Source organism: Nocardia sp. KT25-26 (assembly GCF_056627695.1).
In genome coordinates, this window is sequence record NZ_CM152813.1 from 5,445,622 (window position 1) to 5,672,766 (window position 227,145).

The 227,145-nt window shown below is 68.9% G+C and carries 215 protein-coding genes, 2 tRNA genes, 3 pseudogenes and 1 riboswitch (1 of these 221 only partly in view); of the genes and pseudogenes, 97 read left to right on the forward strand and 123 right to left on the reverse strand.

Annotation, left to right across the window (positions count from 1 at the left end; genetic code table 11):
- Window positions 1-50 precede the first annotated feature (50 nt).
- Window positions 51-1,130, reverse strand: a complete 1,080-nt coding sequence (gene purM, locus AC1HFH_RS24625; protein WP_480245157.1) for a phosphoribosylformylglycinamidine cyclo-ligase — start codon at window positions 1,128-1,130, stop codon at window positions 51-53.
- Between the two features lie 110 nt (window positions 1,131-1,240).
- Window positions 1,241-2,860: an amidophosphoribosyltransferase gene (gene purF, locus AC1HFH_RS24630; RefSeq protein ID WP_480245158.1), complete on the reverse strand. Its 1,620-nt coding sequence runs from the start codon at window positions 2,858-2,860 to the stop codon at window positions 1,241-1,243.
- Between the two features lie 143 nt (window positions 2,861-3,003).
- Here purF and AC1HFH_RS24635 point away from each other — a divergent pair, with 143 nt between their 5' ends.
- Window positions 3,004-4,395: a YhgE/Pip domain-containing protein gene (locus tag AC1HFH_RS24635; protein ID WP_480245159.1), complete on the forward strand. Its 1,392-nt coding sequence runs from the start codon at window positions 3,004-3,006 to the stop codon at window positions 4,393-4,395.
- Between the two features lie 143 nt (window positions 4,396-4,538).
- Here the strand turns inward: AC1HFH_RS24635 and AC1HFH_RS24640 are convergent, their stop codons facing one another.
- The 6 genes from AC1HFH_RS24640 to purL all read right to left on the reverse strand — a co-directional run bounded on the left by AC1HFH_RS24640 (window position 4,539) and on the right by purL (window position 12,433).
- Window positions 4,539-4,931, reverse strand: a complete 393-nt coding sequence (locus AC1HFH_RS24640; RefSeq protein ID WP_480245160.1) for a sterol carrier family protein — start codon at window positions 4,929-4,931, stop codon at window positions 4,539-4,541.
- 442 nt (window positions 4,932-5,373) lie between these two features.
- A complete protein-coding gene (locus AC1HFH_RS24645) occupies window positions 5,374-6,075 on the reverse strand; it encodes a CPBP family glutamic-type intramembrane protease (protein WP_480245161.1) in 702 nt (233 codons plus the stop codon).
- A complete protein-coding gene (locus AC1HFH_RS24650) occupies window positions 6,072-7,805 on the reverse strand; it encodes an alpha/beta hydrolase (protein ID WP_480245162.1) in 1,734 nt (577 codons plus the stop codon). Before AC1HFH_RS24650 ends, AC1HFH_RS24645 begins: the two co-directional genes overlap by 4 nt.
- Window positions 7,806-7,878: 73 nt before the next feature.
- Window positions 7,879-9,645: an alpha/beta hydrolase gene (locus tag AC1HFH_RS24655; RefSeq protein WP_480245163.1), complete on the reverse strand. Its 1,767-nt coding sequence runs from the start codon at window positions 9,643-9,645 to the stop codon at window positions 7,879-7,881.
- Window positions 9,646-9,725: 80 nt separating this feature from the next.
- Complete coding sequence (locus AC1HFH_RS24660) at window positions 9,726-10,133, reverse strand: hypothetical protein (RefSeq protein WP_480245164.1); 408 nt, start codon at window positions 10,131-10,133, stop codon at window positions 9,726-9,728.
- A 5-nt stretch (window positions 10,134-10,138) separates the two neighbouring features.
- Complete coding sequence (gene purL / locus AC1HFH_RS24665) at window positions 10,139-12,433, reverse strand: phosphoribosylformylglycinamidine synthase subunit PurL (RefSeq protein ID WP_480245165.1); 2,295 nt, start codon at window positions 12,431-12,433, stop codon at window positions 10,139-10,141.
- A gap of 141 nt (window positions 12,434-12,574) precedes the next feature.
- On the opposite strand from purL, the gene AC1HFH_RS24670 reads away from it, so the two are divergent.
- A complete protein-coding gene (locus AC1HFH_RS24670; RefSeq protein ID WP_480245166.1) occupies window positions 12,575-13,885 on the forward strand; it encodes a glycosyltransferase 87 family protein in 1,311 nt (436 codons plus the stop codon).
- On the opposite strand, the gene AC1HFH_RS24675 is transcribed toward AC1HFH_RS24670, so the two are convergent.
- Both AC1HFH_RS24675 and AC1HFH_RS24680 read right to left on the reverse strand, forming a co-directional pair.
- A complete protein-coding gene (locus AC1HFH_RS24675; protein ID WP_480245167.1) occupies window positions 13,869-15,152 on the reverse strand; it encodes a M18 family aminopeptidase in 1,284 nt (427 codons plus the stop codon). The two genes, AC1HFH_RS24670 and AC1HFH_RS24675, sit on opposite strands and share 17 nt — an antisense overlap.
- A 106-nt stretch (window positions 15,153-15,258) precedes the next feature.
- Window positions 15,259-16,137, reverse strand: coding sequence for a glycosyltransferase family 2 protein (locus AC1HFH_RS24680; protein WP_480245168.1), 879 nt, complete (start codon window positions 16,135-16,137; stop codon window positions 15,259-15,261).
- Window positions 16,138-16,214: 77 nt separating this feature from the next.
- On the opposite strand from AC1HFH_RS24680, the gene AC1HFH_RS24685 reads away from it, so the two are divergent.
- Window positions 16,215-17,570 carry a M20/M25/M40 family metallo-hydrolase gene (locus tag AC1HFH_RS24685; protein WP_480245169.1) on the forward strand — a complete coding sequence of 452 codons (1,356 nt, stop codon included), beginning with the start codon at window positions 16,215-16,217 and terminating at the stop codon, window positions 17,568-17,570.
- A 9-nt stretch (window positions 17,571-17,579) separates the two neighbouring features.
- On the opposite strand, the gene AC1HFH_RS24690 is transcribed toward AC1HFH_RS24685, so the two are convergent.
- Window positions 17,580-18,224: an MBL fold metallo-hydrolase gene (locus AC1HFH_RS24690; protein ID WP_480245170.1), complete on the reverse strand. Its 645-nt coding sequence runs from the start codon at window positions 18,222-18,224 to the stop codon at window positions 17,580-17,582.
- 87 nt (window positions 18,225-18,311) lie between these two features.
- Here AC1HFH_RS24690 and purS point away from each other — a divergent pair, with 87 nt between their 5' ends.
- Window positions 18,312-18,548, forward strand: a complete 237-nt coding sequence (gene purS, locus AC1HFH_RS24695; protein WP_480245171.1) for a phosphoribosylformylglycinamidine synthase subunit PurS — start codon at window positions 18,312-18,314, stop codon at window positions 18,546-18,548.
- A complete protein-coding gene (gene purQ, locus AC1HFH_RS24700) occupies window positions 18,545-19,219 on the forward strand; it encodes a phosphoribosylformylglycinamidine synthase subunit PurQ (protein WP_480245172.1) in 675 nt (224 codons plus the stop codon). The genes purS and purQ overlap by 4 nt, the downstream gene beginning before the upstream one ends.
- 8 nt (window positions 19,220-19,227) lie before the next feature.
- Here the strand turns inward: purQ and AC1HFH_RS24705 are convergent, their stop codons facing one another.
- Complete coding sequence (locus tag AC1HFH_RS24705) at window positions 19,228-19,956, reverse strand: TetR/AcrR family transcriptional regulator (protein ID WP_480245173.1); 729 nt, start codon at window positions 19,954-19,956, stop codon at window positions 19,228-19,230.
- Between the two features lie 121 nt (window positions 19,957-20,077).
- Between AC1HFH_RS24705 and AC1HFH_RS24710 the strand changes: the two genes are divergently transcribed.
- The gene (locus AC1HFH_RS24710; RefSeq protein ID WP_480245174.1) at window positions 20,078-21,031 is read left to right on the forward strand and encodes an ATP-binding cassette domain-containing protein; all 954 of its coding nucleotides are present in this window, start codon (window positions 20,078-20,080) and stop codon (window positions 21,029-21,031) included.
- A 21-nt stretch (window positions 21,032-21,052) separates the two neighbouring features.
- Window positions 21,053-21,817, forward strand: a complete 765-nt coding sequence (locus tag AC1HFH_RS24715) for an ABC transporter permease (RefSeq protein WP_480245175.1) — start codon at window positions 21,053-21,055, stop codon at window positions 21,815-21,817.
- Between the two features lie 26 nt (window positions 21,818-21,843).
- Here the strand turns inward: AC1HFH_RS24715 and AC1HFH_RS24720 are convergent, their stop codons facing one another.
- The gene (locus AC1HFH_RS24720; protein ID WP_480245176.1) at window positions 21,844-22,932 is read right to left on the reverse strand and encodes a substrate-binding domain-containing protein; all 1,089 of its coding nucleotides are present in this window, start codon (window positions 22,930-22,932) and stop codon (window positions 21,844-21,846) included.
- Between the two features lie 63 nt (window positions 22,933-22,995).
- Here AC1HFH_RS24720 and AC1HFH_RS24725 point away from each other — a divergent pair, with 63 nt between their 5' ends.
- Complete coding sequence (locus tag AC1HFH_RS24725; RefSeq protein WP_480245177.1) at window positions 22,996-23,430, forward strand: MarR family winged helix-turn-helix transcriptional regulator; 435 nt, start codon at window positions 22,996-22,998, stop codon at window positions 23,428-23,430.
- Between the two features lie 16 nt (window positions 23,431-23,446).
- Here AC1HFH_RS24725 and AC1HFH_RS24730 read toward each other — a convergent pair whose 3' ends face one another.
- From AC1HFH_RS24730 to AC1HFH_RS24755, 6 genes are all read right to left on the reverse strand, one after another.
- The gene (locus tag AC1HFH_RS24730) at window positions 23,447-24,148 is read right to left on the reverse strand and encodes a DUF2334 domain-containing protein (RefSeq protein ID WP_480245178.1); all 702 of its coding nucleotides are present in this window, start codon (window positions 24,146-24,148) and stop codon (window positions 23,447-23,449) included.
- A 68-nt stretch (window positions 24,149-24,216) separates the two neighbouring features.
- On the reverse strand, window positions 24,217-26,370 hold the full coding sequence (locus AC1HFH_RS24735; protein ID WP_480245179.1) for a S9 family peptidase: 2,154 nt from the start codon (window positions 26,368-26,370) through the stop codon (window positions 24,217-24,219).
- 325 nt (window positions 26,371-26,695) lie between these two features.
- Complete coding sequence (locus tag AC1HFH_RS24740; protein ID WP_480245180.1) at window positions 26,696-27,655, reverse strand: alpha/beta hydrolase; 960 nt, start codon at window positions 27,653-27,655, stop codon at window positions 26,696-26,698.
- 115 nt (window positions 27,656-27,770) lie between these two features.
- Window positions 27,771-28,199, reverse strand: coding sequence for an HIT family protein (locus AC1HFH_RS24745; protein WP_480245181.1), 429 nt, complete (start codon window positions 28,197-28,199; stop codon window positions 27,771-27,773).
- A 25-nt stretch (window positions 28,200-28,224) separates the two neighbouring features.
- Window positions 28,225-28,650: an HIT family protein gene (locus tag AC1HFH_RS24750; protein WP_480245182.1), complete on the reverse strand. Its 426-nt coding sequence runs from the start codon at window positions 28,648-28,650 to the stop codon at window positions 28,225-28,227.
- A 17-nt stretch (window positions 28,651-28,667) separates the two neighbouring features.
- The gene (locus tag AC1HFH_RS24755) at window positions 28,668-29,045 is read right to left on the reverse strand and encodes a PH domain-containing protein (protein WP_480245183.1); all 378 of its coding nucleotides are present in this window, start codon (window positions 29,043-29,045) and stop codon (window positions 28,668-28,670) included.
- A gap of 163 nt (window positions 29,046-29,208) precedes the next feature.
- Between AC1HFH_RS24755 and purD the strand changes: the two genes are divergently transcribed.
- Window positions 29,209-30,474, forward strand: coding sequence for a phosphoribosylamine--glycine ligase (purD, locus tag AC1HFH_RS24760; protein ID WP_480245184.1), 1,266 nt, complete (start codon window positions 29,209-29,211; stop codon window positions 30,472-30,474).
- A 19-nt stretch (window positions 30,475-30,493) separates the two neighbouring features.
- Here the strand turns inward: purD and AC1HFH_RS24765 are convergent, their stop codons facing one another.
- Entirely contained in the window at window positions 30,494-31,360 is an 867-nt protein-coding gene (locus tag AC1HFH_RS24765) for a M23 family metallopeptidase (protein WP_480247968.1), read from the reverse strand.
- A 684-nt stretch (window positions 31,361-32,044) separates the two neighbouring features.
- Between AC1HFH_RS24765 and AC1HFH_RS24770 the strand changes: the two genes are divergently transcribed.
- From AC1HFH_RS24770 to AC1HFH_RS24795, 6 genes are all read left to right on the forward strand, one after another.
- Window positions 32,045-33,208 carry a pyridoxal phosphate-dependent aminotransferase gene (locus AC1HFH_RS24770; protein WP_480245185.1) on the forward strand — a complete coding sequence of 388 codons (1,164 nt, stop codon included), beginning with the start codon at window positions 32,045-32,047 and terminating at the stop codon, window positions 33,206-33,208.
- 140 nt (window positions 33,209-33,348) lie between these two features.
- Window positions 33,349-33,999 (forward strand): TetR/AcrR family transcriptional regulator, encoded by a 651-nt coding sequence (locus AC1HFH_RS24775; protein WP_480245186.1) that lies wholly within the window; start codon window positions 33,349-33,351, stop codon window positions 33,997-33,999.
- A gap of 37 nt (window positions 34,000-34,036) precedes the next feature.
- The gene (gene purB, locus AC1HFH_RS24780; RefSeq protein ID WP_480245187.1) at window positions 34,037-35,485 is read left to right on the forward strand and encodes an adenylosuccinate lyase; all 1,449 of its coding nucleotides are present in this window, start codon (window positions 34,037-34,039) and stop codon (window positions 35,483-35,485) included.
- 41 nt (window positions 35,486-35,526) lie between these two features.
- Window positions 35,527-35,655 carry a hypothetical protein gene (locus tag AC1HFH_RS24785; protein WP_480245188.1) on the forward strand — a complete coding sequence of 43 codons (129 nt, stop codon included), beginning with the start codon at window positions 35,527-35,529 and terminating at the stop codon, window positions 35,653-35,655.
- Between the two features lie 195 nt (window positions 35,656-35,850).
- Window positions 35,851-36,795: a hypothetical protein gene (locus tag AC1HFH_RS24790; RefSeq protein ID WP_480245189.1), complete on the forward strand. Its 945-nt coding sequence runs from the start codon at window positions 35,851-35,853 to the stop codon at window positions 36,793-36,795.
- Between the two features lie 62 nt (window positions 36,796-36,857).
- Window positions 36,858-37,364: a hypothetical protein gene (locus tag AC1HFH_RS24795; RefSeq protein ID WP_480245190.1), complete on the forward strand. Its 507-nt coding sequence runs from the start codon at window positions 36,858-36,860 to the stop codon at window positions 37,362-37,364.
- A 243-nt stretch (window positions 37,365-37,607) separates the two neighbouring features.
- Here AC1HFH_RS24795 and AC1HFH_RS24800 read toward each other — a convergent pair.
- The 3 genes from AC1HFH_RS24800 to AC1HFH_RS24810 form a co-directional block, all read right to left on the reverse strand.
- Window positions 37,608-37,679: transfer RNA gene (locus AC1HFH_RS24800), tRNA-Thr, on the reverse strand.
- 90 nt (window positions 37,680-37,769) lie between these two features.
- On the reverse strand, window positions 37,770-38,012 hold the full coding sequence (locus AC1HFH_RS24805; RefSeq protein WP_067875298.1) for an MbtH family protein: 243 nt from the start codon (window positions 38,010-38,012) through the stop codon (window positions 37,770-37,772).
- 171 nt (window positions 38,013-38,183) lie between these two features.
- The gene (locus tag AC1HFH_RS24810) at window positions 38,184-39,017 is read right to left on the reverse strand and encodes an alpha/beta fold hydrolase (RefSeq protein ID WP_480245191.1); all 834 of its coding nucleotides are present in this window, start codon (window positions 39,015-39,017) and stop codon (window positions 38,184-38,186) included.
- A 234-nt stretch (window positions 39,018-39,251) separates the two neighbouring features.
- Here AC1HFH_RS24810 and AC1HFH_RS24815 point away from each other — a divergent pair, with 234 nt between their 5' ends.
- Both AC1HFH_RS24815 and AC1HFH_RS24820 read left to right on the forward strand, forming a co-directional pair.
- Entirely contained in the window at window positions 39,252-39,416 is a 165-nt protein-coding gene (locus AC1HFH_RS24815) for a hypothetical protein (RefSeq protein WP_480245192.1), read from the forward strand.
- A 99-nt stretch (window positions 39,417-39,515) separates the two neighbouring features.
- Window positions 39,516-41,027, forward strand: coding sequence for an alpha,alpha-trehalose-phosphate synthase (UDP-forming) (locus AC1HFH_RS24820; protein WP_480247969.1), 1,512 nt, complete (start codon window positions 39,516-39,518; stop codon window positions 41,025-41,027).
- Window positions 41,028-41,034: 7 nt separating this feature from the next.
- Here AC1HFH_RS24820 and AC1HFH_RS24825 read toward each other — a convergent pair whose 3' ends face one another.
- The 12 genes from AC1HFH_RS24825 to AC1HFH_RS24880 form a co-directional block, all read right to left on the reverse strand.
- Complete coding sequence (locus AC1HFH_RS24825) at window positions 41,035-41,526, reverse strand: h domain protein (protein WP_480245193.1); 492 nt, start codon at window positions 41,524-41,526, stop codon at window positions 41,035-41,037.
- Window positions 41,523-42,347, reverse strand: a complete 825-nt coding sequence (locus AC1HFH_RS24830; RefSeq protein WP_480245194.1) for a hypothetical protein — start codon at window positions 42,345-42,347, stop codon at window positions 41,523-41,525. Before AC1HFH_RS24830 ends, AC1HFH_RS24825 begins: the two co-directional genes overlap by 4 nt.
- A complete protein-coding gene (locus tag AC1HFH_RS24835; RefSeq protein WP_480245195.1) occupies window positions 42,344-43,780 on the reverse strand; it encodes an MCE family protein in 1,437 nt (478 codons plus the stop codon). Before AC1HFH_RS24835 ends, AC1HFH_RS24830 begins: the two co-directional genes overlap by 4 nt.
- Window positions 43,777-45,000, reverse strand: a complete 1,224-nt coding sequence (locus AC1HFH_RS24840; protein ID WP_480245196.1) for an MCE family protein — start codon at window positions 44,998-45,000, stop codon at window positions 43,777-43,779. Before AC1HFH_RS24840 ends, AC1HFH_RS24835 begins: the two co-directional genes overlap by 4 nt.
- The gene (locus tag AC1HFH_RS24845; RefSeq protein ID WP_480245197.1) at window positions 45,000-46,247 is read right to left on the reverse strand and encodes an MCE family protein; all 1,248 of its coding nucleotides are present in this window, start codon (window positions 46,245-46,247) and stop codon (window positions 45,000-45,002) included. Before AC1HFH_RS24845 ends, AC1HFH_RS24840 begins: the two co-directional genes overlap by 1 nt.
- Window positions 46,244-47,302, reverse strand: coding sequence for an MCE family protein (locus AC1HFH_RS24850; protein ID WP_480245198.1), 1,059 nt, complete (start codon window positions 47,300-47,302; stop codon window positions 46,244-46,246). Before AC1HFH_RS24850 ends, AC1HFH_RS24845 begins: the two co-directional genes overlap by 4 nt.
- Window positions 47,303-47,304: 2 nt before the next feature.
- Window positions 47,305-48,282: an MCE family protein gene (locus tag AC1HFH_RS24855; protein ID WP_480247970.1), complete on the reverse strand. Its 978-nt coding sequence runs from the start codon at window positions 48,280-48,282 to the stop codon at window positions 47,305-47,307.
- A gap of 50 nt (window positions 48,283-48,332) precedes the next feature.
- Entirely contained in the window at window positions 48,333-49,532 is a 1,200-nt protein-coding gene (locus AC1HFH_RS24860) for an MCE family protein (protein ID WP_480245199.1), read from the reverse strand.
- 9 nt (window positions 49,533-49,541) lie between these two features.
- Window positions 49,542-50,393, reverse strand: a complete 852-nt coding sequence (locus tag AC1HFH_RS24865) for an MlaE family ABC transporter permease (protein WP_480245200.1) — start codon at window positions 50,391-50,393, stop codon at window positions 49,542-49,544.
- A gap of 4 nt (window positions 50,394-50,397) precedes the next feature.
- Window positions 50,398-51,162 (reverse strand): MlaE family ABC transporter permease, encoded by a 765-nt coding sequence (locus tag AC1HFH_RS24870; protein ID WP_480245201.1) that lies wholly within the window; start codon window positions 51,160-51,162, stop codon window positions 50,398-50,400.
- A gap of 411 nt (window positions 51,163-51,573) precedes the next feature.
- Window positions 51,574-52,479 (reverse strand): 3-oxoacyl-ACP reductase, encoded by a 906-nt coding sequence (locus tag AC1HFH_RS24875; RefSeq protein ID WP_480245202.1) that lies wholly within the window; start codon window positions 52,477-52,479, stop codon window positions 51,574-51,576.
- Between the two features lie 44 nt (window positions 52,480-52,523).
- Window positions 52,524-52,712 (reverse strand): ferredoxin, encoded by a 189-nt coding sequence (locus tag AC1HFH_RS24880; protein WP_480245203.1) that lies wholly within the window; start codon window positions 52,710-52,712, stop codon window positions 52,524-52,526.
- Between the two features lie 164 nt (window positions 52,713-52,876).
- Between AC1HFH_RS24880 and AC1HFH_RS24885 the strand changes: the two genes are divergently transcribed.
- Both AC1HFH_RS24885 and AC1HFH_RS24890 read left to right on the forward strand, forming a co-directional pair.
- Complete coding sequence (locus AC1HFH_RS24885; RefSeq protein WP_480245204.1) at window positions 52,877-54,121, forward strand: acyl-CoA dehydrogenase family protein; 1,245 nt, start codon at window positions 52,877-52,879, stop codon at window positions 54,119-54,121.
- A 25-nt stretch (window positions 54,122-54,146) separates the two neighbouring features.
- Complete coding sequence (locus AC1HFH_RS24890; RefSeq protein WP_480245205.1) at window positions 54,147-55,259, forward strand: acyl-CoA dehydrogenase family protein; 1,113 nt, start codon at window positions 54,147-54,149, stop codon at window positions 55,257-55,259.
- A gap of 116 nt (window positions 55,260-55,375) precedes the next feature.
- Here AC1HFH_RS24890 and AC1HFH_RS24895 read toward each other — a convergent pair whose 3' ends face one another.
- Window positions 55,376-56,059 carry a TetR/AcrR family transcriptional regulator gene (locus tag AC1HFH_RS24895; RefSeq protein ID WP_480245206.1) on the reverse strand — a complete coding sequence of 228 codons (684 nt, stop codon included), beginning with the start codon at window positions 56,057-56,059 and terminating at the stop codon, window positions 55,376-55,378.
- Between the two features lie 86 nt (window positions 56,060-56,145).
- Window positions 56,146-57,786 carry an acyl-CoA synthetase gene (locus AC1HFH_RS24900; RefSeq protein WP_480245207.1) on the reverse strand — a complete coding sequence of 547 codons (1,641 nt, stop codon included), beginning with the start codon at window positions 57,784-57,786 and terminating at the stop codon, window positions 56,146-56,148.
- Between the two features lie 77 nt (window positions 57,787-57,863).
- Here AC1HFH_RS24900 and AC1HFH_RS24905 point away from each other — a divergent pair, with 77 nt between their 5' ends.
- Complete coding sequence (locus AC1HFH_RS24905; RefSeq protein ID WP_480245208.1) at window positions 57,864-58,646, forward strand: crotonase/enoyl-CoA hydratase family protein; 783 nt, start codon at window positions 57,864-57,866, stop codon at window positions 58,644-58,646.
- A 290-nt stretch (window positions 58,647-58,936) separates the two neighbouring features.
- Here the strand turns inward: AC1HFH_RS24905 and AC1HFH_RS24910 are convergent, their stop codons facing one another.
- A complete protein-coding gene (locus tag AC1HFH_RS24910; protein ID WP_480245209.1) occupies window positions 58,937-59,350 on the reverse strand; it encodes a VOC family protein in 414 nt (137 codons plus the stop codon).
- Window positions 59,351-59,504: 154 nt separating this feature from the next.
- Between AC1HFH_RS24910 and AC1HFH_RS24915 the strand changes: the two genes are divergently transcribed.
- Window positions 59,505-60,521, forward strand: a complete 1,017-nt coding sequence (locus AC1HFH_RS24915) for a sigma-70 family RNA polymerase sigma factor (RefSeq protein ID WP_480245210.1) — start codon at window positions 59,505-59,507, stop codon at window positions 60,519-60,521.
- Window positions 60,522-60,692: 171 nt separating this feature from the next.
- Here AC1HFH_RS24915 and AC1HFH_RS24920 read toward each other — a convergent pair whose 3' ends face one another.
- Window positions 60,693-61,742 (reverse strand): LLM class F420-dependent oxidoreductase, encoded by a 1,050-nt coding sequence (locus tag AC1HFH_RS24920; RefSeq protein WP_480245211.1) that lies wholly within the window; start codon window positions 61,740-61,742, stop codon window positions 60,693-60,695.
- Between the two features lie 90 nt (window positions 61,743-61,832).
- On the opposite strand from AC1HFH_RS24920, the gene AC1HFH_RS24925 reads away from it, so the two are divergent.
- Genes AC1HFH_RS24925 through AC1HFH_RS24945 form a run of 5 tightly spaced genes read left to right on the forward strand, consistent with a single transcriptional unit; the run spans window position 61,833 to window position 66,311 of the window.
- A complete protein-coding gene (locus tag AC1HFH_RS24925; RefSeq protein WP_480245212.1) occupies window positions 61,833-62,813 on the forward strand; it encodes a Zn-ribbon domain-containing OB-fold protein in 981 nt (326 codons plus the stop codon).
- A 9-nt stretch (window positions 62,814-62,822) separates the two neighbouring features.
- Entirely contained in the window at window positions 62,823-63,860 is a 1,038-nt protein-coding gene (locus AC1HFH_RS24930; RefSeq protein WP_480245213.1) for a thiolase domain-containing protein, read from the forward strand.
- The gene (locus AC1HFH_RS24935; protein ID WP_480245214.1) at window positions 63,857-65,017 is read left to right on the forward strand and encodes a thiolase domain-containing protein; all 1,161 of its coding nucleotides are present in this window, start codon (window positions 63,857-63,859) and stop codon (window positions 65,015-65,017) included. Before AC1HFH_RS24930 ends, AC1HFH_RS24935 begins: the two co-directional genes overlap by 4 nt.
- Window positions 65,014-65,892 carry a TIGR03619 family F420-dependent LLM class oxidoreductase gene (locus tag AC1HFH_RS24940; protein ID WP_480245215.1) on the forward strand — a complete coding sequence of 293 codons (879 nt, stop codon included), beginning with the start codon at window positions 65,014-65,016 and terminating at the stop codon, window positions 65,890-65,892. The genes AC1HFH_RS24935 and AC1HFH_RS24940 overlap by 4 nt, the downstream gene beginning before the upstream one ends.
- Window positions 65,889-66,311 carry a nuclear transport factor 2 family protein gene (locus AC1HFH_RS24945; RefSeq protein WP_480245216.1) on the forward strand — a complete coding sequence of 141 codons (423 nt, stop codon included), beginning with the start codon at window positions 65,889-65,891 and terminating at the stop codon, window positions 66,309-66,311. Before AC1HFH_RS24940 ends, AC1HFH_RS24945 begins: the two co-directional genes overlap by 4 nt.
- A gap of 353 nt (window positions 66,312-66,664) precedes the next feature.
- Here AC1HFH_RS24945 and AC1HFH_RS24950 read toward each other — a convergent pair whose 3' ends face one another.
- A complete protein-coding gene (locus AC1HFH_RS24950; protein ID WP_480245217.1) occupies window positions 66,665-67,951 on the reverse strand; it encodes a cytochrome P450 in 1,287 nt (428 codons plus the stop codon).
- 132 nt (window positions 67,952-68,083) lie between these two features.
- On the opposite strand from AC1HFH_RS24950, the gene AC1HFH_RS24955 reads away from it, so the two are divergent.
- Entirely contained in the window at window positions 68,084-69,247 is a 1,164-nt protein-coding gene (locus AC1HFH_RS24955) for a steroid 3-ketoacyl-CoA thiolase (protein WP_480245218.1), read from the forward strand.
- A gap of 382 nt (window positions 69,248-69,629) precedes the next feature.
- Window positions 69,630-70,046 carry a helix-turn-helix domain-containing protein gene (locus tag AC1HFH_RS24960; RefSeq protein ID WP_033244044.1) on the forward strand — a complete coding sequence of 139 codons (417 nt, stop codon included), beginning with the start codon at window positions 69,630-69,632 and terminating at the stop codon, window positions 70,044-70,046.
- Window positions 70,047-70,191: 145 nt separating this feature from the next.
- Here the strand turns inward: AC1HFH_RS24960 and AC1HFH_RS24965 are convergent, their stop codons facing one another.
- The 5 genes from AC1HFH_RS24965 to AC1HFH_RS24985 form a co-directional block, all read right to left on the reverse strand.
- Window positions 70,192-71,226 carry a hypothetical protein gene (locus AC1HFH_RS24965; RefSeq protein ID WP_480245219.1) on the reverse strand — a complete coding sequence of 345 codons (1,035 nt, stop codon included), beginning with the start codon at window positions 71,224-71,226 and terminating at the stop codon, window positions 70,192-70,194.
- Window positions 71,223-71,738, reverse strand: a complete 516-nt coding sequence (locus AC1HFH_RS24970) for an ImmA/IrrE family metallo-endopeptidase (RefSeq protein WP_480245220.1) — start codon at window positions 71,736-71,738, stop codon at window positions 71,223-71,225. Before AC1HFH_RS24970 ends, AC1HFH_RS24965 begins: the two co-directional genes overlap by 4 nt.
- A gap of 11 nt (window positions 71,739-71,749) precedes the next feature.
- The gene (locus AC1HFH_RS24975; protein ID WP_480245221.1) at window positions 71,750-73,030 is read right to left on the reverse strand and encodes a hypothetical protein; all 1,281 of its coding nucleotides are present in this window, start codon (window positions 73,028-73,030) and stop codon (window positions 71,750-71,752) included.
- A 152-nt stretch (window positions 73,031-73,182) separates the two neighbouring features.
- On the reverse strand, window positions 73,183-74,091 hold the full coding sequence (locus tag AC1HFH_RS24980; RefSeq protein ID WP_480245222.1) for an SDR family oxidoreductase: 909 nt from the start codon (window positions 74,089-74,091) through the stop codon (window positions 73,183-73,185).
- A gap of 4 nt (window positions 74,092-74,095) precedes the next feature.
- Entirely contained in the window at window positions 74,096-74,914 is an 819-nt protein-coding gene (locus tag AC1HFH_RS24985) for an SDR family oxidoreductase (RefSeq protein WP_480245223.1), read from the reverse strand.
- Window positions 74,915-74,963: 49 nt separating this feature from the next.
- On the opposite strand from AC1HFH_RS24985, the gene AC1HFH_RS24990 reads away from it, so the two are divergent.
- The 4 genes from AC1HFH_RS24990 to AC1HFH_RS25005 are packed head-to-tail and all read left to right on the forward strand — an operon-like array spanning window position 74,964 to window position 78,467.
- On the forward strand, window positions 74,964-75,746 hold the full coding sequence (locus tag AC1HFH_RS24990; RefSeq protein WP_480245224.1) for an enoyl-CoA hydratase family protein: 783 nt from the start codon (window positions 74,964-74,966) through the stop codon (window positions 75,744-75,746).
- Window positions 75,746-76,630, forward strand: coding sequence for a CoA transferase subunit A (locus tag AC1HFH_RS24995; RefSeq protein WP_480245225.1), 885 nt, complete (start codon window positions 75,746-75,748; stop codon window positions 76,628-76,630). The genes AC1HFH_RS24990 and AC1HFH_RS24995 overlap by 1 nt, the downstream gene beginning before the upstream one ends.
- Complete coding sequence (locus AC1HFH_RS25000) at window positions 76,627-77,394, forward strand: CoA-transferase subunit beta (RefSeq protein ID WP_480245226.1); 768 nt, start codon at window positions 76,627-76,629, stop codon at window positions 77,392-77,394. The genes AC1HFH_RS24995 and AC1HFH_RS25000 overlap by 4 nt, the downstream gene beginning before the upstream one ends.
- Complete coding sequence (locus AC1HFH_RS25005; protein ID WP_480245227.1) at window positions 77,391-78,467, forward strand: NAD(P)H-dependent flavin oxidoreductase; 1,077 nt, start codon at window positions 77,391-77,393, stop codon at window positions 78,465-78,467. The genes AC1HFH_RS25000 and AC1HFH_RS25005 overlap by 4 nt, the downstream gene beginning before the upstream one ends.
- A 77-nt stretch (window positions 78,468-78,544) precedes the next feature.
- Here the strand turns inward: AC1HFH_RS25005 and AC1HFH_RS25010 are convergent, their stop codons facing one another.
- Genes AC1HFH_RS25010 through AC1HFH_RS25025 form a run of 4 tightly spaced genes read right to left on the reverse strand, consistent with a single transcriptional unit; the run spans window position 78,545 to window position 82,358 of the window.
- On the reverse strand, window positions 78,545-79,723 hold the full coding sequence (locus tag AC1HFH_RS25010) for an acetyl-CoA C-acetyltransferase (protein ID WP_480245228.1): 1,179 nt from the start codon (window positions 79,721-79,723) through the stop codon (window positions 78,545-78,547).
- Window positions 79,724-79,734: 11 nt separating this feature from the next.
- Window positions 79,735-80,334 (reverse strand): TetR/AcrR family transcriptional regulator, encoded by a 600-nt coding sequence (locus tag AC1HFH_RS25015; protein WP_480245229.1) that lies wholly within the window; start codon window positions 80,332-80,334, stop codon window positions 79,735-79,737.
- Between the two features lie 39 nt (window positions 80,335-80,373).
- Entirely contained in the window at window positions 80,374-81,177 is an 804-nt protein-coding gene (locus AC1HFH_RS25020; RefSeq protein ID WP_480245230.1) for an SDR family oxidoreductase, read from the reverse strand.
- Window positions 81,174-82,358, reverse strand: coding sequence for an acyl-CoA dehydrogenase family protein (locus AC1HFH_RS25025; RefSeq protein ID WP_480245231.1), 1,185 nt, complete (start codon window positions 82,356-82,358; stop codon window positions 81,174-81,176). The genes AC1HFH_RS25020 and AC1HFH_RS25025 overlap by 4 nt, the downstream gene beginning before the upstream one ends.
- Before the next feature lie 56 nt (window positions 82,359-82,414).
- Here AC1HFH_RS25025 and AC1HFH_RS25030 point away from each other — a divergent pair, with 56 nt between their 5' ends.
- The 8 genes from AC1HFH_RS25030 to AC1HFH_RS25065 all read left to right on the forward strand — a co-directional run bounded on the left by AC1HFH_RS25030 (window position 82,415) and on the right by AC1HFH_RS25065 (window position 91,964).
- A complete protein-coding gene (locus tag AC1HFH_RS25030) occupies window positions 82,415-83,968 on the forward strand; it encodes a FadD3 family acyl-CoA ligase (RefSeq protein ID WP_480245232.1) in 1,554 nt (517 codons plus the stop codon).
- Window positions 83,969-84,054: 86 nt separating this feature from the next.
- Entirely contained in the window at window positions 84,055-84,843 is a 789-nt protein-coding gene (locus AC1HFH_RS25035) for an enoyl-CoA hydratase (protein ID WP_480247971.1), read from the forward strand.
- Entirely contained in the window at window positions 84,844-85,992 is a 1,149-nt protein-coding gene (locus AC1HFH_RS25040; RefSeq protein WP_480245233.1) for an acyl-CoA dehydrogenase family protein, read from the forward strand. It begins immediately after the preceding gene.
- A gap of 172 nt (window positions 85,993-86,164) precedes the next feature.
- Window positions 86,165-87,265 carry an acyl-CoA dehydrogenase family protein gene (locus tag AC1HFH_RS25045; protein ID WP_480245234.1) on the forward strand — a complete coding sequence of 367 codons (1,101 nt, stop codon included), beginning with the start codon at window positions 86,165-86,167 and terminating at the stop codon, window positions 87,263-87,265.
- 411 nt (window positions 87,266-87,676) lie between these two features.
- Window positions 87,677-88,735 carry an acyl-CoA dehydrogenase family protein gene (locus tag AC1HFH_RS25050; RefSeq protein WP_480245235.1) on the forward strand — a complete coding sequence of 353 codons (1,059 nt, stop codon included), beginning with the start codon at window positions 87,677-87,679 and terminating at the stop codon, window positions 88,733-88,735.
- A gap of 320 nt (window positions 88,736-89,055) precedes the next feature.
- Window positions 89,056-89,574 (forward strand): MarR family winged helix-turn-helix transcriptional regulator, encoded by a 519-nt coding sequence (locus AC1HFH_RS25055; protein WP_480245236.1) that lies wholly within the window; start codon window positions 89,056-89,058, stop codon window positions 89,572-89,574.
- Between the two features lie 48 nt (window positions 89,575-89,622).
- Window positions 89,623-90,882 carry an MFS transporter gene (locus AC1HFH_RS25060; RefSeq protein WP_480245237.1) on the forward strand — a complete coding sequence of 420 codons (1,260 nt, stop codon included), beginning with the start codon at window positions 89,623-89,625 and terminating at the stop codon, window positions 90,880-90,882.
- Window positions 90,883-91,214: 332 nt separating this feature from the next.
- A complete protein-coding gene (locus AC1HFH_RS25065; RefSeq protein ID WP_480245238.1) occupies window positions 91,215-91,964 on the forward strand; it encodes a DUF427 domain-containing protein in 750 nt (249 codons plus the stop codon).
- Window positions 91,965-92,043: 79 nt separating this feature from the next.
- Here AC1HFH_RS25065 and AC1HFH_RS25070 read toward each other — a convergent pair whose 3' ends face one another.
- Together AC1HFH_RS25070 and AC1HFH_RS25075 are read right to left on the reverse strand one after the other, a co-directional pair.
- Window positions 92,044-92,487, reverse strand: a complete 444-nt coding sequence (locus AC1HFH_RS25070) for a hypothetical protein (RefSeq protein ID WP_480245239.1) — start codon at window positions 92,485-92,487, stop codon at window positions 92,044-92,046.
- 1 nt (window position 92,488) lies between these two features.
- A complete protein-coding gene (locus tag AC1HFH_RS25075; RefSeq protein WP_480245240.1) occupies window positions 92,489-93,691 on the reverse strand; it encodes a 3-ketosteroid-9-alpha-monooxygenase, oxygenase component in 1,203 nt (400 codons plus the stop codon).
- Window positions 93,692-93,916: 225 nt separating this feature from the next.
- Between AC1HFH_RS25075 and hsaA the strand changes: the two genes are divergently transcribed.
- From hsaA to AC1HFH_RS25105, 6 genes are all read left to right on the forward strand, one after another.
- On the forward strand, window positions 93,917-95,080 hold the full coding sequence (gene hsaA / locus AC1HFH_RS25080) for a 3-hydroxy-9,10-secoandrosta-1,3,5(10)-triene-9,17-dione monooxygenase oxygenase subunit (RefSeq protein WP_480245241.1): 1,164 nt from the start codon (window positions 93,917-93,919) through the stop codon (window positions 95,078-95,080).
- 4 nt (window positions 95,081-95,084) lie between these two features.
- Complete coding sequence (gene hsaD / locus AC1HFH_RS25085) at window positions 95,085-95,963, forward strand: 4,5:9,10-diseco-3-hydroxy-5,9,17-trioxoandrosta-1(10),2-diene-4-oate hydrolase (protein WP_480245242.1); 879 nt, start codon at window positions 95,085-95,087, stop codon at window positions 95,961-95,963.
- Window positions 95,964-95,965: 2 nt separating this feature from the next.
- Window positions 95,966-96,865: an iron-dependent extradiol dioxygenase HsaC gene (gene hsaC / locus AC1HFH_RS25090; RefSeq protein WP_480245243.1), complete on the forward strand. Its 900-nt coding sequence runs from the start codon at window positions 95,966-95,968 to the stop codon at window positions 96,863-96,865.
- 579 nt (window positions 96,866-97,444) lie between these two features.
- Window positions 97,445-98,047, forward strand: coding sequence for a 3-hydroxy-9,10-secoandrosta-1,3,5(10)-triene-9,17-dione monooxygenase reductase subunit (hsaB, locus tag AC1HFH_RS25095; protein ID WP_480245244.1), 603 nt, complete (start codon window positions 97,445-97,447; stop codon window positions 98,045-98,047).
- 18 nt (window positions 98,048-98,065) lie between these two features.
- Window positions 98,066-98,353: a hypothetical protein gene (locus tag AC1HFH_RS25100; protein WP_480245245.1), complete on the forward strand. Its 288-nt coding sequence runs from the start codon at window positions 98,066-98,068 to the stop codon at window positions 98,351-98,353.
- Between the two features lie 133 nt (window positions 98,354-98,486).
- Complete coding sequence (locus AC1HFH_RS25105; RefSeq protein WP_480245246.1) at window positions 98,487-99,098, forward strand: YdeI/OmpD-associated family protein; 612 nt, start codon at window positions 98,487-98,489, stop codon at window positions 99,096-99,098.
- Between the two features lie 248 nt (window positions 99,099-99,346).
- Here the strand turns inward: AC1HFH_RS25105 and dmpG are convergent, their stop codons facing one another.
- From dmpG to AC1HFH_RS25120, 3 genes are all read right to left on the reverse strand, one after another.
- Window positions 99,347-100,366 carry a 4-hydroxy-2-oxovalerate aldolase gene (gene dmpG / locus AC1HFH_RS25110; protein ID WP_480245247.1) on the reverse strand — a complete coding sequence of 340 codons (1,020 nt, stop codon included), beginning with the start codon at window positions 100,364-100,366 and terminating at the stop codon, window positions 99,347-99,349.
- A 54-nt stretch (window positions 100,367-100,420) separates the two neighbouring features.
- Window positions 100,421-101,329 carry an acetaldehyde dehydrogenase (acetylating) gene (locus AC1HFH_RS25115; protein WP_480245248.1) on the reverse strand — a complete coding sequence of 303 codons (909 nt, stop codon included), beginning with the start codon at window positions 101,327-101,329 and terminating at the stop codon, window positions 100,421-100,423.
- A gap of 76 nt (window positions 101,330-101,405) precedes the next feature.
- The gene (locus tag AC1HFH_RS25120) at window positions 101,406-102,191 is read right to left on the reverse strand and encodes a 2-keto-4-pentenoate hydratase (RefSeq protein ID WP_480245249.1); all 786 of its coding nucleotides are present in this window, start codon (window positions 102,189-102,191) and stop codon (window positions 101,406-101,408) included.
- Window positions 102,192-102,357: 166 nt separating this feature from the next.
- Between AC1HFH_RS25120 and kstD the strand changes: the two genes are divergently transcribed.
- Window positions 102,358-104,052, forward strand: coding sequence for a 3-oxosteroid 1-dehydrogenase (kstD, locus tag AC1HFH_RS25125; protein WP_480245250.1), 1,695 nt, complete (start codon window positions 102,358-102,360; stop codon window positions 104,050-104,052).
- Between the two features lie 138 nt (window positions 104,053-104,190).
- Window positions 104,191-105,051: a MaoC/PaaZ C-terminal domain-containing protein gene (locus AC1HFH_RS25130; protein WP_480245251.1), complete on the forward strand. Its 861-nt coding sequence runs from the start codon at window positions 104,191-104,193 to the stop codon at window positions 105,049-105,051.
- 41 nt (window positions 105,052-105,092) lie between these two features.
- On the opposite strand, the gene AC1HFH_RS25135 is transcribed toward AC1HFH_RS25130, so the two are convergent.
- The 6 genes from AC1HFH_RS25135 to zapE all read right to left on the reverse strand — a co-directional run bounded on the left by AC1HFH_RS25135 (window position 105,093) and on the right by zapE (window position 110,409).
- Window positions 105,093-105,551 carry a hypothetical protein gene (locus AC1HFH_RS25135; protein WP_480245252.1) on the reverse strand — a complete coding sequence of 153 codons (459 nt, stop codon included), beginning with the start codon at window positions 105,549-105,551 and terminating at the stop codon, window positions 105,093-105,095.
- On the reverse strand, window positions 105,548-106,822 hold the full coding sequence (locus AC1HFH_RS25140) for a DUF58 domain-containing protein (RefSeq protein WP_480245253.1): 1,275 nt from the start codon (window positions 106,820-106,822) through the stop codon (window positions 105,548-105,550). The genes AC1HFH_RS25135 and AC1HFH_RS25140 overlap by 4 nt, the downstream gene beginning before the upstream one ends.
- Window positions 106,819-107,781 carry an AAA family ATPase gene (locus tag AC1HFH_RS25145; protein WP_480245254.1) on the reverse strand — a complete coding sequence of 321 codons (963 nt, stop codon included), beginning with the start codon at window positions 107,779-107,781 and terminating at the stop codon, window positions 106,819-106,821. Before AC1HFH_RS25145 ends, AC1HFH_RS25140 begins: the two co-directional genes overlap by 4 nt.
- A 17-nt stretch (window positions 107,782-107,798) precedes the next feature.
- Complete coding sequence (locus tag AC1HFH_RS25150) at window positions 107,799-108,293, reverse strand: hypothetical protein (RefSeq protein ID WP_480245255.1); 495 nt, start codon at window positions 108,291-108,293, stop codon at window positions 107,799-107,801.
- The gene (locus AC1HFH_RS25155; RefSeq protein ID WP_480245256.1) at window positions 108,290-109,222 is read right to left on the reverse strand and encodes a DUF4129 domain-containing protein; all 933 of its coding nucleotides are present in this window, start codon (window positions 109,220-109,222) and stop codon (window positions 108,290-108,292) included. The genes AC1HFH_RS25150 and AC1HFH_RS25155 overlap by 4 nt, the downstream gene beginning before the upstream one ends.
- 119 nt (window positions 109,223-109,341) lie before the next feature.
- Complete coding sequence (gene zapE, locus AC1HFH_RS25160; protein ID WP_480245257.1) at window positions 109,342-110,409, reverse strand: cell division protein ZapE; 1,068 nt, start codon at window positions 110,407-110,409, stop codon at window positions 109,342-109,344.
- A gap of 45 nt (window positions 110,410-110,454) precedes the next feature.
- On the opposite strand from zapE, the gene AC1HFH_RS25165 reads away from it, so the two are divergent.
- On the forward strand, window positions 110,455-111,375 hold the full coding sequence (locus AC1HFH_RS25165; RefSeq protein WP_480245258.1) for a helix-turn-helix domain-containing protein: 921 nt from the start codon (window positions 110,455-110,457) through the stop codon (window positions 111,373-111,375).
- Window positions 111,376-111,393: 18 nt separating this feature from the next.
- Here the strand turns inward: AC1HFH_RS25165 and AC1HFH_RS25170 are convergent, their stop codons facing one another.
- The 5 genes and pseudogenes from AC1HFH_RS25170 to AC1HFH_RS25190 all read right to left on the reverse strand — a co-directional run bounded on the left by AC1HFH_RS25170 (window position 111,394) and on the right by AC1HFH_RS25190 (window position 118,393).
- Window positions 111,394-112,575, reverse strand: a complete 1,182-nt coding sequence (locus AC1HFH_RS25170; RefSeq protein ID WP_480245259.1) for a lipid-transfer protein — start codon at window positions 112,573-112,575, stop codon at window positions 111,394-111,396.
- A gap of 509 nt (window positions 112,576-113,084) precedes the next feature.
- Window positions 113,085-114,026, reverse strand: a pseudogene (locus AC1HFH_RS25175) (bifunctional MaoC family dehydratase N-terminal/OB-fold nucleic acid binding domain-containing protein); the annotation flags it as partial.
- A gap of 12 nt (window positions 114,027-114,038) precedes the next feature.
- On the reverse strand, window positions 114,039-115,205 hold the full coding sequence (locus tag AC1HFH_RS25180; RefSeq protein ID WP_480245260.1) for an acyl-CoA dehydrogenase family protein: 1,167 nt from the start codon (window positions 115,203-115,205) through the stop codon (window positions 114,039-114,041).
- On the reverse strand, window positions 115,190-116,254 hold the full coding sequence (locus AC1HFH_RS25185; RefSeq protein ID WP_480245261.1) for an acyl-CoA dehydrogenase family protein: 1,065 nt from the start codon (window positions 116,252-116,254) through the stop codon (window positions 115,190-115,192). The genes AC1HFH_RS25180 and AC1HFH_RS25185 overlap by 16 nt, the downstream gene beginning before the upstream one ends.
- Window positions 116,255-118,393, reverse strand: coding sequence for an acyl-CoA dehydrogenase family protein (locus AC1HFH_RS25190; RefSeq protein ID WP_480245262.1), 2,139 nt, complete (start codon window positions 118,391-118,393; stop codon window positions 116,255-116,257).
- 155 nt (window positions 118,394-118,548) lie between these two features.
- On the opposite strand from AC1HFH_RS25190, the gene kstR reads away from it, so the two are divergent.
- The 7 genes from kstR to AC1HFH_RS25225 all read left to right on the forward strand — a co-directional run bounded on the left by kstR (window position 118,549) and on the right by AC1HFH_RS25225 (window position 127,406).
- Complete coding sequence (kstR, locus tag AC1HFH_RS25195; protein ID WP_480245263.1) at window positions 118,549-119,196, forward strand: cholesterol catabolism transcriptional regulator KstR; 648 nt, start codon at window positions 118,549-118,551, stop codon at window positions 119,194-119,196.
- A 189-nt stretch (window positions 119,197-119,385) separates the two neighbouring features.
- Window positions 119,386-121,983 carry a trehalose-phosphatase gene (otsB, locus tag AC1HFH_RS25200; protein ID WP_480245264.1) on the forward strand — a complete coding sequence of 866 codons (2,598 nt, stop codon included), beginning with the start codon at window positions 119,386-119,388 and terminating at the stop codon, window positions 121,981-121,983.
- A 346-nt stretch (window positions 121,984-122,329) separates the two neighbouring features.
- Complete coding sequence (locus AC1HFH_RS25205; protein ID WP_480245265.1) at window positions 122,330-123,220, forward strand: metal ABC transporter solute-binding protein, Zn/Mn family; 891 nt, start codon at window positions 122,330-122,332, stop codon at window positions 123,218-123,220.
- Window positions 123,221-123,233: 13 nt separating this feature from the next.
- Window positions 123,234-124,112 carry a metal ABC transporter ATP-binding protein gene (locus AC1HFH_RS25210; protein ID WP_480245266.1) on the forward strand — a complete coding sequence of 293 codons (879 nt, stop codon included), beginning with the start codon at window positions 123,234-123,236 and terminating at the stop codon, window positions 124,110-124,112.
- On the forward strand, window positions 124,112-124,987 hold the full coding sequence (locus tag AC1HFH_RS25215) for a metal ABC transporter permease (protein ID WP_480245267.1): 876 nt from the start codon (window positions 124,112-124,114) through the stop codon (window positions 124,985-124,987). The genes AC1HFH_RS25210 and AC1HFH_RS25215 overlap by 1 nt, the downstream gene beginning before the upstream one ends.
- Window positions 124,988-125,408: 421 nt before the next feature.
- The gene (locus AC1HFH_RS25220; protein WP_480245268.1) at window positions 125,409-126,578 is read left to right on the forward strand and encodes an acyl-CoA dehydrogenase family protein; all 1,170 of its coding nucleotides are present in this window, start codon (window positions 125,409-125,411) and stop codon (window positions 126,576-126,578) included.
- A 27-nt stretch (window positions 126,579-126,605) separates the two neighbouring features.
- A complete protein-coding gene (locus tag AC1HFH_RS25225; RefSeq protein WP_480245269.1) occupies window positions 126,606-127,406 on the forward strand; it encodes an enoyl-CoA hydratase/isomerase family protein in 801 nt (266 codons plus the stop codon).
- A gap of 2 nt (window positions 127,407-127,408) precedes the next feature.
- Here the strand turns inward: AC1HFH_RS25225 and AC1HFH_RS25230 are convergent, their stop codons facing one another.
- From AC1HFH_RS25230 to AC1HFH_RS25250, 5 genes are all read right to left on the reverse strand, one after another.
- On the reverse strand, window positions 127,409-127,684 hold the full coding sequence (locus tag AC1HFH_RS25230; protein ID WP_480245270.1) for a DUF4190 domain-containing protein: 276 nt from the start codon (window positions 127,682-127,684) through the stop codon (window positions 127,409-127,411).
- A gap of 49 nt (window positions 127,685-127,733) precedes the next feature.
- Window positions 127,734-128,717: a 23S rRNA (guanosine(2251)-2'-O)-methyltransferase RlmB gene (rlmB, locus tag AC1HFH_RS25235; protein WP_480245271.1), complete on the reverse strand. Its 984-nt coding sequence runs from the start codon at window positions 128,715-128,717 to the stop codon at window positions 127,734-127,736.
- Window positions 128,717-130,120 (reverse strand): cysteine--tRNA ligase, encoded by a 1,404-nt coding sequence (gene cysS / locus AC1HFH_RS25240; protein ID WP_480245272.1) that lies wholly within the window; start codon window positions 130,118-130,120, stop codon window positions 128,717-128,719. The genes rlmB and cysS overlap by 1 nt, the downstream gene beginning before the upstream one ends.
- 389 nt (window positions 130,121-130,509) lie before the next feature.
- The gene (gene radA / locus AC1HFH_RS25245) at window positions 130,510-131,877 is read right to left on the reverse strand and encodes a DNA repair protein RadA (protein WP_480245273.1); all 1,368 of its coding nucleotides are present in this window, start codon (window positions 131,875-131,877) and stop codon (window positions 130,510-130,512) included.
- Window positions 131,878-132,633: 756 nt separating this feature from the next.
- Window positions 132,634-133,284, reverse strand: a complete 651-nt coding sequence (locus tag AC1HFH_RS25250; protein ID WP_480245274.1) for a copper chaperone PCu(A)C domain-containing protein — start codon at window positions 133,282-133,284, stop codon at window positions 132,634-132,636.
- A 386-nt stretch (window positions 133,285-133,670) separates the two neighbouring features.
- On the opposite strand from AC1HFH_RS25250, the gene carD reads away from it, so the two are divergent.
- The 3 genes and pseudogenes from carD (at window position 133,671) to ispF (ending at window position 135,497) form a co-directional block, all read left to right on the forward strand.
- On the forward strand, window positions 133,671-134,159 hold the full coding sequence (carD, locus tag AC1HFH_RS25255; protein WP_019044685.1) for an RNA polymerase-binding transcription factor CarD: 489 nt from the start codon (window positions 133,671-133,673) through the stop codon (window positions 134,157-134,159).
- Between the two features lie 24 nt (window positions 134,160-134,183).
- Window positions 134,184-134,879 (forward strand): annotated as a pseudogene (gene ispD, locus AC1HFH_RS25260) (2-C-methyl-D-erythritol 4-phosphate cytidylyltransferase); the annotation flags it as partial.
- Between the two features lie 207 nt (window positions 134,880-135,086).
- Window positions 135,087-135,497: a 2-C-methyl-D-erythritol 2,4-cyclodiphosphate synthase gene (ispF, locus tag AC1HFH_RS25265; protein WP_480247972.1), complete on the forward strand. Its 411-nt coding sequence runs from the start codon at window positions 135,087-135,089 to the stop codon at window positions 135,495-135,497.
- A gap of 12 nt (window positions 135,498-135,509) precedes the next feature.
- Here ispF and AC1HFH_RS25270 read toward each other — a convergent pair whose 3' ends face one another.
- Window positions 135,510-136,184: a hypothetical protein gene (locus tag AC1HFH_RS25270; RefSeq protein WP_480245275.1), complete on the reverse strand. Its 675-nt coding sequence runs from the start codon at window positions 136,182-136,184 to the stop codon at window positions 135,510-135,512.
- Between the two features lie 58 nt (window positions 136,185-136,242).
- The gene (locus AC1HFH_RS25275; RefSeq protein WP_480245276.1) at window positions 136,243-136,866 is read right to left on the reverse strand and encodes a carbonic anhydrase; all 624 of its coding nucleotides are present in this window, start codon (window positions 136,864-136,866) and stop codon (window positions 136,243-136,245) included.
- A 119-nt stretch (window positions 136,867-136,985) separates the two neighbouring features.
- On the opposite strand from AC1HFH_RS25275, the gene AC1HFH_RS25280 reads away from it, so the two are divergent.
- Complete coding sequence (locus tag AC1HFH_RS25280) at window positions 136,986-137,873, forward strand: HhH-GPD family protein (protein ID WP_480245277.1); 888 nt, start codon at window positions 136,986-136,988, stop codon at window positions 137,871-137,873.
- Between the two features lie 7 nt (window positions 137,874-137,880).
- On the opposite strand, the gene AC1HFH_RS25285 is transcribed toward AC1HFH_RS25280, so the two are convergent.
- Entirely contained in the window at window positions 137,881-138,624 is a 744-nt protein-coding gene (locus tag AC1HFH_RS25285; RefSeq protein ID WP_480245278.1) for an alpha/beta fold hydrolase, read from the reverse strand.
- Window positions 138,625-138,678: 54 nt separating this feature from the next.
- On the opposite strand from AC1HFH_RS25285, the gene AC1HFH_RS25290 reads away from it, so the two are divergent.
- The 4 genes from AC1HFH_RS25290 (at window position 138,679) to AC1HFH_RS25305 (ending at window position 140,755) form a co-directional block, all read left to right on the forward strand.
- Window positions 138,679-139,002: an antibiotic biosynthesis monooxygenase family protein gene (locus tag AC1HFH_RS25290; protein WP_480245279.1), complete on the forward strand. Its 324-nt coding sequence runs from the start codon at window positions 138,679-138,681 to the stop codon at window positions 139,000-139,002.
- Window positions 139,003-139,058: 56 nt separating this feature from the next.
- A riboswitch (cobalamin riboswitch) is annotated at window positions 139,059-139,182 on the forward strand.
- A 35-nt stretch (window positions 139,183-139,217) separates the two neighbouring features.
- Complete coding sequence (locus AC1HFH_RS25295; RefSeq protein WP_480245280.1) at window positions 139,218-139,418, forward strand: CbtB domain-containing protein; 201 nt, start codon at window positions 139,218-139,220, stop codon at window positions 139,416-139,418.
- Window positions 139,409-140,191 carry a CbtA family protein gene (locus tag AC1HFH_RS25300; RefSeq protein ID WP_480245281.1) on the forward strand — a complete coding sequence of 261 codons (783 nt, stop codon included), beginning with the start codon at window positions 139,409-139,411 and terminating at the stop codon, window positions 140,189-140,191. The genes AC1HFH_RS25295 and AC1HFH_RS25300 overlap by 10 nt, the downstream gene beginning before the upstream one ends.
- 84 nt (window positions 140,192-140,275) lie before the next feature.
- Window positions 140,276-140,755, forward strand: coding sequence for a hypothetical protein (locus AC1HFH_RS25305; RefSeq protein ID WP_480245282.1), 480 nt, complete (start codon window positions 140,276-140,278; stop codon window positions 140,753-140,755).
- Window positions 140,756-140,822: 67 nt separating this feature from the next.
- Here the strand turns inward: AC1HFH_RS25305 and AC1HFH_RS25310 are convergent, their stop codons facing one another.
- Together AC1HFH_RS25310 and AC1HFH_RS25315 are read right to left on the reverse strand one after the other, a co-directional pair.
- The gene (locus AC1HFH_RS25310; protein ID WP_480245283.1) at window positions 140,823-141,263 is read right to left on the reverse strand and encodes an OsmC family peroxiredoxin; all 441 of its coding nucleotides are present in this window, start codon (window positions 141,261-141,263) and stop codon (window positions 140,823-140,825) included.
- A gap of 43 nt (window positions 141,264-141,306) precedes the next feature.
- Window positions 141,307-141,762 (reverse strand): SRPBCC family protein, encoded by a 456-nt coding sequence (locus tag AC1HFH_RS25315; protein ID WP_480245284.1) that lies wholly within the window; start codon window positions 141,760-141,762, stop codon window positions 141,307-141,309.
- A 51-nt stretch (window positions 141,763-141,813) separates the two neighbouring features.
- On the opposite strand from AC1HFH_RS25315, the gene AC1HFH_RS25320 reads away from it, so the two are divergent.
- The 5 genes from AC1HFH_RS25320 (at window position 141,814) to AC1HFH_RS25340 (ending at window position 144,809) form a co-directional block, all read left to right on the forward strand.
- Window positions 141,814-143,145, forward strand: a complete 1,332-nt coding sequence (locus AC1HFH_RS25320) for a sensor histidine kinase (protein ID WP_480245285.1) — start codon at window positions 141,814-141,816, stop codon at window positions 143,143-143,145.
- A gap of 33 nt (window positions 143,146-143,178) precedes the next feature.
- Window positions 143,179-143,415 carry a FitA-like ribbon-helix-helix domain-containing protein gene (locus AC1HFH_RS25325; RefSeq protein ID WP_480245286.1) on the forward strand — a complete coding sequence of 79 codons (237 nt, stop codon included), beginning with the start codon at window positions 143,179-143,181 and terminating at the stop codon, window positions 143,413-143,415.
- Complete coding sequence (locus tag AC1HFH_RS25330; protein ID WP_480245287.1) at window positions 143,412-143,816, forward strand: type II toxin-antitoxin system VapC family toxin; 405 nt, start codon at window positions 143,412-143,414, stop codon at window positions 143,814-143,816. Before AC1HFH_RS25325 ends, AC1HFH_RS25330 begins: the two co-directional genes overlap by 4 nt.
- 317 nt (window positions 143,817-144,133) lie before the next feature.
- Window positions 144,134-144,505 (forward strand): type II toxin-antitoxin system RelE/ParE family toxin, encoded by a 372-nt coding sequence (locus AC1HFH_RS25335; RefSeq protein WP_480245288.1) that lies wholly within the window; start codon window positions 144,134-144,136, stop codon window positions 144,503-144,505.
- Window positions 144,498-144,809 carry a helix-turn-helix domain-containing protein gene (locus AC1HFH_RS25340; RefSeq protein WP_480245289.1) on the forward strand — a complete coding sequence of 104 codons (312 nt, stop codon included), beginning with the start codon at window positions 144,498-144,500 and terminating at the stop codon, window positions 144,807-144,809. Before AC1HFH_RS25335 ends, AC1HFH_RS25340 begins: the two co-directional genes overlap by 8 nt.
- 84 nt (window positions 144,810-144,893) lie before the next feature.
- On the opposite strand, the gene AC1HFH_RS25345 is transcribed toward AC1HFH_RS25340, so the two are convergent.
- From AC1HFH_RS25345 to AC1HFH_RS25355, 3 genes are all read right to left on the reverse strand, one after another.
- The gene (locus AC1HFH_RS25345; protein ID WP_480245290.1) at window positions 144,894-147,449 is read right to left on the reverse strand and encodes an ATP-dependent Clp protease ATP-binding subunit; all 2,556 of its coding nucleotides are present in this window, start codon (window positions 147,447-147,449) and stop codon (window positions 144,894-144,896) included.
- A gap of 264 nt (window positions 147,450-147,713) precedes the next feature.
- Entirely contained in the window at window positions 147,714-148,571 is an 858-nt protein-coding gene (locus tag AC1HFH_RS25350; RefSeq protein WP_480245291.1) for an alpha/beta fold hydrolase, read from the reverse strand.
- Complete coding sequence (locus tag AC1HFH_RS25355) at window positions 148,568-149,446, reverse strand: SDR family NAD(P)-dependent oxidoreductase (RefSeq protein WP_480245292.1); 879 nt, start codon at window positions 149,444-149,446, stop codon at window positions 148,568-148,570. The genes AC1HFH_RS25350 and AC1HFH_RS25355 overlap by 4 nt, the downstream gene beginning before the upstream one ends.
- Before the next feature lie 265 nt (window positions 149,447-149,711).
- Here AC1HFH_RS25355 and AC1HFH_RS25360 point away from each other — a divergent pair, with 265 nt between their 5' ends.
- The 3 genes from AC1HFH_RS25360 to AC1HFH_RS25370 are packed head-to-tail and all read left to right on the forward strand — an operon-like array spanning window position 149,712 to window position 159,438.
- Window positions 149,712-156,929 (forward strand): amino acid adenylation domain-containing protein, encoded by a 7,218-nt coding sequence (locus AC1HFH_RS25360; protein ID WP_480245293.1) that lies wholly within the window; start codon window positions 149,712-149,714, stop codon window positions 156,927-156,929.
- Window positions 156,926-158,125, forward strand: coding sequence for an FAD-dependent oxidoreductase (locus AC1HFH_RS25365; RefSeq protein ID WP_480245294.1), 1,200 nt, complete (start codon window positions 156,926-156,928; stop codon window positions 158,123-158,125). Before AC1HFH_RS25360 ends, AC1HFH_RS25365 begins: the two co-directional genes overlap by 4 nt.
- Complete coding sequence (locus AC1HFH_RS25370; protein WP_480245295.1) at window positions 158,122-159,438, forward strand: phthiocerol/phthiodiolone dimycocerosyl transferase family protein; 1,317 nt, start codon at window positions 158,122-158,124, stop codon at window positions 159,436-159,438. Before AC1HFH_RS25365 ends, AC1HFH_RS25370 begins: the two co-directional genes overlap by 4 nt.
- Here the strand turns inward: AC1HFH_RS25370 and AC1HFH_RS25375 are convergent.
- The 17 genes from AC1HFH_RS25375 to ftsH form a co-directional block, all read right to left on the reverse strand.
- On the reverse strand, window positions 159,428-160,366 hold the full coding sequence (locus AC1HFH_RS25375; protein ID WP_480245296.1) for an esterase/lipase family protein: 939 nt from the start codon (window positions 160,364-160,366) through the stop codon (window positions 159,428-159,430). The two genes, AC1HFH_RS25370 and AC1HFH_RS25375, sit on opposite strands and share 11 nt — an antisense overlap.
- 132 nt (window positions 160,367-160,498) lie before the next feature.
- Window positions 160,499-161,008, reverse strand: a complete 510-nt coding sequence (locus tag AC1HFH_RS25380; RefSeq protein ID WP_480245297.1) for an anthrone oxygenase family protein — start codon at window positions 161,006-161,008, stop codon at window positions 160,499-160,501.
- Window positions 161,009-161,146: 138 nt separating this feature from the next.
- Window positions 161,147-161,770: an FHA domain-containing protein gene (locus AC1HFH_RS25385; protein ID WP_480245298.1), complete on the reverse strand. Its 624-nt coding sequence runs from the start codon at window positions 161,768-161,770 to the stop codon at window positions 161,147-161,149.
- A 171-nt stretch (window positions 161,771-161,941) separates the two neighbouring features.
- Entirely contained in the window at window positions 161,942-162,295 is a 354-nt protein-coding gene (locus AC1HFH_RS25390; RefSeq protein WP_480245299.1) for a histone-like nucleoid-structuring protein Lsr2, read from the reverse strand.
- Window positions 162,296-162,412: 117 nt separating this feature from the next.
- Window positions 162,413-163,879: a lysine--tRNA ligase gene (lysS, locus tag AC1HFH_RS25395; RefSeq protein ID WP_480247973.1), complete on the reverse strand. Its 1,467-nt coding sequence runs from the start codon at window positions 163,877-163,879 to the stop codon at window positions 162,413-162,415.
- Window positions 163,880-163,976: 97 nt separating this feature from the next.
- Entirely contained in the window at window positions 163,977-164,420 is a 444-nt protein-coding gene (locus tag AC1HFH_RS25400) for a rhodanese-like domain-containing protein (protein ID WP_480245300.1), read from the reverse strand.
- A gap of 138 nt (window positions 164,421-164,558) precedes the next feature.
- The gene (locus AC1HFH_RS25405) at window positions 164,559-165,350 is read right to left on the reverse strand and encodes a type III pantothenate kinase (protein ID WP_480245301.1); all 792 of its coding nucleotides are present in this window, start codon (window positions 165,348-165,350) and stop codon (window positions 164,559-164,561) included.
- A gap of 9 nt (window positions 165,351-165,359) precedes the next feature.
- A complete protein-coding gene (gene panD, locus AC1HFH_RS25410) occupies window positions 165,360-165,779 on the reverse strand; it encodes an aspartate 1-decarboxylase (protein WP_480245302.1) in 420 nt (139 codons plus the stop codon).
- A gap of 13 nt (window positions 165,780-165,792) precedes the next feature.
- Entirely contained in the window at window positions 165,793-166,758 is a 966-nt protein-coding gene (gene panC / locus AC1HFH_RS25415) for a pantoate--beta-alanine ligase (protein ID WP_480247974.1), read from the reverse strand.
- Complete coding sequence (locus tag AC1HFH_RS25420; RefSeq protein WP_480245303.1) at window positions 166,758-167,738, reverse strand: Rossmann-like and DUF2520 domain-containing protein; 981 nt, start codon at window positions 167,736-167,738, stop codon at window positions 166,758-166,760. The genes panC and AC1HFH_RS25420 overlap by 1 nt, the downstream gene beginning before the upstream one ends.
- A 124-nt stretch (window positions 167,739-167,862) precedes the next feature.
- Complete coding sequence (locus AC1HFH_RS25425; RefSeq protein ID WP_480245304.1) at window positions 167,863-169,458, reverse strand: DUF6779 domain-containing protein; 1,596 nt, start codon at window positions 169,456-169,458, stop codon at window positions 167,863-167,865.
- Window positions 169,459-169,665: 207 nt separating this feature from the next.
- Window positions 169,666-170,136, reverse strand: a complete 471-nt coding sequence (locus AC1HFH_RS25430) for a DUF3180 domain-containing protein (RefSeq protein ID WP_480247975.1) — start codon at window positions 170,134-170,136, stop codon at window positions 169,666-169,668.
- On the reverse strand, window positions 170,133-170,675 hold the full coding sequence (gene folK, locus AC1HFH_RS25435; protein ID WP_480245305.1) for a 2-amino-4-hydroxy-6-hydroxymethyldihydropteridine diphosphokinase: 543 nt from the start codon (window positions 170,673-170,675) through the stop codon (window positions 170,133-170,135). Before folK ends, AC1HFH_RS25430 begins: the two co-directional genes overlap by 4 nt.
- The gene (folB, locus tag AC1HFH_RS25440) at window positions 170,672-171,082 is read right to left on the reverse strand and encodes a dihydroneopterin aldolase (RefSeq protein ID WP_480245306.1); all 411 of its coding nucleotides are present in this window, start codon (window positions 171,080-171,082) and stop codon (window positions 170,672-170,674) included. Before folB ends, folK begins: the two co-directional genes overlap by 4 nt.
- Window positions 171,079-171,900 (reverse strand): dihydropteroate synthase, encoded by an 822-nt coding sequence (folP, locus tag AC1HFH_RS25445; RefSeq protein WP_480245307.1) that lies wholly within the window; start codon window positions 171,898-171,900, stop codon window positions 171,079-171,081. Before folP ends, folB begins: the two co-directional genes overlap by 4 nt.
- A 63-nt stretch (window positions 171,901-171,963) precedes the next feature.
- Window positions 171,964-172,611 carry a GTP cyclohydrolase I FolE gene (gene folE, locus AC1HFH_RS25450; RefSeq protein ID WP_480247976.1) on the reverse strand — a complete coding sequence of 216 codons (648 nt, stop codon included), beginning with the start codon at window positions 172,609-172,611 and terminating at the stop codon, window positions 171,964-171,966.
- Window positions 172,612-172,874: 263 nt separating this feature from the next.
- Window positions 172,875-175,205 (reverse strand): ATP-dependent zinc metalloprotease FtsH, encoded by a 2,331-nt coding sequence (ftsH, locus tag AC1HFH_RS25455; protein WP_480245308.1) that lies wholly within the window; start codon window positions 175,203-175,205, stop codon window positions 172,875-172,877.
- A gap of 272 nt (window positions 175,206-175,477) precedes the next feature.
- On the opposite strand from ftsH, the gene AC1HFH_RS25460 reads away from it, so the two are divergent.
- Window positions 175,478-176,440: a hypothetical protein gene (locus AC1HFH_RS25460; RefSeq protein WP_480245309.1), complete on the forward strand. Its 963-nt coding sequence runs from the start codon at window positions 175,478-175,480 to the stop codon at window positions 176,438-176,440.
- Here the strand turns inward: AC1HFH_RS25460 and AC1HFH_RS25465 are convergent.
- Window positions 176,407-178,851: a protein kinase domain-containing protein gene (locus AC1HFH_RS25465; protein ID WP_480245310.1), complete on the reverse strand. Its 2,445-nt coding sequence runs from the start codon at window positions 178,849-178,851 to the stop codon at window positions 176,407-176,409. The genes AC1HFH_RS25460 and AC1HFH_RS25465 overlap by 34 nt on opposite strands.
- Before the next feature lie 187 nt (window positions 178,852-179,038).
- Between AC1HFH_RS25465 and AC1HFH_RS25470 the strand changes: the two genes are divergently transcribed.
- The gene (locus AC1HFH_RS25470; RefSeq protein ID WP_480245311.1) at window positions 179,039-180,394 is read left to right on the forward strand and encodes an amidase; all 1,356 of its coding nucleotides are present in this window, start codon (window positions 179,039-179,041) and stop codon (window positions 180,392-180,394) included.
- Between the two features lie 21 nt (window positions 180,395-180,415).
- Here the strand turns inward: AC1HFH_RS25470 and AC1HFH_RS25475 are convergent, their stop codons facing one another.
- The 3 genes from AC1HFH_RS25475 to AC1HFH_RS25485 form a co-directional block, all read right to left on the reverse strand.
- On the reverse strand, window positions 180,416-181,303 hold the full coding sequence (locus AC1HFH_RS25475; protein WP_480245312.1) for a LysR substrate-binding domain-containing protein: 888 nt from the start codon (window positions 181,301-181,303) through the stop codon (window positions 180,416-180,418).
- A 327-nt stretch (window positions 181,304-181,630) separates the two neighbouring features.
- The gene (locus tag AC1HFH_RS25480; RefSeq protein WP_480245313.1) at window positions 181,631-183,199 is read right to left on the reverse strand and encodes an aldehyde dehydrogenase family protein; all 1,569 of its coding nucleotides are present in this window, start codon (window positions 183,197-183,199) and stop codon (window positions 181,631-181,633) included.
- 220 nt (window positions 183,200-183,419) lie between these two features.
- On the reverse strand, window positions 183,420-183,698 hold the full coding sequence (locus AC1HFH_RS25485; RefSeq protein WP_480245314.1) for a DUF2277 domain-containing protein: 279 nt from the start codon (window positions 183,696-183,698) through the stop codon (window positions 183,420-183,422).
- A gap of 124 nt (window positions 183,699-183,822) precedes the next feature.
- On the opposite strand from AC1HFH_RS25485, the gene AC1HFH_RS25490 reads away from it, so the two are divergent.
- The gene (locus AC1HFH_RS25490; RefSeq protein ID WP_480245315.1) at window positions 183,823-184,656 is read left to right on the forward strand and encodes a DUF1266 domain-containing protein; all 834 of its coding nucleotides are present in this window, start codon (window positions 183,823-183,825) and stop codon (window positions 184,654-184,656) included.
- 6 nt (window positions 184,657-184,662) lie between these two features.
- Here the strand turns inward: AC1HFH_RS25490 and AC1HFH_RS25495 are convergent, their stop codons facing one another.
- From AC1HFH_RS25495 to AC1HFH_RS25515, 5 genes are all read right to left on the reverse strand, one after another.
- Window positions 184,663-184,947 (reverse strand): DUF4190 domain-containing protein, encoded by a 285-nt coding sequence (locus AC1HFH_RS25495; RefSeq protein WP_480245316.1) that lies wholly within the window; start codon window positions 184,945-184,947, stop codon window positions 184,663-184,665.
- A 66-nt stretch (window positions 184,948-185,013) separates the two neighbouring features.
- Window positions 185,014-185,565 (reverse strand): hypoxanthine phosphoribosyltransferase, encoded by a 552-nt coding sequence (hpt, locus tag AC1HFH_RS25500; protein WP_480245317.1) that lies wholly within the window; start codon window positions 185,563-185,565, stop codon window positions 185,014-185,016.
- A gap of 40 nt (window positions 185,566-185,605) precedes the next feature.
- Window positions 185,606-186,580, reverse strand: a complete 975-nt coding sequence (gene tilS / locus AC1HFH_RS25505; protein ID WP_480245318.1) for a tRNA lysidine(34) synthetase TilS — start codon at window positions 186,578-186,580, stop codon at window positions 185,606-185,608.
- 166 nt (window positions 186,581-186,746) lie between these two features.
- Window positions 186,747-187,820, reverse strand: coding sequence for a zinc-dependent metalloprotease (locus AC1HFH_RS25510; protein ID WP_480245319.1), 1,074 nt, complete (start codon window positions 187,818-187,820; stop codon window positions 186,747-186,749).
- Window positions 187,821-187,832: 12 nt separating this feature from the next.
- Window positions 187,833-189,272 (reverse strand): D-alanyl-D-alanine carboxypeptidase/D-alanyl-D-alanine-endopeptidase, encoded by a 1,440-nt coding sequence (locus tag AC1HFH_RS25515; protein ID WP_480247977.1) that lies wholly within the window; start codon window positions 189,270-189,272, stop codon window positions 187,833-187,835.
- A 176-nt stretch (window positions 189,273-189,448) separates the two neighbouring features.
- Here AC1HFH_RS25515 and AC1HFH_RS25520 point away from each other — a divergent pair, with 176 nt between their 5' ends.
- On the forward strand, window positions 189,449-189,940 hold the full coding sequence (locus tag AC1HFH_RS25520) for an inorganic diphosphatase (protein WP_480245320.1): 492 nt from the start codon (window positions 189,449-189,451) through the stop codon (window positions 189,938-189,940).
- A 312-nt stretch (window positions 189,941-190,252) separates the two neighbouring features.
- Here the strand turns inward: AC1HFH_RS25520 and AC1HFH_RS25525 are convergent, their stop codons facing one another.
- The 3 genes from AC1HFH_RS25525 to AC1HFH_RS25535 are packed head-to-tail and all read right to left on the reverse strand — an operon-like array spanning window position 190,253 to window position 194,666.
- Entirely contained in the window at window positions 190,253-193,267 is a 3,015-nt protein-coding gene (locus AC1HFH_RS25525; protein ID WP_480245321.1) for an AfsR/SARP family transcriptional regulator, read from the reverse strand.
- A gap of 36 nt (window positions 193,268-193,303) precedes the next feature.
- Window positions 193,304-193,819 carry a MarR family winged helix-turn-helix transcriptional regulator gene (locus tag AC1HFH_RS25530; RefSeq protein WP_480245322.1) on the reverse strand — a complete coding sequence of 172 codons (516 nt, stop codon included), beginning with the start codon at window positions 193,817-193,819 and terminating at the stop codon, window positions 193,304-193,306.
- A 25-nt stretch (window positions 193,820-193,844) separates the two neighbouring features.
- Complete coding sequence (locus AC1HFH_RS25535; RefSeq protein ID WP_480245323.1) at window positions 193,845-194,666, reverse strand: crotonase/enoyl-CoA hydratase family protein; 822 nt, start codon at window positions 194,664-194,666, stop codon at window positions 193,845-193,847.
- Between the two features lie 156 nt (window positions 194,667-194,822).
- On the opposite strand from AC1HFH_RS25535, the gene AC1HFH_RS25540 reads away from it, so the two are divergent.
- Together AC1HFH_RS25540 and AC1HFH_RS25545 are read left to right on the forward strand one after the other, a co-directional pair.
- Entirely contained in the window at window positions 194,823-195,299 is a 477-nt protein-coding gene (locus AC1HFH_RS25540) for a YbaK/EbsC family protein (protein WP_480245324.1), read from the forward strand.
- A 95-nt stretch (window positions 195,300-195,394) separates the two neighbouring features.
- Window positions 195,395-196,891 carry an ATP-binding protein gene (locus tag AC1HFH_RS25545; RefSeq protein WP_480245325.1) on the forward strand — a complete coding sequence of 499 codons (1,497 nt, stop codon included), beginning with the start codon at window positions 195,395-195,397 and terminating at the stop codon, window positions 196,889-196,891.
- Between the two features lie 58 nt (window positions 196,892-196,949).
- On the opposite strand, the gene AC1HFH_RS25550 is transcribed toward AC1HFH_RS25545, so the two are convergent.
- From AC1HFH_RS25550 to AC1HFH_RS25565, 4 genes are all read right to left on the reverse strand, one after another.
- Window positions 196,950-197,351 (reverse strand): hypothetical protein, encoded by a 402-nt coding sequence (locus AC1HFH_RS25550; protein WP_480245326.1) that lies wholly within the window; start codon window positions 197,349-197,351, stop codon window positions 196,950-196,952.
- A 27-nt stretch (window positions 197,352-197,378) separates the two neighbouring features.
- Window positions 197,379-197,711, reverse strand: coding sequence for a hypothetical protein (locus AC1HFH_RS25555; protein ID WP_480245327.1), 333 nt, complete (start codon window positions 197,709-197,711; stop codon window positions 197,379-197,381).
- Window positions 197,712-197,727: 16 nt separating this feature from the next.
- Window positions 197,728-198,135 carry a hypothetical protein gene (locus tag AC1HFH_RS25560; RefSeq protein WP_480245328.1) on the reverse strand — a complete coding sequence of 136 codons (408 nt, stop codon included), beginning with the start codon at window positions 198,133-198,135 and terminating at the stop codon, window positions 197,728-197,730.
- A gap of 355 nt (window positions 198,136-198,490) precedes the next feature.
- Window positions 198,491-199,393, reverse strand: coding sequence for a hypothetical protein (locus AC1HFH_RS25565; protein WP_480245329.1), 903 nt, complete (start codon window positions 199,391-199,393; stop codon window positions 198,491-198,493).
- Between the two features lie 247 nt (window positions 199,394-199,640).
- Between AC1HFH_RS25565 and AC1HFH_RS25570 the strand changes: the two genes are divergently transcribed.
- Window positions 199,641-200,105: a flavin reductase family protein gene (locus AC1HFH_RS25570; RefSeq protein WP_480247978.1), complete on the forward strand. Its 465-nt coding sequence runs from the start codon at window positions 199,641-199,643 to the stop codon at window positions 200,103-200,105.
- Window positions 200,106-200,139: 34 nt separating this feature from the next.
- Here the strand turns inward: AC1HFH_RS25570 and AC1HFH_RS25575 are convergent, their stop codons facing one another.
- Complete coding sequence (locus AC1HFH_RS25575) at window positions 200,140-200,397, reverse strand: type II toxin-antitoxin system Phd/YefM family antitoxin (protein WP_480245330.1); 258 nt, start codon at window positions 200,395-200,397, stop codon at window positions 200,140-200,142.
- A gap of 129 nt (window positions 200,398-200,526) precedes the next feature.
- Here AC1HFH_RS25575 and AC1HFH_RS25580 point away from each other — a divergent pair, with 129 nt between their 5' ends.
- From AC1HFH_RS25580 to AC1HFH_RS25590, 3 genes are all read left to right on the forward strand, one after another.
- Window positions 200,527-200,946, forward strand: coding sequence for a MarR family winged helix-turn-helix transcriptional regulator (locus tag AC1HFH_RS25580; protein WP_480245331.1), 420 nt, complete (start codon window positions 200,527-200,529; stop codon window positions 200,944-200,946).
- Between the two features lie 155 nt (window positions 200,947-201,101).
- Window positions 201,102-205,010: a Pls/PosA family non-ribosomal peptide synthetase gene (locus AC1HFH_RS25585; RefSeq protein WP_480245332.1), complete on the forward strand. Its 3,909-nt coding sequence runs from the start codon at window positions 201,102-201,104 to the stop codon at window positions 205,008-205,010.
- A complete protein-coding gene (locus AC1HFH_RS25590; protein ID WP_480245333.1) occupies window positions 205,007-206,365 on the forward strand; it encodes a M1 family metallopeptidase in 1,359 nt (452 codons plus the stop codon). The genes AC1HFH_RS25585 and AC1HFH_RS25590 overlap by 4 nt, the downstream gene beginning before the upstream one ends.
- On the opposite strand, the gene AC1HFH_RS25595 is transcribed toward AC1HFH_RS25590, so the two are convergent.
- Entirely contained in the window at window positions 206,350-206,535 is a 186-nt protein-coding gene (locus AC1HFH_RS25595; protein WP_480245334.1) for a hypothetical protein, read from the reverse strand. The genes AC1HFH_RS25590 and AC1HFH_RS25595 overlap by 16 nt on opposite strands.
- Before the next feature lie 54 nt (window positions 206,536-206,589).
- The gene (locus AC1HFH_RS25600) at window positions 206,590-207,039 is read right to left on the reverse strand and encodes a DUF2752 domain-containing protein (RefSeq protein WP_480245335.1); all 450 of its coding nucleotides are present in this window, start codon (window positions 207,037-207,039) and stop codon (window positions 206,590-206,592) included.
- Between the two features lie 175 nt (window positions 207,040-207,214).
- Here AC1HFH_RS25600 and AC1HFH_RS25605 point away from each other — a divergent pair, with 175 nt between their 5' ends.
- A complete protein-coding gene (locus AC1HFH_RS25605; protein WP_480245336.1) occupies window positions 207,215-208,300 on the forward strand; it encodes an alpha/beta fold hydrolase in 1,086 nt (361 codons plus the stop codon).
- A gap of 185 nt (window positions 208,301-208,485) precedes the next feature.
- Here the strand turns inward: AC1HFH_RS25605 and AC1HFH_RS25610 are convergent, their stop codons facing one another.
- A complete protein-coding gene (locus AC1HFH_RS25610; RefSeq protein ID WP_480245337.1) occupies window positions 208,486-208,806 on the reverse strand; it encodes a hypothetical protein in 321 nt (106 codons plus the stop codon).
- Window positions 208,807-209,070: 264 nt separating this feature from the next.
- Here AC1HFH_RS25610 and AC1HFH_RS25615 point away from each other — a divergent pair, with 264 nt between their 5' ends.
- The 4 genes from AC1HFH_RS25615 (at window position 209,071) to pgfA (ending at window position 212,580) form a co-directional block, all read left to right on the forward strand.
- Window positions 209,071-210,294 carry a PucR family transcriptional regulator gene (locus AC1HFH_RS25615; protein ID WP_480245338.1) on the forward strand — a complete coding sequence of 408 codons (1,224 nt, stop codon included), beginning with the start codon at window positions 209,071-209,073 and terminating at the stop codon, window positions 210,292-210,294.
- Between the two features lie 242 nt (window positions 210,295-210,536).
- The gene (locus tag AC1HFH_RS25620; protein ID WP_480245339.1) at window positions 210,537-211,316 is read left to right on the forward strand and encodes an Rv1157c family protein; all 780 of its coding nucleotides are present in this window, start codon (window positions 210,537-210,539) and stop codon (window positions 211,314-211,316) included.
- Window positions 211,317-211,345: 29 nt separating this feature from the next.
- Window positions 211,346-211,510, forward strand: a complete 165-nt coding sequence (locus AC1HFH_RS25625) for a DUF2613 domain-containing protein (RefSeq protein ID WP_480245340.1) — start codon at window positions 211,346-211,348, stop codon at window positions 211,508-211,510.
- Window positions 211,507-212,580, forward strand: coding sequence for a cell envelope lipid trafficking protein PgfA (gene pgfA, locus AC1HFH_RS25630; RefSeq protein WP_480245341.1), 1,074 nt, complete (start codon window positions 211,507-211,509; stop codon window positions 212,578-212,580). The genes AC1HFH_RS25625 and pgfA overlap by 4 nt, the downstream gene beginning before the upstream one ends.
- A gap of 282 nt (window positions 212,581-212,862) precedes the next feature.
- On the opposite strand, the gene AC1HFH_RS25635 is transcribed toward pgfA, so the two are convergent.
- Entirely contained in the window at window positions 212,863-213,288 is a 426-nt protein-coding gene (locus AC1HFH_RS25635; RefSeq protein WP_480245342.1) for a DUF6463 family protein, read from the reverse strand.
- 379 nt (window positions 213,289-213,667) lie between these two features.
- Here AC1HFH_RS25635 and AC1HFH_RS25640 point away from each other — a divergent pair.
- The 5 genes and pseudogenes from AC1HFH_RS25640 to AC1HFH_RS25660 all read left to right on the forward strand — a co-directional run.
- Window positions 213,668-213,838, forward strand: a pseudogene (locus tag AC1HFH_RS25640) (Fic family protein); the annotation flags it as partial.
- A gap of 80 nt (window positions 213,839-213,918) precedes the next feature.
- Window positions 213,919-214,455, forward strand: a complete 537-nt coding sequence (locus tag AC1HFH_RS25645; RefSeq protein ID WP_480248026.1) for a hypothetical protein — start codon at window positions 213,919-213,921, stop codon at window positions 214,453-214,455.
- Window positions 214,456-214,683: 228 nt separating this feature from the next.
- Window positions 214,684-215,067 (forward strand): type II toxin-antitoxin system RelE/ParE family toxin, encoded by a 384-nt coding sequence (locus AC1HFH_RS25650; protein ID WP_480245343.1) that lies wholly within the window; start codon window positions 214,684-214,686, stop codon window positions 215,065-215,067.
- Between the two features lie 35 nt (window positions 215,068-215,102).
- Window positions 215,103-215,405, forward strand: a complete 303-nt coding sequence (locus AC1HFH_RS25655; RefSeq protein ID WP_480245344.1) for a helix-turn-helix domain-containing protein — start codon at window positions 215,103-215,105, stop codon at window positions 215,403-215,405.
- Between the two features lie 189 nt (window positions 215,406-215,594).
- The gene (locus AC1HFH_RS25660; protein ID WP_480245345.1) at window positions 215,595-215,813 is read left to right on the forward strand and encodes a hypothetical protein; all 219 of its coding nucleotides are present in this window, start codon (window positions 215,595-215,597) and stop codon (window positions 215,811-215,813) included.
- 2 nt (window positions 215,814-215,815) lie between these two features.
- Here the strand turns inward: AC1HFH_RS25660 and AC1HFH_RS25665 are convergent, their stop codons facing one another.
- Complete coding sequence (locus AC1HFH_RS25665; protein WP_480245346.1) at window positions 215,816-217,042, reverse strand: MFS transporter; 1,227 nt, start codon at window positions 217,040-217,042, stop codon at window positions 215,816-215,818.
- 90 nt (window positions 217,043-217,132) lie between these two features.
- On the opposite strand from AC1HFH_RS25665, the gene AC1HFH_RS25670 reads away from it, so the two are divergent.
- The 4 genes from AC1HFH_RS25670 (at window position 217,133) to AC1HFH_RS25685 (ending at window position 219,713) form a co-directional block, all read left to right on the forward strand.
- Complete coding sequence (locus tag AC1HFH_RS25670; protein WP_480245347.1) at window positions 217,133-217,849, forward strand: TetR family transcriptional regulator; 717 nt, start codon at window positions 217,133-217,135, stop codon at window positions 217,847-217,849.
- Window positions 217,850-218,001: 152 nt separating this feature from the next.
- Complete coding sequence (locus AC1HFH_RS25675; RefSeq protein ID WP_480247979.1) at window positions 218,002-219,201, forward strand: saccharopine dehydrogenase family protein; 1,200 nt, start codon at window positions 218,002-218,004, stop codon at window positions 219,199-219,201.
- An 82-nt stretch (window positions 219,202-219,283) separates the two neighbouring features.
- On the forward strand, window positions 219,284-219,451 hold the full coding sequence (locus AC1HFH_RS25680) for a hypothetical protein (protein ID WP_480247980.1): 168 nt from the start codon (window positions 219,284-219,286) through the stop codon (window positions 219,449-219,451).
- Complete coding sequence (locus tag AC1HFH_RS25685; protein WP_480245348.1) at window positions 219,444-219,713, forward strand: type II toxin-antitoxin system RelE family toxin; 270 nt, start codon at window positions 219,444-219,446, stop codon at window positions 219,711-219,713. Before AC1HFH_RS25680 ends, AC1HFH_RS25685 begins: the two co-directional genes overlap by 8 nt.
- A gap of 350 nt (window positions 219,714-220,063) precedes the next feature.
- Here AC1HFH_RS25685 and AC1HFH_RS25690 read toward each other — a convergent pair whose 3' ends face one another.
- The 6 genes from AC1HFH_RS25690 to AC1HFH_RS25715 all read right to left on the reverse strand — a co-directional run bounded on the left by AC1HFH_RS25690 (window position 220,064) and on the right by AC1HFH_RS25715 (window position 226,103).
- Window positions 220,064-220,423 carry a ferredoxin family protein gene (locus AC1HFH_RS25690; protein WP_480245349.1) on the reverse strand — a complete coding sequence of 120 codons (360 nt, stop codon included), beginning with the start codon at window positions 220,421-220,423 and terminating at the stop codon, window positions 220,064-220,066.
- Window positions 220,424-220,560: 137 nt separating this feature from the next.
- On the reverse strand, window positions 220,561-220,932 hold the full coding sequence (locus AC1HFH_RS25695; RefSeq protein ID WP_480245350.1) for a hypothetical protein: 372 nt from the start codon (window positions 220,930-220,932) through the stop codon (window positions 220,561-220,563).
- A 79-nt stretch (window positions 220,933-221,011) separates the two neighbouring features.
- Window positions 221,012-221,087 (reverse strand) — tRNA-Thr (locus AC1HFH_RS25700).
- Window positions 221,088-221,144: 57 nt separating this feature from the next.
- Entirely contained in the window at window positions 221,145-222,341 is a 1,197-nt protein-coding gene (locus AC1HFH_RS25705; RefSeq protein WP_480245351.1) for a DNA polymerase III subunit delta', read from the reverse strand.
- 327 nt (window positions 222,342-222,668) lie between these two features.
- Entirely contained in the window at window positions 222,669-225,557 is a 2,889-nt protein-coding gene (topA, locus tag AC1HFH_RS25710) for a type I DNA topoisomerase (protein ID WP_480247981.1), read from the reverse strand.
- A 339-nt stretch (window positions 225,558-225,896) separates the two neighbouring features.
- Window positions 225,897-226,103 carry a cold-shock protein gene (locus AC1HFH_RS25715; RefSeq protein ID WP_019044597.1) on the reverse strand — a complete coding sequence of 69 codons (207 nt, stop codon included), beginning with the start codon at window positions 226,101-226,103 and terminating at the stop codon, window positions 225,897-225,899.
- A 413-nt stretch (window positions 226,104-226,516) separates the two neighbouring features.
- On the opposite strand from AC1HFH_RS25715, the gene AC1HFH_RS25720 reads away from it, so the two are divergent.
- On the forward strand, window positions 226,517-227,145 hold the start of the coding sequence (locus AC1HFH_RS25720; protein ID WP_480245352.1) for a DEAD/DEAH box helicase. 1,768 nt of this gene lie beyond the right edge of the window; only the first 629 of its 2,397 coding nucleotides appear in the window; the start codon lies at window positions 226,517-226,519; its stop codon lies off the right edge, out of view.

The following is a 227,145-nucleotide window of genomic DNA, read 5'->3' on the forward strand; positions in this document are numbered from 1 at the left end:
CCCACCGCGGTATGCGGCGGCTTCGAACCGGTGGCGATGTGGTCCCTATCTCAGAACCGCGGATGCTCCCCCAGCAACACCGCACGCGGAGCGTCGGCATCGGAAGCAGTCTTGACGGTGCCCAGGGTCCAGCATTCGATGTGCCGCGCGGTGAGGACGGCCAGGGCGCGGTCGGCGTCCTCGGGGGCCACCACGGCCACCATGCCGACGCCCATGTTGAAGGTCTTCTCCATTTCGGCGCGGTCCACCCGGCCGCGCTGGGCGATCATCTTGAACACTGCGGCGGGGCTCCAGGTGCCGCGGTCCAGTTCGGCGACCAGGCCGGCGGGCAGCACCCGGGCCAGGTTGGCGGCCAGGCCACCGCCGGTGACGTGGGCGAAGGTCCGGACGTCGGTTTCGGCGATCAGCGCCAGGCAGTCCTTGGCGTAGATGCGGGTGGGTTCCAGCAGTTCCTCACCGAGGGTGCGGCCGAATTCCTCCACGTAGCCGGTCAGCGACATCCGGTCGATGTCCAGCAGCACCTTGCGGGCCAGGCTGTAGCCGTTCGAGTGCAGGCCGGACGCCCCCATGGCGATCACCACATCGCCGGGCCGGACCCGGTCGGGGCCGAGCACCGAATCGGCCTCCACCACGCCGACGCCGGTGGCGGACAGGTCGTAGTCGTCGGGGTCCATCAGTCCGGGATGCTCGGCCGTCTCACCGCCGAGCAGGGCGCAACCGGCCTGAACACAGCCCTCGGCGATACCGGACACCAGTTCGGCGACCTTCTCCGGGACGACCTTGCCGATGGCGATGTAGTCCTGCAGGAACAGCGGCTCGGCACCACAGACCACCAGATCGTCGACCACCATCGCGACCAGATCCAGGCCGACCGTGTCGTGCTTGTCCAGCGCCTGGGCGACGGCGATCTTGGTACCCACCCCGTCCGTCGACGAGGCCAGCAGGGGCTCCCGGTACCCGCCCTTGAGCGCGAACAGGCCGGCGAAACCGCCCAGCCCACCCTGTACCTCGGGACGGGTGGCCTTCTTCGCCAATGGCCCGAACAACTCGACGGCCCGGTCACCGGCTTCGATATCCACACCGGCCGCGGCGTAGGAGGCGCCGGAACCGCTAGGGGTCTGTTCAGTCATTTTCGGGGGGAGCTCCAAACCGAATCGGCGGATAGATGCCTGCTCACGCTAGCTTATCCGGCGGATCGGCTGGTTCGGACTGCCGATCGCCGGACCGTGAGCCGGGTCTGCTATGGACGGCTGAGCGCGCTGGCGTTGGCGCTGTCCTCCCGCAACAGCTCCGACTCGGTCCGGCCGGTCAGCATGCCCTCCAGGAGGTTCTTGCCGATGGCTTCCTCGCCGGGCAGCGCGATCGGATAGTTGCCGTCGAAACAGGCACAGCACAGCCGGGACCGGGGCTGTTCGGTGGCCGCGACCATGCCCTCGGTGGAGACGTAGCCGAGGCTGTCGGCGCCGATCGAACGCCGCACGTTCTCCACCATTTCGGCGAGGGCCTGCTCGTCGCCGGCACCCGGGTCGGGTTCGGCGCCGGCACCGTTGGCGATCAGTTCCGCACGGGAGGCGAAATCGATGCCGTAGAAGCACGGCCATTTGATCGGCGGCGAGGCGATGCGCACGTGGATCTCCAGCGCCCCGGCCTCCCGCAGCATCCGCACCAGCGCCCGCTGGGTGTTGCCGCGCACGATCGAATCGTCGACGACCACCAGCCGCTTACCGCGGATCACCTCCCGCAGCGGGTTCAGCTTGAGTCGGATGCCCAGCTGGCGAATGGTCTGGCTGGGCTGGATGAAGGTGCGGCCCACGTAGGCGTTCTTCATCAGGCCCTGCCCGTAGGGGATACCGGACCCCTGCGCGTACCCCACCGCGGCCGGGGTGCCCGATTCCGGGACCGGGATCACCAGATCGGCGTCGACCGGGTGTTCCCCGGCCAGCCGACGGCCGATTTCGGTGCGGGTGGCGTGCACAGACCGTCCGGCGATCGTCGAATCCGGCCGAGCCAGGTAGACGTATTCGAAGACGCAGCCCTTGGGCTCCGGGTTGGCGAACCGCGAGGAGCGCACCCCGTCGGCGTCGATGGCCAGCAGCTCGCCCGGCTCGATCTCGCGGACGAAGGAAGCACCGACGATGTCGAGCGCGGCCGTCTCGCTGGCGACGACCCAGCCGCGGTCCAGCCGGCCCAGCACCAGCGGCCGCACACCCCACGGGTCCCGGGCCGCATACAGGGTGTGCTCGTCCATGAAGGTGAGGCAGAACGCACCGCGCAGCTGCGGGAGCAGTTCCATCGCGGCCTGTTCGATGCTGGAGTCGGCGGAGGCGTGCGCCAGCAGCGCGGTGACGATATCGGAGTCGGAGGTGGCGGCGGCCGGCTGCGGGCGGCCGTTGGCGACGCCACCACCGAGCAGGCCCAGTTCGCGGACGCGGTCGGCCAGTTCGGCGGTGTTCACCAGGTTGCCGTTGTGGCCGAGCGCCAGGCCCGAGCCGACCGAGGTGGTACGGAAGATCGGCTGCGCGTTCTCCCAGGTGACGCCGCCGGTCGTGGAGTACCGGCAGTGGCCGACGGCGATATGGCCGGGCATGGCGCCGAGGGTCTGTTCGTCGAACACCTGGCTGACCAGGCCCAGGTCCTTGAACACCAGGATCTGGGATCCGTCCGAGACGGCGATACCGGCCGCCTCCTGGCCGCGATGCTGCAGCGCATACAGGCCGTAGTAGGTGAGTTTGGCGACGTCTTCGCTCGGCGCCCAGACGCCGAATACGCCACATTCCTCACGCGGCTCGTTTTCCGGCTGATCTACGGCCTGGGGGGACGTGGCAGCAGTTGCATCGACCGATGGATCGGCAGAGGTCACCGTTTGCTCCCTGTTCGGGCGGGCTGGGGGCACCCGTCATTCTACGGGGGAAAAGTCCCGCTGCGGACCCGCTCGCGCATCCGGACAGCAATCGCCGCCCGACCTCACCCGGAAATGGGCCGCGCAGCTGTTACCGTGCGGTCGTGACGACGGACGAAAACGCGCACGACGAGGGCGGCGACACCGCTCCGACCGGCGGGAACACCGCCGAAGGGAAGCATCGAGCCACCGGAACCACCCGATCCGCGGCGAGCTTCACCACACCCCCGGACAAACGGTTCCACTGGCCGCGAATTGTGGGCATACCCACAGCCGCGCTGGCGGTGCTGACCACGCTGCTCGCGGTGATGTACTTCGGCTACGTCTCCGACCCGGAGAAGAACCTGCACGACTTCCCGATCGCGCTGGTCAACCTGGATGTCGGCGACGTCTCCCCCGACCCCGATAATCCGGAGCCGGTGAACTTCGGACAGCAAGTCGCCGATGCCCTGATGGAAGGCATCCCGGACGACAAGGTCGACCTGCAACCGGTCGGCCCGAACGAAGCCGATCGGTTGCTACGCGACGCCGAGGTCTACGGGGCCATCATCATCCCGGGCGATTTCAGCAAACGCCTGAGCATTCTCGGCGCCGGCAGCATCGTGCCGGGCGATATCGAGAAACCGATCATCACCCTGCAGACCAGCCCGCGCACCGGCGCCTTCGCGGTCGGCATCGTCCAGACCATCGGCGAGCAGGCGCTGACCGAGGTGAACAAGCAGGTCGGCAGTCAACTCGGTGACACCGTGCGCGCGGAGCTGGGCGATTCGGCCGGAGAGCTCTCCGGTGCGGCGCGGATCGTGCTGGAGTCCCCGGTCGACGTGGTCCACGATGAGTTCCGGCCCCTGCCGGGCGGCACCGGCCAGGGCCTGACCGCATTCTTCTACGCACTGCTGATCCTGCTCGCCGGCATGGTCGGCGCGATGATCATCCACACCATCGTCGACGGTCAGCTCGGGTTCGCACCCACCGAATACGGGCCCTGGTATGTGCACTATCCGCCCGCGGCGATCTCCCGGATGCGCACCCTGCTGATCAAGTGGGGCGTGATGACCGTGGTCGCGCTGCTGGTCTCCGGGATCTTCATGCTGATCGCCCGGCTGCTCGGCATGCCGCTCGACCGGCCGCTGGCGCTGTACCTGTTCAGCGTGCTGTCGATGGTCGCGGTCGGCTGGACCGCACTGTCGATCCTGGCCGCGCTCGGCACCGCGGGCATCCTGGTGAACCTGATCCTGTTCGTGATCCTGGGTCTGCCGTCCTCCGGCGGCACCATCCCGGTCGAGGCCATCCCCAGCTATATGACCTGGCTCGCCGAATTCGAGCCCATGCACCAGGTGTATCTGGGTATCCGCTCGATCCTCTATTTCGAGGCCGGCGGCCCGGCCGGACTGCGCCAGGGCGTCTGGATGTCCCTGCTCGGAATCGCGATCGCAGTCGCGCTGGGGCTGGGCATCACCCGCTTCTACGACCACAAGGGCCTGCACCGGACAACCTGACCGGAACCCCTTACCGGACCGCCCACCTACGAGCGACAACGCCGACCGGCCGACCACGTCGTCGCTCGAAGGTGGGCGGTTTTCTACTCGGCACCTGCCTCCCGTTCCGGGAAAGTGAGCGGCTCGGGCCCGGATCGAACGGTCTATGTCCGGTCGATCGTGGTGATCGGCAGCCAGTCGCCGACCTCCGCGGCACGGGAACCCGAGGCACCGACCGCACCGGATTCGACCGCAGCGGCGAAGTCCAGCAGACCGGTCGCCAGCAGCAGCCAGGTGCGTGGATCGGTTTCGACGACATTCGGCGGCGTCCCCCGGGTATGCCGCGGCCCCTCGATGCACTGCACCGCGACGAACGGCGGCACCCGCACCTCCACCGAATGCCCGGGAGCATCCCCGGCCAGCGCCCGTGCGGTACTCCGCACCGCCGCCCCCAGTACCTTCCGACCCGGCTCGGCGGCCGCACCGGTCAACCAGTCCACCACCGCCAGCACATCCGCCCGCACCTGCGCCGGATCCACCGCATCCCGTCGTGCCATAACCGGAAAATCTACCGGCCCGCCCACCACCGGGCTGACCGTCCCGCCAGGGGGGGCATGCACTCCTGCCACCGGCACGCCCCCTGCCACGCATATCCGGATGCGTGCCTGGCGGAGGAGGTTGCCGTTTTCCACCACTCTTCGCCCAACAACGTGCGAACGCGCAATTCCGGTCCGAAAGTGTCGAACTATGGCAGTCGACGGCCGGCGTCCCACAGTCAGCCACGACTGCCGCGACCACAGTCGGCACCGGCTCACCAGCCGGAACGCGGCACTACCGGCTACCGATTACCTGAGGGCGCCGCCGATATTGCCCCCCTCGCGAGCGAGTGCGGGTGCCACAGCGCTACCGACGCGGCACCGCAACCCGAACCCCCAGCCGGCCACGGCTGCCGCAGCCACGATCGGCAGTGGCTCACCGGCCGACACGCGGCACTGCCGGCTACCGGCCGGGCAAAACGGCCGGGACCCCGGCCCCCAGCGGCCGCACGGGGTCCGGATCGGGCACGCTTCGGCGCGAAGCAACCAGCCGGGTCGCGAGGCGGCCTACGAGGGCGCCGCCGATATTGACCGCCGCGTGTGCGAGCGCGGGTGCGGCGGCGCTGCCGGTGTGGCGGCGCAGCAGGCCGAATCCCCAGCCGGCGGCGGCGGTCACGATCACCGTCGGCAGCACCGGATCACCGGCGGAACGGGCCGGATATATGTGCCAGACGCCGAAATTCGCGGCGCCGAGCAGGGCGCCGAGGCGGGGGCCGTAACTGTGTTCCAGCAGCGGGTCCAGGGTGGCGCGGAAGAGCAGTTCCTCGGTGTAGGAGGTGCCGAACGGGATGTGCACCGATACCCATTCCGCGACGGCGATTTCCGCAGTGGGTACGGCGCGGTCGGCGATCCGGTCCCGGGCCGCCGGTACGGCGAGGGCGAGCACACATCCGCCGACCACTGCGGCGACGGCCCCTATTCCCCAGCGGAATCCCTTGAGCGAGACCCAGTTCGGTTGCCCGCCGAACACTTCGGCGTAGCCGAGCGCGAAAACGATTCCGGCGGCGGTGCGCCCGCGATGCGGCAACCTCAGTCGCGGCAGCACCAGCGTGCTCCACAGCGGCGGCAGCGCCTGTGCGGCCAGTGCCCGGACCTGCCCACTCATTTGTAGGTCCGTTCCAGCTTCTCCTGGGCGACCAGTTCCGTCCGCACCTTCTCGGTCAGCTCGGGTGACCAGTCCGGCGGCGGCGCGATCGCCAGCCAGCCGTCGAGGACCAGCGTCCCGTACCGGTGGCCGTGGCCGTCGCTGACGCCCTGTGCATTGGTCAGGTCGGCGGTGACCTGCCAGAAGGTGACGAACGGGGCCCAGCGCATCTGCCCGGACACATCACCGCCGCGCGGTTCGGAGAGCCAATCCGGTTGGGAGAAGATCAGATCCGGCGACCACCAGACGATCGGGTCGGACGGGTGCTGCAGATAGGCGATCCGCGGTTCGCGCCACTCGCTCGGCGGCTCGGTCAGATCGGTTCGATCGGCGGCGAACCGCACGACCAGGCCGTCGGCGTACACCGGGGCGACCTCCGGGGAGCCGGGATCGCGCCGGGTGACGAACTGCCGCCACAACCGATTCGAGTTCGGCGGCCCCACCCACAGCGCACCGTCCACCTGCTCACGCAGCTGGGCCAGTCCGTCGAAGGCCGCCTCGGAACCCTGCGAACCCAGGCTCTCGCCGTAGACCAGCAACGTCGGCCGCTGTTCCGCGGGCCGGGTCACCCAGTGCGCGTACACCTCGTCGAACAGGTCCCGGCCCGCGGTCGCGGCCTTGCTCCGGTCCGCCAGGAACGACAGCGGACTGGGCAGATAGGAGTACTGGGTGGCCACCAGCGCCGTATCGCCACGGTAGAGGTACTCGATCGCCGCCGCGGCGGTCGAATTCACCCAGCCGGTTCCGGTGGTCGTGATCACCACCAGCACCTGCCGGTCGAACGCACCGGCGCGTTCCAGTTCCGCCACCGCCAGCTCCGCGGGAGTTTCGTCCCCAGTGGTCGACTCCAGGCCGACATAGGCGCGGATGGGTTCCCGGGCGGGCCCGCCGGTGACGGTTTCGATTCGGGCGGCATCCGGCCCGTGTGAGACGAACCAGCGGCCCTCGAAACCGAGGGTGTCCCAGTCCGCCAGCGAATCCGGGCTGCCCGACCGTTGCGGTGACTCCGGACGGACGGCGAATTCCGAGGTCCGGTCGTTGCTCACGCTGAACGCCGAGTTCGCGACCGCGAAGAAGGCCCGGGTGGCGACACCGTTGAACAGCGTCACCACCAGGACCACCAGCACCAGCGCACCGGCGGCCGGGGCCAGCTCCCGAGGGATCCGCACCCAGCGATTGAGCTGGCGGGCCAGGTACAGAACGATCGCCCGCACCGTCCGGTACCCGGCGACGATGGCCACCCCGACCGCCAGGCTCAGGAATCCGGTGCGCAGATACGCCGGGGTGGTGGTCCCGGCCATATCCATCAGCGCGGTGATCTCTCGCTGCCAGCGTGCCGACTGCACCAACATCACTGCCGCCGTGAGCGCCGACCCGGCCAGCAGGACCGATTTGACCGTGTAGCGTGCCCAGCCCGGCAGCTCCGGTAGCGTGATCCGCGGCCGGATCCACAGCCGATACGCCCATTCCAGCAGGCAGCCCAGCCCGTAGCCCAGGGCGGCGTTGATCCCGCTGATCAGGCCCTGGAACAACCAGTCCCGCGGCACCAGCGACGGCGTCACCGAGAGCGCGAAGAACAGGGTGGCCACCACCAGACCCGGGTAGTTGAGATCGATGATCTCCTCGGCGCGCCGCGCCACAGCGACACCGCGCGTACGCAGTCTCGCCACGGTCGAAGCGGTGCCGGACACTTCAACAGTATGGCGGCGGTGTCCGACACATGGGCGGGATGCGGGCGGCGGCACGCGGAACAAGCGACCAGGATCACTTCACCCGGCGTTCGTAGGCCGCCGACTCCTCCAGGTGGTTCCGGATCCGTTCGCCGAGTTCCGGTGTGTAGTCGGGAGGTTCGGTGATCGCCACCCAGGCGTCCAGCACCAGGGTGCCGTAGCTGTGGCCGTGCCCCTCGGTGACCGACTGTGCCTGCGGCAGATCCGCGGCGACCTGCCAGAAGGTGACGATCGGATACCACGACATCGCCGGGGAGACATCGGGGCCGCGATGTTCGGCCAGCCAGTCCGGTTCGGTGAACAACAGATCCGGGGACCACCACACCACCGGGTCGGATGCGTGCTGCAGGTAGACGATGCGGGGCTCGGGCCAGTTGTCGGACGGCACGCCGAGCCGCGCAACGTCCGGCGCGAACCGGACGGTGAGCCCGTCGGCGTAGATCGGTGCGATCTCCGGGGAACCCGGGTCACGCCGGGCGACGAACTGTTCCCACAGCCGGTTGGAGTTCGGCGGCCCCACCCACAGCACTCCGTCGGTTCGGGACCGCAGGTCCGGCAGGCCGTCGAATGCCCCCTCGGAACCCTGCGACCCCAGGCTCTCCCCGTACACCAGCAGCTCCGGGCGCCGCTCCGGGGCCAGGGCCGACCAGCGGGCATACACCGCATCGAACAGTGCCTCACCCATCGCCATCGATTTGTCCCGGTCCGACAGGAAGGACAAGGCGCTGGGCAGATAGGAGTACTGGGTCGCCACCACCGCGGTGTCGCCACCGTAGAGCAGCTCGACCGATTCCACGGCGGTGGAGTCCACCCAGCCGGTGCCGGTGGTGGTCACCACGACCAGCGCTTCCCGGTCCCAGGCCCCGGTGCGGTCGAGTTCGGCCACCGCCAGTTCGGCCTGGGCCCGGGTGCCGTCGGCGGACTCCAGACCGGTGTAGACCCGGATCGGTTCGCGGGCCGGCTGTCCGGTGACCTCCTCGATGGTGCTCGCGGCGGGCGCATAGGAGACGAACCAGCGCCCCTCCGAGCCCAGGGTGTCCCAGGGCGCCAGCGAATCCGGGCTACCCGAGCGTTCCGGGGCGAGCGGCTGCTGCGCATTCGGCGAGGTGTGCCCGTTGCGGACGCTGAAAGCGGTGTTGGCGGCCGCGAAGAAAGCCTGTGCAAGAACCCCTTCGACCAGCAGCACCGTCAGCACCGCGACGACGGCGGCACCGAGTGGCGCGGCCACCCGGCCCGGTACCCGGACCCAGCGGGACAGCTGCCGGGCCACCCAGCCGGACATCGCCCGCAGCCGCCGGGCGAACCAGATCAGCAGCACCAGAACCAGCAGGCCCATCAGCACAGTGCGCAGGTAGCCGCTACCGGACGGCGGGTCCATCTCCATCAGATCGGTGATCTGCCGCTGCCAGCGCGCCGACTGCAGCACCATCACCACGGCGAAGCCGAGGCAGACCACCAGCACCGCCACCCGGATGCCCCCGGCGAACCGGTCGAGCGGTCCGGTCACCGCGTCCGGCACGGTCAGCCGCGGCCGGATGCCGCGCCGATATACCCACTCCAGCGCGGTCCCGAGACCGTAACCGATCGCCGCATTGATTCCGCTGACCAATCCCTGGAAGAACCACTCCCGCGGCAACAGCGACGGCGTCATCGAGAGCCCGAACAGGACGGTGGCCACCACGACACCGAGATAGCTCGGATGGAAGAACCGCTCGAGTGCGGCACCGGCACGCACCAGCCGGGCCCGGGCCGGCGCCGGTTCGGCCGGATCTGCCCGTTGCACTGCCGTCTCGGTGCTCACACCCAGCCACGGTACGCGGCGACCGGCCGTCGGCCGGGTACCACACGGAGTCCCGACCCGAACAGCACCCCGAAGGCGGATCAGCCGATCGCGGTCTCGTGCACCGTGCACCACCGGAAGCCGCGGTCAGCAGTACCCGAAGCGGCCAGCACCGCGGTCACCCGGCGTTCGGTGGTGGTTCCCTCGACTCGGTGGCGCTCCAGGAAGCGCACCACGATCGCGCCGTCGACGGCGGCCGGTTCGGTGATGTCGTCGATCTCGATCATCAACCCCGGCCGGGTGTTCCGCGCCCCGCGCAACCCGGCCAGCAGGTCGTCCCGGCCGATCACCGCTCCCGTCGTGGTGACCAGGGTGAAGTCTTCGTGCTGGGCCGCGGCGAAGCGCCGGAACACCTCGGGCGGGGCAGCCGAGCCCAGCCAGGCCGCCAGGTCCGCGTGCAGGGCGCGCACCTCGGCGGCGACTTCGGGCCGGGCGGTATCCGGGCGCACGCGGATCAGGCGGTGTGCGCGCCGAACAGCTTCGGCAGGGTGCCTTCGAAGGACTCCCGCAGTTCGGCGAGCGGCACGGTGAACTGGCCCTGCACCTCGATCGAGTCCGAACCCTGATCCACCACACCGATCCGGACCCACGGCAGCTGCCGGGCGGAGCACATCTTGGTGAACCGGGTCTCCTCGGAACGCGGCACCGCGACCAGCACCCGGCCCGCGGACTCGGAGAACAGCTGGACGAACGGATCGCTGCCCTCGGGCAGCAGGATCCGGCAGCCGGTTTCGCCGGCCAGTGCCGACTCGACCACGGCCTGGATCAGACCGCCCTCGGACAGGTCGTGCGCGGCGCTGATCATGCCGTCCCGCGAACCCGCGGTGAGTACCTCCGAGAGCAGCTGCTCCCGGGCGAAATCGACCTGCGGCGGCACCCCGCCGAGATGGTCGTGCGCGACCTGCGACCAGATCGAGCCGCCGAACTCGTCGCGGGTCTCGCCGAGCAGGATCAGGGTCTCCCCCGGTTCGGTCCCGAATCCGGTGGGGATGCGGCGGTGCACATCGTCGAGGACACCCAGCACACCGACCACCGGAGTCGGCAGGATCGCGTCCCGGCCGGTCTGGTTGTAGAAGCTGACATTGCCGCCGGTCACCGGGATGCCCAGCGCCACGCAGCCGTCCGCGAGACCGCGCACGGCCTGCTGGAACTGCCACATCACCCCCGGGTCCTCGGGGGAACCGAAGTTCAGGCAGTTGGTGACGGCCTTCGGCGTCGCGCCGGAGGCGGCGACATTGCGGAACGCCTCGGCCAGGGCCAGCTGGGCGCCGGTGTACGGGTCGAGCTTGGTGTAGCGGCCGGAGGCGTCGGTGGCCAGCGCGATACCGCGGCCGGTGCTCTCGTCGATGCGCACCACGCCGGAGTCGGCGTGCTCGGCCAGCACGGTGTTGCCGCGCACATAGCGGTCGTACTGTTCGGTGATCCACTTGCGGCTGCACAGCTGCGGGCTGGCCAGCAGCTGCAGCAGGGTGTCGCGCAGCTCACCGGCGGTCTTCGGCCGCGGCAGCGTATCCGGGGTGTCGGCGATCAGGGCGTCCTGGCTGCCCGGGCGCTGCACCGGACGCTCGTAGACCGGGCCCTCGTGGGCGACGGTGCGCGGCGGCACATCGACCACGGTCTCGCCGTGCCAGGTGCACACCAGGTGGTCGCCGTCGGTCACCTCGCCGATGACGGTGGCCAGCACGTCCCACTTCTTGCAGACGGCCATGAAGTCGTCCACGTTCTCCGGGGTGACGACCGCGCACATGCGCTCCTGCGATTCGCTCGACAGGATCTCGGCGGGGGTCATGTTCTTCGCCCGCAGCGGCACCTTGGTCAGGTCGACGCGCATACCGCCGTCACCGGCTGCGGCCAGCTCCGAAGTCGCGCAGGACAGCCCGGCACCGCCGAGGTCCTGGATACCGACGACCAGCCCGGCCGCGTACAGCTCCAGGCAGCATTCGATGAGCACCTTCTCGGTGAACGGGTCGCCGACCTGGACACTGGGCAGCTTCTTGCGGCCGGTGCCGGACTCGTCACCGGAGAAGGAATCCGAGGCCAGCACGGACACGCCGCCGATACCGTCGAGACCGGTGCGCGCACCGAACAGGATGATCTTGTTACCGGCGCCCGAGGCGAACGCCAGATGCAGATCCTCCACCCGCATCGCACCCGCACACAGCGCGTTGACCAGCGGATTTCCCTGGTAGGACGCATCGAAGACGGTTTCGCCACCGACATTGGGCAGGCCCAGCGAGTTCCCGTAACCGCCGACGCCGCGGACCACGCCGTCGACCACCCGGCGAGTGTCGGGGTGGTCGGCCGCGCCGAAGCGCAGCTGATCCATCACCGCGATCGGACGGGCACCCATCGCCATGATGTCGCGCACGATGCCACCGACGCCGGTGGCCGCACCCTGGTACGGCTCCACGTAGGAGGGGTGGTTGTGGCTCTCCACCTTGAAGGTGACCGCCCAGCCGTCGCCGATGTCGACGACACCGGCGTTCTCGCCGATCCCGGCGAGCATATTGGCCTTCATCTCGTCGGTCGTGGTCTGCCCGAAGTAGCGCAGATGCACCTTCGACGACTTGTACGAGCAGTGCTCGCTCCACATCACCGAGTACATCGCCAGCTCGGCATCGGTCGGCCGGCGACCCAGAATCTCCCGGATCCGTGCGTACTCGTCGTCCTTGAGTCCGAGTTCCTTGTACGGCTGCGGGGTGTCCGGGGTGGCCGCGGCATTGGCTACGGAGTCGACCTGCAGAGTCACGGGAGTACCAGGGTCCTTTCGGCCGGGGCGGACCGGAGGAGGTGACCGCGCCCGAAGAGGGGCGAACTATCGGGAACGATTCTAATGCCGCGCCGGAGCGAGTTCCCCGGCGGCTCGCCCGCTACCGGTTACCCTCTGCCGGTGAATCTGCGACCGGGCGTTTCCGATCAGGTCGAATACCCGACATCCCCGGCATTGCACACCGCTGCCGCCCCGGACCGCGATCACCCGGCAACCCGTCCCGGACGGCCGCTGCGGAGGCAGGTTTCCCGGTATCGGGCACTGGCCGGGGCGTTGCTGTTCTTCGCGGTCACCGCGGTGATCGCACGCTGGGCGCACTGGTGGTTCGGGTTCCTGGATCTGCAGGTCTACCGGCTCGGTGCGCAGGTCTGGCTGGACGGCGGCGCCCTGTACGGGCCGATGCCGCCCACCGGGCTCGGTGTCGCGCTGCCGTTCACCTATCCTCCGACGGCCGCCCTGCTGTTCGTACCGCTGGCCCTGCTGCCGCTGCCGGTGGCGGAACTGCTGATGCTGCTCATCTCGCTGGCCGCGCTCGGCACCGTATTGTGGCTCGTCCTGGGTCGGGTGCGCCCCGGCCTGGATCGGCACACCGCGATCACGGTGCTGATCGTCGCGGTCGCCGCGGCGCAATACCTGGAGCCGGTGCGGCAGACCTTCAGCTTCGGGCAGATCAATCTGATCCTCATGGCCGTCGTCTGCCTGGACGCGCTGGTCCGCAATCCGCGCTGGCCGCGTGGCCTGCTGATCGGGCTGGCGGTTGCGGTGAAGTTGGTGCCCGCCGGTTTCCTGCTGCTGTTCCTGTTGCGCCGGGACTTCAAGGCGGCCGCCACGCTGGTGGGCGCGGCGGTCGGCGCGGTGGCAGCCGGGTTCGTGCTGATGCCCGCCGATTCGGCCGAGTACTGGTTGCACACGCTCGCCGACACCGACCGAATCGGCACACCCTATTTCGCCGGGAACCAGTCGCTGAAAGGCACCCTGCTGCGGCTCGGGCTGCCGGATACCGTGGCGACCGCATTGTGGCTAGGACTCGCCACGCTGGTCGTGACGCTGGCGGCGATATGGATGCGGCGTCTGCTCGCCGAAGGAGCGCAGGCGGCCGCGCTGCTGGTCAACGCGGCCGCGATCCTGCTGGTCTCGCCGGTGTCCTGGTCGCACCACTGGGTGTGGGCGGCACCCGCACTGTTGCTCGCCGCCGTCGGCGGACGGCGCTCGGCAGGCTTCGGCACGATCGGCGCCGCGTTCGGCCTGTTGTTCCTGGCAGGCCCGCAGTGGCTGCTGCCGCACGACCGGGACCGGGAACTGGACTGGACCTGGTGGCAGCAGGTGATCGGCAGCAGTTATGTGTGGGCGACCACGGCGTTGCTGGCCGGCGGCGCCTGGTGGGCCCTCCGGACAGCACGCCGGGGCACCGCGGTCAGGCCGGGGTGCTGAACGCCGCGAGCGCAGCGGCGTAGGCGGGCACATCCGCCGCGCCCATCACCTCCCGCGCCGAATGCATGGCCAGCTGGGGTGCGCCGACATCGACGGTCGAGATACCGGTGCGGGCCGCGGTCATCGGGCCGATGGTCGAACCGCAGGGCAGGTCGGCCCGGTGCACATACCGCTGCAGCGGCACCCCGGCCTGTGCACAGGCCAGCGCGAAGGCGCCCGCACCGGCGGCATCGGTGGCATAGCGCAGGTTCTGATTGACCTTCAACACCGGACCGCCACCGACCACGATGCGATGCGCCGGTTCGTGCCGGTCCGGGTAGTTCGGGTGGGTGGCGTGCGCCATATCCCCGGAGACCACCACCGAACCGGCCAGCGCGGCCAGGAACTCGGCCCGGCCACCGCCGCGGGACAACACGATCCGCTCCAGCACCGCGGGCAGCAGATCCGACTGAGCGCCGCGATCGGATTGGCTGCCGACCTCCTCGTGGTCGAACATCACCAGCACCGGTGTCGCGCTGCCCGGCGCGTCCGCGGCGGCCAGGAAGGCCTGCAGACCCGCGTAGCAGGTGGCCTGGTTGTCCAGCCGCGGCGCGCTGACCAGGTCCAGGTCCCGGCCGACCAGCCGGCTCGGGGTCAGGTCGTGGGTCATCAGTTCCCAGCCGAGCACCTCCGCGGCCCGGACCCCGGCCCGGTCGGCCACGAAGCCGAGGAAGTCGCCGGGTTCGGCACCGATGCCCCAGATCGCGTTCACATGCCGCTGCGGGTCCAGGCTGACGCCCTTGCGGTCCTCGGACAGGTGGATCGCCAGTTGCGGGACCCGCAGCACCGGCTCGTCGATCCGCACCAGCACCTCACGGACCGCATCACCCGCGCGTACGCTCAGCCGCCCGGAGACACCGAGTTCGCGGTCCAGCCAGGAGTTCAGCCAGGCGCCGCCGTACGGTTCCAGGCCCACCAGCTGCCATCCGGCCGCGGCCAGGTCCGGATGCTGTTTCACCCGCAGATTCGGGCTGTCGGTGTGCGCACCGATCACCCGGAACGGGGTAGGCGCCCCGCCCGGCTCGTCGGCCCAGGCGATCAGCGAGCCACCCCGCACCACATAGTTGCGTCCTCCGGCGCCAGCCCAGGTCTCGGACTCGTCGCGACGCATGAACCCCCGCGCCTCCAGCTCGGCCGCAGCCGCCGCACACGCATGAAACGGCGACGGCGACTGATCGATGAACGCACACAACCCGTCGGCCGAAGCCGCAGTACTGGTAACCGGCATACCGCCGATCCTAGATTGCGGGCTCCACGCCCAGACCTTGCATCGGAATGCGCGGTCGTGCATCACCGGCGATGCACGACCGCACCGCCCGATGCAATGTTCCGAGTCAGCGGGAGGTGCGGACGCGCTGCTTCGCGGCCGTCAGCAGGGCGGCGAGGGTGCCGCGGGCCGCCAGGCCGACGGCCACCAGGGGCGCGAAGACCAGCCATGGGGAGTTGCGGTGGTAGTCGCAGTAGAAGCGCAGGGCGCTGCGGTGGTGGGCGCGAACCTTGCGGAACGGGGCGGAGCGCATGCTGCCGCCCTCGCGGTGCCGGATCTCCACGCTCGGGTCCAGCACCACCCGCCAGCCGGCGCGGTGCAGGTCGAGGGCCATCTTGCATTCCTCGAAGTAGAGGAAGTAGCGGCCGTCGAAACCACCGACCGCGTCGAAGGCCTCGCGCCGGAACAGCATGCAGCAACCGGAGATCCAGTCGACATCGCTGACCGTGGTCGGCGATTCGCCGAAGTATTTGCGGGTGGCCGGGTTGTTCGGCCACACCCCGCCGAGCAGCGCATGCACGACACCCATGGCCAGGGAGGGGAAGCGGCGGCCGGACGGGTACGGGGTGCCGTCGAGCCGGGCGATCCGGGGCCCGATCATGCCGATCTTCGGATCGGCCATCGCGGTCTCCACCAGGGTGGCGATCGAACCCGGATCGAGTTTCGTATCCGGGTTCGCGACGAGCAGCCATTCGGCGTCGGTCTGCATCGCACCCTGGTTGATGGCGCGGGACAGCCCGACGTTGACGCTGTTGCGGAACACTCGGCCGCCGAACTTCTCGACGAGTTCCGGCCCGTCGTCGGTGGAGGTGTTGTCGATCCCGACCACGTCCACGTCCAGCGGTTGCACGGCGGCCTCCACCGAGGCCAGGAAGGGTGGCAGGTCTTCGGCGCTCTGGTAGGTGACGAGGATGAGTCCGACCGTCTTGTCGGCACGCGTCGACATGCGGGCGAACCTATCAGCTGCGCCGCGGGTGTGTGAACCCGTTGCGCCGAGCGCACACCCGGATACCATCCGATGCCATGAGCGATGCGGACCACGGTGCCGATTTCCTGCGCAGACGGGTCGCCGGCCTCCTCGGGCAGGCGAAAACCGATTTGGCCCAGCTGGTCTCGTTCCGGTCGGTGGCCGATGCCCGGCAGTTCCCGCCCGAGGAATGCGAACAGGCCGCGCAGTGGGTCGCCGACGCCTTCGCCTCGGTCGGCCTGACCGAGGTCGCGCTGCACGAGACGCCGGACGGCAGCAAGGCGGTCGTGGCCTCCCGGCCGCCCGCACCCGGCGCCCCGACAGTGCTGCTGTACAGCCACTACGACGTGCAGCCACCGATGGACGAGGCCGCCTGGCGCACCCCGGTATGGCAGCTGACCGAATCCGGTGGCCGCTGGTACGGCCGGGGCGCCGCGGACTGCAAGGGCAATATCGTCGCCCAGCTCACCGCGCTGCGCGCCCTGGGCACCGACCTCCGTGCCGGGGTGACGGTGGTGTGCGAGGGCTCCGAGGAACAGGGCACCGGCGGCCTGGAACGGTTCGTCGAACAGCATCCGGAGCTGCTGCGCGCCGACACCATCCTGATCTGCGACAGCGGCAACTCCGCGGCCGGTGTGCCGACCTTCACCGAGACGCTGCGCGGCATGCTGGATGTGGTCGTCACCGTGGAGACCATGGCCGGGCCGCTGCATTCGGGCATGTTCGGCGGCGCCGCACCCGATGCGCTGGTGGTGCTGACCCGACTACTCGCCTCCCTGCACGACGAACACGGTGATGTGTGCATCGCCGGGCTGCCCGGCGGGCAGACCTGGCCGGGCGTGCAGTACCCGGCCGAACAATTCCGGTCCGATGCGGGTGTCGCCTCCGGGGTAGAACTGTTCGGCAGCGGCAGTGTCGCCGACATGTTGTGGGCGCGGCCCGCGCTGACCGTCCTGGGAATCGACGCACCGCCGGTGGTCGGCTCGGCGGCCGCGGTACAGCCGCAGGCACGGGCCCGGCTGAACCTGCGGATTCCGCCCGGTATCCACGTCGACCGGGCCTTCGAGGCGCTGCGGGCTCATCTGCTGGATCAGCCGCGATGGCAGGCCCGGCTGACCGTGGAACTCCAAGCTTCCGGCGCACCGTTCCGGTCGGCGACCGGCGGCCCGGCACGCACCACCATGGATGCCGCACTGGCCACCGCGTTCGACCGGCCGACCACCACCCAGGGCCAGGGCGGCTCCATTCCGCTGTGCACGACACTGGCCGACACCTATCCGGCGGCGGAGATCATGCTGCTCGGGGTGGAGGAACCGCAGTGCCGGATCCACGCCCCGAACGAGAGCGTGGATCCGGCCGAGATCGAGCAGATCGCGTTGGCCCTGGCCCTGTTCCTGCGCGACTACGCGTGACCGCCACGGTCAGAAGGTGGTGTCGGATTCCTCCCGCACAACCCGGAACTCGGTGCCGTCCGGCGCCATCTCGGTGAGCCGGCCGAAATAGATGCCGCGGGCCTCGGGCGCGATGATGCCGTGGTGGATCGGGACGGCGGCGCGCGGCGCAACGGCCCGCAGGTAGTCGACGGCCTCCCAGATCTTCAGCCACGGCGCGGCCGCCGGAATCGCCAGCACACCGACCGGGCCGGGCGGCACCCACAGCGAATCGCCGGGGTGCACCAACTGGGCCGGGTCGGCCGCGGTGCCGAGCTGGAAGACGGTGTTGTCGATCACCGGCAGGTCCGGGTGGATCACCGCGTGCCGGCCACCGCCGCCGGTGACCCGCACATCGCCGAGGTCGAGCACCTCCCCGGCGTGCACCGGCTGCCAGGACTCGTCGCGCAGCCGTGCGGTCTGCGGATCGCACAGCAACCGGGCCTGCGGATTGGCTTCGATCAGGTCGCCGATCCGGTCGGGATCGATGTGGTCGGGATGCTGGTGTGTGACCGCGATGGCGTCGAGCCCGGTGAGTCCCTCGAAGCCGTGGGCGAAGGTGCCCGGGTCGAACAGCACCCGGGTGCCGTGCAGGTCCACCAGCAGACAGGAGTGGCCGAAGTGGGTGATGCGCATAGCCCGATGCTAGGACCCGCGCGGCGCGCGGATCACCACCGCGACTACGATTCGGGAGTAACCCACCCCCCGCATGAGGAGCAGCACGTGGCACGAGTCGTGGTCGAGGTGATGCCGAAGGCCGAGATCCTGGACCCCCAGGGACAGGCCATCGCCGGCGCGCTCCCGCGCCTGGGATTCGCCGGAGTCGCGGACGTCCGGCAGGGCAAGCGATTCGAACTGGACGTCGACGAGAGCGTCGGTGATGCCGAGCTCGAGCAGATCGCCGAGGCACTGCTGGCCAACACCGTGATCGAGGACTGGAAGGTCGTCCGCGTCTCATGAGCCGAATCGGGGTCATCACTTTTCCCGGCACGCTCGACGACGTCGACGCCGCCCGTGCGGTGCGGCTGGCCGGTGGCGAAGCGGTCAGCCTGTGGCATGCCGATGCCGATCTGAAGAATGTCGACGCGGTCATCGTGCCGGGCGGCTTCTCCTACGGCGACTACCTGCGGTGCGGCGCCATCGCCCGGTTCGCCCCGGTGATGGGTGAAGTGGTGCGGGCCGCCGGCCAAGGGCTGCCGGTGCTGGGCATCTGCAACGGCTTCCAGGTGCTCTGCGAGGCGGGCCTGCTGCCGGGCGCGCTCACCCGCAACGAGGGGCTGCACTTCATCTGCCGCGACCAGTGGCTGCGGGTCGAGGCCACGAACACCGCCTGGAGCTCCCGCTACGAGTCCGGTGCCCAGATCCTGATCCCGCTGAAGTCGGGTGAAGGCCGCTACCAAGCAGCCCCGGACGTGCTCGACGAACTCGAGGGCGAAGGCCGCGTGGTGTTCCGCTACGCGGGTGACAACCCGAACGGCTCGCAGCGCGGAATCGCCGGGATCGCCTCCGCGAACGGCCGCGTCGTCGGCCTGATGCCACACCCGGAGCACGCCACCGAACCGCTCACCGGCCCCAGCGACGACGGCCTCGGCATGTTCCTGTCGGTGCTGGACAGCCTGGTCACCGCCTGATCTGACGGTCACCCGCCGAACGAGCGGAGGTGACTCTCGTAGCCGTCCAGCAGCCGCTGCAGGCCGAACTCGAAATCGGCCCGGTGCCAGTCGATGTCCTCGGCCTCGAAGGCGCGCTCGCCGAGCGCGGCACGCACCGCCGGGTACCGGTCCGGGTCCAGCAGGCCCAGTAGTGGCTCGGTGAAGTCGGCCTCGGATTCCGCGGCGGCTGCCAGGTCGCGAGCGATCCGGCACCGACCCATCACGTACAGGGACAGGTTGGTGATCAGCTGCAGCTTGCCCGGCTCGGGCAACGGCAGCGGCGCCAGCACCTGCAACCCCGCCTCCAGCCAGGCCACGTTGTTCGGGCCGAACGGCGGACTGCCCAGCGGAATGTCCAGCACCCACGGGTGTCGGCCGAGTACCCGGTACTCGCTGTGCGCCCACAGTTCCAGTCCGGCGCGCCAGGACTGCCCGGGGTCGAGTTGCGGTGGTGAGCCGAGCACCCGGTCGTGTGCCATCTCCACCAGCGTGTTCTTGCTGTCCACATACCGATAGAGCGACATGGCGGTCACCCCGAGCTCCCGGGCGACCCGATTCATCGACAGGCCCGGGTAGCCCTCCGCGTCTCCGACCGTTATCGCCGCGTCGAGGATCTGTGCCAGGGTCAGGCCACGCCGGGGCCCGCGAGCACCCGCGGGAGCCGCGGCCCACATCAGCTCCACCGATTTCGGCAATGCTCCGTTCGCGGACGTCATCCGGCTTTCCTCCTTCGTTCCCTCCCGACTCTATCCGGCTGCCCGGGCAGCTCTTGCACCCCTAAACTGTTTACTCTATAAACTTAGTTTAGAACATAAACAGTTCACAGCAGGAGGACCCGTGGCCCCGGAAGCCCCGCCCGCACTCACCGTGCGCGCCCTGACCAAAACCTTCGGCACCCACCGCGTGCTCGACCACATCGACCTGGGCATCGCCGCCGGTACCGTTTTCGCCCTGCTCGGACCGAACGGGGCGGGGAAGACCACTCTGGTGCGCATCCTCACCACCCTGTGCCCACCCGACAGCGGGCAAGTACGGATCTTCGGCACCGACCCGGTCGAGGATCCGAGCGCCGTCCGGCGGCTCATCGGCGTCACGGGCCAATACGCCGCGGTCGACGGGGTCCTCACCGGCACCGAGAATCTGCTCCTCACCGGGCGGTTGCTGCACCTCGGCGGCGCCGAGACCCGGCGGCGCACGACGGAACTCCTGGCCCGATTCGACCTCGGGCCGGCCGCCGACCGCCCGGCCCGCACCTACTCCGGCGGGATGCGCCGCCGGCTCGACCTGGCGATGAGCCTGATGGGCCGGCCGCGGATGGTCTTCCTCGACGAACCCACCACCGGCCTGGACCCACGCAGCCGCCGCGAACTGTGGGGCGCGGTCCGCGAACTCACCGCGGCCGGCACCACGGTTCTGCTCACCACGCAGTATCTGGAGGAAGCGGATCAGCTCGCGGACCGGATCGGCGTGCTCGACGACGGACGAATCGTCGCCGAAGGCACCCCGGACGATCTGAAACTCCTGGTGCCCGGCGGCCATATCCGGCTGCAGCTCGACGACCGCGCCGCCCTGGCCGCCGCCACCGTCGCGGTGCCCGGCTCCCGGCCCGACCCGGAGCAACTGACCCTCACCGTGCCGTCGGACGGGTCCGCTACGCAGATGAAAGACCTGCTCGACCGCCTGGCCGAGGCCGATGTCCACATCGCGCAACTCACCGTGCACACGCCCGATCTCGACGACGTCTTCTTCGCCCTGACCGGTCAGCCACGCGCCGCCGGCGCCGCCGCCTGAACTACGAAAGCGAGCGCACCCATGACCACCCACACCGTCACCGACGCCATTGCCCTGCTGGACCGCAATCTCCGGCATACCCTGCGCAGTCCGGACACCATGATCGTCACCCTCGCTCTGCCGATCATGATCCTGCTGCTGTTCGTCTACGTATTCGGCGGCGCCCTCGAGGTCGGCGGCGGGACCTACATCGACTATGTGGTGCCCGGCATCCTGCTGCTGTGCGCGGGTTTCGGTGCGGCCACCACCGCAGTCTCGGTATGCACCGATATGGCCGAAGGCATCGTCGACCGGTTCCGCACCATGGATATCGGCCGGACGACCGTCCTCACCGGACATGTGGCGACCAGCCTGGTCCGCAATCTGATCACCACCGGGCTGGTGGTCGCCACCGCCGTCGGGCTCGGCTTCCGGCCCACCACCGACCCGCTGCGCTGGCTGGGCGTATTCGGGACGGTGGCCCTGTTCGTGCTGGCCGTCTCCTGGCTCGCCACCGCCTTCGGCCTGCTCACCCGGAACCCGGAGGCCGCCAACGGGGTCAGCTTCATCTTCATGTTCCTGCCCTACGTCAGCAGCGCCTTCGTGCCGACCTCGACGATGCCCGCCGTCCTGCACAGCTTCGCGGAACACCAGCCGGTGACACCGATCATCGAAACGCTTCGCGCGCTGCTGATGGATGCCCCGGCCGGCGACAGCGCGCTGCTCGCAGTGCTGTGGTGCACCGGGCTGACCGCGGCCGGCTACCTCGCCGCCCGAATCCTGCTGGCCCGCCGCACCGCTGCCTGAGCCGGCGCCGAGCTGCGGGCCACCGGCTAAAGCTCGGCGACGATATCGAAGTCGACGCCGTCGGCGCGGGCCAGTCGGCCGCGTTGCACGGCCTGATTTCCGAGGAAGCCGCGCGGGGTGCCGTGCACATCCAGCACCGCGCCGTCGGCGAGGGCACGGTGCATTCGCGGCACATCCAGCGAGCCGGTCCGGTGGGCCAGGGCGCCCAGGGTGTGAATCGCCTCGTAGGTGGCGTTGCTGAAGGTCGTCAGCGCCGGCGCGAAGGCGCCGTATCGGGTTCGGTAGCGGGACAACCGGTCCCGATCGTCATGGTCGCGGGCATCGAGGAAGTACCCGGATGCGGCATAGAGGTTCTCGTTGGCCGCCGGTCCACCGGCCAGCAGGACGTTCTCGTCGACGGCGGGACTGAGCCGGGGCTGGGTGGCGGACCGGCCGGTGGCGGCGAACTGCCGGTTGAACCGCGCTACATCGGCGCCCACCATCAGGATCAACACCCCGTCGGCCCGGTCCAGCGCCGGGTGGGTGAGGAAATCGGTGAAGTCGCGGGTGCCCAGCGGCACATAGTGCTCCAGCACGATCCGGTCCGGACCGGTCAGCTCGCGCCGGAGCACGGCCGCCGATTCCCGGGGCCACAGATAGTCGTTGCCGATGACCGCCCAGCGGTGCACCCCCAGTTCCCGCGCCATCCAGCGGGCGGCGGGCACGGTCTGCCCGCCCGGATGTTCGCCGATCATCAGCACCCCGGGCTGCTCGTCCCGGAGGCCCTCGTGGCAGGCCGCGTACAGATACGGCACCCGGCCGGCCGCCGCCCGGGCGACCGCACGGCGCACCGCGGAGGTGTGCCATCCGGTGATCGCATCCACCAAACCGGTCGCCAGCAGCGCCGAAACCTCGGCCGCCACCTCCTCGGGCTCGGATCCACCGTCGATTGCGGTGATTCGCACTTCACGGCCGAGGATGCCCGATTCCGCGTTCAATTCGTCCGCCGCCAAACCGATCGCGGCGGAACACGACGGTGCCACCAATCCGCCGGGGCCGTGGGCGGGTACGATGGCCAGCACCTCCAACGTGCCGTCGGGGTTGGCGCCCACCTGCTTCGGCGAGAAATTGGGCATTGGGTACTCTATCGTCGACCCGAACAGCAATGTTCGGCGGAGGTTCTGGTAGGCGGGAAGCAATTGAGAACCAGTGTAGACGCCGCGGTCACGCTGCACGGCGCACTTCGGGCCGCCGAACGCAGCTGGGTGGAACAGCTCGATACCGCCCTGGCCGAGCACAACATCACAGCTGATCAGTGGGCAATGCTGACGCATATGTCCACCGAATCCGGGATCACCATGTCCGAGCTGGCCCGGCGCGCCCGGCTCGCACCCTCCTCGGCCACCCGGCACGCCGATGCCCTGGCCGAACGGGGCCTGATCTTCCGGCTGGCCGCCGAGGACGACCGGCGCCGGGTCCTGATCGGCCTGAGCAATATCGGCGATCGGCTGGTCAAGGCGGTCCGGGCAACCGAGACCGCCGCCGAGACCCGGGCCCGAGAAGCGCTCGGCGCCGCTCGCTATCGGGAACTGATCGATACCCTCGCCCGGCTCGCCGACCTGGACCGGGACTGACTCTGCTCCGACCGGGTCACGCCGCCCGGGGAAGCGTGATCGGCTCCCAGCGGTACACATCGCTGCGCGCACCGTGGTACAGCGCGAGATCCACCGCATCGAGCATCGCCTGACGCGGACCCGGCCGTTGCAGCTGTGCCGCCGAGACCGCGAGCCGCAGCACCCCACCCCGGCGCGCCGTCCGCGCCGCGCCCATCACCAGCGCCCGGCACCACCACGGCTCGGCCCGGAATCCCTCGCCGATTCCGTACACCCGGGCCCGCTGGACGATGTCGTTCTCCAGATCCAGCATGCCGGTCAGCCCGAGCGAGAGCCGGAACCCCACCTCGGGCAGTGCTTCGATCGCACCGGCCGAAGCGTTCCACCGCGGCGCGGCGAACAGGCGAGTGCGCAGCCGGACCCCCTCCAGCACCCGGTCGGCGGCGGTGAGGCGCAACCTGGCCTCGTGCCGGGGCAGGGCGGCGAATTCGGCGCGGCGGCGCTTGGTGGCCGCCTGGTCGTAGCCGTGCAGCACGATGGCATCGCCCCGCGCCCGGCGTTCCCGCAGCCAGGCCTGCGTCAGCGGATCCTCGACGAGCCGGTATTTCCCCTTCAACCGGGGCGCGACCAGCAGCGAGAGCCGCACGTTCCGCCGCTCCATCTCCGCGGCGAAATCCACCGCCGCCTCGCGAGTGGTGTCCCGGACCCCCGATACCGACACGATCAACTCTGCGCTCATGGACCAACGGTCCCAGCCGCAGGTGTCATCGACGTGCAGCGGCGATGACACCGCGGCGAACACCGGGATCAGAGGGTGTCGGCAGCCACTTTGTCCAGCACCCAGGCGAATTCGAACGCCACTTCCTTCCACTTCTCGTAACGCCCGCTGACACCGCCGTGGCCGGCGCTCATCTCGGTCTTGAGCAGCAGCTCACTGTCGCCGGTCTTCGTCGCCCGCAGCTTCGCCACCCATTTGGCCGGCTCCACGTACAGCACCCGGGTGTCGTTGAGGCTGGTGATCGCCAGGATCGCCGGATAGTCCTGCGCCGTCACGTTCTCGTACGGCGCATACGACTTCATGTAGGCGTACACGTCGGCATCGGCGAGCGGGTTACCCCACTCGTCCCATTCGATCACGGTGAGCGGCAGCGACGGATCCAGGATCGAGGTCAGCGGGTCCACGAACGGCACGTTGGCGAGGATGCCGGTGAACAACTGCGGCGCCAGGTTCGCAACCGCGCCCATCAGCAGCCCGCCCGCGCTGCCGCCGTCGGCGACCATCCGGTCCGGAGCGGTCACCCCGGTGTCCACCAGATGCTGGGCGCAGGCGACGAAATCGGTGAAGGTGTTCTTCTTCGACAGGGTCTTGCCGTGCTCGTACCAGAGCCGGCCCATCTCGCCGCCGCCGCGCACATGCGCCACCGCGAACACCACACCCCGGTCCAGCAGCGACAGCCGCGACACCGAGAACGCCGGGTCCACGCTGGCCTCGTAGGACCCGTAGCCGTAGAGCAACAGCGGCTTCGGTTCCGCTCGGTCGGCGGTGCGGCGCTGGATCAGCGAGATCGGGATCCGGGTGCCGTCCGCGGCCACCGCCCAGCGGCGATGCTGCTCGTAGTCGGCCGGATCATAGCCGCCGAGCACCGGCTGCTCCTTTCGCAGCAGCAGCTCACCGGTGGCCGGAACGTAGTCGAACACCTGCATCGGGGTGATGAACGAGGTCAGTCCGATCCGCAGGGTCGGCTGCCGCCATTCGGGGCTGGAACCGGCACCGACCGCATACAGCTCCAGATCGAATTCGAGTTCCTTCAGTTCGCCGTAGCCGTCCGCGGTCAGCGGCCAGACCGCCAGCCGGGTCAGCGCGTCCCGCCGGTAACCGAGGACCAGGTGGTCGGCGAACGCATCGACGTCCTCCAGCCGGACGTTCTCGCGGTGCCCGATCAGGACCGTCATATCCGCCGGGTCGTCCACCGGCGCCTCGGCGAGCACGAAGTTCTCCGCCTTGACTCCGTCGACGACGTCGTTGTGCAGGATCAGGAACTTGTCGGCCCCGCCGATCACAGCATGCTCGGCGGCGTACTCCACGCCCTCGCGGCGCGGCAGCAGCACCCGGAACTCGCCCTCCGGATCGTCGGACTCCAGGATCCAGCCCTCGGTGGTGATCTTGGAACCGAGCCAGATCATCAGGTACTTCTCCGACCGGGTGGCCCCGATGCTGACCCAGTACCGCTCGTCCGGCTCGTGGAAGACCTTGACGTCGTCGTCCTTACCGGTGCCGATCCGGTGCCGCCACACGGTGTCGGGCCGCCACGACTCGTCGACGGTCTGGTAGAAGATGTGCGTCCCGGTCAGCGACCAGGTTGCGCCCGGCGCGGTGCCCGGCACCTCGTCGGCGAGCAGTTCACCGGTGCGCAGATTCTTGAACCGCAGCGTATAGCGCTCGTTGCCGGCGGTGTCGACCGAATAGGCCAGCATCGACCCGTCGTGGCTGATCGAGAAGGCGCCGAGGGCGAAGAAGTCGTGCCCGGCGGCCAGCTCGTTGCTGTCCAGCAGCACCTCTTCGCCGGGGATCTCCGCATCCGCCTCCAGCTTCGGCGGGGTCCAGGCATCGATGCCTTCGGCCGCCGCGTCGATCGGGCAGCGGCAGTGCACTCCGTACTGTTTGCCCTCGAAGCTGCGCGAGTAGTACCAGTAGTCGCCCAGCCGGGTCGGCACCGACAGGTCCGTCTCCTGGGTACGGGCCTTGATCTCGTCGAAGATCTTGTCCCGGAGCGGGCGCAGATGCTCGGTGCGAGCCTCGGTGTAGGCGTTCTCCGCCTCCAGGTACCCGATCACCTCCGGGTCGCCGGATTCCCGCAGCCATTCGTAGTCGTCGACGAATACATCGCCGTGGTGCACCCGCTCGGTGGGTACCTTCTTCGCGATCGGCGCTTGCACCGACCCACCATTGTCGCCAGCCATGCGGTCCACCGTAACCGTGCCGCGCATCCACCCGCGCGGGACCGCGCCCGGGAATGTCGCCCCGGGGCCGTGCCCGGAACCTTGCACCTGCACCCGAACCGGAAACCGAGCTACCGCCGACCGGCTCGGACAGCCGATACAGGTAGCGACCGACGACGCCGAACATTCGGGGCAACAGGCACCCGTTTCCCGAACCGCCCGCCTATGAGCGGTTTACGAATAGTCCCCCGGCGGAGGGCTGGGCGGCGTATCCCGCCCAGGGGCGGCCGAGCTGCCGACTCCGGTCAGGCACCAGCACCCCGGACGCGGACTGCCGCGACTACGTTCAGGCGCCGAGCGCGGGCCCGATAGTGGGCCAGGACGAGCGCAGCGCCTCACCCCAGTAGGACCAGGAGTGGGTACCCACCGGGCGGTAGTCGATCCGGGCCGGGATGCCGGCGCCGCGCAGCTGCTGTTCGAAGGAGACCGTGCAGATATTGACGCCCGCTTCGATCGGGCCGCCGAAGAAGATGTTCTCGGCGAGCTGTGGCTTGAGTTCCGCCTCGTGTGGCCCGGGGACACCGGTACCGGTGGACAGGTACAGCGCCTTGCCGCGCAGATTGCCGAGCATCCGGGCGGGGTCGTGTGCGGCCCACTCCGGGCTGCCGGGCGCGCCCCACATATTGGCCGGGTTACCGCCGCGGCTGGCGATGGAGAAGGTCATCGCACCGGCTGCCATCCCGAGGTCGGGGCAGCCGCTGTATGCGGCAACCGCCCGGTACAGGTGCGGGTTTCGGGCGGCCAGGACATAGGCCGAGGTACCGCCCATGGACAGACCCCCGATTCCGTTCACCCCGTTGCCGCCGAACCGGGCATCGATCAACGGCGGCAGCTCGCGGGTCAGGAAGGTCTCCCACTTGTAGGTGCCGTACCGGGCATCGTCGGCGATCCAGTCGGTGTAGTAACTCACCCGGCCACCCAGCGGCAGCACCACGTTCACGTTCTTGGTCCGGAAGAAGGACTCCACCTTGGTGGCATTGGTCCAGGTGCTCTGCTCGATTCCGGGATCGAGCCCGTCGAGCAGGTAGTAGGTGGGCCGGGCGCCGCCACCGGCCGGATGCAGGACCTGTAGGTCGATCGGGCGGTTCATCGCCGGGGAGAACACGGTGATCGCCGTACGGGTCGGGCTGAGTTCCCGGGATCCGACGATCTCCGCCGCGGCGGCGGGAGCGGGCTGCATCACCCCCGGGACGAACAAGGCAATGGCGATTGCCAGCACTGCAGCAGCAACACTTGTACGACGCACGACCCACCCTCCGTTACCCCATGTCAGAAGATTCCAAGGTAACGCAGATCGGGAGCAGAACGAAGCAATGGGCGTTTCGGGCGTTTTGTCGGCAAACCGGCTGGTCGGCCGGAAATCATCCGGCCCGGGTGAGCGCTCCACGGATCGATCCGGCCAGATAATCCAGATCCGCCCGGGCGGGTGCGGTCGGACGGCCACGCAGTCCGAACCCGTCGCCCGGGGTGCGCGGAATGACATGTAGATGCACGTGGAATACCTCCTGACCGGCGGTCACCCCGTCGGCCAGGAAGAAGTTGACCCCGTGCGCGGCGACCTCGCTCTCCCGGAGCGCTCCGGCCAGCCGCTGCCCCACCTGGAACAGCTTGCCGCCGACTGCCGGATCGAGTTCGGCCAGGCTCCGGGCCGGTTCCCGGGGCACCACCAGCAGATGCCCCGGCGTCATCGGCCGGATGTCCATGAACGCGACCACATCGTCATCGGTGTAGACCATCGACGACGGCGCACGGCCCGCGATGATGTCGGCGAAAATCGTGTAGGGATCCACCGCCCAACGGTATCCGGGAGCCGGATCAGGCGGGGACGTTCGCCCCGTGACCCAGTTCCTGCAGGGCGGTGCGGATCTTCGCCTGTGCCTCGTCGAGCGATTCCGGGCTCGGGTTCGGATCGGCCTTGGAGATGTCGAAATCGCCCATGGTGTAGGCCGGGAAGACGTGGGTATGCAGGTGCGGCACCTCGAGGCCGGCGATCAGCAGGCCCGCGCGCGGGGCGTCGAACGCCTTGCGCACGGCCTGCCCGATCTTCTGCGCCACATCCATCATGCGGGCCATCACCGCCGGGTCGACGTCCTGCCACTGGTCGATCTCGGCCCGCGGCACCACCAGGGTGTGCCCCTGGGTGACCGGTCCGATGGTAAGGAAGCCGACGAACTCGTCGTCCTGCCAGACGAAGCGGCCCGGCAGCTCACCGGCGATGATCGCACTGAAGACGGAAGCCATGGGCCGAGCCTACCGGCTCACAGCGAGGTGAAATGGGAGAGCATTCCCTGTACTTCATAGATGTCCACACCCCGACTGAACCGCTTGCGGATCGCCTCGTAACCACCGCCGACGAAGACCACCAGCTCGGCATCCAGATCGAAATGCCCGGCGGTCTCCACCGAGAAATGCGAGATGGCCCGGTACGGGACGCTCTCGTAGCACACCTTCCGCCCGGTCATCCCCTGCTTGTCGATCAGGATCAGCCGACGGTTGGTGAAGATGATCGCATCGCGGACCAGCACGTAGGCGGCATACACCTGCTCGCCGTTGCCGAACAGTTTGGCGTACTCCTGCTGAGCGGCCGCGGGATCGATCTTGCCCGCATTGCCCATCAACCCGTCCATCAAACCCATTGCTCGCACACACCTTTCACGGTCGGCGCCGGTTGAGCGCGGCGGGTGGCCACGCTGATTCTCCATCATCCCCCACGGACGCAGGTGGACGTGGGATGAACGATCGATAACCGCTGTCACCTGCCGCGGCAGCCGGCCGGGTGCCGTCATCTACCCTGTTTGCGTGCGCGTACTCGTCATCGGTTCCGGAGCCCGTGAACATGCCCTCGTCCTGGCCCTGCGCCGGGACCCTGCCGTCACCGCGGTGCACGCGGCGCCGGGTAATCCGGGAATCGGTCAGTACGCACAGCTACATCAGGTGGACCCGTGCTCGGCCGAGGCCGTGGTGGCACTGGCCCGGGAGACGGCGGCCGATCTGGTCGTGATCGGCCCCGAGGTGCCGCTGGTCCTGGGGATCGCCGACGCGGTGCGCGCGGCCGGTATCGCCTGCTTCGGCCCGTCCGCGGACGCCGCCCGGATCGAGGGATCCAAGGCGTTCGCCAAGGATGTGATGGCCGCCGCCGGGGTGCGCACCGCGCACAGCGAAGTGGTCGACAACCCGGCCGACCTCGATGCCGCGCTCGACCGCTTCGGCCCGACCTGGGTGGTCAAGGACGACGGCCTGGCCGCCGGTAAGGGCGTGGTGGTCACCGCGGACCGGCGCGCCGCGCGCGACCACGGTGCCGAACTGCTGGAGCAGGGCCACCCGGTGCTGCTGGAGTCCTTCCTGGACGGCCCCGAGGTGTCGCTGTTCTGCCTGGTGGACGGCGAGACCGTGGTCCCGCTGCTGCCCGCCCAGGACCACAAGCGGGTCGGCGACGGCGACAGCGGTCCCAATACCGGCGGTATGGGCGCCTACACGCCGCTGCCGTGGCTGCCCGAGGAGACCGTGACCGCAATCGTCGAGGATGTGGTGCAGCCGGTGGCCGCCGAACTGGTGCGGCGCGGCAGCAGCTTCTCCGGCCTGCTGTACGCAGGTCTGGCGATCGGTTCGGCCGGGCCCGCCGTGGTGGAATTCAACTGCCGGTTCGGCGACCCGGAGACGCAGGCAGTGCTGGCACTGCTGGACAGCCCGTTCGCCGAGCTCCTGCACGCCACCGCCACCGGCCGGCTGGCCGAGATCGAGGCGCCGCGCTGGAAGGACGGCTCGGCGATCACCGTGGTGCTCGCCGCCGAGAACTACCCGGCCCGGCCCCGCCTGGGCGATGTGATCACCGGCGCCGGTGACAGCGCCGCCGAGGAGAACACCCTGGTGCTGCACGCGGGCACCGCACTCGGTGCGGACGGCGAGCTCGTCTCGGCGGGCGGCCGGGTGCTCAATGTGGTCGGCACCGGCGCCGACCTGGCCGAGGCCCGGGAACGGGCCTACGCACGGCTGGCGAAGATCAAGCTGCCCGGTAGCCACTTCCGTACCGATATCGGCGCCACCGCGGTCACGATCCCGTCCTGACGTTCTCGCCCCGGCCTGCCTAATCGAGCCGCAGGCCGTGCAACGCCAGCCAGGCGGCCGGATCGACGTGCCGGCCGTGCTGGATCACTTCGAAGTGCAGGTGCGGCCCGGTGGAGTCACCGCGGTTGCCGATCCGGGCGATCTGCATTCCGGCCGGGACCCGCTCCCCGACCGAGACGAAGAAGTCGTACATGTGGCCGTACACGCTGACCGTCCCGTCATCATGCCGGATCCGCACCCACAGCCCGAAGCCCTGTGCGGGACCGGCGTCGACCACCGTCCCGTCGGCCACCGCATAGATCGGACTGCCGATCGGCGCGGCAATATCGATACCGCGGTGGAAGGTGCCCCACCGGGAACCGAAGCCGGAGGTGAATACGCCGATTGCGGGCAGGGAGAAGCCACCGCCCGGGATCGCGCCCGGCGGCCGCCCCGGCGGGGTCGCCCCGGGCGCGGGCGGCGGGGTACTCCCCATCCACGGCTGCTGTTCCCCCGAGGCTGCCGCCCGGGCCTCGGCTTTGGCCCGCTCCAGGGTGGCGCGGGCGGCGGCCGCCACCACGGCCTGTTCGCGACGACGCTCACCGGCGTCGATCGCATCCAGCATCCGGCGCGCCGACTGCCGATCGGTCTGCACACCCGGCGGATAGGCGATGGCCACCCGCCGGGCCTCCCCGACCACCGGCTCAGCGCCGGACACATGAGTGGTCAGCCGCACATCGGCAGCCGCGAACACGGCAACCGCCAGCACCCCGGCCAGCAGAACCCGATGCTCGCGCATCCCGGTGACCAGCTGTTCCCGACTCGGCCGTTGCCGCCACGCCCGGACAGCACGCCGCCGTCCACGCCGCACCACCGGACCGACCCACCCCCGCCATCGAGCCACCATCGGCCCCGAACCCGAGAGCACCTGCTCCCGCCAGTCGGCCGTGAACACCCGCCCCCCGACCATCCGCCCCGCTGCCGAGCGCACCGACTCCCGGCGCCCACCCACACCGCCGACCCGATCGCCGTCGGACCGCCCGCCGCCCGCACCATCACCGCGCGCATCATCGCCCACGGGGTCGTGATCGCCGCCGGTACGGCTGCATGCCGCCCCGTCATCGCCCCGCGCAGCGGTCGGAACCCAGTCGGGCCCACCGCCGACGCCCGAGTCGCGTACGCCGGCCGGACCTCCGACACCGGCAGCACCGCCACCGCCAGAGCTGCCGGGTACACCATCACCGCCGCACGCATCGTCGCCCACCGGGTCGCGATCGCCGGGCGCATCGCCGCCACCCGCGTCGGTGCCGGCCGGGGCACGATCGCCCGCATTCCGGACGCCGTTTCCGACCGGATCGCCGTCGGTCGCATCGGGGCGGGATCGGCCGGGTCCGGGCGCGGCCGAGTTCGGGACGGCGCCCTTCTGGCACTCGTCCGGATCCTCGGCCTGGTTCGGATCGGTCAGCTCCACCTTGCCCCGTGCATGTTCACCGGCCCGGTGCTCGGCACCGCACCTCCCTGGACCTGTCCCCCGACATTGTGCCGAGCGTAACCGCGGAGGCTCACGCACGGGTGCTCTACCGTCTGTCCGGTGACCAGACAATCGCGCCGCTCGACCATCCCGCCGTTCCACGTCATGGATGTCTGGAAGGCCGCTGCCGAACGCTCGCGCACCCATGGTGACGTGCTGGTGCTGGCGGCCGGGCAACCCTCGACCCAGGCACCGGCTCCGGTGCTGCGCGCCACGAAGGGCCACCTCGAGACGGAGCTGCTCGGTTATACGGAGACGTTCGGCATCCTTTCGCTGCGGGAGACGATTGCCGAACACCACCGGCAGACCTACGGCTACGACGTGCATCCGGACGAGGTGGTGGTCACCACCGGTTCCTCGGGCGCGTTCACGCTGATCTTCCTGGCGGCGTTCGATCCGGGCGACACCGTGGTCGTGGCGCGGCCGGGCTATCCGGCGTACCGGAACACGCTCACCGCCCTGGGCTGCCGGGTGGTGGAACTGGACTGCGGGCCGCAGACCCGCTATCAGCCGACCGTCGCCATGCTGGAGGCGCTGCCGGAGCCCCCGGCGGGCCTGATCGTCGCCAGCCCGGCGAACCCGACCGGCACCATGATCGCGCCGGACGAGCTGGCCGCCGTGGCCGGGTGGTGCGATGCGCACGGCACCCTGTTGATCTCCGACGAGATCTATCACGGGATCAGCTACACCGACACCGAGGTGAACGGCGGCACCGCATCGGCCTGGGAGTTCTCCCGGTCTGCGGTCGTCATCGGCTCGGTATCGAAATACTTCTCGATGACCGGCTGGCGACTGGGCTGGATGCTCGCCCCCGCGGATCTGCGACCGGCGCTGCAACGGCTGGCCTCCAATATGACCGTCTGCCCACCGGCGATCTCGCAGTACGCGGCCCAGCACGCCTTCGGCGCGGAGGCGAAAACCGAGCTGGACGGGCACGTCCGCCGCTATGCGGCAAACCGGGAGCTACTGCTGACCGGCCTGCCCCGCCTCGGCATCACCGACCTGGCGCCCGCCGACGGCGCGTTCTACGCCTATGCCGATATCGGCCACCTGACCGGGGATTCACTCGCCTGGTGCGCGGACGTCCTCGCCGCGACCGGGGTCGCGCTCGCCCCGGGGCTCGATTTCGACACCGAATCCGGGCACCGGACCGTTCGCTTCTCCTTTGCCGGTGCCACCGCCGATGTGGAGGCCGCCCTCGAACGCCTGGATCGGTACCTCTAATGTTGTGCCACAACAACTTTGCCGAGTCCCACCCGTTGACGGCGTGGATGCGGTAGAACACAGATAGCCCGGCTTTTCCCGAAGCTTTCCGGATGACGATTGCGCACGGATGAACTGATGACGACTGGCACGATGGCAAGGTGACAACCGCGACGACCCCCAAAGGTGAACGACGTCGCCAAGCACTGGTGGCGGCGGCGGCCGAGCTGTTGCTCGAAGGTGGTTTCGACGCGGTGCGGCATCGATCGGTGGCCACGCGCGCGGATCTCCCCCTGGCCTCCACCACGTACTACTTCGAATCGCTGGAGGACCTGATCGCCCGGGCGGTCGAATTCAGCGGCACCCTGGAACTCGATGCGATGCGTCGCCGGGTCGGCGAGGTCAGCCACCGCCGCCGCGGCGCCGACGCCACCGTGGAGCTGGTCCTCGACCTGCTCGTCGAGGCGGCCGATACAAACGAGGAGAGCCGGGGCCGACTACTGGCCCGCTACGAGCGCTCGGTCGCCTCGGCCCGGCATCCCGAGCTCCGTGAGGTGCAGCTACGCCTGCGCGCCCAGCTGGAGGATCTGCTGGCCGATGTACTGTGCCGGTCCGACCGGCGGGTCCGCACCGAACAGTTACGCCGGCTGGTCGCGGTGGTGGACGGCGCCGTGGTGGCCGCCCTGATCGAGGGCGACGCCGACCCGCGCGGCACCGCCCGCGGCGCCCTTCTGGAGATCATCGACGTCGTCGCCCCACCGGCGCGGGCCGCCGAACCGGTGGTCTGCGCCGTCCCACAGCAGACCGCGTGAGTCCGGTGCCGATCGGTCGCCGGTAAACTGACCGGACGTGACCTCCGCCGAATCCCGCCCCGCACCCGCGCGCGTGCCCAATGTCCTCGCCACCCGCTACGCCAGCCCGGAACTGGTGCAGCTGTGGTCGCCCGAGAACAAGGTGGTGCTGGAGCGCCGGCTGTGGCTGGAGGTGCTGCGCGCCCAGTCCGAGCTCGGTATCGATATCCCCGAGGGCGTGCTCGCCGACTACGAGCGGGTGATCGACCGGGTCGACCTCGCCTCGATCGCCGAACGGGAGCGGGTCACCCGCCACGATGTGAAGGCCCGCATCGAGGAGTTCAACGCGCTGGCCGGGCACGAACATGTGCACAAGGGCATGACCAGCCGCGATCTCACCGAGAATGTCGAGCAGCTGCAGATCCGGCTGTCCCTGCAGCACGTCTACGACCACGGTGTCGCCATTGCCGCCCGGCTGGCCGAGCGGGCCGCCGAATACCGGGCCCTGGTGATGGCCGGCCGGTCGCACAACGTCGCGGCCCAGGCCACGACGCTCGGCAAACGGTTCGCCTCCGCCGCCGATGAGCTGCTGATCGCGCTGACCCGGCTGGCCGAACTCATCGACCGCTACCCGCTGCGCGGTATCAAGGGCCCGATGGGTACCGCCCAAGACATGCTGGACCTGCTCGGCGGCGACCCGGAGAAGCTGGCCACCCTGGAACGCCAGGTCGCCGGGCATCTCGGCTTCACGAACGTTTTCACCAGCGTCGGGCAGGTGTATCCGCGGTCGCTCGATCACGACGTGCTGTCGGCGCTGGTCCAGGTCGGTGCCGGCCCCGCCTCGTTCGCGCACACCATCCGGCTGATGGCCGGCCACGAACTGGTGACCGAGGGCTTCCAGCCCGGCCAGGTGGGTTCTTCGGCGATGCCGCACAAGATGAACACCCGGTCCTGCGAACGGGTCGACGGCCTCCAGGTGGTGCTGCGCGGCTACGCCTCGATGGCCGCCGAACTGGCCGGCGCGCAGTGGAACGAGGGCGACGTGTTCTGCTCGGTGGTGCGCCGGGTCGCGCTGCCGGACGCCTTCTTCGCCATCGACGGCATGATGGAGACCTTCCTGACCGTGCTGGCCGAATTCGGCGCCTACCCCGCCGTGATCGACCGGGAACTGAACCGCTACCTGCCGTTCCTGGCCACCACCCGGATCCTGATGGCCGCGGTGCGCGCCGGTGTCGGCCGCGAGGCCGCCCACGAGGTCATCAAGGAACACGCCGTCGCCGTCGCCCTGGCGATGCGCGAGCAGGGCCGCGAGCCCGATCTGCTCGACCGCCTCGCCGCCGACGACCGCCTCCCCCTGGACCGCGCCGCCCTGGATGCCGCGCTCGCCGACAAATCGGCCTTCATCGGCGCCGCCGACGCCCAGGTCGACGGCGTCGTCACCCGGGTCCAGCAGCTGGTGGACGCGAACCCGGAGGCGGCGAAGTACTCGCCGGCGCCGATCCTCTGACCGACCGCCGCAGAAGCCGGCATCGCCTCACCGGCACCCGGATGACCCTGCGCAACACCGGAACCCCGGCCGGCTTCGCCAAGATCGGCGCACCGCTCATGGAACGAGCCATGCGCCGGGCCACTGCCGAGGATCTGGCGCGGTTGAAGGCGATTCTCGAACGCCGGTAACGCAATTCGATCCGGAGACGATGCCATCCTGTTCTACGCCAGTCGATTTCAGGAGTCTCCGTGCAGCCCGCCCCGCCCCCGCCTCCGGGGGAGATGCCGCCCACTGCCTATCCGCCAATGCCCCCTCGCCCGATCCAGGCAACGGAACCCGACCGGCGCAGGCGATCGGTGGTGTTCGCGGCCCTGGCAGGTGTCGTGCTTCTCGCTGTGGCAGGTGCTGTCACCACCTATCTCGTCACCCGGCCGGATCCGATCACCTTCGCGGTCGGCGACTGTGTGGACCCGGCGACGCTCGACGAACTGGCTTGTAGCGCAGAAGGCGCCGAGTATCGGGTGCTGGCGCGCGAGGCGATCGAGTGGCCGCTGAGTTCAGCGTGCACGAAGCACGAGGCCGCGACCCGCGCGGAGCGCGACACCCAGCACAACGATGTGGTGCTGTGCCTGACACCCACGCGGGAAGCGACCGCTGATCCGTGGGCACTGCAGGAAGGCGACTGCATAGACGTATCGGATTCCGGGCGGAAGATCATCCGGGTGCCGTGCACGGAATCCGATCCGATACAGGTACTGAGCACCGAACTGCACCCGCAGATCCCGGCCACCGATCGCCCCTGCGACGATCAGCCGGATGTCCAGCTGGCGTTCGGGCACAGTTCGCTCGGCGGCCGCGGCATCGTGGTCTGCGCGGCCTACCCGACGGGCCACCCCCGCCGCAATGAGGTCGGCGACTGCCTTGCCCGGTTCTCGGCCGGGACCGTCGCCTGCGACTCCCGTGACGCCGACTCCCGAATCCTGGATATTCGTATCGACTACCGGGATCCGGGCTCGAACGGATGCGTCGGTATCCGCAACTCCCAATCGATGTATGTCAATCACAACGTCAGTACGAGCCTGTACTACATCCAGTGCAGCGGCCCCGTCGCTACCGACCACATCGGCTACGGCGAACCAGGGGACTGCGTCACCGACGTCCGCCCCGGCCGGCAGGCACGGCTGTCGGAGTGCTCGGATCCCGCTGCCGACCACGTGATCGCCGAGGTGCACGACCGGACCACCGAGTGCCAGCCGAACTGGGTGTACCGGTTCGCCCGGAATGCGGGACTCACGGATGGGTTGACCGTCTGCGTGGTCCCACGCTGATCCGCGAACCCGGCCGATCCGCGGCCGGTATGGCAAGATTCCGAGTTCGAGGGGGAGATATCGTGTTTCGATCACTGGACGCAGCCGCTCGCCGAGCACAGGCGCAAGGTCGCGCCGAGCCACCGAAGCGGCCCGGTCTACTCATCACCGCGATGGCGTGGCTGCTGGGAATCGTGCTGGCAGTCGGCGTACTGATGCTCGCGATCCAGCCGATCAATGCGCTCGCCTACTCGCTCGGCTACGGCGAGACCGTGCAGGTCGAGGTGACCGAGAGTTCCGTCGGGACCGGCGGCGGGCAAGGCAGCCGGGCGGGCGTGGGCCGGGTGATCGGCGACGGGCACGAGGTCCGGATCCAGAACGGAGTCACCCGGGGCGAGACGATCACCGCGCGAACCCGGCTGGTCGATCTCAGCATCGGCGCACCGCCCTTCGTCTATCACAGCGGGGCCAACGCAGCACATGACCTGACCGCCCTGCTGGGGGTCGGCGTGCTCGGCGTCCCCGCCACCCTGTTCCTGTTCTTCGCGGTCACACTGAGCCGGGCCCGTCGCCGGCTTGCCGGTTCCTGAACCGCACAACTCTGAGCTGGGTACGCTGCCTCCGCGCACACCATATGCAGGCGCAACTGGTACAACGCCGCTTCGCAGCGGCCAGCCGGCTGTGGTCGGCGATCGAGGAGCTGGTGACCGCCCCGGGGGGGGGCTGCCCGACCGGTCGGCATCCGCGCTTTTCGTAGCTTTACCGGTGTCCCAGCGGCGCGCACACGGCACACGAAGAAAGTCCTGACCTATATCGCAGGTCAGGACCTTTCGAGCCCCCTGTCAGGATTGAACTGACGACCTTTCGCTTACAAGGCGAGTGCTCTACCACTGAGCTAAGGAGGCGGAGGAGAGCCCATCATAGCGGGCTCGTCCACCGCGCGGCACCGGCTGGGGGTGCCGCGCGGGGAGTCCGGCGCAGTATCGGTTACCGCGTCAGGACTGGGCGCCCTGACGGGCCGCGTCGTCGGCGGCCATGGCGTCGCGCAGGCTCTTCGGACGCATATCGGTCCAGTTCTTCTCGACGTACTCGACGCAGGCGGCACGGCTCTCTTCGCCGAATACGACCCGCCAGCCGGCCGGGACCTCGGCAAAGGCCGGCCAGAGGGAGTGCTGTTCCTCGTCGTTGACCAGAACGAAGAAGCGGCCGTCTTCGTCGTCGAAGGGGTTGGTGCTCATTTCACCTCACTGGATACTGGCGCTGTCTGTGGGATCTGCTCCTGGGCCGTCCAGCGCAGCGGTGCCGTTGGCGGACCGCGGGCGCAGGAAGATCCCCGAGCGTTGTGTCGACCCTAGCAAGGGAGACGTTACGTGTTGGCGGTTACCTGGACCTCGGCTGCGGGATGAATCTCACCCTGCGAAGAAATCCAGCAGGATCTTGTTGACGGTTTCCGGTCGTTCCAGATAACCATAGTGTCCCGCATCGGGCACCTCCTGGTACCGCCCGCCGGGAATGGCGTCGGCGACCTCGCGGGACAGGTACGGCGGAATCATCCGGTCGTCGGCGAAGCCGACGGCCAGGCAGGGCACCGTGATGGCCCGGTAGGCGGCGATCCGGTCGAAGCCGTGGTCCATGGCCCGCTGCGCCCGGATCCCGGGGGTCACCGGACCGCCGGTGAACTCGAACAGGTCCAGCCAGTCGCGGGCGGCATTGCCGTCGGCCATGGTTGCCGGGGACAGGTTCATCACCGCGGTCACGGCGGCCTCGAACTTGGGCGGCAGTTTCACACCGCTGTCGTCGAGGGCGTTCTCACCGTCGGACAGCGTCTTCTGGAACTGGTCCAGGCGCCCGTGCCCGGCCATGAACACGGCCTTGCGGACCTTGTCGGGGTGGGCCAGCGTGAGTTCCTGTGCCACCCGGGCACCCATCGAGGTCCCGGCGACCAGTGCCGGTCCCTCACCGAGGTGATCGATCAGCCCGGCGGTATCGGCCACCAGATCCTCGATGGTGATCCCGCCGGCGGATTCGTCCGAGGGGGCGATACCCCGGTTGTCGAAGGTGCACACCCGGTAGCCCGCGGCGACCAGGGCGGGCACCTGATGCAGTTCCCAGACCCGCCCGGGCGAACCGGTGCCCATGATCAGCACCACCAGCGGTCCGCCGCCGGGGACATCGGTACCGCGTGCCGGGTCGCCCTTGACCTGATAGTTCAGCGAGATTCCGTTCACTGTGGCCAGCGGCATGTCGACCCTTTCGGCAGAATTGATACGCCCGGTCCGGGCCCGGCACGGTGGTGTGTCACGGATGCCGGCGGCGGAATCGGGCGGTATGGCGATGCGGGTCCACCGTAGCGCCGCCCGGGCCGCGCAGGCAGCCCAGGCAGGGTGGACCCCGTGGGTGCACTCCCCGTACATCCAGGACAGATACTATGGACTACTCGCAACCGACGAGTGGCACCAGCCGGGAGGAACAGAGATATGGCGGCGAAGAGCAGCGCAAACGACATCGAAGACCTGGAGCCGCTGGCCGACGAGACCGCGCGCCAGGCGCAGCGTGTCGTCGCGGCCTATGCGGAGGACGCCGACGAGTGCCGGATGCTGCTGTCGATGCTGGGCATCGGGCCGAGCGCGCGTACCGAGTAAGCCGGGCAGCGGTGCGGCCCTCCGACGCATCGGCGGAATCGACAACCACATAAGCGTGCCGACTTCCTGCGGCGCACAAAGGATGCGTGAGTGGACCAGATGATCGACCAGCAGGCTCCGACAACCCCGCCCGAAGGCAACGAGGCACCGGAACGGGTACCCGACGGCGCCGGATCCGGTTTCGTGGTGGTCGCGAACCGGCTCCCGGTGGACCTGGAGCGGCTTCCGGACGGCACCAGCCGATGGAAGCGCAGCCCCGGCGGCCTGGTGACCGCCCTGGAACCGGTACTGCGCAGCAATCGCGGTGCCTGGGTCGGCTGGGCCGGGGTGCCCGATGTCGACGTGGAGCCGATCGTCGAGGACGGCCTGGAGCTGCACCCCGTTCCGCTGACCGCACAGGAGGTCGCGGATTACTACGAGGGCTTCTCCAATGCCACCCTGTGGCCGCTCTATCACGATGTGATCGTCCGGCCGGTCTACGACCGTTCCTGGTGGTCGGCCTACGTCGAAGTGAACCGCCGGTTCGCCGAGGCGACCGCCAAGGTGGCCGCCGAGGGCGCCACCGTCTGGGTGCAGGACTACCAGCTGCAGCTGGTGCCGAAGATGCTGCGCATGCTGCGGCCCGATCTCACCATCGGCTTCTTCCTGCACATCCCGTTCCCGCCGGTGGAGCTGTTCATGCAGATGCCGTGGCGGACCGAGATCATCGAGGGCCTGCTGGGCGCCGATCTGATCGGCTTCCACCTGCCGGGCGGCGCGCAGAACTTCCTGTATCTGGCCCGCCGGCTGGCCGGGCAACCGACTTCCCGGGGCACCGTCGGCGTGCGGTCCAAGCTGGGTGTCGTCCAGGTCGGGTTCCGCACCGTCCGGGTGGGCGCGTTCCCGATCTCTATCGCCTCGGCGCACCTGGACGAGCTGTCCCGGCGCCGGTCGGTGCGCGACCGGGCCGCACAGATCCGGCACGAGCTGGGCGACCCGAAGCACATCCTGCTGGGTGTCGACCGGCTCGACTACACCAAGGGCATCGATATCCGGCTCAACGCCCTGGAGGAGCTGCTGCAGGAGGGCCGGATCGACCCCGCCGACACGGCGATGGTGCAGCTGGCGACCCCCAGCCGCGAGCGGGTGCAGAGCTATATCGAGATGCGCGGCGATATCGAACGGCAGGTCGGCCGGATCAACGGCGAGTTCGCCCGGGTCGGCTACCCGGTGGTGCACTATCTGCACCGGCCGATCCCCCGCGACGAGCTGATCGCGTTCTTCGTCGCCGCGGACGCCATGCTGGTGACCCCGCTGCGGGACGGGATGAACCTGGTCGCGAAGGAGTACGTGGCCGCACACAGCGACCTGAACGGCGCCCTGGTGCTCAGCGAGTTCACCGGTGCGGCGGCCGAGCTGCGGCAGGCGTACCTGTGCAACCCGCACGACCTGGACAGCGTCAAGGATGCGATCACCAGCTCGCTGGACGACGATCGCAACACCCGGCGCCGCCGGATGCGCTCCTTGCGCCGGCAGGTACTCACCCACGATGTGGACCGGTGGGCGCGGGCGTTCCTGGATGCCCTGTCGCACGGCCAGGTGGCCGGCCGCGCGCTGATCTCGGAGAGTTGAGGAAGGGTCAGACCGGGTCGACGTCGGCCACCAGCCAGCGCCCGTCCTGCTCGTCCAGCTTCACCTTGATCCGGCTCTGGATGTAGGTGCCGGATTCGGGGTCCTTACCGACGCTCTTCTGGTTCAGGAAGACCATCACCTCGGCGTGGTCGGGGCTCGCGGAGATCACGCCGGCGGCCTCGATGGTGGCGGTGACGGTCAGCTCCTTCTCCTTGGCCTTCGGTGAGATGCTCTCGTCGATCACCAGGTTCCAGTCGTCGCGGAACTCCGGTGTCATGTACTGGACCACCTCGTCCATCTGGGCATCGACCGAGGTGTAGGTGTAGCCGAACATCTTCTCGGTGGCGCGGGTGGCGACCGTCAGCGAATTCTCGCGGGCCTGCTCGGTCTGCTGTTCCTGCCAGGCGGCGAAGCCGGACCAGGCGGCCACACCGAGGCCGGCGACGAGCAGCAGTGCGGCGCCGATCAGCACATACAGCGCCCGTGGCCGATTCTTCACAGCACCATCTCCATTCCGGTGATCGACAGCTCGTCGCCGGCGCGGCCGATCGTCACGCGGAACCGATACTGCCGCTCCTGCGGCCCCTCGACTCCGGCGTTGGTCAGTTTCTGCCGGACCGCCACCAGCACGATGGCCGACACGTCGTCGGAACTCTCCAGGGCGGCCTCGACCACTTCGCCCTCGGCATCCACTTCGGCCGTCTGCACCAGTTCGGAGAAGTCGTTCTTGCGTTCGGCCAGATCCGCGGCGAAGGGGCCCGAGGTGAGCTGCAGGGCGCGATCCAGGTCCTCCTGTGCGGACTCGCCGTCGATCGTGGTGATGCTGGTCATCGCCTGCCGCGCGAACTGCACATATTCGGTGCGCTGGGCCTCCAGGTCCGCGGTGTTGTTGCGCTGGACCAGCAGGACCCCGGACACCGCGAACGCGGCGACGGCGAGCACGGTGCAGACCGCCGCGCCGACGAGCATCCACCGGGAGCCGCGGGCGGCCGGTTCCGGTGCATCGGAGTCGGCGGCATCGGCATCGGCCGGGTCTGCGGCGGATGCGTCGGTGCCGGTCTCCGCAGCGGTGCTGTCGGCCCCGGCCACCTCGGCACGTTCGGTGGCGACATCGCCGGGCTCGGTGCCGATTTCCGCCTCGGGAGCAGGGCTGCCGGCAGACTTCCGGAACACCACGGTTTCGGCGTCCGGACCGGGCGTGCCGGACCGATCCGCAGCTCCGGTTTCCGGCCGGGCGGTTCCCGATTCCTCCGGCGGTGGCCCGGCGGCCCGCGCCGCCCGTCTGCGGGGACGGCGTCCTGCTCCCGTGGTATCACTCATCGAAACTGCTCCTGCACCATTGCGGTCAAGCTCGGCGGGACGATCCCGGACCCGTCGGGCCCGATATTGGCCACCCGATACGTGCGGTTGTCCGGCCCGAGGAAGGTTCCACTACTCGGATCGTACGACCGCAGCTGTACCGAGGCGGGCTGGGTGCCCTCGGCGGGTGCCGGCCCGGGCTCCGGGGGATTGCCGGTGCTCGCCGGTTCGGCGGGATTCGGGTTCTCGAACGGCAGCGGCATATCGCCTTCCGGCACGTAACCCTGCGGGTCGCGGCACAATTCCGGCGTGGGTGCCCGCCGGCCCGGGAACTCCATGCACGGCGTGTTGCGGATGCCGCGGACCGCATAGGGCGCGTCCTGCGGCGCCTTGCAGTACAGCCCGTCCGGCGTCGGCGGGGCGTCTCGCTCGGCGGCCGAGCGCCGCTGGTTCGGCGGGAGGAAGCCGACCGTACACCCGACCGGGTCGTTGAGGCTGACCATGAAGTCGACCATGGCGCCGTATTCGAGCGGGCCACCGGTGGCGGCCGTGAGCAGCGCGGCGATGAGCGGCGGGAAGACCACCATCAGCTGCTCGGTACCGGGTTCGTAGATGGAGCTCACCTGTCCGACGCTGACCAGGTTGCGGGCCAGCAGCGGCAGGGTCGGCTGCAGGTCCTGGAACAGTTCGCCTGCCCGGCCCGCGGTGCCCGGCGTGTTCGTGATGATGCTGCGCAGCGCCGGATCGTGTTCGCGCAACTGATCGGTGAGGATCGCCAGGTCGACGGTCCAGGACCGGATGGCGCCCTCGGATTCGATCTGGGTGTCCAGCAGCGGGCCGATCTGTTCGATCAGATCCTTGGTGACATCAGTGTTCTCCCCGGCCTCCTGCACCAGCAGGGACGCGGAGTCGATGAACCGTTGCAGATCCGGTCCGGCGCCGTTGAACGCCTTGAACGCCTCGTCGATCACCTCGCGCAACTTGGTGTCGGCGACGCTGTCGAGCAGCCGGTCGGCCTGATCCAGCATGGCGCCGACGTCCTGCGGCAGCGTGGTGCGTTCGACGGGGATGACCGAACCGTCGGCCAGGTGGGCGCGGCCCGGGTCCGGGGCCGGCACCAGGTCCACGTACTGCTCGCCGATCGCGGAGACACTGCGGACCCAGGCGTCCACATCGGCCGGGATCTTGTAGTCGCTGTCGATGGCGAGCTCGGCATCCACCCCCTCGGGCGTGAGCCGGACCGCCTGCACCTTGCCGACATTGGTCCCGCGGTAGGCGACATTGGCGTTCTCGTACAGCCCGCCGGTGGCGGCGAGTTTCACGGTCACGTCGTACACGCCGATGCCGGCCATCGCCGGCAGGTTGACGTAGACGCCACCCATCACCGTCAGGCCGATGACCGTCAGTACCGAGAAGATGGCGAGCTGGATCTTGACGAAGCGGGTGAGTTTCACTGTCCGCCCCCTTGTGGCACGGTGATTCCGGGAATCGCGGGCAGCCCGGGGATCGGGCCCAGCCCGGGAATCGCGGGCTGACCGGGATCGGCCGGTGGCGGCGCCTGGAACGGCGCGGTGCGCGGGTCGGCGGGCGGGCCGTCGCTGCCGCCGACCTGTCCGAGCATGCCGACGAAGCCGTTCGTTTCCGGGCCGACCGGGGTTCCGGTGAGGAAGTTCTTCCGGAGCCGATCGATGGTCAGGTCGTAGACGATCTTGACGTTCAGGTAGTCGCCGCGCACTGCGCCGTCCAGCGAACGCATCGGGAACGGGAAGGTCAGCAGCATGGTCAGGGCCTGGCCGAGGTTGCCGCCGGTATCGGCGAGCTTCTCCAGTACTGGTGCCAGATTCGCCAGGTCGTTGCGCAGCGCTTCGCCGCCGTCGGCGGTGAACCGGGAGACCACGGTGCTCAGTTCGCCCAGTGAGGACAGCGTGCGGGTGATGTTCTCCCGCCGGTCGGCGAGCACGGTCAGCGCCGGATGGATCCCGTCGATGGCGGCGCCCACCCGGTCCTTCTGATCGGCGAGCGTCCCGGCGAAACGGTCGAGACCTTCCATCGCTGCGATGATGTCCTGGGTCTGCCCGTCCAGTGTGGTGACCAGCTGGTCCAGTTGCGGCAGCAGATCCCGGATCGCGGCGGTGTTTCCGGTCAGCGCCTTGTTCAGCTCACCGGTGATGTTCTCCAGCTGGCTGATGCCGCCGCCGTTGAGAACCACCGACAGTGCGGACAGCGTCTGCTCGGTGGTCGGGTAGGCGCCCGCCCGGTCGAGTGGGATGGTGTCGCCCGGCCGGAGTGTGCCTTGTGCCGGAACGTCGGCCGGCGGCGCGAGTTCGAGGTGATTCGATCCCAGCAGGCTGGTCTGGCCGATCGCGGCGACCGCATTGGCCGGCAGCGTGACGTCCTTCTCCAGGGTCACGGTGACCAGGGCATGCCAGTCCTCCACCTCGATATCACTGACGGTACCGACCGTGACATCGTTGATCCGGACCGGCGAATTGCGGGTCAGCGTGGTGACGTTCGGCATCTGGATCTGCACCTGCCAGGCGCCTTCCCCGGTGCCCGCGGCACCGGGCAGCGGCAGGCTGTTGAGCCCGTCCCATTCGCATCCGGTGGCGCCCAGTGCGACGGCCAGGCCGATCGCGAGCCCGGCCACCCGTTTGCGTCCCAGCATGGTTTCCATCAGTTACCTCCCGGTACCGCGAGCTCGGCGACCGAATTCGGCACGGTGACCTGACCGGCCTGGGCACGCGCGGCAAGTTCCGGAGTGCTGTAGCGGAGCTGGTCCGGGGTGGCACCGGCGGCGGTCGCCGGGCTCAACATGAACGGCAGATAGTTCATCGTCATGTCGTTCAGCATCGGCCCGAGCATTTCGACGCACAGGTCGGCGCTCCGGTCGGAGGACGGCCGGCCCGCGGCCTCGACCGAACCACAGACGAAGCTGATCGGGTCGGCGAAGTTGGTCAGCACCGGATACCCGGTCAGCGTGCCGGTGGCCGGTTTGTAGATCTGGTAGAAGTTCACCAGCGCGGTGGGACCGGAGTGCAGCAGGCCCTCGATCTGGGGCCGCTTCTCGACCAGGATCTCGGTGACCTCGGTCAGCCGCTGCAGGTCCTCGGTAAGCGCATCGCCCCGGGAGTCGAGGAACCGGTGCACGTCCTGGATCGCGATATCCAGATTGTCCAGCCCGGCACCGAGATCGGTGGATACATCACCGAGTACCCGGGATACCGAGGCGAGCCGGCCGCCGAACTGCACGATCTGGTCGTTGCTCGCGGCCAGGACGTCCACGAAGTGCTGCAGGTTGCGGATGGTCGAGAAGAGATCGGTGCGGCCGTCGGAGAGGGTGTTCAGGGCGGCCGACAGGTCACGCAGGGTGTTGCGGAAGGCCGCACCGTTGCCGTCCAGGTTGGCGGCTGCCGTGTCGACGAAGCGGCCGAACGAGCCCTGGGAGTCCTCACCGACGGGGCCGAGGGTGGTGGCCAGTTCGGTCAGCTCGGCCTTGATGTCGTCCCATTCCACCGGGATCGCGGTGCGTTCGATCGGAATGGTGCCGCCGTCGCGGAGTTCGGGACCGCCGGTGTATGCGGGGGCCAGCTGAACGAACCGCGCCGACACCAGCGACGGCGACACGAGGACCGCCTTGGCGTCCGCAGGCAACCGGATGCCACGGTCGATCGTCATGGTCACTGTGACCTGGCCGTCGCCCGGTTCGACGGAGTCGATGGTGCCGACCTGCACGCCGAGCACCCGAACCTCGTCACCCGCGTACAGACCGCTGGTGGACGGGAAGTGGGCGGTGATCTTGGTGGTGCCGATCTTGCTTGCCGCCGAATAGCCGACCACGGCCAGCACCACGACCACGACCACCGCCGCGGCGATCAGGGCGCCGCGGGGCAGGCCGACGAGTTTGGATCGCACTGAGTTCATTTCTGCGGCCCCGTCATTCCGGGTTTGATGTTGAACGTCTCGAACTGGTTCTTGAGTGCTTCCGGCAGGTTCTCCGGCCACACCATGGCGTCGACCAGCGCTTCCAGGGCGGAACTGCTGAAGTTGGAGATGTAGGCCTGGAAGTACGGGCCGGAACCCACCTGCTCGCCGAGCGCGGCCGCGTAGGGCCCGACCGAATCGAGCGCTTCCTTCAGATCCTGCTCATTGCGCTGCAACAGCGCCAGTACCGAGTTCAGCTTGTCCAGTGTCGGTTTGAGCTCGGCTTCGTTGTCGTTCACGAAGCCGGACAACTGCTGGGCGAGGCCGTTGACGTAGACGATGAGCTGGCTGAGCGCACCGCGCCGGGCATCCAGTTCGCCCAGCAGCGAATTGCCGTCGACGAGCAGCGAATTGATCTTCTGCGCCCGCTCCGACAGGATGCCGGTGACGCCCTGCGCTTTAGCCAGCAGCTCGGTCAGCGCCTGGTCCCGGGTATGGATGCTGCGCGACAGCGCCGAGACGCCTTCCAGCGCATTGCGCAACGGTTCCGGAGTGTCGGCGAAGGCCAGCGACAGCTCGTCGAGCGTCTGCTTCACCCGGTCCATCTCCAGCCCGCCGACGGTTTCGGTGAGGTCACCGAGGGCGTCGTTCAGCGAATACGGCGATGTGGTGCGCGCCAGCGGAATCGGCTCGTTCCGGGTCAGGCTTCCCGGCCCGGCCGGGGTGACCTCCAGGGACTTCTTGCCGAGCACCGTATTGGTCTTGATGGCGGCGGTGGTGTCCTCCCCGAGCGCGATGTCCTCGGACAGGGAGAAACGCACCCGCACCGCGGCACCGTCGAGCGCGACCTCTTCCACGCGGCCCGAACGTACACCGGCCACCTGCACCTGGTCGCCCACCAGCAGGCCACCCGCATCCCCGAAATAGGCGACGTATTCGGCACCGGACCGGATGAAGGGCAGCCGGTCGAACTGCAGGGCCGTGAGGCAGACGGCCACGGCGAGGACGATGCCGATGATGCCGACGGCCGGGGTGGGTAGACGATTCGTGTTCATGACTACTCGGCGCACCTTCCGTAGCCCATCTGCCCGCCCGGGGTGCCGACCGAAATCGGCTTACCGTCCGGACCGTCCAGCAGGATGTCGGTCCCACACACGTAGATGTTCAGGAACGAACCGTAGGAACCGATCCGCACCAGCTTGCGATACGACTCCGGCAGATTCTGGATCACCCACTCCACATCCTCGGACTGGTTGTCCAAGGAGGTGGCGGTACGGCCGAGCTGGGCGATGGTGGCCTTCAGATCCGGGCGGGCCTGGGCCAGCAGCTCGGTCAGATCGCCGGTGGCGCCGGCGAGCCGCGGCAGCGCCTCGCCGATCGGATCCTTGTCCGCGGCCAGGCCGCTGATCAGCCGTTGCAGTTCGTCGAGGGTGTGGCCGAAGGCCTCGTCCCGCTCGTCGATCGTGGCCAGCACGGTCTGCAGGTTCTCGATCACGCTGCCGATCAGCGCATCGCGCTCGGCGAGCGTGGTGGCGAACGATCCGCCGCTGTTGAGCAGCGAGACCAGCGTACCGCCCTGCCCTTGGAACACCTGCAGCAAAGCCTCGGTCAGGTCGTTGACCTGGGCCGGGTCCAGCCCGCGCAGCAGCGGTTTGAATCCGCCCAGCAGCAGGTCCAGGTCGAGTGCCGGTTCGGTGCGGTCGACGCCGATGGTGCCGTTCTTCGGCAGCACCTGACCCGTGCCGACCCCGTCGAGCAACTCCAGATATCGATCACCGACGAGGTTCTCGTAGCGGATGACGGCCTCGGTGCTCTTGTACAGCTTGTACTTCCGGTCCACATCGAAATCGATATGGGCCAGGTTGTCGTCGCCGACGTACACCCGGGTGACCGATCCGACCGGCACCCCGGCGATCCGCACCTTGGCGCCGGGCAGCATGCCCGACGAGCTGGTGAAGACGGCGTGGTAGCCGTTCTCCCGGGCGAACCGGGCCTGGCTGAAGATCACCCCGAGCATGGCCAGCACGAGCACCATGACCAGGGTGAACAGACCGAGTTTCACGCTGACCGCGCGTGGTTTGAATCTCACTTCTGCCCCCTGGCGATCCCGCCGAACAGCAGCTCGAACACATTGGCATTGAAGTGCGGGTTCGTCTCCGGATGCCAGACGGTGCCCTCGGAGGTGTCGGTGACCAGATAGTCGGCATTCTGGCCGGGAACGTTGTCCAGCACACCTTCACAGTGCGGCCCGCCGGTGGCATTGACCTTCGGCAGATCCTGCGGATACTGGTACGGCGTGCCGCCGGGCATGACTCCGGCGTTCATGGTGACGGCCGGATACCGGCCGCCGAAGATGTCGTCGACGATGGGTATGTTCGAACCGAGCCCGACGATCGTGCAGTACAGCCCGGAGCGGTACTCGTTCAGAATCCCGGTGGTCCCTTCCAGCAGGTTCAGTGCTTCGGCGAGCGGCGGGGCCGACTCACCGAGAATGGGAGTGGCCGTATCGGCGAAGCCGATCAGTTCGAGCAGCATCGCGTCGAGTTCCTGCTGCTGATCCACCACGGTGGCGCCGGTGACGATCGCGTTGTCGGTGGTTTGCAGCAGGTTCCCCACGGTGTCCGCGTAGATATCGGTGACCGCCGCCGTCTTCTGCAGGTCCTGCTGCAGGGCCGGCAGGCTGGGGTTGATCTCGCGCAGCAGGGCTTCACTGTCCACGAGCAGCTGCCCCAGCTTCTCGCCGCGCCCCTCGAGCGCGGTGCCCAGTGCCGTCAGCGTCGCATTGAGTTTCTCCGGTTCCACCTGCTGGAGCACATCGGTGAGGTGCTGGAAGAGCGTGTTGAATTCGACCGTCACCGCCTCGGCCGGCACGGTCGCACCAGCGCGCAGGTGGTCGCTCGACGGCTGCTGCGGTACCACGAAGTTGATGTACTTCGCACCGAATACCGTGGTGGAGCGGATATCGACGACCGCGTTGGCGGGCACCAACTGCAGCTGGCCGGGATCCAGCGCCAGTTCGATTTCGGCGCCCTCGGCCGTGTTCTCGATACCGGCGACATGGCCGATCTGCACACCGCGGATCTTCACCTTCGCATCGGGGTCCAGGACCAGGCCGCTGCGCGGCGCCACAACGGTGACCGCGACGGTGTTCTGGAAGCCGCCCGCGAACATCACCAGGCACAGTGCCACCACCGCGACCAGTCCCAGCACCATGCCGAGTCCGGCCAGTTTGAGGAACCAGCCCTGTTCGAGCAGCCGCTTGGGCCTTCCAATGTCCGTCACCATGTCGCCGCCCTACCCGGAGAGATTGAAATTGCCCGAGGTGCCGTAGATGGCCAGCGACATCAGCAGCGTCACCGTGACCACGGCGACCAGGGATGCGCGCACCGCATTGCCGACCGCGACGCCGACGCCCACCGGACCACCCGCGGCGTGGAAGCCGTAATAGGTGTGGATCATCATCACCGCCATCGCCATGATGATCGCCTGGGCAAACGACCAGAGGATGTCGCTGGGAATCAGGAAGGTCTCGAAGTAGTGGTCGTACACGCCCGCCGACTGCCCGTAGATCACCACGGTGGCGAACCGGCTGGCCAGGAACGAGGCGATCACGGCCAGCGAGTACAGGGGGATCACCGCGAGCATGCCGGCGAGCATCCGGGTGCCGACGAGGAACGGAATCGGCCGGATCGCCATCACCTCGAGGGCATCGATCTCCTCGGAGACGCGCATGGCGCCGAGTTGTGCCGTGGTGCCCGCGCCCAGCGTGGCGGCGAGTCCGATACCGGAGATCACCGGCGCCGCAATTCGCACATTGATGAATGCGGCGAAGAATCCGGTGAGCGCCTCGACGCCGATATTGCCGAGCGAACTGTAGCCCTGCACCGCGATGGTGCCACCGGCGGCCAGGGTCAGGAATCCGACGATTACGACTGTGCCGCCGATGACCGCCAGCGCCCCGGTACCCATGGAGATTTCGGCGATGAGCCGAATCGTCTCGGTCCGATAGTGAATGAATGCCCGCGGCACCGAGGCAATGGCCTGCATGTAGAAAATCGCATGCTTGCCGACGGAATCCAGTCCGCTGGAAACGCGCCGTACCCGGCGCACCGTCCGCGGGAATCGGGATTGGATCACGAAAGCCATCGGATCACCGCGCCGCGAACTTGATACCGACCGCGGTGACGACCACATTCACCACGAACAACACCATGAACGAGAAGACGACCGTCTGGTTGACCGCATCACCGACACTCTTGGGACCACCCTTGACATTGAGCCCCAGATAACAGGCGACCAGCCCGGCCGCCAGGCCGAAGAGTGTCGCCTTCACCTCGGAGATCACGAGTTCCGGAAAGTGAGTCAGCAGCGTGATGCCGTTGACGAATGCACCCGGATTGACGTCTTGCAGAAAGACCGAGAACAGGAAGCTGCCGACCAGGCCGATGGTGCTCACCAGGCCGTTGAGCAGTGCCGCGACGAACATCGAGGCCAGTACCCGGGGCACGACGAGCCGCTGCACCGGGTCGATGCCCAGCACCCGCATGGCGTCGATCTCTTCCCGGATGGTGCGGGCACCGAGGTCGGCACAGATTGCGGTGGCACCGGCACCCGCCACGATGAGCACCGTGACCATCGGCCCGACCTGGGTGATGGAGCCGAATGCCGCACCCGCCCCGGAGAGGTCGGCGGCACCGATCTCACGCAGCAGGATGTTGAGGGTGAAACTGACCAGCACGGTGAACGGAATCGCCACCAGCAGGGTCGGCACGATCGACACCCGGGCGATGAACCAGGCCTGGTCGACGAACTCGCGGCGCTGGAAAGGCGGACGCACGGACGCCCGGACCACATCGGCGGCCAGTTCGAAGAACCCGCCGACCGCCCGCAACGGCACAGCAAGGAGGTCGCTCACCCGTCCTCCTTCTCGCTCGATGCGCCGTTACTGCCGGCGTTCTGCTGGTTCACCGTTTCCCCACCCACAAGACTGCCCAAACACTAGAACATGTTCTCATTGATGTCTGCCGTTTTCGGGAACTTTTACCTGGTCTTTTTCGTTGTAGGCGGGTTAAAAACTGAAACGGTGTCCAACCGAGTCCGATGGACACCGCCCGGAGCCGGTGTGTGACGCGCCACAAGCTCCGAGCTCTTGTCTACCAACACCTGGACCGCTGTTCAACAGAACTCGACAACACCCCGGAACGGGCGGGCGGTACGGCTATCGAACAGCGAACCGGCCGCTCGATTCCCTCGACCGGCCGAGCCGCCCCGGGGCGTGACGACATCCTCGCAGATCGCCCCGCCGCTGTCCGGGACAGCGAGCGTTTCACTCCAGATCGCGTAGCGCCGAAGCGGAGAAGGTACGGGCCGGATCCCGGTCCGCGAAGTAATCGCCCAGCATCGCCGACAATTCGGCGGGCCGGAACTCGGCTCCGGCCGCGTCGAAGCGCTGCTCAACGGTCGGCGCGGCCATCAGGGCCACCATCGGGCCGTAGACGACGAACACCTGACCGTTCACCCGGTCGGCCTCCGGACCGGCCAGATAGGCCACGAGCCGGGCAACATGTTCGGGGGCGAGCGGATCGACCGCGTCGTCCGGCGCATCGGAGAACACGGCTTCGGTCATCGCAGTACGTGCCCGCGGGCAGATCGCGTTGGCACGGACGCCGTAACGCGACAGGCCACGCGCGGCGGAGAGGGTCAGTGCGGCGATACCGGCCTTGGCCGCACCGTAGTTGGCCTGCCCCTCGGGGCCGAGCAGACCGGCCTCCGACGAGGTGTTGATCAACCGGCCGTAGACCGGTGCACCGGCCGCCTTCGACTTCGCCCGCCAGTACGCACCGGCATTGCGGGTCAACAGGAAGTGGCCGCGCAGATGTACGGCCAGCACTGCATCCCAGTCCTCGTCGGAGAGATTGAACAGCATGCGGTCGCGGGTGATGCCGGCATTGTTCACCACGATGTCGAGGCCGCCGAAGGATTCGTCTGCCACTGCGATCAGTGCGTCGGCGGTGGCCCGTTCGGCGACACTGCCGGCCACGATCTCGGCCTTGCCGCCGGCCTCGCGCAACTGCGCGAGGGTCTCGGCCGCGGCCTCCTCGGTGATGTCGTTGATGACCACCGCGGCACCGGCGGCACCCAGCGCCAGGGCCTCGGCCCGACCCAAGCCCGCGCCCGCACCGGTCACGACGGCCACCCGGCCGGCCAGAGGAGTGTTCGTCTCGTCGCTCATCGGCCCGACTTTAGAACTTGTTCCACTTTCGGACAAGGGGTGATTCACTCGACCCGCAATGCCGCGCGCGGACACTGCGCAACCGCTTCCTCGACATCGGCCACCCGATCGTCGGGCACCTCGCCCTCGTGTATGTGCAGCATGTCGTCGTCGTCGAGTTCGAACATGTCAGAGGCGATTCCCACGCACACGCCGTTCGCCTCGCAGCGATCCGGATCGACAATGACCTTCATGATGAATCCTTTCCGAACATGCCCTCGCAGGATGCGACCGGGCGGTCGCGGCCGCGCAGTGGAGCGACCGCCCGATCCCCTCAATACTGGAACATGTTTCACCCAATGTGCAATGATCGGTTCACATCGGTTGAATTTTCGCCACGTCAGAACACAGGAGCATCATGCGTGTCGCCTACACGCCGCAGCAGCAACAGCTCCGCGCCGAGCTGCGCGACTACTTCGCCCGGCTGATCACTCCCGAGCGCCGCACCGCCCTGCGGGCCCAGACCGGCGAATACGGCGCCGGCGACGTCTACCGGGAAGTGGTCCGCGAAATGAGCCGCGACGGATGGCTGGCGCTGGGCTGGCCCACCGAGTACGGCGGCCAGGACCGGTCCACGATGGACCAGCTGATCTTCACCGACGAGGCCGCCATCGCCGGCGCACCGGTACCGTTCCTGACCATCAACTCGGTGGCTCCGACCATCATGCACTACGGCACCGACGAGCAGAAGAGATTCTTCCTGCCCCGCATCGCCGCCGGTGAACTGCATTTCTCCATCGGCTACTCGGAACCCGGCGCGGGCACCGACCTGGCCGCACTGCGCACCTCGGCGGTCCGGGACGGCGACGAGTACGTGATCAACGGCCAGAAGATGTGGACCAGCCTGGTCGCCTACGCCGACTACATCTGGCTGGCCGCCCGCACCGATCCGAACGCCAAGAAGCACAAGGGCATCAGCATGTTCATCGTGCCCGCCGATACCCCCGGCTTCTCCTGGACGCCGGTGCACACCATGGCGGGCCCGGACACCAGCGCCACCTACTACCAGGACGTGCGGGTACCCGCCGATGCGATGGTCGGCCCCGAGAACGGCGGCTGGGCGCTGATCACCAACCAGCTCAACCACGAACGGGTCGCCCTCACCTCGGCCGGGCCGCTCACCCTGGCGGTGAACGAGACCGTCGAATGGGCCCGCAACACCCGCACCCCGGACGGTGGCCGGGTGATCGACCAGCAGTGGGTCCAGCTGAACCTGGCCCGGGTACAGGCCAAGGTCTCCTACCTGCGCCTGATGAACTGGGAGATCGCCAGCCGGGCGGATGCGGGCGGCCGGATGAGCGGCGGGGCCGCTCATGCGGCGGCGGAGCCGACGCGGTCGGACGCAGCGGCGCCGCGGCCGTGGGATGCCTCGGCCTGCAAGGTGTACGGCACCGAACTGGCCACCGAGGCCTACCGGCTGCTCATGGAGGTCCTCGGACCGGCCGCCCAGCTGCGCCAGGATTCGCCGGGCGCGCTGCTGCACGGCCGCCTGGAGCGGATGCACCGGGCCGCCCTGATCCTCACCTTCGGCGGCGGCACCAACGAGGTGCAGCGCGACATCATCGCCATGACCGCACTGCGCCAGCCCGCCGCCGCCCGCTGATCGAGACCGAAAGCCGACACAGCTCATGGACTTCACCCCCACCGACGCCCAGCTCGATCTCGCCAAGCTGACCGGAGAGATCTGCGACAAACTCGTCACCCCGGAACGGCTGCGCGAACTCGACACACCCGGCCGGTTCGACGAGCCGCTCTGGCAGTCCCTCGGCGAAACCGGTGTGCTCGCCGCCGCCCTCCCGGAGGATCTGGGTGGCAGCGGCTTCGGCCCGCTGGAGGAGACCGCGGTGCTACGCGAACTCGGCCGCACCGTCGCCGCGGTGCCGTACCTGTGGTCGGCGGTGCTCGGAGCCGGGGCGCTGGCCGCTTTCGGCAATCCGGATCAGCGCAAGACGGCGGCCCGGGCGGGTGCCGGGGAACTGATCCTGAGCGTCGCGCTCACCGAGCCGGGGCAGCCGCCCACCGATCCACCCCGGATCGAGGCGACGCAGCCGGCGACCGATTCCGGCGCCGCCTGGCAGCTCACCGGAACGGCGTGCACCGTGCCGTACGCCGATCGCGCGGACCGGATCCTGGTGGCGGCGAATGCCGCCGGAGCCCCCGCCGTCTTCCTGGTCGACCCGGCCGGTCCGGCGGTCGAGCGGACCGCCCAGCAGGTCATCGACCACTCCCCCGAATTCCTGGTCGAGTTCACCGGTGCCCCGGCTGAGCTGGTCGGCACCCCGGACAGCGGCGCCGAGATCGTGACCTGGTTGCGGCACCGCGCCTGGCTGGGCCTGGCCGCCCGCCAGCTCGGCACCCTGGAACGCGCCCTCGACCTGGTCGCCGACTACGCCCGCACCCGCGAACAGTTCGGCAAGGCCATCGGCTCCTTCCAGGCCGTAGCCCAGCGCCTGGCCGACGCCTACATCGACGTCCAGGGCCTGCGCCTGACCGTCACCGAAGCCGCCTGGCGCCTGGCCGAGAACCTGGACGCCACCGAAGCCGTCCACACCGCCCAATTCTGGGCCGCCGACGCCGGCCACCGGGTAGCCCACACCGTCGTCCACGTACACGGCGGCCAGGGCATCGACCGCGACCACATCGTGCACAACTACTTCACGGCCGCCAAACAGCTGGAGTTCACTCTCGGCCCCGCCCCGACCCACCTACTCGCCCTGGCGGGCGAATTGGCGGCCGAGTAACGCGGGCCACCACCACCACTACGACTGGGCCGGGCCGCGTCGGCCGAAGCCACACGCCCCGAAGGTGCTGAGCCACTCTCGCCAGGGGCGAAGCTGGAGCAGCGTGCAGCACCGCATCAAGCGAGTCTCCGGTTCAGCTCCTCGCTGACCCGGAGTACCTGATCGGCAGCATCGTCGAACTGCTGTGACTGCTCCGGTGGCGTCGAGGTGAGGTAGCGCTGGAGGGTGGGGGCTATGTCGGCTACCAGTTGGTCGGGGGTCCGGTCGACGACCGGGGGGATGCAGAGGATGTAGCGGCACAGGGCCAGGCCGAGGAGCTGGGTGACGATCAGGCCGCTGCGGCGGGGCGCGTCGGCGGGATCGCCGATGCGAAGGACGGCCGGGAGTACTTGTTCGGCGAAGATCCTGCGCGCCCGCTCGGCTACGGCGTCGTCGGTGATCGCCGTGCGGAGCAGGATGAGCAGGACGGTCCGATCCTCGTTGGCGGCATCGCCGTCACCGCCTTCCCACATCTTCAGGAAGTGCCGGACCGCGACTTCGCCGAGGGCATCCGGATCGACGGCACTCAGATCCGGCAGTTCCAGATCGATCGTCGACGCCGCGGTGAACAGCCCGTCCTTGCTGCCGAAATATCGCATCACCATGGACGGGTCGATCCCGGCGTCGCCGGCAATGGCCCGAATGGTCGCCTTGGCGTAGCCGTCCGTTGCGAAGCGGGCTCGGGCCGCGGCCAGGATCGCGGCGCGGGTGGCATCGGAGCGGCGCGGGGTGGTGGCATTCTCGGGATCGGACTCCGGCATGTCAACAATTGTAGGCCAACAACCGTTGACCAAACAGAGCGGCCCGGTCACCCATCCGGGTGACCGGGCCGCGCCGGTACCGAATACTACTTCCCGGCTTCGCCGCCCTCGTCGGCAGCGCGCTCCTCGGTCTGCGCCTTCGCCCACCGGTAGTCGGGCTTACCGGCCGGCGACCGCTTGATCTCGTCGACGAACCACAGACTGCGCGGGAACTTGTACGAGGAGATCTCGGCGGACAGCACCGGCCGCAGCTCCTCGAGGGTGGGCCGCTTGTCACCCCGGCACTGGACCACGGCGGAGACCCGCTGCCCCCAGCGCTCGTCCGGTACGCCGACCACCAGGGCATCGAAGATCTCCGGATGCGCCTTGAGCGCGCCTTCAACCTCCTCCGGGTAGATCTTCTCGCCACCGCTGTTGATACTCACCGAGCCCCGGCCCAGCATGGTGACGGTGCCATCGGCCTCCACCCGGGCGTAGTCGCCGGGTACCGCGTAACGGACGCCGTCGAACTCCTTGAAGGTCGCGGCGGTCTTCACCTCGTCCTTGTAGTAGCCGAGCGGGATGTGGCCGCTGCGGGCCAGCATGCCGACCTGGCCGGAACCCGGCTCGACCGGGCGGCCGTCCTCGTCGAGCACCTTCGTCGCGGCGTCGATCTTCACCGTCGGCCCGCCGGTGTGCGGCGTGCCCTTGGCGATGGTGGCCAGGCCGCCGAAACCGGTCTCCGACGAGCCGATCGAGTCGGTGATCATCCGGTTGGGCAGCAGCTCGACGAACTTGCCCTTCAACGAAGGAGAGAACAGCGCCGCACTGCTGGCGATCACATACAAGCTGGAGAGATCGTAGGGCTCACCGGTTTCCGGATTGCCTTCTTCCAGTGCGTCGAGCATCGGACGAGCCATCGCATCACCCGTGATGAAGATCAGATTGATCTTGTGCTTGTCGATCGCCTGCCATACGCCGTGGCCGCTGAATTCGGGCACCATCACCGCCGTGCCGCCGCCGAACAGGCTGTGGAAGGTCGCCCACTGCGCACCGCCGTGGATCATCGGCGGGATCGGGTAGCGCACCATACCCGGGTTGGCGGCACCGACCTTGGCGAGCTCCCACTCGTCCTTGACGTACTCACCGGTGACGAAGTTGATGCCGGCGCCGAGCACCCGCCAGACGTCCTCCTGCCGCCACATAACTCCCTTGGGCAGGCCGGTGGTGCCACCGGTGTAGAGCATGTAGATGTCGTCGGGCGAACGATCCCCGAAGTCGCGCTCACCCGATGCGGCGGCGAGCACCGTCTCGTACTCCGCCGAGTCCGGAGCGGTCGGCGCGTCGGTGCCGTCGTCCACGACGATCACGGTGCGCAGCGCGGGCACCTTCGCCCGGACGCCGGCCACCCGGTCGCTGTAGCGACGCTCGTGGACCAGCGCCACCATGTCCGAGTTCTCGAAGATATGTTGCAACTCGTTCTCGACGTATCGGTAGTTGACGTTGATCATCACCGCACGTGCTTTGAACACCGCGACCATGGCCTCGACGGCCTCGACGGTGTTCCGCGAGTAGATGCCCACCTTGTCACCCGGCTGGACGCCTTGTTCCTGCAGGTAGTGGGCGAGTTTGTTGGCGCGTTCTTCGAGCTCCGCGAAGGTCTCCGAGCGCTCCTCACCGACCAGTGCAACCCGGTCGGGCATGAGATCGACGGCGTGCTCCACGAGATCGGCTATGTTGTAGCTCACACGTCAAAAATAGAACGTGTTACTGTTTCTGACAAGGTTTTCGCGAGCAAGGTTTCGAAAGAGTCAGGAGATCCGCGATGGCAGACTGTCTGGTCGACAAGCACGACCACGTCCTCGTCGTGACCATGAACCGGCCGGAAGCGCGCAATGCGCTCTCGGCGGAGATGATGTCGATCATGCGGGATGCATGGGACCGCGTGGACGAAGATCCGGAAATCCGGGTCGCGATCCTGACCGGTGCCGGTGGCGCCTTCTGCGCGGGCATGGACCTGAAGGCGATGAGCTCGCAGCATCCCGGCGATACCGCCTCGGGCGGCGGCTGGGACCCCGCCCACCTCCCGGCGCTACTGAAGGGCCGGCGGCTGACCAAGCCACTGATCGCCGCGGTGGAGGGGCCGGCGATCGCCGGTGGCACCGAGATCCTGCAGGGCACGGATCTGCGCGTCGCCGGGGAGAGCGCCAAATTCGGCGTCTCCGAGGCCCGCTGGGGCCTGTTCCCGCTGGGTGGATCCGCCGTGCGCCTGGCCCGCCAGATCCCGTACACCGTCGCCGCCGACCTGCTGCTGACCGGCCGGCACATCACCGCCCCCGAGGCCAAGGAGATCGGCCTCATCGGTCACGTGGTCCCCGACGGAACCGCCCTGGACAAGGCCATGGAACTGGCCGGGCGGATCGCGGAGAACGGCCCCCTCGCCGTCCAGGCGATGCTGCGCACCCTGCGCGAGACCGAGGCCATGCCGGAGAACGAGGCCTTCCCCATCGAGGCGAAGATCGGCATCGAGGTCTTCAAATCCGCCGACGCAAAGGAAGGTCCGCGCGCCTTCGCCGAGAAGCGCAAGCCCAACTTCACCGGGGCCTGACGACGCCGTAGCCCGCGACCAACTCCTGGGCCCCGATCCCTGATCCGCGAGCTACGTACTCACGCAACCCCGCATCGTGCGGGTGTAGAGCTCGACTCCCGATCCGCCCCTGACAGATGAATGGTGCGATAGCTCACCTGTCACCCTGCACGGAGCGAGCCTGACGAGCGACGTTCCGGCCCGCCTCGCGAATCGGTACTCGAAAGCGCATGAGCCGCAGGCTCGAGTCTCGAGTGCCGATTCGCGAGGCAGAAGAGGGCCGGAACACGCGCGGGCGGAGCCCGCGCAAATCAGGCACTGTAGTTCATGTAGAAGGGCTCCCACTGGTGGCCGTCCGGGTCGATGAAGGTGCGGCCGTGCATGCCGACCTGGGCTTCCTGGGCGCGCTTGTCCTCGTTGACCTCCTCGGTCGCCCCGGCGCGCAGCGCCGCCTCGGTGAGGTCGTCCACCTCCTGGGCGCTGCCCAGCGACAGGGCGTAGGCGGCATGCACCGATGCCCGGGTGTCGGCCAGCGGACGCTTGGCGAAGGTGGTGAAGAAATCCTTTACCAGCAACATCAGGCAGATGTTGTCGTCGACCACGATGCAGGCGGCGTTCTCGTCGGTGAAATCGTCGTTCACTTTCCAGCCCAGCGCCTGGTAGAAATTCTTGGACCGATCCAGGTCGGCGACGGGAAGATTGACGAAGATCATCTTGCTGCTCATGGGTTTTCGTCCTTTCGTGGAACCTGCGTGGTGTCTCGAACAGGTAGACGGGACGGCCACACAGAACTCATCGCCGCCGCCGAATTCATCCGATCTTCGCAGGTAGATCACCGGAAGCCTGGTTCTTGTCGGTCGGCTGTGCCATGGTTTTCCCATGAACGAGACAGTCGGCACCGATACCACGGCAGCCACTCGCCCAGCCGTCGATTCCGCGGTGCTGGCCGAATTCGAATCGCACCGCCGCGAACTGTGCGCCTACGCCTACCGGATGCTCGGTTCCTCATTCGAAGCCGAGGACGCGGTACAGGAGGTGTTCACCCGGGCGTGGCGCTCCTACGATTCCTTCGAGGGCCGGGCCAGCGTGCGCTCCTGGCTGTACAAGATCACCACCAATATCTGCCTGGACATGCTGGACCGTCCGCAGAGCCGGGCCCGGCCGATGGATCTGTCCGCACCGGGCACCCCGGGCACTCCCATGCCGGATCCCCGCCCGGATTATGTCTGGATCGAGCCGATTCCGAATGCGCTGGCCTTCGGCGCCGATCCGGCCGAGCATGCGGCCACCCGCGACAGTCTGCGCCTGGCATTCGTCGCGGCCTGTCAGCACCTGCCCGCCAAGCAGCGGGCCATTCTGATCATGCGCGAAGTGCTCCGCTTCTCGGCCACCGAGACCGCCGACGCACTGGCGACTTCACCGGCCTCGGTGAACAGTGCCCTGCAGCGAGCCCGCGCCACCCTGGCCAAGGTGCAGGCCGGCGGCGTCGACGATTTCGACGAATCGAATGCCGACCAGCGGCGCCTGGTCGACGACTTCGTCACCGCATTCGAGTCCTACGACATGGACGCGCTGACCGCACTGCTCAAGGCGGATGTCGCGCTATCCATGCCGCCGTTCGACCTGTGGGTCTCCGGGCCGGATCACGTCGCCGAGTTCATGCTCGGCACCGGCCGGGCCTGCCGGGATTCGCGCCTCGTGCCGCTCAGCGGCGCGAACGGAGCACCGGCGTTCGGGCATTACAAGCCCAGTGACGAACCCGGCGTCTGGGTACCCTGGTCGGTCACCGTGCTGGAACTGCAGGGCACCACCATCGCGGGCCTGAACTTCTTCCTGGACACCGACCGACTCTTTCCGCTGTTCGGGCTCGCACCGGAGTTGCGCGAACCCGCCTGAGCCGGCACCGGACAAACAGCCCGTGGACTCCGGCTCGTCGCTCGTCGGACACGGTGTTGCGGCAGCGCGGCGGGAACAGTCTGCGACCCGACGAACCTGTACTCGAGCCGACCAGTGGGCACGACATCCCAACAGCGGTCCTCCCGCACTTCCACCTTCGCCCGCATTTCTCTAGAACACGTTCTCCTCGCGAACCAGCGGGGCGAGACGCTTCATCGAATCGACATCGGGGACCGACACCAGCATCATCGTCACCCCGGCATCGGACCATTCCCGCAGCCGCGTCCGCACGTGTGCTTCATCGCCGACGATGGCGGTGTCGGTGATCAACTCGTCCGGCACCACGGCCGCCGCTTCGGCCTTCTTTCCCGCCTGGAACAGGGCGCCGATCTCGTCCACTTCGGCCCCGTAGCCCATGCGCCGATAGACCTGGGCATGGAAATTCAGCTCCGGCGCGCCCATGCCGCCGATGTAGAGGGCGGTCACCCAGCGCAGCCGGGCCAGCTCGGCCGCCGGATCGTCGGTGACGATCACCTGCGCGCTCGCCGCGATCTCGAAGTCCTCCTTGCGGCGGCGCGCACCGGCCCGGGCGAAGCCCTCATCCAGCCAGTCGTGGTACTGCCCGGCGAGCCGGGGCGCGAAGAAGATCGCCAGCCAGCCGTCGGCGATCTCCGCGGTCAGGGCGACATTCTTGGGACCTTCGGCACCCAGCCAGATCGGCAGATCCGCACGTAGCGGGTGCACGATCGGCCGTAGCGGCTTCCCGAGGCCGGTCGCACCGGGACCGGCGTAGGGCAGCTGATAGTGCGGACCTGGTGCGGCCACGGGGGCCGCACGGGCCAGTACCTGGCGAATAATCCCGACGTATTCGCGGGTGCGGCGCAGTGGTTGCGCGAACGGCACCCCGTACCACCCCTCCACCACCTGCGGACCGGAGACACCGAGCCCGAGAATCGCCCGGCCGCCACTGAGATGATCCAGGGTGAGGGCATGCATTGCGGTGGCCGCCGGTGTCCGGGCGGACAGTTGCGCCACCGAGGTACCGAGCCGGACCCGTTCCGTCGCCGAACCCCACCAGGCGAGCGGGCCGAACGCATCCGAACCCCACGATTCGGCGGCGAACACCGCATCGAACCCGGCCGCCTCGGCCGCCGTCACGAGTTCGCCGGCGTTCTCCGGCGGCTGCGCACCCCAGTACCCGAGTTGCAGACCGAACTTCATCGAATCTCGCCGCCTTTCCATCGATCGCCGTCAGCCGAACTGTCCGGTCGAGTCTTGCCAGCAGAAGTAGAACCTGTTCTACTCGATATCGTGACCCAGGGGAATACCTCACCGGAAGTTCTGAGCGCGCCCCTGCGGGTGCGATTCGACTACACCCGCTCCGTCGGGCCGATCATCGGCGCCTTCCTGACCGGGCTGCGGGGCAGGCAGATTCTCGGCGCGCGCGGCAGCGACGGCCGGGTGTTCGTGCCGCCGCCGGAGTTCGATCCGGCCACCGCCGACCCGCTCACCGAACTGGTCGAAGTGGGCACCGAAGGCACCGTGACCACTTGGTCGTGGGTCGACGAGCCGCAGCCCGGCCAGCCCCTCGAGCGCCCGTTCGCCTGGGCGATGATCCGCCTCGACGGTGCCGATACCGACCTGATGCATGCTGTCGACGCCGGTTCCGCGGATCGGATGCAGACCGGGATGCGGGTGCGGGTGCGCTGGGCGGCAGAACCGGCCGGCACCATCCACGACATAGCCTGCTTCGCACCGGCCGCAGATGCCGACGACGCCCCGCCACCAGCACCGGACATGGCGGACGCGGCGCCGGTGACCATGCTGACCACCCCGATCGACCTCACCTACAAACACACCGCCTCCGTTCAGGAAAGCGCCTACCTGCGCGGCCTCGCCGAGGGCAAACTGCTCGGCGGCCGCTCCGACGCCAAGGGCAAGGTGTACTTCCCGCCGCGCGGCGCGAACCCCACCGACGGCACCCCGACCGACGAACTCGTCGAACTGCCGGACCACGGCACCGTCACCACCTTCTGCATCGTGAACGTCCCGTTCCTCGGCCAGAAGATCCAGCCGCCCTATGTCGCCGCCTACGTGTTGCTCGACGGCGCCGACATCCCGTTCCTGCACCTGGTACTGGGTTGCGAGGCGAGCGAGGTCCGGATGGGGATGCGCGTGCGTGCCGTGTGGAAACCGCAGGACGAATGGGATCACGCCCTGAGCAATATCGACCACTTCACTCCTACCGGCGAACCCGACGCCGAGTACGAGTCCTACGCACATCACCTGTGAGAGGCTCGCATGTCGCTACCTGAAATTGCGGTGGTGGGATTCGCCCACGCACCGCATGTCCCGGAAACCTGGGGCACCACCAACGGCGTCGAGATGTTGGTGCCGTGCCTGCAGGACCTGTACGAACGCCTCGGCATCAGCAAATCCGATATCGACTTCTGGTGCTCCGGCTCCTCGGACTACATGGCCGGCCGGGCCTTCTCGTTCATCTCGGCCATCGACGCGCTGGGCGCCGTGCCACCGATCAACGAATCGCATGTGGAGATGGACGCCGCCTGGGCGCTCTACGAGGCCTGGGTGAAGCTGGTCTCCGGGCAGGCCGAGACGGCACTGGTGTACGGCTTCGGAAAGGCTTCGGCCGGTGACCTGCACCGGGTATTGAGCCGGCAACTGGACCCCTATCTGGTCGCCCCGCTGTGGCCGAATGCCGTGTCGGTGGCCGGTATGCAGGCCCGTGCCGGCCTGGCGGCCGGGCGATGGACCGAACAGGATATGGCCGCCGTTGCCGCCGGTACCGATGGCTCCCCCGAAACTCTGCTCGAGGCACCGTATGTCGCCGATCCGCTGCGCGCGCACGATATCGCGCCGGTGACCGACGGCGCCGCCGCGGTGGTACTGGCCACCGGCGACCGCGCCCGGCAATTGTGCGAGCGCCCGGCCTGGATCACCGGTATCGCACACAATGTCGACACCCCGATTCTCGGTGCCCGCGATCTGACCCGGGCACCGTCGGCCACCGCGGCCGCCGCAGCCGCCATCGGGGACCGGAACGGTGGGTTCGATATCGCCGAACTGCATGCGCAGTTCACCCACGAACAGCTGATCCTCACCGAGGCCCTCGGCCTTTCCGCCGGAACCGCGGTGAATCCGTCCGGCGGCCCGCTCGCGGGCAACCCGATGTTCGCTGCCGGCCTGGAACGGATCGGCAATGCCGCGCAGGCCGTCATGTCCGGCACCGCCGGGCGAGCCCTCGCCCATGCCGCCAGTGGCCCGGCGCTGCAACAGAATCTGGTTGCCGTCCTGGAATCGGAGGTCGCGAAACAATGACCGGACATGCTGCGGTGCTCGGCACCGGCCAAACCCGTCACGTGGCGAAACGTACGGATGTGTCCATGGCGGGCATGTGCCGTGAGGCCATCGATCGCGCCCTCGAGGACGCCGGGCTGACCATCGCCGATATCGACGCCGTCGTCGTCGGCAAGGCGCCCGATCTGTTCGAGGGCGTCATGATGCCCGAACTCTTCCTCGCCGATGCCCTCGGTGCCACCGGCAAACCGCTGCTGCGGGTGCATACCGCCGGCTCGGTCGGCGGCTCCACCGCGAATGTCGCGGCCAACCTGGTGCAGGCCGGTGTGCACCGGCGGGTGCTGACCATGGCCTGGGAGAAGCAGTCCGAATCGAATGCCATGTGGGCACTGTCGATCCCGGTTCCGTTCACCATGCCGGTCGGCGCCGGGGCGGGCGGTTACTTCGCCCCGCATGTGCGTTCCTACATCCGCCGCTCGCACGCACCCGAACACATCGGCGCCATGGTGGCGGTGAAGGACCGGCGCAACGGCGCCAAGAACCCGCTGGCCCACCTGCACCAGCCGGATATCACCCTCGATTCGGTCCTGGCCTCGCAGATGCTGTGGGATCCGATCCGATTCGATGAGACCTGTCCGTCCTCGGACGGCGCCTGCGCCATGGTCATCGGCGACGAATCCGCCGCCGCGGCCACCGACGGACCGGTCGCCTGGATCCACGGCACCGCGATGCGCACCGAGCCGACCACCTTCGCCGGCCGCGATCAGGTGAACCCGCAGGCCGGGCAGGACGCGGCAGCCGCACTGTGGGCTGCCGCCGGAATCACCGACCCGCTGTCGGAGATCGATGCCGCCGAGATCTACGTGCCGTTCTCCTGGTTCGAGCCGATGTGGCTGGAGAATCTCGGCTTCACCGCACCCGGTACCGGCTGGAAACTCACCGACGCCGGTGAGACCGAGATCGGCGGCCGGTTGCCGGTGAACCCGTCCGGCGGGGTGCTCTCGTCCAACCCGATCGGCGCCTCCGGCATGATCCGGTTCGCCGAAGCCGCCAAACAGGTGATGGGCAAGGCGGGCGACTATCAGGTGCCCGATGCCCGCAAGGCCCTGGGCCACGCCTACGGCGGTGGGTCCCAGTACTTCTCGATGTGGGTCGTGGGAAGCGAGCAGCCGTCGTGAAATTCACCGTAGGTATCGCCCTGAGCCCGTTGGACCAGCTCACCGAACTGGCCCGGACGGCCGAGGAGTGCGGCTTCGCCTCCATCGCACTCCCCGATTCGCTGTTCTACATGGAATCCGCCGGCGCGGACTATCCCTACACCGCCGACGGCAGCCGCTTCTGGGGGCCGGACACCCCGTGGGTGGACCCCTTGATCGGCGCGACGAGCATGGCCGCGGCCACCACCCGGCTGCGCTTCTACACCAATGTGCTCAAGCTCGGTTCCCGGAATCCGCTGCTGCTGGCCCGGCAGGTGGGCTCGGTGGCCAACCTGTCCGGCAACCGTTTCGGATTCGGAGTCGGGATCGGCTGGGCGCCTGAGGAATTCGAATGGTGCGGGGTGCCGTATGCCCGCCGCGGCGCCCGGGTCGACGAGATGATCGAGGTGATCCGGCTGGTCCTCGGTGGTGGCATGGTCGAATTCCACGGCGAGTTCTTCGATTTCGACCGGCTGCAGATGAGTCCCGCCCCGACCGAACCGGTGCCGTTCTACATCGGTGGCCACACGGCCGCCGCGCTGCGCCGCGCCGCACGGGTCGGTGACGGCTGGACCTCGGCGATGATGACCTACGACCAGTTGACCGAGACCATCGCCGAACTGCGTCGGCTGCGTGTCGAATACGGGCGTACCGCAGATCCGTTCGAGATCCAGGCGGTGTGTGTGGACAAGCACGGCAGCAGCGGCTACGCCGAACTCGCCGAGGCCGGGGTCACCGATGCAATCGTGGTGCCCTGGCTGGCCGACGGGATCGGCTTCGACGGCGACCTGGTGGCCAAACAGGATTCGCTGCGCCGCTTCGCCGACAAGTACATCCACGGTCAGGAGTACGCATGACCGAGACCGTTGCCACCGAGCACCCGGCCCGCGCCGCCGGCCGGGCCTCGCAGGCCGCCGTCCGGGCCAAGGACAAGCCGGCCTGGCTGGCACTGTTCGCCGCCGACGGCATTGTCGAGGACCCGATCGGGCCGTCCGGATTCGATCCGGACGGCACCGGCCACCGCGGCCACGACGCGATCGGCAAGTTCTGGGATATGGCGATCGCGAACACCGATTCGATCGAGTTCCGCTTCACCGATTCGTTCGCCTGCGGCAACGAGGTGGCCTTCACCGGCCTGATCCGCACTACCATGGGCGGGCACGTGATCGACGCCGAAGGCGTGTTCACCTACCGCGTCGACGACACCGGCAAAATCGCCGCCCTACGCGCGTACTGGGAAGTCGACCGAGCCATGGCCACCGCCCACCCCGCCTGACCCCGCACGGAAATCGCCCGGCCCACCCCGGACCGGGCGATTCCCATACCCACCCCACCCCCTCGAGCAGCCGAGGGAGCTGTAGTGGCGGCATCGGCCGAGTAGCCACTGCCACCACAACTCCCTCACCGACAGCCGGCGAGGGATACTCGGCTCGGGAGGGCATCCAGCTCAAACGCACGGTTGCGTCCCGCGCAACCAGGTACGGAGCGACCCCGAGGAGCGAGGAGTTCGCGGCCCGCCTCGCACCCGAGTACTCGAAAGCGCATGAGCCGAAGGCTCGAGTCTCGAGTGCTCGGATTCGAGGCCCCCAGGGCCGCGAACACGCGGCGGCGGAGCCGACGCCAGATGACTCAGTGCGCCACGGGGCAGGTCTTGTAGTCCACCTGCAGTTCCTTGATGCCGTTGAGCCAGCCGGAGCGCAGCCGCTTGGGGTCACCGAGCTTGGTGATGTCGGGCAGGTGGTCGGCGATGGCGTTGAAGATCAGCTCGATCTCCACCTTGGCCAGATTGGCGCCGAGGCAGTAGTGCGCACCGGTGCCGCCGAAGGTGACGTGCTGGTTGTCCTTGCGCATGATGTCGAACTTGTACGGGTCCGGGAATGCTTCCTCGTCGAAGTTCGCCGCCCGGTACAGCATCACGACGCGCTGCCCCTTCTTGATCCGGACACCGTTGAGCTCGGTGTCCTCCAGGGCGGTGCGCTGGAAGGAGGTGATCGGGGAAGCCCACCGCAGAATCTCGTCGACTGCGGAAGCGGGGCGTTCCTTCTTGAACAGCTCCCACTGGTCGGGGTTCTCCATGAAGGCCAGCATCCCGTGGGTGATGGCGTTGCGTGTTGTCTCGTTGCCGGCCACAGCCAGGATGATGATGAAGAACCCGAACTCCTCCGAGGTGAGGTGGTCCCCATCGATGTCCGCGTGCAGCAGGGTGGTGACCAGGTCGTCGGCCGGGCACTGCTTACGCGCCTCGGCCATCTGCCAGGCGTAGCCGAGGATCTCGGTGGAGGCGGCGACCGGATCCACGTCGATCTCCGGATCGTCGTAGCCGGTCATTTCGTTCGACCACTGGAACACCTTCATCCGGTCTTCCTGCGGCACGCCGATCAGCTCCGCGATCGCCTGCAGCGGCAGTTCACATGCGACCTGCGTGACGAAGTCACCGGATCCTTCGGCCGCCGCCCGCTGGACGATGTCGCGGGCCCGTTCGGAAAGTTCGGCGCGCAGGGCGTTGATGGCGCGCGGGGTGAAGCCCTTGGACACGATCTTGCGAAGCTTGGTGTGCTCGGGCGGGTCGACGTTGAGCATGACCAAGCGCTGCAACTCGATGTTCTCGCGCTCGATATCATCGGCGAAGCGAGGGATCGCGGTGTTCTCGTAGGAGGAGAACACGTCGCTGCGCCGGGACACCTCACGGATGTCGGCGGGGCGGCTCACAACCCAGAACCCGTCGTCGTCGAACCCGCCGACATCACGCGGCTGCGGGTTCCACCAGATGGGTGCGGTACGCCGCAACTCCGCGAACTCTTCGCGGGGGACGCGCTCCCCGTAGAGGTCGGGGTCGGTTACATCGAACCCGTCTGGCAGGTTCGGCTGTGCGTGACCAGCGCTTGCAGACTCACTGACGCCGCGCGTATCTACCACCGGATCTCTCCTTCGACAAACTGAAACACGTTCTATAATCATTGAAGCACAGGGCGGGCCGACACGGAAGGATCGTGCGGTTTTGCTCAGCCAACGCAAAGTAAGAACTTGTTGCAGTTTTAGGAGAGATCCATGGGCACACCCGTGATTGTCGAGGCCGTTCGCACCCCGATCGGCAAGCGGCGCGGCCTGCTTTCCGGCCTGCACGCTGCGGAACTACTGGGCCTGGCCCAGCAGGGTCTGCTCGACCGGGCGGGCCTGGACCCCAGCCTGGTCGAGCAGGTCATCGGCGGCTGTGTCACCCAGGCGGGCGAGCAGTCCAACAACATCACCCGCACCGCCTGGCTGCACGCCGGCCTGCCCTGGCAGGTCGGCTGCACCACGGTGGACGCCCAGTGCGGCTCCGCCCAGCAGGCCACCCACCTGATCGCCGGCCTGATCGCCACCGGCGCGATCGACACCGGCATGTCCTGCGGCATCGAGGCGATGAGCCGCGTGCCACTGGGTGCCAATGTGGGCACCGAGGCCGGGCCGCGCCGCCCGGAGTCGTGGAGCATCGATATGCCGAACCAGTTCGGCGCCGCCGAGCGAATCGCCAAGCGACGCGGTATCACCCGCGACGATGTCGACGAATTCGGCGTCCGGTCACAGGAACTGGCCGCCCGTGCCTGGTCCGAGGGCCGGTTCGACCGGGAGGTGCTGCCGGTCGCCGCACCGGTACTCGATGCCGAGGGCAACCCCACCGGAGAGAAGGCCGAAGTCCGGCGCGACCAAGGGCTGCGCGCAACGAGCCGGGAGGCCCTCGCCGGACTGAAGCCGGTACTCGAAGACGGCGTCCACACCGCCGGCACCTCGTCGCAGATCTCCGACGGCTCGGCCGCGGTTCTGCTGATGGACGAATCCGCCGCCGAGCGCGCAGGTCTGCGGCCGCGGGCACGGATCCGAACCCAGGTCCTGGTCGGCGCGGAGCCGGAGTACCACCTCGACGGCCCGGTACAGGCCTGCACCCGGCTGCTGGAGCGCTCCGGCATGAAAATTTCCGATATCGACCTCTTCGAGATCAATGAGGCGTTCGCCTCGGTTGTACTTTCGTGGGCCGACGTACATAAGCCGGACATGGACCGGGTAAATGTCAACGGCGGCGCGATCGCACTCGGCCATCCGGTCGGATCGACAGGTGCACGGCTGATCACCACCGCCCTGCACGAGCTGGAGCGGACCGGCGCCGGCACCGCCATGGTGTTGATGTGCGCAGGTGGCGCCCTGTCCACCGGCACCATCATCGAACGTCTGTAACCCCACTGAACGCCCCGGTTCGACCTCCGGCCAATTGCGGTCCGGAGGTTGAACATTCATCCCAGGACCGCCAGAACGTGTCGCACGCCACACAATCCGGGACCCGAGCACCCCATGAGGCGTCAGCAAACTTGCGGTTATCATGGGGAGGTGCGGCAAGACCCGCGCTACGGGGCAGAACTCCGGGCCCACCGGGCTCCGCAAGAGTCCTTGGGGTGACCCGCAAACGCGCCACCCGCTGCGGGTTCACCGGCCACCACGCCGATCAACTCGGAGAAATCCCCGATCAGGCGTAGGTTTTCAGTTACTGAGCCGCTAATATCAATGATACGTATCCGAGATAACGACTGTTAGTTCAGTGAAGGGAATTGGGCGGCTCACAATGGCTGATTTCGCGGCGCGGCTCAACAAGCTGTTCGAAACCGTGCATCCCCCGGGGCGCAAGCCGCACACCAACGCAGAGGTGGCGGCAGCACTGACCGCATCCGGGCATCCGATCTCGAAGCCGTACCTCTCGCAGTTACGGTCGGGGCAGCGGACCAACCCGTCCGACGAGACGGTTGCTGCTCTGGCGAAGTTCTTCAAGGTCAAGCCCGACTACTTCTTCAACGACATCTACGCGGCCAAGATCGATCACGATCTCGAGCTGCTGGCGCAGCTGCAGGGTTACGGCCTGCGGCGGCTGTCGAGCCGGGCGTTCGACCTCTCCGAAGAATCGCAGAACCTGCTGACCTCCATGGCGGAGAAGTTGCGGGCCAGCGAAGGGCTTCCGGAAGTGCCACCGGACGGCACCGAGTAGGGCAGGGCTCGCGACGGGCCGGAGGCCACCGCTCCCAGCCCGTCGCACTCCTCGGATACGTGGCTCGGACCGGGCCCGATACGTGAACCGGGTGTGTGGTTCCACACACCCGGTTCTTTGCTGTTCTACTGGGGCCGTGCCGTTTTCAGGTGCGTCCGGCCATATCGTTCGCCGCACCGGCCCCCGATGCCGCCACCCGGTCGTAGGCCTGTGCGACGGCCAGCACCCAGCCCCGCGGGCTCACCCCGGTCGGCGGCGCGATCCAGCGCGCGTCGACGATGATCTCGCCCAGCGGCTCGGCCACCCATTCGGCCACCACTGCCGCGCGTTCGGTCACCGACACCGGCGGATCACCGGCCGCCGCGACCACCACACCGCCACCGGACTGCAGGTACATCGCGTCCATCACCTGGGCGACATGATCGGAGGCCTTCAGCTGGGTCGCCGTGCTGGTCTGCTCGTGCGCGACCACCTCCGGGAACCGGCCGACCAGCAGCCGGTGCAGTGGCCGGATCCGGCGCAGCAGCGAACGCGCACGCAGCCACAGTTCGACCACGATCCACACCGCGCCCAAGGCGATCAACAGGGCCGCGATCTCCCAGGCCGGCCAGGCCCACAGCGGCTCCCCCGGCGGGGTCGGTTCGGCGTCCTGGAAGGCCCGCCCGGCATTCGCGACGGCGAGCACGGCCACCAGCGCGGTACCGGTGGTGTAGATGGCGATGCCGCGGCCCAGCGTGGTCCAATCCAGATTGCGCAGCCCGGTCGTGACGATGAACACCGAACCGGCCGCGATCACGATCCAGCCGAAGGTGAACGACCAGGCCAGGGTGAGCGCGACGGCGAATGCCCCGACGCCGTAGATCACCATCGCGATCTGCCGCAGGTTGCGACGGGACACCACCGGCCAGGCCGCCGAGGCGACCACCGAGGTCGCCGTGGTGAACAGGATCCAGGCCGAGATCACCACCCCGGTGGACAGCCAGCCGGCGTGCACCCCGCCCGGCACCAGATTGTCGACCGCCACGGCCATCTCCGGAATGGCCACGGTCACGGCGAGCGCCACGGCGGCCACCGCGACCACGATGGCCACCCGAGCGGTCGTCGCCGGCTTGACCAGCACGCGCCCCACCCGCGCACCGGCCGCAACCCAGACGAACAGGGCTGTCAACCAAAGTGTCATCCGAGAGCCTCATCGAATCGAAGGACCGAGACGCCTGCGCCCCGGTTGTTCAGGACCCGCAGCCGGGTCATCAGCATCGCCGCGAAGGTCTCCGCCTCCCATTCGGCCAGTTCGTCGGCGCCGTCGTCGACGATCTGCTGATGGGCGCGCTGACTGAGCATGTAGGCGATCAGGTCGTCGCTGGCCTCCAGGGTCACCTCGGGGGCGGGCGCGCCCTCGTGGTCGAAGACGATATGCCCCAGTTCGTGGGCGAGGGTGTGGTCGCGGCTGGGCAGGGCGTCGGCCAGCACGATGATGTCGCGGTCCGGGTAGAACCGGCGCTGGCCGCATACGCCGGGGCCCAGTTGGGCGCTGGTCACCTCGATGGCGCGATCGCGTTCCTCGGCGACGGCCGCCACCACGTCATCGAGTGTGGTCGCGTCGAAATCGGCGGCCACCGCGCACACCGCGTCCACTGCGGCGGCCACCCGCCGGTAGGAACGCGAGGTGCTCTGCGTCTTGCTCTGGCTCATCTCGGCTCCCCCTACGCCCTCGGTCCGAAGAACTGTGCCCGGGCCGCGTCGACCCGTGCCTGTGCGGCGGCTGCGCTCTGGAACCCGACGACACCGGAACCGGTGCCGGCCAGGGTGAGCGCGATCAGGCCGCCGATCACCGACAGCACCTTCGTCGGCGGCAGACCGCTGTTGTCACTGGTCGGCCGGACCTCGGGCTGAGCCTGCGCCGACGGCGCAGGGTCGGGGGCGGGAGCGGGCGCCGGTGGCGGCGCGGGCACCGCGGGAGCCGGCGGCGCTGCGGGCGCTGCGGCCGGAGCCGGGGCGACCACCGGAGCGGCCGGAACCCCGGGTGCCGCCGGGACCGGCGGGATCGCCACCGGCGGCGCGGGCACCGCGGGAGCCGGCGGCGCGGCTGGCAGGGGGATCAGCAACAGCAGCAACGGGCTGGCGGAACCGACCGCAGCCGAACCGACGGCGGCCGAACCGACGCCCGCCGAGCCGACACCGGCCGACCCCACCGCGGCAGATCCGACCCCGGCCGAGCCCACCGCGGCCGAACCGGTACCGGCACCGGCCGAACCGACCGCAGCCGAACCGGCGGCCGCCGAGCCCACCGCGGCCGAACCGGTCGCGCCCAGCACCCCCAGCCCGGCGGAACCGGTGCCGAGCAGTGCGGCAACGCCTGCCGAACCCGAGCCGAGCAGGAGACCGAGACCACCCAGCCCGGCCGAACCGACGGCGGCGGAACCGGCGCCCGCCAGGCCGGCGCCGGCGGAACCCGCGGCAGCCGAACCGGCACCGGCAGAGCCCGCCGCCGCGGAACCGGCGGCTGCGGAACCGGCACCGGCGGAGCCGGAACCGGCCACGGGCTTCCGGGGTACATCGGGGATGTTCGGTTGTCCGGGGATCTGCAGCGGTTGCCAGTCGTCGGCCGCCGGGTCGCTCCCGGGAGCCTGGGCCGGCACCGTCTGCGGGCGCGGCGCCGCGGGCTGCGGCGGGTTCGGCTGCTCGGCCAGCGAGGAACCGGGCCGGCCGATCTCGGGCGAGCCCGGCCCGGAAGAGGTTCGCTGCCCCGGCGCGGCACCGGCACCGTGCGGCCGCCCACCGGGTCCGGACCGGTCGGCATCCGCACCGTTACCACGCCCGGCATCGGGAGCGGGCTGGCGCGGCGCATGTACTTGCGGGCCGCCGTTCCCACCGCCGGCGTTTCCGCCGCCGGGTTCGGCACCGGCAGCTGCCGGGCCCCAGAGCAGGCACCCTGCCAGGACCGCAACAGCGGTAGCCGCGCGTGTCGTGCGACCTATGGCCATGCGCTTGTCATCCCCTCACCGTGTGTATCAGCGCAAATTTTCGCCCGGCCGCGTACTCAATCCGGGGCTTTTCCCGACCGTAGTCGATGGTAAACGGAGCTGTGGCGGTTAGCAGAATCGCCACAGCAACCGTTCAGCCCCCTGGACACCTGTCAGGCGCCGTATACCGGCTCCGGGTCCACCGACTTCTCGATCAGCTCGGCCACCACCGGCCCCAGCTCGGCGGGATCCCAGCGGGCGCCCCGGTCCACGGCCACCCCGTGCCGCCAGCCCTGGGCCAGGGCCACCTTGCCGCCCTCGACTTCGAACATCCGGCCGGTCACCCCGGCAGACTCCGAGCTACCGAGCCACACCACCAGCGGGGAGATGTTCTCCGGGGCCATCGCATCGAAGCCGTCCTCGGGCCGGGCCATATCCTCCGCGAACACGGTTTCGGTCATCCGGGTGCGCGCGGCCGGGGCGATCGCGTTGACGGTGATCCCGTAGCGGCCGAACTCGGCGGATGCGGTGACGGTCAGCGCCGCGATCCCGCCCTTGGCGGCGGCATAGTTGCCCTGTCCGACGCTGCCCTGCAGGCCGGCGCCGGAACTGGTGTTGATGATCCGGGCGTCGACCGGCTCACCGGCCTTGGACCGTGCCCGCCAGTACGCGGCGGCGTGCCGCATGGTCGCGAAATGTCCCTTGAGGTGGACCCGGATCACCGCATCCCATTCGTCCTCGCCCAGGTTGACCAGCATCCGGTCCCGGACGAACCCGGCATTGTTGACCAGGACGTCCAGCCCGCCGAAGGTGTCCACCGCCTGCTGGACGAGCCGCTGCGCACCGGCCCAGTCGGCGACATCGTCGCCGTTGGCGACCGCGGAACCACCGGCGGCGGTGATCTCGGCGACCACCTGCTCGGCCGGGGTCTCCCCGGTGGCGGCGCCGTCGAGGGCCGTGCCCACATCGTTGACCACCACCGAGGCACCGGCGGCGGCGAAGGCCAGGGCATGCGCACGGCCGATACCGCGGCCGGCGCCGGTGACGATGACGGTGCGGCCCGCGCACAACTGGTTGTCCATCTCGTTATCCATTCTGTCGATCGGTGGGCTCGAGGTCCGTTTTCGACGCCTGATCGGCATTCGATGCGTCGAGGAAGGCAGGGCGCTCGCCGCCGCCGTGCACGGTCAGCGTCGAGCCGGAGACGTAGCCGGCCAGCGGTGAGGCGAGGAAGGCGGCACAGCGGCCGATATCGTCGGGCACCGCCATCCGGCCCATCGGAATGGTGGCGCCGACCGCGGCCACACCTTCCTCGTCGCCGTAGTGCAGCGCGCTCAGTTCGGTTTCGACCGGCCCGACGACCACCGAGTTCACCCGAACCCGGGGCGCCCACTCGACGGCGAGGGAGCCGGTGAGGCTGTCCAGCCCGGCCTTCGCGGCCCCGTAGGCGGCGGTGCCGGGGGACGGCCGATGGCCGCTGACGCTGGAGATCATCACGATCGAGCCGCCCTCGGCCTGCTGCTGCATCACCGCGTTCGCGTGCTGTGCGACCAGCAGCGGCGCCAGCAGGTTCAACTGCACGATCTTGGCGTGGAAGTTCGGGCTCGCCCGGTCGGCGAGGGCGAACGGGGCACCGCCCGCGTTGTTCACCAGGTGGTCGAGGCGGCCGTGCCGGGTACGGATGGTGTCGATCATCGCGGCGACCGCATCCGGGTCCCGCACATCACAGCAGAGATGCTCGGCGGTCCGGCCGGCGGCGGTCACCGGGGCGTCCGGTTCGTTGCGCGCGCAGGTCACCACCGTTGCACCGGCGTTCAGGAAGGTCCGGGTGATCCCGGCGCCGACGCCGCGGACACCGCCGGTCACCAAGACGATCCGGCCGGAGAGGTCGATTTCGAGTGCCACCGTGCTAACCTACCAAGCAACTGCTTGCTTTGTTAAGGGGATACCACCTATGGGGATCAACCGGCGTAACCCGGAACCCGGCATCACGGTGCTGACCGTCGACTACCCGCCGGTGAACGCGATACCGACCGACGGCTGGTTCGCGATCGCCGACGAACTGCGCCGAGCCGGCCGCGATCCGGACACCCGCGCGGTCGTGCTGCGCGCTGACCATCGCGGCTTCAATGCCGGCGTCGATATCAAGGAGATCCAGAGCAAACCCGGCCACGGTGCACTGATCGACGCGAACCACGGCTGCTTCGAAGCGTTCGGCGCGGTCTACGACTGCCCGGTGCCGGTGATCGCCGCCGTACAGGGGCACTGCCTCGGCGGCGGTATCGGCCTGGTCGGCAATGCCGACGTCATCGTCGCGTCCGAGGACGCCACCTTCGGACTGCCCGAAGTGGACCGGGGCGCCCTCGGCGCCGCCACCCACCTGGCCCGGCTCGTCCCGCAGCATCTGATGCGGGCCCTGTTCTACACCGCGAGCACCATCACCGCCGAACAGCTGCTGCACTACGGCTCGGTGTACCGGGTGGTGCCGCGGACCGAACTCGACGACGCCGCGATGGCCGTGGCCCGCAATATCGCCGCCAAGGACGGTCGGGTGATCCGCGCCGCCAAACGAGCCCTCAACGGCATCGATGTACAGGACGTGCACCGCAGCTACCGCTACGAACAGGGCTTCACCTTCGAACTGAACCTCGCCGGCGTCGCCGACGAGATCCGGGCCCGCTTCGACGAAGACCTGGCGGCACAGCGGGCCGGCGCGACTTCTGGAACGGAAAAGTGATGCGAGACAAGACGATGACGCTCGACGAGGTGGTCGGCGAGCTGCGCAGTGGTATGACGATCGGCATCGGCGGCTGGGGCTCGAGGCGCAAGCCGATGGCATTGATCCGGGCGATTCTGCGCTCGGACCTGACCGACCTGACCGTGGTCAGCTACGGCGGCCCGGATCTGGGGCTGCTGTGCTCGGCCGGCAAGGTGCGCAAGGCCTACTACGGGTTCGTCTCGCTGGACGCCGCACCGTTCTACGATCCGTGGTTCGCCCACGCCCGCACCACCGGCGCCGTCGAGGCCCGGGAGATGGACGAGGGCATGCTCAAATGCGGTCTGGAGGCCGCCGCGGCGCGCTTGCCGTTCCTGCCGATCCGCGCCGGCCTGGGCTCGGACGTCCCGGATTTCTGGGACGGCGAACTGGTTTCGATCACCTCCCCCTACCGCAGCCGCAACGGCGAACTCGAAACGCTGACCGCGATGCCGGCTCTGAATCTCGATGCCGCGCTGGTGCATCTCAACCTCGGCGACAAGCATGGCAATGCCGGCTACCTGGGTGTCGATCCGTACTTCGACGATCTGTACTGCCTGGCCGCCGAGCGCCGCTACGTCTCGGTGGAACAGATCGTGCCGACCGAGGACCTGGTGAAGGCGGTTCCGCCGCAGTGCCTGCTGCTGAACCGGATGATGGTCGACGGCGTCGTCGAGGCACCCGGCGGGGCCCACTTCACCCTCGCCGGTGAGAGCTACGGCCGCGACGACAAGTTCCAGCGGCACTACGCCCAGGCCGCCAAGGATCCCGAGGAGTGGCAGCGGTTCGCCGACACATATCTGAATGTGCCGGAGGAGCAGTACCAGGCCGCGGTGCGCGCATTTGCAGAGGAGCAGAACCGATGAACGCCCCCGTCACCGATACCGATGTGACCCGCGCCGAGATCTGTGCGGTCGCCTGCGCGGAGATCTTCCGGGATGCCGGTGAGATCATGGCCAGCCCGATGTCGCCGATGACCATCCTCGGCGCCCGGCTGGCCCGGCTCACCTTCTCGCCGGACCTGCTGCTCACCGACGGCGAGGCGCTGATCCTGGCCGACACTCCCCCGCTGGGCGGCAGCGCCCCGATCGAGGGCTGGCTGCCGTTCCGCAAGGTGTTCGATGTGGTCGCCTCCGGCCGTCGGCACGTGGTGATGGGCGCCAACCAGCTGGACCGGTACGGCAATCAGAACCTGTCCGCGTTCGGCCCGCTGCAGCAGCCGACCCGGCAGATGTTCGGCGTGCGCGGCGCCCCCGGCAACACCGTCAACCACGCCACCAGCTACTGGGTGCCCAAGCACAGCAAGCGGGTGTTCGTCGATCGGGTCGACATCGTCTGCGGTATCGGCTACGACCGCTACGACGCCGGCGACCCGGCCTACCGGTTCCATCACCTGCACCGGGTGGTGACCAACCTGGGCGTCTTCGACTTCGACAGCCCCGACCGCACCCTGCGCGCCCGCAGCCTGCATCCCGGTGTCACGGCCGACGAGGTCGCCGAGGCCACCTCCTTCGAGATCGCCGGCCTGAGCGAGGCCCCCGAGACCCGGCTACCCACCGCCGAAGAGCTGAAGATCATCCGGGAAGTGCTGGATCCGAAGGGAATCCGGAACAAGGAGGTGCCCTCATGAGCCGGCTGCACACCCCGCTGACCGAGCTGGTCGACATCGAGCACCCGGTCGTGCAGACCGGCATGGGCTGGGTGGCCGGACCGCGGCTTGTCGCCGGTACCGCCGAGGCGGGCGGGCTCGGCATCCTGGCCTCGGCGACGATGACCTACGACGAACTGGTCAACGCGGTCGCCAAGACCAAGGAACACACCACCAAACCCTTCGGCGTCAATATCCGCGCCGACGCCGCCGATGCCGAGGAACGCATCGACCTGCTGATCCGGGAAAAGGTCGCGGTCGCCTCGTTCGCCCTCGCACCACGCCGCGACCTGATCGAACGGCTGAAAGAGGCCGGGGTCGTAGTGATTCCGTCCATCGGCGCCGCCAAACACGCCCGGAAGGTGGCCGAATGGGGCGCCGACGCGGTCATCGTGCAAGGCGGCGAAGGCGGCGGGCACACCGGCCCGGTCGCCACCACCCTGCTACTGCCCTCGGTCCTGGACGCCGTGGACATCCCGGTCGTCGCGGCGGGCGGCTTCTACGACGGCCGCGGCCTGGCCGCCGCCCTCGCCTACGGCGCCGCCGGGGTCGCCATGGGCACCCGCTTCCTGCTCACCCAGGAGAGCACCGTCCCCGACGCGGTCAAGGCCGAATACCTGCAACGCGGCCTCGGCGACACCGTGGTGACCCGCAAAGTCGACGGCATGCCACACCGCGTCCTGAAGACCGAACTGGTGTCACACCTGGAGGATTCGGGCAACTGGCGCGGCCTGACCGCCGCCGTCGCCAACGCCGCCCGTTTCAAGAAGATGACCGGCATGAAGTGGTCCACAATGGTCCGCGACGGCCTCGCCATGCGAAAGACCAAGGACCTCACCTGGTCCCAGGTCGTCATGGCCGCCAACACCCCCATGCTGCTGCGCGCCGGCCTCGTCGAAGGCGACACCGACGCCGGCGTCCTCGCCGCCGGCCAGGTCACCGGCATCATCGACGACCTGCCCACCTGCGCCGAACTCATCGACCGCATCGTCACCGATGCCGCCGACCGGCTCGACCAGCTGGCCGGACTCACCCGGGATCCACAGCGCTCCTGAACCCCGACGCGAAACGGCCGCCCCGCACAAGCGAGGCGGCCGTTTTGCACTTCAGAGGCTCGAATATGCGTCTGTGCTCAGCTGAGCCGTTCGATGATGGTGACGTTGGCGGTGCCGCCACCTTCGCAGATGGTGAGCAGTCCGTAGCGGCCGTTGACGCGCTCCAGCTGGTTGAGCAGGGTCGAGAAGAGTTTGGTGCCGGTGGCGCCGAGGGGGTGGCCCAGCGCGATGGCGCCGCCGTTGACGTTGACCCGTTCGGGGTCGGCGCCGGTTTCCTTCAGCCAGGCCAGCACGACGGGGGCGAAGGCCTCGTTGATCTCGATCGCATCGATATCGTCGATGGTCAGGCCGGTCTTCGCCAGGGCGTAGCGGGTGGCCGGGATGGGGGCGGTGAGCATCAGCAGCGGGTCGGCGCCGCGGGCGCTGACATGGTGGATGCGGGCGCGGGGGGTGAGGCCGTACTCCTTGACCGCCCAGTCCGAGGCGAGCAGGGTGGCGCTGGCGCCGTCGGAGATCTGGCTGGCGACGGCGGCGGTCAGCGGGCTGCCCTCGGCGAGCGGCTGCAGCTTGGCCATCTTCTCCAGGCTGGTCTCGCGCGGGCCCTCGTCGACCCGGAAGTCGCCGACCGGGACGATCTCGTTGTCGAAGCGGCCCTCGGCGATGGCGGCGCGGGCCCGTTCGTGGCTGCGCAGCGCCCACTGCTCCATATCGAGCCGGCTGATCTCCCACTTCTCCGCGATGCCCTGGGCGCCGCGGAACTGCGACACTTCACCGGTGCCGTACCGGGTGTCCCAGCCCTTCGCCCCGACGAACGGCGATTCGAAGCCGTATTCCTTACCGGCCAGCATCGCCGCGGAGATCGGGATGGCGCTCATGTTCTGCACGCCGGCCGCCACGATCACCTCGGCCGTGCCGCTCATGATGGCCTGCGCACCGAAGTTCACCGCCTGCTGGCTGGAACCGCACTGCCGGTCCACAGTCACGCCCGGCACCTCTTCGGGGTAGCCGGCGGCCAGCCACATGGTGCGGCCGATATTGCCGGCCTGCGGGCCGATGTTGTCGACACAGCCGACGATCACATCGTCGACGACGGCGGGGTCGAGCGGTACGCGACCGAACAGACCTTGCAGGGCAGCGGCGCCCAGATCGGCCGGATGCACCTCGGACAGGGCGCCGCCGCGCTTGCCGACCGCGGTGCGGACAGCGTCGACCACATAGGCCTCGCGGAGCGGGGTGTACGGACGGGATGCGGACATGAGGGGAACTCCTACTTCGTGTGCCCCGGTTCGGTGAGCCCGTCGAGCACGATGGTCAGGTATTGCTTGGCCAGGTTCTGCACGGTGATCGGCCCGCCGGGCCGGTACCAGCGCACCGCGACCCACACGGTGTCGCGCAGGAAGCGGAAGGCCAGTTCGATATCGAGTTCGGCGCGGAAGCTGCCGTCCCGGACACCGTTGGTGAGCACCTGCTGCCAGAGCTCACGGAACTCGCTGTTGTATTCGTCGATGTAGCCGAACCGCGGGTTGCCGCGCAGGCTCTTCGCCTCGGTCTGGTAGATCGCCACCGCGGCATGGTGCCGGTCGAACGATTCGTACGAGGCGAGCACCAGGGCCTCCAGGGTGTCCCGGGAACCGAGTCCGGCGGCCACGATGTCGCGGTAGCGGCCGAACAGGTCGTCCAGGAAGCCGCGCAGGATTTCGTCGACCATCGACTCCTTGGAGTCGAAATGGTGGTACAGGCTGCCGGATAGAATTCCGGCGGCGTCGGCGATATCGCGCACGGTGGTCGCCCGCAGCCCGCGTTCGGCGAACAGATCGGCGGCCAGGCCGAGCAGTTCGTTGCGTCGGGTGGATTTCGCGGTAGTCACTCGGCGATCATACAACCAAGCATTTGCTTGGTCATGCGCTCAGGCACGTTGGCTACTCACCGACACCACCTCCCCGGTCAGATACGAGGTGTAATCACTGGCCAGCATGGCGATGGTGGCCGCGATCTCCCACGGTTCGGCCGCCCGGCCGAACGCCTCCCGGTCGGCCAGCTGCTCCAGCAACTCCGCCGAGGTCACCTTGTCCAGGAACGGGTGCCGGGCGATGCTCGGTGCCACGGCATTGATCCGCACCCCGAGCTCGGCCGCCTCGACCGCACTGCAGCGGGTCAACGCCATCACGCCGGCCTTGGCCGCCGCATAGTGCGCCTGCCCGTACTGGGCGCGCCAGCCGAGCACGCTGGCGTTGTTCACGATCACCCCGCCGTGCCCGGCGGAGCGGAAGTAGTTCAGTGCGGCCCGGGTGCAGCGGAAGGTGCCGTTGAGGGTGATATCGAGAACGCGGTCCCATTCCTCGTCGCCCATGTCCACGACCGGCGTCTCGCCGCCGAGCCCGGCATTGTTGACCAGCACATCGACCCGGCCGAGGCTCTCGGCGGACGCGGCCAGCAGCGCATCGACCTGCTCGGTGCTGCGGACGTCGCACACCACCGCGTGCACCCGACGATCCGGGAACTCGGCGGCCAGCTTCTCCATGGTTTCGGCCGTGCGCCGCTCATGCCAGTCGGAGACCACCACATCGGCGCCTTCGGAGAGCAACCGGTGCGCCGTGGCGGAACCGATGCCGGTACCGGCGGCCGCGGTGACCACGGCGGTCCGCCCGGTCAGCAGGCCGTGCCCGGCGATCGGCTCCGGCGGGACGGACAGCGGACCCCGGGCGCTCACGGCCGGGCCTCCCGGGGCAGGCCGAGCACCCGCTCGGCAATGATGTTGCGCTGCACTTCGTTCGAACCTCCGTAGATCGTGTCGGCGCGACTGAACAGGTAGAGCCGCTGCGCCGCGGTGAAATCGTCGTCGGGCCCGGTGACCAGGCCGGACGCCCCCTGTACGGCCATGGCGAGTTCGCCGAGACCGCGATGCCAATTCGCCCACAGCAGCTTCGCCACCGAGGCGCCGCCGGGGTCGGTGCTGCCCATGGTGCGCAGCGCATGTGCCCGCAGCACCCGCAGGCCCACCCAGGCCCGGTCGATGCGGTCGGCGATCAGCGGATCGGCGGCCGCGCCGGTCTGCCGGGCCAGTGCCTCGACATCGGCCAGTTCCCGGGCGAAGCGGATCTGCTGGCCGAGCGTGGAGATACCGCGCTCGAAGGTCAGCGTCCCCATGGCGATCTTCCAGCCGTCGCCCGGTTCGCCGACGACCAGTCCGGCCTCGGTGACCGCACCGTCGAAGAACACCTCGTTGAACTCCGAGGTACCGGTGAGCTGGTCGATCGGGCGGACCTCGATCCCGGGCTGGTTCATCGGGACCAGCAGGTAGGACAGGCCGTGGTGCCGGGTGGAGCCCTTCTCGGTGCGGGCCAGCACGAAACACCAGTCGGCGACGTGCGCGAGCGAGGTCCAGATCTTCTGCCCGTCGATCACCCAGCGGTCGCCGTCGAGCCGCGCCGCGGTGCCGACCGCGGCCAGGTCGGAGCCGGCACCCGGTTCGGAGTAGCCCTGGCACCACAGCTCGGTCACCGTCTTGATGCCGGGCAGGAACCGTTCCCGCTGCTCCTGGGTGCCGAAGGCGAGCAGGGTCGGCCCCAGCAGCTCCTCACCCACGTGCGAGACCCGCGCCGGGGCGTCGGCCCGGGCGTATTCCTCGTGGAAGATCACCTGCCGGCGCACGCTGGCCGCCCGGCCGCCGTACTCCGTCGGCCAGCCGAGGCAGGTCCAACCGGCCGCGGCCAGATGCCGGTCCCAGGCGAGGCGCTCGGTGAAGGCCTCGTGTTCCCGGCCGGGGCCGCCGAGACCGCGCAGGCCGCGGAACGGGCCGTCGAGGTTGTCGGCCAGCCATTCCCGCACTTCCGCGGCGAAATCGGCGTCCGAGGCGGGACTATCGGATTCTGCGGTCTGGATCACCTGCATAATTGTACGATAACCTACCAAGCACTTGCTTGTTTGCCTGACCGGTGAGGACGCCCGTGACAACCGACACAGAAACCATCCCCCGGGCACTGCGTGACGCAGCCCGGGACTACCGGGACACCCCGGCACTGCTCGACGGCGAGACCCGGTTCACCTGGGCCGAACTCGCCGCGGAGGTGCAGGTGTTCGCCCGTGCCCTGATCGCCCGCGGCGTATCCCGCGGCGATCGAGTGGTGCTCTGGGCACCCAACACCTTCCACTGGGTGGTCGCCGCGCTGGCCGCCCAGAGCGTCGGCGCCGCCCTGGTGCCGCTGAACACCCGTTATGTCGCCGCCGAGGCGGTCGACACCCTGTCCCGGGTACATGCCGCGGCACTGTTCGTCGCCGGGCCGTTCCTGGGCCGCGACCGGCTCACCGAACTGCACGACAGCGGCGCCCTGGCCACCGTGCCCACCGTGGTCGCGATCCCGGCCGAACCGGGCGAGCCCGATCCGCTCGACGGCGTACTGAGCTGGGCAGACCTGCGTTCGCAGGCCGAGTCGGTGACCGCCGAGGAAGCCGACCGGCGCGCCACGGAGATCACCGGTGACGACGTCTCCGACATCCTGTTCACCTCCGGCACCACCGGCCGCAGCAAGGGCACCCTGGTGGCACACCGGGCGGCCCTGGAGTCGGTGCGGGACTGGACGGTATGCACAACGGTGCGGCACGGCGACCGATACCTCGTGGTCAACCCGTTCTTCCACAACTTCGGGTACAAGGCCGGCATCCTGGCCTGCCTGGTCACCGGGGCGACGATCATCCCGCAGGCCCGGTTCGACGTGCCGGAGACGCTGCGGCTGATCGAACAGCACCGGGTCACCGTGCTGCCCGGGCCGCCGACCATCTACCAGACCCTGCTGGACCATCCGGAACGCGCCGCACACGACCTCGGCTCGCTGCGCGTCGCGGTCACCGGCGCCGCCACCGTACCGGTGGTGCTGGTGCGCCGGATGCGCGACGAACTCGATTTCGACGTGGTGATCACCGCCTACGGCCTGTCCGAGTCGTCCGGATTCGGCACCATGTGCCGCCCCGACGACCCGATCGAAACGATCGCCGGGACCTGCGGCCGCCCGATCGCCGGCTTCGAACTGCGCATCGCCGACAACGGCGAAGTGCTGCTCCGCGGGCGCAATGTGATGCTCGGCTATCTCGACGATCCGGAGGCCACCGCGGCCACCATCGACACCGAGGGCTGGCTGCACACCGGCGATATCGGCGTCGTCGACGGCCAGGGCAACCTGAAGATCACCGACCGGCTCAAGGACATGTACATCAGCGGCGGATTCAACGTCTATCCCGCTGAGGTGGAGCAGGCCCTGGCGCGGATGGCCGGAGTGGCAGAATCTGCGGTCATCGGTATCCCCGACGAACGCCTCGGCGAGGTCGGCAAGGCCTATGTGGTCCCCCGTCGCGATGCCGAGCTCACCGCCGACCAGGTGCTCGAGCATGCCCGGACCGAACTCGCCAACTTCAAGGTGCCGCGCGTCGTGGAGTTCCGCGACCGGCTGCCCTACAGCGCGGCGGGCAAGGTGCTCAAGCGCTCGCTACGGGAGGAGAAATCGTGATCGAAGAGAACCGCGACTCGAGCAGCGGAGCTGCTCCATCGGACCCAGTTGCGTATGAAGTGCGCGGGCGGGTCGCGATCGTCACCATGAACCGGCCGGAGTACCGGAACGCGCAGAACTCGCAGATGACCTACGCCCTCGATGCCGCCTTCGAGCGGGCCGTCGCGGATCCGGAGGTCGCGGTGATCGTGCTGGCCGGTAGCGGTAAGCATTTCAGTGCCGGTCACGACATCGGCACCCCGGGCCGGGACCATCACGTTCACTACCCGAACAAGGCGGTGCTCTGGTGGGACCACGTCGACCGGGCCGGCGGCGATCAGCGGTTCGCCCGCGAGTCCGAGGTGTATCTCGGCATGTGCCGGCGCTGGCGGGAGATCCCCAAGCCGACCATCGCGATGGTGCAGGGCGCCTGCATCGCCGGCGGGCTGATGCTGGCCTGGGTGTGTGACCTGGTGGTGGCCGCCGACGACGCCTTCTTCTCCGACCCGGTGGTGCGGATGGGCATCCCGGGTGTCGAATACTTCGCTCACCCCTGGGTGATGGGTCCGCGCGCGGCCAAGGAGTTCCTGTTCACCGGGGACCGGTTCGACGCCGCGCAGGCCAAGGAATGGGGCATGGTGAACCGGGTCGTGCCGCGCGCCGACCTCACCGACGAGACGCTGGCACTGGCCGACAAGATCGCCACCATGCCGCAGTTCGGGCTCGCCCTGACCAAGAAGGCGGTCAACCAGGCCGAGGACGCCATGGGCATGCGGACCGGCATGGATTCGGTGTTCGGCCTGCACCATTTCGCACATGCGCACAACGCCGAGGTGGGCACCGACTCGCTGGGCGGAATGAACGCGCGCAGCATGAAGAAGAACGGAACGGCATAAGTGGATCTCGACATCGACCCGGCGACCCGGGAATTCCAGCAGGAAGTCCGCACGTTCCTCGCCGAGCACGTCCCGGCGCAGCCGCTGCCCTCGATGGACACCGCCGCGGGCTTCGCCGCCCACCGCGACTGGGAGGCGAAGCTGGCCGAGGCCCGGCTGTCGACGGTGTCCTGGCCGCGCGAATACGGCGGCCGGGATGCCTCGCTGCTGGAATGGGTGCTCTTCGAACAGGAGTACTACGCGGCCAGCGCGCCCGGACGGGTGAGCCAGAACGGCATCTTCCTGCTCGCACCGACCCTGTTCGCGCACGGCACCGAGGAACAGCTGGCCCGGATCCTGCCGCGGATGGCCGCCGGCGCCGATATCTGGGCGCAGGCGTGGTCGGAGCCGGAAGCCGGTAGCGATCTGGCCGGGATCCGGTCCACCGCCGAACGCACCGAGGGCGGCTGGATCCTGCGCGGTCAGAAGACCTGGAGTTCCCGGGCGGCGTTCGCGGACTGGGCATTCGGGCTCTTCCGCAGCGACCCCGGTGCCGAACGGCATCGCGGCCTCACCTACGTGATGTTCCCGCTGTCCGCAGACGGGGTGACGGTCCGGCCGATTCCGCAGCTGGACGGCGAACCGGGTTTCGCGGAGATCTTCCTGGACGGCGTCTTCGTGCCGGACCGGGATGTGATCGGTGCACCCGGCGAGGGCTGGCGGGTGGCGATGAGCACCTCCAGCAACGAGCGCGGCCTGTCCCTGCGCAGCCCGGGCCGGTTCAGCGCCACCGCCGAACGGCTGGTGCAGCTGTGGCAGGAGACCAGCCCGGAATCAGATACCGCGGCACGCAATGCCGTGGTGGATGCCTGGCTGGGCGCCGAGGCCTATCGGCTGCACACTTTCGGCACCGTCACCCGGCTCGCCGAGGGAGGTTCGCTGGGTGCGGAATCCTCGGTCACCAAGGTGTTCTGGTCCGAGCTGGACATCGCCATGCACGAGACCGCGCTGGACCTGCTGGGCCCCGCCGCACCCGAGACGAGCCGCTGGACCGATGGCTACCTGTTCTCGCTGTCCGGGCCGATCTATGCCGGCACCAACGAGATCCAGCGCACCATCATCGCCGAACGGCTGCTCGGCCTGCCCAAGGAACAGCGGAGCAAGCGATGAACATCGATCTGCGCGCACCCCGGCCGATGCCCGGCCCCGGCGACTTCCCACAATGTCGGCCCCCGCGCGCTGCAGCGCCCCCGCCTGGTGCGGATACCGAGCACGGCCGGATCGCCGACCCCGCGACGACACCTGCGGGCCATGCGCCCGCCACCTACCGAGGAGATGAGCGATGAGGTTCGCGCTCAGTACCGAGCAGCTCGATTTCGCGACCGAGCTGCGCAAGATGTGCGACGCCGCGCAGCCACCGGCCGCGATTCGGGCGTGGGCGGACGGCGATTTCCGCGCCGGTCGCGCGCTGCTGACCCAGCTCGCCGAGACCGGGGTGTTCGGGCTGGTGGTCGACGAGCGGTTCGACGGCGCCGGGGCTACCCCGGTCGACCTGGTGGTCGCACTGGTCGAGCTGGGCCGGGCCGGGGTGCCCGGGCCGGTGATCGAATCCGCCGCGGTGCTCCCGATCCTGCTCCAGGGCATCGGTGACGACGAACTGGCAGCCCGCTGGCTGCCCGCGCTGGCAGGCGGGGCACTGCTCGGGACGGTCGCCTTCGCCGACGGCGGCGGCGCCGCAGCCGACCGCGACGGTGCTGTGGCCGGGCGCGGCGGTGCCGTGGCCGACCGTGACGGTGCCGTGGCCCGCGGCGACCGGGCCGTGGCCGCCGATGCCGACAGCACCGACCTGGTCCTGCGCATCGACACCGCGGGCGACGCCACCCGGCTTTCGCTGGCCCAGCAGGGCCCGGCGATCCGGTCCATCGATCCGGCTCGCCGCCTGTTCCCGGTGGTGGCGCAGGAGGAGCTGGCCGCCGGGCCCGCGGTGGCCACGGCGGCCGACCGCGCCTACGACTTCGGAGTGCTGGCCTGCGCCGCACAGCTGCTCGGCGCCGGCCGGGCCGTGTTGGAGCAGACCGTCGCCTATACCAAGCAGCGCTCGCAGTTCGGCCGGGTGATCGGCGAATTCCAGGCGGTGAAACAGCAGCTGGCGGACGTCCTGATCGCCCTGGACCTGGCCGAACCGCTGCTCTACCGCGCCGCCCTGACCATCGACACCGATACCCGGGCCCGGGACACCTCGGCGGCCCTGGTTGCCTGCGCCGATGCGGCCCACCGCGCCGCCCGCACCGGCCTGCAGCTGCACGGCGCCATCGGCTACACCGCCGAACACGACCTGTCCCTCTGGCTGACCCGGATTCCGGCCCTGCGCGCCGCCTGGGGTACCCCGGAGCAGCATCGCGCCCGCATCGGCGCCGAACTGCGCGCCGGGATCTCGGCATGATCACCGCAGCCCGCGCCCGCCGGGCACCGTTGGCCGGATGCGGCCCGGACAACCGGGCCGGAGTGCCCCACCGGCACAGTCCCGAGCGGACTCTGCGGGATCGGCCCCGGGCGAATTCGGCTGCCGATCGCGCACAGCCGACCGGTGTCCGCCCGGTGCTGCGCGCGGGAAGCTCGGTCGGTACCGGCACCGCATCGATGTTGCCGCCGGAAATCTCAGTCGGCACCGGTCGGCCTACCCGGTGCTGCCGCCGAGAACCCGGTCGGGTACCCGTCGGCCGGCCCAACCGGTGGGCGACCGCTCGGCCGCGCGCAGCAGCTCGACCCACGGCGGCATTCGCCCCGGGAGGACCGGCCGACTCGGCCGCCGCCCGCGCGGCAACGCTCGTTCCGACCAGCGAAGGACACTTCCGTGACCACTTCTGAACTCGATGAATTCCGCGCCTCGGTACAGGCGGTGCTGAGCAAACACGCCGGGCCGGCCGAGCTGCGGGCCGCGATGGACAGCGAGCTCGGCTACGACCCGCAGCTCTGGCGGCTGCTGTGTGAGCAGGTCGGGGTTGCGGCGCTGGCGATTCCCGAGGAGTACGGCGGGTTCGGGGCCGGGCTCGCCGAATCGCTGCTGGTGGTCCAGGAGCTGGGCGCCACCCTGGCGGGTGTGCCGATGCTGGGTTCGGCGGTACTCGGGGCGCAGGCGATCCTGCTCAGTGGGGACGACGAGGCCGCACAGCGACTGCTCCCCGAGATCGCCGAAGGGGCGCGGACCGTCGCGGTGTGCTGGGCCGGGACGACCGGCTGGGACGAGCCCGGTGTGACCGCGACCGACGGCGCCCTGTCGGGCACCGCCCACTATGTGCTGCACGGTACCGAGGCCGCGACCCTGCTGGTCGTCACCGCGGCCGGGCTGTACGAGGTCGCCGGGGACGCCTCCGGGGTGACCGTGACACCGGCTCCGGCCATGGATCCGACCCGGCGGCTGGCCACGGTGGCATTCGACTCGGTGCCCGGGCGCCGCCTCGGCGCCGCCGACCCGGCGGTCCTCGTCGCCCGGCTGCGCGATATCGCCTGGACGGCGCTGGCCGCCGAGCAGGTCGGGGCGGCCCGGCACTGCCTGGACATGACGGTCGAATACACCCGGTCCCGGGTGCAGTTCGGCCGCCCGATCGGCAGTTTCCAGGCGCTCAAGCATCGGATGGCCGATATGTACGTGCTGCGCGAATCCGCCGAATCGGCCGTCGTCGCGGCGATCGACGCCCTCACCCGGGATCCGGCCACCGCCGCCGAAGACGTCTGGGTGGCCCGCACGCACTGCTCGGAAGCGTTCTCGGTCATCACCGCCGAGACCATCCAGTTGCACGGCGGGATCGCCATCACCTGGGAACACGACGCGCACCTGTACTTCAAGCGCGCGCACGCCACGGCCGAACTGTTCGGTCACGCCCGCCGCCCACACAACGCCGACGCCGCGTAGGAGCGGCGGCAGGCACCGCTCGGCACCTGCCCGGGTGCGCGGGAGCCGCACCGCCTCCCCGCCTCGTCATCGGTACACGAACAGGTCAGCGCCCTGGGCGCGGGCCAGTTCGGCCACTGGTGCCGGCAGGCACGGCCGTAGCTCAGGCCCGACCGAGAGCGGAACGCCTCGAGCCGCAGTGCGGTGCGCCGGGGCACGGGCGGCGCTCCCGGTTCCCAGCACAGCGGTGCGTGTCCTCCGGCCCGGTCGACGCGCCGGAGCAGGGGCTCGGTGATCGATGCCATCCCCAATACATAGTTAGCTTATGTAATAATATTCGGGTGCCGACCGAAGCGATCACCACAGCCGACAGCGTCGTCGATCTTCTGGTCACCGCCGGTCGGCTCACCAGGCTCGCGGCCCGCCTCAGCGACGACGACACGCCCCGCGCCGCACTGCGGGCGCTGGCGATCCTCGACGAGTACGGCGCGGTACGGATCAGCGAGTTCGCCCGAATCGACCGCAGTTCCCAGCCGGCAGCAACGACGCTGATCGGCAAGCTGGTTGCGGCGGGCTACGCACACCGCGACGTCGACCCGACCGATTCCCGCGCCGCGGCCATCACACTGACCGACGCTGGGCGGGAACGATTGCAGCAGGCACGGCGTTCCTTCGCCGAAGCTGTCGCTCCGGTACTGGACCGGCCCGGCGCCCTGTCCCCCGAGCTTCCCGCAGCCGATCGGCCCACCGATCCGACGGGCGCCGAACCGCCGCTTTTCGACCGAGAGCGACTGGCCCGGATGAACGCCGATATGGCCGACCTGCTCGCCGCCCTGCGCGCCCTGCAACCCCGGACCTGAGCCGTACCCACCGAGCGATCCACCACCTATCCGAACCGAGGAGGGGACTTGACCACCACGCAGCCGACCCGGGCCGCCGATACCCCGGAGGGCACCGAGGACAGCATCCTGAAACAGCCGAAGGCCGTCTGGGCGGTCGCCTTCGCCAGCGTCATCGCCTTCATGGGCATCGGCCTGGTGGATCCGATCCTCAAACCGATCGGTGAGCAACTGAACGCGACACCCTCGCAGGTCTCGCTGCTGTTCACCAGCTACATGCTGGTCACCGGTGTCGCCATGCTGGCCACCGGCGTGATCTCCAGCCGCTTCGGCGCCAAGAAGACCCTGCTCAGCGGCCTCGCCATCATCGTGGTGTTCGCCGCCCTGGCGGGCATGTCGGACACCATCGGCCAGATCGTCGGGTTCCGCGCGGGCTGGGGCCTGGGCAATGCGCTGTTCATCGCCACCGCGCTGGCCACCATCGTCGGTGCGTCCACCGGCGGCGTCGCCCGGGCGATCATCCTCTACGAGGCCGCCCTGGGCATCGGTATCGCCACCGGGCCGCTGGTCGGTGGACTGCTCGGCGGAATCAGCTGGCGGGGACCGTTCTTCGGGGTGTCGGTGCTGATGGCCGTCGCCATGGTCGCCATCGTGGTGCTGTTGCCGGAGACCCCGAAACCGGCCCGGGCCACCTCGATCGTCGAACCGTTCCGGGCGTTACGGCATCGTGGTCTGCTGGTCGTCAGCATCACCGCACTGCTGTACAACTTCGGTTTCTTCACCCTGCTCGCCTACACCCCGTTCCCGCTGGACATGGGCACCTATGCGATCGGCTTCATCTTCTGCGGCTGGGGTATCGCATTGGCGATCGCCTCGGTGTTCGGCGCGCCGAAACTGCAGGCCCGGTTCGGCACGCTGCCGATGATGATGCTGGCCCTGGGCCTGTTCGCGGCCGACCTGGCTGTCATGGGCATGTTCCCCGAACACAAGGCCGTGCTGATCGCCTGCACCGTGCTCGCCGGCGTGTTCCTGGGTATCAACAACACCCTGATCACCGAGGCCGTGATGGTCTCCGCTCCGGTGGAGCGCTCCACCGCCTCGGCCGCCTACAGTTTCGTACGATTCGGCGGCGGTGCGATCGCCCCCTGGCTGGCCGGCAAGGTCGGCGAACACAGCATCGGCCTGCCGTTCTGGATCGGCGCCGCCTGCACCGCCGCCTCGGTTCTGGTCCTCGCCGTCGGCCGCAAGGCCCTCGCCCATATCGACGACCACCACCCCGCCCCGCACAGCGTCGAGGAGGCGCGCATCCTCACCGCCGCCGACGACTGACCGGCAGGTCGCCGCAGGCCGGTCGCGCCCTGGCCCGTAGCGGCAGTCGGATCCGCCTGCTGAAGCCCCGGCCTCGGATGCCTCCACAGCGGTCGGCCGCCGATGCGGTCTGTCCGAGTGGAGCCTGCATTCACGCCTGCCCACCGGTCCCGGATCGGTGCACGATCCACCGACCGAGGAGAAGGTGCAACCATCGTCGGCCACCGGCTCGACGGCGGTGACGGCGACGCCCGGCCCGGCGCCCTCGGCCGACGCGGTGGCCGCGGCCCCTCAGCCGGGATGCCACCGCTGTCGAGCACCGGACGGGCGGAATCGGGCGTACCGTCGAACCCATGACCGAGCACCGGGGACGGGTACGGGTGGAATCCGGATCGAAGCGGGTACGGGCCTACCGGAACGGCCGGCTGGTAGCGGACACCTTACGGCCGCTGTTGGTCTGGGAGATCCCGTACTACCCCACCTACTACATCCCACTGGCCGATATGCGGGCGGATCTGGAACCCAACGGGATCACCGAGCATTCGCCGAGCCGCGGCGAGGGCACCGGATACGACGTGACAGTCGACGGCGTCCGGGCCGACGGCGCCGCGATGCGGTTCCTCGATTCTCCGCTGCCGGAGCTCACCGATGCCGTCCGGCTGGATTTCGCGGCGATGGACGAATGGTTCGAGGAGGACGAACCGATCTACGTGCACCCGCGTGATCCGTACACGCGGGTCGACATCCTGCGCAGCTCGCGCCGGGTGCGGATCGAACTCGACGGGGTGGCCCTCGCCGAATCGCACAGCCCGTACATCCTGTTCGAAACCGGGCTGCCGGCCCGCTACTACCTACCGCTCACCGACGTCCGGATGGACCTGCTGACCCCGTCGGATACGCACACCTTCTGCCCGTACAAGGGCACCGCCGACTACTGGCATGTCCGCCTCGGCAACGAGGTACACCAAGACCTGGTCTGGATCTACCGCGCGCCCCTACCGGAGAGCCAGAAGATCATCGGCATGGCCTGCTTCTACAACGAGAAGGTCGACACCTTCCTCGACGGCGAACGGCAACCTCGACCCCGGACCCCGTTCGGCTGAGTTCCCACCGGGACAGTGCATCGAAATGCGCGGTCTTGCACCACCGGCGATGCAAGACCGCACCGTTCGATGCAATGAACTACTCCGGGACCGGCAGCGTGCCCCGGTCGACGGCTTCGGCCAGGGACTGCTCCAGGTGCGGGCACGACTCCGGACGGCCGGGGCGGGCGCCCTCGGCGCGCAGCCGGGCGAAAACCGGGCAGTGCTCCTCGGGCGGTGCCGTCCATTGCAGCGAGGTCTGGCGCGAGCTGGACTTGCGCGCCAGGACCTCGCCGTGGCAGGTGCCGCACTGCACCGGCGTCATACCCTCGTCGAGATAACGCCGCCGGTCCGCGACGGTCTGGGCCTGCACCGCCGCCCGGCGAGCCGGTTGATCGGCGAAATCCGGCGCCTTCGCCCAGTGCCGGGCCCGGAACGCCTGCGCCCGGGCGCCGGTATCCACCGGACCGGACCCGGTCGGCTGCGTCCGACCGTTCGAGGGGCCGGCCACCTTGTCCGAGCCACCGGGCGCAGGCGTAGTCATCTCAGACCGCCTCGGCCTCGGCCGCTTCGGCTTCCCGCTTCTGCCGCAGGTTCTCGGCCACCTCGGCCTCCCACGCCTCGTTCGCCTTGTCGGTGTCGACCTCGAACTCGAAACGCTGCGTCATCTTGTCGGTGACGTCGGCGGCGTCCACATAGAACTGGTCGTACCAGCGGCGCAGCTGGTAGACCGGGCCGTCCTCCTCACACAGGAGCGGATTGTCGACCTTGGACTTGTGCTTCCAGATCTCCACGTCCTGCAGGAACCCGTCGCCGAAGAACTCGGTCATGCTGTTGGCCAGCTTCACGGCCGTCTCGTCGTCGATGCCCTTCGGCTTCTCGACGGTGAGGCCCCACTGCAGCACGAACGAATCCTGGGTGACCGGGTAGTGGCAGTTGATCAGCACCACCTTGATCTGGTAGCCGCCGTAGATGTTGACCAGCGGGTTGATCATGTAGGACGGGCCGAAGTAGGACGCCTCCGATTTCAGCAGCGTCTCACCGCCGTACTTGGCGGCCATGCCGATGTCCGGGCGCCCCTTCGTCTCCAGGAACTGCGTCGCCACATGACCTTCGAAGACGTTCTTGAAGTAGGTGGGGAACGCGTAGTGGATGTAGAAGAAGTGCGCCATATCGACCACGTTGTCGATGATCTCGCGGCAGTTGGCGCCCTCGATCAGCATCGAGTTCCAGGTCCAGTCGGTCCAGCCGGAATCGTGGGTCTCGACCGGATTACCGTCGGCATCCGTGTACGGCCCCTCGATATGCGGGATGGTGACCTCCGGCGCCGGCGGGTTGCCCTCGTGGTCGTGCCAGAGGAACAACTGGCCGTTGCGTTCCAGGGTGCGCCAGGTGCGGGTCCGGGCCAGCGGGGGTACCCGCCGCGCGTACGGGATCGCCGCACACTTGCCGTCGGAGCCGCGCCACCGCCAGTCGTGGAACGGGCAGGCGATGTCGTCGCCCTTGACGGTGCCCATGCTCAGGTCGCCACCCATATGCCTGCAGTAGGCGTCGAGAGCGTGCAGCTCACCCGCGCTGTCGGCCCAGATGACCACCTTGGTGCCGAAGATCTCCACCGAGTGTGGTGCGCCGTCGCGAAATGTCGACGTCAGACCCACACAGTGCCAGCCACGGGCATACCGGGTGGGCGGGGTCCCGACGTCGAGTTCCCGGACTCTGTTTTTCGGGCCGCCCTGCGATGCTGTCATCCCGATGCCTCCCTTCCGTACTAGAACACGTTACAAAACGTGGCCGCTTCACGCTAGTCGCACGACGCGTCCGGTTCCGCCGGTTCGGCACAATCACCAGTGCAACCACACCTCGACAGAAACAAGAACCTGTTCTAATCTCAGACCACGATACTGATTCGGTTCTGTTCTGATTCAGCCCCGAGGAACCGGATTGTCGACACGACAGCTAGGAGCAGACCTCTGATGACGCAGCAAGTAACCGAACGGGTCGAGGCGCTGCTGCCGACATTGCGCGAGCGCGCCCAGGAAGCCGAGGACCTCCGCCGAATCCCGGACGCCTCGATCAAGGCGCTGCAGGAGGCAGGCTTCTTCCGGCTGCTCCAGCCCAAGCAGTGGGGCGGGTACGCCGCCGACCCGGTGGTCTTCTACGACACCGTGCGCACCATCGCGAGCGCCTGCGGCTCCACCGGCTGGGTATCCGGCATCATCGGGGTGCACAACTGGCACCTCGCGCTGTACGACCAGCAGGCGCAGGAAGACGTCTGGGGTGAGGACACCGATGTCCGCATCTCGTCCTCCTACGCCCCGATGGGTGCGGGCCTCGCCGTGGACGACGGCTACCAGGTCAACGGCTCCTGGGCCTGGTCCTCCGGCTGCGACCACGCCGACTGGGTAGTCGTCGGCGGCCCGGTGATCAAGGACGGCAAACCGGTCGATTTCGGCAGCTTCCTGATTCCGCGTAGCGACTACCGCATCGATGACGTGTGGAACGTGGTCGGCCTGCGTGGCACCGGCTCGAACACCGTCGTCGTCGAAGACGTCTTCGTCCCGCGGCACCGGTTCCTCAGCTTCCGGGCGATGAGCGAGGGCACCGCGCCGGGCCTGGCGCAGAACCCCGACCCGGTGTACAAGATGCCGTGGGGCACCATTCATCCCACCACCATCTCGACCCCGATCGTCGGCATGGCCTACGGCGCCTACGCCGCGCACGTCGAGCATCAGGGCAAGCGGGTCCGGGCCGCCTACGCCGGCGAGAACGCCAAGGACGATCCGTCCACCAAGGTGCGCATCGCCGAGGCGTCCAGCGATATCGACGCCGCCTGGCGGCAGCTGTCCGGCAATGTCGCCGACGAGTACGCCCTGCTGGTCGCCGGCGAGGAAGTGCCGTTCGACCTGCGGGTGCGGGCCCGCCGCGACCAGGTGCGGGCCACCGGCCGCGCCATCGCCTCCATCGACAAGCTGTTCGAGGCCTCGGGCGCCACCGCGCTCGCCAACGGCACCCCGCTGCAGCGCTTCTGGCGGGATGCGCACGCCGGCCGGGTGCACGCCGCCAACGACCCGGAACGCGCCTATCAGATGTACGGCACGCACGAGTTCGGGCTGCCGGTCACCGACGGGATGGTGTAGCCCGATGACCACCACCGTGGCGATCACCTACGAATCGACCTCGCGGTTCGCGCAGGTCCGGCCGGATCTGAAACTGCACTACCACGAGGCGGGCGCCGGAAACGGCCCCACCATCGTGCTGCTGCACGGCGGCGGGCCCGGTGCATCGTCGTGGTCGAACTTCGCCCGCAACATCCCCGTGCTGGCGCAGGACTTCCACGTCATCGCGATCGACCAGCCCGGCTACGGACAGTCCGACAAGCCGACCGAGCATCCGCAGTACTTCGTGCACAGCGCCTCGGCATTGAAGGATCTGCTCGACGCCCTCGACATCACCGATCGAGTGCACCTGCTGGGCAACTCGCTCGGTGGCGGCACCGCGGTGCGATTCGCGCTCGACTACCCGGACCGGGCGGGCAAGCTGGTCCTGATGGGGCCGGGCGGACTGAGCACCAACCTGTTCGCACCGGACCCGACCGAAGGCGTCCGGCTGCTGTCGAAGTTCACCTACGAACCGACCCGGGAGAACATCGAAGCCTTCCTGCGGATCATGGTGTTCGACCAGTCGCTGGTCACCGACGAGCTGATCGATGACCGTTTCGCGGCCGCGAACACGCCGGAATCGCTGGCCGCCATGAAGGCGATGGGTAAGTCGTTCGCGAGTGCGGATTTCGAGAAGGGCATGCTCTGGCGCGACGCCTACCGGCTGCGCCAGCCGGTGCTGTTGATCTGGGGCCGGGAGGACCGGGTCAACCCGCTGGACGGCGCGCTGGTCGCGTTGAAGCAGATCCCGCGCGCGCAGCTGCACGTGTTCGGCGGCTGCGGGCACTGGGCCCAGCTGGAGAAATTCGCCGAATTCAACCGGCTGGCCACGGATTTCCTGCTCGGCACGAAGGAGAAGTGACCATGGGTATTCGCGCGCTCGGTTATATGCGCATCGAGGCCACCGATATGGCGGCCTGGCGCGAATACGGGCTCAAGGTGCTCGGCATGATGGAGGCACCGGGACCGGACCCGGACGCCCTCTACCTGCGGATGGACGATTTCCCGGCGCGCCTGGTGATCGTGCCGGGCGATACCGACCGGCTGCAGGTCTCCGGCTGGGAGGTGACCGACGCTCCGGCACTGCAGGAGCTGCGCGACACCCTCACCACCGCCGGGGTGCCGTTCAAGGAGGCCACCAAGCAGGAGCTGGCCGACCGCCGCGTCGAGAACATGATCCGCTTCGAGGACCCCTCCGGGAACACCCTGGAGGCGTTCCACGGGGCGCAGTACCTCGCGCGCCGTTTCGTCAGCCCCTACGGCCACAAGTTCGTGACCGCGGAGCAGGGGCTCGGCCATGTCGTGCTGACCTGCACCGACGACGCCGCAGCGCAGGCGTTCTACCAGGACGTGCTCGGCTTCCGGCTGCGGGACTCCATGCGGCTGCCACCGCAGATGGTCGGGCGGCCCGCCGACGGCGATCCGGCCTGGCTGCGGTTCTACGGCTGCAACCCGCGCCATCACTCCCTGGCGTTCCTGCCGCTGCCCAACCCGACCGGCATCGTGCACCTGATGGTCGAGGTGGAGAACTCCGACGACGTCGGCCTCTGCCTGGACCGGGCGATGCGCAAGAAGGTCAAGATGTCGGCCACCCTCGGCCGGCACATCAACGACAAGATGCTGTCCTTCTACATGAAGACACCGGGCGGATTCGACATCGAATTCGGCTGCGAAGGGCTGGAAGTCGACGACCACTCGTGGATCGCCCGGGAATCCACCGCAGTCAGCCTGTGGGGCCACGACTTCAGCGTCGGCATGAAGTGAACAGGGGCGGATAGTGACACCGCGTGAGCACCACGGCCCGCCGGGGCGCTCACGCGGGTCCATCACCCGAAACCGGCGAGGCGGCGGACCCCAGCGACCGGCGGCGAGGCACCAGCCGCCGGCCCCAGAGCAACATCGTTCGCCGGCCGGTTTCGGGCCGATCGGTAAGTTCCGACCTCCGATCCCCAGTCCGGCGCCAGAACCCGACAGATCCACTCGCCACCCCGGGCCGACCCACGGTTCCGACCACCCGAGCCCCCCAACTCGCCGCCGGAACCCGACGGATCCACTCGCCACCCGGGCCGAGCCACAGTTCCGGCCACCCGAGCCGCCCGCCGCCGAAGCCCGGCGGAACCACGTCTTGCCGAGCCAGGTGGCCTCGGCAAGACGGCCGGCCGCGGTGGCGTGGCAGCTTGGACACACGGGCCGACCAGACACCACCGGGTCCGACGGCGGCCGAACACCCCGTGCCTACGGATTCCGCGACTACACCGCCGACAGCCGCCCCGGATACGTCCGTCCCCTTACGGTGGATCGAGGCCCGCGCGGCAGGTACAGCAAGCACAGAACGGAGCGATCGTGACGACAACCCAGCCGAGCGAATCGGGCGGGACCGAACCGGCCCCTGCTGAGATCGATCCGCGGCAGTTCCGGACCGTGCTCGGGCAGTTCTGTACCGGCATCACCGTGATCACCACCGCCGGCGACGACGGACCCATCGGGTTCGCCTGCCAATCGTTCGCCGCGCTCTCCCTGGATCCGCCGCTGGTTCTGTTCTGCCCCACCAAGGGGTCGCGGTCCTGGGCCGCCATCGAGCGCACCGGCCGCTTCTGCGCCAATGTGCTCGCCGAGGAGCAGCAGTCGACCTGCGCCCGTTTCGGTTCCCGCGAACCCGACAAGTTCGCCGGAGTCGACTGGCACCCGTCCCCACTCGGCTCCCCCGCCCTGGACGGCGCCCTCGCCACCATCGACTGCACCGTCGACCGAGTCCTCGACGGCGGCGATCACCACATCGTCGTCGGCCGAGTGCAGTCCCTGTCGGAGACCGGCCCGGACGGCCGCCCGCTGCTGTTCTACCGCGGCCAGTACACCGCGATCGAACCGGACAAGACCACCCCCGCCCAGTGGCGCGCCGACCTCGAGCACTTCCTCACCACCACCACCGAGGACACCTGGCTGTAGCCGATCTATCGTGGAGGAATGTTTGATCCGATCAGCCTGGCGGTGGGCGGTGCCCTTGTCGGGATCGGCTGGGCGGCCGGACGACTCACCAGGCGCAAGACTGCACCGGCGGTCGCCGCGAGCACCTGCGGGTGCGGCCACGACCTTTCGATGCACGATCCGCGCACCAAACGCTGCCACGCGGTGAATTGGAGCGACGACCGCTGTAAATGCCGCCGCTACACCGGACCCGCTCCACTCGACGAACTCCTCGCCACGCCGCTGCCCGCCATCGACGACAAGCCGTCCGACGACCCCAAGAGCTGATCGGTCGGAACGGATTCCGCGAATATCCCGCTCGGGCCGGACCCGAGTGTGTGAGCCGCGCCCGGCGTTCCGGGGCAAGGTTCCCGACAGAAAGTGCTCAGTTGGTGAGCACTTCAGCCGTCATGATCGGGGTATGAGCCGAAACGAGTCCATCGACTACCTCGTATGCGCTACCGCGACCAAGTGGACGACATGGCTGGCCGACCACCATGGATCCGCGGACGAGATCTGGCTGCGGATAGCCAAGAAGGACGCGCCGGAACCATCCGTCACCATCACCGAAGCTCTGGACGGCGCCTTGTGCTACGGCTGGATCGACAGCCACCGCCGCCGCCTGGACGAGCACTACTATCTGCAGCGCTACTCACCCCGCCGACCCACCAGCCCCTGGTCGCAGGTCAATGTAGGTAAGGCCGAGACCCTCATCGCCGACGGCCGCATGCAACCGGCCGGCTTCGCCGCCATCGAAGCCGCAATCGCCGACGGCCGCTGGGTACGCGCCTACGAACGCCAACGCACCGCCACCACCCCCACCGATCTCGCTGCCGCCTTCACCGACCGCCCGGCAGCACGTATCGCCTACGAATCCCTGACCCCAACCGAGCGCTACCGCACATACCTGCCACTGTTGAAAGCGCGCACCGATGCCGCGAGAGCGGCACAGCTCGAGCGGATCCTCGACGCACTGGATCCGAACGGTCCGGCGGTTTCGGCTGACGCAACCGCTACCGACCACCCCGAATGAACCTCGGGAGGATCCAGCCTGCTCGGTGAGGTACGTGCTTCCGGGCCGCGCACTGGATGCAAGTGTGACGTCGCCTAAGCACCCCGACAGCACCCCGACCCGGCGTCCAGTCCGGTCGCGGAACTCCGCCCAGCTACGACCGTCAGCCCTCTCCGCCCACCGCGTGGCTCCGGTCGTGGGTTCCGCCGCGGTGCTCAGAGAGTTGTGGTGGCGGTGGCTACTCGGCCGATGCCGCCACCACAACTCCGTCACCGCTTCTGGAGGTGGAGGGCGATGTCGATGAGTTGGTCTTCTTGACCGCCGACCAGGTTGCGGCGGCCTGCCTCGACCAGCATCTCCGCGGCGGAAACGTTGTAGCGAGCCGCCTGGCGTTCGGCGTGTTTGAGGAAACTCGAATACACGCCCGCATAACCCATCATCATCGACTGGCGGTCCAGCAGGCACTCCTGCGGCATCGCGGGGCGGACCACGTCCTCGGCGGCATCAGCGATCGCGAAGAAATCGATACCGGTCCTGACCCCGAGCTTGTCACACACCCCGACCAGCGCCTCGACCGGAGTGTTCCCCGCACCGGCACCGAAACGACGAGCCGAACCATCGATCTGGGTCGCACCCGCCCGGATCGCATACACCGAATTCGCCACCGCCAGATCCAAATTCTCGTGACCGTGGAACCCGACCTGCGCGTCCTCACCGAGCTCGGCGACCACCGCCGCCACCCGATCCGACACCTGCTCGAGCACCAACGCACCCGCCGAATCCACGATATACACACACTGACACCCCGCATCCGCCATGATCCGGGCCTGCTTCGCCAGCACCTCCGGCGGCTGAGTATGCGACATCATCAAGAACCCGACCGTCTCCAACCCCAGCTCCCGAGCCAGACCGAAATGCTGAATCGACACATCGGCCTCGGTGCAATGCGTCGCGATCCGGCAGATCGACGCACCATTGTCCCGGGACACCACGATGTCTTCCTTCACCCCGACACCGGGCAACATCAACACCGCGATCTTCGCGTTCTTCGCCGTCTCCGCGGCAATGGCGACCAGTTCCTGCTCCGGAGTCCTGGAAAACCCGTAATTGAACGACGACCCACCCAAACCATCACCATGGGTGACCTCGATGACCGGCACCCCGGCCCCATCGAGCGCAGACACGATGTCACGCACCTCGGCCCCGGTGAACTGATGACGCTTATGATGCGACCCGTCCCGCAGACAGGTATCGGTGACGCGAATGTCCAGATCGGCTGAATAACTCATGATCGAAAACTCCTGATCGGCAAGAGGTATGAGGGGCGTCCTCGGGCCGGAGCCCTATACGCGGGCGGCGAGGATCTGACCGGCCAGGGTCTCCCCGACCCGGGTTGCAGCGGCGGTCATGATGTCGAGGTTGCCCGCATACGGCGGCAGGAAGTCACCCGCACCTTCGACCTCGACGAAGATCGACACCTTCGCCAGACCACCGGACACCACCGACGGATCATCGAACTGCGGCTCGTTCAACAACCGATACCCCGGCACATACTGCTGAATATCGGCCACCATCCGATGCACCGAATCGACGATCGCGTCCCGATCCGCATCCTCGGGAATCGCACAGAAAATCGTGTCCCGCATAATCATCGGCGGCTCCGCAGGATTCAGAATGATGATCGCCTTACCCCGATCCGCCCCACCGATCGTCTCCACACCCCGACTCGTCGTCTTGGTGAACTCATCGATATTCGCCCGCGTCCCCGGCCCCGCCGACACCGACGCCACCGACGCCACGATCTCGGCATACGACACCGGCACCACCCGCGACACCGCCGCCACCATCGGAATGGTGGCCTGCCCACCACAGGTGATCATGTTGACGTTCGGAGCATCCAGGTTCGCGCCCAGATTCACCGGCGGCACCACCGCGGGCCCCACCGCTGCCGGGGTCAAGTCCACCGCCCGGATCCCCAGTTCCTCGTACTTGGGCGCCGCATCCCGGTGCACATAGGCCGAAGTCGCCTCGAACACCAGATCCGGCTTCTCCGACTGACCCAACAGCCACTCCACACCTTCGGCGGAGGTCTCCAGCCCGAGCCCCGCGGCCCGCTTCAACCCTTCGCTGGCCGGGTCGATCCCGACCATCCAGCGCGGTTCGATCGAATTCGACCGCAGCAGCTTGTACAGCAGATCCGAACTGATATTGCCCGACCCCACGATCGCGGCAGTGACGGTCCCAGTCGACACGACAGGCCTCCTCAACGAACTAGAAATTCAACTTCAACCGAGCCCGCCGGCCGGCACGATCGGACATCACTGCCCCCTACGTGAATTGCAAACGGACGGACCCGAGCCCGGTGAACTCGGCACAGAAGTCATCACCCGGACGCGCATCGATCGCCCGAGTACACGAACCCGGCAGCACGATGTCACCGGCCTTCAACCGAACCCCGAAACCCGCCACCTTGCGCGCCAACCACGCCACCGCAATCAACGGATCCCCCAACACCGCATCACTACGCCCCTCCGCGATCACCGCACCATTACGAGTCAACACCGCATCGATACCCGTGACATCCACATCCCCCGGCGCCACCCGCCCCGCCCCCAACACGAACCCCGCCGACGACGCATTATCGGCAATCGTGTCGCACAACCCGATCCGCCAATCCTCGATCCGCGAATCGATCAACTCGATCGCCGGCGCATACGCCACCGTCGCCGCCAGCACATCGGCCTCGGTACATCCGGCACCCGGCAAATCCGCACCCAACACGAAACCCACCTCCACCTCCACCCGAGGCAACAGATACCGCGACGTATCGACCGGAACGTCCTCCCGGACCTCCATATCCGCCAGCAAATGCCCGTAATCGGGCTCGTCGACACCCATCATCTCCTGCATCGCCTTCGACGACAGCCCCACCTTGTGACCGACGACCCGGCCGCCGTCGCGCAGGCGTAGCCCGATATTGCGTAGCTGGATCTCGTAGGCGTCCACCACGTCGATGTCCGGGTACCGGTCGACGAGCGGCGCGATGGCTTCGCGGTCCTGCTCGGCGCGGGCCAGTTCCGCCGCGAGCTCGGTACGCACCGAATCGGACAGCACGTGGGACCTCCTTCTCCAGGGCCGGAGCAGCACCCGGCCACAGGCCGGCTCGGGCGCTCCCCCGGCGGGGGACTCATGGCAAAACTGTAACAGGTTTCCGTTACGAACACCGGCTCGATTCCAGATCATATGGACCAAAGCGCCGCACTTCTATAACGTGTTCTACATGATTGATCGGGAATACGACGTGGTGGTGGTCGGCAGCGGAGCCGGCGGTATGAGCGCCGCCCTCACCGCCGCACACCACGGCCTGCGCGTGGTGATCGTGGAGAAGTCGCAGTACTACGGCGGTTCGACGGCCCGCTCCGGCGGCGGCGTCTGGATCCCGGCCAACTCGGCCCTGCGTGCGACCAATGCCGACCTGCGCAAAGCCGGAAACGACGACCTGGAATCGGCCCGCACCTACCTGCACGACATCATCGGCGACACCGTCGAACCGGAGCGCATCGACACCTATCTGGATCGCGGCCCCGAAGCCTTCGACTTCCTGCTCGCCAACACTCCGCTACGGATGCAATGGGTTCCCGGCTATTCCGACTACTACCCCGAGGCCCCCGGCGGCCGCGCCCTCGGACGCTCGGTCGAGCCCAAGCCGTTCGACACCAAAGCGCTCGGCGCCGAGGCGGCGCATATGCAGCCGGACGTGGCCAAGGCACCACTGAACGTCGTGGTCACCCAGGCCGACTTCAAATGGCTGAACCTGCACCGCCGCACCCTGCGCGGCTTCGTGCGGGTCATGCGGGTCGGCGCCCGCACCACGAAGGCGAAACTGCTCGGCCAGCGGCTGGTGGGTCGCGGTCAGGCACTGGTCGCGGCACTGCGGCTGGCGCTTCAGCGTGCGGACATCCCGCTGCTGCGCAACACCCCGATGCTGGAGCTGATCACCGAGGACGGCCGGGTGACCGGCGTCGTGGTGGAGCACGAGGGCGAACAGGTGCGGGTGCACGCCCGGCACGGTGTGGTGCTGGCCAGCGGCGGCTTCGAGCACAACGAGGAGATGCGCCGCAAATACCAGCGCGAGCCGATCTCGACGGAATGGACCACCGGCGCAGCGGACAACACCGGCGACGGAATCCGGGCCGGGCATGCGGTCGGCGGCGTACTCGAATTCATGGACGATGCCTGGTGGGGCCCGTCCATCCCGCTGACCGGCGGCGCCTGGTTCTGCCTGGCCGAGCGGAATCTGCCGGGCAGCCTGATCGTCGACGAACGCGGTAAGCGGTTCGGCAACGAGTCGGCGCCGTACGTCGAGGCGGTGCACACCATGTACGGCGGTGAGTACGGCCGCGGCGACGGTCCGGGCGAGCATGTTCCGGCCTGGCTGGTCTTCGATCAGCGCTACCGCAACCGGTACATCTTCGCCGGTCTGCAGCCGGGCCAGCGGTTCCCGAAGCGCTGGCTGGAGAAGGGCGTCATCGTCTCCGCCGACACGCTGCCCGAACTGGCCGAGAAGATGGAAGTTCCGGCGGACGAGCTGCAGGCGACGGTCACCCGGTTCAACGGTTTCGCCGAGACCGGCCGCGACGAGGACTTCCAGCGCGGCGAAAGCGCCTACGACCGCTACTACGGTGACCCGACCAACAAGCCGAACCCCTGCCTGGGGGCGCTGGCCGACGGCCCGTTCCATGCCGCCAAGATCGTCCCGGGCGACCTCGGCACCAAGGGCGGCCTGCGCACCGACACCGCGGGCCGGGTGCTGCGCGAAGACGATTCGGTGATCGACGGCCTCTACGCCTGCGGCAACTCCAGCTCGCCGGTGATGGGGCACACCTACGCCGGCCCCGGCGCCACCATCGGCCCCGCGCTCACCTTCGGCTACCTCGCCGCCCGCGACATGGTCGCCCGCAAGACCGCCGACTGAGCCGGCCTCCCACCCAGCGACCCGATACCACCCATTCGATTGCGCTGTTCGCACAGAATCGACCCGGAAAGTGTCGCCGACACGATTTCGATGACGATTCTGTGCGAACAGCGCAGCCCCGAACCGAGGAACGAACCGATGCCCATCGACCCGCAGCGCGCTCTCGGCGCCGAACTGCCCGGCCGCGAGTTCTCCTGGTCGGCCCCCGACGTCCAGCTCTACCACCTGGGCCTCGGCGCCGGCGCCCGCAGCACCGACCCGGCCGAACTGCGCTATCTCGACGACAGCGCCCCGCAGGTGCTGCCCACTTTCGCCACCGTCGCCCCGACGTTGCGCGACACCGAGCCGCCCAAGGTGCAGTTCCCGGGCATCGATATCGACCTGGCCAAGGTGGTGCACGGACATCAGGAGGTCCAGGTGCACCGCCCGATCCCGGCGTCCGGCAAGGCGAGCAGCACCGGCCGGATCACCGAACTCTGGGACAAGGGCAGTGCCGCGGTGATCGTCCAGGAGCAGACGGTGACCGGTTCCGACGGCACCCCGCTGTGGACCGCCCGCTCGTCGATCTTCGCCCGGGACGAGGGCGGTTTCGGCGGGGAGCGCGGGCCGAGCACCCGCACCGAACTCCCGGACCGGGAACCGGACGCGGACCTGGTTACCGCCACCCTGCCCCAGCAGGCGCTGCTGTACCGCCTCTGCGGTGACCGCAACCCGTTGCATTCCGACCCGGAGTTCGCCCAGCGGGCCGGTTTCCCCGCCCCTATCCTGCACGGGCTGTGCACCTACGGCGTGGTCTGCAAAGCCATCACCGACGCCCTGCTGGACAGCGACGCCACCCGGGTCACCGGCTTCCGGGCCCGCTTCGCGGGCGTCCTCTACCCGGGTGAGTCCCTGCGCACCCGCGTCTGGCGCACCGACACCGGATTCCGCGCCGCGGTCACGGTCCCCGACCGGGAAGGCAAGCCGGTCCTGAACGACGTGGAACTCACCGTCGCCTGACCGAGCACAGGAGCCGGGCTACCGCATCGTGTTTCGCACGGTCAGGACACCGAGTGCGCCGTGTCCGGTTCGTCCTGTGGTGCCTGCTGGCTCGACCCCTGGATGAGCAGGGCGTACAGCGCGATCACCACGACCGGGGCGAGCAGTGGGGCCCAGGCCAGTTCGGCCGGGACCAGGGCGGCGCCACCGGCGGCGAGGGTGAACAGGACGGCGCCGCCGACCGACGGGATCGTCGTGGGCACGACACCTTCGGGTGCCGAAACCGTGGCCGCGGTGAGCAGGTAGGCGGTGGCGACCAGGCCGGTGGCGGCCGCCGCCACCAGACCGGTATCGGTGAACGCCAGCACCGCCGTCGCGACCAGCACCGCCGCCACCGCCGACCAACGCCACCACCAGCTGGCGATCAGGAATGCTGCCACCGGTAGCGCGGCCCACGGATTCATCAGGCCGACCGCGGCGAACAGCAAGGTCGCGGCCAGGACGGCGAGAAATCTGGTCATCGGCGCACCCGCACTGTTCGTCGGTGTTCGGGCAGCAGGCGCATCACCTGGTCGAGCCGGGCGTCCTCGGGCCAGGCGACGATGTCGACGCCGACAGTACCCATGTCCCGGTACATCGATGCGCGTTCCAGCTGCCACATCTTGGCAAGGGTCGGATCGAGCCCGTCGGCGAACGGGGTGCCACGCAGCACATCGACCACGACCACCACGTGCCCACGTTTGCGCAGGTCGATCATGGCGAGGGCGAACTGGGTGTCCAGCAGCGTGGAGAAGGCGATGATGATGGCGCCCAGGGGCACCGCGGCGTGCGGCGCCAGGGTGCCGGTGGTGGGGATGTGCTCGTCGCCGACGTCGAGCACGGTGTCGACGATGCGGTAGAACTGGCGGCGGCCGATATCGGGACGTAGCCACCGTGGCGAATCGCCCAGGCACACCACCGCCGTCCGATCACCGGCCTGCAAGGTGGACTGCACCACCTGGGCCGCGCCGCGCACCGAGAGCTCCAGCGAATCGGTCGCCGGGCCGGGCGCCTGCTGGGAGGTGTCCACCAGCACCACCACATCGGCGGCCCGGTTGGTGAACCGCTCGGTGACATACAGCCGCCCGCGCCGGGCACTGACCTGCCAATTCACGATCCGCAATTGATCGCCGGGCGCATAGGCGCGGATATCGGCGTATTCCACACCGGGGCCGTGTTTGCGGGTGAGGTGGGTGCCGATCCGGTCGGGCAGTTCGGTGCGCGGCATCCGCATCCGCTGCGGATCGGTGATCGGGTAGACGAACAGCTGCCCGGCAGGCAGGTCTGCGGTCGCCGTCGCAAGACCGGCCGGGCTCAGCGCCGACACCCGGACCCGCACCGGGTAGCGACCCCACCGCTTCGCCGACAGGGCCAGCCGCAGCCCGGCCGGCGCCGATCCGGAGTCGGTCGCCTCCTCGACGTCGATGGCCAGCCCGGTCAGCGGTTGCGGGGTGATCCGCAGCAGTGCGTGACCGGATTCGACGAAAGCCGCGACCGTGACCGGTACCTCTTCGGTTTCGAAACAGCGCACCGTGCCCGCCCCGTCGACCTGGATCCGGGTCGGGGTCTGCTGCCAGGGGACCGTGGCGAGCACACCCAGCATCGGGGCCGCGAACACCACCAGCTGCCAGCTGCCGAGCGCCATAGCCAGCACCAGTGCCACGGCGGCACAGCCGGCCAGGATGTAGACCAGCGGCGCCGGTCGCCACTGCAGCTCGACCTCGACGGTCGCGGATTCGTCGCGATGTTTCATGTCACGGCGGCACGGGGCACCGGCAGCCGGCGCAGCAGTTCACTGATGACGTCCTCGCCGCGGATGCGGCGCACCCACATCTCGGGCCGCAGTGTGATGCGATGGGCCATGGCGGGTACCGCGAGCGCCTTGACGTCCTCCGGGATCACATAGTCACGGCCCAGCAGCAGGGCCCGCGCCCGGGACATCTGCACCAGATCCAGTTCGGCCCGGGGGCTGGCGCCGACCTCGACCTGCGGATGGTTACGGGTGGCCGAGGCGATTGCGACGACATAGTTGACGACATCGGGATGCACGGTCACGTATTCGACCGACTGCCGCATCTCCATCAGGCCGTGTGCATCGACGATCTGGCCGACCTGTGGCACGGTGGCGCCGCGTTCCAGCCGGCGCCGGATCATCTGCGTCTCGTCCTGTTCGGACAGGTAGCCCAGGCGCAGCTGGATCGCGAACCGGTCCAACTGGGCTTCCGGCAGCGGATAGGTGCCTTCGTATTCGATCGGGTTGTCGGTGGCCAGCACGATGAACGGCTGCGGCAGCAGGAAGGTCTCGCCGTCGATACTCACCTGACCTTCGGCCATCGCTTCGAGCAGGGCCGCCTGGGTCTTGGGTGGCGTCCGGTTGACCTCGTCGGCCAGCAGCACGTTGGTGAATACCGGGCCGCGCCGGAAGTTGAACCGCCCCGAGGACATGTCGTAGACGGTGGAACCCAGCAGATCGGCGGGGAGCAGATCGGGCGTGAACTGGACCCGGGTGAAGTCGAGCCCGAGCGCGGCGGCGAAGGAGCGGGCGATCAGGGTCTTACCCAGACCGGGCAGGTCCTCGATCAGCACATGGCCGCCGGATAGCACGGCGATCATGATCAACTGCAACTCATCCCGCTTGCCGACGACGACCCGGCCCAGTTCGCGCAGGATGGCATCGCTGCGCTGGACGGTCACGTTCAGCGGCGTGGTCATCGGTCATTTACCCCATCTCAGATTCGCTGTAGCCGACGCAGGATCTCGTCCAGCGCGGCCCTTCCCGGTGCCCGGCTGGTCTGGTCCCGCAACGCCGAATTGGCCGGATCCACCCAGCGCCACAGTTCGGGCCCGAACTGCAGCTCGCCGGCGGCCTCGGTGGCTCTGCGGTTCTTGGCGATCCGCATACCGGTGGAAAGTTCGAACTCCTTCGCCAGCAGCGGCCGCAGGTGCCGGTCCCAGTCGGCCCGGGAGCCGTCGGCGCGCTCGGCAAGCATTTTGGCACGAGCGTGCCATTGCCGCAGCATCTCCGCGGGACCGTTGTCGATATGCTCGAGATCGGCTTCCGGCCCGGACACCCGATCCCGCAGCGACCAGGCCAATTGCGCCAGCGCCAACGCCACCGGCACCGCGGCCACCAGCAGGACGGCGCCGCGCGCCTGCCGCAAGAACACCAGTTCGACCAATACGACAGCGACGATCGCGGCCACCGCGATGCCTGTCCGATTCATCCGGCCGTCACCCTTCGTTGCAGATCGGCGAGCACCACCCGGAGCAACTGCTCGGCCCGCATCCGCTGCCACTCCAGCATCGAATGCGGGCTGAAGCGCGCCTCCTCGAACATCGCCACCAGCTCGCGCGCGGAGGCGTCGTGCAGTGCCCCGGCTTCGAACGCCCGGGCCAGGACCTCCATCGGGGTGTCCGAGGCCAGCGGCGCGGCTTCCCGGTCGCTGGACAGCCCGCGCTCCATGGCCACGTAGCAGGCGATGATCGCGGTTCGGGGGTCCTGCCCCGGCGCGTTCATGGCCGCGAGACCCATCTCCGCTGCCCGGGTCAGCGAGTCGACCTGCGCGGCGGATGTCTCTGCCGGCAGCGGCACCTCGGCAGCCGGACCGCGCCGGGCGGCCAGGGCGACCACCACCAGGCCGGCCACCGCCACGGCGATCAGCAGGGCGGCCCCGACCGCCGCCACCACCAGTGTGGTTCCGACGACCTCGGTCGGACCGGTCGGGTCGGGTTCGGGACCCGAGGTCGCCGGCGCCTGCGGTACCTCCCCCTCGCCGCTGCTCGTTCCCGGCGCGGGCTGTTCCACTCGGGCTCCGGGCAGAAAGAACATCGCGGTGATGCCGGCGGCCACCATCAATGCGAGCAGCGCCAGCGCCACCGGTACCAGCAGGGCGAGCCGGGGCAGCCGCAGCGGCTCGGCGGGTTCGTCGCGGACCTGCGGCATCGCCAGCGGCAAACGGTGCCGGCTGGCGATCACCCCGGCCAGCAGGATCACGATGGAGACGAAGAGCAGCACCGGCATGAGCGCGACGACCAGCGGCGACGGTGTCGCCGGACCGGCCGGTTCCGGTGCGCCGGGCAGGTAGCCGCGCAGCGCGACGACAGCGACCATCAGCAGTGCGATGGCCACGCTGATTCGCACAATCGGCGCCATTGCCCGTACCAATGCGTACCACCAAACCCCTGAGCTTGCTCGAGCAGCCACATCGTTACATGCCGAGCGGTCGGCTCGGGGAGAAATCGCGATACTTTGCTACTCCGGAGTATGTTCCATTATCCCGCGTGCCCGCCGATCATGCTCCCGCTCACCTGCACCGACGACACCACCGGCAACTGAGCCAATCGGCTGACCGTCCGAGCCGCCACCCCGCCCGCCAGGTCTCCGTTCCCGGACCGACCCGCGACCAGCTCCGGCAGCGAAGCGGCCGCCCACACCTCGCACGGCAGATCGGCGTCGTAGAGCACATCGATCAGATGCACCAACCGCATCGCCCGATCCGGTCCGGCCTCGCGCAGCAACGGCACGCCGTACAACGTCCAGGACCGGTAGGCACGAGCGAGCCGCACATAGTCGCTGAACCCGGTCGCGGTACCGCAGAGCGCAGCGAAATCGAACCCGATCCGCTCCCCGTCGACCCACCGCGCCTGCAACACCCGGCCCCCGAGCGGCACCGGCACCCCGCCGCCCGCACCGGACCGTCCACCGGCGCCATCGGTCGCTGTGACACCCGGTGGCTCGTTATCCGCCGGCCGCCGAGCACAGCCGGCCGGCAGCACCACATAGCGGCCCGCAGCGAAACCCGTGGCGGGGCCGGACTGCCGGGTCCGGTAGTCGAGCGGGCCGTCCAGTTCGACGACGTCCAGGTGGGCGAGGATCTGCTCGATCGCCGGGACGAAGCGGTCGTGGAACAGCGGGTTCGGCAGCAGTTGCCGGGGCGGGCAGTTGGCGGTGACGACGAGCAGGATGTGTCGGGCGAACAGGGTGTTCAGCAGCCGGGTGATGAGCATGGCGTCGCCGATGTCGTCTACGTGGAACTCGTCGAACAGCACCAGCCGGGCATCGCCGAGCAGCAGGTCCACCGCACGATCCACCGACCCGAGGGCATGGGTGGCGTCGTGCAGTGCGGTGAAGAACGTATGGAAGTGGAACCGGCGCTTACGGTCGCCGCCGACGGCCGCGAAGAACCGGTCCGCCAGCATGGTCTTGCCCCGCCCGGGCCGCCCGACCAGGTAGACACCGCGCTGCCGACGGCGCAGCCGGGAGCGCCGGTCCAGGCGGGTCGCCAGCACGGCTGCGGCGCGCCGCTGGGCCGGGTCGAGTTCGATCACCACCGAGTTCATGCTCTACAGTTGTAGAGTACCCGCCCACGCACCGGAAGGGTGACGATGTCCACAACCGATCGCCGCACCCTGCTGGTGACGGCAGCCGTCGAGCTGATCGCCGCCCGCGGTATGCGAGCCCTGACGCACCGCGCCCTGGATTCCGCGCTGGATCTCCCGACCGGTTCGGCCTCGTACTACTTCCGCACGAGGCGTGATCTGCTCTCCGCAGTGATCGACAGCATCACCGACCGCTCCCGCACCGACTTCCTGGCGGCCGAATTCGCCGACCCGGGCACCGCGACCCCGGAGGAGGTCGCCGACGCGCTGGCGACCTGGCTGGACCGGCTACTGGCGACCCGCCGCAACCAACTACTCGCCCGGCACGCCCTGATCGCCGAAACGGCAGCCGACGCGGACCAGCAGGACCGCCTGGCCACCAGCCTGTTCTCCTACGAACGTGCGATCGACCTCTGCACCGCACTCGGCGCCGACAGTCCCCCCGACCGGGCCGCCGACCTGCTGGCCCTGCTGGAAGGCCTGGTCTTCGACCGCCTCACCGGCATCCGTTCCGACCTCCCCACCGGAACGCCCGAGAGCCGCCGGCAACTCGCCCGCCCGCTCACCGAGTTCTGCCGAGCAGGACCAGGAGTTGAACCGATGACCGCACGTAACTGGCGTGAGGTGGAGAACGAAGCCCATCGGCGACATCCCGAGCCGGCCGAACCCGCGGTTCAGGAGCGGGCCCGAGCCGAACTCAACGCCTATACCGCAGGGCACCACCTGAAGGACCTGCGTAAGTCTCTCGGCAAGACCCAGGCCGAAGTTGCGGCCGCTCTCGGCGTTTCACAAGCACGTATCTCCCAGATCGAGAACGGCGACCTGGCAGCCATGGAGCTGGACACCCTGCGCGGGTACGCGCGGGCGCTGGGCGGCCGGGCGGACGTCACCGTGACGGTCGGGCCGCACACGGTGACAGTGGCGTGACCGGGTGCGGCCCCGGCCCTACCCGGTGAGCACCAACCCGGAAGTGGGTACGCCGGTGCCGGCGGTCACCAGGATGCGGTCCAGGTCGGCGACCTGGTTCACCGAGGTGCCGCGGATCTGGCGGACGGCTTCGGCGATGCCGTTCATGCCGTGGATATAGGCCTCGCCGAGCTGGCCGCCGTGCGTGTTGATCGGGAGGCGGCCACCTACTTCCAGGGCGCCGTCGGCGATGAAGTCCTTGGCCTCACCCCGGGCACAGAAGCCCAGTTCCTCGAGCTGCATCAGCACGAACGGAGTGAAGTGGTCGTAGAGGATCGCGGCCTGCATATCCGCGGCACGCAGCCCGCTCTGCGCCCAGAGCTGATCGCCCACCAAGCCCATTTCCGGCAGGCCGGTGAGACCGTCGCGGTAGTAGCTGGTCATCACGTACTGATCCGGACCGGACCCCTGGGCGGCGGCGCCGATGACGGCGGGCCGGTTCGGCAGATCGCGGGCGCGTTCGGCGCTGGTGATCACCAGGGCGACACCACCGTCGGATTCCTGGCAGCAGTCCAGCAGCCGCAGCGGCTCGGCGATCCAGCGCGAATTCTGGTGGTCGGCCAGGGTGATCGGCTTGCCGTGGAAGAAGGCGGCCGGGTTGACCGCGGCATGTTTACGATCCGCGACCGCGACGGCACCGAAATCGGCGCTGGTCGCCCCGGAGACGTGCATATAGCGGCGCGCGACCATCGCCACCTGCGCGGCCGGTGTCCCCAGCCCCTGTGGATAAGCCCAGCCGGCGTCGATCCCCGACGAGGTCGGCGCGGCGGCCAGCGCCGGGGAGAACTGCCCGAACCGGGCCCCGGAACGCTCGTTGAACGCCCGGTAGGCGACCACCACATCGGCGATCCCGGTCGCCACGGCCATCGCCGCCTGCTGGACGGTGGCGCAGGCGGCGCCACCGCCGTAACCGATATGGCTGAAGAACTTCAGCTGCGGGATGCCCACCGCCCGGGCCACGGCCGCCTGGGTGTTGGTGTCCATGGTGAACGTGGTCAGCCCGTCCACATCGGCGGGTGTGAGACCGGCATCGGCCAATGCGGCGGTCACTGCCTCGGCGGCCAGGCGCAGCTCACTGCGGCCGGAGTCCTTGGAGAAGTCGGTGGCGCCGATGCCGGCGATGGCGGCGCGCCCGGACAAACCGGGCCCTGACGCGGTCATGCAGAGGCCTCCTGGTCGGGACGGGAGATGACGACGGTGGCGGTGATGTGATCACCGAGGCTGTCCCGGCCGATGACCCGCAAGGTGAGCCGGTCACCGGACACTTCGGTCACCGTGCCGGACAGCGTCAGCGTGTCGCCCGCGTACAACGGCACGCCCAGCCGCAGGGCGATCGAATGCACCCGCGCCCGGGGGCCCGCCCAATCGGTGACGAACCGCTGCACCAAGCCGGTATCGGTGAGGATGTTGACGAAGATGTCCTTCGAGCCGCGCGCCACGGCCTTGTCGCGGTCGTGATGCACGTCCTGGAAGTCGCGGGTGGCCAGCGCGGAGCTGATCACGAACGTCGGGTCGGCGTGGATCTCCAGTTCCGGCAGGGTCGTCCCGGGGACGGCCGCCTCGACCGGTGCCGGGTTCGCTTCCGGAATCGCGGAACCCGCCCCGTTCTCGGCCGATCCGGACGACTTCGGCGCCGAACCGACGTCCGACGCACCGTCATCCGCGGGTACCCAGTAGGGCAGGAACGTACCGTCGTGCAGTTTCTCGAAGGCGACCCGCACCGGCAGGCCGACCGCCACCTGCTCCGGGTCGACCCCGCGCAGTTCACCGAGCATCCGTACGCCGGTGTCACCGCCGTCGGATGCAGCCTCGCCGAGGTCCAGTTCCACCAGGGCCACCACGAACGGCAGTGTCCGCCCGGGCACCTTCGGGGCATGGTGCACCACGAAGCTGAACACGGTCCCGGTGCCCGGGGCGACCACGTAGTCGGCCGGGGCATCGGGTGCATTCCACAGCGCAGGGACCGGCGGATGCTGCAATGTGCCGTCGGGCCGACGCTGGATCCGCAGTTCCCCGGCTTCGGTGCCCGCCCAGAAGAATTCGGTGTCCCGGGAACGCACCGGGGTGGCCCGCTGCCCCTTCGGCGCCGGCGGCGGGGGCGCGTATTTCAGGATCCGGAACAACATTTCGGTGACCACTTCGGCACCGACGTACCAGGTGGTGCGGAAGGTCAGGAACCAGCCTTCACCCAATCCGGTGCGCTTCGGCCCAGTGACCTCGTCGAGCCGGCTGGTGACCGTCACCTCTTCGCCTGGCCGCAGATACCGGTGGTAGATCTGTTCGCAGTTGGTGCCGACAACGGAGGTGAATCCGGCCGCATCCAGCAGTTCGGACGCGGTGCCGAGCGGATCGTCGGCCGCCCGGGCGCCGTGCAGGCCGAGCATGGTCCACACCTGTGCCATCGCCGGTGGGGCGACGGTGCCGGGATGTCCGGCGGCACGGGCGGCTTCGTCGTCCACATAGATCGGGTTGGTGTCGCCGATGACCTCCAGCCAGTTGTTGATCATCGGCTGGTTCACCGGATCGCGTCCGGCTCGCGGCGCCGATTCCCCGGCGGCGGCAATGCGTTCGGCGGCCTCCGGCAGCTCGGACACCGCGATGTTCTCCGACATCTACTCGCTCCTTCAGCGGGGCACCCGCGGCAGGTCCAGACCCGCCGTGGCCACGAGTTCCCGCATGATCTCGTTGACACCGCCACCGAAGGTGACGACGAGGTTCTGTTTGGTGCGCCGGTCCAGCCAGCTCAGCAGCTCGGCCGTTTCGGGTTCGGCCGGATCGCCGAACCGGCCGACCATTTCCTCGACCACCCGGCCGGCCTCCTGCAACGCCTCGGTGGAGAACACCTTGGTCGCCGAGGCGTCGGCGATCACCGCCCGCTGGTCGGCCTCGTTCCCGGCCGCCGCGGCGACCTGCCAATTGAGCAGTTCGTTGAGCCGCACCTGGGCACGCACCCGGCCGAGCGCCCGGCGGATCGCCGGTTCGCCGAGCAGCTCCCGCGCGGCCGCCCAGTCGTGCAACCGGTCGTAGAGCTGCTCGATCTTGCCGGACGGCCCCAGACCCACCCGTTCGTGGTTGAGCTGGGTGGTGATCAACCGCCAGCCCTTGTCCACCTCGCCGACCAGCATCTCGGCGGGCACCCGGACATCGTCGAAGTAGGTGACGTTGGTGTGGTGGGCGCCGTCGCAGGTGATGATCGGCGTCCACGAGTAGCCGGGGTCGGAGGTGTCGACGATGAGGATCGAGATGCCCCGGTGCCGGGACTCGGCAGACCCGGTCCGGCAGGCCAGCCAGACGAAATCGGCCTCATGCGCACCGGTGGTGAAGATCTTCTGCCCGTTGACGATCCAGTCGCCGTCGGCATCACGCACCGCCGTGGTGCGCAGCGACGCCAGATCGGTGCCGGCTTCCGGTTCGGAATAGCCGATGGCGAAATGGATGTCGCCGGAAAGGATGCCGGGCAGGAACCGCTGCTTCTGTTCCTCGGTGCCGAACTGCTGCAGTGTCGGTCCGACGGTCAGCAGCGTCACCAGCGGCAGCGGCACATCGGCACGCACCGCCTCGTTGTAGAACAGCTGCTGTTCCATCGGGCCGAAACCCTGCCCGCCGAATTCCTTCGGCCAGCCGACGCCGAGCTGCCCGTCGCTGCCCATCCGCCGGACAACGGCCCGATAGGCATCGCCGTGCCGGTCCACCGCCATCTGCTCGGCTTCTTCGGGGGTGACGAGATCGGCGAAGTAGGAACGCAATTCGCCGCGCAGCCGCCGCTGTTCGGCGGTCAGATCGATGAACATCTGGCTCCCAGGAGGTCGAGCCGCAGCGCCGCGCCGCCCAGCAGGCGAGCGAGGTCCTTGGCCTGTGCGTAATAACGGTGCATGGGGTGGGTGATGTCGACGCCGGTACCCCCGTGCAGGTGGTGACACTTCTGCATGGCCCGGGGCAGCTCGGCGGCCGCCCAGTAGGCCAGGATGTCGAGATCTTCGTCGGTGCGGCCGCGATGCTCCGCGGACTCGTCCGGCTGGGCCAGCGCCCAGCAGGCCGATTCGGCCGCCACATGCAAGGTACGCCCAGCGACGTAGAGGTCCGCCACCTGCTGGGCGACCGCCTGGAACTCGGCGAGCGGGCGATCGAACTGGCGGCGGGTGCGCACATGTTCGGCGGTCAGCCGCACCGCACCGGTGAGCAGGCCGTCGGCGGTGGCGCCGATGGCCGCCAGCGCGTACCGGTGCAGGATCGGCAGCGCGTCCGGCAGCAGGCGGCCGGCGGGCACTGCCACGTCCTGCAGCACCACGGTGGCCTCCGGAATGCCCGAGGACGACGGGCTCGCCAGCACCTGCACCCCGGCCGCACCGGCGTCGACCACGACCACACCGGCGTCGGTCGGCACCAGCAGCCACCGAGCCTGCTCGGCATAGGCGACTGCGACCTTGCGACCGGTCATCCGCAGCAGATCACCGTCGCGGACGGCGGTGGTGGCCGGCGCGGTGACGAACGGTGCGCCCGGCTCGTTCAGTGCCGCCGTGACCACCGCACCCTTCCCGATCTCCGGGAACACCTGTTCGGCCAGCTCCTCCGGCGCGGTGGCTAGCAGCGGCAGCAGTCCGAATCCGAGCGTCGGCAGCGCCGGGAGTGCCACCGCGTCGGTGGCCAGCTCCATCAGCATCGCCGATACCTCCGGCAGGCCCATGCCGTCGCCGCCGAATCGCTCCGGCACCGCCATCGAGAGCAGCCCGGATTCGACCAGCGCCGGCCACAGGCCGATATCGCGGGCCGGATCGCGCTCCAGCAGACCGACGACGACCTCGGCGACCGCGTCCGCGCTCTCGTCGCGAGTGAAATCCATTCAGCTCTCCTTCTGGGGCTCCCGGGGCAGGCCGAGAATGCGTTCGGCTGCCACGGTGAGCAGGATCTGCTCGGTGCCGCCGGCGATCGACAGGCACCGGGTGAGCAGGAATTCGGTCAGTTCCGGAGTGTCCGCCGCTCCGGCCGTACCGGTCAGCTCCATGGCGTATTCGGCCAGGTCCTGCCGGTGCCGGACACCGACCAGCTTGCGAACGCTGCTCGCGGAATCTGCTGCGGCACCGGCGGAGGCGGCCAGGGCGATTCGCTGTTCCAGCAGCGCCCCGGCGGTTTCGGTGGCGATGAACCCGCCCAGCCGGTCCTCGCGCAGTGCGGCCTGCGGCCCCTCCGGCGGGTACTGCTTCAGCAGGCTCTCCAGCAGGCCGCCGATCCCCCCGCCACCCATGGCCACCCGCTCCGCGGACAGGGTGGTCCGGGCGATCCGCCACCCCTCGCCCAGGGACCCGACCAGGGCATCGTCGGGTACGAAGACCTCGTCCAGGAACACCTCGCTGAAGCGGGCCTCACCGGTGATCTGCACCAGCGGCCGGATCTCGATCCCGGGGCTGCTCATATCGACGAGGAAATAGCTGATACCGCGATGTTTCGGCGCCGCCGGGTCGGTGCGGGCCAGACACAGGCCCCAGTTGGCGATATCACCGAGCGAAGTCCAGATCTTCTGCCCGCGCAGCCGCCAGCCGCCGTCCACCCGTTCGGCGGTGGTACGCAGGGCCGCCAGATCGGAACCGGCCTCCGGCTCGCTGAACAGCTGACACCACACGACGTCACCGGACAGGGTCGCCCGGACGTACTTCTCGATCTGTGCCTCGGTGCCGTAGCGCAGCAGGGTCGGCACCGCCCAACCGCCGACCGCCAGGTCGGGTGGGGTGATTCCGGCCCCGCGCAGCTGTTCGGCGATCATCAGGCAGGTCATCGGGTCGGCGTCGCGGCCGTACGGCGCCGGCCAGTGCGGCATGACCAGTCCGGCCTCGGTCAGGGCCGTCCGCTGCTGTGCGGCGGGCAATGCCGCGATTGCGGCGATCTCGTCGGCCAGTGCGGTATCGGTCCGGTCGCCGAGCACCCGGCGGGCACCGGTGGTGCGGCGCAGGCCGTCCCGGCTCAATGCGGTCACTCGCATCCGCCAGTGCGCCGTCCCGCCGAGCAGCTGCCGCAGGGCCACGGCCCGCCGCAGGTAGTAGTGGGCATCGTGCTCCCAGGTGAAGCCGATACCGCCGAGCACCTGGATGGCATCCTTGGCCGTGTCGACCGCAGCGTCCAGTGCCGTCGCGGCCGCCACGGCTGCGGCGATGGGCAGTTCGGCGGTGTCCCCGGCGACCGCGGCGTCCGCCGCCGCGGCGGCGTCTGCAGCGACGGACCGCACCAGCTCGGTCCGGCACAGCATCCAGGCGCAGATGTGCTTGACCGCCTGATAGCTGCCGATCGGCCGGCCGAACTGTTCCCGCACCCGGGCGTAATCGACCGCCGACTGCAGGCACCAGCCGGTGATCCCGGCCAGTTCGGCGACCGCGAGGGCGACGAACAGATCGGTCACGTCGTAGGGCGGGTCGAAGGCCAGTGTCGCCGGCACCCGCGCGCGGTCGGCCTGCACCTGTGCCAGCGGCACGCTCGGGTCCGCCGGGGTGCGTGGCGTCACGGCGGCCTGTCCGGGCTGGAGCAGGAACCAGCGCAGCCCGTCCGGGGCCCGGGCCGGTACCAGCACCCCGATGCCGTCCTCGGCGCCGTAGCCGTCCGGCCAGTTCCCGGACACCAGCCAGTCGTCGCCGTCCGCGACCGCCTCGGCCTCGACGCCGGCGACTCCCGGAGCCAGGGCACATGCCTCGTCGGCAGCCAGGGCGCCGCCGGTGACGATGCCGGCCAGCGCCGTCGTCAACACCGGCCCACCGGCCAGATCGGCCGCGGCCTGCTCCAGCAGCACCGCGAGATCGCCGACGGTGCCGCCGAGCCCGTCGGCGGATTCCGGCACCGCGACTGCGAACACTCCGAAGTCGGCGAGCCCGGACCAGTACTCGTGCCAGCTCCCCGTTCCCCGCTCGCGCAGTGTTGCAGTCGGCACAATCCGCTCCGCCCAGCCCCGCAGGGCAGCCGCAGCGGCTTTATGCTCGTCAGTGGTGGCGATGGTCACACGCATTACCGCCTTTCCGGCGTGACTCCCGCAGATAGAACATGTTCTAATATCTGGGCCGGGCGGAAGTCAAGAGACGCCGACCGGACGACCACCGATGCACAGCGGCGTGCAGCAGGACAACGAACGGTGCCCGACCGAAAGGAACCTCCCCGATGGCCAGCCCCTCCCGCGCATCCCAGGAACCGAATGCCGTGCCCGCTACGGCTGTGACCACCCTGCGCGAGAACGAGCTGACCTCGGCGGCACAGCGCGAACGGCGCAAGCGCATCCTCGACGCCACCCTCGCCTTGGCATCCAAGGGCGGCTACGACGCCGTGCAGATGCGTGCCGTGGCCGAACGCGCCGATGTCGCCGTGGGCACCTTGTACAGGTACTTTCCGTCCAAGGTGCACCTCCTCGTCTCGGCCCTGTCCCGGGAATTCGAGCAGATCGAGACCAAGCGGCGCCCGCTGGCCGGGAACACCCCGCAGGAGCGGATGCACCAGCTGCTCACCCAGATCACCCGGATGATGCAGCGCGACCCGCTGCTCACCGAGGCCATGACCCGGGCGTTCATGTTCGCCGACGCCTCCGCGGCCGCCGAGGTGGACCGGGTCGGCAAGGTGATGGACCGGGTGTTCGCCCGTGCCATGAACGACGGCGAACCCACCGAACGGCAGCTCGCCATCGCCCGGGTCATCTCCGATGTCTGGCTGTCCAACCTGGTCGCCTGGCTGACGCGCCGCGCCTCCGCCTCCGATGTCACCGAACGGCTGGAGCTGACCGTCGATCTGCTGCTCGGCGACTCCACTCCGGACTGACCCGGACACCGCGCCCGAAACCGGGCAAAACCCCCGCCACCTGCACACTCCCCGGACCGGCAGCGCCGGGGATAGCCGAAAGATCGCCCGTCCGGCGTCGACCCGACGCCGGACGCGAGCATCCGCAGGTTCACCCAGTAGTGTTATGTGCGCCCTGGAATCAACCCACTCCGTCTCTAGGTTGGATGCGTGAGCGCACAGGATCTGCCACTCGATGTTCGCCGGGCGCTGGCGGCGGCCGCCCGCGTACCGCGACTGCTGGTCGCCTCGGATTACGACGGGACCATTGCCCCGATCGTGTCCGATCCGGCGAAGGCATTCCCCCATCGCGAATCGGTGAGCGCACTACGAGCCCTGGCCGGGCTCGCCAATACCACCGCCGCCGTGATCTCCGGCCGGGCGCTGCGCGACCTCGCCGCACTGTCCCGGCTGCCGGTCGAAGTGCAGCTGATCGGCAGCCACGGCTCGGAGTTCGATGTCGGCTTCGTGCACGCTATCGACAATGACGCCCGGCAGTTGCTGTCGGAGATCCAGACCGAGCTCTCGCAGATCGCGACCGCCAATCCGGGCGTCGCGGTGGAGATGAAGCCGGCCAGCGTCGCCTTGCACGTCCGCAATGCCACCCCGGAGATCGGGCGGCGCGCACTGGAGACCGTCCGGCAGGGCGCGGCCTGCTGGGTCGGTGTGCAGGTGACCGAGGGCAAGGCGGTCATCGAGCTGGCGGTGATCCCGACCGACAAGGGCACCGCACTCGACACCATTCGGCACCAGGAAGGCTCCTCGGCGGCCGTGTTCTTCGGCGACGACGTCACCGACGAGAAGGCCTTCCGGGTGCTGTCCGGACCGGATGTCGGAATCAAGGTCGGTGACGGCGAGAGCCTCGCCGGCTACCGGGTGGACAGCACCGAAGACGTGGCGCGCGCGCTGGCCTTCCTGCTCGAGGAGCGCCGCACCTGGCTGGCCGGGGCCAGCGCGCCCCGGATCGAGCGGCTCAGCATGCTGTCCAGTCCGCGGTCGGTGGCACTGCTCACCCCGGATGCCACGGTCACCTGGTTCTGCCACCCGGAACCCGATTCGGCCGCGGTCTTCGCTCATCTGCTCGGCGGTCCGGCCGCCGGGCACTTCACCGTGGAACCGGAACGGCCCGGGCTGCCGTTGTCGCAGCGGTATGTGGACGGCACGATGACCGTCGAGACCCGCTGGGCGAGCCTGAAGGTCACCGACTACCTGCCGCACGACGTCCCCGCCGACCGCACCGATCTGACCCGGGTGATCTCCGGTGAGGCCCGCGCGGTGGTGACCTTCGCGCCACGGCCGGAGTTCGGCCAGGTGGCGGTGCGCATCGAGGCCGAACCGAACGGCCTGCGAGTGGCCGGCACCAACGATCCGATGGTGCTGCGCTCCCCCGGCGTGGATTGGGAGATCACTTCCGACGGCACCCATGACCGGGCGCGCGCGGTGGTGGACCCGTCGTCCGGGCCGATCACCCTGGAACTTCGGTGCGGCACCGCCGATCTGGCTCCCGCGATGACGGCGGAACCGCAACGCCGCCGGCTGGCCGAGAACTACTGGTCGCAGTGGGCGGCCGGGCTGCACCTGCCCCCGCTGAAGCCGGATCTGATGAAGCGCTCCGCGCTGACCCTGCGCGGCCTGGTGCACAGCCCGTCCGGTTCCATCCTGGCGGCGGCGACCACCTCACTGCCCGAAGACATCGGCGGGGTACGCAACTGGGACTACCGCTACTGCTGGCTGCGTGACGCCTCGATGACCGCACACGCACTGGTCTCGCTCGGTTCGCTGACCGAGGCCGAGCAGTTCCTGGGCTGGGTGCACACCGTGCTGGAGACCCTGCCCGGGCCGGAGCGCCTGCACCCGCTGTACACGATCTACGGCGAGACGCTGCCGCCCGAGGCCGTCATCGATCTGCTGCCCGGCTACGCCGGCTCGCGGCCGGTGCGGGTCGGCAACGCGGCCAACATGCAGGTCCAGCTGGACGTCTTCGGCCCGATCGTGGACCTGATCGCCGCCCTGGCACACGAACGCGAACGGCAGGGACGCACCGATCCGCACACCGCCCTGCCGGATGCCGATTGGGAACTGGTGCACGCGATGGTTTCCGCGGTGCAGCGCCGCTGGACCGAACCGGACCACGGCATCTGGGAGATCCGCGGCGCCCCGCGGCACCACGTGTATTCGAAGGTGATGGGCTGGCTGACGGTGGACCGGGCGCTGACCCTGGCCCGTAAGTTCGACCGCCCGGTGGACCCGGAATGGCCGATACTGCGCGACACCATCGCCGAAGAGGTGAAAGCCAAAGGCTGGAACGAGGAAGTGCAGTCCTACACCGCCGCCTACGACGGGACGGACCTGGACGCCGCCACCCTCTACATCGGCCTGAGCGGACTGATCGAACCGGACGATCCGCGCTTCGCGGCAACAGTGGTCGCCACTGAGGCGGAACTGCGCAGCGGCTCCACCGTCTACCGGTACCACCACGACGACGGCCTGCCGGGCGGCGAGGGCGGTTTCCACCTGTGCGCCGCCTGGCTGGTGGAGGCCTACCTGCTGATCGGCATGCGCTCCGACGCCGAGGCCCTGTTCGCCCAGTTGGTAGCCGCCGCCGGCCCCACCGGCCTGCTCAGCGAGGAATACGACCCCATCGCCGAGCGCTCCCTCGGCAACCATCCCCAGGCCTACAGCCACCTGGGCCTACTCCGCTGCGCCCAACTCCTCAGCCAGCCGGTACTGGACGGCGTCACCTCCAGCCCCGCAGGTTCGCGCCCCTGACGGGCAGTCCTACGGCCTCCGCATCCGAGCGCTCGAGACTCGAGCCTTCGGCCTCATGCACTGTCGAGTGCTCGGATGCGCGACGGGTTGCGAACTCCTCGCTCCTCGACGTCGCTCCGTAAGTGGATGCGTGGTTGCGCCGGCCGGCACGGTGAGGGAGCCGTAGTGGCGGCGGTCGCTCGGCCGAGGCCGCCACAACAGCTCCTTCGGCTGTGATGTTCGACGCGGGAGTGGGGTGGTTGCGGGTGCCGGTGCTAACCTGAAACGGTAACGGTTTCCATTTCGCTCTGGTGCAGTGCTCGGTTCGGGCTCATTGCAGTTGTAGGGCTCGGGTCAGGAGTACTCCGTGAAGAATCGCACTGCTCGGCAGATCGGTGGGGTGGCGTTGGGGGTTGCTGCGGCGCTCGTTTTGAGTGCTTGTGGCTCGGCTAACTCGGATAGCGATGACGGGCGGCTGGATGTTGTCGCTTCGACCGATGTCTGGGCGGCGGTGGCCACCGCGGTCGCCGGCGACGATGTCACTGTGACGGCAGTTATCGACGATCCGGCTGCCGATCCGCACTCCTATGAGATGGCGCCCACCGAAACGGCCGCGATCAGCGACGCCGACCTGGTGGTGTTCAACGGCGGGCATTACGACGAGGCCGTCGAGCACGCGGTGGAGAGCCAGGACAAGCGCAGCGTCGAGGCCTACGCCGAGCGGGTCGACACCGGCGACGAGAACGAGCACGTCTGGTACGACCTGCCGACCGTCGCCGCGGTCGCCGACCGGATCGCCGCCGAACTCGGCGAACTCGATACCGAGCACGCCGCCGAATACACCTCCCGGGCCACCGAGTTCAAGACCGAGCTCGACGCGATCGGCACGATCACCGCCGGCATCGTGGACCGGCATCCCGGCGCACCGGTCGCCCAGACCGAACCGCTGGCGCACTACCTGCTGACCGCCGCGGGTGTCGACGACCGCACCCCGCACGAATTCCAGGAAGCCGTCGAACAGGAGACCGACCCGTCCCCGGCGGCCGTGGCCACCACCCGGGACCTGCTCACCGGCAAGCAGGTGCAGGCCCTCGTCTACAACGTGCAGACCGAGGACAAGGTCACCCGGGACCTGCGCAGCGCCGCCGAGGCCGCGGGCATCCCGATCGTCGAGGTGACCGAAACGCTGCCCGAGGGCGTCGATTACATTCAGTGGCAGACCGACAATGCCGAGGCCTTAGCCGCGGCACTGTCCTGACCACGCCTCACCGATGACGCAGGGAGCCACGCTGTCCGAATCCGCCGATTCGAAGCCTGCCGCGGCAGGCGCCGCGCAGCCGGCTCCCGCGGCGATCCGGCTGCGCGGCGCCCGGCTGTCGTTCGGGGACCGCACGCTCTGGGACGAGCTGGATCTCGATATCGCACCCGGTGAGTTCATTGCCGTGCTGGGCCCCAACGGGTCCGGTAAGACCTCACTGCTGCAGGCGCTGCTCGGCCGTATCGCACTGACCTCGGGCAGCGCCGAGGTGGCCGGGCGGCCCGCGGCCCTCGGCAACCCCGGAATCGGCTACATCCCGCAGCAGAAGACCATCGACGCCGGGGTGCAACTGCGCGGTGTCGACCTGGTCGGCCTGGGCGTGGACGGACAGCACTGGGGCATCGGACTGCGCAACCGGGCCCGCCGGCGTCGGATCGTCCGCGAAGCGGTCGCCGCGGTCGGGGCCCAGCGGTTCGCACATGCCCCGCTGGAGGCACTGTCCGGCGGAGAACAGCAGCGGTTGCGCATCGCCCAGTCCCTGGTCGGCGACCCCCGGGTGCTGCTCTGCGACGAACCCCTGCTCAGCCTGGACCTGGCGAATCAGCGCCTGGTCGCCGAGCTGATCGACCGGCGCCGCCGCGAACACGACACCGCAGTGCTGTTCGTGACCCACGAACTGAACCCCATCCTGCCGCTGGTCGACCGGGTGCTGTACCTGGTGGACGGCCGGTTCCGGATCGGCACCCCCGACGAGGTGATGACCTCGCAGACCCTGTCCGAGCTGTACCGCACCGAAGTGGAGGTGCTGCGGGTGCGCGGCCGGCTGGTCGTGGTCGGCACCGGTGACGATATGGATGCGCTCGGCGGTACCGAGTCGAGGGCGGCCCACTGATGGAAAAGCTCGCCGAGGTGTGGCGGAAGATGTTCGACTTCGGCACCACCGTGGATCTGCTCGGCTACGACTTCGTCCAGCAGGCCGTCCTGGCGGCGGCGATGCTCGGCCTGCTGGCCGGACTGATCGGGCCGCTGATCGTCAGCCGGCAGATGTCGTTCGCCGTGCACGGCACCAGCGAACTCTCGCTCACCGGTGCGGCGGCCGCACTGCTCGCCGGGGTCGGCGTCGGACTCGGCGCGATCGCGGGCTCGGTCGTGGCCGCCCTGCTGTTCGGCTGGCTGGGTGCGCGGGCCCGGGAACGCGATTCGGTGATCGCCGTGGTGCTCTCGTTCGGTCTCGGCCTCTCGGTACTGTTCCTGTGGCTCTCCCCGGACCGGGCCGGCTCCAAGTTCTCCCTGCTGACCGGCCAGGTCGCCAGCGTCGGCTACAGCGGGCTGGCGCTGCTGCTGGTCTGCACCGTCGGCGTGCTGATCACCCTGGCCGTGGTGTACCGGCCGCTGCTGTTCGCCAGCACCGATCCGGAGGTGGCCGCGGCGCGCGGCGTCCCGGTGCGGGCGCTGTCGATCGTGTTCGCCGTGCTGCTGGGCGTCACCGCCGCCTTCGGCGTGCAGATCGTCGGCGCGCTGCTGGTCCTGGCCCTGCTGATCACCCCGGCCGCCGCGGCCGCCCAGGTCACCGCCAGCCCGTGGCATGCGACCGTACTGTCGGTGGTCTTCGCCGAGGTCGCCGCGGTCGGCGGCCTGCTGCTCTCGCTGGCGCCCGGCGTGCCGGTCTCCACCTTCGTGACCGGACTGTCGTTCACCATCTACCTGATCTGCCGGGCGATCGGCCGATACCGGCTGCCCCAGCGCGCGGCGGTGCCTGCGGCCTGACCCCGGCGCCCCGGAGACTGCAGCGGAACGCCACCGCGGAGGGCCCCGCGTCAGGCCCAACCAACACCGCCGGACCCCAGCACCCCCGGAGACGGCAGCGGAACGCCACCACGAAGGGCACCGAGACCCGGCCGGACGACACCGCCGGACCCCAGCACCCCCGGAGACGGCAGCGGAACGCCACTACGAAGGGCCCCGCGTCAGGCCCAACCGACACCGCCTGATCCCAGCAACCCCGGAGACGGTAGCGAAGCGTAGCCACGGAGGGGCTCGAGGGTCAGGCCCGACAACACCGCCTGATCCCGGCCCCCCGAAGGTGTCGGAACGCCGGCAGACCCACGCGGGGCTCGGGGAAACGCCGCCCCGGATACCCGCCCGCCAGTAGGCTCGGCTGCGGACGCCGACGCGAGGGGTGGTCTCGATGATCGATTTTGCCGTGCCTGCCGACCTGGCCGCCCTGCGGGACCGGGTCCGGACCTTCGTGACCGAGCAGATCGTGCCCTACGAACGCGATCCCCGGATCACCGCGCACGGTCCCGACGACGATCTGCGCGCCGAACTGGTGGAGCTGGCCCGCGGCGCCGAACTGCTCACGGTGCAGGCGCCGGTGGAACTCGGCGGGCTCGGGCTCACCCATGTGGAACAGGCCCTGGTGTACGAGGCGGCGGGCTGGTCGACGCTGGGCCCGGTCGCGATGAACTGTGCGGCGCCGGACGAGGGCAATATGTTCCTGCTCGGCAAGATCGCCGATCCGGACCAGATCGAGCGTTACCTGATGCCGATGATCCATGGCTACCACCGCTCGGTGTTCGCGATGACCGAGCCCGGCGGGGCCGGATCCGACCCGAATCAGCTGAACACCGAGGCCGTGTTCGACGGGCAGAAGTTCGTCGTCAACGGCCGGAAATGGCTGATCACCGGCGCCGACGGCGCCCGCACCTGGATCGTCATGGCCCGGCTGGCCGAGAACCCGCACCTGCCCGCCGGGCCGACGCTGTTCGTCTGCGACGGCGACGAGCCGGGCATCGTGGTGGAGCGGGTGATGAACACGATGGACCGCAACTACGTGGGCGGACATGCGGTGGTGCGGTTCGAGGACCTGACGCTACCGCCCGAATCGGTACTCGGCCGGACCGGCCAGGCCCTGCGGTACGCCCAGCTGCGGCTGGCGCCCGCCCGGCTCACCCACTGCATGCGCTGGCTGGGCGCAGCGGCCCGGGCCCAGCAGATCGCCCTGGAACACGCCCGGACCCGCACCGCCTTCGGCAAGCCGCTGGGTGAGCACGAGGGTGTGTCCTTCCAGCTGGCCGACAACGAGATCGCGCTGCACCAGTGCCGGCTGACCATCTGGCACGCCTGCTGGCTGATGGATCGCGGCGAGGCGGCCCGGCACGAGAGTTCGATGGCGAAGTCGTTCGTCTCCGAGCAGCTGTTCGCCGTCGCCGACCGGTGTGTGCAGATCCTGGGCGGGATCGGGGTGAGCGACGAGACCGTGGTCGAGGCGATCTTCCGGGACCTGCGCGCCTTCCGGCTCTACGACGGGCCCACCGAGGTACACAAGTGGGCGATCGGCCGCCACCTGCTCCGGTGAACCGGCCGACCAACTACGATCGGCGCCATGAGTTCGGAACTGCTCGTCGATGTCTCTGCGGGCATCGCCGTGCTCACGCTCAACCGTCCGGCCCAGCAGAACGCGGTCACCCCGACACTGGCCACCGAGCTGAGCGCCGCACTGCGCCGCTGCGATGCCGACGACGCGATCCGGGCCGTGGTGCTCACCGGCACGCCGCCGGCCTTCTGCGCCGGTTCGGATCTGTCCGAACGCAGCACCACCACCGATCACGCCATCGACCCGCCGCCGTGGCAGGTGCGTAAACCTGTGCTCGCGGCCGTCAACGGACATGCGGTCGGGCTGGGGCTCGGGCTGGCGCTGCAGTGCGATCTGCGGTATTTCGCCAAGGACGCGGTCTACGGGATCACCCAGGTGCGGCGGGGTGTACTCGCCGACGGCTACGTGCACTGGACGCTGCCCCGGTTGGCCGGGATGGCCAATGCCGCCGACATCATGCTCACCGGCCGCACCTTCGACGGTGACGAGGCCAAGGCGATGGGCCTGGCCAACGCCGCCCTGCCGGGCGGTGAGGTGCTGCCGACCGCGCTGGCCGTCGCCCACGACATCGCCGCGGGCGCGGCCCCGCTGCCCGCGGCCCTGTCCAAGCGGCTGCTGTGGGAGAGCCTGCAGATGTCACCGGCGATGGTCGGGCAGCTGGAATCCGAGCTGAACACCCACGTCGCCGAGAGCGTCGACGGCGGCGAAGGTATGGCCGCACTCAAGGAGCGTCGGCAGCCGGAGTGGCGCGGCGGTGTCAGCAGCGAATGGCCCGCCTGGGAACAGGCCACGCGGCCCGGTCTGGACTGAGCTCAACCGCCGTTGAGCATCACCAGGAACCACAGCAGCGCCATCAGCAGCATCAGTACCGTGCCGATGATTCCGGCCACGTAGCCGATCAGCACCTGCACCCGGCCGCCGATCGCGCCGTTGGACTCCTCGATCTGGGTGAGCGCCTGCCGCCCCATCGCCCAGGCCACCGGCCCGAGCAGGCCGAAGCAGAACGGGCTGAGGAGCCCGAGCGCCAGGATGATGTTCGCATTCGGATGCTCGGCCGTCTCGCCGATCGGCTGATTCGGAATGACCACAGCCGAATTCTACGGCGACAGAACCAGTTTGCCAGGCAACCGAGCCGGATTATCCGGCGATGCGGCGCTGCCGGGCCACTTCACCCAGCACGACACCGGCCGCGACCGAGGCGTTCAGCGATTCGACCGGCCCGGCCATCGGAACACTCAGGATGGCATCACAGGTCTCCCGGACCAACCGCGACAGGCCCTTGCCCTCGGAACCGACCACGATGACCGTCGGGGTCGTACCGTCGAACTCGTCGAGCGTGGTGTCGCCACCGGCATCGAGCCCGATGATCTGGTAGCCCTGATTCGCGAGGTCCTTCAGGGTGCGGGTCAGGTTGGTGGCCCGGGCCACCGGCAACCGCGCCGCGGCACCCGCACTGGTCCGCCAGGCCACCGCGGTCACACTGGCGCTGCGACGCTGTGGAATCAGCACCCCTTGACCGCCGAAGGCCGCCACCGAGCGCACCACGGCACCCAGATTGCGCGGATCGGTGATGTTGTCCAAGGCCACCAGCAGCGCCGGCCGACCCGAATCCCGCACCCGGTCGACCAGGTCGTCGGGGTGGGCGTACCGGTACGGCGGCACCTGCAACGCCAGGCCCTGATGCATACCGTTGGCGCTCATCCGGTCCAGATCGGTGCGCGGCACCTCCAGGATGGAGATCCCGGCGTCGGCGGCCCGCTGCACGCTCTCGCTGAGCCGGTCGTCGTTCTCGGTGCCGACCACCACATACAGCGCGGTGGCCGGGACCTCGGCACGCAGGCATTCCAGGACCGGGTTGCGGCCCAACACCAACTCCGGACCGTCGTCACCCTTGCGGCCGGCCGGGCGCGGGCCGCGGCCGGGCGAGGTCTTCGCCTTCGCATCGGCCTTCGCCTTGGCCTTGGCCCGCTTCGCGGCTGGGTGGTAAGGACGCATCTCCGCCGGTGGTGTCGCGCCACGGCCCTCCAGGCCACGGCGGCGCTTCCCGCCGGAACCGACGACCTGCCCCTTCTTGGTTCCCGTCTTGCGGATCGCGCCGCGCCGCTGCGAGTTGCCTGCCATCAGTTCGCCCTTCCACTCGCCGTGCCCAGCGACCATTCCGGGCCCTGCGGGGTATCGGTCACCTCGATGCCGGCAGCAGCCAGCCGATCACGCACCGCATCGGCGGTGCCCCAGTCCTTCTCCGCCCGCGCCGTCTGCCGCCGCTCCAGCTCGGCGCGGACCAGGACGTCCAGGGCACCGACCGCCGCCGAACTGTCGGCGGGGGTGTGCCATTGTTCGTCCAGCGGGTCCACCCCCAGAATGCCCAGCATGGCACGGACCTGGCCGGCGTGGTCACGGGCGGCGTCGAGATCACCCGCGTCCAGTGCCCGATTGCCGATATGCGCGGCCTCGTGGATATCGGCGATGGCCTTCGGCACCGACAGGTCGTCGTCGAGCGCGGCCGCGAACGCGTCGGTCCACTTGCCGACCGCCACCGCACCGGCCCGCTCGGTCACCCGCAGCACGAATGCCTCCAGTCGCTGGTAGGAGGCGGCGGCGTCCTGCAGGGCCTGCTCCGAATACTCCAGCATCGAACGGTAGTGTGCGCTGCCCAGGTAGAATCGCAGTTCCACCGGCCGGACCTGCCGGAGCACATTCGGCACCGACAGGACATTGCCCAGGGATTTCGACATCTTCTCGCCGGCCATCGTCACCCAGCCGTTGTGCAGCCAGTACCTGGCGAAGCCGTCCCCGGCGGCCTTGGACTGGGCGACCTCGTTCTCGTGGTGCGGGAAGACCAGGTCCATCCCACCGCAGTGGATGTCGAACTCGGCGCCCAGATAGAACTCGGCCATCGCGGAGCATTCCAGATGCCAGCCCGGCCGGCCGGGGCCCCACGGTGACGGCCAGCTCGGCTCACCTGGTTTGGCCGCCTTCCACAGCGTGAAATCGCGCGGATCCCGCTTGCCGGTGCCGGCGCTCTCGCCCTGATGCACATCCTCGAGCCGATGGCCGGACAGCGCTCCGTATTCGGGGAAGCTGAGCACATCGAAGTAGACATTGCCGTCCGCGGCGTAGGCGTGCCCGCGGTCGATCAGGCGCTGCATCAGCTGCACCATCTGGGTGATGTGGCCGGTCGCCCGGGGCTCCGCCGACGGCGGCAGCACTCCGAGCGTGGCGTACGCCGCATCGAAGGCCCGCTCGTGCGTGGTGGCCCACTCCCACCAGGGCCGGCCCGCCTCGGCGGCCTTGGTCAGGATCTTGTCGTCGATATCGGTGACGTTGCGGATGAAGCGGACGTCGTAGTCGTGGGCCAGCAGCCAGCGCCGCAGCACGTCGAAGGCGACGCCACTGCGCACATGGCCGATATGCGGCGCACCCTGCACGGTGGCCCCACACAGGTACACCGAGACGCAGCCGGGGACCAGCGGGACGAAGTCACGCAGGGTCCGCGATTCGGTGTCGAAAAGGCGCAAGGTCACAGGAGCCGATCCTAGGCGATCGAACCGGGCGGGTCCGCACCCGAGGCCCGACCCGGATCGCGACGCCACCGTTCGGCGTCCGGAGCCCCACCCGGCGGCGGAACCCGCGGGGCCACTCGCCGGAGTTCGTTGTGAGCGGAGTAACGTCGCGCCCGTATCGGCAGATATCCGGACCGTCCAGTGGGTCGGTATGGCACGGTTGCGGATTGGGCGAAGTAGGCCCGATCCGACCGGCTTCGCAGAGTTCGCAGAGCAGTGTGTCCTGTCAAGTCCGATTGGCGGGTCTTCCCGGCCGCGGCCGCCGGATTCGGCGTTTGCCGGGAATGTTCCGCAATCCGATATTGCTGCCGATGCCGGGAATTTGCCGGTCGGCTATTCCCGCATTCGAATCACTCGCCGCCGGCCCGCACCAATCGCAGTGCCGCGCGCACATCGGCTACTTCGTGAATGCGCATCGTGGTCTTGATCCGCTCACAGCCCGGCGGCACCAGCGCCGTGGTGAAGCCGAGCCGCTCGGCCTCGGCCAGCCGGCGGCCGAGCCCGGTCACCTTGCGCACCTCACCCGCCAGACCGACCTCACCGAGCAGCACCCAGCCGACCGGCACCGCGACCTCGGCGACGGCGCTTGCCACCGCGAGTGCGATGGCCAGGTCGGCGGCGGGCTCGTTGAGCCGCATCCCGCCGACGGTGGCGGCGTACACATCGTGTTTTCCCACGTACACCCGGCCCCGGCTCTGCAACACCGCCAGCACCATCGCCACCCTGTTGTAGTCCAGCCCGCTGACCGCCCGGCGCGGCTGCGGGATCTCGGTCTTCACGGTGAGCCCCTGCACCTCCGCGACCAGCGGCCGCTTACCGTCCATCGCCACCGTCACCGCGGTCCCGGGTACCGCGGCATCCCGGTGATGCAGGAACAGCCCCGATGGATCCGCCACCCCGGCGATCCCGTCCTCGTGCAGTTCGAAACAGCCCACTTCGTCGGCGCTGCCGAACCGATTCTTGATCCCGCGCACCATCCGCAGCGTCGAGTTCTTGTCCCCCTCGAACTGCAGGACCACGTCCACCAGATGTTCCAGGGTGCGCGGCCCGGCGATATTGCCGTCCTTGGTGACATGGCCGACCAGCAGCACCGCGATACCGCTGGCCTTGGCCAGCGAGGTCAGTGCCGCGGTCACCGCACGAACCTGGGTGACGCCGCCGATCACCCCGTCCGTATCCGGGGCCAGCATGGTCTGCACCGAATCGACCACCAGCAGCGTGGGCCGCACCTGTTCGACATGTCCGAGCAGCACCGACAGGTCCGATTCCGCCGCCAGGTACACCCGCTCGTGCACCGCCCCCGTGCGGTCCGCCCGCAACCGGACCTGCCCCGCGGATTCCTCCGCGGTGACATAGAGCGAGGTCTCCGACCGCTGCGCCGCCCACCGGTGTGCAACCTCGAGGAGCAGGGTCGACTTGCCCACCCCCGGCTCACCCGAGAGCAGAACGACCGACCCCGGCACCACCCCGCCCCCGAGCACCCGATCCAGCTCCCCGACCCCCGAACTCCGCGCCCGGGTGACCTGCGCATCGATCCGGGTCAGCGGCGCCGCCGCAGTACTGGGCAGCATCGCCCGCCGCCCGGCGCCCCCGGAACCACCCCCGGCTGCCACCTCGTCGACCGACCCCCAAGCACCACAGCCAGGGCATTTACCCACCCATTTGGCGACCTCGTGCGAACACTCGGAACACCGGAAGACCGCCCTGCTCTTAGCCACGAACGCACCCTAGCCACGAGCACCGACACCGGCGAAACCGCCGGAACAAGCCGCCCCCGCTCGAGCCACGGCCCCCGAGGCGAAGCCCCGCACCGACGCGCCACGTCCCCGCAACAAGCACCCGCGAGCAACAAGGAATTCGTCGACCCGCCTCCGCGCGGCACACCTACCGGCAGGGACAGAATCGATCACCGGACGGCGCCGACACGCCATCCCGAGCACCAACCCGAGCCCGCGAATCCTGCCAACCCAAGAACAGCCTCGGAGCCGCGGCCGCTACCGAAACACCAGCTCCGACCCACACATCTCCAGACGGAGCGACCGCGAGCGAGAACTTCGTGGCCCCGCACCCGAGCCACGAACACGCCGCGCCTGAGGCGGCGCGGCACCAGGCATACAGCCCTACCGAGAACGCCCCTCCGCGCCTACCAACCCTGTGTGGAGCGAGGAGTTCGCGGCCCCCTCGTACCCGAATACTCAAGAGCACAAGAGCCGAAGACTCGAATGCGCAGATGCGAGGCCGATACCGCCGCGAACAGCGACGCCGGATGCGACGCCACCCCAAAGCTCCTACCGAAACGCCAACTCCGCACCTAAGCAACCACGCACGGAGCGACCTCGAGGAGCGACCCGTTCGCGGCCCGCCTCGAATCCGAGTACTCGAAAGCGCATGAGCCGAAGGCTCGAGTCTCGAGTGCTCGGATTCGAGGCCCCCAGGGCCTCGAACACGCGGCGGCGGAGCCGACGCCAGATAACTCAGTGTCCGCCGGAGCCGGGGGCGGCCGGGCCGGAGAGGTCGTTCTCGACGCGCTCGGAGACCGGGCCCGCGTCGACCGGGACGGATACCCGGATGCTGCCGGCCTTCTCGAAGTTGAAGGTCATGTCGTAGGTCAGGCCCGGGAGGATGTCCTGCTGCAGGCTCTGGATCTCGATGGTGGCGGGATCGGCCTCGGGGTCGGCCACGGCGTCTTCGTTCGCCGGCTCTTCGTCCGTGGCTGCGTGGTCTGCGGCTGCCGCGCCGGCGACGACGGTCTGCTGCGGGGCGAGCTCCAGGTCGGAGCCACCACCGGGGGCCGTGATCTGCACGGTACCCAGGTCGGACTCCACGCTGACCAGCTCGTCGGTGGTGATCTCGCTGTCGTTGACGATGCTGAGCGCGACCAGCGCCTTGCTGCCTTCGACGTTGGTGTGCTCGGTGGTCTCGTGCGAGGGGTACACGATATGCACGTTGCGCAGGCTGATCTCACCGAGGTCGGCTCGTGCCCCGTTGACGGCCGCGACCTGCGATGAGGTCTGGGTGATCTGACCGGCGCTGCATCCGGTCACGGCGAGGGCGGCACCGGCGGCGAGGGCGGCAACCGTCACCATGCGACGTCGCACCGAAGGGGCAGCTTTCAGGGCAGTCACGGTTTGTCCTCCATGTCGACCGGGCTCACTCTGCATGACGCAGTGTAGTAGGAGCGGCGGAATCCGATGCCGTCGGCTCCTCGGACACCCCGTCCACGGTCACGCCGCCGCGATGCGGGCCGTTCGGCCCGGCGCGACCGCGGACACGCGCGCGTTCGGTAACGGTTGGATGGAGTGGGCGGGGTTGCCGGTCGAGTGCCGGGTGCGGCTCGTCCGATCGATGTTGCCCGAGCTGGGCGTTAACCCGTTCCGGGACAAGCAGATGCACAACAAGAAGTTGATGTCAAGCCCTACGGTGCCCTAGTTGTGGCCCTGACCTGCACCGTTGATCGCGCCGTTACCGAGTCGCATGTTAAACTGTGAACATCGAAAGGGGCACGGGACACATGATTTTTAAGGTCGGAGACACCGTCGTTTACCCCCACCACGGAGCGGCGCTGATCGAAGCTATCGAGACTCGCACCATCAAGGGTGTACAGAAAGAGTATCTGGTCCTGAAGGTCGCCCAGGGTGACCTGACTGTTCGGGTTCCTGCAGAGAACGCCGAATATGTCGGTGTTCGCGACGTAGTCGGTCAAGAAGGTCTCGACCGCGTCTTCCAGGTGCTGCGCGCACCGCATACCGAGGAACCCACCAACTGGTCTCGCCGGTACAAGGCGAATCTGGAGAAGCTGGCTTCCGGTGATGTGAACAAGGTGGCCGAGGTCGTGCGCGACCTGTGGCGCCGTGAGCAGGATCGTGGCCTGTCGGCCGGCGAGAAGCGCATGCTGGCGAAGGCACGGCAGATCCTGGTCGGTGAGCTCGCGCTCGCCGAGGGCACCGACGACGGTAAGGCCGAGTCGCTGCTCGACGAGGTGCTCGCTGCGGCCTCCTGAGCGAGGCGGTAGCGTCCGCTACTCGTGAATACCTCTGACGACACGGGCCGTCCGGGTGACGGTCCGATAGTTGCTCTGGTTCCTGCCGCCGGGCGTGGCGTGCGACTGGGAGAATCGACTCCCAAGGCGTTCGTCGCGGTCGGCGGCACACCTATGATCACCCTCGCTGTCGAAGGGTTGATCGCTTCCGGTGCGATCGATGAGATCGTGGTGATCGTTCCGGAGGAGCTGCGGGCGCGGGCGGCCGACCTGCTGCGCGATTCCGCAGTGCCGATCCAGGTCGTGGCAGGTGGTGCCGAGCGCACCGATTCGGTCCGGGCGGGCATCGAGGCGGTGCCCGAGGCGGCCGGCTTCCTGGTCCACGACGCTGCTCGAGCCTTGACGCCGCCCGCGCTGATCGCCCGGATCGCGGCGGAAGTGCGTTCCGGGCGGGCCGCCGTGGTGCCGGCCCTTCCGGTGGTCGATACGGTCAAGTCGGTGGATGGCGCAGGTACGGTGACCGGCACGCCCGACCGGTCCGTGCTGCGGGCGATCCAGACGCCGCAGGGCTTCGGCGCCGAAGTGCTCCGCCGCGCCTACGCCTCCGAGGTGACCGCAACGGATGACGCCGGTCTGGTGGAGAGGTCCGGCGTGCCGGTGCACACGGTGCCCGGCGATCCGCTCGCTTTCAAGATCACCACGCCGCTGGATCTGCAGCAGGCGACCGCATTGCTGGCCGAGCGCACCGGCGCGGCCGACCCGGTTACGCGGCCGAGGCCACCCCGCCGGGCTGCCGCAGCTGCCGAACAAGCGGCCGGCCCCGAAACGCCCGAGCAAACGGAAACGCAGGCGTCGGTAGAACGCACACCGGGCTACGGAACTCCGCGTACCAACGTCGTCGGGATCGGGACGGATGTGCATCCGGTCGAACCCGGCCGGCCCTGCTGGATGGCGGGGCTGCTGTTTCCGGAGGCCGACGGATGCGCCGGCCATTCCGACGGCGATGTCGCTGTGCATGCGCTGTGCGATGCGCTGCTCTCTGCGGCCGGGCTGGGCGATGTCGGTGCGGTGTTCGGCGTCGGCCGGCCGGAGTGGGCCGGGGTCACCGGCGCTCAGATGCTCACCGAGGTGCGCCGGCTGCTCACCGAGGCGGGTTTCGGGATCGGCAATGCCGCGGTGCAGATCATCGGGAACCGGCCCAAGATCGGGCCGCGCCGCGCCGAAGCTCAGCAGGTGTTGAGCGAACTGCTGGGAGCGCCCGTTTCGGTATCGGGCACGACCAGTGACGGGCTCGGACTCACCGGGCGTGGTGAAGGCATCGCCGCCTTCGCCACGGCACTGCTGCTGCCCGGAACCTGAGCCGTCGGCGAGCTACACCAGGTTGAACGGTTCCGGCGCGCTGCTGATCGCGCCCAGGCTCGCCACCACGGTGTACGCCCCGGCGGGCACCGGCAGCCGCTCACCGGCGCATTCGGGCTGCGAGGTGGTGCCGGACCAGGTGACGGTGAAGGCCGCCTGTTCGCCGGGCTGCAGGGTGCGCATATCGGGCTCCCCGTCCGGGTAGCAGTCGCTGCTCGACCAGAGCCGACGCTGACCGTCGATGGTGTACACCGCCGCCTGCTGCAGCCCGGAACCGGTGTCACGCACACACGGCGCCGAGGAGATGTTGGTGACCACGATGTCGAACACCGGCTCGGCGCCCACCCGGTAGCTCGGCTGGGCCGGACTCACCTTCAGGGCGAGCGACTGGTCGGTGCACTGTTCGTGCACAGCCGGTTCCGGTTCGGCCGAGGTGGTGGTCGTGGTTTCGGCACCGGCAGTGGTGCTCGTGGCCTCCTCGGTCGGCTCGGCCGCGGTGCTCGAGGTGGTCGCGCTCGTCGACGCGGCCGCCACCGCACCGTCGTCCGCACCACCGGAGCCCCCGCCGCGGGACACCATGACCGCCAGCCAGACGATCACGACGACGGCCAGGACGAGGACGCCGATGGCGAGTGCGCGACGGCGCCAGTAGATCTGCGGAGGCAGCGGTCCAGTCGGTTCCAGCACGCTTCAACGGTAAGCGCACCACGACGAAGTGCGCTCGAGCACCTCGGCGTGTCGAGTCTCAGGCGGCCTCGCCGACGTCGCCGACCACGCTGCGCAACTGTGCCCGCCCGTCGGCGAGCTGATAGGTGACCGACGCGATGGCGCACCGTCCCGCCCGCACTCGCTCGGCGATCGTCGTGGACCGTTCCATCAGCAACCGGCTGGTCTCCTCGACATGCCGGGCTTCCAGTTCGTCCACGCCGGTGAGGCCGTCGCGGCGGCCGAGCAGGATGGACGGGGTGACCCGCTCGACGATGCTGCGGATGTGCCCACCGGGCACCTCACCGCCGTCGAGGGCGTTGATCGTGGCCTTGACGGCTCCGCAGCTGTCGTGGCCGAGTACCACGATCAGCGGTGAGTTCAGTACCTCGACCCCGAACTCGATGGAGCCGAGCACCGATTCGTCGATGACATGTCCGGCGGTCCGCACCACGAACATATCGCCGAGGCCCTGATCGAAGATCAGCTCGGCGGCCACTCGCGAATCGCCACAGCCGAACAGGATGGCATGCGGATGCTGGCCCCCGACGAGCTTGGCTCGGTCGGCGGCGCCCTGACTAGGATGCAGCAGCGTGCCGTTGACGAAGCGCTCATTGCCCTCGCGGAGGGACTTCCAGGCACTTATCGGATTGGAACCAGGCATACCGACCATTGTGCACATCGAAGGGGACTACCAGCGAGTTCACTTCGTTACGGGTCCGAAAATGTCATCTGACGGTGACGCCGCCGGCACGGTGAGGTCGATCGAACGTAGTGGGAGAAATGCGAAGCGAGACCGCGATCGACCCCGGGGTGCTGGTCGACTGGTACGGCCGAACCGCCCGTGACCTGCCGTGGCGGCGACCGGAGGCGACCGCCTGGCACATCCTGATGAGCGAGATCATGCTGCAGCAGACCCCGGTGGCCCGGGTGGAGCCGATCTGGCGGGAATGGGTACGGCGCTGGCCGGTGCCGTCGGCAATGGCTGCATCCCCACAAGGTGAGGTCCTGCGGGCGTGGGGCAAGCTGGGCTATCCCCGGCGGGCACTGCGCCTGCACGAATGCGCCCGGGTGCTGGCCACCGAGCACGGCGATCAGGTGCCCGACGACGTCGAGGTCCTGCTGGGACTGCCCGGTATCGGGGACTACACCGCTCGCGCGGTCGCCTGCTTCGCCTACGGGCAGCGGGTACCGGTGGTCGATACGAATGTCCGCCGAGTCGTGGCCCGGGCGGTACACGGCCGCGGCGAGGCGGGCAATCCGGCCGCCCGTGATCTCCGGGAGACCGAGGCACTGCTGCCCGCGGACGTGCCGACCGCAGCCCGCTTCTCGGCGGCGCTGATGGAGCTGGGCGCGACGGTCTGCACCGCCCGCACCCCCGACTGCGCCGGGTGTCCGCTGCCCAGCTGTGCCTGGGTGGCCGCCGGGAAACCGGTCGCACCGACGACGCGGCGCACGCAGAAGTACGAGGGCACCGACCGGCAGGCCCGGGGCCGACTGCTGGACGTGCTGCGCGACGCCCACGGGCCGGTGGAGCGGGTCCGGCTGGATCTGGCCTGGACCCGCGATCCCGGCCAGCGGGACCGCGCACTGGATTCCCTGCTGGTCGACGGGCTGATCGAGCAGACCGACGACGGCCTGTTCGCCTTGGCGGGCGAAGGATCCGCCTGACCCGCCATCAGCCGAGCACCTTCCGCAGGAAGGCGCCGACGGACTCGCGGTAACGCTCCGGCTGCTCGTCGTGCACCAGATGCCCGGCCCCGGCGACCCACACGTATTCGGCGTCCGGATGCATTCGCGCCATCTCCCGCATCTGCCCCGGCGGGGTGATGGTGTGCTCGCCCTCCAGCAGCAACGCCGGGACGGTGAGCGACCGCCATTCGGACCAGAAGTCCCGGACGCCCCACTCCTCGGAGATGTCGCGGAAGGTGTCCACCGAACCGTGCAGCCGGTACCCGTCCGGCCCGGCGGCGAAGGCCCGCACGAAATAGCGGCCGGCAATCGGCCCGAAGTAGTCCAGCACGGCCCGCTCGTCGGGGAACGGCTGCGGCCAGGCGTGCATCATCGCCGCCCAATGCGCGGCCGTGCGGCCGGTGAAATCCGGGGCGATGTCCTCCACGACCAGTGCGCGGACCCGGTCCGGGTGGGCGGCGGCGTACACCCATCCGTGCAATGCCCCCATCGAATGCCCGACCAGCACCGCGGGTTCGGCAATGGCTTCGGTGGCCGCGGCCAGGTCCGCCACGAACGCCTCGGTGGTGAGTTCGGCCGGTGGCCGGCGGCCGTGTCCGGCGGCGTCGAAGGTGTAGACGTGGCCGAAGCCGCGGAACCAGTCCAGATGATCACTCCAGGTGCGCGCACTGCCCATCAATCCGTGCAGCAGCAGGATCGGACTGCCCGCACCACCCTCGTCGTACAACACCCGCCCGATTGTGCCCGCAGCGCCGGTCCCCCGGCACATCACTACAGTTCGGTTATGGCTGTTGTGAAGATCAATGCGATCGAGATCCCGGAGGGCGCAGGCCCCGAACTGGAGAAGCGGTTCGCCGCCCGCGCGCACGCGGTGGAGAACTCGCCGGGCTTCCTCGGCTTCCAATTGCTCCGCCCGGTGGCCGGCGACGACCGGTATTTCGTGGTGACGCAGTGGGATTCGGAGGAGTCGTTCGCCGCCTGGCGCGACGGCCCGGCCCGCGCCGCACACGCCGGGCAGGGCGGCGAGGGCGAGCGGCCGAAGCCGGTGTCCACCGGGGCATCCCTGCTGGAGTTCGAGGTGGTCCTGGACGTCCCCGCGAAGCCCTGACCGGCCTGGATACTGCGCACCCTGTTGACGACGGCGGCTGGGCCTGTCACAGTTCTGAGGTAATTGTGCGAGGGTGTGCGGGAATTCCGGTGTGAGTCCGGAGCGGTCGCGCCACTGTAATCCACGTACCGGTTCCCCGGTGCCGGAGAGCCAGATACCGGCACCTTCGCGCCCGACCACTCGACCGGGACGCGCATCCCGGGAGGAGGACCCGAATGGCCATCGCACATTCGCCCAGCCGCTCCGCCGGACTGGATCAATTGAGCACTGTGCTCATCACAGTGGGTGTCGTACTGCTCGCCCTGCTGACGCTCTACCTGGTCGGTTTCGACCAGGGCGCGGTCTCCCGTACCGGGATGTTCATGCATGAGCTGATGCACGACGGGCGACACCTGCTGGGGGTTCCGTGCCACTGACGGGAACCCTGCGTACCCTCCTGCTGCGCGGCCTGCTGGCCGGCCTCATCGCCGGTCTGCTGGCCGCGACAGTGGGATTCTTCGTCGGCGAGCCGCATATCGAGGCCGCCATCGCACTGGAGGAAGCTGCCGCACCGGAGTCCGGTGGCCACAGCCACGGCGCCGGGGAATCGTCCGGACACAGTCACGGCGACGAGGAGGAGCCGCTGGTCAGCCGCTCCGGGCAGAAGTTCGGGCTGTTCCTCGGGCTCGGCCTGTCCGGGATGGCGTTCGGTGCATTGTTCGCGCTGGCCGCGAACCTGGCCCGGCGGCACACCGATCTCGCCGCACAGCGATTGTCGGTGGGCCTGGCCGTAGTCGGCTGGACGGCGATCGTCGCGGTGCCGTTCTTCAAATACCCGGCCAACCCGCCCGCGGTGGGTGATCCGGAGACGATCAACGACCGCACCTGGCTGTGGGTCGCCGCCGTGCTGCTCGGACTGGTCGCGGTCGGCGCAGCGGTCCTGGTCCACCGGGCACTCGCGGCCCAGTTCGAGTCACTGCGCTGGTCGGGCGCCCTGGGGGCGTTCCTGGTCGTCGTGACGCTCGGCTACGTGCTGCTCCCGGGCGTGGACGAAGTATCCGCCGACTTCCCGGCGAGCCTGCTCTGGCAGTTCCGGGTGGCCTCGCTGGCACAGGCCACCACGCTGTGGGCCGCCCTCGGCCTGAGTTTCGCAGTCCTGACCCAGCTCACCCAGCGAAGGGCCGCGGACCCGGCCACCGTGCCTGCCTAGATCCGGCCCGGTACCCCGGTATCGAGCCGAACTGCTACCCGCGGGTGATTCGGTCCGCGCTGCCGGGCAGCCATCGTCGAAGTCATGATCTCCTTCGCGCCACCGGCTTCCGCTATGGCACCGACCGTCGCCGGACCGATCCCGAGACCCCGGCCGGTCTCGCTCGCCTACTTCGCGATCCTCACCGCGCTCGGCGCGGGTGTCGTCGAGACATTGCTCCGGACTGCCCGGGACGGCGGCGCGTTCACCGACCGGCTGCCCGGCCTGCTGTTGCGGGTGGCGATCTACCTGGTGGTTGCGGCTGTCGCGATTCGGATGGCCGCCGGGGGCCGCACCGCTCGAAGGGCGCTCACCCTGGGACTCGGAGTCGTCGGCACCGCTTCGCTGACCGTCGAACCGCTCGCGGTGCTGTTGTCCGCGCAACGGCTCCGCGACCCGTTCCTGGAGCTGTCCGGATACTCGGCGGTGCTCGTCGGCTGCCGGGTGGTGCACATCCTGGCGGTGCTGGTTGCGGTCGCGGCGATGTACGCCCCCGGCGCTCGCGGGCACTTCCGGCGCCGATGAGGACCCGGACGCCACGATGCCCTGCCGCATACGGCGGCAGGGCATCGGAATGTCTCGACCGGGCGGGTCAGACCAATGCGGCGTCGAGCTCGATCTCGCCCACTCCGGCGAGCGCCTTGCTGATCGGGCAGCCGTCCTTGGCCGCGGTGGCGGCGGCGAAGAAGCCCTCATCGGTGAGACCCGGTGCAACCACCCGGACGGTCAGTTTGATCTTGCCGATCCGGAATCCACCGGCCGGGTCCGGGCCCAGCGTCACATCGGCCGTGACATCCAGACTCTCCGGCGTGCCACCGGCATTCGCGATCTCGTTGGACAGCGCCATCGAGTAGCAGGAGGCGTGCGAGGCCGCCAGCAGCTCCTCGGGGCTGGTGGTGCCGCCGGCCTCGTCGGCCGTGCGCTTCGGGAACGACACGTCGTACTTGCCGACGCTGGAGCTCACGAGTTCGACCTGGCCGGAACCGTCCTGCAGGCCACCGGCCCAGAGGGTGCGCGCGGTACGTGTGGGCATCGCGATCCTTTCGTTTCGAGGGTGGAAGTGCTCGGGTTCGAACCTACTCGCCCGCGACGACGGCGGAAGTCCGCTCGTCGAGCCGTTCCAGGATCCCGGGCCAGACCTGCTCATGCAGGTCCCGCACTGCGGCGGTGGGGAACCCGGCATGCCGCAGCCGCAGTCGGATTCCCCTGGGCTGCTTGAGCAGGTCCACGGTCACCACCGTCTCCACGCCTTCGGTGGCGGTGGTGACCCAGGTGAACTCGACGAGCCGGTTCGGCTCCAGCCGCAGCGTCCGGCCGTAGTGCGGATTCCGCTTGCCCTCGAATTCGGTTTCGAAGTACAGCGGTTCGTTGACAGCGGGGCGCATCAGCACCGAATCGGGCGCCGCCAGCCACAGGTCGAGACCCTGCGTCCAGGCCGCATACAGCAGGCTCGGCGACGCCTTCATCACTCGTTCCACGGTGAGTTCATGTGGCCGAGCGGACAGATCCGGGATACGAACGGGCTGGTCCATCACCGGAGTTTACCCACTGCCACCGCTGGTTCCGGCGTTAGGCTGTCATGCGTGAAGGCGCCTGGCAACCGGTTGTTCGGACCGATCGATTCGGTTCGCCGCTCGCTCCTGCTCGATCTCGGCCCGGCCGTGGTCGTCGCGGTCGTCCAGGTGCTGGGTGGCCGGGCCGCGAACCTGCATCAGGACGGGGTCCGGTCCCTGGACCTGCTCGGTTACGCGCTGCTGCTGGCCGGTCCGGTCGCGCTGATCGCCCGGCGGCGGTGGCCGGAACCGGTGCTGCTGATCAGCTTCGCGGCCTGCGCGGCCTATGTCAGCCTCGGCTACGGGTACGGGCCGATCTTCGTTTCCCTGATCATCGCCTTCCTCACCGCCGGTTCCCGTGGCTCCCGATGGCTCACCTATCCGCTGGTCGTGATCGGCTTCCTCGGCCTGGTCTGGCCGCTGCCGATGGTGTTCGGACTGCACACCGAGGTGTGGCCGGTGCTCGGGATGCTCGCCTGGCTGACCCTGCTGGTCGCGACGACCGAATTCCTCCGGCAACGCACGGCGATCGCGGCCGCCCGTGCCCAGCGCGCCGAAGCCGCCCGCCGGGAGGAGGAGCACCGCCGGGAGCGGGCCGCCACCGAGGAACGGCTCACCATCGCCCGCGAACTGCACGATGTGCTGGCACACAGCCTGTCCCTGATCAACGTGCAGTCCTCGGTGGCGCTGGAACTGTTCGACCGGAAACCCGACCAGGCCGCCGCGGCACTGGCCACCATCAAGGTGACCTCCAAAGACGCCCTGGCCGAGGTGCATACGCTGCTGCATTCGATTCGCGCCCAGGCCGCCGCCGCACCCCCGCCTCCGGCGGAACCGGCGCCACCGGAACCACTCGCCGAGCCCGATTCCGAGCCCGCTCCCGAACCGGCACCGGAACCGGAACCGGTCACCACGCCCGCGGCGCGGATGCCGGCGCCCAGCATCGCCGATCTGGACGCACTGCTGCAGCGGGTACGAGAGCACGGGCTGCCGGTGCAGACCCGGGTCATCGGTACCGCCCACCCCCTGCCCACGGTGATCGATGTGGCCGCAGCCCGGATCATCCAGGAATCGCTGACCAATGTGGTCCGGCACGCGCCCGGCGCCACCGCGAAGGTCACCCTGCGCTACACGGCCGGCAGCGTCGACATCACCGTCGACAACGGCCGAGCCGCCGAAACAGGCACGCGAGCGGGCGGCACCGGCGGCAACGGCATCATCGGGATGCGGGAACGCGCGCACATGCTCGGTGGCGCCCTGACCGCCGGCCCCCGTCCCACCGGCGGATTCCGGGTAGCGGCCCGCCTGCCGTTGCACAGCGATCTCGACGACGAAGCGGAATCCGGGCTGGTCCACCAGTAGCATGCACATGACATTCACATGTACGCTGGCCGCATGGCTGTTGCGATCCAGATCAAGGACGTACCCGAGGAAGTCCGGGATGCACTCGCCGCCCGTGCGGCCGCACGCGGACAGTCGACCCAGGTCTACCTACGTGCACTACTGGAGCGCGAGTTCCGGGCGGAACGAAACCGGCAGCTGATCGAAAAGCTGGCCGAACACCGCAACCTCGACCTCACGGCAGACGAAGTCGTCGCGGAGATCCGGCAGCTGCGCGAGGGCGGCGAATGATCGTCGTCGACGCCAGCGTCATGGTGATGGCGCTGGTCAGCAAATCACCCCAGGGCGACGCCGCCCGCGCGACGGTGTTCGACGAGGACAGCTGGGCGGCGCCGGCGCATATGCCGATGGAGGTGATGCGCACGATCCAGAAACAGGTGCGCTGCGAGCGGATGCCCGAAGCCGACGCCGATGCCGCCGTTTGGACGCTGGCATCGATGGAAATCGAATATCCCGAGACGGATGCCACGCTGCTGCACACCACCTGGGCGATGCGCCACAACGTATCCATCTACGACGCCGGATATCTGGCGGTCGCGGCGACCTATGACGCCCCACTCGCCACCCTCGACCGCCGGTTGGCCAGAGCAGCAGCGCAGGTGTCACCGAATACCCGGGTCATCCAGCTCTGACGCAGTCGGCCCCCAGCGGCAACGACATCATCGGGATGCGGGAACGCGCGCACATGCTCGGTGGCGCCCTGACCGCCGGCCCCCGACCCACCGGCGGATTCCGTGTCGCGGCCCGTCTGCCGTTGCACAGCGATCTGGACGACGCGTCCGACGCCTCTTCAGAGCAACACTCGCCCGCGATCAATGCAACATGACGACAGCAGAATGATCGCCGCTTGCGTTGCACGTCGAGCAGGCCTGACACGACCCGAACGACCGGAGTACTCCACAGCATTCACTCTTGAGACATAGCATCCTTCCTATATAGGATGGATGCTATGCACTTGTACACGATCGAGCTCGAACCCGAGGTTGCCAACTGGCTGAGTGCGCTACCGGAGCGACAGTTCGGTCGTGTCGACGTGCATGTGGGCATGCTTGCAGAACAAGCCACCACGCTGGGAGAACCTTGGTCCCGCAATCTGGGCGGGAAGGTCCGCGAACTTCGGTTCCACCTCCACCCCCTGGAGATGCGCATCACCTACTGGATCGCTCCTGGTCGGCGTGTTGTCTTGCTGACCGTCTTCCGCAAGACTCGAATGCGAGAGGCTGCGGAAGTAGAGCGCGCCAAAGTTCTCCAGCGGGTATGCGAAGCAGAACATGAGCATGCCCGGATCAGCTTCGTGAGAGAGGTGACCCGAGATGACTGAGCATCAGCCCATGAGGGATCTGCTGCGTGAACGGATGAGCAGCCCCGACTTCGATACCGCAGAGTACCGCGCTGGGCGTGCTGAGGCGATCCTGGCCATCGAGCTTGCCAACGCGATCCGGGAACGCCGACTCGAACTCGGGCTGACTCAATCGCAGCTCGCCACCCGGGCAGGGCTGCATCAGCCCGATGTTTCCAGGCTGGAGTCCGGGGGCGGTACCCCTACGCTCGGGATGCTCGAGCGACTGGCCCAGGCGCTGGAGATGCGGCTGATCGCCCGTTTCGAGAAAACAGACGCGGCCTGACGCAGCCGGCGCGCGCGGAATCCGTTCGGAAAGCTTCGGCCCCGAGCGAACGGTTCGCTCGGGGCCGACCCTGCTGTGCCGAACCTACTCGCCGGCGGCCGGAGCCTCCGGGTTCTCGGTGGCGCCGGTCAGCACCACCTCCGGCTTGGCCTTGTCGTCGCCCTTGGTCAGCTTCGCCTTACCGGCGAAGGTGAACTTGGCGTCCTCGCCCTGGCCTTCGCCGTCCCAGCCCTCGACATCGACCTCGATGGTCTGGCCGGGGCCGATCTCGCCGAAGAGGATCTTCTCCGAGAGCTGATCCTCGATCTCGCGCTGGATGGTGCGACGCAGCGGCCGGGCACCGAGCACCGGATCGAAGCCGCGCTTGGCGAGCAGCTTCTTGGCGGTCTCGGTGAGCTCGATCGCCATGTCCTTGTTCCGCAGCTGGGTGGCGACGCGGTCGATCATCAGGTCCACCATCTCGACGATCTGCTCGTCGGTGAGCTGGTGGAAGACGATCACGTCGTCGATACGGTTCAGGAACTCCGGGCGGAAGTGCTTCTTCAGCTCGTCGTTGACCTTCGCCTTCATCCGGTCGTAGTTCGACTTGGTGTCGTCCTTGGCGGCGAAGCCGAGGCCCACGGCCTTCGAGATGTCGGCGGTCCCCAGGTTCGAGGTGAAGATCAGCACCGTGTTCTTGAAGTCGACCGTACGGCCCTGACCGTCGGTCAGGCGGCCGTCCTCGAGCACCTGCAGGAGCGTGTTGTAGATCTCCTGGTGTGCCTTCTCGATCTCGTCGAACAGCACCACCGAGAACGGCTTGCGCCGTACCTTCTCGGTGAGCTGGCCGCCCTCCTCGTAGCCGACGTAGCCCGGAGGGGCACCGAACAGCCGCGAGGCGGTGAAGCGGTCGTGGAACTCGCCCATGTCGATCTGGATGAGCGCATCGTCGTCGCCGAACAGGAAGTTCGCCAGCGCCTTGGACAGCTCGGTCTTACCGACACCGGACGGACCGGCGAAGATGAACGAACCGGACGGACGCTTCGGATCCTTCAACCCGGCCCGGGTGCGGCGGATCGCCTTCGACACGGCCTTGACCGCATCCTCCTGGCCGATGATCCGCTTGTGCAGCTCGTCCTCCATGCGGAGCAGCCGGGTGGTCTCCTCCTCGGTGAGCTTGAACACCGGGATACCGGTCCAGTTCGCCAGCACCTCGGCGATCTGCTCGTCGTCGACCTCGGCGACGACGTCCAGGTCACCGGAACGCCACTGCTTCTCCCGCTCGGAGCGCTGCGCGACCAGCTGCTTCTCCTTGTCGCGCAGCCGGGCCGCCTTCTCGAAGTCCTGCGCGTCGATCGCGGACTCTTTCTCCCGGCGGGCATCGGCGATCTTGTCGTCGAACTCGCGCAGGTCCGGCGGCGCGGTCATCCGGCGGATCCGCATCCGGGCACCGGCCTCGTCGATCAGGTCGATCGCCTTGTCCGGCAGGAAGCGGTCGTTGATGTAGCGGTCGGCCAGGGTCGCGGCGGCAACCAAGGCACCGTCGGTGATGGACACCCGGTGATGCGCCTCGTAGCGGTCCCGCAGGCCCTTGAGGATGTTGACGGTGTGCTCGACGGTCGGCTCGCCCACCTGCACCGGCTGGAAGCGGCGCTCCAGGGCGGCATCCTTCTCGATGTACTTGCGGTACTCGTCGAGGGTGGTGGCACCGATGGTCTGCAGCTCACCGCGGGCCAGCTTCGGCTTCAGGATCGAGGCCGCATCGATGGCGCCCTCGGCCGCGCCGGCGCCCACCAGGGTGTGCAGCTCGTCGATGAACAGGATGATGTCGCCGCGCGTGTTGATCTCCTTGAGCACCTTCTTCAGGCGCTCCTCGAAATCACCGCGGTACCGGCTGCCCGCCACCAGGGACCCCAGGTCCAGGGTGTAGAGCTGCTTGTCCTTCAGCGTCTCGGGAACCTCGCCGTTGACGATGGCCTGCGCCAGGCCCTCCACGACGGCGGTCTTACCGACACCGGGCTCGCCGATCAGGACCGGGTTGTTCTTGGTGCGCCGGGACAGCACCTGCATGACCCGCTCGATCTCCTTCGAGCGGCCGATGACCGGGTCCAGCTTGCCTTCCAGGGCCGCCTGGGTGAGGTTGCGGCCGAACTGGTCGAGCACCAGCGAGGTCGACGGGGTGCCGGTCTCGCTGCGCGCGCCCGACTCCACCGGTTCCTTGCCCTGGTATCCGGACAGCAGCTGGATGACCTGCTGGCGCACCCGGTTGAGATCGGCGCCCAGCTTCACCAGGACCTGGGCGGCGACGCCCTCGCCCTCTCGGATCAGACCCAGCAGGATGTGCTCGGTGCCGATGTAGTTGTGGCCGAGCTGCAGCGCCTCACGCAGGCTCAGCTCCAGCACCTTCTTCGCCCGCGGCGTGAACGGGATGTGACCGGACGGCGCCTGCTGGCCCTGCCCGATGATCTCCTCCACCTGGCTGCGCACACCCTCCAGCGAAATGCCGAGGGATTCCAGCGACTTGGCCGCGACACCCTCGCCCTCGTGGATCAACCCAAGCAGGATGTGCTCGGTGCCGATGTAGTTGTGGTTGAGCATCCTGGCCTCTTCCTGGGCCAGGACGACGACGCGCCTCGCGCGGTCGGTGAACCTCTCGAACATCGCTCCCTCACTCTCCTGCTCCGACAGTCTGGCCACAGACGCCGCAGTGTCTGGTCAACCTGGGCGTACGCGGTGACGAACCTGCCGTCAGCCTGCCATGAAGCCCGGGGGTTGCGGCCCCCGCCTCCACTCTAGATGCCAGGGCACTGTGCCGCCGCCGGTCCACCCTATTGACGGCCCGGCGGCCATACGGTCATTCACTCACAACGCGCACGTCGAGCGTTTCGTTTCCTCCCCGATTTTGCCCTCAGCGAACAGGACCGGTCACCGTGCGCATCGCTGGGTCAGGAAGAGCGACAGTTCGGCGGCGAGGCGGTCCGGCCGGTCCCAGGGCACGCAGGTGCCGCTGTCCGCGATCTCCACCAGGTCGGCGTCCGGAAACGTCGCCGCCAGACGCGGGCCGTGGTCGCGGGGCATCAGCCGGTCCTTGCCCGCCCAGACCACCAGGGCCGGGCCGGGGAACTCGGCGGGTGCCGCCGCCCAGTGGGCCAGCCGGTCCGGGGCGTAATCGTCGGCGAGGATCGCCCGGACGTCACGGCGGACGGCGGGGTCCGTCCCGAACGGGCGCAACCAGCGATCCGCCGTCGCGGAGGGGATGGGGCGCTCGGTGGTGACGTCGCCGGCGGCCAGCAGCCGCCGCAGCGGGGCCTGCCGCTGGGCCCAGCCGAGGGCCGCGAAGGCGCCGGGGAGGCGGGCGGCGCGAGCGAAGGCGCGGCCGGGGGCGCCGGGCGGATAGTTGTCGAACGCCTCGCAGGCGATCGCGGCGATCGCACGCAGCCGGCTGCCGGTACCGGTCGCCAGCATCACCTGGGCGGCACCCCAGTGGTTCTGCACCAGCACCACCTCGTCCAGGTCGAGCGCGGCGCAGAAATCGTCCACCAGGGCGGCCAGGCCGGGGACCGTAAGGTCGGCGCCCGGTCGCATCGGCAGCCGGTGCGCGCCCAGCGGCAGCGTCGGCCGCAGGTATCGGAAACCCGGCGGCAGCTGCCGCACCACCTCGTCCCAGACCGTCGCGTCCTTCATCGCACCGTGCAGGAACAACACGGCCGGGCCGGCGCCGGAGTCGAAGTACTCGATCCGCCCGGCCGGGACCGCCACCGTCTCCGGGACCGGCGCGGTCACCGGGCCACCAGAGCCAGATCGAGCACCCGGTCCGGGAGCAGCCGGGCGACCAGCGTCGAGGTCCACGAGTCCCGGCCGACCCGGTACCGGGTGCGTGGCCGGCGATCGGTCAGCGCGCGTTCCACCGCGGTCGCGAACTGCTCCGGCCTGGTCCGGCTGGTCCGGGCCAGCCGATCGTTGGCGGCGACGAACTCGGTGAACGGGCGGCGATAACGTTCGGCGATCTCGACCGGGACCCGATCCAGTATCTCATCGGCGCCGCCGGCGATCTTGTCCCAGATCGGCGTCATGATCGCACCGGGTTCGACCACCGACACACTCACCGACTGCGCCGCCAGTTCCCGGCGCAGCGAATCGGACAGCCCCTCCTTCGCGAACTGCGCGGCGGCGTAGGCCCCGAGGAACGGGGTGGCCACCCGGCCGACCCCGGAGGCGACATTGACCACCCGGCCGACCGGCCCGGTCGCCACGGTTCCGGCACGCAGCAACGGCAACATGGCGCGGGTCATCGCGACGGCACCGATCACATTGACCGCCAGCTGTTCCCGCAGCTGTTCCGGGTCCAGGCATTCCAGCGGTGCACAGACGCAGATCCCGGCATTGTTCACCAGGCCGCGCAGCCCTCGTTCCCCGACCGCGTCCGAAACCCGCTTCCGGGCAGCGGCTATCGCGGCGGAATCGGTGACGTCCAGCGGTAACGGCGTCAGTTCTCCGGACAGCCCGGAACTCTCGGCCACCAGTTCACCGGCGGCCGTTTCGGACCGGACACCGGCGAAGACGGTGAAGCCGGAGCGGGCCAGCTGCACCGCTGCGGCGCGACCCAGACCCGACGATGCCCCGGTGATGACGACAGCACCCGGCTCGACTACCGACACAGCTATACCCCTGAACGCGAAAGTTGTTGAACTACAAGGTGATTGATGTCACCTCGACTGGTTCGAGTATTGCTACTCGCGGGTTTACTACGCAAAAGTAGGCATAACGGTTCGTGTCTCGCAACTCGAGCAGAACCGGACCATTCACAACGCGCCTACCAGGAACTTCGTCAACGAAGACAGTTTCGAGACGCTCGATTACTACGCGGCGACGAACATCCGCCGCACACCTTGTTCTCGGGGTGCATTCCATGGGAGATCGTTGATGCTCGCTGACCAGATTCTCGCTGCCGCCCACCAACCGCTCACCGCATTGCAACGCGACATCCTGGCGATCGCGGCCCGGCATCCGGAGCTGCCGATCGTGCAGATCGCCGGCTACAGCCATCTCTCCTACCGGGTGGATGTCGCCCGGATCCGCCGCTGTGTGCAGCTGGCCTTCGAACGCAACGATGCGCTGCGGCTCCGGATCGCCGAAATCGACGGTGAATTGCGCCAGTACGTGCTCGATCCCGGCGATCCGGCGACGCCGGACGCCGTCCCGGAGCTCGAAGTGCACGACTTCAGCGCCGCCGCCGACCCGGAGCGGGCCTGCCTGGACTGGATGCGCGCCGCACACGGCCGCGTACTACGTGCCGACGGCCCGATGGTCCGGTTCACCGTCCTGATCGACAGCCCGGATTCGCACTACCTGTTCGGCCGGGTCCACCACGCGGCGGGCGATGCCTGGGCGGTCAACCTGCTGCTCGGCCAGATCCTCGGCGACTACGAGAGCACCACCCCGACCACCGAGCTGACCGCAACCGAGGCGCCGTCGATTCTGGCCGCCGCGACCCGGGAAGCCGAGTACCGCGCGTCACCGCAGTGGGAGCAGGACCGCGGCTGGTTCCTGGACTACCTGGACGGCGTGACTCCGGCGCTGTTCGCCCGCACCGCGAGCCTGGACACCGTGCAGCGCACCGAGTACCACGTGTCCCTCGACACCGACCTCGCCGCGGCCGTGCGGGCCACCGGCCGTTCGGTGTTCGCGGTGATCGCGGCGGCGATCGCGCACTATCTGACCACGGCGCACCACAGCGACGAAGTTGTGCTCGGGGTGCCGATGCTCAACCGGAACACTCCGGAAGATCTGCTGACCGTCGGCGATTTCACCAATATGATCCCGCTCCGGGTCCGGACCACCGGTGCCCCCTCGCTGCCGGATCTGGCCGCCCGGATCGCCGGGCAGGTCCGCGAGCTCAAACAACGGCAGGGTTTCGCCTACGGCGATATCGTGCGCGGGCTGACCGAACGACAGTCCGGGCTGCCCACCCTCTTCGACGTCACCTACTCGCATGTGCGGCTGCCCGCAGCCGATCATCTGGACCGGCTGCTGGAACGCACCCGGATGTTCTCCGCCGGAACGGTCGCCGACGCGGTGAACATCCTGGCGGTGGAACACGATCGCGACGGCCGGATCGACCTGCACATCTTCGCCTCCACCGATGTATTCGACGAACATCTGCCGATCGCGGCCGTGGTCCGGCAGATCGGCGGGCTGCTGCAGGCCGGACTGGCCGCTCCGCAGACTCCGCTCGCCGACACCGATTGGCTGCCAGAGCCCGATCTGCGGACCCTCGAGTCCTGGGAGAGCGGCCCGCAGGTGGAGTTGCCGGAGACCACCGTGGCCCGGCTGCTCGCCGAGCAGGCGGGCCGTACCCCGGCTGCGCCCGCGGTCCGGACCGCCTCGGCCACCCTCGGCTACCGCGAATTCGTCGCCGCCGCCGACCGGCTGGCCGGCATCCTGCGCGACCACGGCGTCCGGCCCGGCGACCGGGTCCCGGTGATTGCGCCCCGATCCATCGACCTGCTGGTCGCCGTCCACGGGATCCTCCGCGCCGGAGCGGCATACGTCCCGATCGATCCCGGATACCCGGCGGAGCGGATTGCGACCGTGATCACCGAGAGCGGCGCCCGCTGCGTGGTGGCCGCCGCCGAACTACCCGAGCCGGCCCGGGCCGGTGCGGTGGTGATCCCGCCGCCGGACCGGGCGGCCGGCACCGGCGCACCGCCCGCCGCGGAACTGCCCGCCATGCCGTCGGACCCCGCCTACGTGATCTTCACCTCCGGTTCGACCGGGCGCCCCAAGGGCGTCGTCATCGAGCATCTGTCGGTGGTCAACCGGCTGCGCTGGATGCAGCACCGTTACCCGATCACCGCCGACGATGTGATTCTGCAGAAGACCCCCGCGACCTTCGACGTCTCGGTGTGGGAGCTCATGTGGTGGTCGATCACCGGCGCCTCGGTGGCCCTGCCCGAGCCGGGCGCGGAACGGGATCCGCGCCGGATCGTGGCGGCGATCGCGGCGCACGGCGTCACGGTGCTGCATTTCGTCCCGTCCATGCTGGATCCGTTCCTGGCCGAGCTCGCTGCGAACCCAGCTGCCCGGCAGCAGGTTTCGACGCTACGGCGGGTGTTCTGCAGTGGCGAGGCGCTGCCCGCCGAGCTGGTGGCCCGTTTCCACGCCGTGTTCCCGGGACCGGATGCGCCGCAGCTGGTGAACCTCTACGGGCCGACCGAGGCCACCGTCGACGTCTCCTGGTTCGACTGCACCCCGGCCACCGCGGACGCCGGGGTGGTGCCGATCGGGCGCCCGATCGAGAACATCGCTCTGCTGGTGCTCGACGAGCGCGGTCGCCGGATGCCGCCCGGTGTCCCGGGTGAACTGAACATCGCCGGGGTCGGTGTCGCCCGGGGCTACCTGGACCGCCCGGCGCTCACCGCGGCAGCCTTCGTGGCGGATCCGCGGCTGCCGGGCGGGCGGCGGTACCGGACCGGCGATATCGCCCGCTGGCGCGCCGACGGCACCCTCGAATACCTGGGCCGACGTGACGACCAGGTGAAGATCCGTGGCAACCGGGTCACCCTCGGCGAGGTGGAGAACGCGCTGCTCCGCTGCCCCGGGGTCCGCGCGGCGGCCGTCGTCGACCAGCCGTCGGCCACCCACGGCGCCTATCTGATCGGCTACTTCGTCCCGGAGCACCCCGGCAGCACCGATGCCGCCGCGCTGGCCGCGCAGCTGGCCGACCGGCTACCGGGCTACCTGGTGCCCAGCCGGTTCGTGCAGTTGACGACGATCCCGCTGACCGCGAACGGCAAGCTGGACCGGCGCGCGTTGACCGCCGCGGCGGCACCGGTGGAGGCGGAAACCGATACCGCGCGTACCGAAATCGAGGCGATACTGATCGAGCTGTGCGCCGAGGTGCTGGGCGCCCCGATCGGGGTACACGACAACTTCTTCACCCACGGTGGCGATTCGATCCTGGCGCTCACCCTGCGCACCGCCGCCGAACGGCGGGGTCTGCAACTGGATCTGGACGTCCTGTTCGCTCACCCGACCATCGCCGAGCTGGCCGGGCACACCAGGACCGGTACGGCCGCCGCGGACCGGGTTACCGAGCCGTTCCAGCAGGTGCCGCTGGTGGACCGGGCCGCGCTGGACGCCGCCGAGGACGCCTTTCCGGTGAACTCGCTGCAGCTGGGCATGCTGTTCCACGCGGCCGAGCGGACCGACTCGACGTTGTACAAGGACGTCTTCCGGTACCGGCTCCGGATGCCCTGGCAGGAGCGCGAGTTCCGGGCGGCGGCCGAGGCGCTGGTGGCGGAGCAGCCCGCCCTGCGCAGCACCTTCGACCTGACCGGGTTCAGCACCCCGATGCAGATCGTGCACCCGCACCGGCCGGTACCGCTCACCGTCAGCGGCCCGGTCACCCCGGACCGGATCAGCGACTACGTCGAAGAGCAGCGCCGCGCCGACTACGACATCGCGTCCGGACCGCTGTTCTCGCTACGGGTGTTCCGCACCGCCCCGGACGATATCCATCTGGTGCTCGCCTTCCACCACGCGATCCTGGACGGCTGGAGTGTCGCGACCCTGGTACAGCGGCTGCTCCGGTACTACTTCGCCGCGCTCGGACTCCCGGTGCCGGCACCCCGGGCACCCGACCGACCGGCCACGGTCCCGGCCGAATACGTGCGCGACGAACAACGCGCGGCCGCCGACCCCGGACCGGCCGCATATTGGCAGTCATTCCTGGCCGGGTCCGACCCGACCGCCCTGCCCGGCGCGGTCGCACACACGCCCACGCCTGCGGTTCCCGAACGCCCGCGCGTCACCCTGGTGGTTCCGGACGGGGTGCAGGCCGCCGCCCGCCGCTTCGCCACCGAGCGCGGCGTCCCGCTCAGAACGCTGCTGCTCACCGCGCACTGCCTGGCGCTGCGGACGGTGACCGGGCTGGGCGACGTGACCACCGGCGTGATCGGCCACGCCCGGCCCGGCCGCCCGGATGCCGAGACGGTGGCCGGGCTGTTCCTCAACACCGTCCCGATGCGCCTCGACGACACCCCGGCGACCTGGGCGGCTGCGGTGCAGTCGATCGCGGCGAAGGAGCGGGCGAGCCATCCGCACCGGCGCTACCCGATGCGATCGATGCTGGCCGACCGGACCCACGGGGGCCGGTCCCGGGGCACAAAGCTGTTCGAAACCGCATTCAACTACGTGAACTACCACATGTTCGGTGAACTGGCGCAGCTCGGCACCTCCGACGGTCCGGATATCGAACTGCTGGACTTCGAGGTGCGCGAGGAGACCGATTTCGCCGCGCTGCTGACGGTGGCCACCGATCCGCGTGACGGACGCATGCTGATCCGGGTCGACGGCGCCGAGACGCTCAGCACCGCGCAGTGCGATCAGCTGGCCACCACCTGCTTGCGGGTGCTGCAGACGCTGCTCACCGACCCGGACGGACCGGCCGACCTCGGCGCCGCCCGGCTGCGGACCACCGATGTCGCCACGCTGTTCGCCGAGCAGGCGGCCCGCACCCCACAGGCCGTGGCCATCCGCTCGGACACCGCGACCTGGAGCTACGACGAACTGGCCCGGCGGGTGGACCGGATCGCCGGACGGCTGCGTCGGCTCGGTCTGCCGCCGCAGGCCCGGATCGGCGTGCTGATGCGGCGCAGTCCGGAACTGGTCGCGACGGTTCTGGCTATCGCCGAGGCCGGGGCGGTCTGCCTGCCCCTGGATGTCGACTATCCGCGGCAGCGGCTGCTCGCGATGATCGCCCGCAGCCGGCCGGCCCGGATCGTGGCCGACCCGGAGTACGCCGATATCGTCGACGCCGACCGCGCCGATCTGCTGCTGCATGCCGCCACCCTCGCCGAAGCGACCGGCGAACCCGCCGGGGTGATGCCGGTACCGCACCCGGAGGCACCGGCCTACGTGCTGTTCACCTCGGGTTCCACCGGTGAACCGAAGGGCGTGGTGATGCCGCACCGGGCGCTGGCCAACCTGCTGGCCTGGCAGCGGCGTACCGGCAGCGGAGCCGCGCACCGCACCCTGCAGTACGCACCGATCGGCTTCGACGTGGCCTTCCAGGAGATCTACGCGACGCTGACCACCGGCGGCGAGTTACGGCTGGCGCCCGCTGCCGCCCGCTCGGATCTGCGCGCCGTACTGGACACGGTGATCGACGACGATATCGAGCGGATCTTCCTGCCGTTCGTCGCTCTGCAGGCGTTCGCCGAGACGGCCCTGGCCACCGGCCGGATCCCGGCCGGGCTGAAGGTACTGGTGTCCTCCGGGGAGCAGTTGCGCATCACGCCCGAGATCCGACAGTTGTGTGCCGCCGTTCCCGGGCTGATCCTGGAGAATCAGTACGGTCCCACCGAAACCCACGTCACGGTGCACCACGCCATGTCCGGTGGCGCGGCACAGCTGCCGGCACTGCCGCCGATCGGCCGGGCTGTCGACGGCGCCACGGTGCACCTGCTCGACCGGTCGCTGCGTCCGGTGCCCGACGGCGTCGAAGGCGAGCTCTATCTCGGCGGCGCCGCCGTCGCCACCGGCTACGAGAACCGGCCCGGGCTCACCGCGCAGCGGTTCGTTCCGGCCGGACCGCGCGGTGAACTCGTCTACCGCACCGGCGATCTCGGCTTCCGGCTGCCGTCCGGTGATGTGGTGTGCCGCGGCCGGGCCGACAGCCAGGTCAAGATCCGCGGCTACCGGGTGGAGCCCGCCGAGGTGGAGCTGCAGATCGCAGCCCTGGCCCCGGAGTTTCCCGGAATCACCGAATCTGCCGTGGTCGCCCGGACATTCGGCGAGACCGATGCCGTGCTCACCGCATTTTTGGTCGGCGACGAATCCGGCACCGATATCGCCGCCCTGCGCGCACGGCTCGATACCGTCCTCCCGGCGTACCTGGTGCCCGGCCGGTTCGCCTGGCTGCCGGCGATGCCGAAGACCCCCAGCGGTAAGCGCGACGACCGGATGCTGCGCGAAGTGCCGCTGGACCCGGTCGACGCGGTGGAGTACACGCCGCCACGCGACGAGATAGAGGCCGCCGTCGCCGAGATCATGGCCGAATGCGCCGGAGTTCCGGCGATCGGCGCCGACCAGGACTTCTTCGATGCCGGTGGCACCTCGGTCGGCGCCATGCGGGTGGTGCTCGGCCTGAACCGGCGCTGGGACACCGAGATCCCGCTGGACACCTTCGTGAAGGCGCCCACTGCGGCGGCGCTGGCGGCCATCGTCCGCAACGACGGCAAACGCCATTTCGACCCGCTGGTCACGCTGCACCGGGCGGGCACCGGTACGCCGCTGTTCCTGGTGCACCCGATCGGCGGCAATGTGCTCTGCTACCTGCCGCTGGCCCGGCATCTGCCGAAGGACCGGCCGGTGTACGGCCTGCAGGCGGCCGGCGCCGACCTGGGCAGCGAGCCGCTGCGCCGGATCGAGGACATGGCCGAGTCCTATCTGGCCGCGATCCGCCGGGTGCATCCGGAGGGGCCGTACCACGTGGCGGGCTGGTCGTTCGGCGGCTACATCGCCCTCGAGATCGCCCGGCTGATGTCGGCCGACGAGGTCGCGGGCGTGACGCTGCTCGACACGATCGCCCTGCGACCGGGACGCCGCGATCCGTTCCCGGCCGAATCCCTGATGCGGTGGTTCTTCCTGGAGCTGCTCTGGTACGCCCGCGGCGCCGAGGTGACCGGCTTCGACTTCGATCCCGGCACCGGCGACACCGACGAGGTGTTCACCCGGATGCTGGACGAGGCGATTGCCGCCGGGCTGCTGCCGGAACAGAGCTCGCCGCGCACCATCCGCCGGCTCTACGACGTGTTCGAGGCCAATGCGGATGCGGTGCGCAACTACCGGATGTCCCCGCTCGACCGGGACGTCACACTGCTGCGGGCGGCCGGTGGACTGCCCGACGGCCTCGACCTGATCCACCGGATCGCCGGGACCATGTTCGACAGCGATTCCAACGGCTGGGCCGAGCACATCGAAGGCGAGCTGCGCATCGTCACGATCCCCGGCGACCACCTCGACATGATGGTCGAACCGCATGTCCGGCAGCTCGCCGCGACCCTGGCCACCCTGCCGGCCGCCACCGGTTCCGGCACCGACGACACCCAGCAGACCGACGAGGCGGCCCAGGCATGACAGATCCGAAGGTATTGATTCTCGGCGCCGGAATCGGCGGCCTCAGCGCGGCCGCCGGTTTGCACCGGGTGGGCGTGCGCGCCGAGGTCTTCGAAGCGGCACCGGCACCCCGCGACAGCGGCACCGGGCTCGGCCTGCTCAGCAACGCGGTGGCGGCGGCGCAGGCGCTGGGGGTACCGCTCACGGCGGTCGGGCAGGTCGCACACAGTTTCGAGATGTGCACCAGCACGGGTGAACTCATCCGTGAATTGCCGATCGTCGAGATCGGTGCCGAACTGGGTGCACCGTCAGTGAGCGTGGATCGGCACAGCCTCATCCAGGCCCTGCACGAAGCATGCGGTGACACTCCGGTCACCTACGGCGCCCGCGCAGTTCGCTACGAACTCCCCGGAAGCGGCGGTGTCACCGTGCATTTCGACGACGGCCGCACCGCGCACGGCGATGTACTGATCGGCGCCGACGGAATCGGCTCGATGGTCCGATCCCGGTTGCACGGCGACCGCCCGGCCCGCGAATACGGTTACCTCTGCTGGCTCGCGATCACCGACTTCGCCCATCCGCGCGCGACCCCGGGCCGCATCGGCCACTATCTGGGCCGCGGACAGCGTTTCGGGCTGATCGATCTCGGCGGCGGCCGGACCTACTGGTGGGCCACCAAGAACATGCCCGCCGGACAGGCCCGTGGCTGGGCGGGCGACCGGGCGGAGATCGCCGCCGCCTTCGCCGGCTGGGCGCCCGAGGTGGGCGCGGCAATCGCCGCCACCGACCCGGCAGCCATCGTGGCGGTACCGGCGCGGGACCGGGATTTCACGGCGACCTGGGGAGCCGGGCCGGTGACCCTGGTCGGCGATGCCGCGCATCCGATGCTGACCAGCCTCAGCCAGGGTGCCGGATCCTCGATCGAGGACGGCTACGTGCTGGCCCGCACCGTCGCCGACCGGCTCGCCTGCGACGGCGACCTGACCGCGGCCCTGCGCGACTACGAACGCGAACGCATCCCCCGCACCCGGCAACTGGTCGCGGGTTCGCGCCGGCTCAGCCGCACCGAACAGTTCGAGGGCCGCCTGCTGTGCGGGGTTCGCGATCTGCTGCTCGGCCGGTTACCGGCGTCGATGGTGAAACGGATCAATATGGCGCCCATGCGGTTCCCGGTACCACCGCTACCGGCCCGCACCGGCGAGCGGACGCCGTCGTGACAGCGGTGGCCCGGGCGCTGAGTCCGCTCGAACGCTGGTACTGGGTGCTGGACCGGGTGAGCCCGCTCAATGCGATCGCCCGGGTCCGGATCGGGGCGGCCGTTCGCCCGGAAGCACTCCGGGCGGCCGCCGACCGGCTGGCGGCCCGGCATCCGCTGCTCCGGGTCGCGGTCGCCACCGATGCGGACGGCACGAATCCGCGCTTCGTGCCCACCGCGGCCCGGATCGAGATCCGCCGGGTCCGCGGCACCTCCGACACCTGGGAACGGGAGGTCGACGACACCGAACTGGCGGCGGCGCTGGACTGTGCGAACGGCCCGTTGGCCCGGATCCTGCAGGTGGACACCGATACCGGACAGACCGATCTGGTCCTGGTGTTCTCGCACATCATCGCGGACGGCAAGGCCACCCTGGCCGCGCTGCGCGACCTGGTGGTCGACGCCGAAGCCGCCCAGCGCGGCAGCATCGACACCGCGACGAACCGGCCGGCGATCGGCCCACCGGAATCCGGTTTCCCCGCCCGCTTCCGGGCGACCTCCGGGCTGCTCCGGGCGGTCCGGGCGACCGGGGCCATCGAACTGCGCACCGCGCTGCGGCGCCCGCACCGGCTCGGCGCCGAGGTCCGGGTGACGCCACCGCTGCGGCGCACCCGCCTGCTCCGCCGCACGCTGGCCGGCCCGGAGCTGACACTGCTGCAACAGGCCTGCCGGAAGCACGGCGTCACCGTGCACGGCGCGCTCACCGCCGCGCTGGCCGCGGCCGTCGGCGCCGAGCTGACTCCGGGTCGCGGTGGCACGACCGGAATCGGCTGCCCGGTCGACTTCCGGGGCGAGCTGGAACCGCCGGTCGGACCGGACGATCTCGGCGCCTATGTGACCACGCTGCCGGTCGCGGTGCCCTACGGTCCGCGGATCTACTTCTGGCAGGCCGCGGCCCGGGTCGGCACGGAACTGCGCAGCCGCACCGCCGCCGGCGACCAGTTCGCGCTGATCACCCTGCTACGGCTGCTGGCACCCCCAGCCGCGGAGCGCAGCGCCGCCGCACTCCGGACCGTGGAGCAACGCGGCCCCGGCAATGTCTGCCTGTCCAATATCGGCCGGTTCGCCATGCCGGATCGGATCGGCGATTGGCCGATCTCGGGCACCCAGGGGATCGCCGGACTGTCGGCCACCGGCTATCTGGTCGGTGTGGTGAACACCAGCCATGCCACGCTGCACTGGAACTTCGGTTACGTGGACGGGATCGTCTCGGCCGAACGCGCCGGCCGGATCGCCGACAGCGCGCTGCGCCTGCTGGAATCGGTCATCCGGTGAACGGCGGCACGAATTCGCAGGGCACCGGCGGCGCACCGGCCGGGTCCAGCGCGGCGAGTACGAAACCCGCCGCCCGCGGGCTGCCGGCGATGCCCATGTGCTCGGAATAGTCCTGGGCGCACCCGTCCTGGACCACCACATTGGTCACGCCCGGCCCCGGCACCAGACCGGAGGTGTAGGGCACCACGATCTCGTCATAGCTCGTGGTGATGTTGGTGTAGGTGACATCCGGGTGGTACAGGCCGTCGGCATTGAGGTCGCGTACGAAATCGGAGCCCATCAGCAGCTGGCCGCAGGCCCGGCACAACGAGGTCGCGACGGCATCGAAGGCGGCACCGGCGCCGAGGGCGCGGCTGAACTCCGCGATCTGCCCGGCCCCGGCCACATTCGAGCCGAGCCAGGCCGGGGCCAGCGCAATCATCTTGCCGACCTTCGCGGCACCGCCGAGCCGTTTGATGTAGTAGTTGCCGACGGTATTGCCCTGGGAATGGCCGATCAGATCCACCCGATCCGCGCCGGTGTCGGCGAGCACCCGGTCCACGAAGGCCGCCACCTCCCGGCCGCTCTCCTCGATCGGGCGCATCCCGCCGATCGCCGAGACCGGCCAGGGCAGGTCGTAGGCACCGTAGGTGAGCGTGTAGACGCAGTAGCCGGCGTTGGCCAGCAGCGGGGCGTACACACCCCAGTTGGTCTGCGCTCCGCCGCCGGTGCCGTGCAGCAGCACCACCGGGTCCGGGTGTTCGGGTGCGGGGGTGCAGGCCGGATCGTCCGCCCCGGGCAGGCTCCCGCCGGGGCGGGTCAGCTCGTCGGGGATGCCGGCGAAGAAGTTGTAGTCCACCGGGTACGGCTGGGCATGTGCGGTGCTGACCGTGCAGGCGAGCGCGGTGAGCACGGCCAGGATCAGAGTCGAACCGGAGATGCGGCGCATCGGCAGCCCCCTTCGTCTAGAACGTGTTGCACATTCTGCGCCGGGGGTCGCCGGCCGCGCGGGCTTACCGGCCGGTAACCGAAACCTCGGGTACCGGCACGGCGGTCGCGGGCCCGCGGCCGCCGCCCGGGATCATCCGGCCCGGCCGTGCTGGATTCCGGCCGTCACCAGGGCACCGCACAACACCGCCAGCGCCGCCGTGTGCAATACGGCCCGCAGCACGTTCCAGCGCACCCAGACGTCCTCGAAGGCCGCCCGGACCGCGGCCGGGTCGGCGATCGCACCGGGCTCGCCCGCGGCCGCGAGCCGATCGTTGAGCGGCACGTTGCACCCCACGGTCACCGCGAATGCCAGCACGTTCAGCACCGCAGCGGCCACCAGCCAGACCAGCGTCGCGCGATGATCGGCACCCAGATGCAGCCCGACCGCCAGCGCGCTGAAGCCGACCGTGCCGAGAAATCCGATCATGAACCACGGATTCACGATCACCACGTTGATCTTCTGCATCAGGTCGATCATGGTGCGGTCGCCGGTGCGGCGCAGCGCCGGCATCACCGACATCGCATACGCGTAGAAGACCCCGGCGACCAGCCCGGTACTCAGTACCACCGCGACCAGGGACGCCATCCGGATTGCGAACATCTCCATCTCCTCCGAGTCCAGGGATCGGGACCGTCCACCGGCACCGCCCGTACGACCAGTCAACCGGCCGTACGGTGCAGCCGACATGGCTGCGACGCTCGGGTACCTGCGCGAGGCTCTGCCCGCACCGGATCGGCCCTACAGATCGCGGTCGGAGACCAGCCCGCTCTTGATCGCCAGAGCGGCCAAGCGGGCCCGTTTCTGATTCTGCGGCAGATCGCCGACCCCGAACTTGGCGAACAGGGCCCGCAGATGCGTTTTCACCGCGTCCACGCTCAGATACAGCTCGCCGGCAATTTCCTGATTCGAGGCCGGGGTGACGAATCCGGCGCCGGGTTTGTACGGGCGGCACAATGCGACGAGGACCGCTCGCTGAGTTTCGGTAAGCGACCGCACAGTCGGTAGTGCCAGCGATGCCGTCCGCGTGGCATCGTCGACGGCGCCGCCGAAATCGAAATAGTGCAGCACGGTGGCACCCACCCGGATCCGGTCACCCGGCTCCAGCCGGCGGCGGCCGACCACCCGTTCACCGTTGACAAAGGTGCCGTTCCGGGACAGCCCGTCGTCGACGATCGTCCAGTGCGCGCCCAGCTGCTCCACCGCCGCGTGCAGCCGGGAGACCTCCGCATCCCAGCCCAGCACCAGGTCGGCGGCACTGTTGCGGCCGATGGTGATCCGCTGCCGGGCCGGATCGAGCGCCAGTTCGTGGCGGGCACCGGTGTCGTCGGTGCACCGCAGGAACGCCCCGGCGAATTCGGTCACGTGCACCTCGTCTCGTCTGCTGCCCGGCATCCAGTCTAGTCACCTCGCCGCACCGGCGGGCACCCGAAGCCGGTGCCCGGCAATGGAATCCCCCCAGGGAACACCCGAGGGGCCGATCCGGCGGCAACTGCCGGGTCGGCCCCTCGCGGGCGGATCAGCGCGACGAAGAATTCAGCTCTTGCCGACTTCCTTGTTGTAGGCCTCGGTGATGTCGGCCGAGATGCGCCCGCGAGCGGAAACCTTGTGGCCCTTGCGGCGCGCCCACTCGCGAATGGCGGCGCTCTGCTCGCGATCCATCGAGACCCGGCTCTTACCGGAGGACGCTGCGGTCTTCGACTTGCGCCGACCGCTCACCCGGCGGGCGTTGTCGACCCACTGCCCCAGGCCGTCCCGGAGCTTGGCCGCATTGGCCGTCGACAGATCGATCTCGTACGATACCCCGTCGATCGCGAACTCGATGGTCTCGTCCGCGATGGACTCACCGTCGACATCGTCGATCAAGCTAACGGTGACCTTCTTTGCCATGAGATGAACGTCCTCTCGAAATCGTGCGACCCGTAACCCAGGCCCAATGCCCGAGGCAAGAATACCCCTTATTCACAAAATACCAACATTTACCCTACGGCGCACAAGACATGCAGGTCAGCGTCCAGCCGGGCGAACAATTGGGAAGAGGATCGTTTCCCGGATTCCCAATCCGGTGAGTGCCATCAGCAGTCGATCGATTCCCATACCGGTTCCGGTCGTCGGCGGCATACCGTGCTCCATGGCGGCGAGGAAGTCTTCGTCGAGCACCATCGCCTCGTCGTCACCGGCCGCCGCCAGGCGAGCCTGATCGACGAAACGTTCCCGCTGGATCACCGGATCCACGAGCTCGGAATAACCGGTTGCCAGCTCGAAGCCGCGGACATAGAGATCCCACTTCTCGGTGACTCCGGACCGGGAACGATGCTCCCGGGTCAGCGGCGAGGTCTCGACCGGGAAGTCACGAACGAATGTCGGCGCGTACAGCTTGTCACCGTACTGATGCTCCCAGAGTTCTTCGACAAGTTTCCCGTGTCCGTAGCCCTTGCCCTCCGGAATTTCCAGACCGACCCGATCGGCCAGTGCCAGCAATTCCGCGACGGTGGTTTCCGGGGTGACCTCCACCCCGATCGACTCGGACAGCGACGGGTACATCTCCACGGTCGCCCACTCGCCGCGAAGATCGTATTCCGTTCCGTCGGCCAGCGTCACCACCTGCGTTCCGAACGCCTCCTGGGCGACCTCCTGAACCAATTCCCGGATCATCTTCGCCGAGTCGTCGTAGGTTCCGTACGCCTCGTAGGTTTCCAGCATCGCGAACTCCGGCGAGTGCGTGGAGTCGGCACCCTCGTTCCGGAAGTTCCTATTGATCTCGAAGACCTTCTCCAGGCCGCCCACGACACAACGCTTCAGGAAAAGCTCCGGTGCGATGCGCAGGTACAAGTCCATATCCAACGCATTGGAATGGGTGACAAACGGCCGGGCCGCCGCACCGCCGTGCAGCGTCTGCAGCATCGGCGTCTCCACCTCGAGGAACCCGCGGCGCTCCAGCGCGTTGCGCAGCGCCCGCACCACGTTCACCCGGGTCCGGGCCATCTCCCGCGCCTCGGGCCGGACCACCAGGTCGACGTAGCGCTGCCGGACCCGCGACTCCTCGTTCATCTCCTTGTGCGCCACCGGCAGCGGCCGCAGCGATTTGGCCGCCATCGACCAGGAATCGGCCATCACGCTGAGTTCACCGGTGCGCGAGGAGATCACTTCACCGTGCACGAAAACGAAATCACCCAGGTCCACATCGGACTTCCAGGCGGCCAGCGCATCGGCGCCGACGGCATTGCGGCTGATCATCGCCTGCAGCTTGGTGCCGTCGCCCTCCTGCAGCATCGCAAAGCACAACTTGCCGGTATTGCGCAGGAAGATCACCCGGCCGGCCACCCCGACCTGCAGTCCGGTCGCGGTATCGGCCGCCAGATCCGGGTAGGTCTCGCGAATCTCGGCGAGCGTATGGGTACGCGGAACCACCACGGGATAGGCTTGCTCCCCCTGCTCGAGCAGGCGCGCCCGCTTCTCCTGGCGGATCCGCATCTGCTCGGGGACATCGCTGTCCGCAGCGGAACCGATGGCGGGGCCGGAAGCAGGCTGATTCGGGGTGCTCACATCGGATAACCCTATCGTCCCCCGCCTATCGCGTCGGCAGCGGAGTCGTCGATACGGCCAGCGAGGCCACCTCGCGAGCGAAATGCGGCACCGCCGTCCCGACATTGAGCAATCCCGCAGCGCGCAGGTCCGCGAACCCACCGGACAAGGCCGTGGCGCGATGCAGGCCCAGCAGCCGCAGGGAAGCGGCCGCCGTACCGGCCGCAGCGCCGGTGGCGCAGACCACGATCCACTCGATGTCGTGACCGGTGGCGAGGGAGAGCCGGGCCGGTGAATCCGGATCGAGCCGCTCTTCCAGTAGTCCGGCATCGATCACCAGCGCACCGGGCAGCGCACCATCGCAGACGCGTTCCTGCGGTGAACGGATATCGACCAGCAGCGCACCTCGCGCCAGTGCGGCGGGCAGCTCGGCCGCGCGGCGGACGGCGGGCCGGGCGGGGATGACAGCATCGAAAACGGAAGAACGCATGCGCGGAACTCCAGGAGAGGAAGGGCGTCGGGACTAGGACATGCCTCGACGAACCGAGGCGGGTCAGCCTCGACAACACTCCTGGGCGCTCATGCGGTAAGACACGAGCTGCAGTATAGCAACCGCGTATCGCATCGGCTAGCGCCGGCGGGCCTGGTTGCGCTCGTACACCAGCCGCAGCCCCTCCAGGGTGAGATGCGGATCGTGCTGCGCGATCGTCTCCGACTCCGGCACGATCAGCGGCGCGGCCCGCCCGGTCGCCACCACCGTCACATCGTCACCGGCGAAACCCTCGAATTCGTCCCGGATCCGATCGATCAGGCCGTCGACCAGACCGGCGAAACCGAAGATCGCACCGGACTGCATGCATTCCATGCTGTTCTTCCCCAGCACCGAACGCGGCCTGGTCAATTCGACCCGGCGTAGCGCACTGCGCTCCACCAGCGCCTCGGTGGATATCTCCACACCGGGTGCGATGATCCCGCCCAGGAATTCGCCTTTCTCCGACACCAGATCGACGACGATCGCTGTCCCGAAATCGACCACGATCGCCGGGCCCGGAAACCGGCGGTAGGCGGCCAGGCAGTTCACGATCCGGTCGGCGCCGACCTCCTTGGGATTGTCCACCAGCAGCGGAATACCGGTGCGGACGCCGGGTTCCACCACCACATGCGGCACATGCCCCCAGTAGTGGGTCAGCATCTCCCGCAGTTCCCGCAGCACCGGCGGCACCGTGGACAGTGCGGCCACCCCGGCCACCTGATCGGCCTCGGCACCGATCAGGCCACGCACCTGCAGGGCGAGCTCGTCCGCGGTCAGCAGCGGATCGGTATGGATACGCCAGGTCCGCACCAGCCGGGCATGGCCGCCGCTGCCGGCGAACAGGCCGAGTTCGATACTGGTGTTGCGGACATCGATGGTGAGCAGCATCGGTGCCGCTCAGGCGAACGACAGCGTGCGCGGCGAGGTCAGGCCGGAACCCTCCGGCGCATGCGCCGGGTCCGAACCCAGTTCCACCTGCCGGTTGCGGTCGTCGACGAAGACCACCCGGGGGTCGTAATCGCGCAACTCCTGCTCGTCCATCATCCCGTAGGCGATCAGGATCACCAGATCACCCGGATGCACGAGGTGGGCGGCGGCGCCGTTGATCCCGATCACTCCGGAACCGCGTTCGCCCGCGATGACATAGGTCTCCAGGCGGGCGCCGTTGTCGATGTCGACGATGCAGACCTGCTCACCCTCGAGCAGATCGGCGGCGTCGAGCAGATCCTGGTCCACGGTCACCGAACCCACATAGTGCAGATCGGCATGGGTCACCGTAGCCCGGTGGATCTTCGACTTCATCATGGTGCGCAGCATCGGCGTCGCCTTTCTAGATCGCCTGCTCGGCAGGCAGCGAGTTCGCGTCCGGATGGCCGTCGAGGGTGGCTCCGAGCGTCACGGGAACGTTGTCGATCAGCCGGGTCTGCCCGACCCTGGCGGCCACCAGCAACCGGGCATTGCCGGATTCCGGGACCGGGCCCAGGTTGGCGTCCCGGAGTTCCAGATAGTCCAGTTCGACCCCGTCGGCGGCATCGAGCACTTCGCGGGCCGCGGCAACGACGGATTCGGCGCCCAGGCCGGCCGCATGGGCGCCGGCCGACAACGCCGCCGACAGTGTCGTGGCGGACTCCCGCTGCTCCGGGGTCAGATAGCGGTTCCGGGACGACAGCGCCAGCCCGTCGTGTTCCCGGACCGTCGGATAGGCGACGACCCGGACGTCCATGTTCAGGTCCCGGACCATCTGCCGAATCAGCGTGAGCTGCTGGTAGTCCTTCTCGCCGAACAGCGCCGCGGTCGGCGCCACGATGTTCAGCAGTTTGGCGACCACCGTCAGCATCCCGGCGAAATGCGTGGGGCGGCTACCGCCCTCCAGTTCGGCGCCGAGCGGACCGGGATGCACCGTGGTCCGTGGCCCGTCCGGATACATCTCCGCCGCGCTGGGGGCGAACACCAGGTCGACGCCCTCCTCGCGGAGCAGCTCCAGATCGGCGTCCAGGGTGCGCGGATAGGCATCGAGGTCCTCACCCGCACCGAACTGCAGCGGGTTGACGAAGATCGACACCAGCACCACCTGGTGGGTGCGCCGGGCCTGCCGGACCAGCTGCAGGTGCCCTTCGTGCAGAGCGCCCATGGTCGGCACGAAACCGATGGTGCGGCCGGCGCCACGCAGCGCCCGGGTCACCGCGCTCACCGTCTCCGGATCGTGGTGCACGGTCAGCCGGCCCGGCTGATACGCGCCGGTCGCCCGCGGCCCGCCGCGGTGGTGATGCACCTCGCGAGTCGATTCGGTTGCCATCATTTCCCTTCCTCGGCCTCGTCGCCGCCGGTGCGGGCAGGTATCGGGGATGCCAGCAGATGGAGCAGGTCGGTGTTGCTGCCGGCACGTTCGGCGGTGCGCAGCGACTGCGCTCGATACGCCTCGGCGATCCGCTCGTCGACCGCCTGCAACGCCGCGAGATGCGCCTCGACGGCCGCTGCATCGCCGCGCGCCACCGGGCCGGTCAGCGCCGCCGGGCCGCGGCGCAAGGCGTTGTCCAGAGCAGCCGAGGCCAGCGGGGCCAGCAGCCGCTCCGGCAAACCGTTGGGCTGGTCGTCCACCTCGGGCTGTCCGAGCAGCCCGGGCCCGCCCACAGCCTCCCGCAGCGCCGCCACGGCATCGACGATCAGGGTGACCAGATGATTCGCGCCGTGCGCCAGCGCCGCGTGATAGAGCGTGCGGTTCGCCTCGGCCACCCGGACCGGCTCACCACCCATCTCGATCACCAGCGACTGGGCGATGGTGTACCCGATCTCGTCGGCGGCGGTCACCCCGAAACAGGCGTTGCCGAGCCGGTTGATGTCCTCGTCGTGGCCGGTGAAGGTCATCGCCGGGTGGATGGCCAGCGGCACCGCACCCTTGGCGGTCAGCGGGGCGAGCACCCCGATGCCGTTCGCTCCGGAGGTGTGCACCACCAGAGTTCCGGGTCGGACCACCCCGGCGCCCGCCAGGCCACGGATCAGACCGGGCAGCTCCGCATCGGGGACAGCCAGCAGCAGCAGCTCACTGCGCTGCGCAATCTGCTCGACCGGCAGGATCTGCGCCTCGGGCAACCGGGTCCGTGCCCGGTGCACCGAGGCATCGGAGATCGCCGCGATGCCGAATACGACGTGCCCGGCGCGTTCCAGCGCGACACCCAGCGCCGAACCGACACGTCCCGCCGAGACGATTCCCACCGTCAACCGTGCGGGCGCCGGATCGAACTGCGCGCTGTCGGAAACACTTGGCGAGGTCACCATTGTCCTCTCGATTCGTTCCAGTCCCGCACTGCGGGTACCGGACGGTACGTCCCGAGGATATCGGGCGGCCGGGAGGCGACGCCATGGCGGGGCGCAGTGATCTACACCGCACCACCGCCGGATATCAGGAGCCCTCCCGGCGCAGATTCGCCATGATCTCGGCCACCGACAGCCGTCGGCTGCCGTCCGGTTCGGCCCGCCGGCGACGCCGCGAGCTCGCCTTCCCCACCGGACCCGTCGACGTCGAGTCGGTCGTCGGCCATGCGCCCGCGGTGCTCTTCGAACCCGGCTCGGCAGCCCGGCGATCCGCGGTGGTCTGTCCGGTGTCGGTGTCCGCACTGCGCTCAGCGCCCGCGCCGTTACCGGTGGCACCGTCTTTCCCGGTGGCGCTGCCCTCCCCGGTGGCGCTGTCTTTCCCGGTGGCGGTGTCCTTCCCAGTGACCGCACCGCCATTCCGGGCGGCACCGTTCTCCCCGGTCGAGCTGTCCGCCGCAGTCGGGGTCTCCGCGCCGGTACCGTCCGCGGCGCCGTCCCCAGCACCGAGCGCGTGACCGGTGTCGGCACCCGGGACCTGCGCCGCACCGGCGACCGCGCCGTGGCCGTTCGCCGGCACATCGCCCGCCCCGGCCGCCACACCGCTCCCCGGCGCGCCGGTACCCGCCGCGGCACCCTTACCCTCCGCTGCATCGGCGTGCGAGCCGTTCGCCGCGGCAGTGCCGGTTTCGCCATTGCCGTTCGAGTCGGCACTGCCATTCGGGACGGCGGCGGCATCGGCACCGCCCGACGAGGCAGCGCCGGCCCAGTAGTCCGGGCTGTGCGCGCCGGCACCGTATGCCGGCGCGGTCCCGCGGACCGAGGCGCCCGAGTCTGCGGCAGCACTGTTCGCCGAGTCGGTGCCGTAGGCCATAGACCCGTTAACCGAATCAGCCCCGTCGACCGAATCCGGGCCGTACGCGGGACCGGCGGGGTGCGGCTCAGGAGTCGGCAGCGGTCCGGACGGCTGCGAATCGGCGCCGCGGGTACCGGCGACGAACTCGGCGACATCCGCCGGGACCTGGGCGAATCCGCCGGCATCGGGCGCCGCCAGCCGCGGGGGCGGGGTCTTGCCCGGGCCGGTCGGCGGCGGCGGTCCGAACATCTCCGCCGCCGCGGCCTGCTGCTGGGCATAGTCCTCGAGCGCCACCGCAGCGGTCTCCGCGGTCACCGGGTCGTCCAACGGCCCGGCGAACCCGGCCGCACCGGGATGACCGGGCTCGTACACCGGCTTGACCCCGGACGTCCAGGCGCCGTTCTCGGCGACGCTGAACGGTTGCCCGCCCGAGTCCTGCATGGCCGCACCGGCATTCTCCGAGCTATCCGGTTCGGCGAAGGCGTCGAAGGGAGCGGCGGGCAGTTCGTCGATGCGCGTGGCGTCGGCCCGCAGCGCGGGCCGGTCCTCGGGCAGCCCGCCGTCGAACAACTGCTGCAGACTCTGCCGCAGCACGGTCAGCTCCGCGCGCAGCGCCGCGATCTCGGTCGCATCGGCGCCCACCTCGGCCCGAACCCGGGCCTCCACGCCCAGCTCGTACTCCCGCCGGGCCGCGACCTCGCGCTCGAGCTGCAGTTCGTACACCGTCTGCAGATCACGGACCTTGGCCTGGTCGACCGCGGCCTCCTTGCGATAGCGGGTCGCCGCGAGCGCGCCGAGCACCGCCGCCCACAGCGCGGCCACCAGACCCACCCGGACCAACTGGACGCTATCGCTGAAAATCAGGAAAACACTGGCAACCAAACCCAGCAGAATCAAGGCGCCGACGAACAATTTTCCAGCACCGTCCCGTCGATCACGGGGAGTCCTGCTTCGGGAGGGTGCAAACATGAACGCCAGGGTAGCCGGGAAATCGCGACACCGGTACCGACGGTCACGGTGAGCCACACCCCATAGTTGCTACGGAGTAGCCGGTTCGTCCGGCGGCTCCTCCGGCGCCCGGCAGCAGTACTCCAGCCACCATGCCGCAGCAACCAGTGCGGCGCCCGCGATCAACCCCACAACGGCGCCCGGAACATCGGCGTCGGCCGCCTGCAACTCCCCGCGCTGCGGGAACACCCACAGCAGGAAACCCGACCAGACGCCGCCGGCGATCGCACCCACCAGCATCGAGGCCTTCGCCAACGCCGCCGCCCGGGCCACCGTGATCGGATGCAGCTGATGCGGACCGGGACCGATCCGCCGATCGTGCACCCGGGCCCGGATCACGAAGGCCAGGCCCACCTCCAGCGCCGCCACCGGCAGCAGCGAGGCACCCGCGAACCACGAGATCGACGGCAGCTCCCCGTACGCGATCCGGGTCACCGCCCAGGCGACGACCACCGCCACCGCAAAATTGGCACCCAGCTCCACCAGCCGGGTCGGTTTCAACTGCACGAATCCACACCCCCCGCACCGGTCAGCGTCCACTCGGTCGGCACCACACCGGCTCGTTCGGCCGGATCCAGCCGATCCAACAGCCGGGACACCGGCTCCGCACCATCGGCCCCGGGCAAGGTGGCCGCCGGGTCGACCGCCAGCCACGGCACCAGCACGAAGGCCCGGTTGCGGGCCTGCGGATGCGGCAGCGTCAACTCCGGGTCGTCCTGGACACACACCTGTCCGGCGGCCGTCGTGCAGGTGATCACGTCGACATCCAGAGTGCGCGCACCCCAGCGCACCTCCCGCACCCGTTCTGCGGCCTGCTCCAGCCGCTGCCCGTACCGCAGCCAGGACCAGCAGTCCGCTGCCGGATCGTCGACCAGCAGGACCGCATTGAGGAAATCCGCCTGCTCCACCCCACCCCAGGGCGCGGTCCGGTAGACCGGCGACACCGCCACCACCCGATCCCCGAGTCCGGTCACCACACTGCGCAGATATCCCAGCCGATCGCCCAGATTGGACCCGATCGACAGCACCGCTCGGGTCATCGCACCGCCCCGCGATACCGGTTCGCGACCACCCGGACATCGGTGAAGGTGTGTGGAATCGGCGCCGACGGCTTGTGCAGCACCACCTCCACCGCCTCGATCCGCGGATCGGCGATCACATCGTCGGCGATCTCGCTGACCACCGTCTCGATCAGATTCCGCGGCGGCCCCTGCACGATCCGCACCGTCCGCTCGGCCAGCGCACCGTAGTCGATGGTGTCCGCGAGCTGATCGGAAGCGGCCGCCGGAGCGATATCCACCCAGACGGTCAGGTCCACCACGAACTCCTGGCCGTCCCGCCGCTCGAAATCGAACACGCCGTGCCGCCCGAAGGCCCGCAGGCCGCGCAACTCGATCCGGGAGCCGGCCGAGCGGTCCGCCGGCGGCGGCAACAGGGGCTGGGTCATCGGACCTCCTCCCGGGTTCCGCCCGCGGCCCGCCAGGCATCGGCGACCGCAATGGCATCCAGCGAGGAGCGGACGTCGTGCACCCGCACCCCCCAGGCGCCACGCTCGGCGGCCAGTGCGGACACCGTCGCGGTGGCCACCTCCCGGCCCGCCGGCGGCCGCGGGCCGTCCGCATCGCCGAGCAGCGCACCCAGGAACCGCTTCCGGGACGCGCCGATCAGCACCGGCACACCGGCGGAGACCAGCTCGGGCAGCGCACCGAGCAACTCCCAGTTGTGCGTGGCGTTCTTGGCGAAGCCCAGCCCCGGATCCAGGATCAGCGCAGCCGGGTCCACCCCGGCCGCAACCGCCTTGTCCACCTGGGTCTGCAGTTCGGCCCGCACCTCGGCGACCACATCGCCGTAATGGTCGGCAGGACCGGTGTGCCGGTAATCGGCACCGGCCCGCCAGTGCATCAGGATCCACGGCACCGCGCCGGCCGCGACCACCTCGGCCATCCGCGGATCGGCACGTCCCCCGGATACATCGTTGACAACCGTCACCCCCGCCGCCAGCGCCGCCTCGGCCACCTCGGCGCGCATGGTGTCCACACTGGTGGGAACACCGGCAGCGACCAGACCGCGGATCACCGGCACCACCCGGGCGGCCTCCGTCTCGGCCGCCACCCGGGCGGCACCCGGCCGGGTCGACTCACCGCCGACGTCGACCAGATCGGCACCCGCCTCGAACAGTTCGACACCGTGCGCCACCGCACGATCCGGATCCAGGTACCGCCCGCCGTCGGAGAACGAATCGGCGGTCACATTGACCACCCCCATCACCACACAGCTGCGGCCGGACTGTCGCGGTCGCGGTAGCTCAATGCGCACTGCCGACCTCGCTCACTTGCGCAGGATCAGGTCCAGCGCCTCGGCGCGCGAGGCGGAGTTCGACTGCAGCAACCCGCGAACCGCCGAGGTGGTGGTGCTGGCGCCCGGCTTGCGGATACCGCGCATCGCCATGCACAGATGTTCGGCTTCCACCACCACGATCGCACCGCGCGGATCCAGCTTCCGCATCACCGCATCGGCGATCTCACTGGTCAACCGCTCCTGGACCTGCGGCCGCTTGGCATACAGGTCGACCAGCCGGGCCAGCTTGGACAGCCCCGTCACCCGGCCGTGCGGGCCGGGAATGTAGCCGACGTGCGCCACCCCGTGGAACGACACCAGGTGGTGCTCGCAGGTGGAGAACATCGGGATATCGCGAACCAGCACCAGTTCCTGGTGCCCCTCGTCGAAGGTGGTGTCCAGCACCCGGTCCGGTTCGGTGTACAGCCCGGCGAACATCTCCCGATACGCCCGGGCCACCCGCGCCGGGGTGTCCACCAGCCCCGGCCGGTCCGGATCCTCCCCCACTGCGATCAGCAACTCACGCACCGCCGCTTCGGCCCGCTGCTGATCGAACGGGCGCCCGGTACCGAGCGCTACCAGATTCGCGGCACTCTCGGCACCGAGCTCACCGTCGAAATCGGTGTTCGCACCGTCCAGCGCGGAAGCACCGAAATGATTAGTGGCCGACACTTGCCGAGTACCTCTCTGTGTGGAATGGAGCGACTCCGTGTTGATGGAGCAGCTCCGCTGCTCGAGTCGCGGCCCCTTCGGGGGCCTCGATTTTTCCCTCCTCCGCTCAGTCGCTTCGCTCCTTCGCTCCGTCAGTCCAAAATCGAGGCGGGTCCGCTCCGGGTGGCCCTTCGGGCCACTCGGGGCTTGGCGCCCGACGGGCGGAGGGGGTTCGGGCAGATCTTATTGTCTCACCCGTGTTGGCGGGGGGTGCCGTTCGGGCCCTCGGGGCCGGGGGTGTCCTCGCCGCGGGGTTGCTCGGCCGGAGGCTGTTCGCCCCAGGGCTGGAAGGCGCCCGTCGGTTGTTGCGGCTGCTGGGGTTGTTGCGGCGGCGGGGTGGGGTGCGGGGGCGGGAAGCCTCCGGCTGCCCGCTCCTCGCGGGGCGGCCAGCCGGGGGCCGACCAGCCGGCGGGGGCGCCGTAGTCGGGCCGGGAGCCGTGCGTACCGCCGGGGCGGGGGTACGCCTGGGTCGGCGGGGCCGGGTAGCCGAACTGCGGGGCCGGCTGCGGCTGGCCCTGGTAGCCGTTGGCGGGTGCGGCGGCGGCCGGTTCCGGCGCGGGCTTCTCCAGGGCGGGCGGCGGCCACGGTTCGCCACGCTCGGCGGCGAGCTCACCGGGCGTCTTCACCGGCGGCTTGTCCGAGGGCAGGCGCTCCCCGAAGTCGTTGAACTCGGTGATCCGCGGGCGCTTGGTGACCGACCCGAGAATCTGCTCCAGATCCCGCTGATGCAGAGTCTCCCGCTCCAGCAGTGCGGTCGCGAGCCGGTCGAGCACATCCCGGTACTCGTTGAGGATCGCCCACGCCTCGGTGTGCGCGGCCTCGATCAGGTTGCGCACCTCCTCGTCGATCTCCCGGGCCACCTCGTGCGAGTAGTCCGGGGTCGTCCCCATCGACCGGCCGAGGAACGGATCGCCCTGCTCCTGGCCGTAGCGCACCGCACCGAGGCGGGCACTCATGCCGTATTCGGTGACCATGCCGCGCGCGATCTTGGTGGCCTGATCGATATCCGACGACGCACCGGTGGTCGGCTCGTGGAAGACGAGCTCCTCGGCGGCGCGGCCACCCATCGCCATCACCAGCCGGGCGATCATCTCCGACCGGGTCATCAGGCCCTTGTCGTCCTCGGGCACGGTCATCGCGTGACCACCGGTGCGGCCACGGGCCAGGATGGTCACCTTGTAGACCGGCTCGATATCGGGCATCGCCCAGGCGGCCAGGGTGTGCCCGCCCTCGTGGTAGGCGGTGATCTTCTTCTCGTGTTCGCTGATGATGCGGCTCTTGCGGCGCGGACCACCGATCACCCGGTCGACCGACTCCTCGAGCGCCTCTCCGGTGATCACCGAACCCTTCTCCCGGGCTGTGAGCAGCGCGGCCTCGTTGATCACGTTCGCCAGGTCGGCGCCGGACATGCCGACGGTCCGCTTGGCCAGACCCTCCAGGTCGGCATCCGGCGAGATCGGCTTGCCCGCACCGTGCACCCGCAGGATCGAGCGCCGGCCCGCCAGGTCCGGGTTGCTGACCGGGATCTGCCGGTCGAACCGGCCCGGCCGCAGCAGGGCGGGGTCGAGGATGTCGGGACGGTTGGTGGCGGCGATCAGGATGATGCCGGCGCGGTCGCCGAACCCGTCCATCTCGACCAGCAGCTGGTTGAGGGTCTGCTCCCGCTCGTCGTGACCGCCGCCCAGGCCGGCGCCGCGCTGGCGGCCGACGGCGTCGATCTCGTCGACGAAGATGATGCAGGGGCTGTTCTGCTTGGCCTGCTCGAACATATCGCGCACCCGGGAAGCACCGACGCCGACGAACATCTCGACGAAGTCGGAACCGGAGATGGTGAAGAACGGCACTCCGGCCTCACCGGCCACCGCGCGGGCCAGCAGGGTCTTACCCGTACCGGGCGGGCCGTAGAGCAGCACGCCCTTCGGGATCTTGGCACCCAGCTGCTCGTAGCGCGACGGGTTCTGCAGGAAGTCCTTGATCTCGTAGAGCTCTTCGACGGCCTCGTCGGCGCCCGCCACATCCTGGAACGTGGTCTTGGGCAGATCCTTGGTGAGCTGCTTGGCCTTGGACTTACCGAAGCCCATCATGCCGCCGCGGCCACCGCCCTGCATCCGCGCCATCACGAAGATGAACAGGCCGAGCAACAGCACCATCGGCAGGATGAACAGCAGCAGCTGGGTGAACCAGCCCTCCTGCTTGACGACCGTATTGAACGGGGCGCCGGATTCCTGGACCGCGTCGAATATCTGCGCGGAGGTCTCACCGCCGCCCGGGTACTTGGCCAGCAGCTGGGTGGCGCCGTCGGCGGCGTCGGTGCCCTCCTTCAGCTCGATGCGCAGCTGCTGCTCTTTGTCATCGATCTGGACACGTTCGACGTTGTCCGGGTCGGCGAGCTGGCTCAGCGCCACGGACGTATCGACACTCTCCCAGCCGCGCGTATCGTCGCCGAGAAAGCTGAACAACCAGATCGCGAGCAGAATGCCCGAGATGATCGCCAGGGTGCGAAACACTGTCTTGCGGTTCATAGAGCGTCGGCCGGGCGGCCAGTCCTTTCCGGTGTCTCCGGGTGTCTGCCTAGCGAAGCGTCTCCGAGGCGGCGGGCGGGAACGATGCGCTCCGCCCCGGGACCGCCGGGTTCTCGAGGTTCCCGCCGGTTTCGGGTGCGGACATGCCACGTTACCGCGTACGGTCTAGTCGTTACATCGCGCAGTTCGCTGCGGTTGCAGTTACAGAGCTGAACGGCCGGGAAGCTTCGGTGGTTCCCGAAGTATCCCGCATACACAACCTATTGTGATCGATGACACACTCGAGCTCAGGGGGTACGAAGATCGTCGAACTGAGAACACCCACAGCCATCCTGCGGCACGGCAACGGGCGCCTCACCGTGCTGCGCCCCGGCACCGACAGCGAACAGGTTCTGGACGTCGGTATCGCCGATCTGCTCAAGGTCCGCCTCAACCGGCGGGCCGACGACACCGTGGTCATCGAGATCTACCAGCGCTACCCCACGCCGGTGCTCACCGGCGTCCCCGCCGACCGTACCCCGCTCCCGGTCGTCGTCGCGGAGCACGATCTGCCGATGGCCATGGCCATCGTGGAACGGCTCAACGACCAGATCCTGGCCACCCAGCGCATCGACGTGGCCGCACCGGACCTGGAACCACCCGCACCCACCTGGGGTGAGAGCGGCCCGGTCCGGGCCGATGTGGAACGGGCCGTACGCCGGATGGCGCCGCGGCGCGATGCCCGTTCCGCGGTCGCCGCACTGCAACGCTATGTGACCCCGGACGAGTACGTGCTGGAGACGGCGGTGGCCACGGCACGGCCACCGGCCGGGACCGGGCTCGGCCTGCTCGCCTGCACCACCGAGCGGATCCTGTTCGTCTCACTCGGCAGCACCGACCGCTACGCCCACGAACTGCCCGTCCCGGCGGTGCTGTGGGCACACACCACCGACAGCGAGCACGGCGCACCGGGCGAGGTCACCACCCGCCGCGGCACCACCGGCATCGAGATCTTCGACGGCAACCGGACGCTGCAGTTCACCGGCGCCGACCGAGCCGATACCGAGCGGGCCGGCTGTGCCGTCAACTTCGCGGTACGCCGGCTGGCCAACGACGGCGCGGCCGGACCGCCCGACCCGGGCGTCGCCCAGCTGTACTCGGAATGGGAGCTGCTGGTGGAACGCCACTCCCTGGGCATGGTCGACGACAACCAGTTCCAGCGCTACGGCCGGGGCATCCTGCGCTCGCTCGGCTGAGGGTCGCGGCCCCGGTGGTCCCCATCCGCCGGGGTCACCACCCGCTCCAGCGCCCGCAGATCGGCCTCCAGCTCCCGGAACAACAGGTATGTGCCGAGAAAGGCGAGGATCGCTCCCACGCTCAGTACCCGGACCGCGACGATGACGGCCGGGATGTCGGCGGGCGGCAGGAAGGTCACGCCCGCCACCGCCAGCAGCGGCACCGAGGCGGCGACGCCCAGATACCGGTTGGCCCGGCGGTCCAGGGCACGTAGCCGGTCACCGTCGCGTGGACTGCTCTCCCCGTGCCGCAGGAACACCGGGTAGATGCTGCGCACCAGATAGAAGTTCACCAGGAAGAACGGATAGGCCACCGCGATGGCCCCGCACACCAGCAGCGAGGCCAGGAAGTGCACCACCGCGCGGGCCGGGATGTCCCCGGCCGCCAGCTGCAGCGCCAGCGGAAAGGTGAAGCCGGACAGCGCCCACAGTGAGAAGGCGACGGCGACCGCCTTGTCGCCGAAGGTGAGCGTGTCGGCGCGGGCCCGCCGCAGGACGGCAGGCGGATATCGGCGCCCCCGGCGCAGCCCCCGCGGCACCAACAGCACATATCGGCCCAGATAGATCAGGATGATCGTGCCCAGCGGGAAGAAGACCAGGTTCACCACGCCGACGACGATCGTGAAGGTCTGCTGGGCCTCCTCGCTGAGCCGGCTCACCACCAGGGATTGGTTGTGCCCGATGTTGTAGAGCGAGGCGAGAATGTTCGGCACCCCGATGGCGAGGGCGAGCCACAGCAGTGGCCAGCGCCGGAATCGCCGGCGCCAGCTGTGCTGGGGCGGATCCACCAGATTCCGGGCCCGTTCGTCCAGGCAGAGGTCGAACTGCTGGGCCAGCGTGGCGGCGTCGGACCAGCGGCGGTCCCGGTCCGGGGCCAGACAGGTCAGCAGCACCCGGCGTAGCGAGGCCGGGCAGTCGGCGGGCAGCTGCTCGCGGGCGGATCCGCCGACACCGTCCGCCCGCTGTTCGAGCATGGTTTCCAGCGCTGTCTCATCGCCGCCGGGCGCGGTCGGCGCGGTGCTGTCGTCGAAGGGTTTCGCCCCGGTCAGCAGCTCCCAGAGCAGCACGCCCAGCGAGTAGATGTCGGCCCGGGTGTCCAGGTCGGCCGGACTGCGGTCCCGGCCCGGATGGCAGGCCTGAAGCTGCTCCGGCGACATGTACGACAGCGACCCGCCGAAATAGGACACCGGGCTGGTGTCGGCCACCGACCGGCTGAAACTGATGTTGAAATCGGCGAGCTTGGGTACGCCTTCGGCGGTGAGCAGCACATTCGCCGGTTTGACGTCGCGGTGCAGCACCCCGTGCTCGGCCGCATAGGCCAGCGCCTCGGCCAGCCGGCTGCCCAGCCAGGCGACGGTCTCCGGCCAGCTGAGCCCGGCCAGCGTCGCCCGGACGCTGGAATCGGCCGGGCGGATCTCCCCCTTCTGTTCCAGCGCCGCATCGATGGCGTCCAGCAGCAGCCGCCCGTTGCGTTCGGCGACCGGTGTGGCGCGCACCCAGCGCAGCACCCCGAGCAGGGTGCCACCGGGCAGGAACTGCATATACAGCATGCGCAGTACCCGGGCGTCCGCCCGGGCACCGGTATCGAGCAGCTGTTGATCGAACACCCGCACGATGTAGTCGTGGTCGAGCTGCGCCAGCGTCTGCGGTTCGGTGCCGTGGTCGGCGGAGATCTTCACCGCGACGAGCCGCTGCAGGGACCGCTGGCGGGCCAGGAACACCCGGGCGAATGCGCCGGAACCCAATTCGGTGAGCAGTTCGAACTCGCCGATGCGCTGCCCCACCGCGATACCGTGGATCGGGTCGCCCGATTCCGGATCGGGGCCCTCGACACCGTGCGCCATGCCCAGCACGGTCGGTGGACCGGTGTCGGGCATGGTTCGTTCGATGAACTCGGTGCCCGCGGTGGGCTCGGATCGCCGGGTGCTCTGTTCCAGCTCGTCGCTGATCAGCAGTTCCCGCAGGCGCGGCGCCTGGTCCGGATATTCGCGCAGGCATTCGCGCGGATCGACGCGTTGCCCGCTGTGCCTGCGGATGACGAATTCCTCGAACACCAGATCGGCCGGAATCTCGGCGAGTGCCAGCTCCGGGAAATCCCGGCAGTACTCGGGCAGCCGTTTGCGGTCGATCGTCCCCCGTCCGGTCCAGCGCTGCCGCAGGTCGATCCGGATCAGTTCGATCAGGGCCTGCCGGCGCAGCACCGCGGCATCGGGCAGGAACTCGGCGATATCCGGTGGTTCCGGCGCCATCGTGCGAACGGCCGCACTCCAAGCCGCAGTGAAAGCCACCACGGCGTCGGTCTGCAGATCCACCGCGGCCGCGGTTTCCCAGCCGCCGCCCGGGTCGCGGCCGGAGCCTCGGTCAGCACTCATATTCCGACTTCGTCCTCGCGACACCAGATGTCTTCGGCCCCCGAGCCCTACCTGAAATGATACTTTGCCGCTCGACCGCAGCACCCGAAGTCGACGATCTTGCGATAGGGGCGATCAGCAGGTGCACGACGATGTCACGGCAGTAGCATTCGAGGTGCAGCAAACCGGCCGAGGCGGTGAGCACGATATGAGCGCCGAAGTGTCGCCCGGTGAACCGGGTCCGGCCGCCGCGCTCGCCGCACGGGTGCGGGACGGTTCGCTGCTGCCCATCGAAGCGGTCGACACCGCGCTGGCCCGGATCACCGCGGCCGACCCGGAGATCGGCGCCTTCGCCGTGGTGCGCAGCGTGCGGGCCCGGGCGGAGGCCGAGGCGCTGGCCCGCCGGCCCGATCTCGATCAGCTGCCGCTGGCGGGCGTTCCGGTGGCGATCAAAGAGAATGTGCCGGTGGCCGGTGAGGCGGTCCGGTGCGGCTCCGCCGCCACCTCGTCCGCCCCGGCAGCCGCGGATCATCCGGTGGTACGGCGTCTGCGGGCAGCCGGTGCCGTGGTGGTCGGCCTGACCACGATGCCGGAACTCGGGCTCTGGGCGATGACCGACGGCGACGGCCGGATCACCCGCAACCCGTGGCGGCACACCGTGGGCGTGGGCGGGTCCTCCGGCGGAGCCGCCGCGGCCGTCGCGGCCGGCATGGTGCCCCTCGCCCACGGCAACGACGGACTCGGCTCGGTGCGGATCCCGGCCGCCGCCTGCGGAGTGGTCGGATTCAAACCCGGCCGCGGCACGGTGCCCGCCGATCTGGGCGCCGATTCGTGGGGCGGAATGGCGGAGAACGGAATTCTGGCCGGTACGGTCGCCGACGCCGCCCTCGGGTTGTCGGTCCTGGCCGGGCGCCCGGACCTGGCCGAGGTGGACCCGCCGGCGAACGAACTGCGCATCGGGCAAGCGGTCGCCCCGCCGACCCACCTGGTCCGGGTGGACCCGTTCTGGGCCGGTGCCGCCCGGACGGCAGCCGACCGCGCCGCCCGCGCCGGACATCGGGTGGAGACCGCGGAACTGCCGTACGGCAATTCCGTGTTCACCATGCTGGCGCGCTGGACGACTGCCGCCCTGAGCGATGCCGAACTACTGCCACATCCGGAACTGCTGCAGCGCCGGACCCGGCGGCAGCTCGCGCTGGGCCGGCTGGTGCGCCGGTTCGAGCCGGCCGGGCCGAGCACAACCGACCGGTTCGAAGCCCGGCTGCTGGACTACTTCGACCGTTTCGACGTGGTGATCACACCGACGCTGGCCGCAGCACCGCCGAAGGCCCGCGCCTGGCATCGCCGCGGCTGGTTGCCGAATGCGGTGACCAGTGCCCGCTACGCGCCCTTCACCGGGCCATGGAATCTGGTCGGCTGGCCGGCGATGTCGGTGCCGATGGGCCGGCACCCACGCACCGGAACACCGGTCGCGGCGCAGCTGGCCGGCCCGCCGGGCAGTGAGGCGACCCTGCTCCGGCTGGCGAGCCGGCTGACTGCCGCGGACACCGGACCGACGCCGTGAACCGCTCGGCCGGGCGGTAGCTCAGACCGCCACAGCGGTGGGGTTGGCGGAGAATCCGCCTTCCGTAGCCCGCCCGGCGAACTCGAGGATCGTCGGGCGGATATCGTCGGCCCGCCAGGCGACGGCCAGCTCGCACGGCGCCAGCCCGTTCACCGGGCGGGCGGTCAGGCCCGGCCACCGATACATCGGCACATTGTTCTCGGCGAGCAGGCAGACGCCCAGTCCCAGACTGACCGCTTCGAGCCGGTCCTCCGGCGTGGCCGCCTCGGCGCCGATCCGGGGCTGCCGTCCGGCCCGGGCGTCGTTACCGAGCCAGAAGTCGCGGACCGCACCGGCTTCCGGCGGCAGCGCGACGAAGGTCTCGTCCATCAGGTCCGCGAAGTCGATGCTGTCGTTCTCGGCCAGCGGATGGTTCTCCGGGAGCAGCACCCAGCGCGCTTCGGTGCGCAACACCTGCCACCGGTAGCGGTTCGGGTCCGGTAACGGCAGCCAGACCAGAGCCAGATCGGCCTGCCTGCCGGCCAGTCCGCTGGACGGATCGTTCCAGGAGGCCGCATGCAGGGCCAGCCGGTGACCGCTGGCGCTCTCCAGCTCGTTCAGCAGACCACGCCCGAGCGCGGACTGGATACCGACGCGCAGCACCTCGCCCGCTTCCTGCAGGGAGACATTGGTGACCTCCCACAGCTCCAGGATTTTGCGGGCGCCTTCGAGCAGTTCCTTGCCCGCGACGGTCAGGGCGACACTGCGCTGGTTGCGGTCGAACAGGACCACATCGAGCTGCCGCTCCAACTGCCGGATCTGTCGAGACAGCGTCGGCTGGGCGATGTGCAGCCGCTGGGCGGCGTTGGTGAAGTGCAGTTCCTCAGCGACGGCGACGAAATACCGCAGATCGCGCAAATGCGGGTCCATAGCCCCTTGCTATCAGAATCGGTCGGGAAACTCCAGCCCGTTCAGGCTGAAAGGTCCGAATAGTTGGATCAAAACAGTCGGCAGGTTTGCAATGAATAGCATATTGCCCCGCATGGTGTCGCGCATCGGGGCATGGGCGAACCCTCAGCGGCATTCCCCAGCCGTCTCGGAAGCATCCATACTGGGCACCTGACCAGCCCATTTACCACCGCGGCGCCGAGAAATCCGGGCGCCGCGACGGCGATCGAGCTACCGGTCAGCCACCGGGATAATGCCTGGTCCGGCCCGAAAAGTGAGGTTCATCACACAAAATGGGGCTGAGCGGGCTCAGTCACCCGTACCGCGCAGCCGCATCAGCTTCGGGATGTCGATCCGGCGCAGCCCACGGGCACCGGCGGCCCGCATCGCGCCCACCGCGAACAGCAGCTTGGACATGTCGTACGGGTACCAGAACGGTTCCTTGGTCATCGTCGGAACGAGCGGCTTGGTGATCGCCTGCGCCCGGCAGTACTTGCGGACCCCGCTCGCACCACCCCAACGGGCACCCACCCCGGATTCACCCCAGCCACCCATCGGCATGGCGAAATTGAACAGGTTCGCGAACACGTCGTTGATATTCACCGCGCCGGCCTGCAATTGCCGGGCCACGCGCTCACCGCGCGCCTTGTCCCGCGTCCACACCGTCGCCGACAGGCCGTACCGGGAATCATTGGCCAATCGGATGGCCTCGGCCTCATCGGCCACCTTCACCACCGGCAGGGTCGGACCGAAGGTCTCCTCCTGGATACAGGCCATCGACTGGTCCACATCCACCAGTACGGTCGGCTCGAAGAAAGTGCCCACCCCGGTGCGCCGGCCACCGGTCGTCACCCGAGCGCCGGCGGCGACCGCCTCGTCCACATGCCGGGCGACGATGGCCACCTGATTCTCGTTGGCGAGCGCACCCACATCGTTTTCCGAGACCCGGCCGTCCAGACCCTGCCGCAATGCGGCGACCGCGTCGGTCAGTTTCGCCACGAATTCGTCGTAGACCGGCGCCTCGACATACACCCGCTCCACCGAAATGCACACCTGACCGGAATTGAACATCCCACCGAATGCGATACCGTGCGCGGCCCGATCGATATCGGCATCGGCCAGCACCAATGCCGGATCCTTACCACCCAGCTCCAAGCTGTAGGGCACCAGCCGGCGCGCACAGGCCCCGGCGATTTTACGGCCGGTCGCGGTCGACCCGGTGAACTGGACGTAGTCGGCGTTGTCCACCACGGCCGCCCCGGTGGCGCCCTCCCCGGTCACGACCGCGAACACCGGCGGCGCGCCGATCTCGGCCCAGCCGCGGGCCAGCTCCACCGCCGACAGCGGCGTCACCTCGGACGGTTTCAAGATCACCGCAGCACCGGCCGCCAGCGCCGGAATCACATCGATGACCGGCATCGCCAGTGGGAAATTCCACGGCGTGATCACGCCCACCACGGGGTAGGGCCGATAGGCGACGGTCAGCTTCTTCACCCGCGCCAGCGGGCTGTGCGGGGAAGGGTGGTCGTCGCTGAGAAAACCGGCGGCCCGGCGCGCATAGTAGCCGGTGAGGTCCACCGCGAAGGCCGGATCGATGAGCGCGTCCACCCGGGGCTTCCCGGTCTCCGACTGCAGCACATCGGCGAGCTGCTCGGTGTTGTCGATCAACCAGTCCTGCAGCTTCAGCAGCCATTCCTTGCGGCCGTCGGGACCGAGCGCCTCCCACTCCGGCTGGTGCCGGCGCAACTCCCGAACCACAGCCGCCACCTCGTCGGCGCCGGCCCGGGGCACCGAACCCGACACCTCGCCGGTGGCCGGGTTGTACACATCGATGGCGGCCTGGTCGGCCGTGGCGGTGGTCTCGTCGATATCGGTCACAGACAGCTCCTGTGTCTAATGGAGCAGCTCCGCTGCTCGAGTCGCGACCCCTAGGGGGCCGCTCCGAGTGGGTTGACGTTCTAGTACACGTTCTATTGTTGGTCGACCGGTCTCCGGGCGCAGCCGATCCCACAATTCCCCCGCGATGCACCTGCTCGGACGCAGTCCCTGCGGCCCCGCCCGCGACACCGCCGCGGCCGATCGAGTTATCCGTGGGTGATCAATCCGAATCGGCTGCCACCTCGGCTGCCTCCCGGGCCGCGATCCGGCGCAGCGGTGGTTCGGTCTGCGGCGGCACCCGGCGTTCGGGTAGTTCGGCGAGGAGGGTGGTAGTCGCGGCGGCGATCGCGGCGACCGCCTTGTCGACGGCGGGTTTGGTGGTGCTACTCAGCCCGGAGATACCGCCGACCTTGCGCACGTACTGCACGGCCGCGGCGTAGATCTCCTGCTCGGTGGCAGCAGGCTCCAAGCCGCGCAAGACGGTGATGTTTCTACACATGTATGCACAGTAGGCCGGATGCGCCGGGCACGACAGGCAAGTGCGGCCACGATGTGAAAATCCGTCCGGCACGGTTGTGCACACCTGCCCCGGCGGACGGCCGGGAACCCCTACACTCGTTCGCATGGCTGCCCGGGGTGTACCAGCGCTGACCACTTTCCCGTATCCGGAACTGGACGAACGGGAGGACGACCACTGGTCGGGTGCCGATATCACCGACGACGAACTGCGCGCCCTGGCACTCGGCGCGTTCTACTCGGCCCGGTGGGACGCCTTCCACGACGCCCTGCTGCTCGGGCCGGAGCGCGAGCATCCGCTCGGCGACCGGCGTGAGCTGGCGATCGACACGCTGACCGGCGCCTGGGGGATCACCGACGGTACCGAGGCCCGGGCCTCGATGAATCAGTTGCTCGAAGGGATGCACGCACCGCTTTACGCCCTGGTGCATCCGCTGGTGATGGCCTCGATCAACGCCCCCGAACGGGACCGTTTCGGCGAACGCGCCGACCGGCACCGGGCCTTCCTCCGGCAGGTCGGCTCGTTCCGCGGGATCGAGAATCCCGAGGCCCTGGTGCGCGACTACGACATCTGGTCCCAGGCCATCAAGATCGGCTTCACCGAACATCTCGCCCACCCGCTGCCGCACGATATCCACGCCTGGGATCTGGCCCGGGTCGTGGCAGTGGCCCGGATGGCCTTCACCGCCGGGTATCTGGAGGCCGATGTGGCCTGGGAGTACATCATGCGCGCCCTGCCGAAGGCGCAGCGCAAGTACCGCAACTGGCGCCAGTTCGGCGACGCCTATCTGGCCGGCTGGACCTACTGGCAGGCGTGTGAAGACCTGGCCGAGCTCAAGCACGGCGGGGTGGACCGGCGGCTGGAGCTGACCCGGCTGTGGACCCGGCCGACCAGCCCGTGGCGCCGGATCGATCTCAACGACAAGGTGCTGCCGGCCTGACCGGCCTCAGGTGTTCGCCAGCAACGCGACGAACACCGCGATCACGAAGATCGCCACGGCGACGGCGAGCAGTACCGACGCGATGATGCCGCAGATCCGGCCGATCTGGACCATGGTGCGGCCACCGAGCGCACCACCGGTCGCATCGATCTCCTGGAGCGCACTGTTGCCCATCACCCAGGCGAACGGCCCGAGGATCTGGCAGAGCACCAGGCTGAGGATGCCCAGCACCAGGATCAGGGTGGCTTTCGGATGGTCCTGCTGATAACCACTCGGTTGCTGATAGACCATGGCGCGATGATGGCACGCCACCGGCCGTGAACTGCGCCGACACGCGGTCGGCGCAGGCAGCGACCGTCAGCTGTAGACCTTCGGATCCAGGGTGCCGATATAGGGCAGATCGCGGTAGCGCTCGGCGTAGTCCAGGCCGTACCCCACCACGAACTCGTTGGGGATGTCGAAGCCGACATGCGCCACGTCGACCGGGGTCTTCAACGCATCGGGCTTACGTAGCAGGGTGACCACTTCCAGCGACGCCGGATTGCGGGTGGACAGGTTGCGCATCAGCCAGGACAGGGTGAGTCCCGAGTCGATGATGTCCTCGACGATCAGCACATTGCGGCCGGCGATGTCCTTGTCCAGGTCCTTCATGATCCGCACCACGCCGGACGAGGAGGTGGACGACCCGTACGACGATACCGCCATGAACTCCATCTGGGTGGGGATCGGCAGGGCCCGGGCGAAATCGGTCATGAAGAAGATCGCGCCCTTGAGGACGCCGATCAGCAGCAGATCACCTTCCGGAGCATCCGGCGGATACCGTTTGGCGATGATCTCCGCGAGCTCTTCGGTCTTGGCCTTGATCTGCTCTTCGGTGATCAGCACCGACGCGATGTCGTCTCCGTACACGTGCCCTCATGTCCTTTCGGCGGTGAAGGGTCTTCGGGAATCATCGCGGCTCCAGCCGCAGGGTCAGCCTGCCATGTTCGCGCGCCACGACCAACCGGCACTCCGGCGGCCCACCGGCGACGGCGACACCACCCTGACCGCGCCAACCGGCCACCAGCTCGTCGATTGCCCGTAATTGCCTGTCCATCAATGCCTCGACGCCCTCGCCCGCCAGCCAGGCGCGGACGGCCCGCCGCCGCAGGGCCGCCGGCGCAGTGGTGAGTGTCTCGATCGACAGCCCGCGCTCATCACCCGCGCGACGGAGCAGATCGGCAGCCAGGTCGTCGAGCACCGTGCCGTCCTCGCGCAATTGTGTCGCGGTGCGGGCCAGAGCGGCCGCCACCCCGCCGCCGAGCACCTCCTCCAGCAGCGGCAGCACTTCGGTGCGCACCCGCACCCGGGTGAACTCGGGGGACGTGTTGTGCGGGTCCTCGTGCGGGGCGAGTCCGAGGTCGGTACACAGCTGCCGGGTATCGGCCCGCCGGACGGCCAGCAGCGGGCGCCCCCACGGCGGTGACCACGGCGCCATCCCCCGGATCGAGCGGCCCCCCGAGCCGCGGGCCAATCCGAGCAGCACCGTTTCGGCCTGATCGTCGAGCGTATGCCCGAGCAGCACCGGCAGTCCGTCCCGATGCTCGGCCAACGCCGCATACCGCGCCCGCCGTGCCGCGGCCTCCATCCCGCCCGCTCGCCCCACTTCGACCGGCAGCACCCGCACGTCCCGGCACCCCGATCGCTGCGCCTGCGCCGCCGCGTTCGCCGCCACCTCCGCCGACCCCGCCTGCAACCCGTGATCGACCACGAGTGCCGTCACCGTCTCCGCCTCGGCCACCGCAGCCACCGTCAACGCGAGCGAATCTGCACCCCCCGACAAGGCCACCGCCACCGGCCCGCCACCGTGCGCCGCGAGCCAGGCGCGCACCGCATGCCGCACCACCAGCACCGACGGCGTCTCCGGCAACCGCTCCCCACTCACCCCCTGGACTCTACGGCGGAGCCGGCCACCGCCACTGCGGCACTCCGGCCACGCGCGGCGCCATCCGAGCTACCGCGCCGGGACCTTGATCGACGCGGCCGTATCGGCGCGCGGCACGAGACGAATCCGCGGAGGTAGCCCCGATCGCCCGGCGGCGCTACCACGATCACCCCAGCACCCGGGCGATCCAGCGGTCCGGATCGTCGATTTCGGCCGGGCGGGGCAGGGTTTCGGCATCGGTCCAGATCGCGTTGAACTGTTCGACGCCGACCCGATCGACGACGGCGTCCACGAACTTCTTGCCGCGGATGTACTGGGCCAGTTTGGCGTCGACACCGAGCAGCGCGCGCAGCAGCCGCTGGATGGGGTTGGAAGGGCGGCGGCGCCGGCGGTCGAAGGCGGCCCGGATGGTGGCCACGGTGGGCACGACGGCCGGGCCGACGGCATCCATCACGTGATCGGCGTGGCCTTCGAGCAGGGTGCCGAGCATCAGCAAACGGTCCAGGGCCTCGCGCTGTGGCGGCGCCTGGGCGGCCCGCAGCAGTCCGACGATGCCGCGGCTGTTCGGGTCGTCGCCGTCCGGGCCGGTGCCGCCGCTGCGCCGCTCCCGCAGTTCGGCGACCAGCCGGCCGAGCATCTCGCCCATCGGTTCGTCACCGACCTCGCCGAGAATGTCGACATTGCTGCGCATATACCCGGCCAGCCAGGGCGCCGACGAGAACTGCACCCGGTGGGTGACCTCGTGCAGGCACACCCACAACCGGAAGTCGGTGGGGTCCACCCCGAGGCCGCGCTCCACCCCGACGATATTCGGGGCGATCAGCAGCAGAGTTCCGTCCGGGCCGGTGAACGGATCGTACTGGCCGAGCACCGCGGTCGACAGGAAGGCCAGCATGGCTCCGGCCTGCACACCGGCCGGTTTCCCGGCGAATCCGCCGTTGCCGTTGCCCTGGTCGCCGGTGAGGGTAGCCATCGACTCCGCGGCCGCACCGATCCAGCCGGGCCGATCCACCACCCGCGCCGCCGGCACCGGCCGGTCGTCGAGCAGGCCGCTGACCTCGCGAACCGGTCCCTCGGCGCGTTTCGATGCGGCGGCGAGCTCCTCGACCACCTGCTGTGCCGCGGTTCGGGAGGTGCGCGGCCCGCTCGGCGCCAGCGCCGACCCGGTGCGTGCGGCCAGCTGCCAATCCACGGCACCGGCCAGGCCGGACCGCTTCCTACTGCCCTCGCTGTCGGTCATCTCCACCACCCGTCAGGAACATCCGCAGTCGCGTAGCGTGCCGGCCACTGCGTCCAGCGCGGGGCGGCTGACCTCCGGTGGCCGATCGTTGGACATCAGCGCGAAGGTGAGCACCCGGCCGTCGCGATCGAGCACGTATCCGGCCAACGTGCTGGACACCGAGAGAGTTCCGGTCTTGGCACGCACCCAGCCGGCTCCGACCCGATTCCGGTCGACGTATCTGGGCTCCAGCGAGCCGGTGCCACCCGCCACGGGCAGCATGTCCAGCATCGGCGCCAGCTCCGGTGTCCGAGGGTCGACGGCAGGGCGGGCCGCGGTGCCGGTGGGCACCACCAGCCCGTCGCCGCTGGGTGCCGCCGCAACGGCCAGCAGATTGTCCAGGACACGCGGCGGAATCCGGTCGTCGGTGGACAACCCGCTGTTGTCGGCAAGCACCACCCCGGCCAGGTCGAAACCGTGTTCGGTCAGGATCTCCAGCACCGTGGCGGTCGCCGATTCGAAGGACTGCGGCCGGCCCCGGGATGCGGCGAGTTCCCGCCCGACGGCCTCGGCCAGCAGATTGTCCGAATCGACCGTCAGTTGGTACAGCCGGTCCCGCAGCGGCGCCGATTCCACCCGGGCCACCTCGGCGGCCGCCGGCAGCGCTTGCCCGAGCCGCACCCGGCCCGGGTCGATCCCGAGTCGTTCGGCCAGCACCCGGCCGACATCGAGGGCGGGCGTCTCGCTCCGCGGCGAATAGTGCCGGGTCGGGTCGATCCGACCGCCCTCCAGCATCACCGGTTCCATCGGCGCCAGCGAACCGCCGGCGATATCGATCGGATCCCAGCCCGGCGCCAGGGCGGGTCCGCTGTAGGCGGTGGTGTCCACGACGATCGAGGTGACCGGTTCACCGGTGGCCCGGATCTGCTCGACCAGGTCGTCTAGCCGCGCGGCGCCCGGGTAGTACCCCTGCCCGTCCGACCGTGCGGTCAGCGTGGGGTCGCCGCCGCCGACCAGCACCAGTTCCCCGGGCAGTGCCCCGGCGACCACCCGGGTCACCAGCCGGTGGTCGTCCGGCAGGGCCAGCAGCGCGGCGGCCACGGTGAGCAGTTTGGCGGTCGAGGACGGGATCACCTGGTCGTCCGCACCCCGGCTCCACAGCACCGTTCCGCTGCCGGCATCGGTGATCTGCGCGGAGAATGCGCCCAGGTCGGGGTTCGCCACCACCTGTTCCAGTGCCGCGGCGATACCGGCCGGGGTCGGCGCCGGGGCATCCGACGAGGCCGGCGACACCTGCAGCACCGGCGGCGGCACGGTGGGCGGTGGCGCCACGGTGAGCCCGCCGTGCCGGAACTCCTCGGTCCACGGCTGCAGTGCGACCAGCACCGCGGCCGCGGCCAGGAGCAGCACCGTGCCGACGGCACCGAACCCGAGCCACAGCTTGCGCCGCCGCCGCGCGGCCAGGCCGCCGATGTTCTTACCAACCACGTCCCGCCCGTGCCTCCCTCACTGCCGCCGGGCGGGACGCCTGCCGCACCCGGGTGATCGACCACCACACTATCCTCGTTGCGCAACGGTTCCCCAGAACACGAGGGCGAGTCGACAACAAGCATCCGGCCCGGATGCACTCTGAGCAGCAAGGAGATGGCGTGGAGTTCGACGTCACCATCGAGATCCCCAAGGGCTCTCGGAACAAGTACGAGGTCGATCACGAGACCGGCCGGGTCCGACTGGACCGCTTCCTCTACACCTCCATGGCCTACCCGGCCGACTACGGCTACATCGAGAACACCCTGGGCGAGGACGGCGATCCGCTGGATGCGCTGGTACTGCTGCCCGATTCGGTGTTCCCGGGCGTGATCGTGGAGGCCCGGCCGGTCGCCATGTACCGGATGACCGACGAAGCCGGTGGTGACGACAAGATCCTCTGCGTCCCGGCGGGCGATCCGCGCTGGGAGGGCGTGCAGGATCTGGCCGATGTGCCGGAGTTCGAGCTGGCCGCGATCAAGCACTTCTTCGAGCGGTACAAGGACCTGGAGCCGGGCAAGTTCGTGAAGGGCTCGGAGTGGGTCGGCCGCGCCGAGGCCGAGAAGATCATCGAAGAGGCGTTCACCCGCCTGAAGGAGAACGGCGGCCACTGAGGCTTCGTCGAAGGATGCGAAAAGCGGGAAGTCCGGTGCGTTCGGACTTCCCGCTTTCGTATCCGATGATCGCTCATCGGATTCCGGGTGCCGGCGAACCACCGGGCTCGGGGGGTCGAGCTTCGGCGGCGCCGGCATCCGGGCCGTCCACTTCGGCTCTCGGTCGCCGACCCCCCGTCGGCGACCGGCTCGCTCGTGCAGAACCGAAGTGAACGAACCTGTTCACCATAGACCGCGGGATCGTCCCGTCGCGACCACCCGCTCGGCGGGAAATCCCTGATGATGATCGGACGATGATGCGGTGATGACGGATCAGGACGTCGCTGCCGGTAGCCGGGCCCGCAGCACCTCGTCGAGATGTTCCCGCAGCAGATTCAGCACCGGCGCTTCCAGTTCGGCGTCCAGCCGTTCCCGGATGAAGTCCGGATCGTCCACCGGCGCGAAGATCTCGGCCGCCGCCCGATACACACTCGCCGCCTCGTCCGGCCGATCCAGTGCCTGCAGCACCCGGCCGTGCAAGACCAGCGCCCGTGCCCGGGTGAGCGGGCCGATGGCTCGGGTCAGGATCCGAATCGCCTCCACGACCACCGGTTCGGCGCAGCCGGGCGCGCCGGCCAGCAACAGCGCATGCGCCAGCCGGGACAACGCCCAGCCCTGCCGCAGCTCGATCCCGCTGCGCTCGGCCAGCCGGACCGCCTCCCGGCAGGTCGCCACGGCGGCCGCGGTCTGCCCCTGATAGGCCAGCGTGGTACCCAGTTCGTGGGTGGCCATCGATTCCAGCGCAAAGTTGCCGATCTCGGCGGCCATCGCCTTCGCACGCACCGCCCGCTCCCGGGCGACGGCGAATTCGCCCGCCTCCGACCAGGTCTTGACCTCCTGGACCAGGCAGGCACATTCCACCGCCCGGTCACCCACCCGCCGGGCCAGCCGGATCGCCCGTGCCGAATGGGCCAGCGACGCCGCGGTCTCGGTACCCATCCGGGTGGAGCCGGCCAGCAATTGCGCCGCGAAGGCCGTCAACCGGGCATCCGCGCTCGACCCGCGATCCAGGGACAGCGCGATGCGCTGATGGTCCCGGCCCTGCCGCAACGCACCCAGCGAATAGGACAGGATCACCCCGAGCGCCACCCGCACCCGGCATTCCACCGAACGGTCCCCGGCGGTGAGCGCCGCGGCCAGCAGCTTCTCCAGGGCCCGGGCCTGTTCCTGGCAGTTCGGCCCGCCGTCCACCAGTTCGGCGGTGGCCCAGGCGATATCGGCGGACGGCGCGAGCAGCGGGCCGCCGGCATCGGCACACTGCTCGTAGAGCGTCACCATGTTGTGCCGCTGGCCGGCGAGCCAGGCATGGGCGGTCGCGGGATCGGCGAACTCGCGGCCGGCGGCGGTGGTGGGCCGCAGATGCTGCGGCAGCCGAGTACCGGGGTTGCAGATGCCGACCATGTTCTTCACCGAGGCCAGATAGAAATCCAGCAGCCGGTGCAGCGCGGTCTCCGGTGGTTCGGCGGGCGAGAGTTTGCGGGCGAACAGCCGGAGCAGGTCGTGATAGGTGTAGCGGCCGGGACCGGTGGTCTCCAGCAGGTTCAGATCCACCAGCGTTTCGCAGATCTCCTCGGCCGCGAAGGTATCGGTGTCCAGCACGGCGGCGGCGCCCTCGGTGCACAGTTCGTCCACCTCGGGCACCGCCAGCAACCGGAAGGCGCGCCGATGCGCCGCATCGAGCTGGTCGTAGCTGATCCGGAAGGCCAGTTCCACCGTCAGCTCGCCGGTGCGCAACACGGCGAGGCGCTGTTCGGCGTCCCGGAGCCGGTCGGCGATGCTGGCCACGGTCCAGGTGGGCCGGGCCGCCAGCCGGGCGCCGATGATCCGCACCGCCAGCGGCAGACCGCCGCACACCGCCAGTACCCGGGCCACCGCATCGGGTTCGGCGGCCACGCGTCCGACGCCGATGATCCGGGTGAGCAGGTTGCGCGCCTCACCCGCACTGAGCACGTCGAGCCGCACCGCGAGCATGCCCGGCAGCTCGGGCAGTGCCGAACGGCTGGTCACCAGCACGGCCGAACCGGCAGTACCGGGGATCAGCGGTGCGACCTGTTCGACGTCGCGAGCGTTGTCCAGCACCACCAGCACCCGTTTACCGTCCAGGCGGCTGCGGAACTGCGCGGAACGTTCGGCGGTCGAGGCGGCCAGTTCACCCTCCGGCACCCCGAGCGCCCGCAGGAAGTCACCCAGGGTGTCGGCCGCGGTGGCGGCGGAACGCGCGGTGCGGTCGCCATCCGCCCGGGCGGTGAATCCGTGCAGGTCCACATGCAGCTGACCATCGGGGAAGCGGTCCCGGACCTGGTGTGCGATATGCACCGCGAGTGCGCTCTTGCCGATACCGCCCATCCCGCCGATCGCACACACCGGCACTCCGCAGCCGTCGTCACGAACCAGCCACCCGGCGAGCCGGCCCACCAGTTCCTCGCGGCCGGTGAAGTCCACGACATCGGAGGGCAGCTGGGCGACCCGGACGCCCCGCGGCACCGGTGCCGCCCACACCGGCTGGGGCGCCGCGGCAGGTGCCACGGGAATCGGTTCGGCACCGGCCACCACCGGCTGTTCACCACGCAGGATCGCCTGCTGGAGCCCGGACAGCGAGCGGCCCGGCTCGATGCCCAGCCGCTCGACCAGTTCGTTGCGGAGATCGGTGTAGACGCGCAGGGCCTCGGCCTGCCGTCCGGCCCCGGACAGCGCCGTCATCAACAGGGCGCGCGCATGCTCGCGCAGCGGGTACTCCGCGCAGAGGGCGGTCAGGCCGGTGATCGCGTCCGCATACCGGCCGGCCTGGACATCCAGACCCAGGCGCTGTTCCAGCAGCGTCGCCCGCTGTTCGGCCAGCCGGGCCCGCTGCCGCTCGGCGAAGGTTCCGGGCAGGCCCGCCAGCGGGGTGCCGCGCCACAACCCGAGTGCGGTATCGATCCGCTGTTCGGGGGTGGTGGCGAAATCCGGTTCGAGCAGCTGCTCGACCTGCTCGGCATCGACCGCACCGGACGGCACCCGCAACGAGTAGCCGCCGCCGATGCCGACCAGCACGGTCGCCGGCGCACCGGGTTTCCGGTCCGGTTCCAGCAGCCGCCGCAGGTGCAGAATGTGATTGCGCAGGACTCCGACCGAACTGGCCGTGCGCTGCGGCCCCCACACCCCTTCCAGCAGTTCGTCCACGGTGGCGGTGCGCCCCGGATGCAGGAGCAGGGCGGCCAGCAGCGCCCGGCGGTGTCGCGAGCCGAGTTCCAGCTCCACCTCGCCACGCCACGCCCGCATCTCTCCGAGCACGGCGAACTTCCACATCTTTCCGGGTACCTCTCTGCGACCTCAGCCGACAATCTAGTCCGCGGCGACGCCGGCGGCCGGGGCACCGGGCATCCGGTTCGCGATCATCGCCGGGCGGGCCCGTTCGAAATCGTCGACGAACCGGGTCAGCAGGGCGGCGAAATCGGCCCGGTCGGTATCCGGCCAGTCCGCCGTCATCGCGGCGAGATCCGCGCGGCGCCGCCGCTGGATCCGCTCGGCCGCTTCCCGGCCGGCATCGGTGACGTGTAGCAGGGTGGCGCGGCGGTCGTCCGGATCGGCATGCCGGGTCACCAGCCCCCGCCCCACCAGGTGGGCGACCTGCCGGCTGACCGTGGAAGCATCCGAGTACACCGCCTCGGCGAGGGCGCCGGCCCGCATCGGGCCCTCGCCGATCAACCGGAACAGCAGCACATAGGCACCTGGGTCGACGCCGGACTCGTCACGCACCGCAGCGATGGTCCGGTCACGAACCCGGTGCAGCCTCGTCAGCTCCCGGGCGATCACATCGATCACCGGATCGTCGGGATCCGGTCGGGTACCGCTGTCCACGCCGAAACTCCTCCGCCGGTCGGGGTCAGCGCCCCTTGAACTCCGGCTCCCGCTTCTCGAACACCGCCTGCACCGCCTCGGTCAGATCCTCGGAGGGCAGGAACGCCGCGTTCCACGCCGATACGTAGCGCAGGCCCTCGGCCACCTCACCGCGGAGGCGGTGCTCCAGCACATCCTTGACACCCTGCACCACCAGCGGCGGATTCGCGGCGATCTCCCGGGCCATCGCATCGGCGGCGGCCAGCACCGCCTCCTGATCGGCGAAGACCTCGTTGACCAGGCCGATCCGCTCCGCGCGGGCGGCATCGATGTCCTTGGCGGTGAAGGCCAGTTCCCGCAGGTGGCCCTCACCGATGATGGCGGGCAGCCGGTGCAGCGAACCGATATCGGCCACGATCGCGACCTTGGCTTCCCGGAGACTGAACTTGGCATCGGCACTGGCCAGCCGGACGTCCGCGGCCGCGATCAGGTCCAGTCCGCCGCCGATGCACCAGCCCGACACCGCCGCGATGACCGGCTTGCGGCATTCGGCGACCGCCGTCACCGAGGCCTGCATGCGCCGGACCTCGTGCAGGAAATCGGTGCGGGGAGCTGCCTTGGCGTCCGGCGCCAGCACCGGTGCCAGCGTGCCGGCGGTAGCCGCCAGATCCAGCCCGAAGGAGAAGTGCTTACCCGATCCGGTCAGCACCACTGCCCGCACCTGCGGGTCGGCATCGAGTTCGGCGAAGATCTCCGGCAGTTCCCGCCAGAAGTCGGGGCCCATCGCATTACCCTTGCCCGGACCGATGAGCGTGACACGTGCCACGTGATCTGCGATCTCGACGGTGAAGGCCTGCCAGTCAGTCATCGGACCAGCGTATCGGAGCACCCGCCGCCCGGTTTCCGTACCCGTTGCCGCCTCCGGCAAACCCGATGTACCACAGCGTTTTCCGATCCCGCAACCATCCGGCATCGGTTTACGCTTCCGGCGGCGCACCCGGCCGGACCGCCCTACCCTGGTCACATGCGCAGGTCGTCGTTACCACCGGTCGCATGCCGGGTCGCCGATACCCTGATCGCCCGCGGCCATCACGGCATCATCATCTCGCCGGACAACCCCACCCCCACTCCGGCCGACGCCGCCCGCGCCGTCGGCACCGAACCGGGCGCCATCACCTGTACCCAGGTCTTCCTGCTGGACGACGAACCGATCCTGCTGCTGGTCTCCGGCGCCCACCGCGTCGACCTCGAGCGCACCGGCGCCCGCCTGGAAGGCGCACTCGTCGAACCCGCCCCCGAACTGATCACCCGCCTCACCGGCCAGGACCTGCACAACACCGCCCCGGTCGGCCACCCCGCCAACATCCCCACCTGGGTGGACAACGCCCTGTCCCACTACCCCGAGATCTGGGCCACCGCCGGCCACCCCGACACCCTCTTCCGCACCAGCTTCCGGGAGCTGCTCCGGATCACCGCCGGATTAGCGGTGGACGTCGACTGAGCGTTCTGCTGGTCTTCACTCGCCTGCTCGATTTACGCCCGGCAGCGCACTTCGTAGCGTTCCCGTGTGCGTCGCATCGGCCACCGGCACGGGCGGTGTCCGGTACGCCCGCACGCGTCGGGTACCGCCTGCCGCCCAGCCACCTGCATCAAGGGCAGGCTGCCGTTGATGCCCGACAGCGTCCGCCGTACCACGCGGCGGATCGCGCACACGGCAAGCGGCAGAACGCGCACGTAACCAGCGGCAGATCGCGCACGCAAACAACGGCAGATCGCGCACGCAAACAACGGCAGATCGCGCACGCAGCATGCGATAATCACCCGGTGACCTCCTCATTTGCTTCGTCACCCATCGGGCGAATCCTTCCCCGACATGCCCACTCGGCTGTCCACGAAGCGCTGTCCGATACCCGCGTCGTCCTGGTCAACGGCGCGCGCCAATGTGGCAAGAGCACCCTGGTCGCTCGAATCGGGCAGGAGATCGACGCCACCTGGCGCAGCCTCGACCGCGCGGAAACACGACAGGCAGCGCTCTACGACCCCACCACGTTTGTTTCGGCCGACCGGCCGCTGGTGATCGACGAAGTGCAGCGGGTGCCGGAACTACTCCTGTCCATCAAGGAGACCGTCGACTCCGACGGCCGGCCGGGACGATTCCTGCTCACCGGGTCTGCGCATGTGATGGCCTTGCGTAGTGTGCCGGATGCGCTGCCCGGACGGATGGAGACGATCGAGCTCTGGCCGCTTTCCCAGGGAGAGATCGATGGTGCTCCGGACCGGTTCGTCGATGCTGCCTTCGAGTTGGGGCCGAACCTGCAATACGAGAGCCAGGAGGATCGTGCCGGATATGCGGAACGCATAGCCCGCGGTGGTTTTCCCGAGGCCGTCGCCAGAACTGGAAAGCGACGTTCACGTTTCTTCGCGTCCTATGTAGCGGATTTGATCAACCGAGACGTGATGCAGATATCGGAGATCGAGCGCACAACCGAAATGTTCGCTTTGATGAACCTCGTCGCAGCTCGGTCGGGGCAGTTACTGGTCGCAGGGTCACTCGGCAACGACCTCGACGTCCCCAAGGACACGATCCGCCGCTACCTGCAACTCCTGGAGGAAGTCTTCCTGATCAAACGGATTCCGGCCTGGTCACGCAACCTGAGCACCCGCGCCGTCGGGACACCCAAGCTGATGTTCGTCGATTCCGGCATCGCCACACACCTATGCGGCGCGGACTCGAGGGCGCTACGCACCGCGAACGGCCCGGTGGGACCGCTGCTGGAAGGTTTCGTAGCCTCGGAAGTCGCCCGCCAGCTGACCTGGGCGAACCAGGACATCAGGATGTTCCACTACCGCACCCGCGACAACATCGAGGTCGATATCGTCCTCGAGAACAATCGACGGGAAGTGGTTGCCATCGAAGTCAAATCCGCTGCCACAGTGAAGGCCGAGGACTTCCGAGGCCTCCGCCATCTGGCCGACCGTTTGGGCGACGATCTCATCGCCGGATACGTCCTGTACACCGGCACAGCATCACTCCCCTTCGGCCCGAAGTTCCGCGCCGTCCCGATCAGCGCGCTCTGGAACTACCGGCCCTGACCGCGGCCGATAGTCAGGCCATGGCGGGAGGTGCGAGCAGGCCACCCCACCTACGAGCTCAACCCCCACCGCAGGGGTCAAAGTTTCTGGACATTTCCTCGACCCGCTCCGGATTCAGCATGAACCAGCCGGTGAACAAGAAGTACATCGAGGTGATGAGGATGCCAGTATACGCCAGCGTCATCCACACTGCCTTGAACTTCGTTTTCCCCCTCGCCAGAAACACGATCAGCGCTCCGAATGCAACCGCCGAGAACAACAGCAATACTTGGGCGACGTAGTACAGAATCGTTGCTGCGACCGGCACGTCTATCCGGTGTCTACATCCGGTCGCCAGCAGTTCGGCGGTCCGCTGATCCATGAGGTGATCGCCCCAGACCGCCAGGCCCATGCATCCCGCGAAAGCCGACACGGCCAGGATGGCCGCTTTCGCCGAACGCTGTTCAACCACCAGGATCACCGCGCATCTCAAACTACCGGCCACAGTTCACTCGGACATCGCTTCGGACGCATTGGCGATTCGGTCCAAGCTTTCCGCATATTTCTCGTCCACACTGGTTCTTGCTGTGACCACCTCGACAATCTTTTGCCCAATGCTGTCGAGCTCGGTCAAGCACGAGATGATTTCCCGAGCCCGGAGGTCGGCAAAATCTACCAACGCGGCTCCGGTTTCCCATCCCGGGTTCGCCTCAGCTGCCGGCTCCACACCGTCGAAATGATTCTCAACCCTGGACTTTGCGGAAGCACAGTCATCCGAGATCGCCACTCCAGCTCGACGAGAGCCTTCTGGATCCATACACACATCACCCACCAGAATCACACCTTCCTTTCTTGACCTATCCGGAACCGCACGGGTGATAGTGATGAGAAGTTCTTTCATCAGATCCCGGAGACACGATCGACCATCCAGCGAACACGGAGTACAGCAAGGCGACAATCACGCCGATATACGCAAGCGTCATCCATATTGCAGTGATCCACGCCGACCTGACACCCGACTTCTCCTTTGTCAGAAATAAGACTACTGCCGCAAACGCAGCCACTGAGAGCACCATCAGAATCTCACCAAGAAAGTCCAGAACATACACCGCTGGTGAAATTTCGACCGTGGACCGACAGTCGGAAGACAACATTTCGGCGGTGCGCTGATCCAGAAGGCGATCGCTCCAGATCCAGAGTCCAACAGCTCCCAGAAAAGAAAGCGTCGCAACCAGGGTGGCTTTCGCCGGACGCGTATCGATCACCACGTCTCCTTCGGCCGGATGACTCGAACCTTTTGAAGTCCTTCCCCCTCGTTGGTGAATCCGATCCGGTTCTCTAAACTTAGATCACTTCCCCCTGGGGTGTGCTGCGCATACAGCACGTCGCCGTTCGGCAAGACAGCCGTGACGACCGCTGCGTGGTGAGCTTCCCCGGGTCGACTACCGTCAGGAGGGTGGTCACCATATTCCCAATAGACGATGTCGCCAGGTTTGGCGCCGTCTACACCGACGTCGTCCGCCCCGTTATTTAGAAAGAACTCTTTCTGTTTGTCGGCGTTGTACCAGGTCTCGGTGTGGGTTACCCCCTGGACCGATCCAACTCCCGGGACTTCCAAATCTATGCCAGACGCTCGGCTCCTCGTCCAAGCATCCGATTCGAGGTCAACCCACCGTCACCTTTGTGCGCCAGCCCAGCCGACTCCAAGGTATACGAAGTAAAGTTCGTACAGTTGTTGTTGAAGATATCTATCGACGTATCCTCAGCGTTTTCCCGAGCATAGCGGGCAGCTTCCACCGCATTGTATCCATTCTCACCCATCAACTCGTCCTTCACACTGTCAGGAATACCTTCGAGGTCGAACAATTCAACGGGAACCGCCTTCATCAGATCCTCTCGATGATTGACCGGTAGCGAGTTCCACCACTTTTCGACAACTTCAGGACTCTGCCCGATAGGCAGTGTCTCTCGTATTGCGTCCAGGGCATCCTGGACCGCATAGCTCTGTTGCTTCCTAACTTCTTCCAAGGAGTTTCGATCGATACTGATGGCAAGCTTGCGTAGCGCGTCCACGGCCTCCTCATCGGCTTTTGTGGCCGCGTCGATCGAATCTCGAATAAGCGCGTTGTATTCAAGGCATGCGATGGCAGCCCCGTCGGAGTCGAAATGATCCGGCGGCACGACGAAAGATTCGCCTTCCAGACGAAGCCCCGCCACTGTTCCACCTGAGACTGCTGAGGACGCCGAGGACTGAGCTATACGCGCCGCATCCTCCAGAGTATCGAGAACAGTTACAGCTCCGCGCAACAGAACTCCGATCTCCTGCAACTCATCGGTTACATTCTTGATCCTGTCCCGCGCGATATCGCCGAGATAGTCGGGCCACGAGGCCTCCAGCTTCCTCGTGCCGTTAGCATGAATCTCAGCAACCGCTTCCTCACAGTCTTTGGCCGCCGCAAGGAGGTCATCTGCCACCTGTTGCCACTTGCCCGGGACCGAATTTCGCAACTGATCTAGATTCATCAAATCCCCCACCTATGGCGCCGTTCAGCGCCGCTACCGAAATCCGCATGAGACGCTATCAGTATCGAAATACGTGGGCAACCGGCAGCCCGGCACGGCCGGCCTCGACCGAGCCCACCGGGCGCCCGGCCGCGATCGACTGCCGCCGGGTAGCTTCGGACGGGTGGGTGATGTGCAGCGCAGTGAGTCCGTTCCGGCGATTCCCGACGATCCCAGTGGGATCACCGCCGAGCAGTATCGGGCGTCGATGCGGCATTATCCGGCCGGGGTCACGGTGGTCACGCTGGATGCGGGGGGTGGGCCGGTCGGGTTCACGGCCACGTCGTTCGCGTCGCTGTCGCTGGATCCGCCACTGATTTCGTTCAATATCGCGCACAGTTCGTCCAGCATCGAGGCACTGCGGGGGGCGGGGTCGGTGGTCATCCACTTCCTCGGCGAGCACCAGCGGCACCTCGCGCACCGGTTCTCCCGCACCGCGGCCGAGCGCTTCGCCGACCATTCCCTGTGGACCACCCTGGACACCGGCGAACCGGTCCTGCACGGCACCCCCATCTGGCTGCGGACCACCCTCACCGAACTCATCCCCATCGGCGACCACAGCATCGTCATCGGCCTGGTCACCCGGGTCCACGACAACACGGACGAGAAGCCGGCCGCCGCCCCACTGCTCTACTACAACAGCGACTACCACCGCCCGACCGCTCTCGACTGAGATCCGGCGGCGCCGGTCCTCAGCCGCCCGCTGGTCACTCTGCGGGTTCGATGAGCTCGCGTTCGTACACCTCGCCCCGCCGGGCATCGTTCAGCGACTCCCGTAGCCGACGGCCGTCGTGCGTGGCCAGCACATGCAGGGTTTCCTGCAGCGAGTTCCAGTCGTCTTCGGACACGAGAACAGCATTCACACCGGTCTCGGTGACGACGGTGACGGTGTCGTGATCGCTGTTCACGCGGGCAACCAGCGAGGACAGGCCCCGGCGCGCCGTAGAAATCGGTATCGCAGGCATTTCGCTCTCCGATCTGTCAGTTCCGGCCACCCTAGGGTGCCGACCCCGACCAGAGCCGATCGACACACATCGTGATCATCACAACACCGAATGATTGAGTAGCTCCACTATTTGCTAGGCTGTCGTCCCATGTCCTCGAACGCGAGCCCGACAAGCGTCCTGGCCGGGTACCCGGTGTACACGCTGGGGCGCCTGGTCAAGGTGCTGCATGCCGAGATCGGTGTGCCGCTGCGCGACCACTGGGTGCTCACCTTCATCAAGGAGCACCCCGACCTGACCCAGAAGAAGGTCGGGGACGCGCTCGGGATCGACCGCAGCGAGATCGTCCGTCTCGTCGACGGGCTGGAACGCGATGAACTGGTCGTTCGCACCCGGGACGGGAAGGATCGCCGGAAATACCGGCTGCAGATCACCGAGGCCGGGCGCAAACGGTGCAAACGCACCGATCGGCTGATCGCCGACGCCACGGCGCGCACCCTCGACCGGCTCGACGACCGGGAGCAGCGCACGCTGCACGAGCTGATCCGCAAGGCGCTCGACGAGGCGTGATCCGGCCCGGCCGGCGACGAAGAGTGCCCGGCCGCCACCCACAGCTGCAAGTACCGTTGGCATTCGGTGACACTGACGTTTGCCCTCCGGTAACCCGACCGTGAAACAACTACACCACCGATGGGGGCCGACCGATGGAAGGTGGACAGGGCACCATGCTCGAGCCACACACAGAGGTTTTGCCGAATACGCCGAGTGATCCACTGCGACGCGCCGAGCTGGCCGCGCCGCCCCGCACCCTGGTCGACATCCTGATCGCGACGGCGAACGCACACCCGGATGCCCCGGCGCTCGACGACGGCACCACGGTACTCAGCTACACCGAGCTGCAGGCCGAGATCGCCGCGGTCGCGGCCCAGCTGCTGGCCGCCGGGGTCCGGCCGGGCGACCGGGTCGGGGTGCGGATGCCTTCCGGCAGCAACGCCCTTTACATCACGATTCTCGCCGCCCTGTTCGCGGGCGCCGCCTATGTCCCGGTGGATGCGGACGATCCGCCGGAACGCGCCGAGCTGGTCTTCGGCGAGGCCCGGGTCACCGCGATCGTCACTGCCGACGGCATCGAATCGGACACCACCGCCGCCGGCACCGCACCGGAACGCACCGATCCGGCACCGTCCGACGATGCGTGGATCATCTTCACCTCCGGCTCCACCGGCACCCCGAAGGGCGTGGCGGTCACCCACCGCAATGCCGCCGCCTTCGTCGACGCCGAGGCCCGGCTGTTCCTGCAGGGCGCGCCGATCGGCCCCGGCGATCGGGTGCTGGCCGGCCTGTCGGTCGCGTTCGACGCCTCCTGTGAGGAGATGTGGCTGGCCTGGCGGCACGGCGCCTGCCTGGTGCCCGCCCCGCGTGACCTGGTCCGCACCGGGGCCGATCTCGGCCCGTGGCTGCAGCGGCGCGATATCGGCATCGTGTCCACCGTGCCGACGCTGGCCGCGACCTGGCCGGCCGAGGCGCTCGAATCGGTCCGGCTGCTGATCTTCGGCGGTGAGGCGGTCCCGCCGGAACTCGCCGAACGGCTGGCCGGTGGCGCGACCGGCCGCGAGGTGTGGAACACCTACGGCCCGACCGAGGCCACCGTCGTCGCCTGCGCCGCCCGGCTCGACGGCAGCACACCGGTCCGGATCGGGCTGCCGCTGGACGGCTGGGATCTCGCCGTGGTCGATCCGGCCGGGCATCCGGTCGCCGAAGGCGAATCGGGCGAGCTGGTGATCGGCGGCGTCGGCCTGGCGCACTATCTGGACCCGGCGAAGGATGCCGAGAAGTACGCACCGCTGCCGGCGCTCGGCTGGGAGCGCGCCTATCGCAGCGGCGACCTGGTCCGCAACGATCCGGCGGGCCTGGTCTTCCTCGGCCGCGCGGACGACCAGGTCAAACTGGGCGGCCGGCGCATCGAACTGGGTGAGATCGACAACGCACTGCAGCATCTGCCCGGGGTGACCGGGGCCGCCGCGGCGATCCGCACCACCAGATCGGGCAACAAGGTCCTGGTCGGCTACCTGACCGGCGCCGGTCCGGATTTCGATGTGAAGCGGGCCCGTTCGCTGCTGGGCGACCGGCTGCCCGCCCCGCTCGTGCCGCGCCTGGCGGTGGTGGACGACCTGCCTACCCGTACCTCCGGCAAGGTGGACCGGGCCGCCCTGCCCTGGCCGCTACCGGGCGAGTCCGCCGAGCAGACCGGGCTGACCGGCACCGCCGCCTGGGTGGCGCAGCAGTGGGATGCGGTGCTGGGCGCCGAGATCACCGGCCTGGATGCGGATTTCTTCGATCTGGGCGGCGGCTCACTGTCGGCGGCCCAGCTGGTCGCGGCGCTGCGGGCCCGCTACCCGCAGGTGACGGTCGCCGACCTCTACGACCACCCCCGGCTCGGGGCGCTGGTCACCCTCCTGGAGGCGAGTGACCCCGCGGCGGCGGCACCGGAACGCAACGTACGGCCCACTCCGCGACGCGCACAGCTCGCCCAGATCCTCGCCACTGTCCCGCTGACCACCCTGACCGGCCTGCAGTGGGTCACCTGGCTGGCCGTCGTCGCCGGGATCGCCGGCTGGTCGGGCGCGCTGCCCTGGCTGCCGTCGTTGTCCTGGTGGTGGATCCTGGCCGCGTTCGTCCTGTTCATCTCGCCGGTGGGCCGGATGGCGCTGTGTGTCCTCGGCTCCCGGCTGCTGCTGCACGGGGTGCGTCCGGGCAGCTACCCGCGCGGCGGTTCGGTACATCTGCGGCTGTGGGCCGCGGTCCGGCTGTCCGAGGCCAGCGGTGCGGAGAATCTCTCCGGTGCGCCGCTGATGGTTCCGTTCGCCCGTGCGCTCGGCGCGAAGGTGGGCCGCGGCGTGGATCTGCACACCCTGCCGCCGGTGACCGGACTGCTCGAACTGCGGGACGGCTGCAGTGTGGAACCCGAGGTGGATCTGTCCGGTTACTGGGTCGACGGCGATGTGGTGCACATCGGCGGGATCGTGGTCGGTGAGGGCGCGGTGATCGGTGCCCGATCGATCCTGCTGCCGGGAACCAAGATCGGCAAGAACGCCGAGATCGCGCCCGGGTCCGCCGTAGCGGGGAAGGTGAAGGCCGGGCAGGAATGGGCCGGTTCGCCCGCGACCAAGACCGGTAAGGCGCGCCGACGCTGGCCCGACCACCGGCCCGCCCGCGCCCCGCACTGGCTCGCCGTGTTCGCCGTCTCGTCGCTGGCACTGGCGTCGATGCCGATCCTGGGTCTGGCCGCCGGTGGGCTGCTGCTCGCCTGGTGGATCCGGGACGAGACGACTCTCGGCGGGGCCGCGCTGCGGGCCTTCACGATGCTGCCGGTCGCCACCCTGCTCAGCCTCGGGGTGTATGCGGCGGCGACGGTGGTCGCGGTCCGGCTGCTCAGTATCGGCCTGCGCGAGGGCTACCACCCGGTGCGCAGCCGTACCGGATGGCAGGTGTGGGCCACCGAACGCCTGCTCGACGGCGCCCGCACCTTCCTTTTCCCGCTCTACGCCAGCCTGCTGACGCCGCTGTGGCTGCGGCTGCTGGGCGCCGAGGTGGGCCGCAATGTGGAGGCGTCCACGGTGCTGCTGCTGCCCCGGTTCACCGTCGTCAGCGACGGCGCCTTCCTCGCCGACGACACCATGATCGCCAGTTACGAACTCGGTGGCGGCTGGCTGCACATCGGACGCGCCAAGGTGGGCAAACGGGCATTCCTGGGCAATTCCGGGATGACCGCACCCGGCCGCCGGGTCCCGAAGAACGGTCTGGTCGCGGTCCTCTCGGCGGCGCCGAGCAAGGCCAAGGCCGGTTCGTCCTGGCTGGGCAGCCCGCCGGTGCGGTTGCGTCGTTCCGCCGAATCCGCCGACACCTCGCGCACTTTCGACCCGCCGCTGCGGCTGAAACTCGCCCGGGCCTTCGTGGAGACCTGCCGGCTGATCCCGGTGATGTGCACCTTCGCCATCGGACTCGGCGTGTTGTTCGCGCTGGGCGCGATCGCCGGGCAGCTCGGATACCTCGGCGCCGCCGCGCTGTCGGGGGTGTTGCTGATGGCGGCCGGCGCCGTCGCAGGCGCCACCGCGGTCGGTGCGAAATGGCTTCTGGTCGGCCGAATCCGGGCGATCGAGCATCCGCTGTGGAGCTCCTTCGTCTGGCGCAACGAGGTGTCCGATGCGTTCGTCGAGACGGTCGCCGCGCCCTGGTTCGCCCGCGCCGCGACCGGTACTCCGGTGATGAACATCTGGCTGCGCGCGCTCGGCGCCACCATCGGCCGCGGGGTATGGTGCGAGTCCTACTGGCTTCCGGAGGCAGATCTGGTGACTCTCGGTGACGGCGCAACGGTGGAACGTGGGTGCGTGGTGCAGACCCACCTGTTCCACGATCGCATCATGTCCATGGATGCCGTGACCGTCGACGCCGGCGCCACCCTGGGGCCGCACTGTGTCGCCCTGCCCGCCGCACACATCGGCGCGGGGGCCACCGTCGGCCCGGCCTCCCTGGTGATGCGCGGCGATGTGGTGCCGCCGTCGACCGACTGGTGGGGGAACCCGATCGCACCGTGGACGAACGACCCGCCCCGGCATTCCGGAGCCGCCCGATGACCGGGAAGTTCTACGAGGAACCGATCGACGACTACCTGCCGCAGAACGGCAATCGCGGCTATCGGGTCTCCCGGTACGAACTCGACCTCACCTACAGAGTGAGCAGCAACCGGCTGGCCGGCCGGGCCGAGATCACCGCGGTGGCCACGGCCGCCCGGCCCCGGTTCGCCCTGGATCTTTCCCAGTCGCTGTCGGTGACCAAGGTGTTCGTGAACGGCAGCAAGGCGGCCAAGTACACCCATCAGCGCGGCAAACTGGTGATCACGCCGCAGCAGAAGATCCCGGCGGGCGGCATGTTGTCGCTGGTGGTGCAGTACGCGGGGACGCCGAAGCCGGTCCGTGGGCCGTGGGGTGAGGTCGGCTGGGAGGAACTGTCCGAGGGCAGCCTGGTCGCGAGCCAGCCGAACGGCGCCGCCTCCTGGTTCCCGTGCGACGATCATCCGAGTTCCAAGGCGTCGTACCGGATCTCGATCACCACCGACAGCCCGTTCCACGCCGTCGCGAACGGCGCCCTGGTGCGCAAGCAGACCAAGGCCAGCCAGACCACCTGGACCTACGAGCAGCCGGAACCGATGTCGAGCTATCTCGCGACGATCCAGATCGGTCCGTACCGCAAGTATCGGGTGGAGCACGGGCGGGCCCAGGTCCCCATGCAGGCGGTGCTGCCCCCGCAGTTGCGGGCGAGTTTCGAATACGATTTCGCCCGCCAGGCACAGATGATGGACCTGTTCGTCGAGAAGTTCGGACCGTATCCGTTCGCGGGCTACACGGTGGTGGTGACCGACGACGAGCTGGAGATCCCGGTGGAGGCCCAGGGCATCTCGGTGTTCGGCGCCAACCATTGCGACGGCCGCCGCGGATCGGAGCGCCTGGTCGCGCACGAACTCGCCCACCAGTGGTTCGGCAACAGCCTCACGCTGAGCCGGTGGCGCGACGTCTGGTTGCACGAAGGCTTCGCCTGCTACGCCGAATGGATCTGGTCCGAGGCGGCCGGCGGGCCGACCGCCGATCAGATGGCCCGCGCCGCACGCACCAACCTGGCCCGGCAGCCGCAGGACATCGTGGTCGGTGACCCGGGCCCGAAGGACATGTTCGACGATCGCGTCTACAAGCGTGGCGCGCTCACCCTGCACACGCTGCGGCTGGAACTCGGCGATACGGCGTTCTTCGAACTGCTGCACGAATGGACCGCGCGTTACCGGCATTCCTCGGTGACCACCGAGGAGTTCACCGATCTCGCGGGTCATTACAGCCTGTCACCACTGCGCGGGCTCTGGGACAGCTGGCTGCTGTCGGCACCGCTGCCGCAGCTACCCCCGCAGGGCGGCCTGGGCGGACATCAGAACACCAGGTAGCGCGCGGCGAGCTGCTCGACCAGGGGGTCGTCGGAGGGCACCATCTCGAGGGCTTCCAGGTCGTCGGCCACGGAATTGCGCCGGACGTCGTCGTGCTCGGGGTCCGGGCCGTCCTCGGCGAGCTGGCGCAACAGCTTCTGCCGGACTCGATCCTTCAGGGAATCGCGCATACCGCAAGCTTGCCGGGTGCCCGCGGCCGACGCCAGCCGCGGCACACCGCGGATCTAACTCGGCAGCAGCCAGGTGCCCCAGGGCGAGTTCCGGTAGAGGGTGTATGCGGCCAGCAGGATCACCGTCGGCCACACCGTGACCATCGGCAGGACGGGCAGCCGCATCGGCTCACCTCGCCGGGCCCGGACCAGCCAGACTGCGACGAAGACGAAGAAGGCCGTCACCAGCGGGAGCGCCAGGATATTGCTCTGCAGCGAGTCCACGATCCGGCCGTCGGAAAGCAGGTTCACCGCCCGGGTCCCACCGCAGCCGGGGCAGTAGATGCCGAACAGCTCGAAGGTCGGGCACACACCGTAGGAGTTCTCGTGCGGATCACGGAAGTGCACCAGGGCGATGGCGGCGATCCCGGCTCCGGCCGCCAGCAACGGCGGCCCGTAGGCACGTAGTGGTGATCGGCGACCGGGCCCGGTTTCGGCGGGGCGGGCGGCCAACGTGCTGTCCATGGTCATCCACGTTAGCGGCCGGTCCGCGGCCCCACCACACTCGGCGAAACATCGCAGGCCGCTGGGCGATAACTGGTTATGATCCAGATCACAACAAGTGAGACACTGTGACCCGCTAACACTAGCTAGCGCCTTGTTCGCACTGTACTGTGGCCGCAGACACAAAGGAGTGCCCATGCTTGCGAAGTCGATGATGACCCTCCAGGCAGCGCGCAACACCGTCGCCGGTTTCGGAAACGGTGCTCTGACCGCCTCGTACCGTGCCGATCTGCGTTCCCGCACCTATCGGACGGCCATGCTGAACAAGCCCGCCGTCGAACCGCAGGTCGTCCCCGTGATCACCGCCGACGGCGCCCATCTACGCGTGCACGTCTACGGCCCCGACGACGCACCCACCCTGGTGCTCGCGCACGGCTGGGCCTGCGCGATCGAATACTGGAACCCGCAGATCAACGCTTTCGCCGGGGACTACCGGGTGGTCTGCTACGACCAGCGCGGCCACGGTGAGAGCAGCCTGGGCCGGGCCACTCCGAGCGAGCACACCCTCGCCGACGATTTCGCCGCCGTCCTGGATGCAACGCTGCGGCCGGGCGAACGTGCCGTACTGGCCGGACACAGCATGGGCGGCCTGACCATCCAGGCCTGGGCGAAGCATCATCCCGAGCAGGTGGCGGCCCGCGCCACCGCGGTACTGCTGGCCAATACGGCCAACCGGGACATCCGCTGGGAGACCGACCTGTTCCCGGTGCTCAACAAGCAACTCACCCTCGGAGACGCCCCCGTGACGGTGGCCGGCGCTCCGGTCCGGATGCCGATGCCGGTCGGCGAGGCCGTGCTGTTCGCCCCGTTCCCGATCCCCGGTGGCTGGTTCACCGAACAGGTGTTCAAGCATCGGATCATGACCCCGGAGGCCGATCCCGAACAGGTCGACTTCGCCGTCGGCATCATCCGCTCCTGCCGCCCCCTCGCGCGCGCCCGGCACGCCGCCGCCATGGCGGACATGGATCTGTCCGCGGGCACCGCCAACCTGAACGTACCGACCACGGTGCTCGCCGGCGCCCGCGACCGGCTGCTGCCCGAGCGCATGTCCCGCCCGATCGTCGACACCCTCCGGCGCACCGGCAACCTCGCCGGCTACGAGGTGCTGCCGCACGGTCACCTCGGCAACATCGAGGATGCCGGTGCCTTCGACAACACCCTGCGCCGAATCGCCCTGACCACCCGAACCCCTCGGGCCACGCGTCGCAACGTCGCCCGCTGACCCGAGCCCTGTGTCTCCCGACCCGGTCAACGACGCCCGGGTTCGGGAGACACTCATTTCCGCACCGGTGCGCATCGTCGCGGACGAGCCGAGACCGGAACCACAGCTGCGGCCGTTCCCGAATCCACCGAGCTGTTCCTGACCGCGCCGCGGCCGCCTTCCGGCAGGCGCCCGCCCGGTAGGACTCAGATGCGGTAGGCCTCGCAGACCGTAGCGTCCAGATGCCGGTGCAGGGCCCGGATCTCGTTGTCGACACCGGGGTCTCCGACACCGTCGCGGAGACCGTCGGCGATACCGGCGGAGATCGCGGTGCGCACCTCACCCAGCGGGATCCGCGCAGAGCGGCACCGGTCGGCGGCCCGTTGGAAGGCGGCCAGCGTGCCGGTCCCGCTGGCCTCGGCCGCGTCCACGATGGTCAACGCCGAATGGAACATCTGCCGGAGCGCATCGGTCATCGGGTCCGACCGGTGATACGCCGGCCCGCTGTGGTGTTCCTCGGCGCTCATCATTCTCCTGTCGGCCCCTCGACGGCGGTGTGCCTCGACAGTACGACACATCACCGCGATTTCCCGGCGAGCTGTCCACATCGTTGCCGATGGGCATATCGGCCCTGGTAGTTGATGTTCCCGACCGAATACCCCGCATTGTCAAGTGTCACAAACTGGGCAGTAGGTCTGGAGCCATTTCGTCCAGACCCGCGCTCGATCGGTCCGTACCACCAGGAACTGGTTATAGATTGTGGCTGCTTCACAGTTGTCGGAAGGATCACCATGGCGGGTAGCACCATCGAACAGCCCGGTTTCACCGTGTCGGGGCAGCGCGCGGGAGCGGCCCTGCAGGATGTCCGAGAGCTGGCACGCCGGATGGTGGGGCACTTCGCCGACAACGTGGTGCCCTGCGGCACCCTCCCCGGCGACGCACTCCGCGGCGATATCACCGCGGTCACGCGCTACTGCCTGGAACTGACGATCAGCATGCTCGACGGGCAGGACATGCCCGCCCACACCGCCCGGCTGGAGCAGGCCGCGGCCGGATGGGCCCGGGAAGGGATCCCGATCGACACCATCCAGCGGTCCATCCACGAGGGCTTCAAAATCGGTTTCGACCTGGTGCTCGACCGCGCCACCGCCGCCGACTTCGACATCCTGCGCGCCCTGTCCCGCCGGATTCTCGACGCCCTGGATCTGATCGACGTCACCGTGTCCCGCGCCTATGTCCGGGAACTGCGCGGCGTCGTCAGCGAACACCACGCCGCGGTGCACACGCTGACCTCGGCGCTACTCGCCGGCCACCCCACCTCGGCGATGGCCCGGGAATCCGGGATCGAGGTCGCCGACGACTACGACGTCCTGGCGCTGGTGCTGCCCGAACATCCGGACGAATCCCATCCGGGCCTCAACGGCCAGGTGGTGGCCCGGCGGAAGCTGCGCCGCGTGCAGGCGGTGCTCGCCGATCGGTGCTCCAATCGCGCCCTCGCCCTGCTCAGTGTCACCGGCGGCACGCTGCTGATTCCGCAGGGCACCCTCGACACCGCCGGGCTCGAAGGCTTCATCGAATCCGTCTCCGATCATGCCGGGGTGCCGGTGACGGCGACCGTGGTGCGGACACCGGCGGCCGAAGTTCCCGACGCCGCGAAGCGCGCGCACGAACTCCTCGACATCGTCGCCCGGCTGCACTGCGGACCCGGCCTGTACCACTTCGACGATCTGGCCCTCGAATACCAGCTGACCCGGCCCGGGCCCGGCCGCGAGTTCCTCGGCAGCGTACTCGACCCGCTGGAGGACTACCCGGAATTCCTGGAGACCCTGCTCGAACACATCAGCACCAACCTGAACCGCCGGCGCACCGCGGGCAAACTGCACGTCCACACCAACACCGTCGACTATCGGCTCAAGCGCGTCGCGCAGCTGACCGGATTCGACCCCACCGAGCTGTCCGGGTTGTGGTATCTGCGATCGGCCATCGTGGCCCGCTCGTACCGCAAGACCAGCTGACCGACGGGCCGGATGTGACCGCGCCGGGAGAGCCGCTGCGCCGCTTGTGAACAGTCATGCCCGGCCGAATGCCCATGTTGGAGTAGTGCCCGCATCGATTGCGATCTGAATCACTCCTGTGTCAGGCTCGGCGCCCACCCGGTGTCGCCGCCCGGCCGGCGCACGACCGGGATCGGTGCCGAGAGCGATCGGCGACGGCGCTGCGCCACGCATCGATCCCACGAACGAAGGATGTCCGACCAGTGCTGCACACCAGCGGATCACGTACCGCCCTGGCTGCCCTCGCGACCGCGGTGAGCGTGTCGCTCGCCGCTCCCACTCCGGCCGTCGCCGCACCCGCCGCGGCCGGACCGGCGGTCCCCACCATCGCCGAGCACGTCTCCAACGAAATGCTGTCCACGCTGGCCGGCACGGTAATCGGAGTCACCTCGGCCCCCGACTTCATCGCCGTCGGCGGCTCGGATGCGCTGCTGGCCCAGGCCCGCGCCCTGCTCGCCGCCCCCGGCATTCCCGACCAGGTCGCGACCACCCTGGAGAAGATCATCACCTTCCTCGACGGCAGCGGCGGCGGTGGCCCGGACCTGCCGCCCGCCGACGGGCCGCGGATCGCGCAGTTCCTCTACCCGACCGTCGGCAAGGGCTGCATCGGGCCGAAGTCCGATTCGGTGGGCGCCGCGCTCGCCGTCCCGGGCCCCGCCACCATTCCGCCGCCCGGCCCCGGGGTCGGGCAGACGGCATTCGTGCTCACCGCGCTCGGCACCGAAGCCGCTGCCCCGGTGCAGGATCCGCCGCTGACCGTGCACTGGGTGAACATCGACAATCGCCGTTCCGGTGTCCAGCCGCTCACCACCGAGGCCGGTATCAACGCCGCCGAGGGGCCCGCGACGGTATCGACGGTCGCCGATACCGGGATCGGCCGGGTGGCCGCGGTCATCTCCGGCTCCCTGACCACCGAGACCGCCGACGGCGAGACCCGTACCTGTACCTTCGCCCCCACCCTGGGGTTCTTCACCGTCGGCTGAGCCGACCCCACGTTCCTGGAGTTCGATCGATGAAGTTCGTGATACCCGGCCTGGCCAGCGGGCTGGCCGGGGCGATCCTCGGGGTGATCGCCGTCTTCGGCATCACCGCCGCCATGCAACAGAATTCGATTCCGGATACCGCTCCCGCGGATCCGGGTTCGGCGCAGACCGACACCCCCTACGGCAGCCGATGAGCACGCCGCGCAGGATGATCGCCTGCCTCCTCGTCGGCCTCGGTGCCCTGCTGCTCACCGCAGCGATCATGATCCCCACCTATACGCTCACCGCGATGGCCAAGACTCCGCTGGATCTGCGCATCACCACGGTGGCGGTGAACGTACCCCGTGAAGAGAGCCTGGTCCTGGACTCGAAATCGCTGACTTCGCCCGAGGGTGCCGCCACGGTGCACAGCGACGTCCCGATCGTGTCGCAGCGCTTCGTCACCGTCGAAGAACCCTCCGACGCCGACGAAATGACGGTGCAGGCCGGGCAGACCCTGAGCCGCGACGACCGCGACGGCAAGGCCGGACTGCTCACCGCCTCGATCGACCGCATCACCATCGACCGGAAGACCGGCGAGCCCATCGCAGAATCGCCCAACGGATCCATTGCCGTCTCGGTCGACGAATCGGGCGAATCGGTGGCCAAGCCGCTGCAGCGGGCCGGTCTGCAGTACCGGTTCCCGATCGGCACCGAGAAGAAGTCGTACCCGTATTTCGATCTCAACGCCCGGCAGACCTTCGATATCGAATTCGTCGAAGAGACCGAGATCAAGGGCGTTCCCGTCTACCACTTCCAGCAGACCATCCCGGTCACGAACATGTACGACGTCCTGCCCGCCGCCACCCACCGGCTCACCCTGCCCGCCGCGAAATGGGGCCTCGAAGGCGACGAGCCGGTCACCATGACCCGCTACTACACCAATGTCCGCGACGTCTGGGTCGAGCCGCGCACCGGTGCGGTGCTCAAAGGGGGCGAGCAGCTCCACCTCTACTACGGCCGCTCCCCCGAACAGGTGGATGTCACCGCATTGAAGGCCAACCTGGTCTTCGACGAGGAAACCGTCGACTCGCAGATCGCCGTCGCCGAGGAGAGCATCGCCAAGCTGGACCTCTTCGGCCGCAACCTGCCGATCGCCATGGGGATACTCGGCGTGCTCGCCCTGATCGCCGGCGCGGTCCTCGGATTCCGCGGTGGCACACCCGCTGTCGCGCCCGCCGACCGGCGGCCCCGCTGGCCGGAAGCCGAGTCACCGCGCCGATGACCTCGAAAAGGCCCGCCACCCCGGGTGGCGGGCCTTTTCAGTCGATCCGGTCCAGGCCGAACACCACGTTGATCTCGGCCCGCTCCTCCATGCTCCGGGCGCTATCGGCGAACTGCGCGAACCTGTGCTTCGCCTCCGCTGCAGTTACGTTCCGTCGCAGAGCGATCGGACTGCGTTCCGCAGACGCTCCGCGTCACGGGGCCGAATTCTCCGTCAGATATCGGCGCGTCCATGGCGCAGACGCTCCCCTACATCCGTCCTGCCGCTCGGCGACAACCACGACTACCCAGCCGTTGCCGGTTCGGATTCGGGTGCAGGTTCAGCTGCGGCCCTGCGGATCCCGTACAGGAGCAGTAGGGCTGCGATCACCAGCAGCGGGCCGGGGGTCGGCTCGACGATCACGGCGCAGGCCGTTCCCCAGACGAGCACCGTCCAGGCCACGAATGCCGGCGGCACGATGCCGTTCCGATTCATCCACAGCACGAGTAGCCCGACGAGAGTGAGCGGCAGACCGAAACCACCCACGTTGCCCCAGAAGGCATTGACCTCGGGAACATCCTCCAGCCAGCGGCCCCAGAGCTGCAACGTCAGCCACTCGTCGAAGTACTGCACGCTGAACAGCAATCCGAGGGTGAGGTGCCCGGCGCCGACAACCGTGAGGATGCCGCCCGCCCATGTGATCATCCGGCTCCCGGCGTGCTCCGCCATGACAGCCCTCCTGTTCTATACGTTTGCGTATAGAACACGGTATGCCTATTTATTCGGTTCCGTATAGATCTACGGAGCATGGCGCCGAACACATCGCGGCCGATCATCCGTTGCCGGCTGCCGCGAACGGCGTCATGAGGGTGGGGCGACGAACGGCGCCACGCCGACGATCAGCAGAACCAACAGGAGCGCATACACGAACCACCGCCCCGGTACCGGCCGCGGCTCCGGCCCGATCACCCCGCTCAGGATGACCACCGGCGGCATCCGGTAGTACACGCGAGTCGAACAACCATCCACCACCGGAACCAGAGCATGCGCGGCACCGAAATCCGGACCCAGGAACTACAGCAAGGGCTTCCTCAATGCGCTGCACCGGATGTTGCAGGGCCATCGGCATGTCGAACGCCGCCCCGCCGGGCAATGGCGCGCCGGACCGGTCTACGTAACCGATGCCCGTGATCCGAGCATCGCCGCCTACACCGCCCCCGACGCCGGTCAGGTGCCGACCCTGATGGCCGAACTGGTCGAATGGCTGAACACCGACGACGGAACCCATCCATTGGTCCGTGCGGCGATGGCCCATCTGCACTTGGTGTCGATCCACCCTGGGCGGACGGAAACGGCCGCATGCCCCGCTCCCTGCAGACGCTACTCATCGCACGCGAAGGTGTACTCGCCCCGGAATTCTCGTCCATCGAATCCTGGCTGGGCCGCCCCGGCAACACCTGGGAGTACTACCAGGTGCTCGGCCGTCTGGGTAGTACGTATCAACCGAATCGAGATGCCTCCGAGTGGATCCGGTTCAATCTGACCGCATATCACCAGCAAGCCCAGACCGTCCGTGCTCGGTGGATTCGGTCCGCAACGGTGTGGTCGATCCTGGCGGAGTTCGTCGCGGGCACCCGGCTGGACGAGCGGGTCGTCAGCGCATTGCACGACGTCGCGATGTCCGGTCGCGTCCGCCGAACACGCTACGAGCAGGCCGAAGGCCTCCGCACCCAGCAAGCACAGCGCGACCTGCGCGAACTCGTCACGCTCGGCACGCTGCAGCCGGTCGGCCGCACCCGAGCCCGCTTCTACACCGCCGGCCCGGACTTCCCCGAACGTGCGCTCGAAGTCGCCCACACACCGACAACCCTGGTCGACCCATATCGAGACCGGTAACCCTACCCACGAACACCTTCCGGCGCCCTCCACGGCTCGGCGACCCGGCCCGCTCTCCGTTGCCCGCCCGATTCGGTCGGATCATCGATCCGGAAAAACAGCAGCCCGACGAGAATCATGCGGCGCCAGCGTCCGGCCAACCGCGACCAGGCGGCGTCGTCGAGCATCCGTACAGCTCGGCACGCCGACGCACTTGCATTATGTCGTTAATGACATAATATGGACCGAGTGGGACCACTGTTCACCATCGAGATCGAACCAGAGGTTCGAGACTGGCTGCTGGCCCTGCCCGCGCGCCACTTCCTGAAGGTCGACGAGTATGTCGGCCTACTCGCAGAGCACGCGGACTCCCTGGGCGAGCCCTACTCTCGATATCTCGGTGACGGTGTTCGAGAGCTGAGGCCCACAATCGATGGCGCAGCCATCCGTATCACCTACTGGCTGGCTCCCGGTCGACGTGCTGTGCTGTTGACCGTATTCAGAAAAACTCGCATGCGCGAAGATGCCGAGGTCAAACGGGCGAAGCTGGCTCAGCAGACTTGCCGGGCGGAGCATGGACCCGCACATGAGGAATTCACCCGGACAGTCGAGAAAGGAGAACTGGAGCGATGAGCCATTCGCGATGGAAGACCCTCCGCGAACGGAGGTTGACCGAGGGATTCGTCGAGCCTGATGATGTTGCCGAGGAGCGCCGCCAGATCCAGCTCTCCATGGCGCTGGCGAAAGCCGTGTACAACCGGCGGATCGAGCTGGGCTACACACAGACCGAACTGGCGGAACGCGCCGGACTGACGCAGGCCAAGATCTCGAGGATCGAAGGTTCGGACTCCGTCCCGACGCTGCCGCTACTCGACAAGCTTTCGACGGCGCTCGATGCCCTGCTGACGATCTCGCTCGACGCCGATCGCATCGAGGTCACCATCACCGGACACCACACGGACGCCGCCTGATTCCTGAACGGCGTTGACACAACGGTACGCATGGAGCGCCACCCATCCACAGCCGTCCCCATGCAAGTCTGCCGCAGTCGCAGCAATCGTGGTAACGGCATCCGACGGAGGTGGTAGCACTTCGACACCGCCGCCCTTGCAGGCACCCGGCTGGACGAGCGGGTCGTCAGCGCATTGCACGACGTCGCGATGTCCGGTCGCGTCCGCCGAACACGCTACGAGCAGGCCGAAGGTCTCCGCACCCAGCAAGCACAGCGCGACCTGCGCGAACTCGTCACGCTCGGCACGCTGCAGCCGGTCGGCCGCACCCGAGCCCGCTTCTACACTGCCGGCCCGGACTTCCCCGAACGTGCGCTCGAAGTCGCCCACACACCGACAACCCTGGTCGACCCATATCGAGACCGGTAACCCTACCCACGAACACTTTCCGGCGCCCTCCACGGCTCGGCGACCCGGCCCGCTCTCCGTTGCCCGCCCGATTCGGTCGGATCATCGATCCGGAAAAACAACAGCCCGACGAGAATCATGCCGGCGATCGAGGCAGCGAGCAGATAGCCGGTGGTGATCGAGGTGGCGGCCATGAGCGGGCCGAACACCAAGGGGGATCCGAACTGGCCGGTGAACATTGCCGTACCGGACAGGGAGGTCGCCTGACCGCGTCGTGCCTCCGGTGGGGTTTCCCCGATCAGGACGGTGATCACCGGCAGCAGCAGTCCGTTGCCGATCCCGAACAGCGCCGATGCGACGAAGACCGGCGCGGGGTGCGCCACCAGCCCCAGCACACCGAAGGCAAGGATCCAGCAGCAGGCCGTGGTGCGCAGCAGTACGGCGAAGCCGAAGCGGGCACGGATCCGGGCATATCCCATCCCTACCGCGATGGCGGCGACCGCCTGCACAACCATGAACAGGGATACGAAGAGTGGCGCCGCGATCCCCAGCTGTGCCAGACGTTGCGGCAGGAACACCGCCAGGCTGTACATCATCAATCCGGTGGTGATCATCAACCCGTACCAGGCCAGCAGCGTCGGATGTCGACGCACCAGATCCAGCGCCGAACCGGCCTTCTCGGTCCCGGCCGCGCCCTGGGCGACAGAGCGCTTCGGGATCCCGCTCAGGGTCATGACCCCGAGCGGGATCCCGATCAGGTAGATGGAGAAGGTGGCGTGCCAGCTCACCCCGCCGAGCATTCCGGCCAGCAGGGGCCAGATCAGCCCACCGGCGGTGGTGGCAGTGGTACGCCAGCCCATGATCCGATCGCGCCGGGCGCCGGATCCCATGGCCAGCATGGCGACGGTCGTTCCGCTGAACACCGCCGCCGCACCGATCCCCAGGAGCAGTCGACTGGCGATCAGCAGCGGATACGACGAGATCACCAGCCCCGCACCACCGGCGAGCCCGTAGAGGATCAGGCCACCGGCCAGCGGCAACCGCACTCCCCACCTGTCGATCGCCCGCCCGACGAGCGGGCCGACCACGGCGATCGCGAAACCGTGTGCCGTGATGATGAACCCGGCCTCGGTGCCGCTCACCCCGAGATCGCCGCGGATCACCTCCAGTACCGGTACCACGATCGCCCCGGCCATCACCCCCAGTGTCGAGGCGCACAGCATGACCACCAGTTCGGCTCGTCGCCACATCGAACCACCCCTCCTAAAGTGCCACTCGGTGTAAAATTACACTCGGTAGCGATACAAGGGAAGGGGTGGGCGACTGGATAGGGTGAGATCGTGAGCGGACGAGCCGACAACCCGGATGTGCAGGTCGTTTCGCTGCGCGAACGCAAGAAACAACACACCCACCGCCAACTCGGCGAGATCGCACTGCGCCTGTTCACCGACCACGGCTTCGATGCGGTCACCCTTGACCGGATCGTGGCCGAGGCGCAGATATCCAAGCGCACCTTCTTCCGCTACTACGCCTCCAAAGAGGACGTGGCTCTGGCCGCAGAAGCCGAGCTGTGGGACGCCTACCTCGAATCCTTCACCGGTCATCCCGGCCGTGCCGAAACCACGATTCTGGCCATGCTGCAAACCACCCTCACCGCTGCCATCGAGAACCGCGACACCGACTGGGAACGCCGATTCGTCGCCACCCGCCGATTGATCGCCCACAACACCGCGCTGCGCCACCACAGCAACGCCCTGTCCCTGGCCGCCCACGAACGCCTCGTCGAAGCCCTCGAATCCCGCACCGGCGCCGACGGCCGCACCGACGTAACCATCCGCCTCCTACCGGAATTGGCCCTGGCCGCCTGGCGCTGCGGGGCCAAGAACTGGGTCCGCACCGAACGCCATTCCACCCGCCGCGGCGCCGGTGCCCGCGCTTCGCTTATCGCCCGGGTGGAGGAAGCCTTCCAGGCATTGCCGGATGCGCTCGCCCTGACCATCGGTCAGATCACCACCGTCGAGCCGGGCGAGCACAACACCGACTGGTCCACCTCCTGACAGACCTCGACTTTGCCGGTGAAAACTTCGGCAACGAACCGCAGCCACGGATGAATCCGGATACGAACTCACAACCCATGTCCGATACCGAAAGTCACAGATAGTGTTGCGGTGTAGACCAGTCGACACGACGGGAGTTTCCGGTGAAGGTCATGGTATTGGGCGGTGCGGGGGAGGTCGGCCGGGCGGCGGCGCGCGTGCTCGGCGGCGAGCCGGAGGTCGAGCAGCTGGTGGTGGCCGACCTGTCCGAAGCTCGAGCGCGCGAGGTCGCCACCGAACTCGGTGACAACTGCACTGCCCGGACTATCGACGTCACCGACCACCCTGCCCTGGTCACCGCGATGCAGACCTGCGACATCGTGGTGAACACGGTGGGACCGTACTTCCGGTTCGGGCCCGGGATCCTGCGTGCTGCGATCGAAGCAGGACGCGACTACGTCGACGTCTGCGACGACCCCATCCCGACCATGACCATGCTCGATATGCACGCCGACGCCGAAGCCGCCGGAATCACCGCAGTCCTCGGCGTCGGCGCCAGCCCGGGCCTGGCGAACCTGCTGGCCGCCCAGAGCATCGCCGCCCTCGATCGCGTCGATTCGGTGCTCACCGGCTGGAACCTCGCCATGGCACAACCACAGACCCGCTCATGGCGACCCAGCGCGGCGATCGCCCATGGGATCGAACAGATCAGCAACACCATCCCGGTGATTCGTGCAGGCCGGCAGGTGTGGGAGAAACCGCTGCGCAAGACTGCCATCGACTACCCCGGACTCGGTACGGCGCACGGCTGGACCTTCGGCCATCCGGAGCCGGTCACCCTCGCCCGCACCTACCCCGAACTGACCGAGAGCGTCAATGTCGCGCTGGCACCCCGGCATATCGTCGCGGTGCTGAATCTGCTCGGAGGCGGGGTGACCCGAGGAATCCTGCAGCGTTCCCACGCAGCTTCCATCGGGGCGGCCGCCGAGAACCTGATGCCCTCGGGATCGGCAGGCGCCCTGGCCGATTCGGACCTACCGCCGCTGTTCGCCGTTGCCCGCGGACACAAGCGCGGCGAACCGGCCACCGTCGCCTGCGCACTGGGGCAAGTACCCGGCCTGACCATGGCCGAGGTCACCGGCATCCCCCTGGCGGTAGGCGCACTGATGCGCCCGCAACTCCCCGGGGTACACCCGCCGGAAGCCGTGTTCACACCCGATGAGTTCCTCACCCGCCTGGCCCCGCACTGCGTGGGCAAGCCGAACCCGGAATCACTCGTCGTCACCACAGCGAGCTACTCGTCCGACTCGGCGAACTCCATCGCACTACGACGCGGATCACTGATCACGGCACTGATCAGCGCCGGCCGCTGACCACCTGATTCATGTCGGTTCACTCTGTCACCGCGAACACGACCACTACACCCTGACCAAGAACGGTCGGGCTCGCGCAGTTCTGGTCGGCGTCAGCGAGTGGGAGTCGATCCAGGAAACCATGGCCATCCTGGCCAACCGGCCACTTCGTGAGGAGCTGGTACAAGCGGCCGCTGATGATGCCGCCGGGAATCTCACCTCGCATGAGGACATGGCAGCCATCATGAATGAGCGTCTGGGTCGTGGCTGACGCCTACGAGGTTCAATACACTCCTACAGCACGTCGCGCCCTGTCGGCCGAGCTACCCGAACACGTGGCCGCCGCTGCCTGGGAATTGATCAACGGCGACCTGTCCGCCAACCCTTGGCGTGTCGGCAAAGCGCTGCACGAACCGTACAACGGTCTGCACAGCGCCCGCCGCAGCACGTATCGCATCATCTACCGCATCGATGACGAATCTCGCCGGGTGATCGTCCACGACATCGAGCATGGGCGAGATGCCTACCGATAGCGACGGGTGGGACGGGTCGCCGGCTCACCCGGCGGGGTTTCGACGGTCCGATGCCTCAGCAGCAAGTGCGCCCGGATGCAGCCGTGGTTCCGCCCATGCTCCTGCCAACGCGCGATGTCTCGGACGCGTGCCTCACCGCCGATCAGATTTCAGTCGAGTTCTGGATCTGCCAGCAGCACCACACCGGCCAGCGACGGGGTCGAAGCCGAGCACCGGGGAATCGAAGTCACCTTCTGCACTCCCGAGTAGGCCCGCAACCCATGCGCAGCTTCGCGCTCCTGGTCGCGGTCGTAGACAGACCATTCCCTTTCAACCTTGCTCAGCCATTCGGCGAGCTTCGCGCGACCGGCTCACCAATCACGGACCAACTCAACTGTCCAGTATCGGTCGCCGTCACAGGCATAGCCGTGGAACGGGTCGGCCCATGCGGCGGACAACAACAGGTGGGTTTCATGGGCGTTGCGGGGTTGACGGAACACTACTTCGCTACCGTAGCCGTCCTCGTAGACGATGTGCTCCGGCGCGACCAGCCGGCCCGTCCAGCAGTTGTCGGTACTAGCGCCATAGAAGGGGCCGGGTACGTTGCGCCAATCGCGTTCGTCCCACCGACCACGGCAGTAGCTGTTCGGATCACCCAGACTTCGATGCTCGCCGCCGATCACTGGCAGTTCCGCCGAAGCGATGACCGAAGGCATGGGATCCCAGTACACCTCTCGAGCATAGGTGGGCGGCATTTGCCTCTGGAACAGCGCTGATGGACGTGGTGGGCCTGCCGCCTGCCATGCCCCTGGGGATCAGGGGGCACGCCAGCGCTTGGTCACGAATATCGAAAGCGTCGGGTAGGGAACTACTCCGACTGCTCAGACCTCAGAATTACACCTTCCGACGGCCCGTCAGGCCCCAAGAGTGTCGGCTGCTCGTTGGGGCTGCTACCAGCGCTCGCATCCTCGGCGAACTCCTGCCATGTCGTCGGCTTACCCGGCTCGATAACAAGGTCCTCAGAGTCACGCTCGTTGTCACTGGGCTCACGTGCAGGAGAAGCGTTGCCATCCACCTGGATCATCTCCCTCTCGTTGTCGGTCCGGGGCGTCGCAGGATCAGACGATCTCGACAGGACGGTGAATGTCGGCGGCGCTACCACGACCACGAATGCAGCTGCAGCAAGGCCCGCAATCAGAGAGTTCTTGCGCATCGCTTCTCCCGATCGAACCTGCCGCATGACCCGAGGGTAGTCATCGATCGTCTGGCCTGGAGTGTCCCCGGTTGAGGGGACACGGGACCCAGCTGACCAGCAAGAATGGAGCCGCCTGGGGGAATCGAACCCCCGACCTTTTCATTACGAGTGAAGCGCTCTACCGACTGAGCTAAGGCGGCGTGCCTTTCGGCGTCGTGAGTGTATCGCGACGGCGGACCGATCGCGAAAACAGCTGGTCAGGAGGCTTGGGCGGCGATGAGGGTGGCGACCATGGCAGCGAGGGCGAAGCGGGGCTTGACGTTGCGGTCCAGGGCGTCGCGGCAGGCCAGGACGGCTTCGATGCTCTGCAGGAGGCCCTCGGGGCGGGTGCGGTCGGCCAGGTCGCGGCTCGCCTCGGCCATATCGGGGTGGGTGAGAGTCGGCGGGGTGGCGGTGGCGTAGCGGGTTGCCAGGGCGTCGCGGTACAGGCCGGCGATGTCGATCAGGGCCCGGTCCAGGGCGTCCCGGCCGGTTCGGGTGGCGCGGGACTTCTGCCGCTTCTCCAAGTCCTTGAGCACGCCGGCGGAACCGCGGGTGGCGCCCGCCGAACCCTTGCCGGTGCCGCCTGCGCCGAGGGCGGTGGCCAGTTCATCGCGTTCCTTCGAATCGCGTTCGGCGCTCATCTCCTTGGCCTCGGTATCGGCGGCCTTCACCAGTTCGTCGGCGGCAGCGTACGCGGCGCCGGGGCGGGCGGCGGCCGCAGCCAAGGCCAGGGCTCGTTTGCGGCGTTCCCGCGCCTCGGCGTCGGTGGCCAGCCGGCGAGCCCGGCCGATATGCCCGCCGCCGATCGAGGCGGCCCAGCGAGCGGTCTCCGCATCCAAACCGTCGTGTTCGGTCAGCACCCGGGCAATCGCTGCGGGAGCCGGTGTCACCAGGTGCATATGCCGGCACCGGGAGCGCAGGGTCACCGAAATGTCCTCGGGATCCACCGACGGCGCACACAACAGGAACACCGTGCGGTCCGGCGGCTCCTCCACCACCTTCAGCAGCACATTGCCGGCCGCTTCCGTGAGCCGGTCGGCATCCTCGACGACCACCACCTGCCACCGGCCGGTACTCGGCCGACGCGCCGCGACCTGCACGATCTCGCGCATCTCCTTGGTGCTGATGCTCAGGCCCTCCGGCACCACCGACCGCACATCGCCGTGTGTCCCGGCCATGGTGGTGGTGCAGGCCTGACACCGACCGCAACCGGGCGTCTCGGGGTCGGTGCATTGCAGGGCCGCGGCGAAACACAACGCGGCCACCGACCGGCCGGACCCGGGCGGTCCGGTGAACAGCCAGGAATGCGTCATCGCCCCGGACATCTCGCCCGACCGGGCCGCCGCTGCGGCAGCCCGGAGCTCGGACTCCACCGTTGCCTGGCCCACCAGCCGATCGAAGACACCTGCCACGCGCACCACCCTAATCCGCCCCGCCGACACTTTCGGACGGGCCCGGACCACCCGACTGCACGGGCACCGCGCCACCGCAAGCTCCGACACGCGGCTCGGCTTCCGTACGGGGCACCGATCACGACTCAGTCCGTTCCGACGACGTCTCGATCGGTCCGGACGACATCGACGAGCTACCCCAGCTCTCCCGTCCAGCCGACGAGAAATTGCCCGGATACCCGGCTAGGGTGATCGTCGGCAGGCCGACCAGCGGATCCGATGCGCCGGGCGGCCGCTCGGCGCCCCCGAGTCCGGGTACGAACCGGACGCACTCACCGGCCTGCGCGGCTATTCGGCAGCGGTGTCCGCACCCGCGCCGGACTGCGACTTCGCAGCAGCCTTGGTTGCCGTCTTCTTGGCGGCGGTCTTCTTCGCCGCCGTCTTCTTGGCGGTCGACTTCGCTGCCGTCTTCTTCGCTGCCGTCTTGGTCGCCGTCTTCTTCGCGGCCGTCTTCTTGGCCGCCGTCTTCTTGGCCGCCGTCTTCTTGGCAGCCTTCTTGACCGGACCACGGGCCCGCCGGTCGGCAAGCAGCTCCGCAGCCCGCTCATCGGTGAGCGAACCGACCTCGTCGCCCTTGCGCAGGCTGGCGTTGGTCTCACCGTCGGTCACGTACGGGCCGAAGCGGCCGTCCTTGACCACCATCGGCTTACCGGACGCGGGATCGTTGCCGAGTTCGCGCAGCGGCGGCGCGGCGGCGGCCTGCCGGCCGCGCCGCTTGGGCTCGGCGTAGATCTTCAACGCCTCGTCGACGGTGATCGAGAAGATCTGCTCCTCGGTGGCCAGCGATCGCGAATCGGTCCCCTTCTTCAGGTAGGGGCCGTATCGCCCGTTCTGGGCGGTGATCTCGTTGCCGGATTCCGGGTCCGTGCCGACCACCCGGGGCAGGGAGAGCAGTTTCAGCGCATCGTCGAGAGTGATGGTCGCCAGGTCCATCGACTTGAACAGTGAACCGGTACGCGGCTTGACGTCGGACTTCTTGGTGGTCTTCTTGCCGTTGCCGGCTGCCTCGGCGGGCGGCGCGGGCAGCACCTCGGTGACGTAGGGACCGAAACGCCCTTCCTTGGCAACGATTTCGTGGCCGGTGGCCGGATCGACGCCGAGCGAACGCCCCTCCTGCGGGGTGGCGAAGAGCTTCTCGGCGACCTCCGGCGTCAGCTCGTCGGGCGGCAGATCGTCGGGCAGATTCGCCCGCTGGGAGACCGGATCACCGTCCGGGTCATCCGGATTCACAACCATCCGTTCCAGATACGGGCCGTACCGGCCCACCCGGACCACGACGTCGCGGCCCTCGGCATCGGTGAACATCTTGATCGAGTTCACTTCGCGGGCGTCGATGTCGTCGAGCTGACCGCCGACCATCTGCTTCAGCCCACCGGAACGTGCCACCGAGCCCTCGGCCCCGTGATCGCCGCCGAAATAGAAGCTGGACAACCAGTTTCCGCGCTGCTCCCGGCCACCCGCGATGGCGTCCAGGTCGTCTTCCATGGCGGCGGTGAAGTCGAAATCGACCAGCCGGCCGAAATAGGCCTCCAGCAGCCCGACCACCGCGAAGGCCACCCAGGACGGCACCAGGGCGCTGCCGCGTTTGTAGACGTAGCCGCGCTCCAGGATGGTCTTGATGATCGAGGCGTAGGTCGAGGGCCGGCCGATGCCCAGCTCCTCCAGCGTCTTGATCAGCGAGGCCTCGGTGTAGCGGGCGGGCGGGTTGGTGCTGTGCCCGTCCGGGTTCAGCTCCGCGGCCGTCACCCCTTCGCCCTCTTCCAGTGCGGGCAACCGGGATTCGGCATCGTCGGACTGTCCGCCGGCCTCCTCGTCGACGCTCTCGACGTAGGCCTTCAGGAAACCGGGGAAGGTGATCGTGCGCCCGGAGGCCGAGAACACGCACTCCTCACCGGTACCGGCGACACCGGTGATCCGCAACGTCAGGGTGGTGCCGCGGGCATCGGCCATCTGGGAGGCGACGGTGCGCTGCCAGATCAGCTCGTAGAGGCGGAACTCGTCCTGATCGAGGCGGGCGTGCAGTTCGCCCGGAGTGGCGAAGGTATCGCCGGACGGACGGATCGCCTCGTGCGCCTCCTGCGCGTTCTTGACCTTGCGGTTGTACTGCCGCGGCGACGGGGACAGGTACTCGGCGCCGTAGAGCTGGGTGGCCTGCGAACGGGCTGCCGCGATCGCCGACTCCGACAGCGTGGTCGAGTCGGTACGCATATAGGTGATGTAGCCGTTCTCGTACAGCCGCTGGGCGACCCGCATGGTGCGTTCGGAACCGAAACGCAGTTTGCGGCCGGCCTCCTGCTGCAGCGTGGAGGTCATGAACGGCGCGTACGGCTTGCGGGTGTACGGCTTGGACTCCGCCGAGGAGACCACCAGGTCGGCGCCCTCGAGCGCCTCGGCCAGCCGCCGGGCATGCTGTTCGTCCAATACCACCACGCCCGACTGGGTCTTCAGCTGACCGTCGGACCCGAAATCCCGCCCGGTGGCCACGCGGGAACCATCCACCTGCACCAGGCGGGCACCGAACGTACGCGGATTGGCGGCGTCGGCCGCACCCCGGCCGGCGTCCAGTTTGGCGGCGATATCCCAGTACTCCGCGGAGCGGAAGGCGATGCGTTCCCGTTCGCGCTGCACGATCACCCGGGTCGCGACGGACTGCACCCGGCCGGCGGACAGCTTGGGCATCACCTTGCGCCACAGCACCGGACTGACTTCGTAGCCGTACAGCCGGTCCAGGATGCGGCGGGTCTCCTGCGCATCCACCAGATCGTTGTCGAGTTCGCGGGTGTCGGCGGCGGCCGCCCGGATGGCCGGCTCGGTGATCTCGTGGAACACCATGCGGCGGACCGGCACCTTCGGCTTGAGGGTCTCCAGCAGATGCCAGGCGATGGCCTCCCCCTCGCGGTCGGGGTCGGTGGCGAGGTAGAGCTCGTCGGCGTCCTTCAGCAGACTCTTGAGCTCGGAGACCTTGGCCTTCTTGTCCGGGCTGACGACGTAGATCGGCTCGAAGTCGTGATCGACGTCGACGCCCAGGCGGGCCCAGGACTGCCCCTTGTACTTGGCCGGCACGTCGGCGGCGCCACGCGGCAGGTCCCGGATGTGCCCGACGGACGCCTCGACCGTGTACCCGCGACCGAGGTACGGCGCGATCTTGCGCGCCTTGGTCGGGGACTCGACGATCACGAGACGACGCAGGGGACGGCCCTGGTCGGATGCACCGCGGTCTCGTGCTGCCACCGGCGAACACACCTTCCTTCTAGACCCGCGCCTAGGTGTTCGTACACGGTGCGCGGCTGGGGCAAGCGGCGGATGAGCTGCCATCCCCGCCAGAGACGTTTATACCTTGCAGCCCCGCGATGGGTGGTCGAGCGCCCTGCCTCGGACAGCGCCGGCTCGGTCGCCGCGGGGGCGGCCCCCAGTGTAGCCAGCTCGACCGGTCCCGAGTCGAACATGCCCCGGAAACAGCTCGTCCCTCACCGCCGTACCGGGGGTGAGGGACGAGCTATGGATCGTCGACGCTGCTCAGGAGAGCGCGCGGACGCCGGTGGCCTGCGGGCCCTTGGTGCCCTGGCCGACCTCGAACTCGACCTTCTGGTTCTCCTCGAGGGTCCGGAAGCCCGTGCCCTGGATCTCCGAGTAGTGAACGAAGACGTCAGCGGAGCCATCCTCGGGGGCGATGAAGCCGAAGCCCTTCTCCGCGTTGAACCACTTCACAGTTCCCTGTGCCATTCTGTTCCTTCTCTTTCTCACCGGAACGGCGGACAACTAGGTTTCGCCCACCGGGTCCGTTCCGACCGCTAGGCTCTATCCCCGCACTGCGAGGAACCGACGCTCAGCGTTCGCAACATCGATCCTGCTGATGGTTGGACTTTCGATCCGTCCCCTCGAACACAGAAGCTTGCGACCAGGACCCAGTGAACCATGTCTTCGAGCAATTCAACAGTCGAGTTACCGACAATTTGCAAATCAGTTGATCTTGCAAATGCGCAGGTGCGGGTCCGGTTGCCAGAATCCGTACCTGCAGTCTGTTTGCCTCGCGATAACCGAGTGAACATCCGGCAACCAACCTGTGACCCAGGTCTCTATTGGGTATACCTACCCCGGGGAACGCTCGCTGGATACACACGTTTCACACTTGACACATGATCAGTGGGCCGACTGCACCGAACCCGGCAGACCGGACGGACCGGATCGAGGGCGATCCGGCACCGTCCGCGGACCGTTCGTTGCCGAATCGTGTCCCGATCGGCGCGGAACTCGCCGCCACCACCCTGACCCACGTGGTCGATCTCCCCGCTCGCCCGGCCGGGCACACGGAATGGCCGGACTGGGCGCCCGCCGATCTGATCGACGCGCTCCGGGCGACCGGGATCGATCGGCCCTGGACGCACCAGTCCCGCACCGCGGAGTACGCGCACTCCGGCGAACACGTGGTCCTCGGCACCGGGACCGCCTCGGGTAAGTCGCTGGGCTACCAGCTCCCGGTGCTGAGCACCCTGCACACCGACCCCCGGGCCACCGCCCTGTACCTGTCGCCCACCAAGGCGCTCGGCGCCGACCAGCTGCGCACCGTGGCCGCCCTCACCCACGACAACGGCCTGCGTACGGTCCATCCGGCCGGCTACGACGGCGACACCCCGGCCGAGATCCGGCAGTGGGTCCGGGCCAATGCGCGCTGGGTGTTCACCAACCCGGACATGCTGCATGTCGGGATGCTGCGGGCGCACCAGCGCTGGGCCCGGGTACTGCGCCGTCTCCGGTACGTGGTCGT

What these genes read in the sequence shown, in the direction of transcription:
- AC1HFH_RS24715 (WP_480245175.1), top strand. Translation starts at nt 21,053, where the DNA reads ATGACCACCCACACCGTCACCGACGCCATTGCCCTGCTGGACCGCAAT.
- AC1HFH_RS24920 (WP_480245211.1), bottom strand. Translation starts at nt 61,742, where the DNA reads ATGAAGTTCGGTCTGCAACTCGGGTACTGGGGTGCGCAGCCGCCGGAG.
- AC1HFH_RS25490 (WP_480245315.1), top strand. Translation starts at nt 183,823, where the DNA reads ATGGCTGCCCGGGGTGTACCAGCGCTGACCACTTTCCCGTATCCGGAA.
- AC1HFH_RS25405 (WP_480245301.1), bottom strand. Translation starts at nt 165,350, where the DNA reads ATGCTGCTCACCATCGATGTCCGCAACACCAGTATCGAACTCGGCCTG.
- AC1HFH_RS25535 (WP_480245323.1), bottom strand. Translation starts at nt 194,666, where the DNA reads ATGACTGACTGGCAGGCCTTCACCGTCGAGATCGCAGATCACGTGGCA.
- AC1HFH_RS25145 (WP_480245254.1), bottom strand. Translation starts at nt 107,781, where the DNA reads ATGACCACGCCGCTGAACGTGACCGTCCAGCGCAGCGATGCCATCCTG.
- AC1HFH_RS25570 (WP_480247978.1), top strand. Translation starts at nt 199,641, where the DNA reads ATGCGGCATTATCCGGCCGGGGTCACGGTGGTCACGCTGGATGCGGGG.
- AC1HFH_RS25485 (WP_480245314.1), bottom strand. Translation starts at nt 183,698, where the DNA reads ATGTGTAGAAACATCACCGTCTTGCGCGGCTTGGAGCCTGCTGCCACC.
- AC1HFH_RS25460 (WP_480245309.1), top strand. Translation starts at nt 175,478, where the DNA reads ATGACACACTCGAGCTCAGGGGGTACGAAGATCGTCGAACTGAGAACA.
- AC1HFH_RS25000 (WP_480245226.1), top strand. Translation starts at nt 76,627, where the DNA reads ATGAACGCCCCCGTCACCGATACCGATGTGACCCGCGCCGAGATCTGT.
- AC1HFH_RS24840 (WP_480245196.1), bottom strand. Translation starts at nt 45,000, where the DNA reads ATGGAAACCATGCTGGGACGCAAACGGGTGGCCGGGCTCGCGATCGGC.
- AC1HFH_RS25065 (WP_480245238.1), top strand. Translation starts at nt 91,215, where the DNA reads ATGACCGAGCACCGGGGACGGGTACGGGTGGAATCCGGATCGAAGCGG.
- AC1HFH_RS25585 (WP_480245332.1), top strand. Translation starts at nt 201,102, where the DNA reads ATGCTCGAGCCACACACAGAGGTTTTGCCGAATACGCCGAGTGATCCA.
- AC1HFH_RS25275 (WP_480245276.1), bottom strand. Translation starts at nt 136,866, where the DNA reads ATGCCTGGTTCCAATCCGATAAGTGCCTGGAAGTCCCTCCGCGAGGGC.
- AC1HFH_RS24915 (WP_480245210.1), top strand. Translation starts at nt 59,505, where the DNA reads ATGAACGAGACAGTCGGCACCGATACCACGGCAGCCACTCGCCCAGCC.
- AC1HFH_RS25525 (WP_480245321.1), bottom strand. Translation starts at nt 193,267, where the DNA reads ATGTGGAAGTTCGCCGTGCTCGGAGAGATGCGGGCGTGGCGTGGCGAG.
- AC1HFH_RS25340 (WP_480245289.1), top strand. Translation starts at nt 144,498, where the DNA reads ATGACTGAGCATCAGCCCATGAGGGATCTGCTGCGTGAACGGATGAGC.
- AC1HFH_RS25130 (WP_480245251.1), top strand. Translation starts at nt 104,191, where the DNA reads ATGCCCATCGACCCGCAGCGCGCTCTCGGCGCCGAACTGCCCGGCCGC.
- panC (WP_480247974.1), bottom strand. Translation starts at nt 166,758, where the DNA reads ATGGCAACCGAATCGACTCGCGAGGTGCATCACCACCGCGGCGGGCCG.
- AC1HFH_RS25035 (WP_480247971.1), top strand. Translation starts at nt 84,055, where the DNA reads ATGAACCGGCCGGAGTACCGGAACGCGCAGAACTCGCAGATGACCTAC.
- AC1HFH_RS25625 (WP_480245340.1), top strand. Translation starts at nt 211,346, where the DNA reads ATGAAGTTCGTGATACCCGGCCTGGCCAGCGGGCTGGCCGGGGCGATC.
- AC1HFH_RS25150 (WP_480245255.1), bottom strand. Translation starts at nt 108,293, where the DNA reads ATGAATCGGACAGGCATCGCGGTGGCCGCGATCGTCGCTGTCGTATTG.
- AC1HFH_RS25045 (WP_480245234.1), top strand. Translation starts at nt 86,165, where the DNA reads ATGAGGTTCGCGCTCAGTACCGAGCAGCTCGATTTCGCGACCGAGCTG.
- AC1HFH_RS24945 (WP_480245216.1), top strand. Translation starts at nt 65,889, where the DNA reads ATGACCGAGACCGTTGCCACCGAGCACCCGGCCCGCGCCGCCGGCCGG.
- AC1HFH_RS24955 (WP_480245218.1), top strand. Translation starts at nt 68,084, where the DNA reads ATGGGCACACCCGTGATTGTCGAGGCCGTTCGCACCCCGATCGGCAAG.
- AC1HFH_RS24975 (WP_480245221.1), bottom strand. Translation starts at nt 73,030, where the DNA reads ATGGCCATAGGTCGCACGACACGCGCGGCTACCGCTGTTGCGGTCCTG.
- AC1HFH_RS25290 (WP_480245279.1), top strand. Translation starts at nt 138,679, where the DNA reads ATGGCTGTTGTGAAGATCAATGCGATCGAGATCCCGGAGGGCGCAGGC.
- AC1HFH_RS25215 (WP_480245267.1), top strand. Translation starts at nt 124,112, where the DNA reads ATGGAAAAGCTCGCCGAGGTGTGGCGGAAGATGTTCGACTTCGGCACC.
- AC1HFH_RS24845 (WP_480245197.1), bottom strand. Translation starts at nt 46,247, where the DNA reads ATGAACTCAGTGCGATCCAAACTCGTCGGCCTGCCCCGCGGCGCCCTG.
- AC1HFH_RS24675 (WP_480245167.1), bottom strand. Translation starts at nt 15,152, where the DNA reads ATGCCGGTTACCAGTACTGCGGCTTCGGCCGACGGGTTGTGTGCGTTC.
- AC1HFH_RS24730 (WP_480245178.1), bottom strand. Translation starts at nt 24,148, where the DNA reads ATGAGCGCAGAGTTGATCGTGTCGGTATCGGGGGTCCGGGACACCACT.
- AC1HFH_RS25305 (WP_480245282.1), top strand. Translation starts at nt 140,276, where the DNA reads ATGATCTCCTTCGCGCCACCGGCTTCCGCTATGGCACCGACCGTCGCC.
- AC1HFH_RS25575 (WP_480245330.1), bottom strand. Translation starts at nt 200,397, where the DNA reads ATGCCTGCGATACCGATTTCTACGGCGCGCCGGGGCCTGTCCTCGCTG.
- AC1HFH_RS24970 (WP_480245220.1), bottom strand. Translation starts at nt 71,738, where the DNA reads ATGAGCCAGAGCAAGACGCAGAGCACCTCGCGTTCCTACCGGCGGGTG.
- AC1HFH_RS24995 (WP_480245225.1), top strand. Translation starts at nt 75,746, where the DNA reads ATGCGAGACAAGACGATGACGCTCGACGAGGTGGTCGGCGAGCTGCGC.
- AC1HFH_RS25280 (WP_480245277.1), top strand. Translation starts at nt 136,986, where the DNA reads ATGCGAAGCGAGACCGCGATCGACCCCGGGGTGCTGGTCGACTGGTAC.
- AC1HFH_RS25660 (WP_480245345.1), top strand. Translation starts at nt 215,595, where the DNA reads ATGTCCGGTCGCGTCCGCCGAACACGCTACGAGCAGGCCGAAGGTCTC.
- AC1HFH_RS25295 (WP_480245280.1), top strand. Translation starts at nt 139,218, where the DNA reads ATGGCCATCGCACATTCGCCCAGCCGCTCCGCCGGACTGGATCAATTG.
- AC1HFH_RS25185 (WP_480245261.1), bottom strand. Translation starts at nt 116,254, where the DNA reads ATGGATTTCACTCGCGACGAGAGCGCGGACGCGGTCGCCGAGGTCGTC.
- pgfA (WP_480245341.1), top strand. Translation starts at nt 211,507, where the DNA reads ATGAGCACGCCGCGCAGGATGATCGCCTGCCTCCTCGTCGGCCTCGGT.
- hsaC (WP_480245243.1), top strand. Translation starts at nt 95,966, where the DNA reads ATGGGTATTCGCGCGCTCGGTTATATGCGCATCGAGGCCACCGATATG.
- AC1HFH_RS25580 (WP_480245331.1), top strand. Translation starts at nt 200,527, where the DNA reads ATGTCCTCGAACGCGAGCCCGACAAGCGTCCTGGCCGGGTACCCGGTG.
- AC1HFH_RS25540 (WP_480245324.1), top strand. Translation starts at nt 194,823, where the DNA reads ATGCGCAGGTCGTCGTTACCACCGGTCGCATGCCGGGTCGCCGATACC.
- AC1HFH_RS25600 (WP_480245335.1), bottom strand. Translation starts at nt 207,039, where the DNA reads ATGGACAGCACGTTGGCCGCCCGCCCCGCCGAAACCGGGCCCGGTCGC.
- AC1HFH_RS24960 (WP_033244044.1), top strand. Translation starts at nt 69,630, where the DNA reads ATGGCTGATTTCGCGGCGCGGCTCAACAAGCTGTTCGAAACCGTGCAT.
- folB (WP_480245306.1), bottom strand. Translation starts at nt 171,082, where the DNA reads ATGACCCAGCCCCTGTTGCCGCCGCCGGCGGACCGCTCGGCCGGCTCC.
- AC1HFH_RS25420 (WP_480245303.1), bottom strand. Translation starts at nt 167,738, where the DNA reads ATGGTGACCTCGCCAAGTGTTTCCGACAGCGCGCAGTTCGATCCGGCG.
- AC1HFH_RS24850 (WP_480245198.1), bottom strand. Translation starts at nt 47,302, where the DNA reads ATGAACACGAATCGTCTACCCACCCCGGCCGTCGGCATCATCGGCATC.
- dmpG (WP_480245247.1), bottom strand. Translation starts at nt 100,366, where the DNA reads ATGAGTTATTCAGCCGATCTGGACATTCGCGTCACCGATACCTGTCTG.
- AC1HFH_RS25005 (WP_480245227.1), top strand. Translation starts at nt 77,391, where the DNA reads ATGAGCCGGCTGCACACCCCGCTGACCGAGCTGGTCGACATCGAGCAC.
- AC1HFH_RS25665 (WP_480245346.1), bottom strand. Translation starts at nt 217,042, where the DNA reads ATGTGGCGACGAGCCGAACTGGTGGTCATGCTGTGCGCCTCGACACTG.
- AC1HFH_RS25615 (WP_480245338.1), top strand. Translation starts at nt 209,071, where the DNA reads ATGGCGGGTAGCACCATCGAACAGCCCGGTTTCACCGTGTCGGGGCAG.
- AC1HFH_RS24860 (WP_480245199.1), bottom strand. Translation starts at nt 49,532, where the DNA reads ATGGTGACGGACATTGGAAGGCCCAAGCGGCTGCTCGAACAGGGCTGG.
- AC1HFH_RS25155 (WP_480245256.1), bottom strand. Translation starts at nt 109,222, where the DNA reads ATGGCGCCGATTGTGCGAATCAGCGTGGCCATCGCACTGCTGATGGTC.
- AC1HFH_RS24785 (WP_480245188.1), top strand. Translation starts at nt 35,527, where the DNA reads ATGACCCTGCGCAACACCGGAACCCCGGCCGGCTTCGCCAAGATCGGC.
- AC1HFH_RS24765 (WP_480247968.1), bottom strand. Translation starts at nt 31,360, where the DNA reads ATGGTGGCTCGATGGCGGGGGTGGGTCGGTCCGGTGGTGCGGCGTGGA.
- kstD (WP_480245250.1), top strand. Translation starts at nt 102,358, where the DNA reads ATGATTGATCGGGAATACGACGTGGTGGTGGTCGGCAGCGGAGCCGGC.
- AC1HFH_RS25010 (WP_480245228.1), bottom strand. Translation starts at nt 79,723, where the DNA reads ATGTCCGCATCCCGTCCGTACACCCCGCTCCGCGAGGCCTATGTGGTC.
- rlmB (WP_480245271.1), bottom strand. Translation starts at nt 128,717, where the DNA reads ATGGCAGGCAACTCGCAGCGGCGCGGCGCGATCCGCAAGACGGGAACC.
- AC1HFH_RS25165 (WP_480245258.1), top strand. Translation starts at nt 110,455, where the DNA reads ATGTCCACAACCGATCGCCGCACCCTGCTGGTGACGGCAGCCGTCGAG.
- AC1HFH_RS25565 (WP_480245329.1), bottom strand. Translation starts at nt 199,393, where the DNA reads ATGAATCTAGATCAGTTGCGAAATTCGGTCCCGGGCAAGTGGCAACAG.
- AC1HFH_RS25465 (WP_480245310.1), bottom strand. Translation starts at nt 178,851, where the DNA reads ATGAGTGCTGACCGAGGCTCCGGCCGCGACCCGGGCGGCGGCTGGGAA.
- AC1HFH_RS25645 (WP_480248026.1), top strand. Translation starts at nt 213,919, where the DNA reads ATGCCCCGCTCCCTGCAGACGCTACTCATCGCACGCGAAGGTGTACTC.
- AC1HFH_RS24685 (WP_480245169.1), top strand. Translation starts at nt 16,215, where the DNA reads ATGAGCGATGCGGACCACGGTGCCGATTTCCTGCGCAGACGGGTCGCC.
- AC1HFH_RS25380 (WP_480245297.1), bottom strand. Translation starts at nt 161,008, where the DNA reads ATGTTCGCAATCCGGATGGCGTCCCTGGTCGCGGTGGTACTGAGTACC.
- AC1HFH_RS25590 (WP_480245333.1), top strand. Translation starts at nt 205,007, where the DNA reads ATGACCGGGAAGTTCTACGAGGAACCGATCGACGACTACCTGCCGCAG.
- lysS (WP_480247973.1), bottom strand. Translation starts at nt 163,879, where the DNA reads ATGCGGATCCGCCAGGAGAAGCGGGCGCGCCTGCTCGAGCAGGGGGAG.
- AC1HFH_RS24705 (WP_480245173.1), bottom strand. Translation starts at nt 19,956, where the DNA reads ATGACGTCCGCGAACGGAGCATTGCCGAAATCGGTGGAGCTGATGTGG.
- AC1HFH_RS25605 (WP_480245336.1), top strand. Translation starts at nt 207,215, where the DNA reads ATGCTTGCGAAGTCGATGATGACCCTCCAGGCAGCGCGCAACACCGTC.
- AC1HFH_RS25345 (WP_480245290.1), bottom strand. Translation starts at nt 147,449, where the DNA reads ATGTTCGAGAGGTTCACCGACCGCGCGAGGCGCGTCGTCGTCCTGGCC.
- ispF (WP_480247972.1), top strand. Translation starts at nt 135,087, where the DNA reads ATGGCGGGGCTGCTGTTTCCGGAGGCCGACGGATGCGCCGGCCATTCC.
- AC1HFH_RS25365 (WP_480245294.1), top strand. Translation starts at nt 156,926, where the DNA reads ATGACAGATCCGAAGGTATTGATTCTCGGCGCCGGAATCGGCGGCCTC.
- hsaD (WP_480245242.1), top strand. Translation starts at nt 95,085, where the DNA reads ATGACCACCACCGTGGCGATCACCTACGAATCGACCTCGCGGTTCGCG.
- AC1HFH_RS24645 (WP_480245161.1), bottom strand. Translation starts at nt 6,075, where the DNA reads ATGAGTGGGCAGGTCCGGGCACTGGCCGCACAGGCGCTGCCGCCGCTG.
- AC1HFH_RS25330 (WP_480245287.1), top strand. Translation starts at nt 143,412, where the DNA reads ATGATCGTCGTCGACGCCAGCGTCATGGTGATGGCGCTGGTCAGCAAA.
- AC1HFH_RS24815 (WP_480245192.1), top strand. Translation starts at nt 39,252, where the DNA reads ATGGCGGCGAAGAGCAGCGCAAACGACATCGAAGACCTGGAGCCGCTG.
- AC1HFH_RS24750 (WP_480245182.1), bottom strand. Translation starts at nt 28,650, where the DNA reads ATGGCTTCCGTCTTCAGTGCGATCATCGCCGGTGAGCTGCCGGGCCGC.
- AC1HFH_RS25220 (WP_480245268.1), top strand. Translation starts at nt 125,409, where the DNA reads ATGATCGATTTTGCCGTGCCTGCCGACCTGGCCGCCCTGCGGGACCGG.
- AC1HFH_RS25140 (WP_480245253.1), bottom strand. Translation starts at nt 106,822, where the DNA reads ATGAAACATCGCGACGAATCCGCGACCGTCGAGGTCGAGCTGCAGTGG.
- AC1HFH_RS24930 (WP_480245213.1), top strand. Translation starts at nt 62,823, where the DNA reads ATGTCGCTACCTGAAATTGCGGTGGTGGGATTCGCCCACGCACCGCAT.
- AC1HFH_RS24875 (WP_480245202.1), bottom strand. Translation starts at nt 52,479, where the DNA reads ATGAGCGACGAGACGAACACTCCTCTGGCCGGCCGGGTGGCCGTCGTG.
- AC1HFH_RS24980 (WP_480245222.1), bottom strand. Translation starts at nt 74,091, where the DNA reads ATGGACAACCAGTTGTGCGCGGGCCGCACCGTCATCGTCACCGGCGCC.
- AC1HFH_RS24820 (WP_480247969.1), top strand. Translation starts at nt 39,516, where the DNA reads ATGATCGACCAGCAGGCTCCGACAACCCCGCCCGAAGGCAACGAGGCA.
- AC1HFH_RS25315 (WP_480245284.1), bottom strand. Translation starts at nt 141,762, where the DNA reads ATGGACCAGCCCGTTCGTATCCCGGATCTGTCCGCTCGGCCACATGAA.
- AC1HFH_RS25695 (WP_480245350.1), bottom strand. Translation starts at nt 220,932, where the DNA reads ATGCGGCAGGTTCGATCGGGAGAAGCGATGCGCAAGAACTCTCTGATT.
- AC1HFH_RS25105 (WP_480245246.1), top strand. Translation starts at nt 98,487, where the DNA reads ATGAGCCGAAACGAGTCCATCGACTACCTCGTATGCGCTACCGCGACC.
- AC1HFH_RS24905 (WP_480245208.1), top strand. Translation starts at nt 57,864, where the DNA reads ATGGCAGACTGTCTGGTCGACAAGCACGACCACGTCCTCGTCGTGACC.
- AC1HFH_RS24680 (WP_480245168.1), bottom strand. Translation starts at nt 16,137, where the DNA reads ATGTCGACGCGTGCCGACAAGACGGTCGGACTCATCCTCGTCACCTAC.
- AC1HFH_RS25610 (WP_480245337.1), bottom strand. Translation starts at nt 208,806, where the DNA reads ATGAGCGCCGAGGAACACCACAGCGGGCCGGCGTATCACCGGTCGGAC.
- AC1HFH_RS25715 (WP_019044597.1), bottom strand. Translation starts at nt 226,103, where the DNA reads ATGGCACAGGGAACTGTGAAGTGGTTCAACGCGGAGAAGGGCTTCGGC.
- folK (WP_480245305.1), bottom strand. Translation starts at nt 170,675, where the DNA reads ATGACCCGAGCGGTGCTGTCGATCGGGTCCAATCTGGGCGATCGGCTG.
- AC1HFH_RS25025 (WP_480245231.1), bottom strand. Translation starts at nt 82,358, where the DNA reads ATGCAGGTGATCCAGACCGCAGAATCCGATAGTCCCGCCTCGGACGCC.
- AC1HFH_RS25180 (WP_480245260.1), bottom strand. Translation starts at nt 115,205, where the DNA reads ATGTTCATCGATCTGACCGCCGAACAGCGGCGGCTGCGCGGCGAATTG.
- ftsH (WP_480245308.1), bottom strand. Translation starts at nt 175,205, where the DNA reads ATGAACCGCAAGACAGTGTTTCGCACCCTGGCGATCATCTCGGGCATT.
- AC1HFH_RS24885 (WP_480245204.1), top strand. Translation starts at nt 52,877, where the DNA reads ATGCGTGTCGCCTACACGCCGCAGCAGCAACAGCTCCGCGCCGAGCTG.
- AC1HFH_RS24735 (WP_480245179.1), bottom strand. Translation starts at nt 26,370, where the DNA reads ATGGCTGGCGACAATGGTGGGTCGGTGCAAGCGCCGATCGCGAAGAAG.
- AC1HFH_RS24965 (WP_480245219.1), bottom strand. Translation starts at nt 71,226, where the DNA reads ATGACACTTTGGTTGACAGCCCTGTTCGTCTGGGTTGCGGCCGGTGCG.
- AC1HFH_RS25210 (WP_480245266.1), top strand. Translation starts at nt 123,234, where the DNA reads ATGACGCAGGGAGCCACGCTGTCCGAATCCGCCGATTCGAAGCCTGCC.
- AC1HFH_RS25360 (WP_480245293.1), top strand. Translation starts at nt 149,712, where the DNA reads ATGCTCGCTGACCAGATTCTCGCTGCCGCCCACCAACCGCTCACCGCA.
- AC1HFH_RS25510 (WP_480245319.1), bottom strand. Translation starts at nt 187,820, where the DNA reads ATGACCGACAGCGAGGGCAGTAGGAAGCGGTCCGGCCTGGCCGGTGCC.
- AC1HFH_RS25100 (WP_480245245.1), top strand. Translation starts at nt 98,066, where the DNA reads ATGTTTGATCCGATCAGCCTGGCGGTGGGCGGTGCCCTTGTCGGGATC.
- folP (WP_480245307.1), bottom strand. Translation starts at nt 171,900, where the DNA reads ATGGGGGTGGTCAATGTGACCGCCGATTCGTTCTCCGACGGCGGGCGG.
- AC1HFH_RS25225 (WP_480245269.1), top strand. Translation starts at nt 126,606, where the DNA reads ATGAGTTCGGAACTGCTCGTCGATGTCTCTGCGGGCATCGCCGTGCTC.
- AC1HFH_RS24935 (WP_480245214.1), top strand. Translation starts at nt 63,857, where the DNA reads ATGACCGGACATGCTGCGGTGCTCGGCACCGGCCAAACCCGTCACGTG.
- AC1HFH_RS25070 (WP_480245239.1), bottom strand. Translation starts at nt 92,487, where the DNA reads ATGACTACGCCTGCGCCCGGTGGCTCGGACAAGGTGGCCGGCCCCTCG.
- AC1HFH_RS25075 (WP_480245240.1), bottom strand. Translation starts at nt 93,691, where the DNA reads ATGACAGCATCGCAGGGCGGCCCGAAAAACAGAGTCCGGGAACTCGAC.
- AC1HFH_RS24890 (WP_480245205.1), top strand. Translation starts at nt 54,147, where the DNA reads ATGGACTTCACCCCCACCGACGCCCAGCTCGATCTCGCCAAGCTGACC.
- zapE (WP_480245257.1), bottom strand. Translation starts at nt 110,409, where the DNA reads ATGAACTCGGTGGTGATCGAACTCGACCCGGCCCAGCGGCGCGCCGCA.
- AC1HFH_RS25325 (WP_480245286.1), top strand. Translation starts at nt 143,179, where the DNA reads ATGGCTGTTGCGATCCAGATCAAGGACGTACCCGAGGAAGTCCGGGAT.
- AC1HFH_RS24720 (WP_480245176.1), bottom strand. Translation starts at nt 22,932, where the DNA reads ATGCCCAATTTCTCGCCGAAGCAGGTGGGCGCCAACCCCGACGGCACG.
- AC1HFH_RS25635 (WP_480245342.1), bottom strand. Translation starts at nt 213,288, where the DNA reads ATGGCGGAGCACGCCGGGAGCCGGATGATCACATGGGCGGGCGGCATC.
- AC1HFH_RS24640 (WP_480245160.1), bottom strand. Translation starts at nt 4,931, where the DNA reads ATGGCACGACGGGATGCGGTGGATCCGGCGCAGGTGCGGGCGGATGTG.
- AC1HFH_RS25400 (WP_480245300.1), bottom strand. Translation starts at nt 164,420, where the DNA reads ATGCGTTCTTCCGTTTTCGATGCTGTCATCCCCGCCCGGCCCGCCGTC.
- AC1HFH_RS24910 (WP_480245209.1), bottom strand. Translation starts at nt 59,350, where the DNA reads ATGAGCAGCAAGATGATCTTCGTCAATCTTCCCGTCGCCGACCTGGAT.
- AC1HFH_RS24805 (WP_067875298.1), bottom strand. Translation starts at nt 38,012, where the DNA reads ATGAGCACCAACCCCTTCGACGACGAAGACGGCCGCTTCTTCGTTCTG.
- AC1HFH_RS24810 (WP_480245191.1), bottom strand. Translation starts at nt 39,017, where the DNA reads ATGCCGCTGGCCACAGTGAACGGAATCTCGCTGAACTATCAGGTCAAG.
- AC1HFH_RS25470 (WP_480245311.1), top strand. Translation starts at nt 179,039, where the DNA reads ATGAGCGCCGAAGTGTCGCCCGGTGAACCGGGTCCGGCCGCCGCGCTC.
- purQ (WP_480245172.1), top strand. Translation starts at nt 18,545, where the DNA reads ATGAGCCGAATCGGGGTCATCACTTTTCCCGGCACGCTCGACGACGTC.
- AC1HFH_RS25135 (WP_480245252.1), bottom strand. Translation starts at nt 105,551, where the DNA reads ATGACCAGATTTCTCGCCGTCCTGGCCGCGACCTTGCTGTTCGCCGCG.
- AC1HFH_RS25375 (WP_480245296.1), bottom strand. Translation starts at nt 160,366, where the DNA reads ATGCGCCGCATCTCCGGTTCGACTCTGATCCTGGCCGTGCTCACCGCG.
- AC1HFH_RS24880 (WP_480245203.1), bottom strand. Translation starts at nt 52,712, where the DNA reads ATGAAGGTCATTGTCGATCCGGATCGCTGCGAGGCGAACGGCGTGTGC.
- AC1HFH_RS24865 (WP_480245200.1), bottom strand. Translation starts at nt 50,393, where the DNA reads ATGGCTTTCGTGATCCAATCCCGATTCCCGCGGACGGTGCGCCGGGTA.
- AC1HFH_RS24990 (WP_480245224.1), top strand. Translation starts at nt 74,964, where the DNA reads ATGGGGATCAACCGGCGTAACCCGGAACCCGGCATCACGGTGCTGACC.
- hsaA (WP_480245241.1), top strand. Translation starts at nt 93,917, where the DNA reads ATGACGCAGCAAGTAACCGAACGGGTCGAGGCGCTGCTGCCGACATTG.
- AC1HFH_RS25675 (WP_480247979.1), top strand. Translation starts at nt 218,002, where the DNA reads ATGGTATTGGGCGGTGCGGGGGAGGTCGGCCGGGCGGCGGCGCGCGTG.
- AC1HFH_RS24895 (WP_480245206.1), bottom strand. Translation starts at nt 56,059, where the DNA reads ATGCCGGAGTCCGATCCCGAGAATGCCACCACCCCGCGCCGCTCCGAT.
- AC1HFH_RS25595 (WP_480245334.1), bottom strand. Translation starts at nt 206,535, where the DNA reads ATGCGCGATTCCCTGAAGGATCGAGTCCGGCAGAAGCTGTTGCGCCAG.
- AC1HFH_RS24830 (WP_480245194.1), bottom strand. Translation starts at nt 42,347, where the DNA reads ATGAGTGATACCACGGGAGCAGGACGCCGTCCCCGCAGACGGGCGGCG.
- kstR (WP_480245263.1), top strand. Translation starts at nt 118,549, where the DNA reads ATGGCCAGCCCCTCCCGCGCATCCCAGGAACCGAATGCCGTGCCCGCT.
- AC1HFH_RS25170 (WP_480245259.1), bottom strand. Translation starts at nt 112,575, where the DNA reads ATGACCGCGTCAGGGCCCGGTTTGTCCGGGCGCGCCGCCATCGCCGGC.
- AC1HFH_RS24855 (WP_480247970.1), bottom strand. Translation starts at nt 48,282, where the DNA reads ATGGTGCTCGTGCTGGCCATGCTCGGGGTGATCTTCAGCCAGGCCCGG.
- AC1HFH_RS25495 (WP_480245316.1), bottom strand. Translation starts at nt 184,947, where the DNA reads ATGGTCTATCAGCAACCGAGTGGTTATCAGCAGGACCATCCGAAAGCC.
- AC1HFH_RS24755 (WP_480245183.1), bottom strand. Translation starts at nt 29,045, where the DNA reads ATGGGTTTGATGGACGGGTTGATGGGCAATGCGGGCAAGATCGATCCC.
- AC1HFH_RS24690 (WP_480245170.1), bottom strand. Translation starts at nt 18,224, where the DNA reads ATGCGCATCACCCACTTCGGCCACTCCTGTCTGCTGGTGGACCTGCAC.
- panD (WP_480245302.1), bottom strand. Translation starts at nt 165,779, where the DNA reads ATGCTGCGCACCATGATGAAGTCGAAGATCCACCGGGCTACGGTGACC.
- AC1HFH_RS25335 (WP_480245288.1), top strand. Translation starts at nt 144,134, where the DNA reads ATGCACTTGTACACGATCGAGCTCGAACCCGAGGTTGCCAACTGGCTG.
- purM (WP_480245157.1), bottom strand. Translation starts at nt 1,130, where the DNA reads ATGACTGAACAGACCCCTAGCGGTTCCGGCGCCTCCTACGCCGCGGCC.
- AC1HFH_RS25475 (WP_480245312.1), bottom strand. Translation starts at nt 181,303, where the DNA reads ATGGACCCGCATTTGCGCGATCTGCGGTATTTCGTCGCCGTCGCTGAG.
- AC1HFH_RS25390 (WP_480245299.1), bottom strand. Translation starts at nt 162,295, where the DNA reads ATGGCAAAGAAGGTCACCGTTAGCTTGATCGACGATGTCGACGGTGAG.
- AC1HFH_RS25310 (WP_480245283.1), bottom strand. Translation starts at nt 141,263, where the DNA reads ATGCCCACACGTACCGCGCGCACCCTCTGGGCCGGTGGCCTGCAGGAC.
- carD (WP_019044685.1), top strand. Translation starts at nt 133,671, where the DNA reads ATGATTTTTAAGGTCGGAGACACCGTCGTTTACCCCCACCACGGAGCG.